General features: G+C 61.3%; 203 protein-coding genes and 4 riboswitches (2 of these 207 cut by a window edge). Of the genes, 101 read left to right on the forward strand and 102 right to left on the reverse strand.

Features of this window, described 5'->3' with window-relative positions; all coding sequences use genetic code 11:
• Positions 1 to 1,298: the 5' portion of a flavin-containing monooxygenase gene (locus tag ACZ5YV_RS14605; RefSeq protein WP_464789639.1), read on the reverse strand. 685 nt of this gene lie to the left of the window's left edge; 1,298 of the gene's 1,983 nt are visible here — the first part of the coding sequence; its start codon is at positions 1,296 to 1,298; its stop codon lies off the left edge, out of view.
• A 523-nt stretch (positions 1,299 to 1,821) separates the two neighbouring features.
• Between ACZ5YV_RS14605 and ACZ5YV_RS14610 the strand changes: the two genes are divergently transcribed.
• Positions 1,822 to 2,598, forward strand: coding sequence for an SDR family NAD(P)-dependent oxidoreductase (locus tag ACZ5YV_RS14610; protein ID WP_464789797.1), 777 nt, complete (start codon positions 1,822 to 1,824; stop codon positions 2,596 to 2,598).
• A 309-nt stretch (positions 2,599 to 2,907) separates the two neighbouring features.
• On the forward strand, positions 2,908 to 4,515 hold the full coding sequence (locus ACZ5YV_RS14615) for a DUF5597 domain-containing protein (RefSeq protein WP_464789798.1): 1,608 nt from the start codon (positions 2,908 to 2,910) through the stop codon (positions 4,513 to 4,515).
• Between the two features lie 216 nt (positions 4,516 to 4,731).
• On the opposite strand, the gene ACZ5YV_RS14620 is transcribed toward ACZ5YV_RS14615, so the two are convergent.
• Entirely contained in the window at positions 4,732 to 5,259 is a 528-nt protein-coding gene (locus tag ACZ5YV_RS14620) for a winged helix-turn-helix transcriptional regulator (RefSeq protein ID WP_464789799.1), read from the reverse strand.
• On the opposite strand from ACZ5YV_RS14620, the gene ACZ5YV_RS14625 reads away from it, so the two are divergent.
• The 6 genes from ACZ5YV_RS14625 to ACZ5YV_RS14650 all read left to right on the forward strand — a co-directional run bounded on the left by ACZ5YV_RS14625 (position 5,215) and on the right by ACZ5YV_RS14650 (position 10,463).
• Positions 5,215 to 6,123, forward strand: coding sequence for an NAD-dependent epimerase/dehydratase family protein (locus ACZ5YV_RS14625; protein ID WP_464789800.1), 909 nt, complete (start codon positions 5,215 to 5,217; stop codon positions 6,121 to 6,123). The genes ACZ5YV_RS14620 and ACZ5YV_RS14625 overlap by 45 nt on opposite strands.
• 2 nt (positions 6,124 to 6,125) lie before the next feature.
• Positions 6,126 to 6,905, forward strand: coding sequence for an SDR family NAD(P)-dependent oxidoreductase (locus ACZ5YV_RS14630; RefSeq protein WP_464789801.1), 780 nt, complete (start codon positions 6,126 to 6,128; stop codon positions 6,903 to 6,905).
• A gap of 30 nt (positions 6,906 to 6,935) precedes the next feature.
• Positions 6,936 to 7,748: an SDR family NAD(P)-dependent oxidoreductase gene (locus ACZ5YV_RS14635; protein ID WP_464789802.1), complete on the forward strand. Its 813-nt coding sequence runs from the start codon at positions 6,936 to 6,938 to the stop codon at positions 7,746 to 7,748.
• Positions 7,745 to 8,179 (forward strand): nuclear transport factor 2 family protein, encoded by a 435-nt coding sequence (locus ACZ5YV_RS14640; RefSeq protein ID WP_464789803.1) that lies wholly within the window; start codon positions 7,745 to 7,747, stop codon positions 8,177 to 8,179. Before ACZ5YV_RS14635 ends, ACZ5YV_RS14640 begins: the two co-directional genes overlap by 4 nt.
• 119 nt (positions 8,180 to 8,298) lie before the next feature.
• A complete protein-coding gene (locus ACZ5YV_RS14645; protein ID WP_464789804.1) occupies positions 8,299 to 9,369 on the forward strand; it encodes a type III polyketide synthase in 1,071 nt (356 codons plus the stop codon).
• Entirely contained in the window at positions 9,369 to 10,463 is a 1,095-nt protein-coding gene (locus ACZ5YV_RS14650; RefSeq protein WP_464789805.1) for an NAD(P)/FAD-dependent oxidoreductase, read from the forward strand. Before ACZ5YV_RS14645 ends, ACZ5YV_RS14650 begins: the two co-directional genes overlap by 1 nt.
• Here the strand turns inward: ACZ5YV_RS14650 and ACZ5YV_RS14655 are convergent.
• The gene (locus tag ACZ5YV_RS14655; protein ID WP_464789806.1) at positions 10,450 to 11,166 is read right to left on the reverse strand and encodes a methyltransferase domain-containing protein; all 717 of its coding nucleotides are present in this window, start codon (positions 11,164 to 11,166) and stop codon (positions 10,450 to 10,452) included. The two genes, ACZ5YV_RS14650 and ACZ5YV_RS14655, sit on opposite strands and share 14 nt — an antisense overlap.
• 101 nt (positions 11,167 to 11,267) lie before the next feature.
• Here ACZ5YV_RS14655 and ACZ5YV_RS14660 point away from each other — a divergent pair, with 101 nt between their 5' ends.
• Positions 11,268 to 11,672: a DUF2147 domain-containing protein gene (locus tag ACZ5YV_RS14660; protein ID WP_464789807.1), complete on the forward strand. Its 405-nt coding sequence runs from the start codon at positions 11,268 to 11,270 to the stop codon at positions 11,670 to 11,672.
• Between the two features lie 141 nt (positions 11,673 to 11,813).
• Here the strand turns inward: ACZ5YV_RS14660 and ACZ5YV_RS14665 are convergent, their stop codons facing one another.
• The 3 genes from ACZ5YV_RS14665 to ACZ5YV_RS14675 all read right to left on the reverse strand — a co-directional run bounded on the left by ACZ5YV_RS14665 (position 11,814) and on the right by ACZ5YV_RS14675 (position 13,805).
• Entirely contained in the window at positions 11,814 to 12,650 is an 837-nt protein-coding gene (locus tag ACZ5YV_RS14665; protein WP_464789808.1) for an SAM-dependent methyltransferase, read from the reverse strand.
• A gap of 5 nt (positions 12,651 to 12,655) precedes the next feature.
• Complete coding sequence (locus ACZ5YV_RS14670) at positions 12,656 to 12,856, reverse strand: hypothetical protein (RefSeq protein WP_464789809.1); 201 nt, start codon at positions 12,854 to 12,856, stop codon at positions 12,656 to 12,658.
• Between the two features lie 188 nt (positions 12,857 to 13,044).
• A protein-coding gene (locus ACZ5YV_RS14675; protein WP_464789810.1) for an IS5 family transposase occupies positions 13,045 to 13,805 on the reverse strand; the annotation gives its coding sequence in 2 pieces (ribosomal slippage) (positions 13,045 to 13,481 and positions 13,481 to 13,805; 762 coding nt in all).
• Between the two features lie 397 nt (positions 13,806 to 14,202).
• Here ACZ5YV_RS14675 and ACZ5YV_RS14680 point away from each other — a divergent pair.
• The gene (locus ACZ5YV_RS14680; protein ID WP_464789811.1) at positions 14,203 to 16,227 is read left to right on the forward strand and encodes an elongation factor G; all 2,025 of its coding nucleotides are present in this window, start codon (positions 14,203 to 14,205) and stop codon (positions 16,225 to 16,227) included.
• Here ACZ5YV_RS14680 and trxC read toward each other — a convergent pair whose 3' ends face one another.
• From trxC to ACZ5YV_RS14700, 4 genes are all read right to left on the reverse strand, one after another.
• Positions 16,228 to 16,665 (reverse strand): thioredoxin TrxC, encoded by a 438-nt coding sequence (gene trxC, locus ACZ5YV_RS14685; RefSeq protein WP_464789812.1) that lies wholly within the window; start codon positions 16,663 to 16,665, stop codon positions 16,228 to 16,230.
• Between the two features lie 18 nt (positions 16,666 to 16,683).
• Positions 16,684 to 18,720, reverse strand: coding sequence for a M3 family metallopeptidase (locus tag ACZ5YV_RS14690; protein ID WP_464789813.1), 2,037 nt, complete (start codon positions 18,718 to 18,720; stop codon positions 16,684 to 16,686).
• A 556-nt stretch (positions 18,721 to 19,276) separates the two neighbouring features.
• Positions 19,277 to 19,669 (reverse strand): VOC family protein, encoded by a 393-nt coding sequence (locus ACZ5YV_RS14695; protein ID WP_464789814.1) that lies wholly within the window; start codon positions 19,667 to 19,669, stop codon positions 19,277 to 19,279.
• A gap of 85 nt (positions 19,670 to 19,754) precedes the next feature.
• A complete protein-coding gene (locus ACZ5YV_RS14700) occupies positions 19,755 to 22,133 on the reverse strand; it encodes a TonB-dependent receptor (protein ID WP_464789815.1) in 2,379 nt (792 codons plus the stop codon).
• Positions 22,134 to 22,452: 319 nt separating this feature from the next.
• Here ACZ5YV_RS14700 and ACZ5YV_RS14705 point away from each other — a divergent pair, with 319 nt between their 5' ends.
• Both ACZ5YV_RS14705 and ACZ5YV_RS14710 read left to right on the forward strand, forming a co-directional pair.
• Positions 22,453 to 23,874 (forward strand): NAD-dependent epimerase/dehydratase family protein, encoded by a 1,422-nt coding sequence (locus tag ACZ5YV_RS14705; protein WP_464789816.1) that lies wholly within the window; start codon positions 22,453 to 22,455, stop codon positions 23,872 to 23,874.
• Positions 23,875 to 23,901: 27 nt separating this feature from the next.
• On the forward strand, positions 23,902 to 24,810 hold the full coding sequence (locus ACZ5YV_RS14710; RefSeq protein ID WP_464789817.1) for an alpha/beta hydrolase: 909 nt from the start codon (positions 23,902 to 23,904) through the stop codon (positions 24,808 to 24,810).
• 203 nt (positions 24,811 to 25,013) lie between these two features.
• Here the strand turns inward: ACZ5YV_RS14710 and ACZ5YV_RS14715 are convergent, their stop codons facing one another.
• From ACZ5YV_RS14715 to ACZ5YV_RS14730, 4 genes are read right to left on the reverse strand one after another with little or no spacing between them, the layout of a single operon-like run.
• Complete coding sequence (locus ACZ5YV_RS14715; protein ID WP_464789818.1) at positions 25,014 to 27,458, reverse strand: alpha-L-rhamnosidase-related protein; 2,445 nt, start codon at positions 27,456 to 27,458, stop codon at positions 25,014 to 25,016.
• A complete protein-coding gene (locus ACZ5YV_RS14720; protein ID WP_464789819.1) occupies positions 27,455 to 28,462 on the reverse strand; it encodes an alpha/beta hydrolase in 1,008 nt (335 codons plus the stop codon). Before ACZ5YV_RS14720 ends, ACZ5YV_RS14715 begins: the two co-directional genes overlap by 4 nt.
• Positions 28,459 to 31,329 carry a glycosyl hydrolase gene (locus tag ACZ5YV_RS14725; RefSeq protein ID WP_464789820.1) on the reverse strand — a complete coding sequence of 957 codons (2,871 nt, stop codon included), beginning with the start codon at positions 31,327 to 31,329 and terminating at the stop codon, positions 28,459 to 28,461. The genes ACZ5YV_RS14720 and ACZ5YV_RS14725 overlap by 4 nt, the downstream gene beginning before the upstream one ends.
• A 3-nt stretch (positions 31,330 to 31,332) precedes the next feature.
• On the reverse strand, positions 31,333 to 33,552 hold the full coding sequence (locus tag ACZ5YV_RS14730; protein ID WP_464789821.1) for a glycoside hydrolase family 3 C-terminal domain-containing protein: 2,220 nt from the start codon (positions 33,550 to 33,552) through the stop codon (positions 31,333 to 31,335).
• Between the two features lie 155 nt (positions 33,553 to 33,707).
• Here ACZ5YV_RS14730 and ACZ5YV_RS14735 point away from each other — a divergent pair, with 155 nt between their 5' ends.
• Together ACZ5YV_RS14735 and ACZ5YV_RS14740 are read left to right on the forward strand one after the other, a co-directional pair.
• A complete protein-coding gene (locus ACZ5YV_RS14735) occupies positions 33,708 to 34,358 on the forward strand; it encodes a TetR/AcrR family transcriptional regulator (protein WP_464789822.1) in 651 nt (216 codons plus the stop codon).
• A 60-nt stretch (positions 34,359 to 34,418) separates the two neighbouring features.
• On the forward strand, positions 34,419 to 34,706 hold the full coding sequence (locus ACZ5YV_RS14740) for a hypothetical protein (RefSeq protein ID WP_464789823.1): 288 nt from the start codon (positions 34,419 to 34,421) through the stop codon (positions 34,704 to 34,706).
• A gap of 200 nt (positions 34,707 to 34,906) precedes the next feature.
• On the opposite strand, the gene ACZ5YV_RS14745 is transcribed toward ACZ5YV_RS14740, so the two are convergent.
• The 3 genes from ACZ5YV_RS14745 to ACZ5YV_RS14755 are packed head-to-tail and all read right to left on the reverse strand — an operon-like array spanning position 34,907 to position 40,523.
• Positions 34,907 to 37,987, reverse strand: coding sequence for an efflux RND transporter permease subunit (locus ACZ5YV_RS14745; RefSeq protein ID WP_464789824.1), 3,081 nt, complete (start codon positions 37,985 to 37,987; stop codon positions 34,907 to 34,909).
• Between the two features lie 2 nt (positions 37,988 to 37,989).
• Positions 37,990 to 39,069, reverse strand: a complete 1,080-nt coding sequence (locus tag ACZ5YV_RS14750) for an efflux RND transporter periplasmic adaptor subunit (protein ID WP_464789825.1) — start codon at positions 39,067 to 39,069, stop codon at positions 37,990 to 37,992.
• Positions 39,066 to 40,523, reverse strand: coding sequence for an efflux transporter outer membrane subunit (locus ACZ5YV_RS14755; protein WP_464789826.1), 1,458 nt, complete (start codon positions 40,521 to 40,523; stop codon positions 39,066 to 39,068). Before ACZ5YV_RS14755 ends, ACZ5YV_RS14750 begins: the two co-directional genes overlap by 4 nt.
• A 107-nt stretch (positions 40,524 to 40,630) precedes the next feature.
• Here ACZ5YV_RS14755 and ACZ5YV_RS14760 point away from each other — a divergent pair, with 107 nt between their 5' ends.
• On the forward strand, positions 40,631 to 41,281 hold the full coding sequence (locus ACZ5YV_RS14760) for a TetR/AcrR family transcriptional regulator (protein WP_464789827.1): 651 nt from the start codon (positions 40,631 to 40,633) through the stop codon (positions 41,279 to 41,281).
• A gap of 189 nt (positions 41,282 to 41,470) precedes the next feature.
• Positions 41,471 to 43,888, forward strand: a complete 2,418-nt coding sequence (locus ACZ5YV_RS14765; protein ID WP_464789828.1) for a TonB-dependent receptor — start codon at positions 41,471 to 41,473, stop codon at positions 43,886 to 43,888.
• A 242-nt stretch (positions 43,889 to 44,130) separates the two neighbouring features.
• Here the strand turns inward: ACZ5YV_RS14765 and ACZ5YV_RS14770 are convergent, their stop codons facing one another.
• The gene (locus ACZ5YV_RS14770) at positions 44,131 to 45,210 is read right to left on the reverse strand and encodes a helix-turn-helix domain-containing protein (protein ID WP_464789829.1); all 1,080 of its coding nucleotides are present in this window, start codon (positions 45,208 to 45,210) and stop codon (positions 44,131 to 44,133) included.
• Positions 45,211 to 45,401: 191 nt separating this feature from the next.
• Here ACZ5YV_RS14770 and ACZ5YV_RS14775 point away from each other — a divergent pair, with 191 nt between their 5' ends.
• The 5 genes from ACZ5YV_RS14775 to ACZ5YV_RS14795 all read left to right on the forward strand — a co-directional run bounded on the left by ACZ5YV_RS14775 (position 45,402) and on the right by ACZ5YV_RS14795 (position 50,839).
• The gene (locus ACZ5YV_RS14775) at positions 45,402 to 46,658 is read left to right on the forward strand and encodes a hypothetical protein (protein WP_464789830.1); all 1,257 of its coding nucleotides are present in this window, start codon (positions 45,402 to 45,404) and stop codon (positions 46,656 to 46,658) included.
• 125 nt (positions 46,659 to 46,783) lie between these two features.
• Positions 46,784 to 48,310, forward strand: a complete 1,527-nt coding sequence (locus ACZ5YV_RS14780) for a DUF1592 domain-containing protein (protein WP_464789831.1) — start codon at positions 46,784 to 46,786, stop codon at positions 48,308 to 48,310.
• Positions 48,310 to 49,659, forward strand: a complete 1,350-nt coding sequence (locus ACZ5YV_RS14785; RefSeq protein ID WP_464789832.1) for a DUF1552 domain-containing protein — start codon at positions 48,310 to 48,312, stop codon at positions 49,657 to 49,659. Before ACZ5YV_RS14780 ends, ACZ5YV_RS14785 begins: the two co-directional genes overlap by 1 nt.
• Before the next feature lie 26 nt (positions 49,660 to 49,685).
• Positions 49,686 to 50,147: a c-type cytochrome gene (locus tag ACZ5YV_RS14790; protein WP_464789833.1), complete on the forward strand. Its 462-nt coding sequence runs from the start codon at positions 49,686 to 49,688 to the stop codon at positions 50,145 to 50,147.
• The gene (locus tag ACZ5YV_RS14795) at positions 50,147 to 50,839 is read left to right on the forward strand and encodes a cytochrome b/b6 domain-containing protein (RefSeq protein WP_464789834.1); all 693 of its coding nucleotides are present in this window, start codon (positions 50,147 to 50,149) and stop codon (positions 50,837 to 50,839) included. The genes ACZ5YV_RS14790 and ACZ5YV_RS14795 overlap by 1 nt, the downstream gene beginning before the upstream one ends.
• A gap of 29 nt (positions 50,840 to 50,868) precedes the next feature.
• On the opposite strand, the gene ACZ5YV_RS14800 is transcribed toward ACZ5YV_RS14795, so the two are convergent.
• The 13 genes from ACZ5YV_RS14800 to ACZ5YV_RS14860 all read right to left on the reverse strand — a co-directional run bounded on the left by ACZ5YV_RS14800 (position 50,869) and on the right by ACZ5YV_RS14860 (position 62,896).
• Positions 50,869 to 51,812 (reverse strand): IS630 family transposase gene (locus ACZ5YV_RS14800; RefSeq protein WP_464786945.1). Its coding sequence is split into 2 segments (ribosomal slippage): positions 50,869 to 51,474 and positions 51,477 to 51,812, totalling 942 coding nucleotides; the frame shifts between segments, so codons are not numbered across the junction.
• A 172-nt stretch (positions 51,813 to 51,984) separates the two neighbouring features.
• On the reverse strand, positions 51,985 to 52,317 hold the full coding sequence (locus ACZ5YV_RS14805) for an SWIB/MDM2 domain-containing protein (protein ID WP_464789835.1): 333 nt from the start codon (positions 52,315 to 52,317) through the stop codon (positions 51,985 to 51,987).
• Positions 52,318 to 52,491: 174 nt separating this feature from the next.
• Positions 52,492 to 52,863 carry a PaaI family thioesterase gene (locus ACZ5YV_RS14810; protein WP_464789836.1) on the reverse strand — a complete coding sequence of 124 codons (372 nt, stop codon included), beginning with the start codon at positions 52,861 to 52,863 and terminating at the stop codon, positions 52,492 to 52,494.
• Complete coding sequence (locus tag ACZ5YV_RS14815; protein WP_464789837.1) at positions 52,860 to 53,222, reverse strand: PaaI family thioesterase; 363 nt, start codon at positions 53,220 to 53,222, stop codon at positions 52,860 to 52,862. Before ACZ5YV_RS14815 ends, ACZ5YV_RS14810 begins: the two co-directional genes overlap by 4 nt.
• Before the next feature lie 66 nt (positions 53,223 to 53,288).
• The gene (locus tag ACZ5YV_RS14820) at positions 53,289 to 54,467 is read right to left on the reverse strand and encodes an acyl-CoA dehydrogenase family protein (RefSeq protein ID WP_464789838.1); all 1,179 of its coding nucleotides are present in this window, start codon (positions 54,465 to 54,467) and stop codon (positions 53,289 to 53,291) included.
• Positions 54,464 to 55,522 carry an acyl-CoA dehydrogenase family protein gene (locus ACZ5YV_RS14825; protein ID WP_464789839.1) on the reverse strand — a complete coding sequence of 353 codons (1,059 nt, stop codon included), beginning with the start codon at positions 55,520 to 55,522 and terminating at the stop codon, positions 54,464 to 54,466. The genes ACZ5YV_RS14820 and ACZ5YV_RS14825 overlap by 4 nt, the downstream gene beginning before the upstream one ends.
• Before the next feature lie 224 nt (positions 55,523 to 55,746).
• Positions 55,747 to 56,232 (reverse strand): Lrp/AsnC family transcriptional regulator, encoded by a 486-nt coding sequence (locus tag ACZ5YV_RS14830; RefSeq protein ID WP_464789840.1) that lies wholly within the window; start codon positions 56,230 to 56,232, stop codon positions 55,747 to 55,749.
• Positions 56,229 to 56,708, reverse strand: coding sequence for an Lrp/AsnC family transcriptional regulator (locus ACZ5YV_RS14835; protein WP_196227172.1), 480 nt, complete (start codon positions 56,706 to 56,708; stop codon positions 56,229 to 56,231). Before ACZ5YV_RS14835 ends, ACZ5YV_RS14830 begins: the two co-directional genes overlap by 4 nt.
• 127 nt (positions 56,709 to 56,835) lie before the next feature.
• Positions 56,836 to 57,597, reverse strand: coding sequence for an SDR family NAD(P)-dependent oxidoreductase (locus tag ACZ5YV_RS14840; protein ID WP_464789841.1), 762 nt, complete (start codon positions 57,595 to 57,597; stop codon positions 56,836 to 56,838).
• Between the two features lie 13 nt (positions 57,598 to 57,610).
• Positions 57,611 to 59,122 carry an amidase gene (locus ACZ5YV_RS14845; RefSeq protein WP_464789842.1) on the reverse strand — a complete coding sequence of 504 codons (1,512 nt, stop codon included), beginning with the start codon at positions 59,120 to 59,122 and terminating at the stop codon, positions 57,611 to 57,613.
• 128 nt (positions 59,123 to 59,250) lie between these two features.
• Positions 59,251 to 60,345, reverse strand: coding sequence for a Rieske 2Fe-2S domain-containing protein (locus tag ACZ5YV_RS14850; protein WP_464789843.1), 1,095 nt, complete (start codon positions 60,343 to 60,345; stop codon positions 59,251 to 59,253).
• A 17-nt stretch (positions 60,346 to 60,362) separates the two neighbouring features.
• Complete coding sequence (locus ACZ5YV_RS14855; protein WP_464789844.1) at positions 60,363 to 61,232, reverse strand: amidohydrolase family protein; 870 nt, start codon at positions 61,230 to 61,232, stop codon at positions 60,363 to 60,365.
• Between the two features lie 14 nt (positions 61,233 to 61,246).
• A complete protein-coding gene (locus ACZ5YV_RS14860) occupies positions 61,247 to 62,896 on the reverse strand; it encodes a class I adenylate-forming enzyme family protein (RefSeq protein WP_464789845.1) in 1,650 nt (549 codons plus the stop codon).
• 436 nt (positions 62,897 to 63,332) lie between these two features.
• Here ACZ5YV_RS14860 and ACZ5YV_RS14865 point away from each other — a divergent pair, with 436 nt between their 5' ends.
• The 6 genes from ACZ5YV_RS14865 to ACZ5YV_RS14890 all read left to right on the forward strand — a co-directional run bounded on the left by ACZ5YV_RS14865 (position 63,333) and on the right by ACZ5YV_RS14890 (position 72,780).
• Entirely contained in the window at positions 63,333 to 64,106 is a 774-nt protein-coding gene (locus ACZ5YV_RS14865) for an SDR family NAD(P)-dependent oxidoreductase (protein WP_464789846.1), read from the forward strand.
• A gap of 112 nt (positions 64,107 to 64,218) precedes the next feature.
• Complete coding sequence (locus ACZ5YV_RS14870) at positions 64,219 to 66,762, forward strand: TonB-dependent receptor (RefSeq protein WP_464789847.1); 2,544 nt, start codon at positions 64,219 to 64,221, stop codon at positions 66,760 to 66,762.
• A gap of 151 nt (positions 66,763 to 66,913) precedes the next feature.
• Positions 66,914 to 68,449 (forward strand): right-handed parallel beta-helix repeat-containing protein, encoded by a 1,536-nt coding sequence (locus ACZ5YV_RS14875; RefSeq protein ID WP_464789848.1) that lies wholly within the window; start codon positions 66,914 to 66,916, stop codon positions 68,447 to 68,449.
• 3 nt (positions 68,450 to 68,452) lie between these two features.
• Complete coding sequence (gene glpD, locus ACZ5YV_RS14880) at positions 68,453 to 70,003, forward strand: glycerol-3-phosphate dehydrogenase (RefSeq protein WP_464789919.1); 1,551 nt, start codon at positions 68,453 to 68,455, stop codon at positions 70,001 to 70,003.
• Positions 70,004 to 70,380: 377 nt separating this feature from the next.
• A riboswitch (cyclic di-GMP riboswitch) is annotated at positions 70,381 to 70,458 on the reverse strand.
• A 219-nt stretch (positions 70,459 to 70,677) separates the two neighbouring features.
• Complete coding sequence (locus tag ACZ5YV_RS14885; RefSeq protein WP_464789849.1) at positions 70,678 to 71,760, forward strand: enoyl-CoA hydratase/isomerase family protein; 1,083 nt, start codon at positions 70,678 to 70,680, stop codon at positions 71,758 to 71,760.
• Between the two features lie 99 nt (positions 71,761 to 71,859).
• Entirely contained in the window at positions 71,860 to 72,780 is a 921-nt protein-coding gene (locus tag ACZ5YV_RS14890; RefSeq protein ID WP_464789850.1) for an alpha/beta hydrolase, read from the forward strand.
• Positions 72,781 to 72,824: 44 nt separating this feature from the next.
• On the opposite strand, the gene ACZ5YV_RS14895 is transcribed toward ACZ5YV_RS14890, so the two are convergent.
• A complete protein-coding gene (locus ACZ5YV_RS14895) occupies positions 72,825 to 73,640 on the reverse strand; it encodes an NmrA family NAD(P)-binding protein (protein ID WP_464789851.1) in 816 nt (271 codons plus the stop codon).
• Between the two features lie 140 nt (positions 73,641 to 73,780).
• On the opposite strand from ACZ5YV_RS14895, the gene ACZ5YV_RS14900 reads away from it, so the two are divergent.
• A complete protein-coding gene (locus ACZ5YV_RS14900; RefSeq protein WP_464789852.1) occupies positions 73,781 to 73,984 on the forward strand; it encodes a hypothetical protein in 204 nt (67 codons plus the stop codon).
• Positions 73,974 to 74,201, forward strand: coding sequence for a hypothetical protein (locus ACZ5YV_RS14905; RefSeq protein ID WP_196227162.1), 228 nt, complete (start codon positions 73,974 to 73,976; stop codon positions 74,199 to 74,201). The genes ACZ5YV_RS14900 and ACZ5YV_RS14905 overlap by 11 nt, the downstream gene beginning before the upstream one ends.
• A 30-nt stretch (positions 74,202 to 74,231) precedes the next feature.
• Here ACZ5YV_RS14905 and ACZ5YV_RS14910 read toward each other — a convergent pair whose 3' ends face one another.
• Complete coding sequence (locus tag ACZ5YV_RS14910; protein WP_464789853.1) at positions 74,232 to 74,429, reverse strand: hypothetical protein; 198 nt, start codon at positions 74,427 to 74,429, stop codon at positions 74,232 to 74,234.
• Between the two features lie 130 nt (positions 74,430 to 74,559).
• Between ACZ5YV_RS14910 and ACZ5YV_RS14915 the strand changes: the two genes are divergently transcribed.
• From ACZ5YV_RS14915 to ACZ5YV_RS14940, 6 genes are all read left to right on the forward strand, one after another.
• Positions 74,560 to 75,111 carry a hypothetical protein gene (locus ACZ5YV_RS14915; RefSeq protein ID WP_464789854.1) on the forward strand — a complete coding sequence of 184 codons (552 nt, stop codon included), beginning with the start codon at positions 74,560 to 74,562 and terminating at the stop codon, positions 75,109 to 75,111.
• Positions 75,112 to 75,213: 102 nt separating this feature from the next.
• Entirely contained in the window at positions 75,214 to 75,387 is a 174-nt protein-coding gene (locus ACZ5YV_RS14920; RefSeq protein WP_464789855.1) for a hypothetical protein, read from the forward strand.
• A 340-nt stretch (positions 75,388 to 75,727) separates the two neighbouring features.
• Positions 75,728 to 76,270, forward strand: coding sequence for a septal ring lytic transglycosylase RlpA family protein (locus tag ACZ5YV_RS14925; RefSeq protein WP_464789856.1), 543 nt, complete (start codon positions 75,728 to 75,730; stop codon positions 76,268 to 76,270).
• A gap of 66 nt (positions 76,271 to 76,336) precedes the next feature.
• Positions 76,337 to 77,101, forward strand: coding sequence for a molybdate ABC transporter substrate-binding protein (modA, locus tag ACZ5YV_RS14930; protein ID WP_464789857.1), 765 nt, complete (start codon positions 76,337 to 76,339; stop codon positions 77,099 to 77,101).
• A 2-nt stretch (positions 77,102 to 77,103) separates the two neighbouring features.
• Entirely contained in the window at positions 77,104 to 77,805 is a 702-nt protein-coding gene (modB, locus tag ACZ5YV_RS14935) for a molybdate ABC transporter permease subunit (protein WP_464789858.1), read from the forward strand.
• The gene (locus tag ACZ5YV_RS14940) at positions 77,795 to 78,430 is read left to right on the forward strand and encodes an ATP-binding cassette domain-containing protein (protein WP_464789859.1); all 636 of its coding nucleotides are present in this window, start codon (positions 77,795 to 77,797) and stop codon (positions 78,428 to 78,430) included. Before modB ends, ACZ5YV_RS14940 begins: the two co-directional genes overlap by 11 nt.
• Here ACZ5YV_RS14940 and ACZ5YV_RS14945 read toward each other — a convergent pair.
• Entirely contained in the window at positions 78,411 to 79,781 is a 1,371-nt protein-coding gene (locus tag ACZ5YV_RS14945) for an ATP-binding protein (protein WP_464789860.1), read from the reverse strand. The genes ACZ5YV_RS14940 and ACZ5YV_RS14945 overlap by 20 nt on opposite strands.
• Complete coding sequence (locus ACZ5YV_RS14950) at positions 79,778 to 80,500, reverse strand: response regulator (protein ID WP_464789861.1); 723 nt, start codon at positions 80,498 to 80,500, stop codon at positions 79,778 to 79,780. Before ACZ5YV_RS14950 ends, ACZ5YV_RS14945 begins: the two co-directional genes overlap by 4 nt.
• 262 nt (positions 80,501 to 80,762) lie before the next feature.
• Here ACZ5YV_RS14950 and ACZ5YV_RS14955 point away from each other — a divergent pair, with 262 nt between their 5' ends.
• The 3 genes from ACZ5YV_RS14955 to ACZ5YV_RS14965 are packed head-to-tail and all read left to right on the forward strand — an operon-like array spanning position 80,763 to position 86,409.
• Positions 80,763 to 81,902, forward strand: a complete 1,140-nt coding sequence (locus tag ACZ5YV_RS14955; protein ID WP_464789862.1) for an efflux RND transporter periplasmic adaptor subunit — start codon at positions 80,763 to 80,765, stop codon at positions 81,900 to 81,902.
• Between the two features lie 8 nt (positions 81,903 to 81,910).
• Complete coding sequence (locus ACZ5YV_RS14960; protein ID WP_464789863.1) at positions 81,911 to 85,048, forward strand: efflux RND transporter permease subunit; 3,138 nt, start codon at positions 81,911 to 81,913, stop codon at positions 85,046 to 85,048.
• Entirely contained in the window at positions 85,045 to 86,409 is a 1,365-nt protein-coding gene (locus ACZ5YV_RS14965) for an efflux transporter outer membrane subunit (protein ID WP_464789864.1), read from the forward strand. The genes ACZ5YV_RS14960 and ACZ5YV_RS14965 overlap by 4 nt, the downstream gene beginning before the upstream one ends.
• Positions 86,410 to 86,627: 218 nt before the next feature.
• Here ACZ5YV_RS14965 and ACZ5YV_RS14970 read toward each other — a convergent pair whose 3' ends face one another.
• The 6 genes from ACZ5YV_RS14970 to ACZ5YV_RS14995 form a co-directional block, all read right to left on the reverse strand.
• Positions 86,628 to 87,401 (reverse strand): 3'(2'),5'-bisphosphate nucleotidase CysQ, encoded by a 774-nt coding sequence (locus tag ACZ5YV_RS14970; protein WP_464789865.1) that lies wholly within the window; start codon positions 87,399 to 87,401, stop codon positions 86,628 to 86,630.
• Complete coding sequence (cysN, locus tag ACZ5YV_RS14975; RefSeq protein ID WP_464789866.1) at positions 87,398 to 89,311, reverse strand: sulfate adenylyltransferase subunit CysN; 1,914 nt, start codon at positions 89,309 to 89,311, stop codon at positions 87,398 to 87,400. Before cysN ends, ACZ5YV_RS14970 begins: the two co-directional genes overlap by 4 nt.
• A gap of 143 nt (positions 89,312 to 89,454) precedes the next feature.
• Complete coding sequence (gene cysD / locus ACZ5YV_RS14980) at positions 89,455 to 90,366, reverse strand: sulfate adenylyltransferase subunit CysD (protein WP_460988937.1); 912 nt, start codon at positions 90,364 to 90,366, stop codon at positions 89,455 to 89,457.
• 133 nt (positions 90,367 to 90,499) lie between these two features.
• A complete protein-coding gene (locus ACZ5YV_RS14985) occupies positions 90,500 to 91,066 on the reverse strand; it encodes a TetR family transcriptional regulator (RefSeq protein WP_464789867.1) in 567 nt (188 codons plus the stop codon).
• A gap of 143 nt (positions 91,067 to 91,209) precedes the next feature.
• Entirely contained in the window at positions 91,210 to 92,898 is a 1,689-nt protein-coding gene (locus ACZ5YV_RS14990) for an MFS transporter (RefSeq protein ID WP_464789868.1), read from the reverse strand.
• A 146-nt stretch (positions 92,899 to 93,044) separates the two neighbouring features.
• Positions 93,045 to 93,803: an enoyl-CoA hydratase gene (locus tag ACZ5YV_RS14995; protein WP_464789869.1), complete on the reverse strand. Its 759-nt coding sequence runs from the start codon at positions 93,801 to 93,803 to the stop codon at positions 93,045 to 93,047.
• An 86-nt stretch (positions 93,804 to 93,889) separates the two neighbouring features.
• Here ACZ5YV_RS14995 and ACZ5YV_RS15000 point away from each other — a divergent pair, with 86 nt between their 5' ends.
• From ACZ5YV_RS15000 to ACZ5YV_RS15015, 4 genes are all read left to right on the forward strand, one after another.
• Positions 93,890 to 94,867 carry a bile acid:sodium symporter family protein gene (locus ACZ5YV_RS15000; protein ID WP_464789870.1) on the forward strand — a complete coding sequence of 326 codons (978 nt, stop codon included), beginning with the start codon at positions 93,890 to 93,892 and terminating at the stop codon, positions 94,865 to 94,867.
• Positions 94,868 to 94,904: 37 nt separating this feature from the next.
• The gene (locus ACZ5YV_RS15005; RefSeq protein WP_464789871.1) at positions 94,905 to 96,533 is read left to right on the forward strand and encodes a phytoene desaturase family protein; all 1,629 of its coding nucleotides are present in this window, start codon (positions 94,905 to 94,907) and stop codon (positions 96,531 to 96,533) included.
• Positions 96,534 to 96,733: 200 nt separating this feature from the next.
• Complete coding sequence (locus ACZ5YV_RS15010) at positions 96,734 to 97,009, forward strand: HU family DNA-binding protein (protein WP_097093579.1); 276 nt, start codon at positions 96,734 to 96,736, stop codon at positions 97,007 to 97,009.
• A 511-nt stretch (positions 97,010 to 97,520) separates the two neighbouring features.
• Positions 97,521 to 98,195, forward strand: coding sequence for a Ros/MucR family transcriptional regulator (locus ACZ5YV_RS15015; RefSeq protein WP_464789872.1), 675 nt, complete (start codon positions 97,521 to 97,523; stop codon positions 98,193 to 98,195).
• A gap of 74 nt (positions 98,196 to 98,269) precedes the next feature.
• Here the strand turns inward: ACZ5YV_RS15015 and ACZ5YV_RS15020 are convergent, their stop codons facing one another.
• The 6 genes from ACZ5YV_RS15020 to ACZ5YV_RS15045 all read right to left on the reverse strand — a co-directional run bounded on the left by ACZ5YV_RS15020 (position 98,270) and on the right by ACZ5YV_RS15045 (position 104,086).
• On the reverse strand, positions 98,270 to 98,989 hold the full coding sequence (locus ACZ5YV_RS15020; protein ID WP_464789873.1) for a Crp/Fnr family transcriptional regulator: 720 nt from the start codon (positions 98,987 to 98,989) through the stop codon (positions 98,270 to 98,272).
• A gap of 465 nt (positions 98,990 to 99,454) precedes the next feature.
• Complete coding sequence (locus ACZ5YV_RS15025; RefSeq protein WP_464789874.1) at positions 99,455 to 100,054, reverse strand: hypothetical protein; 600 nt, start codon at positions 100,052 to 100,054, stop codon at positions 99,455 to 99,457.
• 151 nt (positions 100,055 to 100,205) lie between these two features.
• The gene (locus ACZ5YV_RS15030) at positions 100,206 to 101,600 is read right to left on the reverse strand and encodes an NAD(P)(+) transhydrogenase (Re/Si-specific) subunit beta (protein WP_464789265.1); all 1,395 of its coding nucleotides are present in this window, start codon (positions 101,598 to 101,600) and stop codon (positions 100,206 to 100,208) included.
• Positions 101,601 to 101,603: 3 nt separating this feature from the next.
• Positions 101,604 to 101,894: an NAD(P) transhydrogenase subunit alpha part 2 gene (locus ACZ5YV_RS15035; protein ID WP_196227069.1), complete on the reverse strand. Its 291-nt coding sequence runs from the start codon at positions 101,892 to 101,894 to the stop codon at positions 101,604 to 101,606.
• A gap of 17 nt (positions 101,895 to 101,911) precedes the next feature.
• Positions 101,912 to 103,057 carry an NAD(P) transhydrogenase subunit alpha gene (locus tag ACZ5YV_RS15040; RefSeq protein WP_464789875.1) on the reverse strand — a complete coding sequence of 382 codons (1,146 nt, stop codon included), beginning with the start codon at positions 103,055 to 103,057 and terminating at the stop codon, positions 101,912 to 101,914.
• 210 nt (positions 103,058 to 103,267) lie between these two features.
• Entirely contained in the window at positions 103,268 to 104,086 is an 819-nt protein-coding gene (locus ACZ5YV_RS15045) for an SDR family NAD(P)-dependent oxidoreductase (protein WP_460988924.1), read from the reverse strand.
• 492 nt (positions 104,087 to 104,578) lie between these two features.
• Here ACZ5YV_RS15045 and ACZ5YV_RS15050 point away from each other — a divergent pair, with 492 nt between their 5' ends.
• On the forward strand, positions 104,579 to 105,130 hold the full coding sequence (locus ACZ5YV_RS15050; RefSeq protein WP_464789876.1) for a VOC family protein: 552 nt from the start codon (positions 104,579 to 104,581) through the stop codon (positions 105,128 to 105,130).
• A 297-nt stretch (positions 105,131 to 105,427) separates the two neighbouring features.
• Here ACZ5YV_RS15050 and ACZ5YV_RS15055 read toward each other — a convergent pair whose 3' ends face one another.
• Positions 105,428 to 106,222 carry an SDR family oxidoreductase gene (locus ACZ5YV_RS15055; RefSeq protein ID WP_464789877.1) on the reverse strand — a complete coding sequence of 265 codons (795 nt, stop codon included), beginning with the start codon at positions 106,220 to 106,222 and terminating at the stop codon, positions 105,428 to 105,430.
• 103 nt (positions 106,223 to 106,325) lie between these two features.
• Positions 106,326 to 108,707: a TonB-dependent receptor gene (locus ACZ5YV_RS15060; RefSeq protein WP_464789878.1), complete on the reverse strand. Its 2,382-nt coding sequence runs from the start codon at positions 108,705 to 108,707 to the stop codon at positions 106,326 to 106,328.
• Between the two features lie 328 nt (positions 108,708 to 109,035).
• Between ACZ5YV_RS15060 and ACZ5YV_RS15065 the strand changes: the two genes are divergently transcribed.
• On the forward strand, positions 109,036 to 109,350 hold the full coding sequence (locus ACZ5YV_RS15065) for an NIPSNAP family protein (RefSeq protein WP_196227133.1): 315 nt from the start codon (positions 109,036 to 109,038) through the stop codon (positions 109,348 to 109,350).
• A gap of 85 nt (positions 109,351 to 109,435) precedes the next feature.
• Here the strand turns inward: ACZ5YV_RS15065 and ACZ5YV_RS15070 are convergent, their stop codons facing one another.
• The 8 genes from ACZ5YV_RS15070 to ACZ5YV_RS15105 form a co-directional block, all read right to left on the reverse strand.
• Complete coding sequence (locus ACZ5YV_RS15070) at positions 109,436 to 110,371, reverse strand: aldo/keto reductase (RefSeq protein ID WP_464789879.1); 936 nt, start codon at positions 110,369 to 110,371, stop codon at positions 109,436 to 109,438.
• 16 nt (positions 110,372 to 110,387) lie between these two features.
• Positions 110,388 to 110,948 (reverse strand): VOC family protein, encoded by a 561-nt coding sequence (locus ACZ5YV_RS15075; RefSeq protein WP_449468945.1) that lies wholly within the window; start codon positions 110,946 to 110,948, stop codon positions 110,388 to 110,390.
• Positions 110,949 to 111,074: 126 nt separating this feature from the next.
• Positions 111,075 to 112,403 (reverse strand): aromatic ring-hydroxylating oxygenase subunit alpha, encoded by a 1,329-nt coding sequence (locus tag ACZ5YV_RS15080; RefSeq protein WP_464789880.1) that lies wholly within the window; start codon positions 112,401 to 112,403, stop codon positions 111,075 to 111,077.
• A 209-nt stretch (positions 112,404 to 112,612) separates the two neighbouring features.
• The gene (locus ACZ5YV_RS15085) at positions 112,613 to 113,221 is read right to left on the reverse strand and encodes a CoxG family protein (protein WP_464789881.1); all 609 of its coding nucleotides are present in this window, start codon (positions 113,219 to 113,221) and stop codon (positions 112,613 to 112,615) included.
• Positions 113,222 to 113,234: 13 nt separating this feature from the next.
• A complete protein-coding gene (locus ACZ5YV_RS15090) occupies positions 113,235 to 114,857 on the reverse strand; it encodes an FAD-dependent oxidoreductase (RefSeq protein ID WP_464789882.1) in 1,623 nt (540 codons plus the stop codon).
• A gap of 54 nt (positions 114,858 to 114,911) precedes the next feature.
• Entirely contained in the window at positions 114,912 to 116,516 is a 1,605-nt protein-coding gene (locus ACZ5YV_RS15095) for a GMC family oxidoreductase (RefSeq protein ID WP_464789883.1), read from the reverse strand.
• A gap of 207 nt (positions 116,517 to 116,723) precedes the next feature.
• On the reverse strand, positions 116,724 to 117,050 hold the full coding sequence (locus ACZ5YV_RS15100) for a Rieske (2Fe-2S) protein (protein ID WP_196227127.1): 327 nt from the start codon (positions 117,048 to 117,050) through the stop codon (positions 116,724 to 116,726).
• Complete coding sequence (locus tag ACZ5YV_RS15105; RefSeq protein WP_464789884.1) at positions 117,047 to 117,811, reverse strand: SDR family NAD(P)-dependent oxidoreductase; 765 nt, start codon at positions 117,809 to 117,811, stop codon at positions 117,047 to 117,049. The genes ACZ5YV_RS15100 and ACZ5YV_RS15105 overlap by 4 nt, the downstream gene beginning before the upstream one ends.
• A 288-nt stretch (positions 117,812 to 118,099) precedes the next feature.
• On the opposite strand from ACZ5YV_RS15105, the gene ACZ5YV_RS15110 reads away from it, so the two are divergent.
• From ACZ5YV_RS15110 to ACZ5YV_RS15135, 6 genes are all read left to right on the forward strand, one after another.
• Complete coding sequence (locus ACZ5YV_RS15110; RefSeq protein ID WP_464789885.1) at positions 118,100 to 118,948, forward strand: TetR/AcrR family transcriptional regulator; 849 nt, start codon at positions 118,100 to 118,102, stop codon at positions 118,946 to 118,948.
• Between the two features lie 428 nt (positions 118,949 to 119,376).
• Positions 119,377 to 121,725, forward strand: coding sequence for a TonB-dependent receptor (locus ACZ5YV_RS15115; protein WP_464789886.1), 2,349 nt, complete (start codon positions 119,377 to 119,379; stop codon positions 121,723 to 121,725).
• On the forward strand, positions 121,725 to 122,303 hold the full coding sequence (locus ACZ5YV_RS15120) for a VOC family protein (protein ID WP_464789887.1): 579 nt from the start codon (positions 121,725 to 121,727) through the stop codon (positions 122,301 to 122,303). The genes ACZ5YV_RS15115 and ACZ5YV_RS15120 overlap by 1 nt, the downstream gene beginning before the upstream one ends.
• Positions 122,300 to 123,817, forward strand: a complete 1,518-nt coding sequence (locus tag ACZ5YV_RS15125) for an FAD-dependent oxidoreductase (RefSeq protein WP_464789888.1) — start codon at positions 122,300 to 122,302, stop codon at positions 123,815 to 123,817. Before ACZ5YV_RS15120 ends, ACZ5YV_RS15125 begins: the two co-directional genes overlap by 4 nt.
• A gap of 52 nt (positions 123,818 to 123,869) precedes the next feature.
• Positions 123,870 to 125,300, forward strand: coding sequence for a long-chain-fatty-acid--protein ligase (locus ACZ5YV_RS15130; protein WP_464789889.1), 1,431 nt, complete (start codon positions 123,870 to 123,872; stop codon positions 125,298 to 125,300).
• Positions 125,301 to 125,325: 25 nt separating this feature from the next.
• Positions 125,326 to 126,780 carry an acyl-CoA reductase gene (locus ACZ5YV_RS15135; RefSeq protein ID WP_464789890.1) on the forward strand — a complete coding sequence of 485 codons (1,455 nt, stop codon included), beginning with the start codon at positions 125,326 to 125,328 and terminating at the stop codon, positions 126,778 to 126,780.
• 136 nt (positions 126,781 to 126,916) lie between these two features.
• Here ACZ5YV_RS15135 and ACZ5YV_RS15140 read toward each other — a convergent pair whose 3' ends face one another.
• The 4 genes from ACZ5YV_RS15140 to ACZ5YV_RS15155 all read right to left on the reverse strand — a co-directional run bounded on the left by ACZ5YV_RS15140 (position 126,917) and on the right by ACZ5YV_RS15155 (position 130,734).
• Positions 126,917 to 127,579, reverse strand: a complete 663-nt coding sequence (locus ACZ5YV_RS15140) for a TetR/AcrR family transcriptional regulator (RefSeq protein ID WP_464789891.1) — start codon at positions 127,577 to 127,579, stop codon at positions 126,917 to 126,919.
• A 122-nt stretch (positions 127,580 to 127,701) separates the two neighbouring features.
• Entirely contained in the window at positions 127,702 to 128,085 is a 384-nt protein-coding gene (locus ACZ5YV_RS15145; protein ID WP_460988908.1) for a VOC family protein, read from the reverse strand.
• A gap of 120 nt (positions 128,086 to 128,205) precedes the next feature.
• Positions 128,206 to 129,903, reverse strand: coding sequence for an FAD-binding protein (locus ACZ5YV_RS15150; protein ID WP_464789892.1), 1,698 nt, complete (start codon positions 129,901 to 129,903; stop codon positions 128,206 to 128,208).
• A gap of 81 nt (positions 129,904 to 129,984) precedes the next feature.
• The gene (locus ACZ5YV_RS15155; RefSeq protein ID WP_464789893.1) at positions 129,985 to 130,734 is read right to left on the reverse strand and encodes an SDR family NAD(P)-dependent oxidoreductase; all 750 of its coding nucleotides are present in this window, start codon (positions 130,732 to 130,734) and stop codon (positions 129,985 to 129,987) included.
• A 235-nt stretch (positions 130,735 to 130,969) separates the two neighbouring features.
• Between ACZ5YV_RS15155 and ACZ5YV_RS15160 the strand changes: the two genes are divergently transcribed.
• The 6 genes from ACZ5YV_RS15160 to ACZ5YV_RS15185 all read left to right on the forward strand — a co-directional run bounded on the left by ACZ5YV_RS15160 (position 130,970) and on the right by ACZ5YV_RS15185 (position 140,504).
• Positions 130,970 to 132,592, forward strand: coding sequence for a GMC family oxidoreductase (locus ACZ5YV_RS15160; RefSeq protein WP_464789894.1), 1,623 nt, complete (start codon positions 130,970 to 130,972; stop codon positions 132,590 to 132,592).
• 78 nt (positions 132,593 to 132,670) lie between these two features.
• Positions 132,671 to 134,296 (forward strand): FAD-dependent oxidoreductase, encoded by a 1,626-nt coding sequence (locus ACZ5YV_RS15165; protein WP_464789895.1) that lies wholly within the window; start codon positions 132,671 to 132,673, stop codon positions 134,294 to 134,296.
• A gap of 60 nt (positions 134,297 to 134,356) precedes the next feature.
• Positions 134,357 to 135,220, forward strand: coding sequence for a sugar phosphate isomerase/epimerase family protein (locus ACZ5YV_RS15170; RefSeq protein ID WP_464789896.1), 864 nt, complete (start codon positions 134,357 to 134,359; stop codon positions 135,218 to 135,220).
• 68 nt (positions 135,221 to 135,288) lie between these two features.
• Positions 135,289 to 136,917, forward strand: coding sequence for an FAD-dependent oxidoreductase (locus tag ACZ5YV_RS15175; RefSeq protein ID WP_464789897.1), 1,629 nt, complete (start codon positions 135,289 to 135,291; stop codon positions 136,915 to 136,917).
• Positions 136,918 to 137,153: 236 nt separating this feature from the next.
• Complete coding sequence (locus ACZ5YV_RS15180; RefSeq protein ID WP_464789898.1) at positions 137,154 to 139,400, forward strand: TonB-dependent receptor; 2,247 nt, start codon at positions 137,154 to 137,156, stop codon at positions 139,398 to 139,400.
• 144 nt (positions 139,401 to 139,544) lie between these two features.
• Positions 139,545 to 140,504: a hypothetical protein gene (locus ACZ5YV_RS15185; RefSeq protein WP_464789899.1), complete on the forward strand. Its 960-nt coding sequence runs from the start codon at positions 139,545 to 139,547 to the stop codon at positions 140,502 to 140,504.
• A 48-nt stretch (positions 140,505 to 140,552) separates the two neighbouring features.
• On the opposite strand, the gene ACZ5YV_RS15190 is transcribed toward ACZ5YV_RS15185, so the two are convergent.
• From ACZ5YV_RS15190 to ACZ5YV_RS15210, 5 genes are all read right to left on the reverse strand, one after another.
• Positions 140,553 to 141,584 carry a hypothetical protein gene (locus ACZ5YV_RS15190; protein WP_464789900.1) on the reverse strand — a complete coding sequence of 344 codons (1,032 nt, stop codon included), beginning with the start codon at positions 141,582 to 141,584 and terminating at the stop codon, positions 140,553 to 140,555.
• A 4-nt stretch (positions 141,585 to 141,588) separates the two neighbouring features.
• The gene (locus tag ACZ5YV_RS15195) at positions 141,589 to 142,404 is read right to left on the reverse strand and encodes an enoyl-CoA hydratase/isomerase family protein (protein WP_464789901.1); all 816 of its coding nucleotides are present in this window, start codon (positions 142,402 to 142,404) and stop codon (positions 141,589 to 141,591) included.
• A 23-nt stretch (positions 142,405 to 142,427) separates the two neighbouring features.
• Positions 142,428 to 143,393 (reverse strand): alpha-ketoacid dehydrogenase subunit beta, encoded by a 966-nt coding sequence (locus tag ACZ5YV_RS15200; RefSeq protein WP_464789920.1) that lies wholly within the window; start codon positions 143,391 to 143,393, stop codon positions 142,428 to 142,430.
• Positions 143,394 to 143,472: 79 nt separating this feature from the next.
• Positions 143,473 to 144,456 carry a thiamine pyrophosphate-dependent dehydrogenase E1 component subunit alpha gene (locus tag ACZ5YV_RS15205; RefSeq protein WP_464789902.1) on the reverse strand — a complete coding sequence of 328 codons (984 nt, stop codon included), beginning with the start codon at positions 144,454 to 144,456 and terminating at the stop codon, positions 143,473 to 143,475.
• 23 nt (positions 144,457 to 144,479) lie between these two features.
• Positions 144,480 to 145,646, reverse strand: a complete 1,167-nt coding sequence (locus ACZ5YV_RS15210; RefSeq protein ID WP_449468906.1) for an acyl-CoA dehydrogenase family protein — start codon at positions 145,644 to 145,646, stop codon at positions 144,480 to 144,482.
• Between the two features lie 196 nt (positions 145,647 to 145,842).
• Here ACZ5YV_RS15210 and ACZ5YV_RS15215 point away from each other — a divergent pair, with 196 nt between their 5' ends.
• Genes ACZ5YV_RS15215 through ACZ5YV_RS15225 form a run of 3 tightly spaced genes read left to right on the forward strand, consistent with a single transcriptional unit; the run spans position 145,843 to position 149,121 of the window.
• Complete coding sequence (locus tag ACZ5YV_RS15215) at positions 145,843 to 147,240, forward strand: phosphotransferase family protein (RefSeq protein WP_464789903.1); 1,398 nt, start codon at positions 145,843 to 145,845, stop codon at positions 147,238 to 147,240.
• Positions 147,240 to 148,376: an epoxide hydrolase family protein gene (locus ACZ5YV_RS15220; RefSeq protein ID WP_464789904.1), complete on the forward strand. Its 1,137-nt coding sequence runs from the start codon at positions 147,240 to 147,242 to the stop codon at positions 148,374 to 148,376. Before ACZ5YV_RS15215 ends, ACZ5YV_RS15220 begins: the two co-directional genes overlap by 1 nt.
• Before the next feature lie 49 nt (positions 148,377 to 148,425).
• Positions 148,426 to 149,121 (forward strand): 2-oxo acid dehydrogenase subunit E2, encoded by a 696-nt coding sequence (locus ACZ5YV_RS15225; RefSeq protein WP_464789905.1) that lies wholly within the window; start codon positions 148,426 to 148,428, stop codon positions 149,119 to 149,121.
• 85 nt (positions 149,122 to 149,206) lie between these two features.
• Here the strand turns inward: ACZ5YV_RS15225 and ACZ5YV_RS15230 are convergent, their stop codons facing one another.
• The 3 genes from ACZ5YV_RS15230 to ACZ5YV_RS15240 form a co-directional block, all read right to left on the reverse strand.
• Positions 149,207 to 150,646, reverse strand: coding sequence for an aromatic ring-hydroxylating oxygenase subunit alpha (locus ACZ5YV_RS15230; RefSeq protein WP_464789906.1), 1,440 nt, complete (start codon positions 150,644 to 150,646; stop codon positions 149,207 to 149,209).
• 26 nt (positions 150,647 to 150,672) lie between these two features.
• On the reverse strand, positions 150,673 to 151,422 hold the full coding sequence (locus tag ACZ5YV_RS15235; protein ID WP_464789907.1) for an SDR family NAD(P)-dependent oxidoreductase: 750 nt from the start codon (positions 151,420 to 151,422) through the stop codon (positions 150,673 to 150,675).
• 101 nt (positions 151,423 to 151,523) lie between these two features.
• The gene (locus ACZ5YV_RS15240) at positions 151,524 to 152,330 is read right to left on the reverse strand and encodes an enoyl-CoA hydratase/isomerase family protein (protein ID WP_464789908.1); all 807 of its coding nucleotides are present in this window, start codon (positions 152,328 to 152,330) and stop codon (positions 151,524 to 151,526) included.
• A 204-nt stretch (positions 152,331 to 152,534) separates the two neighbouring features.
• Between ACZ5YV_RS15240 and ACZ5YV_RS15245 the strand changes: the two genes are divergently transcribed.
• From ACZ5YV_RS15245 to ACZ5YV_RS15260, 4 genes are all read left to right on the forward strand, one after another.
• A complete protein-coding gene (locus ACZ5YV_RS15245; protein WP_464789909.1) occupies positions 152,535 to 153,065 on the forward strand; it encodes a MarR family winged helix-turn-helix transcriptional regulator in 531 nt (176 codons plus the stop codon).
• 113 nt (positions 153,066 to 153,178) lie between these two features.
• Positions 153,179 to 153,976, forward strand: a complete 798-nt coding sequence (locus ACZ5YV_RS15250) for an enoyl-CoA hydratase/isomerase family protein (protein ID WP_464789910.1) — start codon at positions 153,179 to 153,181, stop codon at positions 153,974 to 153,976.
• 101 nt (positions 153,977 to 154,077) lie between these two features.
• On the forward strand, positions 154,078 to 155,283 hold the full coding sequence (locus ACZ5YV_RS15255) for an acyl-CoA dehydrogenase family protein (protein ID WP_464789911.1): 1,206 nt from the start codon (positions 154,078 to 154,080) through the stop codon (positions 155,281 to 155,283).
• A 4-nt stretch (positions 155,284 to 155,287) separates the two neighbouring features.
• Positions 155,288 to 156,403, forward strand: a complete 1,116-nt coding sequence (locus ACZ5YV_RS15260; RefSeq protein WP_464789241.1) for an acyl-CoA dehydrogenase family protein — start codon at positions 155,288 to 155,290, stop codon at positions 156,401 to 156,403.
• A 2-nt stretch (positions 156,404 to 156,405) separates the two neighbouring features.
• Here ACZ5YV_RS15260 and ACZ5YV_RS15265 read toward each other — a convergent pair whose 3' ends face one another.
• Genes ACZ5YV_RS15265 through ACZ5YV_RS15280 form a run of 4 tightly spaced genes read right to left on the reverse strand, consistent with a single transcriptional unit; the run spans position 156,406 to position 159,236 of the window.
• Positions 156,406 to 156,855 carry a nuclear transport factor 2 family protein gene (locus ACZ5YV_RS15265; RefSeq protein ID WP_464789242.1) on the reverse strand — a complete coding sequence of 150 codons (450 nt, stop codon included), beginning with the start codon at positions 156,853 to 156,855 and terminating at the stop codon, positions 156,406 to 156,408.
• Positions 156,852 to 157,646 (reverse strand): ThuA domain-containing protein, encoded by a 795-nt coding sequence (locus ACZ5YV_RS15270; RefSeq protein WP_464789243.1) that lies wholly within the window; start codon positions 157,644 to 157,646, stop codon positions 156,852 to 156,854. The genes ACZ5YV_RS15265 and ACZ5YV_RS15270 overlap by 4 nt, the downstream gene beginning before the upstream one ends.
• A 20-nt stretch (positions 157,647 to 157,666) precedes the next feature.
• On the reverse strand, positions 157,667 to 158,446 hold the full coding sequence (locus ACZ5YV_RS15275) for an SDR family NAD(P)-dependent oxidoreductase (protein WP_464789244.1): 780 nt from the start codon (positions 158,444 to 158,446) through the stop codon (positions 157,667 to 157,669).
• Between the two features lie 7 nt (positions 158,447 to 158,453).
• Positions 158,454 to 159,236, reverse strand: a complete 783-nt coding sequence (locus ACZ5YV_RS15280) for an SDR family oxidoreductase (RefSeq protein ID WP_464789245.1) — start codon at positions 159,234 to 159,236, stop codon at positions 158,454 to 158,456.
• A 246-nt stretch (positions 159,237 to 159,482) separates the two neighbouring features.
• Between ACZ5YV_RS15280 and ACZ5YV_RS15285 the strand changes: the two genes are divergently transcribed.
• The 5 genes from ACZ5YV_RS15285 to ACZ5YV_RS15305 all read left to right on the forward strand — a co-directional run bounded on the left by ACZ5YV_RS15285 (position 159,483) and on the right by ACZ5YV_RS15305 (position 164,499).
• Positions 159,483 to 160,385: an SDR family NAD(P)-dependent oxidoreductase gene (locus tag ACZ5YV_RS15285; RefSeq protein WP_464789246.1), complete on the forward strand. Its 903-nt coding sequence runs from the start codon at positions 159,483 to 159,485 to the stop codon at positions 160,383 to 160,385.
• A gap of 73 nt (positions 160,386 to 160,458) precedes the next feature.
• Positions 160,459 to 161,583: an alkene reductase gene (locus ACZ5YV_RS15290; protein ID WP_464789247.1), complete on the forward strand. Its 1,125-nt coding sequence runs from the start codon at positions 160,459 to 160,461 to the stop codon at positions 161,581 to 161,583.
• Between the two features lie 99 nt (positions 161,584 to 161,682).
• Positions 161,683 to 161,913 (forward strand): biotin/lipoyl-containing protein, encoded by a 231-nt coding sequence (locus ACZ5YV_RS15295; RefSeq protein WP_196227089.1) that lies wholly within the window; start codon positions 161,683 to 161,685, stop codon positions 161,911 to 161,913.
• A gap of 56 nt (positions 161,914 to 161,969) precedes the next feature.
• Positions 161,970 to 162,902: a 3,5-dioxohexanoate:acetyl-CoA acetone transferase gene (gene kce, locus ACZ5YV_RS15300; protein WP_196227088.1), complete on the forward strand. Its 933-nt coding sequence runs from the start codon at positions 161,970 to 161,972 to the stop codon at positions 162,900 to 162,902.
• Positions 162,889 to 164,499: a class I adenylate-forming enzyme family protein gene (locus ACZ5YV_RS15305; protein WP_464789248.1), complete on the forward strand. Its 1,611-nt coding sequence runs from the start codon at positions 162,889 to 162,891 to the stop codon at positions 164,497 to 164,499. The genes kce and ACZ5YV_RS15305 overlap by 14 nt, the downstream gene beginning before the upstream one ends.
• Before the next feature lie 51 nt (positions 164,500 to 164,550).
• Here ACZ5YV_RS15305 and ACZ5YV_RS15310 read toward each other — a convergent pair whose 3' ends face one another.
• A complete protein-coding gene (locus ACZ5YV_RS15310; RefSeq protein WP_464789249.1) occupies positions 164,551 to 165,411 on the reverse strand; it encodes a MaoC/PaaZ C-terminal domain-containing protein in 861 nt (286 codons plus the stop codon).
• A 158-nt stretch (positions 165,412 to 165,569) separates the two neighbouring features.
• Between ACZ5YV_RS15310 and ACZ5YV_RS15315 the strand changes: the two genes are divergently transcribed.
• Positions 165,570 to 166,598 carry a zinc-binding dehydrogenase gene (locus ACZ5YV_RS15315; protein WP_464789250.1) on the forward strand — a complete coding sequence of 343 codons (1,029 nt, stop codon included), beginning with the start codon at positions 165,570 to 165,572 and terminating at the stop codon, positions 166,596 to 166,598.
• A 25-nt stretch (positions 166,599 to 166,623) separates the two neighbouring features.
• Here ACZ5YV_RS15315 and ACZ5YV_RS15320 read toward each other — a convergent pair whose 3' ends face one another.
• From ACZ5YV_RS15320 to ACZ5YV_RS15350, 7 genes are all read right to left on the reverse strand, one after another.
• Entirely contained in the window at positions 166,624 to 166,926 is a 303-nt protein-coding gene (locus ACZ5YV_RS15320; protein ID WP_464789251.1) for a YciI family protein, read from the reverse strand.
• A gap of 27 nt (positions 166,927 to 166,953) precedes the next feature.
• Positions 166,954 to 167,481, reverse strand: a complete 528-nt coding sequence (locus ACZ5YV_RS15325; RefSeq protein ID WP_464789252.1) for a MarR family winged helix-turn-helix transcriptional regulator — start codon at positions 167,479 to 167,481, stop codon at positions 166,954 to 166,956.
• Between the two features lie 163 nt (positions 167,482 to 167,644).
• Entirely contained in the window at positions 167,645 to 168,814 is a 1,170-nt protein-coding gene (locus ACZ5YV_RS15330) for an acyl-CoA dehydrogenase family protein (protein ID WP_464789253.1), read from the reverse strand.
• Positions 168,807 to 169,700: an HpcH/HpaI aldolase/citrate lyase family protein gene (locus tag ACZ5YV_RS15335; protein WP_464789254.1), complete on the reverse strand. Its 894-nt coding sequence runs from the start codon at positions 169,698 to 169,700 to the stop codon at positions 168,807 to 168,809. The genes ACZ5YV_RS15330 and ACZ5YV_RS15335 overlap by 8 nt, the downstream gene beginning before the upstream one ends.
• Positions 169,697 to 170,152, reverse strand: a complete 456-nt coding sequence (locus ACZ5YV_RS15340) for a MaoC family dehydratase (protein ID WP_464789255.1) — start codon at positions 170,150 to 170,152, stop codon at positions 169,697 to 169,699. Before ACZ5YV_RS15340 ends, ACZ5YV_RS15335 begins: the two co-directional genes overlap by 4 nt.
• Positions 170,152 to 171,348 carry an acetyl-CoA acetyltransferase gene (locus tag ACZ5YV_RS15345; RefSeq protein ID WP_464789256.1) on the reverse strand — a complete coding sequence of 399 codons (1,197 nt, stop codon included), beginning with the start codon at positions 171,346 to 171,348 and terminating at the stop codon, positions 170,152 to 170,154. Before ACZ5YV_RS15345 ends, ACZ5YV_RS15340 begins: the two co-directional genes overlap by 1 nt.
• A gap of 12 nt (positions 171,349 to 171,360) precedes the next feature.
• Positions 171,361 to 172,800, reverse strand: a complete 1,440-nt coding sequence (locus tag ACZ5YV_RS15350) for a 3-oxoacyl-[acyl-carrier-protein] synthase III C-terminal domain-containing protein (RefSeq protein WP_464789257.1) — start codon at positions 172,798 to 172,800, stop codon at positions 171,361 to 171,363.
• A 189-nt stretch (positions 172,801 to 172,989) separates the two neighbouring features.
• Here ACZ5YV_RS15350 and ACZ5YV_RS15355 point away from each other — a divergent pair, with 189 nt between their 5' ends.
• Both ACZ5YV_RS15355 and ACZ5YV_RS15360 read left to right on the forward strand, forming a co-directional pair.
• Complete coding sequence (locus ACZ5YV_RS15355; protein ID WP_464789258.1) at positions 172,990 to 173,739, forward strand: electron transfer flavoprotein subunit beta/FixA family protein; 750 nt, start codon at positions 172,990 to 172,992, stop codon at positions 173,737 to 173,739.
• A complete protein-coding gene (locus tag ACZ5YV_RS15360; RefSeq protein ID WP_464789259.1) occupies positions 173,736 to 174,665 on the forward strand; it encodes an electron transfer flavoprotein subunit alpha/FixB family protein in 930 nt (309 codons plus the stop codon). The genes ACZ5YV_RS15355 and ACZ5YV_RS15360 overlap by 4 nt, the downstream gene beginning before the upstream one ends.
• Positions 174,666 to 174,759: 94 nt before the next feature.
• Here the strand turns inward: ACZ5YV_RS15360 and ACZ5YV_RS15365 are convergent, their stop codons facing one another.
• A complete protein-coding gene (locus ACZ5YV_RS15365; protein WP_464789260.1) occupies positions 174,760 to 176,439 on the reverse strand; it encodes an AMP-binding protein in 1,680 nt (559 codons plus the stop codon).
• 377 nt (positions 176,440 to 176,816) lie between these two features.
• On the opposite strand from ACZ5YV_RS15365, the gene ACZ5YV_RS15370 reads away from it, so the two are divergent.
• On the forward strand, positions 176,817 to 180,029 hold the full coding sequence (locus ACZ5YV_RS15370) for an ATP-binding protein (protein WP_464789261.1): 3,213 nt from the start codon (positions 176,817 to 176,819) through the stop codon (positions 180,027 to 180,029).
• A 32-nt stretch (positions 180,030 to 180,061) separates the two neighbouring features.
• Here ACZ5YV_RS15370 and ACZ5YV_RS15375 read toward each other — a convergent pair whose 3' ends face one another.
• Complete coding sequence (locus ACZ5YV_RS15375) at positions 180,062 to 181,906, reverse strand: CocE/NonD family hydrolase (protein WP_464789921.1); 1,845 nt, start codon at positions 181,904 to 181,906, stop codon at positions 180,062 to 180,064.
• Positions 181,907 to 182,179: 273 nt separating this feature from the next.
• Between ACZ5YV_RS15375 and ACZ5YV_RS15380 the strand changes: the two genes are divergently transcribed.
• Positions 182,180 to 184,498 carry a TonB-dependent receptor gene (locus tag ACZ5YV_RS15380; protein ID WP_464789262.1) on the forward strand — a complete coding sequence of 773 codons (2,319 nt, stop codon included), beginning with the start codon at positions 182,180 to 182,182 and terminating at the stop codon, positions 184,496 to 184,498.
• Between the two features lie 97 nt (positions 184,499 to 184,595).
• On the opposite strand, the gene ACZ5YV_RS15385 is transcribed toward ACZ5YV_RS15380, so the two are convergent.
• The 12 genes from ACZ5YV_RS15385 to ACZ5YV_RS15440 form a co-directional block, all read right to left on the reverse strand.
• Positions 184,596 to 185,375, reverse strand: coding sequence for an enoyl-CoA hydratase-related protein (locus tag ACZ5YV_RS15385; RefSeq protein WP_464789263.1), 780 nt, complete (start codon positions 185,373 to 185,375; stop codon positions 184,596 to 184,598).
• Complete coding sequence (locus ACZ5YV_RS15390; protein WP_464789264.1) at positions 185,365 to 186,435, reverse strand: enoyl-CoA hydratase/isomerase family protein; 1,071 nt, start codon at positions 186,433 to 186,435, stop codon at positions 185,365 to 185,367. The genes ACZ5YV_RS15385 and ACZ5YV_RS15390 overlap by 11 nt, the downstream gene beginning before the upstream one ends.
• Positions 186,436 to 186,773: 338 nt before the next feature.
• On the reverse strand, positions 186,774 to 188,168 hold the full coding sequence (locus ACZ5YV_RS15395; RefSeq protein WP_464789265.1) for an NAD(P)(+) transhydrogenase (Re/Si-specific) subunit beta: 1,395 nt from the start codon (positions 188,166 to 188,168) through the stop codon (positions 186,774 to 186,776).
• 3 nt (positions 188,169 to 188,171) lie between these two features.
• A complete protein-coding gene (locus tag ACZ5YV_RS15400) occupies positions 188,172 to 188,462 on the reverse strand; it encodes an NAD(P) transhydrogenase subunit alpha part 2 (protein ID WP_196227069.1) in 291 nt (96 codons plus the stop codon).
• A gap of 277 nt (positions 188,463 to 188,739) precedes the next feature.
• On the reverse strand, positions 188,740 to 189,270 hold the full coding sequence (gene cobU / locus ACZ5YV_RS15405; RefSeq protein WP_464789266.1) for a bifunctional adenosylcobinamide kinase/adenosylcobinamide-phosphate guanylyltransferase: 531 nt from the start codon (positions 189,268 to 189,270) through the stop codon (positions 188,740 to 188,742).
• Complete coding sequence (gene cbiB, locus ACZ5YV_RS15410) at positions 189,267 to 190,229, reverse strand: adenosylcobinamide-phosphate synthase CbiB (protein ID WP_464789267.1); 963 nt, start codon at positions 190,227 to 190,229, stop codon at positions 189,267 to 189,269. Before cbiB ends, cobU begins: the two co-directional genes overlap by 4 nt.
• Positions 190,192 to 191,166, reverse strand: coding sequence for a threonine-phosphate decarboxylase (locus tag ACZ5YV_RS15415; RefSeq protein WP_464789268.1), 975 nt, complete (start codon positions 191,164 to 191,166; stop codon positions 190,192 to 190,194). The genes cbiB and ACZ5YV_RS15415 overlap by 38 nt, the downstream gene beginning before the upstream one ends.
• The gene (locus tag ACZ5YV_RS15420; protein WP_464789269.1) at positions 191,163 to 191,873 is read right to left on the reverse strand and encodes an adenosylcobinamide-GDP ribazoletransferase; all 711 of its coding nucleotides are present in this window, start codon (positions 191,871 to 191,873) and stop codon (positions 191,163 to 191,165) included. The genes ACZ5YV_RS15415 and ACZ5YV_RS15420 overlap by 4 nt, the downstream gene beginning before the upstream one ends.
• Entirely contained in the window at positions 191,870 to 192,436 is a 567-nt protein-coding gene (locus ACZ5YV_RS15425; RefSeq protein ID WP_464789270.1) for a histidine phosphatase family protein, read from the reverse strand. Before ACZ5YV_RS15425 ends, ACZ5YV_RS15420 begins: the two co-directional genes overlap by 4 nt.
• Positions 192,433 to 193,449 carry a nicotinate-nucleotide--dimethylbenzimidazole phosphoribosyltransferase gene (gene cobT / locus ACZ5YV_RS15430; protein ID WP_464789271.1) on the reverse strand — a complete coding sequence of 339 codons (1,017 nt, stop codon included), beginning with the start codon at positions 193,447 to 193,449 and terminating at the stop codon, positions 192,433 to 192,435. Before cobT ends, ACZ5YV_RS15425 begins: the two co-directional genes overlap by 4 nt.
• Positions 193,446 to 193,853 (reverse strand): DUF1636 domain-containing protein, encoded by a 408-nt coding sequence (locus ACZ5YV_RS15435; protein ID WP_464789272.1) that lies wholly within the window; start codon positions 193,851 to 193,853, stop codon positions 193,446 to 193,448. Before ACZ5YV_RS15435 ends, cobT begins: the two co-directional genes overlap by 4 nt.
• Positions 193,854 to 194,013: 160 nt before the next feature.
• Positions 194,014 to 194,203: riboswitch (cobalamin riboswitch) on the reverse strand.
• A gap of 47 nt (positions 194,204 to 194,250) precedes the next feature.
• Positions 194,251 to 195,033 (reverse strand): formate dehydrogenase accessory sulfurtransferase FdhD, encoded by a 783-nt coding sequence (locus ACZ5YV_RS15440; protein WP_464789273.1) that lies wholly within the window; start codon positions 195,031 to 195,033, stop codon positions 194,251 to 194,253.
• 146 nt (positions 195,034 to 195,179) lie between these two features.
• A riboswitch (cobalamin riboswitch) is annotated at positions 195,180 to 195,424 on the forward strand.
• A gap of 172 nt (positions 195,425 to 195,596) precedes the next feature.
• Here ACZ5YV_RS15440 and ACZ5YV_RS15445 point away from each other — a divergent pair.
• From ACZ5YV_RS15445 to bluB, 5 genes are read left to right on the forward strand one after another with little or no spacing between them, the layout of a single operon-like run.
• Complete coding sequence (locus tag ACZ5YV_RS15445) at positions 195,597 to 196,646, forward strand: HoxN/HupN/NixA family nickel/cobalt transporter (RefSeq protein WP_464789274.1); 1,050 nt, start codon at positions 195,597 to 195,599, stop codon at positions 196,644 to 196,646.
• A complete protein-coding gene (cobW, locus tag ACZ5YV_RS15450) occupies positions 196,643 to 197,683 on the forward strand; it encodes a cobalamin biosynthesis protein CobW (RefSeq protein ID WP_464789275.1) in 1,041 nt (346 codons plus the stop codon). The genes ACZ5YV_RS15445 and cobW overlap by 4 nt, the downstream gene beginning before the upstream one ends.
• Positions 197,683 to 201,375 carry a cobaltochelatase subunit CobN gene (gene cobN / locus ACZ5YV_RS15455; RefSeq protein WP_464789276.1) on the forward strand — a complete coding sequence of 1,231 codons (3,693 nt, stop codon included), beginning with the start codon at positions 197,683 to 197,685 and terminating at the stop codon, positions 201,373 to 201,375. Before cobW ends, cobN begins: the two co-directional genes overlap by 1 nt.
• Entirely contained in the window at positions 201,372 to 201,977 is a 606-nt protein-coding gene (gene cobO / locus ACZ5YV_RS15460) for a cob(I)yrinic acid a,c-diamide adenosyltransferase (protein ID WP_464789277.1), read from the forward strand. The genes cobN and cobO overlap by 4 nt, the downstream gene beginning before the upstream one ends.
• Before the next feature lies 1 nt (position 201,978).
• Positions 201,979 to 202,617 (forward strand): 5,6-dimethylbenzimidazole synthase, encoded by a 639-nt coding sequence (gene bluB, locus ACZ5YV_RS15465; protein WP_464789278.1) that lies wholly within the window; start codon positions 201,979 to 201,981, stop codon positions 202,615 to 202,617.
• A 117-nt stretch (positions 202,618 to 202,734) separates the two neighbouring features.
• Here the strand turns inward: bluB and ACZ5YV_RS15470 are convergent, their stop codons facing one another.
• Positions 202,735 to 203,598, reverse strand: coding sequence for an alpha/beta fold hydrolase (locus ACZ5YV_RS15470; protein WP_464789279.1), 864 nt, complete (start codon positions 203,596 to 203,598; stop codon positions 202,735 to 202,737).
• 126 nt (positions 203,599 to 203,724) lie between these two features.
• Positions 203,725 to 203,952, forward strand: a riboswitch (cobalamin riboswitch).
• A 158-nt stretch (positions 203,953 to 204,110) separates the two neighbouring features.
• Between ACZ5YV_RS15470 and ACZ5YV_RS15475 the strand changes: the two genes are divergently transcribed.
• Genes ACZ5YV_RS15475 through cobJ form a run of 4 tightly spaced genes read left to right on the forward strand, consistent with a single transcriptional unit; the run spans position 204,111 to position 207,320 of the window.
• Positions 204,111 to 205,226: a cobalamin biosynthesis protein CobG gene (locus ACZ5YV_RS15475; protein WP_464789280.1), complete on the forward strand. Its 1,116-nt coding sequence runs from the start codon at positions 204,111 to 204,113 to the stop codon at positions 205,224 to 205,226.
• Complete coding sequence (locus ACZ5YV_RS15480) at positions 205,226 to 205,855, forward strand: precorrin-8X methylmutase (protein WP_464789922.1); 630 nt, start codon at positions 205,226 to 205,228, stop codon at positions 205,853 to 205,855. The genes ACZ5YV_RS15475 and ACZ5YV_RS15480 overlap by 1 nt, the downstream gene beginning before the upstream one ends.
• Positions 205,852 to 206,574, forward strand: coding sequence for a precorrin-2 C(20)-methyltransferase (gene cobI / locus ACZ5YV_RS15485; protein ID WP_464789281.1), 723 nt, complete (start codon positions 205,852 to 205,854; stop codon positions 206,572 to 206,574). The genes ACZ5YV_RS15480 and cobI overlap by 4 nt, the downstream gene beginning before the upstream one ends.
• A complete protein-coding gene (cobJ, locus tag ACZ5YV_RS15490; RefSeq protein ID WP_464789282.1) occupies positions 206,571 to 207,320 on the forward strand; it encodes a precorrin-3B C(17)-methyltransferase in 750 nt (249 codons plus the stop codon). Before cobI ends, cobJ begins: the two co-directional genes overlap by 4 nt.
• Here the strand turns inward: cobJ and ACZ5YV_RS15495 are convergent.
• Complete coding sequence (locus ACZ5YV_RS15495) at positions 207,296 to 208,045, reverse strand: cobalt-precorrin-6A reductase (RefSeq protein WP_464789283.1); 750 nt, start codon at positions 208,043 to 208,045, stop codon at positions 207,296 to 207,298. The genes cobJ and ACZ5YV_RS15495 overlap by 25 nt on opposite strands.
• Here ACZ5YV_RS15495 and cbiE point away from each other — a divergent pair.
• The 5 genes from cbiE to cobF are packed head-to-tail and all read left to right on the forward strand — an operon-like array spanning position 208,044 to position 212,425.
• Positions 208,044 to 209,246, forward strand: a complete 1,203-nt coding sequence (gene cbiE, locus ACZ5YV_RS15500; protein ID WP_464789284.1) for a precorrin-6y C5,15-methyltransferase (decarboxylating) subunit CbiE — start codon at positions 208,044 to 208,046, stop codon at positions 209,244 to 209,246. The genes ACZ5YV_RS15495 and cbiE overlap by 2 nt on opposite strands.
• Positions 209,243 to 209,599, forward strand: coding sequence for a cobalamin biosynthesis protein (locus ACZ5YV_RS15505; protein WP_464789285.1), 357 nt, complete (start codon positions 209,243 to 209,245; stop codon positions 209,597 to 209,599). Before cbiE ends, ACZ5YV_RS15505 begins: the two co-directional genes overlap by 4 nt.
• On the forward strand, positions 209,596 to 210,381 hold the full coding sequence (gene cobM, locus ACZ5YV_RS15510) for a precorrin-4 C(11)-methyltransferase (protein WP_464789286.1): 786 nt from the start codon (positions 209,596 to 209,598) through the stop codon (positions 210,379 to 210,381). Before ACZ5YV_RS15505 ends, cobM begins: the two co-directional genes overlap by 4 nt.
• On the forward strand, positions 210,378 to 211,685 hold the full coding sequence (locus ACZ5YV_RS15515) for a cobyrinate a,c-diamide synthase (RefSeq protein WP_464789287.1): 1,308 nt from the start codon (positions 210,378 to 210,380) through the stop codon (positions 211,683 to 211,685). The genes cobM and ACZ5YV_RS15515 overlap by 4 nt, the downstream gene beginning before the upstream one ends.
• Positions 211,682 to 212,425, forward strand: a complete 744-nt coding sequence (gene cobF, locus ACZ5YV_RS15520; RefSeq protein WP_464789288.1) for a precorrin-6A synthase (deacetylating) — start codon at positions 211,682 to 211,684, stop codon at positions 212,423 to 212,425. Before ACZ5YV_RS15515 ends, cobF begins: the two co-directional genes overlap by 4 nt.
• Positions 212,426 to 212,437: 12 nt before the next feature.
• Here the strand turns inward: cobF and ACZ5YV_RS15525 are convergent, their stop codons facing one another.
• The 5 genes from ACZ5YV_RS15525 to ACZ5YV_RS15545 all read right to left on the reverse strand — a co-directional run bounded on the left by ACZ5YV_RS15525 (position 212,438) and on the right by ACZ5YV_RS15545 (position 218,210).
• Positions 212,438 to 212,644, reverse strand: coding sequence for a hypothetical protein (locus ACZ5YV_RS15525; protein ID WP_196227046.1), 207 nt, complete (start codon positions 212,642 to 212,644; stop codon positions 212,438 to 212,440).
• 159 nt (positions 212,645 to 212,803) lie between these two features.
• The gene (locus ACZ5YV_RS15530; RefSeq protein WP_464789289.1) at positions 212,804 to 214,345 is read right to left on the reverse strand and encodes a SpoVR family protein; all 1,542 of its coding nucleotides are present in this window, start codon (positions 214,343 to 214,345) and stop codon (positions 212,804 to 212,806) included.
• On the reverse strand, positions 214,342 to 215,652 hold the full coding sequence (locus ACZ5YV_RS15535; protein ID WP_464789290.1) for a YeaH/YhbH family protein: 1,311 nt from the start codon (positions 215,650 to 215,652) through the stop codon (positions 214,342 to 214,344). The genes ACZ5YV_RS15530 and ACZ5YV_RS15535 overlap by 4 nt, the downstream gene beginning before the upstream one ends.
• Positions 215,653 to 215,676: 24 nt before the next feature.
• Positions 215,677 to 217,620 carry a PrkA family serine protein kinase gene (locus ACZ5YV_RS15540; protein ID WP_464789291.1) on the reverse strand — a complete coding sequence of 648 codons (1,944 nt, stop codon included), beginning with the start codon at positions 217,618 to 217,620 and terminating at the stop codon, positions 215,677 to 215,679.
• A 218-nt stretch (positions 217,621 to 217,838) separates the two neighbouring features.
• A complete protein-coding gene (locus ACZ5YV_RS15545) occupies positions 217,839 to 218,210 on the reverse strand; it encodes a Flp family type IVb pilin (protein WP_464789292.1) in 372 nt (123 codons plus the stop codon).
• 149 nt (positions 218,211 to 218,359) lie between these two features.
• Here ACZ5YV_RS15545 and ACZ5YV_RS15550 point away from each other — a divergent pair, with 149 nt between their 5' ends.
• The 14 genes from ACZ5YV_RS15550 to ACZ5YV_RS15615 all read left to right on the forward strand — a co-directional run.
• On the forward strand, positions 218,360 to 219,175 hold the full coding sequence (locus tag ACZ5YV_RS15550; protein WP_464789293.1) for a universal stress protein: 816 nt from the start codon (positions 218,360 to 218,362) through the stop codon (positions 219,173 to 219,175).
• A gap of 272 nt (positions 219,176 to 219,447) precedes the next feature.
• Entirely contained in the window at positions 219,448 to 220,356 is a 909-nt protein-coding gene (cpaB, locus tag ACZ5YV_RS15555) for a Flp pilus assembly protein CpaB (RefSeq protein WP_464789294.1), read from the forward strand.
• Complete coding sequence (locus ACZ5YV_RS15560) at positions 220,353 to 221,507, forward strand: type II and III secretion system protein family protein (protein ID WP_464789295.1); 1,155 nt, start codon at positions 220,353 to 220,355, stop codon at positions 221,505 to 221,507. The genes cpaB and ACZ5YV_RS15560 overlap by 4 nt, the downstream gene beginning before the upstream one ends.
• A 2-nt stretch (positions 221,508 to 221,509) precedes the next feature.
• A complete protein-coding gene (locus tag ACZ5YV_RS15565) occupies positions 221,510 to 222,670 on the forward strand; it encodes an AAA family ATPase (protein ID WP_464789296.1) in 1,161 nt (386 codons plus the stop codon).
• The gene (locus ACZ5YV_RS15570; protein WP_464789297.1) at positions 222,667 to 224,001 is read left to right on the forward strand and encodes a CpaF family protein; all 1,335 of its coding nucleotides are present in this window, start codon (positions 222,667 to 222,669) and stop codon (positions 223,999 to 224,001) included. The genes ACZ5YV_RS15565 and ACZ5YV_RS15570 overlap by 4 nt, the downstream gene beginning before the upstream one ends.
• Positions 223,998 to 224,897, forward strand: a complete 900-nt coding sequence (locus tag ACZ5YV_RS15575) for a type II secretion system F family protein (RefSeq protein WP_464789298.1) — start codon at positions 223,998 to 224,000, stop codon at positions 224,895 to 224,897. The genes ACZ5YV_RS15570 and ACZ5YV_RS15575 overlap by 4 nt, the downstream gene beginning before the upstream one ends.
• A complete protein-coding gene (locus tag ACZ5YV_RS15580) occupies positions 224,897 to 225,784 on the forward strand; it encodes a type II secretion system F family protein (RefSeq protein WP_464789299.1) in 888 nt (295 codons plus the stop codon). Before ACZ5YV_RS15575 ends, ACZ5YV_RS15580 begins: the two co-directional genes overlap by 1 nt.
• Positions 225,781 to 226,389 carry a tetratricopeptide repeat protein gene (locus tag ACZ5YV_RS15585; RefSeq protein WP_464789300.1) on the forward strand — a complete coding sequence of 203 codons (609 nt, stop codon included), beginning with the start codon at positions 225,781 to 225,783 and terminating at the stop codon, positions 226,387 to 226,389. Before ACZ5YV_RS15580 ends, ACZ5YV_RS15585 begins: the two co-directional genes overlap by 4 nt.
• A 20-nt stretch (positions 226,390 to 226,409) precedes the next feature.
• A complete protein-coding gene (locus ACZ5YV_RS15590; protein WP_464789301.1) occupies positions 226,410 to 226,607 on the forward strand; it encodes a hypothetical protein in 198 nt (65 codons plus the stop codon).
• Positions 226,604 to 228,364 (forward strand): TadG family pilus assembly protein, encoded by a 1,761-nt coding sequence (locus ACZ5YV_RS15595; protein ID WP_464789302.1) that lies wholly within the window; start codon positions 226,604 to 226,606, stop codon positions 228,362 to 228,364. Before ACZ5YV_RS15590 ends, ACZ5YV_RS15595 begins: the two co-directional genes overlap by 4 nt.
• A gap of 63 nt (positions 228,365 to 228,427) precedes the next feature.
• The gene (locus ACZ5YV_RS15600) at positions 228,428 to 228,613 is read left to right on the forward strand and encodes a Flp family type IVb pilin (protein WP_464789303.1); all 186 of its coding nucleotides are present in this window, start codon (positions 228,428 to 228,430) and stop codon (positions 228,611 to 228,613) included.
• Positions 228,614 to 228,620: 7 nt separating this feature from the next.
• Positions 228,621 to 229,070: a TadE family protein gene (locus ACZ5YV_RS15605; RefSeq protein ID WP_464789304.1), complete on the forward strand. Its 450-nt coding sequence runs from the start codon at positions 228,621 to 228,623 to the stop codon at positions 229,068 to 229,070.
• A gap of 229 nt (positions 229,071 to 229,299) precedes the next feature.
• Positions 229,300 to 230,262 carry an aldo/keto reductase gene (locus ACZ5YV_RS15610; RefSeq protein WP_464789305.1) on the forward strand — a complete coding sequence of 321 codons (963 nt, stop codon included), beginning with the start codon at positions 229,300 to 229,302 and terminating at the stop codon, positions 230,260 to 230,262.
• A gap of 210 nt (positions 230,263 to 230,472) precedes the next feature.
• Positions 230,473 to 230,686, forward strand: the start of a protein-coding gene (locus ACZ5YV_RS15615; protein WP_464789306.1) for an oxidoreductase. The gene runs 1,931 nt beyond the window's last position; 214 of the gene's 2,145 nt are visible here — the first part of the coding sequence; its start codon is at positions 230,473 to 230,475; the stop codon falls past the right edge of the window.

Raw genomic sequence — 230,686 nt, forward strand, 5'->3', positions numbered from 1 at the left:
GTCAACAACTTCACCATCTCCGGATCGTCCGGGAAATGGCTCTTCAGATAGCCTTCGCACATCATGCGCATGCCGTCGTTGATCGGGCCAAAGCCGCCCGTCTTCGCGGCATAATCCTCATCCTTCATGATCATGCCGTGCATGTCGCGCATCTGGCTGTGCAAGCCCTGCAGACGCTTCCACTGCGCGACGAAGGGCACATATTCCATCGCCCAGCGCTCGATTTCGGCCACCGGCGCATGCGCCTGCGGATTGGGGATGATATGTTCCGGCTGGCGCTGGACGATCACCAGTTCGCCGACCTTGTCGGCAATGGCCGTCGCCACCTGCACGCCTGAACAGCCCGTGCCGACCAGTACGACCTTCTTGCCCGTCAGATCGACCGAATGGTCCCAGGCGGCCGAATGAATGACCGGCCCCTTGAAGCTGTCGAGATTCTTCACCTTGGGATAATTGGGATTGTTGTTGGGTCCCACCGCCATGATGAGGACGTTGCACTCATGGCTTTCCGGCTTGCCGTTCCGGATCGCCTTCACCGTCCAGATCTTGCGCTTCTCGTCCCATTCCGCACCCTCGACCCAGGTGCCGAACCGGATCCGGTCGCGAAGACCATATTTGTCGGTGACGCGATCGAGATAGGACAGAAATTCCGGGCCACGCGGGTAGAATTGCGTCCAGGAAGCATTGGGCTCGAAGGAGAAGGAATAGACGCGGCTCGGCGTATCGACCGCCGCGCCCGGATAGGTGTTGGTCAGCCAGTTACCACCGACCGTGTCCATCGCCTCCAGCACGGTGAAGTCAAAACCGGCCTGCTGCAGCTTGATGGCGGCGTTGATGCCCATCATGCCCGCGCCCACAACCAGAACCTTGAAATCGGCGGGCGGGACATCGGCCGCCTTGCGAATGCGCGTGTCGGTGGTGAACCCGGCATGCTGGAAGGCAACATCCACCGACATTTCGGGAAGGTCCTGACCCAGCAGCAAACGGCTCATCCGCTTGAACATCGGCCGGTCCAGCTGTGGCATGACCGCAGGCTTCCCGGCCTTCACCGCCACGCGCAGGCGATCACGGATCTCGGCGACCACGGCCGGATCGATGGCAGGCCGTTCTTCATGCGCATGGATGTCGACGAACGTCTCGACCAGCTCTTCCTGCCGACCGTCGATCGCATCCCAATAGTGGTTCAGCAGCGTCCGATTGCCGGTCAGCTGGATCAACGCCATCAGCGCCATGGTGGGGTCCAGCGCATCGATCGCGGCATCGACCCTGGCATTCATGTCCAGCACCCGTTCGTGCATCCCGTTTCTCCTCATATGTGCCCGCTTTCGGACTCGATGAGAATGAATTACACATTAGTGTGTAATTGATCAAGCGGCATTCGCCGACGGCGGCCAAATGTGATGCCGCGCCGCCCTACTGGTCTGCTCCGTCATTTCGGCTTCAGTCATTTGGCGATCCGCAGGATCATCCGCCGCTGAAGCTCACCGAAGGCTTCATCTCGCCGTTCATTGGGGACGTTGCGCCAATCCCCATTTTCCGTGTCGGATCAATTGGTGAGCCCATATGGTAACTTCACGTTAGACATGCGGGCGCTCCCCATGAAATGCCAATTCAATCTATGAAAAATTTTCGACATTGGCGATGTTTCCTCGATGGAGCTTGTCGGCAACGTAAGTTGCGAACAACTATCCATCTCTCATATGGACTCACCGGCATATGGAACCATCCGCTGCCGGACGGCCCGCTGCGAATTAGCAACGTCCGTCTCGCCAACATTCCGGACAAACAGAGTTCGTCGCTCGGTTAAAGGAATTCTCTCACATGTCACTCGCTCCCGCCATTGCCTCTCCTTCCTCTCCCGTCATCATCACCGGTGGCGCATCGGGCATAGGTCTTGCGTCCGCTCATGCGCTGGCCGTCATTGGCCGCCCTGTTGCTCTGTGGGACATCGACGGCGACAAGGCATCGGCAGCGGCCCGCGCCATCGTGGCGGAACATGGCACAGCGTCCACGGGCATTGCGATCGATCTGCGTGAACTTGGTGGCATCGAAGCTGCTTTGGCAGTGACGCGGAAAGCGATCGGCAGGCCAGGCGGACTGGTCCATGCTGCTGGCGTTGTTGATACAGCATCGCTGGATGGGCTGACGGCGGAAAGCTGGGACAGCGGGATAGCAATCCATCTCCGCTCCCTCGCGTTCATCGTTCAGGCGCTCCATCAGGATCTGGCGGCGCAGCCGGGGTCCGCAATCGTGGCGATAGCTTCCATCAACGCAACCCTCGGCAATGCCATGAACCCGATCTACAGCGCGGCGAAAGGCGGAATATTGTCGCTCGTCCGATCACTGGCCGATCGACTGGCCCAAGATGGCGTCCGCATCAATTCGGTATCACCGGGGCAGATCATGACGCCCATGATGCGTCCCGCAGTCGAAGCTCTGCCCCATGGGCATTTCGAAAAGCGTATCCTGCTCAATCGCCTTGGCGATCCAGAGGAGGTGGCACGGGTCGTACGCTTCCTTTTGTCCGATGAGGCAAGCTATATCACCGCGTCGGAGATTGTCGTCGATGGCGGCAACATTTCGTCCCAAAGAGGATGAGCATCAGGATCGCGGCTTCCTTCCCGGTCGCGGCGCATTCTTCCCGAATGCCACAGCCCTTACCCACCACCCGTTGCCCAGCCTCGGGAGCCAGAACGAGGACGTTGACCGGCGCTCATAAATGAAACGTAGTTGTTTACATTATCGACCTCGCACACTAAAACCGCCCCTAATGATGTAGCTTACAGGGCTGCTCTAGCCATGCCGACGACCGGAAAAGGCCTGTCACGCCTGGCCCCGTGGTAAGTAGCAAGGCCTGCGAATGGTCTTGCCTGAAACGGGCCTAATGAAAGTCGACTAGGAGATTATGTGCGCCATCCCTTCCGTTATCTGACGCTCATGCTTTGCGGCGTTACGCTCGCTGGACAGGCGACCGCCGGTGAAATGCCGCGCCTTCGCACTGAAAATGGCCGCCATGCGCTGATGGTTGACGGCAAGCCCTATCTGATGCTGGGCGCGCAAGTTCATAATTCCAGCAATTATCCTTCGGTACTGCCCCAGATATGGCCGGTGATGCAGGCTTTGAGCGCCAACACGATCGAGATTCCGGTCGCCTGGGAACAGTTCGAACCCAGCGAAGGCAAGTTCGACTATAGCTGGGTCGATACGCTGCTCACCCAGGCCCGCCAGAATGACATGCGCGTGGTGCTGCTGTGGTTTGGCAGCTGGAAGAATGGAGAATCGACCTACACGCCAGAATGGGTGAAGAACGATACCAAGCGCTTCCCCCGCCTGATGCGCCGCGATGGCCGTCCGACAATGACCTTGTCGCCGCTGGGCGAAGAGACACTCAAGGCGGATCGCAAGGCCTTCACGGCACTGATGCGGCACTTGCGTGAGGCGGACGCCAAGCACACGGTGATCATGGTCCAGGTCGAAAATGAGATCGGCAGCCATGGGGTTGCGCGTGACTATTCGCCCGCAGCAGAGCAGCTGTTCGCGCAGCCTGTGCCCGAAGACGTCCGCATCGCGTCCGGCAAGCCTGCCGGCACTTGGGCGGAAGCCTTCGGCAAGGAGGCGGATCAGGCATTTGCGGCATGGACCTATGCTCGCTTTGTCCAGCAGGTTGCCGTCGCGGGCAAGGCCGAGAAGAACCTTCCCCTCTACACAAACGCAGCAGTGTTCGACGCCACGGGGACGGCCATGGCAGCTCAGGTTGCTAGCGGAGGCCCCAATTGGAATGTGTTGCCCATATGGAAAACCGTTGCGCCCGCGCTCGACCTCATAGGTCCTGATCTCTATCTACCCCTGGAGAAGACTTATCTAGGCCTGCTGGATCGTTATACCCGCCCTGACAACGCACTATTCGTTCCGGAAACGAGCAACGCGGCTTGGGCGGCGCGCTACTTCTGGTCGGCACTAGGTCGTGGAGCCATTGGCTACGCGCCGTTCGGCATGGATGCGACCAGCTATTCAAACTATCCACTGGGTGCACGGAAGCTGGACGCGGCCACGATCGAAGCCTTTGCCGCGCCCTATCGCCTGTTCCGTCCGATCGCGAGCGACTGGGCGGCCATCGCCAGCAAAAATCCCACTTGGGGCACCGCGAAGAATAGCGCGGGCGAAGACTCCACCACTATGGGCAGCTGGAAGATTTCCGTGACCTATGGGCACAACAACTTCGACGTGCCCGCCTGGCCGGGCATGGAACCGCCGCCCTGGGCCAAGGAACCGGTCGGCGGAGGGGTCGTTGCTCAGTTGGCTCCCAACGAATTCCTGGTCGCGGGCCAATATAGCCGGTTCCAGTTCGCACCGACGGATCCCGCTGTCAGCGGCCAGATCCTGAGCGCGGAAGAAGGGACGTTCGTGAACGGCCGGTGGGAAGCGCGGCGCCGCTGGAATGGCGACCAGATTTCCTACGGCTTCAATTTCAACGAAGAGCCCGCGCTCCTTCGCGTAAAATTATCCACCTATTGAGGCTCTAAGTTGGGGGGCGGCACGTCCGCCCCTCACGGCTGCGGCGGGCTACTGTCAGGTGACCTACCGTCGGCTTGGAATCGGCTGGCGTATCGAACGGCGCGTCGAAACGCAGATCAGCGGAAGCATCCTCGAAGTCTTTGACCCGGTGATCACTGGTATCAGCCGCGACGCTTTCAGAAATCTTGAATATGAGCCCTTGCTCCAGAGGGCGGGTCAAACGCCGATGAACGCCATACGACTGTCCTGCGCCCTTGCAGCCTCGCGCTCGCGTGCCTGTTCCAGCGCTTCATGATTGTCACCGATCCAGTCACAAATCTGACTGACCGTTCCCAGGAACCCCCTGCCCAAATCCGTCAGCCGATATTCAACGCTTGGCGGCATGGTCGGCCGAACCGCCCTAGACACCATCCCGAAACGCTCAAGTTCGCGCAGCGTCTGCGTCAGCATTTTGGAGCTGATGGGCGCTGCACTGCGTTTGAGGTCGGAAAAGCGCATCTCGCCATCACCCAGTCTGTAAGTGACGAGCATTGTCCACTTGTTCCCGACGAGTTCGAGAATTTCCAGGGCGGTTTGCGGGTCCACTTTGGTATCCATAAGATACCTAATACCCAATCGGTGCCTTGTTGCAAATCGAAACTGAAATCGGTAGGCCTCTTTCATCAGGAGGCGCAAGGCGCCCGTGGAGAGGAAGCTATCATGAAAATTCTTGTCATCGGCGGCACCGGCATGATCGGCGGCCATGCAGCCCTTCATCTTGCATCGCAGGGGCATGACGTCACCGTCTCAGGCCGCAAGCCCCCGCAACAAAGTACCAAATTGTCGCCCCTGCCCTTTTTGCAGGGCGATTATGTTGAGGGTAGCTTCACGACGCAGGATTTGACCGGCTTTGATGCCATCGTCTTCGCGGCGGGCAACGACATCCGCCATGTTCCGCAAGGGGCCGATTATGACGCGCATGTCCTGCGCGCAAATGCCGAAGCGGTGCCGCAGTTCGCCGCGCTTGCCAAGCAGGCGGGTGTGCGCCACTTCATCCATATCGGCAGCTTCTATCCGCATATTGCCCCGCAACTGCTGGAAACAAATGTCTATATCCGCGCCCGCAAGCTAGCCACCGACGGTATTGCCGCGTTGGCGGACGACAGCTTCCACGTCGTCAGCCTGGACGCGCCGTTCGTTGTCGGCTCCGTCCCGGGCATGAGCTTGCCGATGTTCGAAGCGTATACCCGTTATGCCGAAGGACAACTGGGCATCCCGCCCTTCGGCCCTGCTGGCGGCACCAACTTCATTTCCACCCAATCCTTGTCCGAAGCGATCCAGGCCGCTCTGGAACGGGGCGAAAATGGCAAAGCCTATCTGGTTGGCGACGAAAATCTGAGCTTTGCGGACTATTTCAAGCTGTTCTTCCAGGCCGCCGGGAATGACGTGGATGTGCCTGCGCTAGATCAGGAACACCCCATGTTGCCGGACGCCGCCATCTTCACCGGGCGCGGGAACATGGTGCGGTACGAGCCCGACGCCCAAACGATGTCTGACCTTCGCTACCGCCGCAACGATGTCGCGCGCGCGGTACAGGAAGTCGTCGACCAGTTCCGGTCGGCAAAATGAGTATGGCTCCTCTGGCGGGCCAAACGGCAGTCGTTACAGGAGGCAGCGGCGGTATCGGCACGGCTTGCGCACGGGCGCTGGTCGCCGATGGCGCGCGCGTGCTCATCACAGGGCGCAGATTGGAGGCGCTGAACGCAGCGCGCGCCCGCATAATCGGCGATTTTCCGGAAGCGCAGATCGCGACCTTCGCTGGTGATGCTACATCCGAAAAGGACGTGGGCGACGCGCTTACGCAGGCTTATGCCATGGCAGATCGCCTCGATATTCTGGTGCCTGCGGTCGGAGGCGGCGGCTTCGGTCCCTTCCTATCGACCAGCGTAGAGGCTTTGCGCCGGGATCTTGACCTCAACATCACCAGCGCTTTCATCGCGATGCAGGCCGGGGCCAGGTTAATGCGCGATGGAGGGTCAATCGTGTGCATATCGTCGACGGCCGCGACCCTCCCCTTCCCCGCGCTCGCCACCTATTGCGCCAGCAAGGCCGGACTGGAAGCATTGATCCGGACGGTGGCGGACGAACTGGCCGCGCTCGGCATTCGTGTGAACGCGGTTCGCCCCGGCCTCACCCGCAGCGACGCGACGGCGGACATGTTCGCCAGCCCGGCGGTCATCGATCGCTTTCTGGAGCAAACGCCGCTCAAACGGACGGGAGAGCCGGAAGATATCGCGGCGGCCGTGGCCTATCTCGCCAGCCCCGCTGCGTCCTGGGTCACCGGACAATCCTTTGCGGTCGATGGCGGACAGGAATTGCGGCGCAATCCGGACCTGCTGGGCGGCGCCTGATCAGCAGACATAATAATCGAGGACAGGATGATGCTGGATTTCACGGGCAAGACGGTTTTGGTGACTGGCGGCGGCGCGGGGATCGGACGCGCCTGCGCCGACGCATTTGCACGGCAAGGCGCACAGGTCTTCATTGCAGAGATCGATCCGGCACGCTGCGCCGATTTCACCGTCGGCAAGGCGATCCAATGCGACGTCAATGATCCGCAACAGGTTGATGCGCTGGCCGACCGACTGAAACAGGAAACGGGCGGCAAGCTCGATGTCCTCGTGAACAATGTCGGCCATTTCCTTCATGCCAAAGCATTTTCTGATCTTTCACGTGATGAGATGCAGGAAATTGTCGGCCTCAACCTGATCAGTCTCATGCATGTGACGAACCGTCTTCTCCCGCTCCTGAAGGCATCGGCCCCCGGCAGTTCGATCATCAACATCACCTCCATCGAAGCCTATCGCGGCATTCCCAACTGCTCCGTCTATGCCGCCGCCAAATGGGGGATAACGGGCTTCACCAAGAGCCTCGCGCTCGAACTCGCGCCACTTGGCATCAGGGTGAATGACATCGCGCCGGAAACCACGGATACACCCCAGACCCCGATCAATTATATGGTGCCGCAGGAAAATCGCGAACATGTGCAAAGATGGGTGCCGCTCGGCCGCTTCGGCCATCCGGACGACTGCGCGGGCGCTGCGCTCTACCTTGCCAGCCCACTCGCGTCCTGGGTCACGGGGACGGCCATCAATGTCGATGGCGGTTCGCTGGCGGCGGCGGGATGGATTCGCGATATCAAAGGGACCTGGACCAATATGCCGATCGTGACCGGCAACGGAATGAACCTGTGAGCGGCGCGATGAACAAGCTGATCGACGAAGCGGCACTCCGGCGCTCAGCGGAAATTTACGCTCAGGGTGCGGATCGGAAGGACAAGAAGCTGTGGCGATCCGTGCTCGCAGACGACTGCCGGATCGAAGGACCGGGCTTCGTCACAGAAGGGCTGGAGGCGACATTGATGTCGATCGACGGACTCGCGCAGATGTTCCGCTCGACCTTCCACCGCGTCCATAACCAGACAGTTATGATCGATAGTGACAGAGCCAGCGGGGAGACCTATTGCACCGCCGATCATTTGCTCAACGACGCGGACCAGATTTTGCGCTGGACGATCCGTTATCTCGATGAATGGCGTCGTGATGGCGACGCGTGGCGCTTTACCCGGCGTAAGCTCGAACTGTTGTGGGAGGAACTGGTGCCTGTGACGGTTCGTCACGGCTGACCCAAATCCCAATTCATTAGGAAGCAATCAAAATCGCGCTACACATGTTGGACCCCGTCCAGCCCGGATCATATACCGCATCGTCGGCGTTGTAGATCCGGGCAACAAAGTGGAATGCGATGAACGAAAGACGTGCCTGCATAAACGCGATAGGTTGCGCCGTTCCTGACCAGGATGTGCATTCCCCTTTCATTCGATGGGCCAGCCAGCAATTAGTGGATGAACGGGCGCGCAGTCTGTTCGTCCGCATGGCAGAGCGCAGCGGCATCAATCATCGCTGGTCGGTCCTTCCCCAGATGGACGCGGAAGCCTCACCTGTCGATCCCGGCGGCTTCTATGCGGATGCCATGCCTTCAACATCGCAACGCATGCAACTCTATCATCGCTACGCCCCTGAACTGGCCCTTCGAGCCATCGACGCCTTGCGTGCAAAGATAGTTCTTGATGGCGTCACCCATCTGGTTGTCGCCAGTTGCACCGGCTTCGTCGCTCCCGGCGTCGATCAGATCATCGCCGACGCGCTGGGTCTGGTAGACGTGGAGCGGACACTTGTAGGGTTCATGGGCTGTTACGCAGCGGTCGCGGCGCTTCGGACTGCGCGGCATATCGTGCGGTCAGAGCCCGATGCGCGCGTGTTGGTGGTCACTGTCGAACTGTCCTCGCTTCACCTTCAGCGGGAACAGCAGGTCGAAAGATTGCTGATGATGCTGCAATTCGGCGATGGCGCGGCGGCGGCACTGGTCAGCGCGCAGGATCGCGGCTTCGCGATGGATGCGCCCTTCGCGATAAATCTGGCAGGTTCTGCCGATCTCATCCGGTGGGAGATAGGCGACGCCGGTTTCGTCATGCACCTGTCCGGCGAAGTCCCGAGCCGCATTCAGACTGCTCTGCGAGACAACGGCGTCAGGGACCGGATTTGTGGTTCGACTGATCCCGCATCGGTCGCGAATTGGGCGGTTCATGCGGGGGGCCGGTCCATATTGGACGCGGTCGAAAACGGCATGGACCTGCAACCCGATGCTCTGGCCGTGTCTCGCGGCATCCTCGCGCGCCATGGCAACATGTCGTCCGCAACGCTGATGTTTATCCTCGGCGACCTGCTTGATGAAGGGAGCTCCGGCCCCGGCGTCGCGCTCGCCTTCGGACCGGGCGTCGCTGCGGAAGGATTCCGCTTTTCGCGAGCAGGTTGATGACAGGAGCGGCCAATCTGGAGGCGCTCATCATCGGCGGCGGCCCGGCTGGCTCGGCCACCGCCATCACCCTCGCCCGCGCCGGAATGAGGCCGCATCTGATTGAGCGTCAGACCACTGCCCCCGCTGGTGTGTGCGGCGGCTTTCTTGGCTGGGATGCGATCGCTGGCCTTATGGAATTGGGGGTGGATCCCTGGAAGCTTGGGGCGCGGCCCATAAGCCGCTTCAGGCTGGTCACGGGGACACGCTGCGTCGAAGCAGCCCTGCCCGCCACAGCCGCCGGTATTTCCCGCCACGTCCTGGACAATGCTCTCATCGGGGCAGCGGCCGACGCCGGTGCTATCGTCAGCCGAGGCCGAACAGCCCGCACAGCCGATCCAGATAGCCGCGCCGTGCGTTTCGACAATGGCGAGACGCTTACCGCAGGCGCCCTGTTCATAGGCGTCGGCAAGCATGAGCTGCGCGGCGTCGCCCGGGATTTCTCAAGCTCATCGGTCGGGCTACGCACTTCTCTCCCTGCGTCCTCCGCATTGCTTGATGCGCTGTCGGGCTTCGTTGAACTGCACCTGTTTAATCATGGCTATGCAGGACTGCTTTTGCAGGAGGATGGATCGATCAATCTCTGTCTGTCGGTGAGCAGAGATCGGCTCACCACAACGGGAAGCGTTCCCGCACTGCTAGACGATTTGCAACAGGAGGCCCCACTGCTCCACGAACGGCTTCAGGGCGTCCCCACCCATTTCGATGCTGTCGCGGGCGTTCCCTATGGCTGGCGCGCGCCCCAAAGCCAGAAAGGCGTCTTTCGGATCGGCGACCAAAGCGCCGTCATAGCCTCACTCGCGGGCGACGGTATCGCCATCGCCCTGGCCAGCGGAGCGAGCGCAGCCGGAGCAATGCTGGTCGCAGGACCTGAAGCCTCACCGGCATGGCAGGACAAATGGCGGCGGCAGTGCGCGCGGCCTGTCGGCATTGCCGAAGCCCTGCGCCATGGTGCCGCAGCACCCCTGACCCGCAATATCCTGATGTCGCTGCTACGGTTCGCGCCTGGATTGGGAACCGGCGCCGCATCCCTAACCCGGATCAGGAAAGGGTAAGTGGCGTCTCCCGCACACGCTCCACGCACAGGCGAAAGGCGAAACGGCGCACTATCCGCACCTGATCCTCAGATATGCCCGCCTGCGCCAACAGATCGATCCACTCCCGACGCCGGAACGATCGGGCGATCGATAATTGACCGTCTTCCCGCACGATCCTGTGGACGCGCAGCAGTCGCGCCAAAATGGGGAAGCCCCAATGCGCAAAGCCATGTCGGTGCAGGTCGCAGATCAACCAGCCCATCCTCGCATTCGCTTCCATATGACGCAGGAAAGTCATCAGCTGCGCGTCGGTCATATGATGCGTGACCTGGCTTGAAATGATGAAGTCGAACGGCTCCGGCTGATCGAGATAATCGCCAGCTCGATAATCGATCGACAGGTCGGACGGGGTCGCATGCCGCGCCGCCTGCAAACTCTTTTCATTGAGGTCCACGCCTATCAGTTCGGCATCGATACCCCGGCGCCGCGCCCATCGGGCAATCGCGCGCAGAACGTCGCCGTCGCCAAATCCAACATCGAGCAGGCGGAAATGTCTTGCCTGTCCCACTGCGCGTTGGAGAAAGGCGATGGTCGGCCAGGATGTGAATGTCCATCGGTTGACCCGCGCCAGATCGTGCAGAACGCGCTCATAAACAGCCGGATTGAGATCGGGCGCATCCATCTGCTCTTCCTGACGCGATCTTGTGATGAGCTTGGCCATGTCTCGTCTTCTCCCGCCCTCATTCTACCACATAGAAAGCAGTTGATGCGCTGCAGTTTTTGTCTCACCGTGCAAGGGCGGGGGCGGACAGGAGTATGACAATGCTGGCGGCTTCTCTCCTCTTGCTTGCCTCTTCGGCTGCGGTTCCTGCAACCGACGTAGCCGGTCTATGGGTGACGGACGATGGCAAAGGCCTCGTCAAGATCGAGCCGTGCGGCGCGAAACTGTGCGGCCGGATCGTGCGAGTGCTCGATACGAGTGCTGACGTCCCCAAGACGGACGTCCATAACCCGAACCCTCGCCTCCGCGCGCGGCCTCTGGCGGGCCTTCTCACCCTCTGGGATTTCAGCCGATCCGGCTCCACATGGACAGGCGGGCGGGCCTATGATCCGAAAAGCGGGAAAAGCTATCGTTCCTCACTGGCGCGCAACCCTGACGGATCGCTGAAGCTCACGGGCTGCGTGCTCTTCATCTGTGAATCGCGACGCTGGACCCGAGGCGGCTAAGGGCCGATCGACATTCAGGAGATGGCGTGTCGAAAATGGTGGTTTTCCGTGACCCGGAGCGCAGCGTACTCAAAGTACGTGAGCACCGGAAGCGCGGAGAACCGCCATTTGCAGGCCGCCAGAACTGAATGTCGATCGGCCCTAGGCCGCTTCCCACTGAAATATCCCATACCGCATCGCCCCTGTACGTAAGGCGAGGATAAGCCGCGGAAGGCTTAATATGAAATCGCGGCTCATCGTAGCGCGGCCAAGCGCAAGCCGACGAATGTCCCGGTCGCTCAAGACGCTCTTCGTCAGACGGCCAAGGCAGATCGACCAGGTACGGCGCACCTCCCGGCTGATGTCCCGATAGTCCATCAGGCGAAATCCAGCATTCGAGGCCAACGTCAGATAATCTTCCCGGCTTCCCATGCTGGGCAACCTGCCCTCCTTGCATATCGGCAGCAGCAAATGCCGCACCTCCCAAGCGGACGCTCCTGCCCCCTCCAGCCAGGCGCACACGACCAGACGGCCGCCCGGCCGCAATATGCGTCTTGCCTCGGTGAAGAAGCGCTGCTTATCCGTCATATGCTCGGAACTTTCGATCGCATAAGCGCGGTCGAACGACGCCGTTTCCAGGCCATTGTCCAACCAGTCCTGCACCAGACAGGTAAAGCGCGGCGAACGCTCTTGCGCAATTGCGTGCTGGGCCGCCGATAGCGTCAAGCCGACGATCGACACGTCATGGCGTGTCAGGATACCGGCCGCCGTCGCCCCATATCCGCAACCTATGTCGCAAATACGGTGCCCCGCTTCTATGCCAAGCCTTTGCTCCACCGCAGCCACCAACTCGGCAGCGGCCTGCTCAGGCGTTTCGGTCCCGGTGCGCCAATATCCATGATGGACATGATCACCCCAAATGCGACGATAGGCGAGGTCAAGCTCATCATAATGAAGCGCGACGCTGCGGGACGTTGGCGCATGGTCGGGAACAATCATGCGGTTCAGGGCACCGGCCGATCCGCATGCGTCGCGGTCAGGAAAGACGGATACAGCATCGTGACGGAAGCCGCAGCGATGATGACGAGCGCAGCGATCAACGCGGTGCCACTACTCAACCGCCCCCGATTACGCGCATAAAGCACCAAGCCGAGCAGGGCCGCAGCGATCAGGATGATGATGGCAGTAAGTCCGGTTAGCGACATCGATCAAACTCCTGAAATGAGGAAGATCGGTCCCTCGTGCAGGGATCGCGAAGATTGCAATTACCGATGCGGCGGTTCGTTCCGGTTGTCGTCCCCACTGGTGCTGCGGTTGCAGAGGCTGGCACCGCCACATCTGACGTTCGCAATGCCGGATCGGGAGCACGCAGGCTAGGGTCAGGACTCACTGATCAGAGCCAGAAGATGACGGTGGCAGCGAGGGCGATGGCGGAGAAGAAGGCTGTCGGGCAGCGGTCGTAGCGTGTCGCGACGCGGCGCCAGTCCTTGAGGCGGCCGAACATGATCTCGATGCGGTTACGCCTTTTGTAGCGGCGCTTGTCGTATTCGACGGCCTTGTTCCGGGATTTTCGACCAGGGATGCAGGGGGTGATGCCCTTTTCCTGCAAGGCATCGCGGAACCAGTCGGCATCATAGCCACGATCGGCGAGCAGCCATCTTGCTTTGGGAAGCTCATCGAGCAGGGCAGCGGCACCGATGTAATCGCTGACCTGACCGGCCGTCATGAAGAAGCGGATCGGGCGACCGTTGGCATCTGTTACAGCATGAAGCTTTGTGTTCATGCCGCCTTTCGTGCGCCCGATCAGGCGCCCCGCGCCCCCTTTTTTACCCGCAGGCTTGATGCCGTGCGGTGCGCCTTGAGATAGGTCGCGTCGATCATCACCGTCTTGCGTTCGTAAGCCTGCGGCGCAGCCAGCCCTTCCATCATCCCAAGGAAGACACCCTTATCGCTCCACCGCTTCCAGCGGTTGTAGAGCGTCTTGTGCGGCCCATAATCCTTCGGCGCATCCCGCCAGCGTAACCCGTTGCGGTTCACGAAAATGATCCCGCTCAACACCCGGCGATCATCCACCCGAGCCTTGCCGTGGCTCTTCGGGAAATACGGCTCCAGCCGCGCCATCTGTTCGTTCGTCAGCCAGTACAGGTTGCTCAAATCCAGTCTCCTCACGGAGCCTGAATCAGATCGCCACGCTCTGATCAATGGGTCCTGACCCTAGTATAAGCTATGAGCACCGCCAGAGCCAGACCCGCAGCAACGATCGCCCACAACCATCGCTTGGCATTTCGCCGCTGCCGCCGCTCTTCATCCTTGCGCATCAGCCAGCCTCTCTCTGCGCTTTACCTAATCGAACGGCGGTTGAACCAGTTCCGGCAGATAAGGACGACTATTATGAATGACCGCAATGCACATCTCGCGATTGCATGTGCGCTCAGGCAAGTCAGTGGCTCGATCCGGTCGAAGCCCCCTTGCGTTCCCCCCGCGATAGGCAGAACATCGCTCCGTCAGAAGGACCGTCTTCGCCACGAAAGACGGGATGAGGAGAGCAAGGATGAGCGGCACGCAATCGCGCTCCATTGCGCTGATCGGCCCCGCCGGAGCGGGTAAAACAAGCCTCGCGGAAGCAATCATGCACATCAGCGGGGCTGTTTCGCGACAGGGATCGGTCGAAGCTGGCACCAGCGTCGGCGATGCAAGTCCGGAAGCGCGAGAGCGGGGAAGCTCCACCGAACTCAATCTCATGCAGTTCGAATGGATGGGGGATCATTTCTCCATCGTCGATATTCCGGGCTCGCCCAGCTTTGCCGATGACGCGGCCATCGCTCTCAATGCTGTCGATCTGGCCATCGTCGTCATCGATCCTGACCCGGCCCGTGCCCCTCTGGCAGAGCCCACACTGCGCAAGCTCGAACGGGCGGGCGTTCCACATGCCCTGTTCGTCAACAAGATCGAGCAGGCGCGAGGCAGCATCCAGGACCTGCTTACGGCCCTCGCTCCCATGAGCGCCGCCGCGCTCGTCGCTCGACAAATCCCGATCCGGTCGGGTGATCGGATCGACGGCTTCGTCGATCTCGCGCTGGAAAGAGCCTATCATTATGAGTCAGGCAAGCAATCGCAGCAGATCGCGCTCGCCGAAGAGTTGAAGGCTGACGAAAGCCAGGCGCGCTTTCATATGCTGGAACAACTGGCCGATCATGACGACGTCCTGCTTGAACAGCTTCTGTCGGATGAACAGCCAAGCCTTCAAACGATCTTCGCCGATCTCGCACAGGAAACCGCGAGCGGCCTCATCGTGCCGGTGCTGTTCGGTTCCGCCGCCAACGGCTTTGGTATCCGCCGCCTGCTCAAGATGCTGCGGCATGACACACCTGCCCCCGCAAAGACGGCTGATCGGCTAGGCATCAGCGGAGCGGCGGCACAGGTGCTGAAGATTTCCCATGCGGCAACGGTAGGCCGCCTGGCGATCGCGCGGCTGTTCGGTGGCAGTTTGCAGGACGGCGCCGATCTCCAGGACAATAGCGGACAATCCCTGCGCGCGGGCGGGATATTTTCGCTTCAGGGTCTTGCCACGACCAAGATCGCCACCGCCGAACCCGGCGCGATCGTCGGCATTGCCAAGATCGACACGGTAAAGGCAGGTGACCTGATCGGCATCGCGGCCAAACCCGGCGGCAACGGGCTGCTCGCTCACCGACCGGCAACCAATTGCGCAGTAGCGATCGCCGCGAAGGATCATAAGGACGAGGTGCGCCTGTCCACCGCCCTCAATCGATTGGCTGAGGAAGATCATGCCCTTCATTGGAGCCAGGACGAAGCATCGCGAGAAACTCTCCTTCACGGCGTGAGTGACGAGCATCTGCACGTCGCGCTGGCCCGCCTGAAGCGCCGCTATGGCGTGGCCGTGTCTGTGCAGCCGCCGACAATCGCCTACAGGGAATCGATCCGCAAAACGGTGACGCAACGTGGGCGGCACAAAAAACAGTCCGGTGGCCATGGCCAGTTCGGCGATGTCGTGCTGGAAGTGCGCCCACTGGAACGGGGAGAGGGCCTTCGCTTCGAGGAACGGATCACGGGCGGCGCGATACCCAAGCAGTGGATTCCTGCGGTCGAAAAGGGCGTACATGACGCCCAGGCAAAAGGCCCTCTCGGCTTTCCCGTGGTCGATGTCGCAGCGACATTGGTCGACGGCTCCTTTCACAGCGTGGATAGCTCCGAACTCGCTTTCCGCACCGCCGGACGGATAGCGATGAGCGACGCGCTGGCCGCTGCGTCCCCCTATCTGCTGGAGCCGGTCGCGCATGTAACGATCATGACGCCCGGCACCGCATCATCCCGCATCACCTCCGCCGTGGCCTCCCGCCGTGGCCAGATGCTGCGGATGACAAGCCGCGAAGGCTGGTCGGCCTGGGACGTGATAGAGGTCCTGCTGCCGGAAGCGGGTCTGCAAGGGCTGGAGGCGGAAATCCGCTCGATGAGCCAGGGCATGGCTCATTTCGAAGCGCATTTCGATCATCTCGCGGAAGTTGCGCCAAAACTCGCCAGCAGCATCGTCCAGCGGGTCAAGGAGCCCGCCTGATCACGCAGGCAGATGCTGCCGCGCCCAACTGACAATCGCTGCCATCGGCATGGCGCCCGCATTGCGGGCAATTTCCCGCCCCTTGTGCACAATGACCAGCGAGGGAATGCTCCGGATCGCATAGCGGGCGGCAAGATCGGCTTCCGCTTCGGTATCAATCTTCCCCAGCCGGGCGTGTGGCTCCAACTGCGCGGCAGCGGCCTCGAAGGCTGGCGCCATCTGGCGACAGGGACCACACCAGCTCGCCCAGAAATCGATGATGAGCGGAACGTCGCTGCTCGCTGCATGCTGCGAAAAATTGGCGCTTGTCAACGTCACCGGCCGACCCTGAAACAAGGCCTGCTTGCACCGCCCGCAACCCCCCTCCCCCAACCGTTCCTTCGGCACACGGTTCAACGTGGCGCAGGCCGGGCAACTGATCACAAGGGGTCCGTCCATGCTACAATGGCCTTCTGTTTAGGCCGCCAGCCCGCGCGATCGAAGCAAGGCATCGACTTCTGGCGCACGTCCGGCGAAAGCCCGAAAATTCTCGGCTGCGGAACGGCTGGCGCCCGCCGCCAATATCTCGCGGCGGAAGGCGGTGGCGCCTCCTCCCGGCAGATCGGCATGAGAGAATATTTCGAAAGCGTCTGCGGAAAGAAGTTCAGCCCACAGATAGGAATAATAGCCCGCCGCATATCCGCCCGCAAAAATATGGCTGAACGCATGGGCGAAGCGGTTCCATTCAGGCGGATGGACGACAGCCACCGCCGCCCGCACCTGTTCCAGCGTCTGCAATACCCGCGCGCCCTGCGCCGGATCATAGTCGCGATGCAGCAGCAGGTCGAAGGTCGCAAATTCGATCTGGCGCAGCAACGCCAGCCCCGCCTGAAACTGCCGCGCGGCAAGCAGCCGGTCAAATAGAGGTTCAGGCAACGGCTCACCTGTGTCCACATGGCCGGACAGGCCGATCAGCGTGTCCTTTTCCCAGGCGAAATTCTCCATGAACTGGCTGGGCAGCTCGACTGCATCCCATTCGACGCCGGAAATGCCGCCGACCGACGGCAGATCGACCTCCGTCAGCAGATGGTGCAGTACATGGCCGAATTCATGGAACAGCGTCACCACATCATTATGCGTCACTAACGAGGGGCGATCACCGGCAGGCGGCGCGAAGTTGGTGGTCAGATAGGCAATCGGCCGGTGAAACGCATCGGCATCCCGGAACCGCGCCCGGCACACATCCATCCATGCCCCGCCACGCTTACCCGCCCGAGCAAACAGGTCGAGATAGACCCCCGCGACAACCTCGCCGCTCGCATCCAGCACGTCGTAGAAAAGGACATCGGGATGCCAGGTGGAAACAGCTTCCCGTTCGATCAGGCGCACATCGAAAAGCCGCTCGATCAGCTTCTGCGTACCCGCCAGCACCCGGGGTAAGGGGAAATAGGCTTTCAGCGCTTCCTGATCGACCCCATGCAACGTCCGCCGCATCGCCTCGGCGACGTATGACAGGTCCCACGGATAAAGTTCGTTCAAACCAAAATGCTCAGCGGAAAAAGCGCGCGCCTCTTCCAGTTCCTTCTCGCCGACCGGGCGAGCGCGCTTGGCGAGGTCGGCCAGAAAGACCAGCGCCTCGTCCGCATCCGCCGCCATCTTGGTTTCAAGCGAGTGCGCGGCGGAATCGTTGAAGCCCAATATCTGCGCCGCTTCATGCCGCAGCGCCATGATCTGGTCGATCCGCTCGCTATTGTCATGGCTGCGGTCATCCGACTGATCGGACGCGCGCGTATTGTGGGCGCGATAAACCCGCTCCCGCAGCGCCCGATCGTTGGCGTGGAGCAGGATCGCCAGCACACTCGGCTGGCGCAGAGTGATCAACCAACCCGACAGGCCTTTTTCCTGGGCATAGGCGGCAAGAATGGCCTTGTCGCTTTCTGGAACCCCGGCGAGAGCCGCCTCGTCGGTCACATGCTCACTCCACGCTTCCGTCGCGTCCAGCACGGCATTGCCAAAGCGGGTGCTAAGGTCGCTCAACGCCACGCCAATGTCGAGGAAACGCTGGCGGGCGTCACCCTCCAAGGCTACGCCCGCCAAGCGGAAGGCACGCAGCGCCAATTCGACGGCCCGCTTCTGCGCAGGACGCAAATCGGCAAAGTCGGGCCGGTCGGCCACGCGCGCGACTGCATCGTGATGCGCCCGGTTCTGCCCGGCTTCCATCAGGTAAGCCGTCATCAAAGCCTGTGCCGAAGCATGGGCTTCCCGCAATTCCGGCGTGTCGGCTACCCCCGCAAGATGGCCAATGGGCGACCATGTGCGCGACAGGAGAAAGTCCGCCCGCTCCGCCGCCAATATAACGCTGCCGAAGTCATCGGCTTGCCCAGCCGTAATCTGCTCGATCGCGGCGCGGTGCTGGTCAATCGCTACCTCTATGGCGGGAACCACATGGGCTGCCTCGATGGCGGCGAAATCGGGCAGGTCGGTATCGGCAAGGAGGGGGTTGAGCGAAGTCATGGCTACTCTTGGCTGGGGCAGCCCAAACGGGCTAGGGAAGCCCCTTAATTGGGCCATGACACCCCGCTCTTCAAGCTCCCTGTCGCTACCTCGTCCGCACAATCTTAGCGAGCATCCACCCCGTTGATCGCCAGGCAGTCACGACAAGAGCCGCCGTCCCGCTGCGGATAGCCGATCTGCCACTGGCGCATAGAGTGGAGAATGGTTGGCGGGCGGCGTGATCCCCTCTGCCTTTTATTCCGCCACCTCCTCCGGCGTATCGCTGCCGATGATCAGATAGGCCGACGGAGTACCGAGCGCCCCCACTCCGAAAAATCTTCGCTTCCAGAAAAGCCGGGCGCACTGGCAGGAATGGAAACCACGCCCTGCCCAAGAGCTGTCCTAAAAGCAGGGGCGATCCGCGCGACCAGCGTTGGATCATTAAAGGTGCCCTTCGGTGCTTCCTGATCTGCCCATGCAGCGTCCGGCACCTCGCCTCCGCGACGTAGAGACACCATGGAACGGGCGGATAGCTTATGAACTGACGGCGCGGCCATGTCCCGCGCCGCCTTTTCTTTTACTTGGCCAACAATTCCACAACCTCGATCAGATGCCCCTCGGGATCGGTCACGAAGGCGACCTTCACACCATGAGCTTCCCTCACTTCAATCGGCTCCACAACGTTGCCGCCAGCCTTTTGGACCCGCTCGACAAATGCCTCAAGGTCGCTCGTCTGAAATCCCAGGATGACCTCATCCTGTGCAGGAGCATCCCGGTCCAGAAACTTGAACAAAACGAAGGTGGCGCCGCCTTCGCCCGTAGCATTGAACAGGATTTCATCGATCTGCCGATCGCCGATCGTATCCTGAATCCGCGCCATTTCAGCGAGGCCCGCAACATCCTTGTAGAAGGCGGCGGTGCCTTCCAGGTCTTGCACCACAAGCTTTGTAAAACCAAAATGCGAGGTCATTCATCCTACTCCTGATTATATGGAAAGGGCCAGGGGATAACCTCCCCTGGCCCTCTGAAACGCTATCCTTACGACAGGATCGACATCAGAACCGGAAAGTTCCGGTCAGGCCGAATTCGCGCGGATTGGTCACGTTCACGACGCGATAACCGGACTCATAGGGGATACCAGCAGCCGTATTGATCTGGGCGGTGCCCAGGCTGGCGTTGGTGATCCGCTTCTGGTTCAGCAGATTCTTCGCGAAAGCGGTCAGCTCGAACCGATCGTCTTCCGTGCGGAAACCTGCAAACAGGTTCAGCAGGGTACGCGAACGATAGTCATAATCGACCTGGTCTGCATAGAAGCCCGGACGATAGTTCACGAGCGCCCGTACAAACGGCGTAAACTCACCCATCGGGAAACGGATTTCCGTATTCGCGGTGAGGGTGAAGTCCGGAGTCTGGGACAGACGACCGTTGGTTACGCAATAGCTGACATTGCCCGGGCCAGTTACAGCCGGTGCGCCGTTCTGATTGGGAACGCCAGTGCCTGCATAGTCATTGCAAGGTACGCGAGCATCTTTGAAACGGGCACGAACATAGGATGCGCTAATGCCCAAGTTCCAATTATCGTTGATGCGACCATCGATGGAAGCTTCCACGCCCTTGATCTTGGCATCGCCATTATAATTGAAGTCGAAGCCGCCGTTGGTCGGTTCCCCAGGGGCGATCGCCGGTCCATTGACACTGCAGGCCCCGTTCAATTCCGGGCAGTTATACTGGATGCCCGTGAACCGGCTCAGATAATTTTCCAGCGTCTGGTAAAACGCCGATACTGTGAAATTCACCCGGTTGTCGAACAGCTTGCCCTTCAAACCGGCTTCGAAAGAATCGGTCTTTTCGGGTTGTGTACGGATCAGGTCCCGGCTCACCCCGGCGGGAACAGCGACCCCCGTGCTACCGGCCCGATAGGAGTGGCCATAGGCCAGATACACGTTGAGGCGCGGATTGAACTCATAGGAAATCGTCAGGCCGCCCGTCAGAGGCTTGTTCGTAAACCGCTGCAGATCAGCAGGAACGCCTTCCTCAAATCGTTCAAAAGGAGGAATTGGAGGATTAGATAGAGCATAACCCGGAGAAGTCAGGAAGATGTCCGTCGTTTGCACATTCTTGATAATGGAATAGCGCAAACCGCCTTCGATCGAGAAGCCGTTGGAACGATAGCGCAAATTGCCGTTGAACGACCATGTCTGCGCATTCACCGGAGTGAACACCTCTGTATCGATCGGCAGATACACGCCAAATGCGACAGGAAGCGGAGCAAAGAACTGGTCTGCTCGCTGATTGGTCACAACGGTGCCAGTCTGCTTCGTGTAGAACGCACCTACACCCCAGCCGAAACCTTCCTTGTTGTTGGACGCCAGGCGCAGTTCCGCCGAGTCCACCTTGTAGGGCGTGTCAATGCTAGACGCTTGCACATAATTGGGGATCGCGTTGCCGGTGTCGAGGTCGCGTTCGGCCTTCAGCCTGCTGTACTGGTGAGCGCCTGCGAAGGACAAGGTGGCCGGACCAAGATCATAATCGAAGGCCAGATTAACGATATGGCTCTCATTCTGGTTGCGGAACCGGCCGTCCGACACCGCAGCGTAATCCGACTCAGAAAGAGCCGGCCCCGACTGGTTAAAGCCGTCCGGCACGTTGCCAGCACCGACAACCTGCTGAAGCTGGCTATTGTCCGCAAACAGATACTGGTAGCTCAGATAGGCAGTGAAGTCGCTGCTCGGCCGCCAGCCCAGCGTTACGCGCGCGCTTTCGGTGCGGCTGCGTGAGCGTTCACCCGTCGTGATGTTGCGGACGTTGTTCAGGCGGTTGCCATCGACCAGGCCAGCGACGCGGATCGCAAGCGTGTCGTTGAAAGGCAGGGAAACGCCAGCCTGCACATTGTAGCCATCGCGCGAGGTGGCGGTCGCCTGCGCATAGCCCTCGATTTCGTCGAAGTTCGGGCGGCGGGTCGCGATGGTGATGGAACCGGCCGGCGACGACAGACCGCGCAGCAAGCCTTGCGGACCCCGCAGCACTTCAATCTGCTGAATGTCATAGAGAGCGGTATAGACGGTCTGCGCGTCTGTCGGGATTTCGTTGTAATAGACCTGAACCGCCGGGCTGGTGCCCTGATCGGGATCGAAGGTCACGCCACGCAGGGTGGTTGTGTTGTTGCGGCCCGAGGTGTTGGTCAGTTCAAGACCAGGGGCAAGCTGCTGCACGTCCTTCGCGTCGAAAATGTTGAACTTCTGGAGCTGTTCGCCGGTCGCGACGTTGACGGCCATCGGCACCGACTGAAGCGAACGCGATTCACGAGTCGCTGTTACGACGATTTCGTTAGTGGCGTTGTCGTCATTACTGACACTTTCCTGCGCCCAAGCAGCAACAGGGACAATCAGCGCCGCACCGCACAACAACGCAGAAATTCCGTTAACCTTCTTCATGACATCCTTTCCGAATAGCCCAGATTTGGCCCGAGCGATGTGGAGCCCGCTAACGGCCACAGGGCTTCATCGCAATCCGGAGACTCATCGCCTCGCAAATTTTCGCACGCAACCGTGTTTTATGAGCAACACATGACCAATTCATTCGTAGGGAATGCGCACATGACATCCGCATACATATGAATGGATATTCATCTGATCGCATTATTCGTTGATCGACGGGGAATTGGATATCGATGTCCCGATCGCTGCTCAAACTACATTCTTGTTATTGGAACGCTAAAGTGCGATTAACGTCGCATAATTTGGGGAACGCATCATGACCGACAGCCGCAAGACAATTTTCCTGACCGGGGCCACCGGCAATATGGGCCGCGAGACGGTTAAGCGCATTGCGGAAAAGGCGGACACGCTGCGCCTGCGAATATTGGTAAGGCCAGAGGAAAAGTCGCACCCCGTCGTAAAGGACGTCCAGCGCCGTGGCCTGGCTGAAGTCATTTGGGGCGACCTCACCGACACCGCCTCGATCTGTAAGGGGGTCGAGGGCGCCGATGTCGTGCTTCATGTCGGCGCTCTGGTGTCACCACTTGCGGACCGCCTTCCGGCCGAGCTTGTGACCCGCGTCAACGTCGGTGGCGCGCAGAATATCGTCGATGCGATCCACGCGGCGGGCGACCCCAAGCAGACACGGCTCATCTATATCGGCACCATCGCCGAAACCGGCAGCCGCAATGCACCTGTGCATTGGGGGCGGACGGGCGACCCGATCAAGATCAGCGCCTATGATCATTATGCCGTCACAAAGACACAAGCCGAAGCGATCGTCGCACAGAGTGGCATCACCCATTGGGCATCGGTGCGCCAAAGCGGGATGGCGCATTTCGAAATGTGGAAGATTTTCGATCCGATCATGTTTCACAATCCGCTCAATGGCGTGTTCGAATGGTCTACCGCCAATGACAGCGGCCGCTTGATGGCGGCACTGTGCGGCGACGATGTGCCGGATGCATTCTGGCGCAGTTTCTACAATCTGGGCGGCGGCGCGTCATCGCGCGTGGTGAATCATGAGTTCATGGAGAAATCCATGCCCAACTACCGCAAGGTGCTGAAACCCCACTGGTTCGCCACCCGCAATTTCCACGGCCAGTGGTATGCTGACTCCGACCGGCTCGAAGCCTTGGTGCCCTTCCGTGAACAATCGCTCGATGAGTATTTCCGCGAAGCCCCACGGCATATGCCGTGGATTGGACGCATGGTGCCCAAGCTGATGCCGGGTGTCGTTTCAAAACAGATTGAAAAGCTGTCCAATGGGCCGGACGGCAGCCTCAACTGGTTCGCCACCAATGATGAAGCCAAGATCCGCGCCTATTTCGGATCACGCGCGGCATGGGAAGCCATTCCCCGCAATTGGGACGACTTCCACTACGCCCAGCCTTCGCGGGAACCGACCTTGCTCGATCATGGTTATGACGAAAGCCGTTCACCGGAAGATTGGCGGATCGATGACCTGAAGGCAGCGGCGGAATATCGCGGCGGCCAATATCTTGGCAACTCTTTCGATGGCCCGGACGTACCCGTGGAATGGCAGTCCGCTGTAGGCCATCGCTTCACGATGACGCCACGCCTATACCTCCAGGGCGGTCATTGGTGCCCCGTCACCATGATCGATACCACCGCCTATGAAGCGGAAGCGGCGCGCAATCCCTTCTTCGCGCAGGTATGGGGCGACGCCGCTGGTTAAGCGGGACAAGGTATAGGGAGAGGTGGAATGAAAACGACGCTCGTTTGCCTGGCTGCCGCATGGATTCTAGGGACCACGACGGCGGCTGCGCAGCTGCCCGCCCCGTCGGAATTGCAACAGGCAATCCCTCTTGGCACGGGCCCCGTGCCCGGCGGCAACGGCCCTGAAATCTGGTTCGGTAAGTCCGGCAACATGAGCGTCCGCAATACCAGCGAAGCCGCCTTGCTGCCCGTCCTCCCCGACCCGGCAAAAGCGACCGGCACCGCCATGGTCATTGCGCCGGGCGGCGGCTTCATGACGCTTTCCTGGGATCATGAGGGGATGGAGGTCGCTCGCCTGTTAGCCGATCGGGGCATCGCCGCCTTCGTGCTCAAATACCGGCTGGACCCGACCCCGCGCGACTGGCCAGCTTTCGGAAAGATGATGCAGGGCAGAATGACCGACTGGGTCGGCAAGCCCGGTGAAGGCCTGCGCATCGTCACGCCCCCTTATGCGATCGCCGATGGGATCGCGGCGCTAAAGCTCGTCCGGGCGCGTGCGGCGCAATGGCATGTCGATCCGGCCAAGGTCGGCATGATCGGCTTTTCTGCTGGAGCGCGAACGACGATCCGCGTGACCATCGACGCGCCGATCGCCGACCGTCCCGCCTTCTCCGCCATGCTCTATCCGCCGATGGAAAAGGTGGACGTGCCCACCGACGCGCCTCCAGCCTTCGTGGCGATGGCGACCGACGACCCGCTGTCAGGACGCGCGGGCTATGCGCTCATCGAAAGCTGGATCGCTGCTCGCCGCCCAATCGAGTTTCACGCCTATCAACGTGGCGGTCATGGTTTCGGCCTGGGTTTTAAGGGCACGACGACGCAGGGTTGGACCGATGCGTTGTTCCGCTGGATCGACCTCAACGGCTTCGGGGCAAAGGAAGCCCCGAAGCGCTGAGCCCGATGCCCCGTCCTAGGGCCGATCGACATTCGGGAAATGGCGTGCCGAGCCGAAGGCCACCGAAGGTAAAATGGTGGTTTTCCGTGAACCTTGAAGCGAGTCACGCGCCTCGCTTCAACGCAGCGCACTCAAAGTAGGTGAGCACCGGAAGCGCGGAGAACCGCCATTTGCAGGCCGCCAGAACTGAATGTCGATCGGCCCTAGCGCATCGGCACCTTCAGCTTGGTGGTGACGCCGGTTAGCGGATAGCGCTTGCCATTCCACAGGAAATCCCCCGGTAACCCCGTCGGCCGGGTGATTTCGGCATTCAAGGTGCTTCCCGAAATCCGGTAGCGGACGCTGACCGCACCCTGAGGCGTGGCAGCCGTTGCAGCCAGGCTCTTGAGCGATCCCAACGCGGGCTCAACCTTCAGCCGCGCATAGCCCGGCGCATCAGGCCCAATCCCGGCCACGATACCCAGCAGGTCTGCACTCGGGTGCGCACTCCATGCATGGCTGTCCGATCGTGTCGATTGGCCCTTGCCCCCCTGCCCCGCGTCGTCGCGCTCTTCCGGCCAGGTCGTATAGTGCATCGCCAGCAGATCACGCCACGTCTTGAGCATGTCGAGATAACGGTCGCTCTTCCCCGCATGGACCAGCGCCTGCGCCAGATACCAGGAGAAATAATAGCTGACGCTCGTAATCCCTTCAGGCGCATCTATCCCTTTGCCCGGCACCATTATCCGGTCGATGATGGCCCCTGCCTCATCGCGGCTCGCGACATCATAGAGGATGGCGAGCGCATTCATATGCTGGCTGAATCGATCGCCATCAGGATTATCGGCATAAAGACCGCGCGCCGGAACCCAGCACCGGCCGCGGATCGCCGCCTTCACGGTTTCGGCACGCGCGGCATAGCGCTGCGCCTGGCTCGCGTCGCCAAAGGCTCCCTCGATCGCCGCCCCCTGCTGGAGAGCGCCGAGCCAGCTGACGCTCATCAAACAGCTTTCGTCCGTCTTGCCATAGGAAGGAAAGATGGTCCGGTCGGTGGCGGACTGGCCGACCCAATCGATGAAGTTCCATTGCGGGTTCTTACCCAACAGGCCGCTGGGGCGGCGGTAGCTTTCGAACCAGTCCAGAACCCGGCGCATGCGCGGAATATTGCGGACGATGGGTGCGGGGTCGGGCTGGCGCAATCGCCAGTCATCCAGCATGCCAACCCACATCAGCGCGAACGGCGCGATCACATTATTGCCGCGCGTCGGCCAGGCGCCTTCCATCAGCCCGCCATCGACATCGGATGCAGCGAAGGCATCGATCGCCTGCTCGGCCAGACGGGGATCACCCGATACGGCATAGGAAATCAGCATCTGAAGGCGCGTGTCGCCCGCATATTGCAGCTGTTCCCAATAGGCCGTGTCCATATAGGTTTCATGCGCATCGACCCGTGCTGTGCGCCAGCCTATGTCGAAAATCCGCGCAAGTTCAGAATCATCGCTTTCGAACTTACCAACTTGTTGGAACGGATAGCCGGTCTCGTACGCTCTTAGCCCCTCCAGCACCAACGGCTGATCCTTGGTCTCGACCGTGATTTCGGCATAGCGCCAGGTCCGCCACCATAGCGGGGCAAAACTGCGCTTTTTTCCATCAGCGATAAAGCTGTCCCATATGCCGATCGGCTTGCGATCTTCGATCAGGTTGCGGTCCCCCTTCCGGCCCTGCGCATGGTACAGCGCCTCGGTCCACAGAAGCTTGATCGCCGCCCCCTTGCCGCCGGACACGTCCAACTGAGGATAGGCCGACACCATCGCATCGCGCTGAATAAGCAAGGTCGCCTTGCTGTTGGCCGGGATCGTCACCGCCCGCGCGGGAAAGGCCATGGCGGCAGGCAGGTCAGTCCGCACCACCTTGCCCGCTGCCACAGGCGTATAGGATTGCTGCGGCAGCCGGTCGGCCACCAGCGTCCGCTTCGCCGCATCGGGAGCAGGAACAGCGTCCTGCCAGCCCCCACCCTTTTCCTGCGGGCCAGCGGCATCGAAATCAGCCTTCGCCGCATCGATCTTCTCGGGGTTGCCCGCGACATAATACCAGCGCTTCACCTGCCCCCAGCCATTGGCGAAGCCACGACCCTCGTCGCGCTTTACCCGCCACCCCTCCCGGTCAGTCGAAAGCTCCGCTGTCTCGCCTTCGCCGATCAGGCGAAACCCGGTCGCGACGCTCTGCTGAAACAGCGGCGCCGTATTGGTGAAGAGCGAATTGCCCTGAGCCGCCGAAACCTGTGCGGGCGTGGCATTGGCGGGCAGCTTCAGCGGCTGCACCCCGTTCCACACCGTCGCCGCGATGACGTTGACGCCCGCTTTCATATAGGGCGCAAGGTCGATGCTCTCCTCGCGCCAATGGGCGATATCGCCCGTCGAAGGCCCCACCGCCACACGCGCACCATTCACAAACAATATGAACCGATTATCTGCCGTCACTCGCACCATATAAGAGCGCGGTTTGCCCGGCAGATCGAGCGTGCGGCGGAAATGCAGGACGATCGGGCGCACCGTCGGCCCCGCCTCCGCATGACTGATCCAGCCCTCAGCGCTACCCGTCTGAGCGATAGCGGCGGGCGCAGCGCCCAACATCAGCGAAGCAGCCAGCAATGTGCCCATCCTCATCATTTCTTCTCCGGCGAAAGGGCGCGGGCCAACGCCGCATCGAGCGCGGCATTGAACTGCTGGGATATGGCCGCGCGCGGCACGATCAGCTGGAATCCGTGGAACGCGCCCGGTATCACCAGCAATTCGGTCGGAACATCCGCATCGATCAGGCGGCGGGCAAACTCCACATCCTCGTCCACGAACAGGTCAATCGACCCGACCCCGATAAAGGTCGGCGGAAGCCCCTTGAGGTTCTTCACCCGCGCAGGCACTGCGCCTTCAGGTTGGGTGGCAGCGCCAGACCGTCGCCCCAGTAGCGCCTGCCAGCCCTTCCGGTTCGACTCCGCCGTCCAGATCAACTGGCCGATATGCGGCTGCACTGGACGCGAAGAGCCGGTCCGATCGTCCAGCATGGGGTAGATAAGCGCCTGAAACGCGACCTGCACCTCGCCCCTGTCACGCGCCGCAATCGTCAGCATGGCAGCCAAGCCGCCGCCCGCGCTTTCGCCCATGACGACAATCCGCCCTGGATCGACGCCCAGCGCGGCGGCATTGCTGTGCAGCCATTTCAAACCCGCATAGGCATCTTCCATAGGTCCGGGAAAACGCGTCTCCGGCGCTAACCGATATTGCACCGACACGATCACGCAGTTCAGCCGCTCGGCCAGGCTCTTGAGCGCCGGCAGATTTTCCCGCGCATCGCCGCCGATGAAACCACCGCCATGAACAAAGAAGATGGCGCCGCGCGGCGTTCCCTGCTCGGTGCTAGCGTTCACGACATAGACCGGAACCGGCGGTTGCCCGCGCGATCCGGGTGCCTGCCGCTCCTCCACCCCTGCGGGCAGTGGGCCGGGCTTGGCGGGCTTGTACGTCACCCCGCTCCGCTGCGCCTGCATGATGCCGCGCGCGACCGGCCGCAACTCCGGATTGACCGACCTCAGTCCTGCTTCCGGAGAAGGTACGACCGGCGCCGCCGCGATCAGCAGGCAGGATGCGATCGCGGCTGCGAAACGCCGCCCTCTCACCGTTGCGCCTCCAGTTTCGCTGGCCCCACCCATCCGGCCGGAACCGGCTTCAGCTTCTTGTAGATCGTGTCCTTGAGATCGATCATCGCATTCTGGGGTACGTTGGCGATAGCGATACTGATGTCATTCTTGCCCGCGCGAACCAGCTTCGTCACATCGACGCGGAACGGTGCGCTGAACAGGGTGGGCAAGCTTTGTCCGTTGACCGTCACCGTGGCGACGTCGTGCACTTCGCCCAGATCCAGCATCACGCTTGTTCCCCTGGTCAGCCAGCCCGCATCGACATTGATCGTGCGCCTGTAGGTTCCCGTCCCTGCAAAGCGCGCCAGTTCGTGTACCTGCTGCCAGTCCTTCAGGCTGATAGAGGCGAAATCCTGGCTATAGGGCTTGCGCTGGACATGACCGGTCGCCTGAAGCCGCCATCCATCCATGGGCAGCGTCATGCTGGCCACGGTGGCGGATGCCGGAACGGTGACAGCCTGCGTCTTGGGATCAAGCATCAGGAGCGCGCTTTCCCCCGCCGTAAGGCTAAGAGGTACGTCCGTAGCCTGCCCAGCAACGCGCGCCGACACAGGCGCAACCGTGCCGTCCATCGCATTCCACCGCGTGACACCCCCCACTTCGGGCAGCGTCAGCGTCACCTGCCGTGGGGCTTCTCCCCTGTTGTACACAAAGGTTGCCGTGCGGCCCTCGATCTTCCGCTGGACGAAGTAAAGATCGGCAGCATCGCCGGAAAAGCGCAGATTGGCCGGAATCGCCGCTGCCCGCAGAGCATCGGTCACACCAGCGGCGGGAACGATCTTCGCTCCGGATTTCAGCGCGGCGGCCACCGCCTTCTTCACCCTCGCATCGCGCTGGCGAGCCTGGGCCAGCCCTTCATCCCGGCTCGGCGCTCGATCGGTGAAGAACACCGGCAGTCCCGCCTTGGCAAAACGCGCGATCGCCTCGGCTGTCTCTGCCTGAATACCATCGATCGGCGGCAACACCAGCACCGGGTAGCGCTGGCCGCCCTGCGAAACGAGCTGCTTCCCTTCGACCCGGGCATGAGCGATCGAATCCGGGTTGATCCGGTCGAAATCATAGCCCCCTGCCAGGAACGCCTTTTCCGCTGCCTGCTTGCCCGCGCCGTCATCCTCGATGCCGACATAATAGCCGTAGCGGCCATAGAAATAGGCGACCGGAACCACCGCCTCACCTGCCTGCATGACGGCCTGCAAGCGGCCGATATAACCCGCCAAAGGCTTCATTGCGGGCCAGATCGGATTGGTCTCGTTCAACATGCTGGAAAAGCCGCCAGCGAAGGGGCTTGGCTGGAATGCGTGCCAGCCGGGCCAATCGTCGGCATGGAAGCGGTAATTATAACCATGCAGAATCATGGAGTTGACGCCACCCGCCATGAAGGCATCGACCCGCCGCCGCATTTCGTCGGGTGTCACGTCATAAGGGCGATTCCCCCATGCCAGGCTTTCCGCCGATACAGTTGGACGCCCATAAAGATGCGCACCCGACCGGGCCATCCGCATGAAAAAAGGATCGCCTGAACCGGGCAGATCTTCGGTCTCCGGTATATCGACCAAACCATATCCCCGGATCGTATCGAAAGCGCCGCCATGCGCCTGGAACTTCGCCTTCAGGCCATGCGCATGATTCCATGCCACGAAAGGCTGGATGAACCCCTCGATCATCATGTCTGAAACCGTGCGGCGATAGTCGGCGCGGACCCGTTCCGCCACATCGCTGTTCGCCGTGTCGAAATAGGGCGGCGACCAATGCTCGCTCCACGCCTGCATCCAACCGGGCTGGACAACGAAGGGCAGATAGGGCGTCAGGTCATATCCGCGCCGCTTCCTGAACTGTTGCAGCAATTCAGGTCCCCACTGAATATCCTGCATCAATTCCAGGCTGTCCACGAATGTCGATCGGATTCCGGCCGGGTCATTCCCCAACGGATCACCGACGCGCGCCGCATGCGCCGCAAAGGCTTGCGGGTTCATATGATCCAGGATCAGTTGCGGCCCCTGCCCGGCCGCGCCCAGCACCCCGACGTCCGAAGCATATTGGCGGAACACGAAGATTTGCCAGTCGCCGGGCGGCGGCGTCCAGTCGAGCGTGCCATCATCACGCAACTTGTTGGTCAGGAGCACGCTGCTTGCGGGGTCCAGCGTGCCTGCCGTCACCACGTCCCGCCACGGCGTCAATGTCATGCCCATCGCGCCCGGCGCGGCAGGGTGAAGCACGGGCGCGTTGCCCTTGACCGCAACGACCGCGACGGTGCGCGCCCGGCCCTCCATCCGCTTGCCCCAGTCGGCGACCTTCGGGTCCTTGACACGCACATCGAACATACTGAGCGCACCCAGCCGCTTTGTGCGCTTGGGAATATTGAGCTTGATCGGACCAGCCTCGCCGCCCTTGACCTGGGTGCTGGCCATGGAAAGCTCGGTGAACGCCAGTTCCGGCGGGATGGCAAAGCCGCCGCCGGACGGCCAGGACGAACCCAGCGTATAGTCCAGCGTCAGGCCCAATGCCTTCGCCGCCTCCCCCGCAGCGCGGACATGAGCGAAAAAGGACGGCTCGGCATATTGGTCGACACGTTTCTTCTCGTCCGGCGTAAGCGTCACGAAATTGGGCGTGAACGACTGAATCTCCGCACCGGCAAATCCGGTGTCCGCCATCAGCTTCAGTTCACGCTGCAATTCCTGATCCGTCACCGCATCGCCTGGCCACCACCAACGCAGCCGGGGCCGAGCATCGACGGGCGGGTTCTGGAAATGATCGTCCAGCGGACCTGCAAAAGCCGGAGCCTCGACAAGTGCAAACATTGCTGTTGCCGCCAGCAGGCAGTTCTTGATCAAACGCTTCGCTGTCATGGCTCAGGGCTTCCGGATCATACGGTTCAGCCGCGCCGTGCCGTTCAGCACCGGATCAGCGGCGGATGTGCCCACCTCTACCTTGACGTCACCCGCTGGCACCACCCAACGCTGCGCCTTTGCATCGAAGTCCGCGATCACGCGCATGTCCGCCGTAACCGTGACTTCCTTGCTTTCGCCGGGCTTGAGATTGGGCTTCGCCCATCCGATCAACCGCTTGGCCTTGCCCGGCCGGGTAACGTAGACCTGCGGCACGTCCGCACCCTCCCGCTGACCGCTATTCACCACGGTGAAGCGGACAGACAGCGCCTTTCCGCCCGTCACCTTCAGCCCTTCATAGCGGAACTGCGTGTAGCTAAGACCGTAGCCGAAGGGATAAAGCGGCTTCAGCCCCTTCTTGTCGAACCAGCGATAACCGGCATCCGATCCTTCCGAATAGACGATGTCGAACGGCTTCAAACCTGCCTGAAGACCATAGACGGCGCGCGTTTCCTTATCCGCTGGCGGCGCGTCGGAGCCGGGGAGCACTGGATTGGGCAACTGATCGACGGAGGCCGGAAAGGTCACGGGCAGATGACCGGACGGGTTAACCTTTCCGGTCAGAACCCGCGCAATGGCAGCGCCGCCACGCTGGCCACCATACCACGCCGACAGGATGGCCGGGACCTTGGCCTGCCAGGGCATCAGGACGGGGTTGCCGGTTTCCAGTACAACGACGGTCCTGCCGTTCGCACTCGCCACCGCGTCGATCAGTTCGTCCTGACCCTCGCCCAGCGACAGGTCCTTATGATCGACCGCCTCGGTCGCGTACTTGTCCGCGAAAACGACAACGATGTCGGCCGACTTCGCTGCCTGGACAGCGGCTGGCACATCCTTGCCGTCCAGATAGCTGACGGCCGCATTCGGAAACTCGGCGCGCAACGCATCAAGCGGCGGCGTGCCGCCATAGCCGCGACGGGCAAAGCCAGCGGCGGGGCCGCTTTCCGCGCCCTTGGAAACGCGCTTCAACGCGCCGACGGGATTGACCTGGCTCGAACCGCCGCCGCTCGGCACGCCAACATCGGCATTGCCTCCGACCACCAGGATCGTCTTCGCCGAAGCGGCCAGCGGCAGGATGCCGCCCTCATTGCGCAGCAGAACAATCCCCTGTTCCGCGGCACGCTGCGCGACTTCGGCATTGGCGTCATAGTTGATCGACTGGCCCGGCTGTAGCGGCTTGTCGGCCACGCCATGGGCATAGATGGCGTAGAGCACGCGTCCGGCCGCCTTGTCGACCGCCGACTGCGGCACCTTCCCCGCCTTGACCGCTTCCACCATCAGGTCGGAAAAATAGCGCTTGCCGTCGATCTGCTCGCCTGATTGCTGATCGAGACCGGCGATAATGGCCTCGGTCGAGTGCACCGCGCCCCAGTCCGACATCACATAGCCCTTGAAGCCCCAATCGCGCCGCAGGACGTCATTCAACAGGAAGGGATTTTCGCAGGCGTATTTCTCGCCGACGCGATTATAGCCGCACATCACGGACCCAGGCTTGCCGCGCTCCATGCCGATCTGGAAAGCCAGCAGATCGCTTTCGCGCATCGCCGGCTCATCCATGTTCACCGATGCGATGTTGCGCCCGGTTTCCTGGTTGTTCAGCGCGAAATGCTTGATCGTGCCGATGATGTCGTTGGACTGCACGCCACTGATCTGACTTCCGACCAGTTCCCCTGCCAGCAGCGGGTCTTCGCCCAGATATTCGAAATTGCGGCCGCCGCGCGGATCGCGCACCAGATTGACGCCGCCCACCAGCATCACGTTAAAACCCTTGGCCCGCGCCTCCGCACCAATCATTGCACCGCCCGCGTGGGCGATTTCCGGGTCCCATGTGGACGCAAGCGAAAGCCCTGAGGGCAAGGCCGTCGCCACATCGCCCTTGCGCATTTCCATCAGGTTGGACACGCCAAGGCTTGCGTCGCTTTCCACCAGTATAGGAACGCCAAGGCGTTCAACGCCTTCAATATATCCCGCGCCGAGGGGTATTCCCTGCGGCCGCTTCGACGCAGGGACGAAGCCCGTCATCGGGCCGTGGATGAGCCGGATCTTCTCTTCACCCGTCATTTTCGACAGGGTCTCAGCCGCTCTGCGCTCGGGTGACTTCTGGGTATCGCGGGCATATCCCCCGACCGGCGTCAGCATCGTCCCTGCGGCAGCAAGCAACAGGATGGATGAGGAATTCTTCATGATGTGCAGCCTCTCCGCTAGGGGGACATTTTCCGATTATCGGCAGTTTACATTCTTACGTTCCAGGAGCGCACACGTCAATATTCGATCGGTGTCGTTCGATTTATTTCAGAAGGCCATTGCTTCCGCCCATGGCTTGAGTCAGAGATGCGGTCATGCCAGCTACAAAGACCGAGAAAGCATTTACCCCAAAACGCGGCCGACCCGACGCGAAACAGGTCGCCGCGATCGATCGCGCTATCCTGGCCACCGCCACCCGGATGTTCCTGGAACTGGGTTATGACGGCGTGGCGATGGAAAATATCGCTGCGGCTACCGGCGTTTCCAAGGGCACGCTGTACGCCCGCTATCCCTCCAAAGAAGCGTTGTTCACGACCGTCATCCATGATCGCGTCAAGCAATGGTCGCTTATATCGGCAAGCCAGGATCATCTGCTGACCGATGACATTGCCGAACGCCTCCACCATCACGCGCAAGTGATCGCCCGGTCGCTGCTTCAGCGGGAAGTGCACGCGTTCCAGCTTCTGACGCTCGCCAATCGTGAACGCTTCCCCGAACTCGCCCGCGCCATGTATGAAGCAGGCTATCTCTACATCGTGCGTCTTATCAGCGACGACATCAGCCAGGCTGCCGCGCGCGACGGCATTCCCGCCCGCGATCCGGCCGCGATCGCTCGACAGCTTGTAGCCGCCATCACCGGGTGGGAATTGCAGGAAAGCAGCGCCGGTCCGATCGTCGAAGCCGAACTGTTGGGCGCCGCCCGGAAAACCGTCGATCTTTTGATGGCCGCTCGCAAAAGCTGGTGACTTGAATTTAGCACGTCATCGTGCGATATAGGAAATATCACAAACGGAGGATCCTGTTCCATGCGATTTTTGATTCTTGCTGCCGCGGCTTTGTCGCTCGCCACTCCGGCGCTGGCGGAAACTGCTGCTCCCGCCAAGTACACCTCTGCCGACACCGAACTGGGCGTCCTGCTCGACAACCCCGCTGCCAAGGCGATTATCGAGAAGTACATTCCCGGCATGACCAGCAATGATCAGGTCGATATGGCCCGCGCCATGACGCTGAAGGCCATCCAGCAATATGCGCCCGACGATGTCACCGACGCCCGTCTGGCGGCGATCGACGCCGATCTGGCCAAGCTGCCCTAACGACAAAGAAGCTCAGGCTTTATTGAGGGAGAAGGGCGCGCAAGCGCCCTTTTCTGTTGGGCACCCCTACCGCCACATAAAAGAAAGGGCCGGTTTGTGGCCGGCCCAGGTAGGTGTAGGAGAGTGCCTAAAAGGCGCGTCTAATTGAACATGCATGTTCGATAAGTCAAGCGACCGGCGAGCGCCTGTCAACATTTCCATCATATAGGAAAAGGATCGTCATCCCCAGGCTGACGCGGCGTCACCAGACGTGCGGCCCTTGGCGCGATCCATCTTTCGACGCTCTCAACGATCTCATAAATCACCGGCACGAAGATCAGCGACAACGCCGTTGAGGTGATGAGACCGCCGATCACCGCCAGCGCCATCGGCTGGCGAAACTCCGCACCCTCCCCAATGCCCAACGCGGTCGGCAGCATGCCCGCCGCCATCGCGACCGTCGTCATGACGATCGGCCGCGCACGTTCGCGGCATGCATTGCGCAGCGCCTCCGTCATCGGCGTGCCTGCCCGCTCCTCCTCGATCGCGAATTCCACCAGCAGGATCGAATTCTTCGCGCATAGGCCAAGCAGCATCAGCAGGCCGATCATCGCGGGCAGATCCAACGTCTTGCCGAACAGGGTCAGCGCGGCAAAGGCACCCAGCAGCGACAGCGGAAGCGCGGCCAGGATGACCACCGGCTTGAAGAAGCCCTTGAACAGCAGCACCAGCACCGAAAAGGTCAGCCCGATGCCCCCCACGATCGCCAGCATGAAGCCGCCAAACAGCTCGGACATCGCTTCTGAATCGCCCGTCTTCGCTTCCTGGACCCCCTTGGGCAGGTTGCGCATGACCGGCAATGCGTTCACTTCCTGCAACGCCTGGCCCAATGTTCGCCCGGCGACCAGATCCGCCTCCACCGACACGCGCCGCTCCCGGTCATAGCGCACGATCTTGCCGGGTCCAGCCTTGAACCGAATATCCGCAACGGCCGACAAGGGCGTCGTCTGCCCGTCGATGGTTGGCACGCGCAGGTTCGCGATCGTCTCCAGATCCTGACGCGATCCTTCGGGCAGGCGGACGCGGATCGGCACGCGTTCGTCGCCATCCGAATATTTCGCCACGCTCGCATCGATGTCGCCAATGGTCGCGATGCGCAGCACCTGGGCCAGCGTCCGGCTATCGACGTTAAGGCGCGACGCCTCCTCCGGCCGGGGCGTCACGATCAACTCCGGGCCTGCGGGCGGAGGCGCCGGGCGCGGGTCGGAAATCGACCGCACGTTGCGCATCTGCCGTAACAATTCGATTTGCGTCCGCTCCAGCGCCTGCCCATCCTCTCCGGCCAGCACGATGTTGACCCCAGCCGAACCGAACGTGCCCTGATTGGACAGGCGCACGTCCGGAATATCGCGCAATTTCGGCCTTATGATCTGCCGGAACTCATCCGTCGTGACGTCGCGATCATGTTTCAGCACCACGGTCAGCGTGCCCGTGCGCATGTCGTCGCCCGCGCTGAAGCCGCCGGACGTTGACCCCACCTGGGCAAAGACCCGTTCCACCGAAGGCTCTGCCGACAGCATGCGGGTCGCGTCGTTGACCGCCCGCGCCATGTCGTCACGCGTCGCGCCGGGCGGACCCTGCACCGCGATGTAGAGATAGCCCGGATTGCCGACCGGCTGGAATCCCACCGGCGTAAGGCTCGCCAGCAGGAGCGACAGAAGGAAAATCCCGCCACCGATCGCCATCGTCATCCATCGGTGGGCCAAGGCCCAATCCAATATGCGGCCATAGATCGGGTTTACGGGCCGCTTTTCCCGATGCGCCCTATCCTTGAGCGGCACGAGGAAATAGGCCGCCATCAGCGGCGTCAGCAAACGCGCCACGACCAGCGAGAAGAGCACCGCGACAGCCACGGTCAAACCGAACTCGCGGAAAAACTGTCCCGCCTGCCCCGGGATCAGTGACACCGGCGCGAACACCGCGATGATCGTCGCGGTCGTCGCGATCACCGCCAGACCGATGGCATCCGCGCCGATCAACGCGGCGCGATAGGGCGTCTCGCCAGTCTCAATCCGCTTCTCGATATTCTCGACTTCCACGATCGCGTCATCGACCAGGATCCCGATCACCAATGTCAGCGCCAGCAGCGTGATGCTGTTGAGGCTGAATCCCATGGCCGACATAAGGACGAAGGTCGGGATCAGGGATAACGGCATGGCCACCGCAGCAATGATCGTCGCGCGCCAGTTGCGCAGGAACAGATAGACGACGATCACCGCCAGAAAAATGCCCTCGATCAGCACATGCTGGGTCGATGCAAAGGTCCGCCGTGTCGAATCCACCGTGGATACCAGCTTGGTGAAGGTGACGCCCGGATGCTCGGCCTGAATCCGGGCTATCGCCTTGACCGCCCGGTCCTCGACACTGATGTCGCTCGCTTCGCGCGTCTTGCTGATCTGGATCGCGGTCACGGGCCTGCCGTCCAACCGCGCAAACCCGCGCTGTTCGGCCGCGCCATCGCCAATCTCGGCAATGTCGCCCAGGCGAACATAACGACCCTGAACCGGGATCGCCAGGTCGCGCAACCTGTCAATGGTCATGGATGACCCGAGGACACGGATCGTCTGTTCGACTGCCCCCACATCGGCACGGCCACCCGGATCGTCACTGTGGAACGCGGCAAGGGCGTTGTTCACCTGCGGCGCCGTCACGCCTAGTGCCGCCATGCGCTGCGCATCCAGCACGATGTTGATTTCCCGATCGGCGCCCCCAATGCGGTGAACCTGCGCCACGCCTTGTTGGGCCTGCAATGCGCGAGTGACCACCTTGTCGACGAAGCGCGACAATTCCGTGTTGCCCATCGCGGGCGCGCTGACCGCATAGGTCAGAATGGGGGCGGCATCGATGTCCAGCCGTTGCACCAGCGGCGGGTCGATCCCCGGCGGCAAATCGATGCGCGCGCGTTCCACGGCGGTTCGGACATCGTCCGTCGCCTTCTGCATGTCGCTGTGCAGTTCGAACTCGACCGTCGTGGTGGACGATCCCAGCACGGCCGTCGAACTGATATGCTTGACCCCGGCCACGCTGCTCAACGCATTTTCGATCGGCCGAGTGATCTGGTTCTCGACTTCGCTGGGCGCCGCGCCATTTTGCGTCACCGTCACGCTGACGACAGGGAAATTGACGTTGGGGAACTGCTTTATGGGCAGGCCAATATACGCCACGATCCCCGCGATCGTCAGCAGGATGAACAGCGAAACGACCGGGATCGGGTTGCGGATGGCCCAGGCGGAAATGCGCATGGTTACTTGCCCCTGCCAGCGGCGATCCGCACCCGGTCACCCTCCAGCAGGAAAGCGCCGCCGCCCAGCACGGCTCGCACGCCGGGCTTCGCGCCGCTCAATATCTCGACCATGCCACCCGCGCGCCGCCCTGTCCGCACCGAAGCGCGATGGACCCGGTCGGACTTGTCGAGCAACAGCATATAGGCGCCGTCGGCATCATAGTGCACAGCGGCTTCAGGCGCGGCCAACACCGTGCCGCTGGCCTTCACGAACTCCGCCTTGGCAAAGCCGCCGGGGCGCAATTGCGGGTTCACCGGCAAAGCGATGCGCGCGCTCGAAAGACCTGTCTGATTATCGACGCGCGCGCCCAGCAGCCTGATCTTGCCCGACAGTCTGGTGCCCGACGCCAATGTGACCGTCGCGGGATCACCGATGGAAAGCGTTCCCATGGCCGCTTCCGCAACCTCGGCGTCCAATTCGACCAGATCGTCGCGCGCAATGGTGAACAGCACCGTGCCCGACGCGGATGGCTCGCCCGGCCGCGCGGATCGCTGGAGAACACGGCCAGCCACGGGCGATCGGATTATCAACCGGCTCTGGCGGGTCAGCAGGTCGTCAAGCTGCGCCTTCGCCACGCCCACGGCGGCCTGCGCCGATCTTGCGGCGATGCGCCGCTGGTCGATCGCCTCCTGCGACAGCACACCCTGATTGTCGAGGCCCGCTACCCGGCCCGCGTCCATGCGAGCCCTATCATAGGCGACCTGCTGCTGGCTCAACTGCGCGCGCGCCTGATCGATTTGCGAACGCAGCAGCGTATCGTCCAGCACCGCCAGAACCTGTCCAGCGCCTACCCTGGCGTCTTCTTCCACCAGCACGCGCGCGATGCGATAGCCCGAAAGCTCCGGCGCGACCGCAACTTCCTCGCGCGGGATCAGGCGGCCCGATGCGCTCAGACCTCCTGCCAGCGCCCGATGATCGACCATGGCCACCGTCACGGTCGGCGGCGGCGGCTCCTTCGCCGCTTCCTTGCCCCCACCGCAGGCGGCAAGCAGCAGGGCGAGGGGAAGCGCCATGGCAAAGGGATGCGGCTTGAAGATCACGGCATTTCCTTGGATTGAATAGGCAGGGCGACCGGCGGCTGTTCAGGCGCCGTCGCGGGATCGTCCGGGCTCCACCCGCCGCCCAGCGCACGGAATGCGCCGACGGCATTGCCCAGCGCCTGTGTACGCGCATTGGTAAGCGCACGGCGCGCGGCCCGCCACGTCTGTTCCGCCTGGATCAACGTGGTAAGATCGGTCAGCCCGGCGCGATAACCCTTGCGCCCCGCATCAAATGCAAAGCGCGCCCGCTCCTCGGCAAGGCTGAGGTCGGCGAGCCGCACCCGGTCGGCAGCGACCAGCGCCAGCGCGATGTCGGCATCCCGGAAGGCTGCCTGCACCGCCGCCTCATAGCTTACCACGGCGCGTTCGCCCTGCGCCTCCGTCGCGCGCAATTGCGCCATCAGGCGGGTGCGGTCCAGAACCGGCAGGCTCAATCCGGCGGCGATGGACCAGAGACCCGTGACGCCGCCCGCCGCCCCGGACGTGCGGTTGATGCTGCCGTTGCCCTGAAGCGTGAAGCGGGGGAACAGCGCTAGCCTGTCGACCTTGACCGCGCTCGTCGCTGCCGCAACCCGCGCCTCGGCGGCCAATATGTCCGGTCGCCGCGTCAGCAGCGACGCGGGCAGCAATGGCGGGACCGGCGGCGCCGTGTCGAGCCGCGCCTCTATAGGCAGGCTATCGGTCGGGGCGTCCGGCGTTCCGATCAGGACCAGCAATGACCGCTTGGCGTTTCGCAGCGCCGTCTCGATCCGCGTCAGCTCCGCCTGCGCCGTTGCCGCGTCGCCTTCCAGCCGAGCCGTTTCCGAACCCGCCACCAGCCCGCGATCGCGGCCGAGCTGCGACGCCCGTTCCAATTCTCTCGCGATGCGCAACCCCTCCTGCGCGTCGTCGCGTTGGACAGACAGCCCTCGCGCCTCGAACAGCGCGCTCGCAACATCGGCGGCCAGACTTAACCGGGCCGCATGATAATCATAGGCCGCCGCCACATAGGTCGCTCGTGCGCCTTGTCCGATCGCGCCCAGCCTGCCGAACAGGTCGAGTTCCCAGCTGGGACTGAAGGCCAGCGACTGGCTGTCACTCCGCGCCGTGGACCCGAACAGATCGGTTCCTGACAGCTGGCTGCCATCCTGTATCTTGGCCGATCCGCTAATGGCGCCCGTCGGCAGGCGTTGCGACAGCGACTGATCTCGAATGGCGCGCGCTTCGCGCAACCGGAAATAGGCTGACCGGGCATCGGTATTCTGGGCCAGCGCCTGTTCCACAAATGCGGAAAGTTGCGCGTCGTTGAAACGGCTCCACCAACGATCCAGCCTTTCCTCGGCAGCGGGGGCAGGTGCTGCTTCGAACCGCTCTGGCAACGCGATCCTGGGGCGCGCGAGTTCGATCGACGGCGCGCAGGCCGACAGCAGCGCACAGAGCATGAACGAGGAACGGCGCGGGCCAGAAAGCGGCAAGCGGAATGACTCCAATCTTGATCGACCGCGACACGGATAGCGCCGCGACAAAAAGAAACAAGATTGTTTATTTTCAACCGAAGCTTTTTTTGCCAATGCTTTCCTTCATGGTTTCCACTCCCCCCATCCGCCGCCCCGGCCGCCCCCGCCGCGAAGAAAGCGGCGACGTCGAGCAGCGCCTGGTAGATACCGCCATGCAGTTGCTCGTCGAACATGGGCCGAACCTCACGATGAACTCGATCATCGCCGCATCCGGTCTGTCGCGGAAAACCGTCTACGCCCATTATCCCAACAAATCCGCGCTGTTCGCCGCAGTAGTCCGGCAAATGCTGGGTTATGGCCTCGAACCGATGACCATCCCTCCCCGCTCGAACTGGCGCGAAAGCCTGCTCGCGTTCGTCGAGGCCTGCCTTGTCGAAGTGTGCGAACCCTATGCCACCGGCATGCGCCGTCTGTTGATGTTGAACCCCTCCTTCATGGAAGAAGCCCGCTCTCATATCGAACAAGTCGTAGTGCGCCGCTATCTCGATCCGATGATCGCATTTCTACAATCGCTGATCGACCGGGGCACCATCCCCGATCAGAATGTGGCGTTCGCGGCGGAGTCTCTCACCAGCCTCATCCTGTCCGAATCCCATCGCCGCTTTTTCCAGGGCGAGGCCGAAAACAGCATCGACCCGGCCCATCTCAATGCGCATGCACGCCGTTTGACCGGCTTGTTTTGCGGCGGCATCTTGGCGCCAACGCAAAGCTGCTGAAGCAAGGTTCAGCGTTGCCCTTCCTGTTCGGCCCATCCAACCTGCCAAGCAATTTTGCTCATCCGGAACATTTCGCACGTCGCCGTTCAGAAAAGCGTTGCCAGCGTTGTCCACTCGAATATAGTGCACGAAACGGCCCAAATTAACGAGAGCCGTTTTAACAGCAACACCCTCAGGGGAGGATTATCGATGCGAATTAAGCGTGTCTCACGCGCGGCGCTTCTGTGCGCTGGCGTTTCTGCTTTTGCTGTACCCGCGCTGGCTTATGCACAGGCCGGAGCTGAAAATAGCTCAAGCGACATCATCGTAACCGCCACGCGCCGGGCGGAAAAGCTACAGGACGTACCGATGTCGGTGAACGTCGCAACTGGCGAGCAGCTTGAAAAATTCAAGATTTTCGACATCAAGGACGTCTCGCAACTCGCACCGGGTCTTGAGTTGAGCAATTCGACCGGGCGGAATAATACAACCACGCTGCGCGGCATCACCTTCGATCCGGATCAGGGTACCGCTCCAGCGGTGCAGGTCTATCTTAACGAAATTCCGGCCGATGCGCAGACCGTTTACACCGCCATGTACGACATCGGGCAAATCGAAGTGCTGCGCGGCCCGCAAGGCCTGCTGCGGGGCCTCTCTGCACCCGCAGGTTCCATCACGATCACGACACGGCGTCCGAACTTTGACGCGCCAGAGGGTTATGCCCAGGCAACTGCGACCGACCGCGCTGGCTATAACGTGCAGTTTGGCGCCTCTCTACCTTTCAACGACAAGCTGGCTATTCGTCTCGCCGGCGTGGTTGACGGCAATCGTCTCAATCAGGTGCGCGACGTCAATCGGAATGGCCAACGATCAAGGAGCCGCACCGAGAGCGTGCGTGGCACCCTAGGTTGGAAACCGACCGAGGATTTCACCGCCTATCTGACCTATCAATATCTGTACGCCGACAACCGGCAGTTCCAGCAGGTCATAGGCAGTGGCAACACCCCCTTCTATCTTGATGGCTTCAATTTTGCGCAGCCTTCCTATGGTTTCGGCTTCATTGTGGCTCCGGACCCCTCGGTTTCGTCCGGCCCGCCCTTGACCGCTTCCGACTACAAGGCGGTGCAAGAAGGGGTGTTCCGTAACCGCAACGAAACTCATATCGTCAATCTGGTGACCGATTGGGATTTGGGTCCGGCTACGCTTTCCGTCGTGGGCGCTCACCAGTTCACCAAATTGAACATCAGCCGCGACATCGACACGGGTAATGCGGTCCCCGGTTACGCGCCAGCTTCGAATGTGGTCACGCCATATAAGGTGGATACGGCTGAAATACGGTTGTCGTCGAACAACGACGAAGGGCTTGGCTGGGGCGTTGGCGCTTTTTATCAGAAGCAGACCGGCACCACCGTTGTGAATCAGGCGCAGGATACAATCATCGCCCCCACGCTGCCGCTTAACTTCTCCCCTCTGGATTTGAGGATCGTGGTCCCGGTCGACACATCGACTTGGTCGTTCAACGGCAATCTGCGTTACAAAACGGGTCCGCTGACGGTCACCGGTGGCCTGCGCTACTCCATCATGAAAAATACGCAGGTCACCAGCATCTTTTTCGATCCGTTGCCCGCGTCGATCCCGTCAAATCCCATTGTGGACGGACCATTCCGTGGTAACGAGAAGCCCATCACTGGTGGCGCGACAGTCAACTACGCTTTCTCACCCGCTCTCAATGCCTATTTCTCCTATGGCCATTCTTTCCGCGCGGGCAGCCATGGGGTCGCAACGCCCGCCTTCATTTCCAACGATCTTGTTCAAACCTCACCTGAAAAGACCGACTCTTTTGAAATCGGTCTCAAAGGCTCCGCCCTTGATCGCAAGATCGATTTTACGGTCGCCGCCTTCTATCAAAAACTCGACAATTTCCTCAATCGTTTCACGGGCATCCACTACGATGTGCGACGTACATTTATCATAAATGGCCAACCGGTTGACTACCAGTCTGCTGGCAGCTTCGACTTCAACTACAACACTAAAGCCACAGTCAAAGGCGTGGAGGCCGAGATCAATGCTCGTCCGACGCCGAATTGGGATCTGAATATCAGCGGATCATATGCCAAGGCCCGTTTCGACAATGCCACTGTTCCATGCAACACATTCGACGCGAACGGCAACCCAACCGTTGTCGGCACGGGAGACGTGAGCTATTGCACCACCAGCGGACGCATGGCGGAAGTTCCGGATTTCACTCTGAGGGCCAACACGGAAATCCGTTTCCCCATGGGATCGGTTACACCATATGTCCGTGCCCTGCTGGATTATCGCCCCGGCTTCCATTCAGAACGCGCGAACTATAATTACCGGGATCGCGAACTCCTCAACCTGTTCTTGGGTGTGCGCTCGGATGATGCGGGCTGGGGCATTGAACTGTTCGCACGCAATGTGCTGAATCAAAAACGTATCACGAACATCTCAGCGGGCAACAGCACCATGTCGACCTACTGTGCGCCCGGATATTATCTAAATCCGGCACTGTGCAACGGTAATGGGTTAACACTCAATTCGGGCTATCGTGGGGTAAACGTGATGAACCCGCGCGAGCTCGGCGCTACGCTCAGCTTCAAGTGGTAAAAACCTCTGTGGCCTCCCTCCCCTTTCGGGGGTAAGGGGACACAGACCTATCCAATCTCTGAACCCTGTTCCTGCATTGCGGGGGCAGGGTTCTCTTTTGGCGAACAGCCACCCACTGGAGAAGCCGTCGCAGAGATCGACAGATTTTCCGCCGTTGTTGATGCTTCAACCTGAACGTGGAAACCGCAAGCGCCGGACATGACAGCTCACTTCATCGGCTGAGCCGCGATAACCTATGGTTTCTATATACCAAAGAAAGGTCCCATCTGGTTCGCACCTGCGCCTCTTTCTAGACGATAGGATGTCGGGGATTGGCCGGTCCATACCCGAAAGGCCTGGCGGAAGGCGTCTGAGTCACAATAATCCAGTCGCCCAGCGATTTCCTCGATGGACAAGCCAGTCCTTCGTAACAAATGAAGTGCCAGTTCGCGGCGGCAACTTTCGCGTACCTGGCGATAACTTGTGCCCTCCCGCGCCAATTGACGGCGCAGCGTTGCCTCGCTTCCCCCAAGAGTAATCACTATCTCCCCAAAGGCAGGCAAGCGCCGGTCGCTCTTCAGGGCTGCCATAACAATGCCGCGAACGCGTATCTCGGTTGGCATGCGCTCGGCTTCCCGCGCACTCGAAACGAACAGGAGATTGCTGAGCGGCCGACGATGATGGTCTTCCCAGCTGCGCATTACGGGATAATCCAGCAGAGACGCACTGAAATCAAAGCCGCTCCAGCCCTCATTTAGGCGCACCGGGAAAGGTAAGGCTGGCAGGCTCAACGCCTCGACTATTTCCGGAGCATGGTTCAACCAGGCATTGCGTGCTGGGATCGCATGATCGATCAGCCAACCAAACAGGCCATGTATTTCCATCACACCGAAAAGGTCGATCAAGCAGCCCGCTGACGTCGATCCGCCGGTTCGCATCGCTTCCAATTGAAGTTCCGCCCTGTCCCCATGGGTCCGCAGCGCCATCTTGCCACATCGCCAGTCAATGGCTTCAAAACAATCGCAGCAACGCATGATGGCTTCGCGCAAGGTTCGTGCGCTCGTCAGGCTGTACATTATGACGCGCCAATCACATGAGCCTAGCCCTCGGCGTCCTATCATCGCTGCGTCCCGGCGTGCCAGTTCGTTAATCGCCTGGCTGGTCATCCGCGCAAGGTCGGCAACCGGCAAGGTTCTCAACGAACTTCCCCCATCGCCCGACCGGCCTACATGGGCAAAAAGTGGTTCAGTGGACCCGAACGCTTCGGCATAAATGGCGAGCACGCGCTCAGCTACGCTCTCGGCAAGATGCCATTCGCCGGATTCCGTCTGTAATGGCCGCATTGATACTTCCCTTGATTTTCGATCAACCTACTCGATCCAACACCCTGGATAAATCTTTCTGTTTCCGGTGATGGCGCAGAATGAATGCGCGAAATTGCCGCGTCACATGATCGATTTTGGGGTGGTGGCAAAACGCAGGAAGAGTCATGAAATCTGAAGCACCCGCCTAAAGCGGTATCAGAGAGGAATATATGAAGGGCAGATTGGGATCGACCGGCGATCGGCCGACCAGAACATATGTGGTCCTGCCCGTGATCGCGGCGTCCCTCATCGGCGCCGACGCGCCCACCGGCGGTGAAACCGGCGTCCACGCCTTCGTACTCAGCAATGTCTATCTTGCCCAGGGTGGGGAGAAAGACAGCTGTCCCGTACCCGATAGCGGGGACCTCGATCGTTTCTATGCCATGCTGCCGCCTGCCGAGCAGGCCAAATATGCCGGTAAGGAAAAACGGCAGGAACTTGAGCAGCGGATGAACGAATATTTCAAGTTCCGCAGAATATTTCTTCGTGGCGACCGCTCATCTTCCGTGATCTTCCCGTCGGGCTACGATCCAAAGGCAGAGCCGACGCAGGAGCTGGCGGCGGCGATCGGCGCCCTGAACGGTTTACCCAAAGGCGCCGGGCGGCTCGCCTTCCAGAAGCGCGAAGTGGTTTACAGCGCCTGCTCCAACCCCGCCGATTTCCCGGCATTGGCGAAGAACTTCAAAACCTATGAGGGCAAGGTTGCCGCCGGTATCAACCTGGACGGTAAAAAAGGAAAATTGGATTTCGACGGGCCAGATGGCGCAAGTGGCGTCGATAACCGGCTTTGGCGCGCCGTCGGCTGCGTTTCCACCTTCCGCGAAAACGGCAAGGAAGTGGTGGCAGGTAAGACCATGATCTCGGCCCGCGCGCCCACTGTAATCGAGCTTCGCGGGGTCGACAGTCTTCAGGATGACCCTGAAGTGAGCGTCACCATTCTTGCTGTCAGCGAACCGCTGACCCGCGACGGCCGTGGCGGCCCGCTCGCCCGTGCCACCTTTACGCCCGATCCTGATCCCCGGCTTCGCGCCACGGTATCAGGCCGCATTACAGGAGGCATCCTGACGACGGACCCGGTCGATCTGACGATGAACTACAAAGAACAGATAGTGGATGCGCCCCGTCACATCCGGGGCGCCCGGTTGCGTGCAAAGTTCAGCCCTGATGGCTCGATAGAAGGCAGCATCTTTGGCTATTACACACTGGACAGCTTCTATGACTCGATTGAACAGATGACCCAGAATGGTGCCAATCTGACGCGAGTATCCTGCCCCGGTGTGCGCAAGGCGATCGATCGTCTGGCCGACGGCTATCGCGATCCGCGCACGGGTCGCTTCACTGCCATATCGTCGGCCTATGATTTCGTCGGCGTAAAAGCCTTCCTTGCTCCGCCCAGCCAAGTCGCACAAAGCGAGATGCGTCCATGAAGGTCCGCGCCCTTCCCTCGCTCGCCCTAGCTGGCGCCTGCCTCACCCTTGGGCTCAGCATCGCCCTCAATGGAGCGCGCGCCGACGAAACACACGCTGACACACCCCCAAGCCAGATCCGACGATTGACGGAAAGCCAGTATCGCAGCGTCATCGCCGATATTTTCGGCCCCGACATCAAGATTGTCGGCCGTTTCGAACCAGACCTGCGCATTGACGGGCTTCAGGCGGTCGGCACCAGTGCCGTCTCCGTCACGGCAGCAGGCCTTGAACAATATGAGACGTTAGCCCGCAGCATCGCGACGCAGGTGACGGACGAGCAGCATCGCGAAAAACTGATCGGTTGCGCGCCTACTCCAGCGGACAAGGACGGCGCTGCGTGCGCCCGCCAGTTTATTCAACGTATCGGCTCGCAGCTATATCGACGCCCCTTGAGCGAGGGCGAAGTTGCGGCTCTCACAAGGTCAGCGACAGAGGCGACAGCTACGCTCGGGAATTTTCACGCAGGTCTGGCGGCAACGCTCGGCGGAATGCTGACCAGCCCCGAATTTCTCTTCCGTATAGATCGCCCTGCCCCCTCGCGCCGGAGCGTCGATGCATGGTCGAAGGCAAGCCGCCTGTCCTTCCTGTTGTGGAACAGCGCGCCCGACCAGACCTTGCTCGACGAAGCACGCAGCGGCGCGCTCGATACACAGGCAGGACTTGCCAAGGCCGTCGATCGGCTGATCGCCTCACCACGGTTCCAGGAGGGTGTTCGCGCATTCTTCACCGACTATCTGCGCCTGGACGGAATGGACGATCTGGCGAAGGACACCCTTATCTATCCCGCCTATTCGCAGGCCATCGGCACTTCGCTGCGAGATCAGACGCTGCGCACCATCAACTGGTTGCTGGTGGATCGGAGGGGCGACTATCGCGATCTCTTCACGACGCGGTCCATCGCGATGAACCGCACGCTCGGACCCATCTACGACGTGCCGGTGACCAAACCCGACTGGTACATTTATGAATTTCCGCAAGGTGATCCACGAACCGGGCTGCTCACCCATGCCAGCCTGCTTTCGCAGCATTCGCATCCGGGCCGCACCTCGCCGACACTTCGTGGGGTAGCGCTGCGCGAGATATTCCTTTGCGAGAAGATCCCTGCTCCTCCCGCGAACGTCAATTTCGCGGTGGTGCAGAATGTCGATAACCCGACGCTCAAGACAACGCGCGCCCGGCTTCAGGCGCATCTTGATGACGAAGAATGCGCCAGCTGCCACCGCCGCACTGATCCTATAGGTTTGGGGCTGGAACAATTTGACGGCGTCGGCCAATTCCGAAAGGTCGAACATGACGAGGTGATCGACGTCACCGGCGATTTCGAAAAGCAGGCCTACAATGGCGCTGCTGCTCTTGGGCAATTGTTCCACGACAGCCCGCGCGTCAGCAGTTGCCTCGTCCAGTCGGCATGGCGTTACGCCAATGGACGCAATCCGGTGGAAGCAGACGGAGCCGGGATAGCGCGGCTCAGTCAGGGCTTCTCGGCGGGCGGCTATCGCTTCCCGTCCCTGATGCGTGCCATCGCGCTGGACCCGGCATTTTACGCCATGCCGCGCCTTGCTCCTGAAAGTCGCGTGGCAACTGTTCGCAGATCGAAGGAGACTGGCTGATGAACGGAACGACACGGCGCGGTTTCCTGCTGCGCGGGATATTGGGCGGCGGTGCAGTAACGCTGGGGCTGCCCCTGCTGGACGCATTTCTGGACAATAACGGTACGGCCTTTGCCGCGACCCTGGGGGGCGGGCGCCTGCCCGTGCGCTTCGGTACATGGTTCTGGGGATGCGGGATGATCCCCGATCGCTGGCAGCCAAAGTCGATAGGGGCCGATTACGACCTGCCCCCGCAGCTTGCACCCATTGCCGCTGTGAAGCAGCATGTAAGTGTCCTGACCGGGTTCGACGTGATGCTGGACGGCAAGGGCAATCTGCCTCATCTGTCGGGCAACACGGCCGTCCGCACGGGCGCGCCCGCGGACGACTGGCTCGCCATCCGGGCACCTACACTTGACGTCCTTATCGGCGATGCGATCGGCGGCGGCTCCTTCTTCCGTTCGCTCGACCTTTCGGCGGATGGTAATGCGCGCACCAGCTATTCGTTCCGCGACGGACGCAGCATGAACGCCGCCACGCCAAGCCCGGTTGAATTCTACCGCAAGATCTTCGGCGCGGACTTCAACGATCCCAACAAGGCCGATTTCAAGCCAGATCCGCGCATCATGGTGCGCCGAAGCGTATTGTCCGGGGTTACCGAACAACGCCGCGCGCTGGAAACCAGCCTGGGTGCGACCGACAAGGCCCGTCTGGACCAATATTTCACCTCCGTCCGCGAGATGGAAGGAAAGCTGGCGCTACAGCTGCAGAAGCCACCGCCGGCCGAAGCATGCGTCGTGCCCCCAGAAGCACCGGCGGTGTCAGGCGACATCACGGATGTCCAGCAGCGGAAGAGCAACCACAAGCTGATGGCACAGATGCTGGCGATGGCACTGGCCTGTAACCAGACCCGCGTGTTCAACATGAATTTCTCGACAGCAGCATCCGATCTGCGTCAGGCGGGACAGACAACGGGATATCACCAGAACACGCACGAAGAAATGATCGACCGGGCCATCGGATATCAGCCGACCGTGGATTTCTTCGCCACCCGCAGCATGGAAGCCTGGGCGGATTTCGTGTCTGCGCTCGCCGCGATCAAGGAAGGCGACGGCACCCTGCTCGACAACACACTGGTATTTGCGCATTCGGATGTGTCCTATGCCAAGAACCATGATGTTCTGGGCATTCCGGTGATGCTGGCCGGGCGTGCAGGCGGAAAGGTCAAATCCGGCATCCATGTCCATGGCAATGGAGAGTCGATCAGCCGTGTCGGCTTGACACTCCAACAAGTTATGGGAATTTCGATCGACTCATGGGGCATGGATGCCATGAATACCAAGCGGCCCATCGGCGAAATATTGGCGTGACGATCACAGAAAGAATGAGGCAGAAGATGAAGCTTCCCTACTCCCTGGCTTTGGCAACCGTCGGCTTGGCCGCGAGCTACGCGGCCTATGCCGCCACACCTGCGGTGACCAACGCGATCAAGGCGCGCCAGGCCAGCTACAAGGAGATTGGTGGAGCTTTCAAAAGCATCAATGATGAGTTGAAGTCCGGATCGCCCGATATGAACAGTGTCCGCCCGCTGGCGCGTGATATCGCCACTCGCGCCGCTTTGCTGCCCAAATATTTCCCCAAGGGTAGCGGTTCGGAATCGGGCATCAAGACGCGCGCGAAGCCTGAAATCTGGAAGGATAATGCGGCGTTTGTGAAGCTTCAGGGCGACATGATCACCGCTTCGAAGGCCCTCGATGCAGCAGCAGCCAGCGGCAATGTCGCCGGGCTTGGCGCGGCGCGCACCGCTTTGGGCGGCACCTGCAAAAGCTGCCACGATCGTTTCCGCGCGGAGCTTTGATGGTGGATGCCGAAGTGAGCGGCGCGCCGGTGCGTCTGCGTATCTGGGATCTGCCGATCCGCCTGTTTCACTGGACGCTGGTGCCACTGCTGGGCTTCGCCTGGTGGACGGCTGAAGAACGCATGCTGGATTGGCATCGGCTAGCCGGTTACAGCATTTTCGCACTGCTGCTCTTCCGCCTGATCTGGGGTTTCGCGGGAAGCAGCACGGCTCGCTTCTCTAACTTCGTTGGCGGCCCATCAACGCTGTTTCGCTATGTCCGCGGCCATATGTTCAACCGGGCGGCCACCCCAGCAGCTGGCCATAATCCGGTTGGCGGCTGGAGTGTGATCGCCATGATCACCATCCTCGCGGTGCAGGTGGGGCTCGGCTTCTTTTCCGTGGATATCGACGGCATGGAGTCCGGTCCCTTTTCCTATCTGGTCGATTTCGAAACCGGCCGGGTCGCTGCGGAATGGCACGCCTTCATCTTCAACGCCATCCTTGCCCTCACGGCCCTTCATGTCGTGGCCGTTCTTTTCTACCTGATCCATCGGCGCGACAATCTTGTCGGACCAATGATCAGCGGAACGCGGAAATGGTCGGGAGATCGGCCCACGCTCCGGTTCGCATCGGCCTGGAGCGCGCTTATTCTCTTCCTGCTGATTGCGGGCGGAACGTGGTTGCTGATCGCCCAGTTCGGCCGGGCGTGACGCGCAACCTGCGCTAGAGTCTTTCTGACTTAGATTGAGGCATATCCGGCTCCACGGATGTAATTGGCGCATTCTGCGGGCGGGAAGTGGTCGAGCAGTTTTCCGATGCGTCGCCATGTTGCCTCGACGGTGCGTTCGTTGGCCTTGCGGAGCAGACGCTTGAGCTTGGAGAACATCTCCTCGATGGGGTTCAGGTCGGGCGAGTAGGGCGGCAGGAAGAACAGCCTGATGCCCGCCGCCTTGAGCAATTTGCGCACGCGGCTGCCTTTGTGGCTGCCGAGATTGTCGACCACGATGATGCTGCCGGGTTCCAGCGCGGGGATCAGGAACTGCTCGACCCACGCGGTGAAGCTCTCGCCGTTTATCGGGCCATCGAGGACGCAAGGGGCCACGATGCCATCATGCCTGAGGCCAGCGATGAAGGTCAGCGTCTTCCAGTGGCCATGCGGCACCTTGTCGATCAGCGGCTCGCCCCGGTGATGCCAGCCATGGGTGCGGGTCATGTTGGTCTTCGCCCAGGTCTCGTCGATGAAGACCATGCGCTTGGGATCTACCCAGCGCTGGACCCAGCGCCAGCGGTTGCGGCGTCGGATGACGTCGGGCCGGTCCTGTTCCTTGGCGAAGAGCGTCTTTTTTTAAACGTCTTGCCCAAGCGGCCCATGAACCGCCACAGCGTGTCGCAGCAGACCACCACACCACGCTCTTCACGCAGCTGGGCCAGCAACTCGTGCAGCGTCAGGTCCTTCTTCTGCTCGATCCGCGCAAGCAACCACTCGCGCTCACGCGCCAGCAACGGGAGCATGTGACCGCCGACCTTGCCCGGCTCAACAGACCCGCGCGTTCGCCATGACTGCGCCCAGCGAACCCCCGTGGCCGGGCTCACCTCCAGCAACCGCGCAGCCCCCCGCGCCGACATGCCTCGATCCAGAGCCCGACAAAACCGAACCCGCAAATCCTGTGATAATGGCCTCATCCATGCTGGCCTCCTCACCAGTGGCCACCTTGAATCACACTTCCAACCGTCTGGAAATCCCCAACGATTCATTCAACATCGGAAAGACTCTAATGCGCTATAAGGAAGACCCTCTTCGCATTCAGCGCAGAGGGCCTTCCACTCATTGCGGCAATCCGCCTAAAAATCCATCTCAAGCCTTGAGATGTTTCGCCAAATGCTTGTTCATTTCGAACATGCTTGCCTTCTTGCCTCCGAATATCTTCTCAAGCTTGTCATCGGCCAATATCTCTCGCTTGTCCTTCGGATTTTGGAGGTCATTCGCCTTTATGTAGGCCCAGATTTTCTTGACCACTTCGCTTCGCGGAATCTTGCTATCGCCAATAATGTCGGCCAGCTCAGGAGAGGGCGTAACCGGCGCGGTGATCCCTCCGCGCGCGCCACCGGTGGCCTTGCCTGTTTTCTTCACCTTGGCGACAGCCGCTTTTGCTTCCTTTTCGCCACGCTGCTCACGAGTCTGCGCCATGAACTTCTCCCTTGCTTGTCGCTAGCGGGTTGATGATCATGCCAAGTCATGAGGGACGAAAAAGTTGCCTGTCATATGACAATCAAGGCTCCTTTCTCCCGACATCGGCCACATAAGCATCCCGCTCGCAAAGCGGTTTTGGTCGGCCGACCGTGCCGCCTTGCGCCCTTTGCTTCAGTCCAGCAGCAGGTGCATGCGACCCGTCGCTATGGGCTTGTCCCGATCCGCCTGCCAGCAAACGGCATCGGCGTTCACCACCCTTCGCCCCACACGGATAAGCCGGGCCTGCGCATAGCTGTCCACCATTAGCCCACCACGCAGGAAGTCGAAAGACATGTTGATCGGCTTGGGCCAAGGTTCCCTCCGATCCTGCGCGACGGCCTCAAGACATGCGAGTTCCAGCAGACTGGCAATGACGCCGCCATACAGAAACCCCGACCGTCCTTCGAGCGAAGGAGCAGCGGGCATCATCAGGACGGCAGTTTCGTCATCCAGCGCTACGCTCCGGATGCCCAGCATCTGCGCATAGGGGGTGCGCACGATCATGACTCGTCCGTGAAGAAGAAGCTGGCGGTTGCGGTGGCGATCGGCGCCTCCGGATCACCATCATGAACGTCACAACGGGTGAAAGCGACCTTGCGCGTTATATGATGGCAATGGGCGCGCGCGTGAAGGCTGTGCCCTGCCCTTGCTGGCCGCAGATAATCGATATGCAGGTCGAGCGTAGCCATCCCCCGCCACTGCCGCGTGCGCGCGATGATGGCAGAACCCGCCGCCGCATCGACCAGCGATATGATGGGGCCGGACGATACCAGGCCCGCATCGGCATCCATCAGAAATCCGGGAGCGAAAGGGCAAGCCAGTTCCGCCCAATCCGGTCCATGATCGACATTATAGATGCCCAACAACGCATGATGTCCCCGCGGTGGCAGGTTCTTCAAGCGCTCGAAGGCATCTTCCTCCTCCACCGTTCAGGCGTTCCCGCGCGGTTCACGCGGCAGGCCCAGCCCCCGCTCGGCGATCAGGTTGCGCTGGATCTGGTTAGTGCCGCCGTAAATCGTGTCCGCGCGAGAGAAGAGGAACAGGTTGGGTAGCGTATCCCATTCATATTCAGCATGATCGCTGATCTCGCCGCCTTGGCCCAACACGTCCATGGCAAGCTCGCCCAGGTTGCGGCGCCAGCTCGCCCACTGGATCTTATAGGTCAGGGCAGCGCCATCGATCTTGGCATGATCCGTTTGCGACAGCATGCGCAACGCTCCGTACCGCATCAGACGCAGGCCCACTTCCGCCTTGGCGAGCCGCTGGCGGATCAGCGGATCATTCGCCGCCCCATTGGCCTTGGCCGCCGCGATGATCTCATCCAGTTCATTGCGGAAGCCCATCTGCTGACCCAGCGTTGAAACCCCGCGTTCGAATGCCAGCAGACCCATGGCGATCCGCCACCCGTCGCCCACCGCGCCGATCAGGCTGTCCGCCGGACACCGCGCATCAGTGAAGAAGGTTTCGTTGAACTCCGCATCACCGTTGATCTGGCGGATACCGCGTATCTCGATACCCGGCTGATCTATCGGCATCATCAGGAAGGTGAGACCCTTCGGCCCCTGCGACCCCTCCTCCGTGCGCGTCACAACGAAGATCCAGTCGGAAATATGGGCAAGACTGGTCCAGATTTTCTGGCCGTTCACCACCCATTCGCCATCCTCAAGCCGCGCCTTCGTCCGCACGCTCGCTAGGTCCGAACCGGCATTGGGCTCCGAAAAGCCCTGACAGAAAATGGTCTTGCCGCCCGCGATGCCCGGCAAGAAACGCTGCTTCTGCTCCTCGGTGCCGAAAGTCAGGATTGTGGGACCAGCAAGCTCGATACCGATATGATTGACGCGCCCCGGAACGCCCGCCCGGGCATACTCCTCGGCAAAGATCACCTGCTGCGCCAATGTCGCATCGCGTCCGCCCCATTGCGAGGGCCAACCGATGCAGGACCAGCGGTGCGCGGCAAGCTGCTGCTCCCACTCCTTGCGCCGTTCCGGGCTACCGGTCAGCTTGGTGATGCCCTTGATGTCGCGAAATTCGCCCGCCATCTGGCCATTCAGCCAGTCGGCGCATTCCTGCCGGAACAGTTCTTCGTCTGGGGAAAATCCGAGTTTCATGCCGCTTCTCCCAGGATCATCGTGGCGATCTTCTCACGATGCCAAACATTGTTGCCCAGCATCGTCTGAAGCGCACGGGCGCGCTTGAAAAACAGATGCGCGTCATGCTCCCAGGTAAAACCGATGCCGCCGTGAAGCTGGATCATATCACCGGCGCAGCGGAAATAGGTGTCAGTGGCAAAGGATTTGGCGGCATGGATGGCCATCTCTGCCTCCTCAGCCCCCTCGTCCACGGCACAGGCAGCCCAATAGACTGCCGACCGCGCCTGCTCGATCTCCACCATCATATTCGCCAGCCTGTGCTTATAGGCCTGGAACGACCCGATTGGTCGGCCGAACTGGATGCGCTCCTTGGAATAATCAACCGTCCGGTCGAGGCACGCTTGCGCGCCGCCTAGCGCCTCCGCAGCCGCCGCGATGAACCCAGCGCGATGGACAGCGGCCAGCGCAGCTTCCGGATCGCCAAGCCGCTCACCTGCCACATTGTCCAGCTGCACATGAGCCAAGGGGCGGGTCTGGTCCATGCTCGTCTGACTCGTCACGCTGACGCCCGGCGCGTCCGCGCGGATAATCCAGACCTGCCGCATGTCGGTCACCACAAACATATCGGCAGCGGTGCCATGGGCAACGAACCGCGATCCGCCCGTCAGCCGGTCGCCATCCGACCGGATGTCCAACCCATAGGAATAACCGCCGATCACCTCGCCGGAGATCAGGCGCGGCAGCCACTCATTCTGCTGCTCCGCATTACCGCCAGCGGCGATGGCCTGAGCGGCTTGCACGAGACTGCTCAGCATAGGCAATGCCGCCACCTGAGCGCCTGCCGCTTCAGCGATGATCGCCAACTCCACCATGCCCAGACCTGCGCCGCCAGCGCTTTCCGGAAGTCCGATGCCGGATAGCCCCAGTTCCTGACAAAAAGCCTGCCAAAGCGCCCGGTCGACGCCGTCGCCCGCCATCGCCTTGCGCGTGCGCTCGCTTGTGGCATTCTCCGCGAAGAAGCTGCGCGCCGTCTCCGCGATCATCTGTTGTTCGTCGGTAAATGCGAATTCCATCTCGGCCGCCTTTAAATATGGGCGGAGATCCTTGCCACAGCACCCGGCGGTGCGAGACATCAGCCATCCAATGACGCGGCGGCTCTCTCCTGCCCTTGACGATCGGCAGACATGTGCTGCCTAACGCTGTCACATCCTGCTATATGAGCTTATTTTCCTTTTCAAGCGCTCATATGCGGAATTTTAAAATATTTAAATTCCGAATTTAATTGCTCGCGACAGTTTTATACGCCGCTGGCCGTCTGCGCGTCCGTTATCCGCACTACGCGGTTGCTGAACTTCACAGTCCTGACGGCCAGCGAGGTTTCGACGTGATTTACCCCCTCCATCGACAGGATCTGCCCCGACGCCATCTTGTGAAGGTTGTCGAGGTCATCATACAGGCACGTCGCCATGATGTTGCACGGTCCCAATGTGATCATCACGGCCTTAACCAGCGGTATATGCGCAATGTCCCGCGCGATCTGCCTGACATGGCTGACATCCGCCTGCACCGCGACGAAAGCCACATTGGTCGCCTTCTCAAGCTTCAAGCCCGTCAGCGCGGTGAAGGCGATCAGCTTTTCCTGCTGCAGCCGTTTGATCCGGCCTCTAACCGTGCCCTCGTTCACGCCAAGATCAGCCGCGATCTTGCGGTTGGAAACCCGCGCATCCTGCGCCAATATGTCGATCAGCTGGTGGTCCAGCTCGTCGAGGTCGGGCCTTCTCATGCAAGCCTCCTGCGATCGATCGGCGCGGTGTCCAGGCCATAGCGGACAATGTCGAGCCCAATCGCGGGTGTCATCGATCTTATTCCCCGCACCTTCGACAAACGATCCGTGATCAGCGAGGGAAGCTCATCAATGTCACGGAGCGTGAGGAGCAGGCTGATCTCATAATTACCCGTCACCAGATGCGCGGCAAAAACTTCAGGAAATACAGCCAGTTCTTCCGCTACATCCAATGCCGACCGCCCACTCACCTGAACCGCCAGGTGGATGAGGACATGATAACCATGTACCGCAAAGTCGGACACGGCCACAACGCGCAGCATCCCCGCATCCTCCATCCGTCGAATGCGCGTCGAAACGGTGGAAGCGATCAGGTTGAGAGATTCCGCGATCTGCTGATTGGTGGCCCGGCCATTTTGCCGCAGCTGTTCGACAATCTTCCGGTCCGTCTCGTCGAACGCAAACGTTTCGCTCATATACCCACTCAACCTCTTTCAACCGCTGCTCTTGCCAGCAAAGGGCCAGAAGGTCGAATCGAAAGCGCATCCTCTGGCCAGCAGCATCGCCAGCACATCCCAAGGGTTGGAAGCGGGCCGCATGTCTTCAGTCTCGCAAAAGCGATCCGCCATTCACATGCCAGAGCTGCCCGTTGACCCATTCCCCATCGTCGGACGCCAGGAAAGCGACCGCGCCCGCAATATCATCGGGCTTGCCGAGGCGACGGTGGGGCAAATTCTCCAGCATCCCGTCCACATAATCCTGCGTCAGATGCTGGGCCACTGCTTCGGTCAGGACGACCCCAGGGCAAATGCCATTGGCGCGGATGCCCTGCTTCCCGAACTTGCGCGCAACGTGCCGGACGAGCGCATGCAACGCATTCTTCGTCATGGGATACGCGACCTGCATTGGGTTGCCCGAAATGGCCGCACCCGATGAGGTATAAACCATCGCGCCACCTCCACGTTCCAACAGCACTGGAAGCGCCGCCTGCGTCGCCAGAAAATGGCTCTTGGCATTGATCGCGAAGGACCGATCCAGCACCTCTTCCGAACAGTTCAGCACATCAATGTCGCCTTCAGTGCCGCCCGCCAGATTGCTGTGGTAAAAGTCGAGCCGCCCGAACTCGGACAAGGCAGCCTCAACGATCGCGGCCTGCGATGCTGCCTTCGTGCCGTCGAGCACCACGCCGATCGCCCGTCCGCCCTGCTCGCGAATGGCGCCCGCGGTCTCTTCCGCCCACTCGCCGACAATGTCGCCGATCACAACCGATGCGCCTTCGGCCACCAGCCGCCGCGCCGTAGCTGCGCCGATACCGCGCCCGCCGCCCGCGACGATCCCCGCCTTGCCTTCCAATCCGCGCATCATATTCTCCAATATATTAGATCGCCGGACGCCTGTTCTTCCACGGCGCGGCACCTTCCAACTGCCCGGCCAGACGGAACAACGTTGCCTCATCACCATAGCGTCCCGTAAACATCACCCCGATCGGCAGACCCGCCGATGACATGGCGAGCGGCACCGACATGGCGGGCTGGCCGGTCATGTTCGCAACCTGGGTAAAGGGCGAGAAGACCGCCGCGCGCTGTCCCCACGCCGCAAAATCGACATCAGGCGTCAGGTTGATCTGCCCCAACTTCAGCGGCGGAGCGGCCAAAGTGGGCGAAAGGATCACGTCGTAATTCGCCATGAACTGCGCCATCGTGATAGCCGCAGCCTGAAGCGTGTTGTTCGCGCGGGCAAAGTCCATGCCGGTCGCCTTCTGCCCATAGCCCACGAAACCCAGCGTAATCGGCTCCAGCACATCAGGCCCGATCGCGACGCCGGTCGCCTTGGCACGGTCCATCATGTCCGCCGCGACCGATGAACCGATCAGCACAAAACTCGCCGCGCCCATCGCCGCGACGTCCAGCTTGGGCGCGGCTTCCTCGACATGATGGCCCAGGCTCTCGCACAGCCGCGCCGCCTTACGCGCCGCCTCCACGCATTCCGGATCGACGGGCGATCCAGCAGGTGCATTCAGCATCAACGCTATCCGCAACCGGCCCGGAGCCTTGCCGACCTGCGACAGGAAAGTTTCGCCCGGCGTCGGCGCGGCATAGCGGGCGCCCGGCTCTGGACCCTGCGTCGCATCCAATATGGCGGCGGAGTCCCGAACGCTGCGGGTAACGGCATGATGGACCGACAGACCGCCCCACCCTTCGGTGCGCGGCGGCCCCATCGGCACCCGCCCCCGGCTCGGCTTCAGCCCAAAGAGCCCGCAGCAGGATGCGGGAATGCGGATCGACCCGCCGCCGTCGGTGGCATGCGCGGCTGGGAGCACGCCCGCTGCCACCGCCGCAGCCGCGCCGCCCGAAGAGCCGCCAGTGATCCGGCTCACGTCCCACGGATTGCGCGTATCGCCCGTCAGCTTGTTTTCGGTCGTGCCGGTAAGTCCCAGCTCCGGCACCGTCGTCTTGCCGAAAATGACAAAGCCCGCCTTCTCAATGCGCCGCACCAGCTCGGACGTTACATCAGGCTTGTATCCCTTGTAGAAGCGGCTGCCATTCTCGGTCGGCAGGCCCGCAATATAGGTGTTCAGGTCTTTCAGCAGCCAGGGAACGCCGCTGAATGGCCCTTGCGGCAATCCCTTGGCGATCGCCGCGCGGCCATAATCATAATGTTTCTGCGCCATGAAGTTGAACCGGGGATTCAGCGCCTCCGCCTTACCGATCGCCGCTTCCAGCAACTCGCCCGGCGACACCTGCTTCTTGGCGACAAGTTCAGCCAGACCCATGGCGTCATGCGTGTCGAGCGGGCTCGCGGACGGTGTGCGGGCCTTTGTCGTCCCCGCGATGCCCAATAGAGCCGCTGCGCCGACGCTCGCCATGCCCTCGCGGCGTGTCATGTCCATTCCTCTCACTCCCACGCCGTCTTCAACCCGGTGTTCCTGCGAACGCAGGAACCCAGTTCCACCTTCGCCTTATGACGCAACCTCTGATCTGGGCTCCTGCCTTCGCAGGAGCACGTCACTTCGTTCAGCTACGCCGCGTTCTGATCCGCATAATAGCGCGCATAATATTTGCGGAACTGCGGGATCGGCCCGTCACCATCGCAGATGATCGGGTTCGGTTCGAACTTCTGCCGATCCCAAACAACCTTGTCCTGATCGAACTGCTTGCAGATGTCGCGGATGATAGCCTTGGCAACGCCAGCCCGCTCACCTTCAGCCTGCGCTTTGGGCTGGGTGAAGCAGAAGCGCACATGCACATGATCCAGCTCGACCGGGGCCAGGCAGGCAACCAGCAGCGTCTCTGAAATACCGGTAAAGCGGGTCCAGCTTTGCCCCGGCCCCATCGTGTCATAGCTGATGCAGCCATCGACTTCGCCCCAGGGCGTGCCCATCTTGGCCTTCACGTCCGCGCCACGGCCCCAGTCGCCCCAGCGCAGCTCGCCCAACGGCACATTGGCAGTCCCGTGAATGAACCGGAAATGCGCAACGTCCACGCCATTTTCCGCCATATTCTGGAGCGAACCCCAGACATTCCACTCATGGACTTCATAATCGGTCCATTCAGGGTCGCTCGCCTCCGGCAGCACCGCCACTTCAAACAGAGGCGCTTCATCCTGCGGATGATACCAGGCCCAGATAAAGCGGTTCGCTTCGGTAATGTGCCAGTTGCGCGTGCACTTGCGCTTCACCTGCGGCGGGATATTGCGGGCATAGGGCACGTCCTTCACCACCGCCTCGTCGCCATCATAGCGCCATGCGTGAAAGGGGCACTCCAGCAGATTGCCATGCACCTTGCCGCCATGCCCCATATGCGCGCCCAGATGCTTGCAATAGGCATCCAGCATGCGGACTTTGCCATCCTCACCGCGCCAGATCGCCAAATCCTGCGAGAAATAGCGCAGCGGCTTCACTTCTCCGACCTGCAGTTCTGAAGACAAGAGGATCGGATACCAGCCAAAAGGAATGCCGATATCGAGGTTGCGCTCCTTGATCGAAGCGCGGTCCTTCACTTCGGCCAGCCGCCAATCGAGCAGGTCCTGCCCCTTCAGCTTCTCAAGGATTTGCCATACGGCGACAGGTGGCGTCCGCGCATCGGATGCGGCGGCGGTTTCGGGGTTCGACATGGAAAGGCTCCGTCAGATTATTTGAGGTCAAAGACCTTGATGGCGTTTTCGCGCAGGAATTTTGGCCAGACTTCGTCCTTGAAAGGGACGTTCTGCATGTCGCTGAAGATCCGTTCCAGGCTGAGACCCATCGGGAAGTATCCGGCATAAATGATCTTGTCCGCGCCACGCGTGTTGGCGTAGTCGATAATCGCCTTGGGATAATGTTTGGGCGCAAAGGCGCTGGTCGAATAATAGAGGTTCGGCCACTTCAGCATGAGCTTGACCGCCAAGGCTTCCCAAGGCTCCGCGCCATGACGCATGACGACCTTCAGGTCCGGAAAGAACCAGCAGACCTCGTCCAGATGCTCGACCTTCTGCGTCTCCATCGGAATACGCGGACCCGGAATACCGGCATTCAATAGCACCGGCAGCCCCAGTTCGGCGGCAACCGTGTAGAGCGGGAACATATATTTGTGGTTGATCGCCACCTGCGGCAGCGTGCCCGCGGGAAAGACGCTGATCGCCGACAGCCCGACTTCCGCATGGATGCGCTTGATCCGCTTTACTTCCTCCATGCCCCGGTTGGGATCACAGGGCAGGTCGAAGAAGAAGCGGTCGCCATACATCTCCTTCGCGCGATAGGACGTCGCATTGTCGTTCCATCCGACCAGCGCCTTGTCGATGCCATATTGGTCCATCTGCTCGACGGTCCAGGACACGAAGTCATCAACCTTGCCGGTCTGCGGAATGTCCTTGAACATATATTGCGCCGGCATCGCGAATTGCTGGAGCGTCTGCTGGTCCTTGATCAGCGGCCGGAAAGGATCGAACCAGGCGGAACGGTCCTCTGCCTCCGGAATGCCCAGCATGCAGTCGATTATCTTTATGTCCTTGGGCATGCCCATGGGAACTCTCCTGTTCAGTTGTTGTCGGCCAGTTCGGGCCACAGCGCACGAAGCGCGATCTTGTTGATTTTCTGCGACTGGTTGCGCGGCAGGGGTTTGGACGAAAAAGCGACACGTACCGGCGCCTTGTAGGGCGCAAGCCTGCCTGCCACCCAATCAATGACGCTGCGTTCGTCCAGGCCATCCGCCTGAACCACCGCGACCAGCGCCTCGCCCAGCCGCTCGTCCGCGATCCCGAACGTTGCGCATTCAGTGATCTGCGGCATTTCGCTCAGGACGCGCTCGACTTCGGCGCAATAGATATTCTCGCCGCCTGAAATCACCATGTCCTTGGCGCGATCGACGATGAAGATGTAACCTTCCTCATCCTGATAGCCGATGTCACCAGTGCGCAGCCAGCCATCGGCCGTAAGGCTCTTTGCCGTATCCTCCGGCCTGTTCCAATAGCCATTCATGATCATGGCACTGCGCACGATGATCTCGCCGGTTTCATTGGGGCCGCAGACCGCGCCGTCCTCCCGCTCGATCCGCAAATCCACCAGCGGCAACACCCGTCCAGCCGAAGCACGAGCCGCCAGAAAGTCCGCTCCCACGGCCTGCGCGATCGCGCCCGACGTTTCCGTCATGCCATAGCCGGTCCCTATCATCGCATGCGGGCACAGCTTGCGCACTTCCTCAAGCAGGTTGAGCGGCAGCGCCTGCCCGCCTGATCCAATGTTCCGCACGGAACTAAGGTCAGCATCCTTGGTGCGCGCCCGGTGCACCATGTCCCACAACATCGTGGGAACGGCGGAAAGCTGCGTCACCCGCTCTTGCTCGATCAGGCGTACGGCCTCTTCCGCGTCCCAGCGGCGCATGACCACGATCTTGCCGCCCGACAGGAACGGCGCAAGAAAGCCTGCGCCCAGCCCCGAAATGTGAAAAAGCGGATAGACCAGCAAAATTGCCTGAGGCGGCACCTGCGCGGCGATGGCTTCCACCGGAACCCCATATTCGCGCGCCATATTGTGCAGCACCATCATTCCGGTCAGCTGCGTGCCCAGCAATCCGGTAATCAGGCTGCGGTGGGAAAGCACCGCGCCCTTTACCCGCCCGGTCGTTCCCGACGTGAACAATATCGCGCACGGATCGCCCGGTCCCGCAGCCGCATCGTTCGCGATCGGTGACGTCTCATCCGCCAGCGGCTGCGTCACGTCGATCAGACGCCCCGCATAGCCTCCGTCGCGCAGCAGCGCGGCCCGTTCCGTGTCCGCCAGAACGAGGTCCGGCGTCACCTCCTCGACCATCGCATGAAGTTCGGCGGGCGACCCACGGCTGTTGAGCAACGCAGCAACGCCGCCCTGCTTCACAACCGCCAGAAACGCCACCATCCACTCCGCGCGGTTGCGCATGCAGATTGCGACCCGCTGCCTCCGCTCTATGCCCAATCGGGCTGCCAGTTGATCTCGCCAAGCGAACATGTCCGCAAAGCTCAGCCGCCGCTCACCCTCCGGCCCGTCGAAATCAACGATACAGACCTGTTCTCCGAAGCGGCGCGCGCCTTCTATCAATTGATTGAGGTCCGACGGCGCGTTCACGAAAAAGCGCAGCCCATCCTGCTCGCCAATCTCAAATGGCGTGCCCGGCGCGGTGACTGTCGCGAAAATTGGGTCGATCTTGCTCATGCTATCCTTGGGGATCACTCTACCGCCGCGGAATTTTTTCGACGGGAGTTTGCGCCGGAGCCGCAGCCCTCGCTCATTCCCGACATCCTCTATCCTCGACTCGTCGCCTGCTTTTGCTGAGGCCGACTTTATTCCGTCATTCGCGGAATTCAACAATATTATTTTTCCGCATGTTTCAGACTGCCATCCATACTGCTTCCGCAAGCAAGGAAGTCGCTGAAATACCCTGAAACCAAAATGATTTCCCGCAATCCTGACTTGGGCAGTGGCGGATCGCGAGATCAATCCGGCACCGTCATATATCCGCAACGAGGCCCTAAAACATCCATATTCGGAATTTAAAGATTTACAAATTACGAATTCTGCATGATCTTGATTCGCATCGCACCGGTCTCGGCAAGAGTGTGATTCTGTTAGGTGAGGTTCTGGACGTCAAATGAGCGAGGATTTTCTAGGCCGCGTCGCAATCATAACGGGCGGCAGCGATGGCATCGGCCTCGCGACCGCCACCTTGTTGGCGCAGCGCGGCGCTCAGGTCGTCATTTGCGGCCGCAGGCAGGCGCTGCTCGACAGAGCGCGTGACAGCATCTCTGCACAAGGCGGCCGGATCGAAGCAATCCAACTCGATGTCACCGACACAGATGCCCTTGCGGCGATGGTCGAAGGCACCGCGCAAAAATACGGGCGCCTCGACATGCTGGTGAACAATGCAATGTCGACCCATTATGCGTCCATCAGCAAACTGACGCTGGAACATTGGCGCAAGGATTTCGCCGTCAACAGCGACGCCGCCTTCGTTAGCACCAAGGCCGCCCTGAAAGTAATGGCTCAGGCGGGCAAGGGATCGATCGTCAACATCGCCTCGACCTGCGGCATCCGCGCGACCGTGAACATGGCAAGCTATTCCGCTTCCAAGGCTGCGCTCGTCCACTTCACGGCCGCCGCCGCGATGGAGGCTGCGCCACTCGGCATCAGGATAAACGCCATCATCCCGGGCCAGGTCCAAACTGCAACGACTGAACTTTTTTCGGCACGCGCAGCCGACACTGCCGCCCGTACAACGGCTGCCATACCGATGCAGCGCGGGGGCCAGCCGGAAGAACTGGCTCATGCCATCGTCTTCATGCTGTCCGACGCCGCAAGTTACATCACGGGAACAGCTCTACCCGTCGATGGCGGCAAGGCGGCTCAACTTTACATGCCCAACTGAGTTCAAAATCAGCGGCATCCAGAACTGAATAGTCCGGGACGCGCAAATAGACTTCGACGCAGTCTAATTCGTCACAACTATAAACCTTATGATATCTATGGGAGAGATATTGATGGCCAAGACATATACATGTGCAGCGCTACAACTGATCATCGGGGTCAGCGGCCTGGCTCTTGCCAGCCAATCAATGGCGCAGACCACCGCGACACCTTCGGAACCGGGCCTCGACGAAATCGTCGTCACCGCTCAGAAGCGCGCCCAGAATCTTCAGGATGTTCCCATCGCCATCAGCGCGATCAGCTCCGAAAAGGTGGAACAGCTCGGCATTCGCGACAGCCGCGATCTCAGCGGCCTTGCTCCAAACGTCGTCGTGACGCAGGGCACCACAAGCAACAGCGCGGCCGTCTTTTCCATGCGCGGCATCTCAAACGGCGGCAGCGAAAGCTTCGGCATCGATGCAGCCAACGGCCTTTACGTGGATGGCGTGTATATCGCGCGCGGCGGTGCCATGGGCCTCAGCGTCATGGACATTGAGCGGGTGGAGGTTCTGCGCGGGCCGCAGGGCACCCTGTTCGGCCGCAACACGACGGGCGGCGCGATTCATTTCATTTCCCGCGCGCCCTCACCCACCTTCCGGCTGAAGGCGGAGGCTGGCTATGGCAATTTCAACGCGTGGAACGGCAAGATTTCCCTCGATCCCGGTGAGATTGCAGGCATCTCGACCACCTTCTCCTACAGCCACAGCGAACGTGACGGGGTCATCGACAACATCCTGCAACCCCGCGACTCCCGCGATCCGGGTGCCCGCAAGTCCGACGCGTTTCGCGCTGGCGCCAAAATCGACCTGGGCGGGACTGGTAGTATCCAGTATGTTTTCGACTGGAACCGTATCAAGGGTACGCCGCTCCCCTTCATCCTGACCCATGTCGCCGATGGTACGCCGAACGCCCGCATCACTGTCGACGGTCGGCAGGCGCTGGTGACGCAACAGGCGCCGGTCGCCCAATATCTGGCCGGCGCTACCTTCGCGGACCCGGAATGCGCTGCACTGGCCGTGCCCTCGCGCACCTATCGGCATAAGGTCTGCAACAACATCCTCAGCAGTGCTACCGACAAGACCTGGGGTCATAATCTGCAAGTTCAGAATGATTTTGGCGGCTTCAAGGTCAAGACGACAACCGGCTATCGCTTCTGGAACAGCGACGGCGTCACCGATCTGGACGGGATCGGCGCGTTCAGCGGCCCGGCCTTCTCCAACGCAACACTGTTCAACGGCATGCCCGCATCGCTGTTGCAGTTCATCCCCACCATACCGGCTGCCGCCATTCCGTTCATTTCCGCAGCGCCGGTGCCGACAGTCAGCCAGGATCTGTTCTCCGTCGACAATAAGCGGCGTCACAAGCAGTTCAGCCAGGAAGTTGAAATTTCCGGTGACAGCAATTCGCTGGATTGGGTCGTCGGCGGCTTCTACTTCTGGGAAAAGGGTTCGGAGAACGGCCGTCAAAATAGCGGCTTCATCCTGGACACCAATTCGGTATTCCTCGCCAATTTCGGTCCCCTTGGACCGGGCTTCGCCGCCGCTAATCCGGCGCGCTACCGGCTCGTCCAGACGCTTGCCCGGCTTAACTACACGACGTCGAGCGAGAGCACCGCGGTCTACGGCCAGTTCACCTTCTATCCGGGGGGCCGCGACAGCGGCATCCGCCTCACCGCTGGCGGCCGATACACCTGGGACGAAAAGAAGATGATTCGTCTCCAGAACGGTGCAGCCCCGCCTCCCGTCCCGGAATATGGCGCTGCCAAGTTCAGCAAGTTCACCTGGAACCTGATGGCGGGTTATGATGTCGCCGATGGCATCAACCTCTATGCGCGCGCCGCCACCGGCTATCGCTCGGGTGGCTTCAATTCTCAGGACCCCGCGCTCTCCGGCACCAACCAGCTGGGCAGCTTCGAACCGGAGAAGGTGACCTCCTACGAAATCGGCGCAAAGACGGAATTGTTCAACCGCCGCCTGCGCCTGAACGTCGCGGCCTATCACAACATCTACGACAATCTGGCTGTCATCGGCCCCGTCACCGACGCTCCAGCGGGCACGTTCGCCACCCGGATCATCAACGCGGGCAAGGTCGTCTATAATGGCGTGGAAGCGGAAGCGCAGGCAGTCCTTTCCGACAACTTCTCGATCGACGGCAGCATCGGCTATATCGACATAAAATATAAGGAGTTTCTCGCCGGACAGTCGCCTGTGGCCGGGGAGCCTCCGGTCAATATCGCGTCGATCGCAACGCCCGGCTATACGTCACCGCTGACCGCCAATGTGGCACTGAACGCGCAATTCCCGCTGAACTGGGGCAATGCCACGCTGCGCGGCCGGATCGGCTATACGCATGAAGACGGCAAATATAATTTCAGCAGCAGCCTCGGTTCGCCGTTCAACGAACAGATCAAGGGCGATAATATCGACCTGGTCGACGCACAGATCGGTGTCGACGGCATTCCTCTGGGGACGGGCGAAGGCGAAGTCCGCCTGTGGGTGAAGAACCTCACCAACGCGAAGGATTTCGCTCGCGGGATCGACTTCGGCCAGCTTGGCTTTGCGGGCGGATATTATGCCGAACCGCGGACCTACGGCATCACCGTCGGCGCCAAATTCTAACCCTTTTCGGGGCCATTCCCGCCCTCCCATGCCCCGTCTCCTCACGGAGGCGGGGCCTTTTTCTGCCTGACCTCGGCGATCATTTCACTTCGCATTCAGCCTCATTGCGCTAAAACAAGGATCCGACCTATCGCGAAGGGATACGCCGAACTTGCTGAAATCATTGGCCGCCGCATCCCTTCTTGCCCTGTCTTCAGGCTTCGTTGCGGCAGCCAATGCCGAAACCTATTATGTGAGTTCCACGCAGGGCGACGACAGCTTCAACGGCACCTCACCAACGCAGCCGTGGCGCTCTCTCTCCCGCCTATCGACTTTCCCACTGCAACCAGGCGATCAGGTCAAGCTGATGGCGGGATCGGTATGGCGAGAGCCTCTTACCCTCACCCGGTCGGGCAGTGAAAAGGCCCCTATCACCGTCACCTCTGACGGAACAGGCCCGCGCGCGCGCGTTGATGCAGGCGGCGTTTCCCCCCATGCCGTGGGCATCATCAATGCGGATTATGTGACGGTCAGCGGCCTCGAAGTCACGAACGACAGCCCCCTTCCCGCCCACCGCACCGGCGTTCTCATATCGGCGGAGGATCGCGGCACCACGCGCGGTATCCGTATTCGCGACATGTACATTCACGATGTGCGCGGGACCAACGACCGAAAGGATAATGGCGGCATAGTCTTCCGCGCCACCGGGCAAAAGCTGCCGACCCGGTTTGACGACCTCATCATCGAACGCAACATAGTCTGGCGCGTCGATCGATCCGGCATAGCCGGGATCAGCGATCAGGTAACATCCTCCAACTGGTTTCCCAGCGAAAAAGTCGTCATCCGCGACAATTATGTGGAAGATGTGGGCGGCGACGGTATCGTCCCACGGGGCACCAATGGCGCACTCATCGAACATAATATCGTGCGCTATGCGGGCAGCCGCGCGCCCGGCTATAATGCAGGCATCTGGCAATGGAGCACGGACCATAGTCTGATACAGCTTAATGAGGCCGCTTATACCCGAACCCGCTACGATGGTCAGGGCTTCGATTCCGATTTCAACTCCCGCCGCACGACGTTCCTCTACAACTACAGCCACGACAATGCAGGCGGATTCCTCCTCATCTGTTCTCCCGGCCAGGACGACAGCGCCAATATCGGCAATCACAGGACAGTCGCCCGTTTCAACGTCAGCCGCAATGACGGAACCCGCATATTCCAGATTGCGGGTAATGTGTCGGACGCGCTGATCGAGAAAAATGTCGTCCATGTCGGAAAGGCGATGGACGTCCAGATGGTCGTCGCGACGCAATGGGACGGATGGGCGCGCGGTGTCCGCTTCCGCAGCAATGTGTTCAAGGTTGCGGGGACCGCCCGCTACGGCAGCGAGATTGGACGCAACGGCCCTGACTATCTGATCAAGGCGGGCTTTGACCCAGCGGAGTCTGTCCGATTTAAGGGCAACCGCTATTTGGGCAGTCACGTCGATGCCCCCGATGACGGCTCCGCCCAGATCGAAACCATCTATGAAGAACAGCCTGCGGACTGGCAGGTCCCCGTTTTCGACCCCGCCAAACCGGACGGCTTTCCCGAATATATCGCAAGCCATCGGCTCTGGATGCTAGGAATGCTGCGCCGCGAACTCGGCACTTTCGTGAAACTGAAGCAGCCCCGCCGCCTTCATGTTTCAGAAGTGCGGAGGTAGAGCATCTTGACCGACCGCGCGACCACGCAATCCGTTCGGGCTGACACGCCACCTCTCTATGACTTGCTGATCGTCGGCGGAGGGATAAATGGTGTCGGCATCGCCCGCGATGCGGCCGGGCGCGGCTACAGGCTCCTTCTGGTGGAGCAGGACGATCTTGCCAGCCAAACCTCCTCCGCCTCGACCAAGTTGATCCACGGCGGCTTGCGTTACCTTGAATATGGTGAGTTTCGGCTGGTCCGTGAATCCCTGATCGAACGGGAACGGCTTTGGCGGACGGCGCCTCACATCATCTGGCCGCTTGCCTTCCTGATGCCGCAGAACCTCTCGACGCGCCCGGCATGGTTGGTGCGCCTCGGCCTCTTTATCTACGATCATCTCGGCGGTCGGCAGAAATTGCCCGGCACGCGCACGATCGTGCTTGATCGATCGCCTTTGGGAAACAGCCTTGCGAACCGCAAAGGGCGCGGCTTCCTCTATTCGGACTGCTGGGTCGAAGATAGCCGGTTGGTAGTGCTGAACGCAATGGACGCGGCCAAGCACGGCGCGCAAATTGAGACCCGCACCCGCCTGCTCGACGCCCGTCGTGAGGAGGAAATCTGGTCGGCCACCATCGAAGATGCGCATGGCGTGAAGGAAGTGCGCGCCCGCATATTGGTCAATGCCGCCGGTCCATGGGTCGCCGACATCATCGCCCGCTCCGGCCTGGAGAGTCAGCGGAAAGTCCGCCTCGTAAAAGGCAGTCATATCGTCGTCCCGCGCCTCCACGAAGGGGACCATGCCCTCACGCTCCAGCATTTTGACGGCCGCATCATCTTCGCCATCCCCTATGAGCATCACTTCACGCTGGTCGGCACCACCGAACAAGAATGGCACGATCCGCCGGGCAAACCACACATCAGTGAGAGCGAGATCGACTATCTGCTGGGCGTGGCAAACCGCTACTTCGCCCGGAAAATCGCGCGCGAAGACATAATCTGGTCCTATTCAGGCATCCGCCCGCTTTATGACGATCAGGCAGGCAATGCCTCCGCCGTCACCCGCGACTATGTCCTCGACCTCGACAGCGAAGGCGCTCCTCTTCTCAGCATCTTCGGGGGCAAGATCACCACCTACCGGAAACTGGCCGAGCAGGCGCTCGACCTTCTCGCGTCGCAGGGAATCGAGACGCGGGGCGCCTGGACCGCGACCGCGGCCCTCCCAGGCGGGGACATGCCCGAGGGAAACTTCGACATCTTCCTGCACGAATTGGAAAACCAATATCCCGCCCTACCCCATAGGCTACTCCACCGCCTGGCCCGCGCTTACGGCACATGCGCCCTGAAACTGCTGGATGCAGCTGAAACGCTGGACGATCTGGGGGAGATATTCGGCGGCGATCTCAGCCGTGCCGAAGTCGACTATCTTGTCAGGGAAGAATGGGCACAGACCGCCGAAGACATTCTCTACCGCCGCAGCAAGCTCGGCCTTCATCTGACACAGGAAGCAAGCGCGGCGCTGGCCTGCTATCTCGACCATCCTGTTTCATGCCGATCCGATGCCCGGAATGAATGAAGCACAGCGCCCCAGGTGGGGAGATGGGTCTTTGGGACGCTGTGCTTCTCTCCCACAGTGCGACCCGAGGGAGTTGAGGCAGCGCGACATGGTGGGACTATCCCGCACATGATCGCGATATGACTGTAACCGGGACCGGGCAGGCTCGATCGACATCCTGCGCCAGCCCGAGCGGATGACTAATTTAGAGCGCGCTGCGTTAAATCGAACGCAAGACGTGCACGCCAGTTATGTCTTGTAGCATCGTTATTTGCGCAAAACCGGTTCCAACTATCGCACACGATACTCTAATCCCGACGGCAAATCGCGTGGTCAGGCAACCAAAATTCCAGGAATGGAGAAAAAGGGATAAGCGGTTTCATCGCGTCATGTCCTGTTTCGGTAACCCCGCTGTCTCAATCAAGAGATCGGAAGCTTTGCGTCCTGCCGTCACCAGCAGTTTGCCTTTTCGTCAGATCACTCGCCGCAGCGCGCTTCTCTGCCTTAGGGATTATTTAACCGAATTATCGCGTCAGGTCAAACATTTGTGGTCAAAAAAAGAGGCAGACTGACAACTTCGCTGCCGATCCATCTGTAGTTGTTCATCTCTTCCCACCACCACCCGAGGCCCTTCCCCCGAACGATCTGAACCGATAACAGCATCCTGCGGCGCCAGCGAAACAGGTGGGACAGGAATGACGGATCAGTTGATCATCTTCGTGCAAAATGGCGTCGGCCGCATCCGCCTGAACCGGCCAAGGGCGATCCATGCGCTGACGACCGAAATGTGCGCCGCCATGATCGACGCCCTGCTCGCCTGGCGTCACGATGACGCCGTGTCCGCCGTCATCCTCGACCATGCCGTTTCCCCCGATGGCGACCCCAAATTGTCGCGCGGCTTCTGCGCGGGCGGCGACATCGCCATGGTCGCTAACAGCGCCAAGGGCGACTGTTCGGAAGCGGAACGCTTCTTCCACACCGAATATCGGCTGAACCATCTGCTGTTCATATATGAAAAGCCCGTGATCGCCTTCATCGACGGCATAGTCATGGGTGGAGGCGTCGGCATATCCGATCCGGCGCGCTTCCGCATCGCGACCGAGCGAACGGTCTACGCCATGCCTGAAACGGGCATCGGCCTTTTCCCCGATGTCGGTGGCGGCTGGTTCCTGCCGCGCATGCCGGGCCGCACCGGCACATGGCTCGCCACCACCGGAGCACGCATCAGTGGAGCGGACTGTGCCGCGATCGGCATCGCCACCCACTATATGACCTCGGAAAAGCTCGACGCGGTCAAGGCCCGGATCATCGCCGACCCCGATGGCATCGGCGAAATCCTGGACGAGATGAGCGACCCGCCGCCCCCCTCCCCCTGGGAAGCACAGCGGGCCAACATTGACCGGCTGTTCGCCTCCGACCGCTACGAAGACATCCTCGCTGCCCTGCACGCAGACGGATCGGAATGGCCACGCGCGCAGCTGGCGGTTCTCGCAACCAAATCACCCCAGACGATCAAGGTCGCCCTGCGGCAAATGGCAGAGGGCGCAGCCTTCACGGACTTCGCGGCGAACATGCGCAGTGAATATCGCATCGCCTGCCACGTCATCCGCCGCCCCGATTTTATCGAAGGCGTGCGCGCCGTCATCTTCGACAAGGACAATGCGCCAAGATGGAGCCCAGCCACCCCCGAAGAGGTGACGAATGCGCTTATCGACAGCATCTTCGCACCGCTCTCACCGGAAAGGGAATGGACGCCGCTTCCCGAACTCGAAAAGTGAATATCTGGCGCCCATTCCCCCTCTATACTGCGATGACGCATGGCAATATGACATGAAATCCGAACAGATAATCGGCATTCTTGAAAGGGAGACGACTTGATGAGGCACCTGGCCCTAACCACTCTGGCCCTGGCGATTGCTGCCCCCGCCGCTGCGCAAATGCAGATCAAGCCGATCGCGCCACTCACCAAGGGAGAGTTGCCACTCTATCCCAACGACAAGACCGCCGATAATGAGCAATGGGAGCATGTCAGCGCACGATATGGCCCGCTGGTCGTCGAAAATGACACCGTCCGCAACGTCACGCGTCCCACCATAACGCCCTATCTGCCTGATCCTGCCAAGGCCACTGGAGCAGCGGTACTCGTCGCGCCCGGCGGCGCCTTCATGTCGCTGTCAATGTCCAGCGAGGGTGAAGTCATCGCCCGCTCGCTCGCTGATCAGGGCATCGCCGCCTTTGTTCTCAAATACCGCCTCAACGAAACGCCGCGGGACAGCAAAGCCTTCATGACCGCAATGAGTCAGCGCATGGTGCAGGCCGCCCGCGGCACCCCCAACATGGAAATCAAGGAACCCCGCGCCACGCAGGATGCACTTACTGGCCTGGCCATGGTCCGCAACCGCGCAAAGGAATTCCGCGTCGATCCGGCTCGGGTCGGCATGATCGGCTTTTCCGCAGGCGCAATGACGGCTCTCAATGCCGCGCTGGAGGGACAAGGCGAAACACGTCCGGCGTTCATCGGCTATATCTATGGCCCCATGACCGCCGTCACCGTACCTGCCGACGCGCCACCCATGTTCAATGCAATCGCTCTGGACGACAGCCTATTCAAAAAGCAGGGATTCGGCATTGTCGAAGCGTGGCGCAATGCGCGCCGCCCGGTCGAACTCCACGCCTATGAACGCGGCAACCATGGGTTCGGCATCGGTCGCCCAGACACCACCTCCACCGGCGTTCTGCCACAATTCGTCGCCTGGCTGCGCATGCGGGGAATTTTGAAACAGGAGGTTCCGCAATGAGCGAACGAACCTCGACCCGGGACCGCTTTAAGCCCCGCCATCAATCACACATCCCAAACGCCGCTAGCCGCAGCATCCTGCGCATAGTCCGAAAAATGCCTCGGCTTTCTGCCCAATACCCGCTCAACATCATACGTGACATAGGCCAACTTGCCGTCGGCGATACCAGAATAGGTATAGGCATATTCCTCGGGCAAACCGTTCGACAGGATCGACTCTCGAAATGTGCCGAAACTGATGGGGGTGAAACTGATCTTCCGTCCCGTCGCCTTCGTTAACGCATCGGCGGCTGCTTCAAAGCCTATCGATTCCGGCCCGGTCAGCTCATAAATCTGTCCACTATGCCGACCGTCCAATAGCGCCTCCGCCGCGACAGCAGCGACATCTTCGATATCGATAAAGGGCTCGGTCGCGTCACCAACCGGCAGCACGATCTCCCCCGCCAGCACCGCGTCCAGGAAGAACATTTCCGAAAAATTCTGCATGAACCATGCCGGGCGAAGCACTGTCCAGTCCGCCGCACTCGCCCTGAATCCGCCTTCAACCGCTTCCAGAAAGCCCTCATCGGCTCGCCCGGAAAGCAGCACCTGCCGCTTTACCCCGCACTCCACCGCAAGCTGTGCAAGCCGCCCGATCTGCGCCCCAGCATCGGGATGCGTGTTGTCATGATGCGCGATATAAAGGCCATCCGCGCCCTCCAGCAGGGGTTCCCAGCTGGCCTCATCTTCCCACAGAAACGGCTGCTCCGCGCTACGCGAACCGACGCGGACAGTGTGACCAGGAACATCCAGACGATGGGCCAGACGACGACCCGTCTTGCCGGTGCCGCCGACGATGAGAATGGTCGATTTCTGGCTCATTGCTATCCCCTCGGCTGCCATCAGCATATCAATTACAACGATGAATGTAGCCTGGCGCCCGCTTTGTCCACGAAGAGTTACTATACTGACCGCTTTCCCGGCGACTGGCGCGTTAGCCAAGGACAGGCTATCAGCCCGTCATGAGCGAGGATATCCGCCACATTCTCGATCGCCTGCGCACGCCGCCCGACAATGTCGTGGCCCGCGCCCGTCGCATGGTCGAAGCTTATGTGCCGGAGGATCGCCGTGGCCCCGGTTGGGACCGCCACTGGCGCGAACTGGAAGCCTATATAGAATTGCCCGGCCGCTGGATCGGCGCAGAGAAAGCCGAAGATGACGTCTGACAAAATCACCGACCTTCTCGTCGCCCGCCTTGTTCGCGACCACGGTCGCAGCAAGCATCACTGGCGCAAGGTACTCGGCGCCGTCCGCCTCTACAGCCGCGCCACCCATCCGCATTGCAACTGGACGATCACGCCAACGGGCACCTTCCATGAGGTTTCGGTGATCGAAGGGCTGATGGATGACCTTAGAATGCGTTATCCGGTGATCAGCGGCTGAAGCGACGGCCTGCCATTCAGGCCGATCTGATCAACTGCCTGCTTGCGTATTGACGGGCGGTGCCAGCGGGTTGGGATCCTTCACATCGCCTTTTTCGATCCTTTTCTCCGCCTCGCCGCTTTCCTGATCGCCACCGGCCAGCGGTGATCCCCGTTCCGGCGGTGGTGTATCGTCCCGGCCCTTTGCGGGTTCGTCCGACGATTGGCCGCTTTTCCTGTCCTGCCGCATCGACTCTTCCTTTTGCTGCTATCCTTGGTCAACGCCGCGAAGGCAGCAGATATCCATGAGCGAAGCTGGCGCTAACATTGGCATGTCGGTTAGCCCGGCATCCCAAAGCCATCAAAGGCGTTCAGCCACCATGGCACGCGCGCTCAAGGTCTATCGCACCCCTATCGGCTTTCACGACGCCTATGTCGCCGCACCCAGTCAAAAGGCGGCGCTGGAAGCCTGGGGCGCCGACGCCAATCTTTTCGCGCGTGGTTCTGCCGAGCAGGTCACCGAAGCAGAATTGATGCGAGAGCCCCTCGCCAATCCCGGCAAGGTCATCAAACGGCCGCGCGGCAGTGAGGCGGAACATCTTGCCTCCCTTGCCAAATCCCCTCAGCAATCCGGCAGGGCGAAATCCCGCCCGGAAAAAGCGACTCTTCCCAACTCGCCGCCAAAGCGCGCCTCCCCTCCAGCGCCACGACCCAGTCGTAAACCGCTCGACAAGGCGGAAGAAGCCCTCGCCCAGCAGGAGGAAGAAGGCAGGGCAGCGCTGAGAGAACTCGAAGAGAAACAGGCACAGCTTCGCACCCAGATTGAGCAACTGCGCAAGCAGCAGCAGGCCGCCTATAGTCAGCTGGCCAGCCGCGTGGAAAAGGAACGCCGCAAATATGACACCGCGCTTGAACGTTGGCGCGCGTCATGATCGATCAACCCGCCAAAAAGATAAGGATTTTTGCCGCTTTCCGTCAACAGCTTGGCACCAGATCGACTTTGCATCGTTATCGTCATTCAGGAGGGGTCTTGAATGGACACCCGTGAAGACATTGTTGCGATAGGGCTGCTGACGCAGAACGATATTCAGCGGCTTGGCGAAAGTTTTTCCCGGCTGTTCCCTCTCCCGCGCGACGGCGCCTTCGACGATCTGATAAGGGCGATCGATGAAGCGGATCGCGAAAAGGACCATCGTCCCAAACCATGATCCTCTGCCCACTGGCCTGGCTAAAGTGCTAAAGGAAAGTCGGGTCCGGCTGTAAAGCTTCGACCTTATCATGGTCGGGGCAACCGGACCCGGTTCCGCGAGATCGGGGGAACCTCGCGGAAGCCGCAGGCTCCCCGAGCACCGGCGACTGGGCAGCATTCTACAATGACGCGCCTCTGCGAACACTGACGCTTAATGTTGCAAGTCGGCGATTTGGGACGAAGCCAAATCTCCTTTAGGAGAGTTGACGGAAAGCCACGCTATCCCCATGGAATCGCAATTGGCTATCCCGATAACAGCAGGCTTGAGCAGGCCGCTGCCGTGCCGTTATGACGCAACCATGCGATCCTCCCTTTTGCCGCTCCTGCTTGCCCTGTTCATCGCTGGGTGCGCGTCGTACCAGCCCGTATCGGACACGCCGGTTCGCGTCGGGCCGCCCTATACGGTGCGGGGCGTCACCTATGTCCCCGCGCAACAACCGGGCTATGATGAGGTAGGCTATACCAGTTGGTATGGAAATGAATCAGGCAGCCGTACAGCGCGCGGAGAGAAATTCCGGCCGGGCGGGATCAGCGCGGCTCATCCCACCTTGCCGCTGCCTTCCTATGTAGAGGTGACGGATCTTGGCAGCGGCCGAACCGTGCTGGTTCGCGTCAACGATCGCGGCCCCTTCACGCACGGACGGATCATCGACCTTTCCCGAGGGGCGGCGGAAGCACTCGGGATACGCAATCAGGGGCAAAGCGCCGTGCGCGTCAGGCTTGCCGAACCCCGCGAGAAGGATCGCCAGCGCCTGCGCAAAGGCAAGGAAGCGAGCGAACGGCCGCCGCTCACCGGCGAAGCCCTTGCCGCGCAACGCCGCCGACTTCTTTCATCGCGCTGAATTTAGCCTCGCCTTGACGGCCGAGCGCTGTATAGCGGCATATATACCTTAGGCGTCAGGCGTCGCATGCATCGGTTCCTTGTTCTGCTCCTTCTCCTCATTACCGGCTTTGCGGTTGACCCCGCTGAGGCGCGGGGACGCGGGCCTTTGGTATTGGCGGCCGCCAGTCTTCAGGAATCGCTGACCGCCGCAGCCGATGCCTGGACGGCGCAGGGGCATGACCGGCCGATCCTCTCCTTCGCCGCCTCTTCCGCTCTCGCCCGGCAAATCGAGGCCGGGGCGCCTGCCGACCTGTTTTTATCGGCGGATGAGCCGTGGATGGATGCCATCGCCGCGAAAGATCTGGTCCGCCGTGGCACCCGTGTTCCGCTGCTTACCAACCGCCTCGTCCTGATCGCACCGGCGAGCAACTTCACGAAAATGGCGATCCGCCGCGGATTCCCGCTCGCCCGTGCGATCGGCCCTGGCCGCCTCGCAATGGCTGACCCGGACAGCGTTCCGGCCGGAAAATATGGCAAGGCGGCGCTTGTGGCACTCGGCGTCTGGCCAGCGCTATCCGGTAAAGTGGCGGCGGCGGAAAACGTCCGGGCGGCTCTTGCGATGGTGGAGCGGCGGCAGGCGCCCTTTGGTATCGTCTATGAAACCGATGCGCGGGCCACGACCGCCGTCCGTATCGTGGGGGTCTTTCCCGCGACCAGCCACCCGAAAATCACCTATCCGCTGGCGCTGTTAAGTCGCTCCACCCATCCCGAAGCGGCGGCATTTCACCGCTTTCTCCTGTCCCCCCGCGGCAAGGCGATCTTCCGCCGCTACGGTTTCGGAACGCGTTGAGGATGACCATCTTCAGCCCGGAGGAATGGGAGATCGTCCAGCTGTCCCTGAAGGTCAGCTTTGCCGCCATGCTCTTCACTCTCCCCTCGGCCTTCGCCCTCGCCTGGGTCCTCGCGCGCTGGCGCTTTCCGGGCAAGCTGCTGCTCGACGCGGCGGTTCACCTCCCGCTTGTCCTGCCGCCGGTAGTGATCGGGTGGCTATTGCTCCTGACCCTCGGACCTGCCGGACCTGTAGGAAGCATAATGGAACGCTGGTTCGGTGTGACCGTCATGTTCCGCTGGACCGGCGCCGCCATCGCTGCCGGCATCATGGCCCTCCCCCTGATGGTACGCGCCATCCGCCTGTCGATCGAAGCCGTAGATCACCGCCTGGAAGAAGCCGCCCAAACCCTCGGCGCCAGCCCCACCTGGTGCTTCCTGACGATCCTCCTCCCCCTATCTCTACCCGGATTAGCTGCGGCATTCATTCTTGGTTTTGCCCGATCGCTCGGCGAATTCGGCGCGACCATCAGCTTTGTCTCAAACATCCCGGGAGAAACGCGCACCCTGTCGCTCGCCATCTACAGCGCCCTCCAGATTCCCGGCGCCGATGCCGTCGTATGGCGGCTCGCCGTAATTTCGATCTGCCTGTCGCTAGGCGCACTGCTACTTTCAGAAGTGCTCAGTCGCGGTGTATTGGCGGATAGGTCCAGCCATGTCCTTTGACATCGACGTCCGCAGGGTTCTCGGCCCCGCCCTCGTTACGGCGCGCTTTGCAGCATCAGATGGCATCACTCTGCTCTGGGGGCCTTCCGGCGTAGGGAAGACCTCGATTCTCAACATGATCGCTGGTTTGCTGCGCCCGGATCAGGGCCATATCAGCGTCGATGGAGAAATATTGTTCGATGCCGATGCCGCCATCGATTTGCCCTCCTATCGTCGTCGCATCGGATATGTTTTCCAGGATGGCCGCCTTTTCCCGCATCTTCGGGTGCGAGCGAACCTGCTCTATGGCTATCGGCTTGCGACGCCGCAGGACAGATGGATGTCTCTACAAGCAGTCGTCGATTTTCTCGGGATTGAACATCTGCTCCGCCGCTGGCCACGCACGCTATCGGGCGGCGAAGCACAACGCGTTGCCATTGGCCGCGCTCTGCTGTCTGGCGCTCGAGCCTTGCTCATGGACGAGCCTCTCGCCTCCATTGACCCTGCCCGCCGGGAAGACATCATGGATGTCGTCCTGCGCATACGGGACGAGCTTCGGCTCCCGATAATCTATGTCACCCATAATCCAGAGGAAGCCGACCGTCTGGCAACGCGAAAGATCGAACTTACGCCTTCATTTCGATAAGGGCGACCAGCCCGCCACCTTCCGCATTCATAAGCCGGACCGACGCATCAAAGGTGAGTGCCAGTGACCTCGCTATAGTCAGACCGATGCCCGTGCCGGGCCGCCCGCCCGGCTGCCCTGAAGCCCCGCGAGTAAAGGGCTCAAACATCTGATCTAGCTGTTCCGGCGGTATCCCCGGCCCCTTATCCCGGATATAGATGACAAGTCTGCATCCCTGGCGGGAACATCCGATTTCGGCCTCGCCACCATATTTGAGGGCGTTGCTGACCAGATTACTGATGCATCGGCTCAGTGCATTGGGCTTGGCCCGGATCGTCCCGCCGCACCCTCCCGCGAACCGCAATGGCGCGCCCAAATCCTGCGCATCCTCAACCATGCTTTCCAGCATGGAATCGATATCAATGACGGACCATTCTTCCTGCGTCTCGGTACTGGCGGCGAGATCAAGTCCCTCCTTGACCAGGGTTTGCATCGCCTGATGGTCCTGCAACAGCCGCGCACGCAACTCCTCATTTTCAACGAGTTCAAGCCGCAACCTTAGCCGGGTGAGCGGCGTCTGCAGATCATGGCTTATCGCCGCCAGCAATTGCGTACGCTCGGCAAAACCAGCACGCGCGCGCCGTTGCATGAGGTTGAAGGTCGATAGCGCCGCTCGCACTTCTTCAGGCCCATTTTCAGGGATTTCTTCCGGATCGAGCGACAGGGAGAAGGACTCCGCCGCATGCTCAAGGCGCCGCAGTGGTTGGGTTACGATCCGGGACACGATGATAGCAAGACCAGCAGATGCGACGATGATCAGGAGCATATAGAGCGGGTTGGCCGTCATGCTGGGCGGACGCTCCATGCGCGGCAGGTTGAGCGCCATGGACCGCCGAGCACCAGTGCTATCGGTAAATCGCACGATCCAGCAGGACGGGCGCGGCGCGTTGACCACCCCAGCGGCGCCCGCCGATGGATCATAACGCAAGCGGGGAAAGCAAAATCCTGCAGGAACCTGACTAGCCTCCGGATTCGACCCGGGGCCGAACCGCGCCCTGAGCGCTTTTGCAAGCTCAGCATCCGGTTCAGCCACCGCGATGCCCTCCGGTGCTAACGCCGCGCCCATGATCTGCTGGGCCGCCAGCATGGCCTCCACCCGCTTGGGATCACGCTGAAGGCGATGACCGATGTCTTCGGCGCTCGCTACCACCCGCTGCATGCGCCATTGCTGAAAATCATGACTCCTGCTCTGTTCAGCGATCAGCAAAGCCAGCATCGCGGCCAACGACATGCCAATCGTCAGCAGCAGGAATATCTGTCCTGTCAGCGAGCGCAGAAAACCTCGAACACGGCTCCAAAGACGCTCAATCATTCGTAGGACACCGGACTGGCGAGTACATACCCTTCGCCCCGCACCGTCAAAATGAGTTCCTCGCCCCCCGGCATGGTCGCCAGTTTCTGCCTCAATCGGCTTACCTGCAGATCGGTCGAGCGGTCGAACGCAGCAGTCGCTCGACGTTCAGGCACAAGGTTTTCCCGTGAGAGGACCACATTGGGCTCATCGATAAACCGGGACAGCAAGCGAAACTCCGCAGACGAAAGCATCACCAACCGACCGTCTTCAGCGATCAGCCTGCGCTGGAAGAGATCAAGGCGCCAGGGACCGAGCCTGGCGAGGCGCACGCCTTTGTCGCGCTGCCGGTCGGGTTCGTCAGCATGGGAGCGGCGTAACAGGTTGCGTATGCGAACGAGCAATTCGCGTGGTTCGAACGGCTTTGTGAGATAGTCATCCGCTCCCAGTTCCAACCCGAGCACCCGGTCGATCGCGCTGCCTCTGGCGGATACCATGATGATGGGGACGTCATTTCCTTCGGCCCGCAACTCTCGGCACAGGCTCAGCCCGTCGCCGTCCGGGAGATTGAGGTCAAGGACGATGAGGTCGGCCGCATGCACCGAAAGGGCCTGATAAAGCTCTCCCAAGCTGCCTGCGGCTACCACCTCATAATGTTCCTGCCGCAACTGCTGAACAATCAAGTCCCGAATATCGGGGTCGTCATCGACTACGATCAGGCGTGCTTGGCGGTTGTTCATCTGGTCCGGCATCGCCGCCTTTTACGGCGTTCAGCATTAAAAGTCTGCCTTCCTCAGAGCCCCTGATACGCGCTGATACATTTCGACATATTGCGATGCACAATGGCACATGTTCGGCCTTTTCAAACACCTGCCAAGAAGCGAATAGGGAGCGTCGGAGCCTGTCAGACAGCTGGCCCGTCCTTCACCCGGCGCTCCCCCTCCCCCTGCGCCGGGTGAAGTTTCCGCACTATTGAACCCCGCCATTGGATCACCTGCCGCCATGCCGCTGCGCTCTGCACTCTCTTCATCCCGCTACGCTCAATTTGGCGCGGCCTTTTGTTTGCTCGCGACCGCATGCAGCCAAAGCGAACCGACTGAGAAAAAGCAGGTCGAAGTGGGCGTGGTCACGCTTCAGGCGCAGGACGTTACCGTATCGACAGAGCTACCAGGACGCACCGCTTCGACGCTGATGTCCGAAGTGCGGCCTCAAGTTGCTGGGGTCGTTCAGAAGCGCCTCTTTACCGAAGGCTCCTATGTGCATGCGGGCCAGCCATTATATCAGATTGATCCATCCCTCTACCGCGCCTCTCGCGATGAGGCGCAGGCGGCCCTCGCCAATGCGCAGGCAACAGCGATTGCGGCGCAAGCCAAGGCGCGTCGCTATCAGGCGCTCGGGCAGACAGAGGCCGTAAGCGCGCAGGAGCGTGACGACGTGGTCGCGGCTTCGCGGCAAGCAAGCGCCGCCATTCAACAAGCGCGCGCGTCGCTTCAGACCGCCAGCATAAGTCTGCGCTTCACCGAAGTCCGGGCACCGATTAGCGGGCGCATTGGCCGTTCTTCGGTCACGCCGGGCGCATTGGTCACCGCCAGTCAAGCTGCCCCGCTCGCGACGATCCAGCAGCTTGACCCCATTTTTGTCGATATTACCCAGTCCAGCGCGCAGCTCCTGGCGCTGCGCCGCAATCTGGCCTCAGGTAAAGCACTACCCGCCAGTGCCACCATCCGGCTGAAGCTGGACGATGGCAGCGACTATCCGCTTGAAGGCCGCATAGAATTTGCCGAGCCCATCGTGGATCCCAATAGCGGCACCATCACCCTGCGCGCACGCTTCCCCAATCCTGACAGTCTTCTCCTTCCCGGCATGTTCGTACGCGTCGTGGCCCCGCAGGCCATCGTCCCCAATGGCATACTCGCGCCCCAGCAGGGGATCAGCCGTGATCCCAAGGGCAATGCCACGGCGCTTGTCGTCAATCGCGCAAACAAGGTAGAGCAACGCACCGTCACTACGGCACAGGCGATAGGCGACAAATGGCTCGTAACCGCAGGCCTCAAGTCCGGTGATCGGCTGATCGTCGAAGGAACGGACAAGGTGAAACCGGGCGATACCGTCCGCGCTGCAACCGTCGGCCAAGGGAGCTAGGTCCTCCGATGCTCAGCCGCTTTTTCATCGATCGGCCAATCTTCGCCTGGGTGATCGCGATCGGCATCATGCTGGCTGGACTTGGCGCCATGCTGTCGCTGCCTATCGCTCAGTATCCCGATATCGCGCCGCCTGCGGTCAATATCCAGGCAAATTATCCAGGCGCCTCGGCCGATACTGTAGAAACCAGCGTTACTCAGGTCATTGAGCAGCAACTGACTGGCATCGATGGCCTGATGTATTTCTCATCGACATCTACGGCCAATGGCCAGTCGCGTATCACTGTCACCTTTGATAAAGGCACCGACCCTGACACCGCGCAAGTACAGGTTCAAAACAAGGTGCAGCAGGCGTTAAGCCGGTTGCCTAACGCCGTTCAGCAGCAGGGCCTGACCGTTACCAAATCGCAGACCGATTTCCTGATGCTGGTCGCGCTGTACGATCGCACCGATCGAGCCACTCAGACTGATATTTCCGACTATCTGGTCAATAATTTTCAGGACCCCATCTCGCGTCTGGAAGGTATCGGCAACGTTCAGATTTTTGGATCGCAATATGCCATGCGCATATGGCTGGATCCTTATAAACTCGCGACGGTAAAGCTCATGCCGTCGGACGTTGAAAGCGCGATCCGCTCCCAGAATGTCGAAGTTTCCGCCGGTCAGATCGGCGCTGATCCGGCGCCCGCCGGACAGCAACTGAATGCCACCGTTCGCGCGCGTGCACGCCTTCAGACTCCCGAACAGTTTCGCAACATCATAGTGAAGACTCAAAGTGATGGGTCCGTCGTTCACCTCTCCGATGTTGCTCGGGTCGAACTTGGGAATGAAAGTTACACCTTTTCAGCCGCGCTGAACGGACATCCTGGATCGGGCATCGCGCTCCAACTCGCGCCCGGCGCCGACGCTCTGAAGACCGCCGAACTCGTCAAGGCAAAGGTCGCCGAGCTGTCCACGAACCTGCCCCATGGGTACAGCATCGCATTCCCGCGCGATACGACACCCTTCATCCGGCTTTCCGTGGATGAGGTCATCAAGACACTTATCGAAGCCGTCGGACTGGTCGTCGTGGTCATGTTCGTCTTTCTGCAAAGCTGGCGCGCGACGCTGATCCCGGCGGTGGCGGTTCCGGTCGTCCTGCTCGGGACCTTCGGCGTGCTCGCCCTTTTCGGCTATTCCATTAACACGCTCACCCTGTTCGGCATGGTGTTGTCCATCGGCCTTCTGGTCGATGACGCGATCGTAGTTGTCGAGAATGTCGAACGGCTGATGCACGATGAAGGGCTTGACGCCCGCGCCGCCACGATCAAATCGATGGAAGAGATAGGCAGTGCGCTGGTTGGCATAGCCCTTGTCCTTTCGGCCGTTCTCCTGCCCATGGCCTTTTTCGGCGGTTCAACAGGGGTTATTTACCGGCAGTTCTCCATCACCATTGTGTCCTCCATGCTTCTGTCCGTGGTGGTTGCGCTCATCCTGTCGCCCGCCCTGTGCGCCACATTGTTGAAATCGGCCAGTGAGGAGCGCCGTCAGCAGGGATGGGCGGGCCGGTTCAACCGCTGGTTTGGGCGCGTGACCGGCGGCTATATGCGGCGGCTCGAAGCAATCATGCATCGGCGCGCCCTCTTCTGGACAATCTATCTGCTGATATTGGGCGTCCTTGCGCTAATCTTCGTTCGCCTACCGACCAGCTTCCTCCCCGTAGAGGATCAGGGGCAGGTCATGGTGCAGATGACCCTTCCCGCTGGTGCCAAGTCCACGCGAACCGCGCAAGTGGTCGAGAGTGTTCGCAACTACTTCCAAAGCGAAGAAGGAAATAACGTCGGCAGCATATTCATCGCCCAAGGTTTCAGTTTTGCGGGACAGGGCGAAAATACCGCGCAAGGCTTCATCAATCTCAACCCTTGGGAAGACCGGAACGGTAAGGCGAACAGCGCGACCGAGATCGCGAACCGAGCTACAAAGCAGCTCGCCGCCATACGTGATGCGAAAATTCTGGCCATGACGCCGCCCGCTATCCGTGGCCTGGGCCAGTCGAACGGCTTCACCTTCGAGCTGCTCAACACAGGCGGCCTCAGCCGGGACAAGTTCCTGGCCGTGCGCAACCAGCTACTCGCTGCAGCTTCGCAAAGCCCTCTGCTCGCGGGTGTGCGTGCCGCTACGCTTGAGGACACGCCTCAGCTGAAGGTCGATATCGATAATGAAAAGCTGGCTGTGCTTGGACTTACACAAAATGATGTGGACGATGTGTTGAGTTCCGCTTGGGGAAGTAGCTATATCAATGACTTCATTGATCGGGGACGCGTGAAGCGCGTCTTTATGCAGGCAGACGCGCCTTATCGAGCTTTGCCGACCGACATTGAAAACTGGCAGGTGCGCTCTGCCGCCACGGGCGAAATGGTTCCATTCTCCGCTTTCGCCACCACCCATTGGGAAATGGGTCCGACAACAGTGTCGCGCTTTAACGGCCAATCCTCCTATGAAATACAGGGACAGGCGGCACCCGGTGCGAGTTCGGGAGAGGCCATGGATGAAATGGTGCGTTTGCAGCAGCAATTGCCGACCGGAACCAGCTATGCCTGGAGCGGCCTTTCCTACCAGGAACAATTGTCCGGCGGACAGGCCCCCTTGCTTTATTCCCTTTCCGTACTGGTCGTCTTTCTCTGCCTCGCTGCCCTTTATGAAAGCTGGTCGGTGCCGCTCGCAGTATTGTTCGTAATCCCACTGGGCTTGATCGGAGCAGTCGTCGCCGTTTGGGCGCGCGGGCTGGAGAATAATGTATTCTTCCAGGTAGGACTCCTCACCACGATGGGGCTGGCGGCAAAGAATGCAATCCTCATCGTTGAATTCGCCGAGTTTGCCTATCGCGATGGCAAGGACGCGATGAGCGCGGCGATTGAGGCGGCCAGGCTCCGTTTCCGACCGATCATAATGACGTCGCTCGCCTTCATCGCAGGCGTTATGCCGCTAGCGCTCGCTCATGGCGCTGGCGCACAAAGCCGCATCGCCATTGGCACGGCGGTTGCTGGCGGCATGCTGACCGGAACCCTGTTGGCGATATTTTATGTGCCGCTGTTCTTCTTCACGATCATGCGGCTTTTCAGACGCAAGGGCCATTCACCTGTCACCGGATCGGAGGTGCCCGCATGAGGCGCTTGCTTCCCCTCGGCCTGTCCATCACGCTGACCGCCTGCAATCTGGCGCCCGCATATGAACGGCCCGCCGCGCCCGTTCCGCCCGTCTGGCCAAATGGATCCGCATATTCAGCCGCCCTTCCTACAGCAAAGGCAGGTTTACCCTGGACGGCTTTGGTCGGCGACGAAAGGCTGCGGACCATCATTGATCGGGCGCTGATCAACAATCGGGATTTTCGCGTAACTCTGGCCAACGTTCTCGCGGCGCGCGCCCAATATCGCATTCAGCGGGCCGCGCAGATGCCTATGGTCGCGGCGGATGCCAACGCGACGCTCACGCGCCGGAATGACCAACGTCAGGACAGCTATAGCGCCGACATCGGTTTTAGCGCGTTCGAAATCGATCTGTTCGGCCGCCTGCGCAACTTGAGTGAATCCGCCCTTCAATCCTATCTCGCGAGCCAGGAGGGTGCGCGAGCCGCGCGCATCGCGCTCGTCGCGGAGACGGCCGCCGCCTATGCGACGCTTGCTGCGGATCAGCAATTGCTCGCCGTAGCTCGCGACACGCTCAGCAGCGCCGAAAAAACGATAGCGCTTACACGATCGCTCAACGGCGTCGGTCTTTCCGGCAAGCTCGATGTCCATCAAGCGGAAACGATCGTAGAACAGGCGAGGTCTGATGTCGCGACCGCGGTTACGCAGGTAGCGCAGGATCGCAATGCGCTGGACTTGCTCGCCGGGGCGCCGGTAGAAGAAGCTCTACTCCCGCTGTCACTCTCCACTCTGATCAGCACGACCGCGCAAGTCCCCGCCGGTATTTCATCAGATGTCCTGCTCCGTCGGCCCGATGTCCTGCAATCGGAACACCAGTTACAGGCTGCGAATGCAAATATCGGCGCCGCGCGCGCTGCGATGTTTCCAAAGATCAGCCTGACGTCGGCGATCGGTGTCGCCAGTTCAGCACTGTCGTCGCTTTTCACGGGCGGGGCATTCAGTTGGACAGCGGCTCCTTCGGCGAGCCTCCCCATCTTTGGCGGCGGAGTCAAAGGCAATGTTGAGTATAGCAAGGCGCAGCAAAAGGCTGCACTAGCCAGCTATGAGAAGGCCATTCAGAGCGCTTTTCGTGAAGTCGCCGATGCCTTGGCACGCGGAGGCACAATAGGTGAACAGCAGCAGGCTCAGCGAGCTTTGGTCGTGTCGAATGAGAACGCTTATGCCTTGTCCGAACAGCGTTATCGCGCGGGAATCGATCCGTTCCTGACCACACTTGTGAACCAACGCTCGCTCTATTCCGCCCGGCGAAGCGCGATCGCGACGGACCTTGAGCTGTTGCTAAACTGCATATCCCTTTATCGAGCAATCGGTGCCGATTTTTAGGAGTTACTCGGTTCAGCCGCTAATGGTGACGGGCCGCATGGCTGGAGCGCCCACCACCTCCCTCTACACCAAGTTCGGTCGAGCCAGGTGAACTGACTTTGGGTGCGACAGTTTCCGTGCAGTTTTCTTTGACGAAATGAGCTTCGAGCCACGCCGCGTGCTGTGCGGCGTGGCTCGATCCTTACTCAACAGGCGTCGGCAGTCCTCAGCTTTGATTATCAAGCGCTGACCTGCACTTCGCCGATAAGGGCCAGTAACTGCTGAGCATGTTCTTTTCTGCAAATGAGCAGGTCAGGCAGATACACATTTGCCTGATTGTAGATCAGCGGGCTGCCATCAATCCGCGAGCAGTGCAGGCCATGCGCCTTCGCCACGGCGACAGGTGCCATACTGTCCCATTCATATTGGCCGCCGGAATGCAGGTAAATGTCTGCCTGCCCCAATATCACCGCCATCGCCTTGGCACCGGCCGAGCCCATCGGAACAAGTTCGGCACCCAGCTTTTCCGCGACCGCGACAGCTTCGGCGGCCGGGCGGGTACGGCTGACCACCATGCGCAGCTTTTCGGGTGCAGGCGGGATCGGCTGCGGCTGATCCGATCGAACTATTGCGCCCTTCCCTGTCCCGGTCAGGTCAAGGCCCGGCAGCGCTACAGCGCCGATCTCCGGCTGCCCATCGATCGCCAGACCGACATGGACTGCCCAATCGGATCGCTCCTCGCCATATTCGCGGGTGCCATCGACAGGATCCACGATCCACACGCGGCTCTGGCTCAGTCGCTCGGCATTGTCCTTCTCTTCCTCAGACAGCAACCCGTCCTCGCCCCGTTGTTCGCGCAGGGCGTGAACAAGGAACTGGTTGGCCGTTTGATCGCCCGCCTTGCCCAGCGCCTTGGCGCTGAACATGCCGCTGGCGCGCACCTCAAGCAGGATGCGCCCAGCGGTTTCGGCAAGATGCGCCGCAAGGTCGGCATCGCTCATGCCGCCGCTCATGGGATCAGCCTGGCGACGATGGCGTCGGCCGCTTCCTCGGCGGTCATGGCCGTTGTGTCGATGCGGATTTCCGGATCCTCTGGTGGCTCATAGGGGCTATCTATGCCAGTGAAGTTCTTGAGATCCCCGGCACGCGCCTTCTTGTAGAGGCCCTTGACGTCCCGGGCCTCTGCTTCAGCAAGCGGCGTATCGATGTGCACCTCGATGAACTCGCCCGGCTGCATCATCTGTCGCACCATTTCGCGCTCCGACCGGAAAGGCGAGATGAAGGCGGTAATGACGATCAGCCCCGCATCGGTCATCAGCTTGGCGACTTCGCCCACGCGGCGGATATTCTCCACGCGATCGGCGTCGGTAAAGCCGAGGTCCTTGTTCAGGCCGTGACGCACATTGTCGCCGTCGAGCAGGAAGGTATGGCGGTTCATGCGCGCCAGCTTCTTTTCGACGAGGTTGGCGATGGTCGATTTGCCCGCACCCGAAAGCCCGGTGAACCACAGCACGGCAGGCTTCTGGTTCTTAAGGCCCGAATGGAACTCACGGGTGACATCGGTCGCCTGCCAGTGGACATTCTGCGCCCGCCGCAGCGAGAAGTGCAGCATGCCCGCTGCCACCGTCGCATTGGTGATCTTGTCGATCAGGATGAAGCCGCCCAGAGTTCGGTTCTGCTCATAGGGTTCGAACACGATCTGCTTGTCGGTGGACAGGTTCGCCACACCGATGGCGTTCAAGTCCAGCGTCTTGGCCGCCAGATGCTCCATCGTGTTGACGTTCACCTGATATTTCGGATGCTGCACCGTCGCGGTAACGGTCTGCGTGCCAATCTTCAGCCAATAAGGACGGCCGGGCAACATTTCCTCGTCCGCCATCCAGACTATGGTAGCTTCGAACTGGTCAGCGGCCTGCGGCGGATTGTCCGCCAGCGCGATGACATCGCCGCGCGAGCAGTCGATCTCGTCAGCAAAGCAGATGGTGACCGACTGACCCGCCACCGCTTCTTCCAGATCGCCGTCCAGCGTCACGATGCGGGTGACAGTGCTGGTCTTACCTGAAGGCAGCACGCGGATCGCATCGCCCGGCTTCACGGTGCCGGTGGCGATCAGGCCGGAAAACCCACGGAAGTCCAGGTTCGGGCGGTTCACCCACTGCACCGGCATGCGGAACGGCTTTTCCGCGTCGGTCGCGCTGTTGACTTCGACGGTTTCCAGATGCTCGATCAGCGCCGGCCCCTTGTACCAGGGAGTGTTCTCCGAAGGGCCAGTGATATTGTCGCCCTTGAAGCCGGAAATCGGCATCGGCACGAAATGTTGAATGCCGATCGAGCGCGCGAACTCGGTATAATCCTTGACGATACCGTCATAGACCGCCTGGTCATAATCGACCAGGTCCATCTTGTTCACCGCCAGCACGATATTCTTGATGCCGATCAGATGCGCCAGATAGCTGTGGCGCTTCGTCTGCGTCAGCACGCCCTTGCGCGCGTCGATCAGGATGACGGCAAGGTCGGCGGTCGACGCGCCGGTCACCATGTTGCGCGTATATTGTTCGTGGCCGGGGGTATCGGCGACAATGAACTTGCGCTTTTCGGTCCCGAAGAAGCGATAGGCGACGTCGATCGTGATGCCCTGCTCCCGCTCGGCCGCGAGACCATCGACCAGCAGTGCGAAGTCGATCTCCTGCCCCTGCGTGCCGACCTTCTTGGAGTCTGCCTCCAGCGCCGCCAGCTGATCTTCGAAGATCATCTTGCTGTCATAAAGCAAGCGGCCAATCAGCGTCGATTTGCCGTCGTCCACCGACCCGCAGGTGATGAAACGCAGCATCGTCTTGTGCTCATGCACCTTCAGATATTCGTTGATATCCTCGGCAATGAGGGCATCGGTCTTGTAAATGGGTTCGTCGAGAGTGTCGGTCATGTCATCTGTCCCGTCATCCCAGCGAAAGCTGGGACCTCGTTGATTTGGAGGAAGGGCCGAGCCTCAAATGGTCTACAGGAGGCCCGAGACCCCAGCCTGCGCTGGGGCTGACGCTTCGGAACGCTTGCGCATTCCGTGACGCGTCAGAAATAACCCTCCTGCTTCTTCTTCTCCATGCCGGCGCCGCCTGCATCCTTGTCGATGGCGCGGCCCTGGCGTTCGGACGTGGTGGTCAGCAGCGTTTCCTGGATGACCTCGGGCAGCGTCTTGGCCTCGCTCTCCACCGCGCCGGTCAGCGGATAGCAGCCCAGCGTGCGGAAGCGGATCGACCGCATCACCGGCGTTTCGCCTTCCTTCAGCGGGAAGCGCTCGTCATCCACCATCAGCAGCATGCCGTCACGCTCCACGGTTGGGCGTTCCTCGGCGAAATAGAGCGGCACGATCGGCACATTATTGAGGTGGATATACTGCCAGATGTCCAGCTCAGTCCAGTTGCTGATCGGGAAGACGCGAATGCTCTCACCCTTGTTCTTCTTGGCGTTGTAGAGGTTCCACAGTTCCGGCCGCTGGTTCTTCGGGTCCCAGCCATGCGAGGCAGTGCGGAAGGAGAAGATGCGCTCCTTGGCGCGGCTCTTTTCCTCGTCGCGGCGCGCACCGCCAAAGGCTGCGTCGAAGCCATACAGGTCAAGCGCCTGCTTCAGACCTTCGGTCTTCCACATGTCGGTGTGCAGCGCGCCGTGGTCGAACGGGTTGATCCCGCGCTCCTGCGCTTCCGGATTGTGATAGACCAGCAGCTCCATGCCGCTTTCCTTGGCCATGCGATCGCGAAGCTTGTACATTTCCTGGAACTTCCACGTCGTATCGACGTGCAGCAGCGGAAATGGCGGCGGCGAGGGATAGAATGCCTTGCGGGCCAGATGCAGCATCACCGCGCTGTCCTTGCCCACGCTGTATAACATCACTGGCTTTTCAGCCTCGGCCACAACCTCTCTCAGAATATGTATGCTCTCCGCTTCCAGGCGCGCCAGGTGGGTGAGCGTTTTTGTATCTGTCATCGTCTTGTCCAGCCTTTCGCTGACCCAGATGACAGAAGGCGCGAATCATCAAACCTCCCAGATGGGAGGGAGATATTTCTTCCATTGCCGCACGACGAAAATTTAATCAGCTACAAGAGCGCGAGCCGACTTTTCAGGCATTTTGGGGCGACGCTTCGCCTTCACCCAACCTCAATTCCACCTCATAACCAGAGATGATCCGCTCCAGTGTTATGCAATAATCGCCGAGGATGTCCGGCAGCGGTCCCCAATTGTCGGTCTCGTACTCAGGGAGTTGGATCAGCACCTCCCTCCGCATCATGCTGATCGCAGCACCGATCACGACCTGATTTATTTCGATATAAGCGTTCAGGGCCACAGCGGGAGGAAGCCCCCTCGCCTCCAGCATCGTGAGGACCCTCTGCGAATAGTCGAACGAATGCTGTTCGGGTTCTTTTCCAATCAGATTGGTGATGAGGTGAGGCAGGGACTGGAAGAGACGATAGGTAACTGTCGCATGTTCGCGTAATATATCCTGCCAACTCTGTCCTTCATCCTTGATCAACGCTTGTCCTACTAGACGCTGCGCCACGAGTTGCAGCAGATGTTCCCGCCCCCGCACATAGCCATATAGCGTGGCGACACCGGTATTCAGCCTTTCGGCAACCAAACTCATTTCCAGCTTGGCGATGCCGACCTCGCACGCGGCATCAACAATCATTTCCAGCGTAAGCCTTCGGGGACGTCCTACTGTCCGTTTCGCCTGCCTCGGCATTCCGCTCTCCAAATTCGATTTCAAAGCGATTCTAGCGCGCCTGTTTATATTGACAACGTTTCCCTACATTCTTGCACGAACTGGTTGATCTATGGATAAATTATATCGATCGCCTCGTCTCGGCGGTCAGGCGTATCCGCCCGCCACCGCACCGATCCGGTCGGCCGTTCGAGGCGCCGCCGTACCCGCCCCTCGCCGCTCCCCATGTGGAACAGATTCGCGGCATCCTCGATCTGGCGGTCGCTCATCGTCATGCGATCGCGCTGGTGCAGATAATCTCCCCAGGTCGGACAATGATAATGTTCGGTCCAGAGTTCGGGATCGGCGATGTCACGTGCCACGGACCAGCCAAAGGCACCACTTCGCAGGCGGGCGCTGCGCACCTTCTGCATCGCGGCATAAAAATCGCGCGCTTTATCAGTATTTACCCGATAATCGATTTCCACGACAATGGGACCACTGCGCGAGGTCAGTGCAAGGCCAACCTGCGGCTGATGACTGAGGATGCTTTGTTCCAATCCATCGGGAAGCGATCGCGCCAACGGAAAAACGAGGCCGAGAATGGTGCTGAGCACCATCGCGGCCCCCGACATCATCATCGCTTCACCTGTTCCTAGAGCAGTGGCTACCGATCCCCACAGCCACGCGCCCAAAGCAAGCCCACCGGTCAACGCCGAGCCATAGCAAGCAAGCGCGCGCGCCGTGACCCAGCGCGGCGCTGACATTTGCACAGCGACGTTGAACTGTGCGACCAGGATCATCCAGGCAAAGCCCGCGATCAGCAGTGCCGCGCAAGTCAGAAGAGTGTAACCGCTAATCCCGGCGAGAATGATCATTGCGCCCAGCAATATCGACAGCAGCCGCGCAGCCTGCTCAGGTCGCAGACGCCGACGCACCAGATCAAGCCCGGTGGCGCCCAGCACCGCGCCCACGCCATAGGCGCCCAATAACATGCCGTAAGTGCTTGCCGACCCGTGCAGCAGGTCCTTTGCAATCAATGGGGTGAGTGCGGACACTGATGCCCCTGCCAGACCCACGACATGTGTGCGGATGAGTACGACCCGGATTGGGGGCGAATGCACCGCATAGCGCACGCCGGAGACGATCGCCCGATCGATCCTTTCAGGGGGCAAGCGCGAAGGTTTATGTTCCCGCTGCCACATCAGGAAGGCGAGGATCAGCGGCAGATAGAAGAAAGCGTTGGCTGCAAAGGCCGCCATCGCCCCTAATGAGGCAACGATGATGCCGCCGATCGCGGGGCCGAAGCTGCGCGCCACATTGTAGCTGATCGTGCCGAGGGCGATCGCGGCAGGCAGGTGCTCGCCACTCACCTGCTCACCGATCGAGGCCTGCCAGGCAGGGCCATATAAGGCGACCCCCGTGCCGATCAGGAAGCAGAAGAGCAGCAAGGTCCAGGGGGATAGCAGTTCCGCACCGGCAAGCAGCGTGAGGCAGATCGCCATCAGTGATGCGAAGGCAAGGCCAGCCAGCGCCACCTTGCGCCGGTCGAACATGTCCGCGATCGCCCCGGCGGGCAGAGCGACGAGCATCAACGGCAGCATGAGGGCCGTTTGGACCAGCGCCACCATCTGCGGCGATGAACTCAGCCGCGTCATAAGCCAGGCCGCGCCGACACCTTGTATCAGTTGCCCGAAGTTCGAAAACAGGCTGGCGATCCAGATTGTGCGGTAAGTCCGCTGGCGCAATGGCTCCAAAAGGGCGAAACGACCCGCCCCTGAAGGCGCGGTTTCAGCTGTGGTTACGGCCTTGTCGCTCATCTGCCTTGGTCTCGTTTCACGCTGAACACTTGTCTTGTGCGGCACAGGGACAGAATATTGCTGAACGTCCTGGAGTTTTCCAGCAAGGGTTTCGATTTAGATAGACTTATGACTATCAGACAGTCGAGCGACGGCTCACGCCAAGTTCAGTCGCGACGGAATATAGGGGGGCGCTTTTCAAAGAAGGCAGCGAAGGCTTCCTGTGCCTCTTCGGATTCCAGCATCTGTTCGAACAGCCGTGCCTCCTCTTCGATCCTCTCGAGCAGCGCGGCAGGATCGCCCTTTAGCAGCCGCCGGGTGGCCGCCAGCGCCTTGGGCGGCTTCTGCATGAGGGTGGCCGCCTTCGCTCGAGCGTGACCAAGCAGTTCCTCGGTGGGTATGACAGCTGTCACCAGACCTGACCGGTCAGCGGTTTGGGCGTCCATAGGCTCGCCCAGCAACAGCATCGCTGCCGCCTTGGCATGGCCCAGCGTCGCGGGCGCGAGCAGGCTTGAGCCAGCTTCCGGAACGATGCCCAGATTGACGAACGGCATGACGAAACGCGCGTCAGGCGCCGCATAGACAAGGTCGCAATGGAACAGCATCGTCGTGCCCACGCCCACCGCGAGGCCCTGGACGGCAGCGATCAGCGGCTTGTCGAAGCTCGCAATGGTGCGAATGAATGCGAATGCAGCCGCGCCGCCCTGCGGTCCTTGAGTGAAGTCCTTAAGGTCATTGCCTGCGCAGAAGGCATCACCCTTTCCAGCGATCAGGACAGCGCCGATCTCGCTCCGCGCCGACGCGTAGGCAAGGGCGGCGGTCATGCTGTCGTACATGGCCGCGGTGAGCGCATTCTTCTTATCGGGGCGATCGATGTGGATTTCCAGGACGCCGCCCTGCTCGATGATTTCGATCCCGTTGCTCATGACCGCCTCCATTTCCTAAGCGCCCACTAATGTGTCGATCGGTCGGGCGTCTATCCTTTTTCCGTCAGACTGCCTACAGCCGCGGCATGAGCCGTCTCCGGGAAATCGCCGACCCCTTCCTGCTACTGCTGATCGCCATGGTGGCACTGGCCTCCTTCCTTCCCGCGCGGGGCGAGGGTGCGCATATCGTTGGCATCCTTGCGGACGCTGGCATTGTGCTGCTGTTCTTCCTGCACGGAGCGAAGCTATCGCGCGAAGCAATCTTGAGCGGGGCGATGGCTTGGAAGCTGCATCTGGCCACGCTGGGAACGACATTCGCGCTGTTTCCGCTGATCGGGCTCGCGACGCAGCAGGTGGAAGTGATACCCGGACAGATGCGGGCGGGACTGCTGTTCCTGACACTGTTGCCATCGACGGTTCAGTCGTCGATCGCCTTCACGGCAATAGCGCGAGGCAACGTCGCGGCGGCGGTGGTGAGTGCGTCTTTTTCCAACCTGCTGGGGATCGTTCTGACGCCGGTGCTGGTGGCGCTACTGATGCAGAAGAGCGTCGGGGGGGCTGGCGGTCTCATCTCCCTGTCGGCGGTGGAGGGGATTGTATTGCAGTTGCTGCTGCCTTTCCTGCTGGGGCATCTGGCGCGGCCGTGGATTGGCGGCTTTGTGTCGCGGCACAAGGCGATGCTGGGGCGAGTGGATCGGGGATCGATCCTGCTGATCGTCTATTCCGCGTTCAGCGCGGCGGTGGTCGAGGGCCTATGGCATAAGGTGTCGCGGGAAGAACTGTTGTTGCTGGCGCTGTTGTCGATTGCGATTTTGGTGGTGGTGCTGCTGTTCACCTGGGGTCTTGGGCGCTTGCTGGGATTGTCGCGGGAAGATGCGGTCGTTCTGCAATTTTGTGGGTCGAAGAAGAGTTTGGCGACGGGAGTGCCGATTGCCGGAGTTTTGTTTCCGGCAAATGCGGTGGGACCGATATTGTTGCCGTTGATGTTGTTTCACCAGATTCAGTTGATGGTTTGTGCCGGACTGGCGCGGCGTTATGGAAGTCGTGAAGGAAATGGCGAATAGAACGGGATTTTCCGAAAGCCCGTGAGTTGTTGTACACATGTATAAATATGACGCGGTCATCATTGGGGGCGGGCATAATGGGCTGGTGTGCGCATTCTATCTGGCGCGCGCGGGTTGCCGGGTCCGCATATTCGAGCGGCGGCACGTCGTAGGCGGCGCGGCGGTGACGGAGGAGTTTCATCCCGGTTTCCGCAATTCCGTCGCGAGCTACACCGTAAGCCTGCTGCATCCCAAGGTCATCGCCGACATGGCCCTCACCGACCATGGCTATCGCGTGATCGAGCGGCCGGTCGCCAATTTCCTGCCGCAGCCGGACGGACGCTATCTGAAAGTCGGGGGCGGCATCGAAAAGACGCAGGCGGAGTTCGCAAAGTTCAGCGCGAAGGATGCGGCCGCCCTGCCCCATTATCAGGACGCGCTGGAGGCGATAGCGGACCTGCTGCGCGACATGATGCTGAAGACCCCGCCCAACGTTGGCGATGGGCTGTCGATGCTGACGGCAGCATTGTCGCACGGGCGGCGCGTCGGCGCATTGTCGCTGGACGCGCAGCGCGACATGCTGGACCTGTTCCTGAAATCGGCGCGCGCCTTTCTGGACGGATGGTTCGAGAGCGAGGCGGTGAAGGCGGCCTTTGCCTTTGACGCGGTGGTCGGCAACTATGCGTCGCCCGATACGCCGGGCAGCGCCTATGTCCTTCTGCACCATGTCATGGGACAGGTGAACGGCAAGAAGGGCGCATGGGGTCATTGCGTCGGCGGCATGGGCGCGATCACACAGATCATGGCGAAGGTCGTCCAAGCGATGGGCGTGGAGATCAGCCTGGAGGCGCCGGTCGAGCGGGTGCTGGTAGACGGCAGCCGGGCCGTCGGCGTCAGGCTGGAAAGCGGGGAGGAGGTCATGGCGGCAGCGGTCATCGCCAATGTCGGTCCCAAGCTGCTGTACGAACGGATGATGGACCCGGCCGACCTGCCACCAGATTTCCGCAAGCGCATCCGCGGGTTCAGGACGGCGTCGGGCAGTTTCCGCATGAATGTCGCGCTGTCGGCGCTGCCCGACTTTTCCTGCCTGCCGGGACGGGGCGAGCATTTGCAGGCCGGGATCATCATCGCGCCGGACATGGACTATATGGACCGCGCCTTTACCGATGCGAAGACAAGGGGCTGGTCATCCGCCCCGATCGTCGAGATGCTGATCCCGTCGATCGTCGATGACAGCCTGGCGCCGCCGGGATGCCATGTGGCGAGCCTGTTCTGCCAGCAGTTCGCGCCGCAGCTGCCCGATGGCCGAAGCTGGGACGAAGCGCGGAGGCAAGCGGCGGACGATGTGATCGCGACGGTGGACGCTTATGCGCCCGGCTTTGCGGCGTCCGTGATCGCGCGGGACATATTGTCGCCGCTGGACCTTGAACGGAAGTTTGGGATGGTGGGCGGCGACATCATGCATGGTGCGATGACGCTAGACCAATTGTGGGCGGCACGGCCGGTGCTGGGCCATGCCGGTTATCGCGGACCTGCCGAGGGGCTTTATATGTGCGGCGCGGGTACGCATCCGGGCGGCGGCGTCACGGGCGCGCCGGGACATAATGCGGCGCGCGCGGTAATGAAGGACATGGCGCTGGGCGGACGGCTGTGGCGGCGGAAGCGTGCCGATCAAGCCTGCGGGTAAGCGGCCCGAGTCTGCGCCCAATGGTAAGGCATGAAGGTGCGCGGAGAGAGATTCGCGCGGCACGAACAGGCGCATGGACCTCACCAACCTCCAAAAAATGTCGAATCCGGCACGAAAATATCGGTTAACGGGCAAAAACACCCCTAGTTGCGGGCGATGAGACAGGTTAAGACCCGTCGTCCACGAAAGGGAGACGATCGATGAACAATACCGAACTCGCCGAAGCAGTTGCAGCCGAGCATGGCCTGACCAAGGCCGACGCCCGCAAATATGTGGACGGCGTGTTTGCCGCTATCGCTGGCGCCGCTGCCAAGGGTGATGAAGTTTCGCTGAGCGGCTTTGGGAAGTTCAAGGTCAAGGATCAGCCGGCACGTGAAGGCCGCAATCCGTCGACTGGCGCAACCATCCAGATCGCAGCATCGAAGAAGCTGACCTTCACGCCCGCAAAGGCGGTCAAGGATCAGCTGAACGGCTAAAAGGCCGGGCGCCCCTTCCGGCAAGGAACGGGGCGCCGCGAATGTTACGATTGCATGACATGCAATCGACATGCCGATCTAAACAATTGTCAGGAGAGGGTCGCGGCGGCAAATGCCGCCCTGCCTTTCAGGCATCCTCTCCTAAAAACTCATTAGGCCGGTCCTTTTGGACCGGCCCTTTTTTTTGGTCCGCAATGCGACGGCCGGTTACTTTCGGCGATGGCGGCATATTTTGGATGCGCATTTCGCGGTCCTCCTCCGGCGACAATATATAAGATGGTTACGGCCCAAATTGTGGGTAGAGCCGCGTTCAATCAACATCTTCATCAACCATGTCGATAATGAGATGGGACAAGATCAGCGCTCTAGTAAGAGCGCCACAGCAGCGAAACATCAGAAGCGTCCATCATAGGGAAAGATATCGCCGCACTAAAAGAGTGAAGGTGATTTACATTTGAGTTGAAAGCGCGCAGAAGGTCGCTCCAGTTATTCGGTGTGGAGAAGCGTACCAATGTCTGAAGAATCGCAGCCCGACATCACGACGCTCACAGTTCAGCTTTTGAGTGCGTTTGTCTCCAACAATTCGGTTACGAGCGAGGGGCTCCCCGAGCTTATCCGGACAACCCGGATTGCCTTGACTGAAGATCCGGCGGCGGATTCTGCCGATGCGCAGGCGGCGACTTACACACCGGCCGTTTCCGTTCGCAAAAGCCTGTCGTCACCCGACCACATCCTGAGCATGATCGACGGCAAGCCGTACAAGACGCTGAAGCGCCATTTGGCGACGAATGGCCTTTCGCCGGACGAATATCGCCAGCGCTACAATCTGCCCAAATCCTATCCGCTGGTTGCGCCCAGCTATTCCGAAGCGCGCCGCGCCGTTGCCACGCGCCTTGGCCTTGGCCGCAAGCCCGCAGTCGCCAATGGCGTGAAGGCAGCCGCACCGCAGCAGGCGGATGCAGGCGCCAAGGCAGCGCCGAAGGCAGCCGGTGCCGCTGCAAGTGCCAAGACGCCCGCAGGCAAGGTCGCGAAGGCTGCAAAGCCCGCCAAGGCAGCGGCGAAGCCCGCAGCAAAGCCTGCCGCCGCTCCGGCAAAGGCGGCTGACGGCGCACAGCCGAAGGCGGCGAAGGCAGCACGCAAGCCTCGCGCAAAGGCGGCAAAGGCCGGGGTCGAAGCCAAGAGCTGACCTCCCCTTCCTTTTCGAGATAATGGACGGGCCGTTGCGGTTGGCGCAATGGCCCGTTCTTCGTCCGTCGAAGGTCAGTCGTCCGCAGCGGTTACGCGTACCGGTACATGGCCCACCCGCTTGGCGAGTTCGACCGCATCGGTCAGTTGCAGACGGCCCGAACGCAGGATGACATCGCCACGCCGCCGCATCTGTTGCAGTGTGCGGTTGACGTGAACGGACGTCAGGCCGAGGGCATCAGCAAGAGCGTTCTGGGTCAGCGGCCATGCAAAGCTGCCCTCACTCACCAGGCCGCACAGCGCCAGACGGTCGCGCAATTCCAGCATGAGATCCGCGAGCCGTTCCTCCGCGCTGAGGCGGCCGAGGCGCGTGATCTGGGCAAGCAGATAAGCTTCGTCCAGGGCGTGGCTTATCCGGTAGGCCTGCTGAAGCGCCGGGGAACCGATGGACGGCGCGGCACAGACCGTGAGTTGGCTGAGCGCTACGACGGTCGATACCGACAAGGGGCGGTCGTGATGGCAATTGCCGATGAGGTCGCCGGGCAGGATTATGCTCATGATCTGCCGCCGTCCGTCGGGCAGGAAGCGCGTTCGAGCGGCCCAGCCATTGAGTACCAGCAGCGGGTTTGGAACAGGCGCGCCCTCCGCGATCAGTTCGCGGGCGGGCTTCAATATGCGGCTGCGCAGGGCGGCATCGGCCAGCGCCGCCTCCGCATCCTGATCAAGAGGGGCAAGCGCGGAGAGCCTGCGGATGGCGGGGCGCGCGGGAGCGGACAGGCGGGTGATGACGGTCATGACTGGACGACCGGATTGATGACGCCGCGTTTGCCGATCAAAGGCTCCATCGCAAACGGCTTTCCGAACCGGGGCGCGTCAATGGACCGCAAGCCGCCCCCAATTGTCATGGATAGGGGCAAATTCTTCATTGGGAATGCCTGTCCCATTTCACTGACCTCCAACAGCGCCCGCCTTCTCACAGGGGTGAAGCATCGATTTTGCCTGCAAAGGTTAATATGAACGGATGGGAAACGATGTTGGAGGCGAAAGGGTCCACATGTGGTGGTCAACCTGAACCGGTTCGTCTTAAGCCTGCCGATGGGGCTTGGCATGCGCCCGATGGCGTCGCGGGCGATGGATTAATACCCGCGTCAGCACATGCGCGTCATTGGGGGACTGACAAAGAAGCGTAGAATTCGGTGAGATCGGCAGAATATCGACGCATGCCATGGGCCTGTTCCGTCGGCGATGCGGTTGGGGCGGTCAGAGACCAAGCTCACCCTGCCGCGGGCGCACTGGCGTGGATATTGGCGGGGAAAGCGGCGGCTGCATGGGCGGCATGGCGGCGGATGCTATCAGGATACGAGCGAGGCCGGTGAGCGTATAAACGGCCTGCCGCTGTGCGCCGCGATTATGGTGATCGACGCGGTAGCCCTGATAATGACGGCGCAGCAAACCCGCCGCGACCATTTCCGATACGGCGCGGCTAAGGTTGGTCTTGCCCGAAGCGCGGACCCGAAGCTTCACCTCCTCTTCGACCGCGAGATTAGCCGCATCGGAATCGGCGGGAAGGCGCCCCTGTACGGCAAGTTCGGCGCGCACGCGCCCGGCCAGCGCCATGCGGCGGGGATCGCGGCCGCCCATGGGGGTCAGCGCGTCGCACAGCCAGTCGCGCAGGGGCTGCAAGCCGCCCTCTTTCGCCACCAATGGCCCGGCGCTGCCGTCCGGGCGCGCCGCTTCGGCAATCAGGGTCAGCAGCATGAAGGCGTAGCGTGGCCGCGTGCTGACATGCGCAAGCCGGTCCAGCAGCGCGGACAAATCGCCACTGGAGGAAGAAGGAGGCCTGATCGAACCGTGAAACATAACGGGGATGAATCAAGCACAGGTGGAGGCCAATGTGAATCCCTTGCGTTGGGAATTGGTCGCTTTTGTCGCGAATGACACTTTGCCCGAGGGTAAAGTGTCATTATTGGCACTTTGGTCGATGAGGTAGTTGAGGGAGAGTAGATGGCGATCAGTGCAAGCCCGAGCCACCTCCTGCCAGTTCCTTGGCGATGGAGCCGACCATGTCCTTGGCGTCGCCGAACAGCATCTGGGTGTTGCTGTTATAATAGATCGGGTTGTCGATCCCGGCAAAGCCCGCGTTCATGCTGCGCTTGATCACGAACACAGACTTGGCGCGGTCCGCCTCGATGATCGGCATGCCCGCGATCGCGCTTTGCGGATCGTCGCGTGCCGACGGGTTCACCGTGTCGTTCGCGCCGATGATCACCGCCACGTCCGCCTGCGGCAGTTCGGGGTTGATGTCATCCAGGTCGACCAGCTGCTCATAGGGGACGTTCGCTTCTGCCAGCAGCACGTTCATGTGACCGGGCATGCGGCCCGCCACAGGGTGGATCGCGAACTTGACGTCCACGCCCTTCTTCGTGAGCGCTTGATAGAGTTCGCTGACCTTGTGCTGCGCCTGCGCGACCGCCATGCCATAGCCCGGGATGATGACCACGCTGCTCGCATTCTCCAGCTGCATCGCGGCTTCCTCGGCAGAGGCGGAGCGCACCACCCGGTCGTCCTTGCCGCCCGCCACGCCCGCGACCACCTTGCCGAAGCCGCCGAACATCACATTGGCAAAGCTGCGGTTCATCGCCTTGCACATCACCAGCGCCAGGATGAAGCCCGAAGCGCCATCGAGCGCCCCCGCGACGATCAGCAGCTTGTTGCCGAGCGCAAAGCCCATCGCGCTTGCGGCAAGACCCGCATAGCTGTTCAGAAGCGCGATGACGGTCGGCATGTCCGCGCCGCCGATCGGGATCACCAGCAATATGCCGAACAGCAGCGCCAGGCCCGCGAAGGCCGGGAACAGCCAGGTCTGCGTCGGGTCAAGCGCCAGCGTCACGCCGATCGCCACCGTCGCCAGCGCCACCGCGCCATTGACGATGCGCTGGCCGGGGAAGGACACCGGACGGCTGCCCAGCAGTTCCTGAAGCTTGGCAAAGGCGACGACCGATGCCGTGCAGGTCAGGAAACCCAGCAGCATCTCGAACATCAGCGCCCACAGAATGAAGCCGCCCGCATATTCCGCATGGGCGTGCTTGTAATATTCCGCCGCGCCGATCAGGCCGACGGCCAGCGCGCCAAAGGCGTGGGAGATGGCGGTTCGCTGCGGGATCGCCGTCATCGGCATCAGCAGCGCCATCGGGATGCCCGCCGCCGCGCCCGCGATCATCGCGATGATGATCAGGTTATAGTCGACCACCTCATGCTGGACCAGCGCGCCGATGATGGCGATCACCATCCCGATCTCGCCCGCGCGCACGCCGCGACGGGCGGTCGAGGGATGGCTCATCCACATCAGCGACAGGATGAACAAAGCAGACGCGACAATCGCCGCGAAGGGTACGAAGGCGTCCATCTGTTACTTCCCCCGCGGCTTGAACATCTTGAGCATGCGATCGGTAATCATGAAACCGCTCACAAGGTTCACCGTCGCGCAGAACACCGCGATGAAGCCCAGGGTCTTGGCCAGAGGCGTCGCCCCCGCCTCACCCGTGATCGTGATCGCCCCCACAATCACAACCGCCGCGATCGCATTGGTCAGCGACATCAAAGGCGAGTGCAAAAGCGGCGACACCTTCTTGATCAGCTGAAAACCCAAAAAAGCCGCCAATATGAAGACGAACAGATAATCTGCATTGAAAGCGTTCACTGATTTATCCCCTGTGTTCAGGCCGCCGCTGCCTGCACGAAGCGCGGGTGGACGATCTCGCCATGGCGGGTCAGCGTTACCGCTTCGATCAGCGCGTCATCGGCGGGCATCGCCAACCTCTTTTCCGCCTTGTCCCAATAGGCTTCGATGAAATTATAGCAGTTGCGCGCGAACAGGTTCGATGCGTCCACGGCGACCCTCGCCGCCCCATCGACAAGCCCGATGAGCTTGACACCATGACGCAACACCATTTCTCCGGCGACGACACCTTCGACATTGCCGCCGCTTTCGGCGGCCAGATCGACGATCACACTGCCCGGTTTCATGCTAGCGATCTGCGCGTCGCTGATGAGGCGCGGGGCGGGCCGTCCGGGAATGAGGGCGGTCGTGACGACCATGTCCTGCCCGGCGATATGTTCGCTGACCAAGGCCGCCTGGCGCTGCCGATAGGCTTCGCTCATTTCCCCGGCATAGCCGCCCACCGCTGCGGTCAGCTGGTCGCCGTCCTGAATCTCTTCGAATATGGGCTTGGCGCCCAGCGACATGATCTGTTCGCGCGTTTCGGGCCGCACATCGGTGGCGGAGACGACCGCGCCCAGTCGCCGGGCGGTTGCGATCGCCTGAAGACCCGCGACGCCCACACCCATGACAAACGCCTTGGCCGCCGCGATTGAGCCTGCGGCCGTGGTCATCATCGGCAGGCAGCGATTGAGTTCGGTCGTGGCCCGCGCGACTGCATGATAGCCAGCGAGATTGGCCTGGCTGGACAATATATCCATCGCCTGCGCGCGGGTCGTGCGCGGGAGCAGTTCAAGCGCCATCGCTTCCACCCCCAGATCGGCATAGGCCGCCATCCTGCCCGGATCGGCAAAGGGCGCCAGGCCACCGACCAGCTTCGTTCCCGGACGAACCCCGAGCAGTTCGGCGGCAGCCGGGGGACGCACCGTGACCACGACATCCGCCTGTCCAAGCGCTTCCTTGCGATCCACGATCAGGGCACCTTGCGCGGCATAGGCGTCATCGGAGAAGCCCGCAGCAAGACCTGCACCGCTTTCAACCAGCGTCGACAGGCCAAGCTTTGCATATCGCGCAACGATCGAAGGCGTCATGGCTACGCGATGTTCACCAGCCACCTGTCCGGCCAGGACGGAAATATTTACCATCGATCCTCTCTCTGCCTCAATCAGCCGGGCAACGATCGCCGCAGCTGATGCGCCTCGCCATGCGGGGATAGCCCGATCCAGCCTTCGCGGGCTGCGCCAGTGATACATATTACCTGACATATGTCAATTATCAATGCGGCCCGTACAGGTTCGCGCAGCGGGCCGTCATGGAGCAGGCGTCGCCATGAAGACCGGCGCCTGCCCAAAGGTTCAAAGCGAAATGCCGCCGTCGACGCAGGTGATCTGGCCGGTGACATAGGACGCCTGTTCAGACGAAAGGTAGAGCACCATGCTGGCAAGCTCTTCGCCACGGCCCGGCCGATTGCCCAGGCGAATGCGGCTGGTCATCCATTCCAGCGCTTCGGCCCCAGCGTCGCCGCCGGTCATGGCACGACCCGGATCATCGAGCGAAGCCTCCGTCTTGTCGATCGCGCCCATGCCGAAGTTGAACCAGCCCAGGCGGACGACATTCGCGCGCACGCCGTAGACAGCCTCTTCCGCCGCCAGATAGAGCGCCATGCTTTCCAGACCCGCCTTCGGCACCGCCGACTGACCGTCGCGGTCGAAACGGCGGGCGTTGCCGAAGCTGGTGCAAACAGTGATGACGCCCTTATTGGCGCGCATCTGTTCCTTGGTGGCGCTGATGACGTTGAAGAAACCGAACAGTTCGGTTTTGACGAGAAACTCCATGAAGCTGGGCTTCACGTCGGCCAGTTGCAGGGTGTTGTCCCACATCGGCCCGGACGCATAGATGACCGTGTGGATATGGCCGAAACGCTTCACCACGCCGCTGATGCATTGTTCGACAGCCTGCAAGTCGGTTATGTCCAGCTTGCTGGCCGATGCCGTTACACCTTCGCTTTCCAGTTCATTCACCAACGCATTCGCCTTGGTTTCATTGCTGTTGTAGGTAAAGGCGATATTGGCGCCCGTCTTTGCAAAGGCGCGCACGATCGCCGACCCCGCGCCGCCGGTTCCGCCGATGATGAACACAGCACCTTCGCGCCGCACCGTCAAATTATAGGTCATTATTTCCTCTCCATAAGTCCGCGTTGCAAGCACCCAATCCGCCAGCGAACGCCCGTCAGCGCCAAAGGTGTTGGTATATTACCTGACGGTTGTCGTTCATTTAGTCAATGGCCAATGCGCTGCCCGGCCGTCCAAAGAGCGCCTCCGCCCCGCTCCATTCGGTCGATACCATCATTTATCAATTTGACGAATGGAGGCATATTCGTTAGCAGACATTTGTCGTTTGTCGAGAAATCAGCGACGGAGGAGCAGGGCATGAGCCGCTCCGGGTAGAGGATGAATGATCATCAAAAGGTCACCAAAAACGCGGCATAGCGGAGAGCCTCCCGGTTCAAGGACCCGGAAAATACGCAGGTTTTCGGACCTGCGGCATGTCCTTGGCCACCGGCGACCGACATGGCCCGATGCCGTCGGCGAAGATCGGATCCCTCGCGCGATTACCCTCACCATCGAATCAATCATCTGACAATTGTCTTTGAAGGAAGCAACGCCATGAGTGATTTTATCTTCACGCCCGCCCTCGCGATCACGCAGATCGCTTTTGTGGTGCCAGACGCCATCGAAGCGGCCCGCGCCCATTCCCGCCGCTATGGATCGGGTCCGTTCTGGGCAGTCGAACATTATCCGCTTCACGTGCATCGCTATCGCGGCAAGGAAAGCACCATCGACGTCACCTCCGTCTATGGTCAGTGGGGCAATATCACCGCCGAATTCGTGCAGCAGCATGATGACGAACCGTCCGCCTATCGAGATCTTGTGAAGAAGGGCGAGTCGCGGATCCACCATTTCGCCATGTTCGTCGATGATCTGGACAAGCGGATGGCTCAATATGAAGCTGAAGGCTGCGAAGCTGCCCTTTATGGCGAAACCTTCCCTAATCGTATGGGCCGCTACGCCATCATGGATACGTCGAAACAACTTGGCGTGATGACTGAACTTTATGAAGAAGAGGGCACCCGCCCCTTCTACGACCATATGAAGAAGTCCGCGGAAGGATTTGATGGAACCGATCCGATCCGCCGGATGCAATTCACCGACCTTTAAGGCGAGGCGAAGGCGCCCCGACAAGCTGACAGGTCGGGGCGGCTACCGCATGTAGCAAACGGGTTGTTCAGGCGGTGCCCACTCCGCACCGCCTCCGCAGATTCAATATCAGATGGCGCGAATTCCGAGCCGGGATGCGGCTGGTTGATATACGGCCACACAGCACGCGACGCGCTGGAAATCGAAATGCCGCCAGCAGCAAAATAGGGAGGGTAGCCAGTGCTACCCTCCCTTTCTTCATTCCCTGGGCCGTTTGCGGACGGAAGCAATGCTCCCGCCCGCTCCGCTGTGTCGTTGTCAGCTGCTCAGATGCGCCGTGGCACGCGCGGCCACCTCGCCCAGTTCGGACAGGATCGGGTTGCGACGGAGAGTGAGCCCGCCATTCACCTGAAGATTCTGGCCAGTCATGAAACATTCGTCGGATGCGAGCCACACGACCGCAGCCGCAATATCTTCGCGCGTGCCAAGGCGACCTAGCGGATATTCCTTTGCAAAGGCGTCGATCAGTTCCTTCACGCTGAAGCTGTCGCCAGCCATCGGCGTTTCGGTGAGGCCCGGCGAAATGGAGTTCGCCCGGATGCCGCGCGCGCCATATTCGTTGGCGACGGTGCGGATCACATGATCGATTCCGGCCTTGGTGCCCATGTAGGCGGCGTGATTTTCGAGCATGATGGTCGCCGTGGCGGAGGAAATCTGAATGATCGATCCGCCCTGCCCCATTACCCGCAACATCGCCTGGATGAAGAAGAAGGGGCCTTTGAACTGAATGTCCATGATCTTGTCGAGATCAGCCTCCGTCGTTTCATGGGTCGGCTTCATCAGCCCCCAGCCAGTCGCGTTCACCGCAACGTCCAGCTTGCCATAGGTTTTGACGGCAAAGTCAGCGGCGGCATCGACATCGGCCTTGCTGGTGATGTCCATCAATATGTAGCTGCCGCCGATCTGCTCCGCGATGGCGCGCAGCGGCTCTTCATGCCGCCCTGTCACGACGACCTTGCAACCTTCCTGCGCCAACCGCTCCGCAATTTTCTGGCCCATATTGGCGGTTCCTGCCGCCCCGGCGACCAGCGCCACCTTTCCTTCAAGCCTCATCTGAACAACTCCTACGTTTCAATTGGCGGCAGCTTGTCGTTCTTCGGCTCTGAGCATTGCAGGGAGGGTCTGGCCCCGCCTGCCGCTCAGAGCCGAGGCTCGATCAAAAACGCGCCGTCAGCGATGCGCCCCACTGGCGGCCAGGCGACGGATTGGCGAATTCGATGAAAGTGCCTACCGCGTCACCGGAGGTATATCCATCATATGTCGTGTTGTTGGTGACGTTCTTCACAAAGCCGGCCAATTCGACGGTCGTGTTGCCCGCGACGGGCAGCTCATACCGAACGCCAAGATCGATTTTCGTGACGGGCGGGATCGAGCCGCGAGGATCGTTCAGCACGTCGGTTTCATAGCGACTGGTGTGGAAGATCGCCGCATTGAGCCCCACAGTGCCCGGACCCGCCGAGAAGCTGTAGTCCGATATGGCGCCTGCGGTCCATTTGGGAACGCGCCGCAGTTTTAGGCCGCTCAGATCCGCCGGACCTTGGCCCAGATCTCCGAAGAAATCCTTATATTTGGCGTCCAGATAACCGACCGACCCGGTGATCGTCCAACCGCGCATCGGTGCGAGGGCCAGCTCTGCTTCAAAGCCCTTATACTGCGCCTTGGCCACGTTGAGAGTGGTGGCGACATTGGTCGTACCCACGACCTGGAGGACATTTTCCTGCTTGTCATCCAGAGTATTGTGGAAAGCCGACAGGTTCAGGCGAACGCGCTTGTTGAAGAGTTCGGTCTTGAGGCCGATTTCATAGGCCTGCATCGTCTCCGGCTCATAGGCCTGAACGGCGGTGACCAGATTGCCGGGGCGTCCGTTGAACCCGCCAGTGTTGTAGCCCTTGCTATATTGCGCATAGGCAAGAATGTCGGGCGTGAACTTATATTGCAGATTGACCTTCGGCGTGAACTTCTTGAACTTCGCGCGGCCTGTGACCTGGCCAACAAGTGGACCGATCGCGTCGTTGTCACGAGTGTCCGAAACTATTGGCGCCCAGAGGCTGTAATCCGTCGTCTTCTTGTCCCAGGTCTGACGGCCGCCGACGGTCAGGCGCAACTTATCTGTGATGTCGTAGTCGGCCTGAAAGAACAGGGCGAAAGTCTTGTTGGTCTGGAACGTGCGATAGCGGTTCAAAGAATTGAGGAACGCTACGCCCGGCGGTGTCGAAAAAGTCGGCAAGCCGTTGGTCAGAATGACATCTCCATTTGCATCCATGTCCGGCAGCACAGCCGCGTCCAGCGACGGGTTCTGCTTTTCGGTGTACCGGTAATTCATATAGAATGCACCGGCCACGATGTTGAAGGGGCCTGAGAAAGATGTCGCGAAACGCGCTTCCTGCGAAAACTGCTTCGCATCGACCGATGCCTTGTCGCGGAACAGGGCGAAGCGCGTCGCGTCGAAGTCGCTGGTCTGCCGTTCGTGGAATTCGCGATATCCGGTTAGGGACGTGAACTTCACTTCATCGGTCAGGTCATAGGAAATTTCACCAGTGGCTGCGGTGAGACGCAGGGACGCTGGCAGCTGAGTGGTTTCGACTTCATTCTTGCCCTGGTCCAGATCGCTCAAGGGACGGCAGATGATCTGCGTCGCGGGATTGAGACAAGTGGAGTTCAGGCCGCCGAAATAGCCGGGGATGGGATAGGCAATAAGATCGGGGACAGGCGTGGCCACATAGGGTGGGATGGCGCTGTCATTTTCCAGCCGGTCGAAAGCGACATAGATGTTGAGCCTGTCCGTGGGCGTCGCGACTGCGGCCAGCGAATATTGCCGGACGTCGCGATCCCCTTCGCGGCCGCCGTCCACGATGTTGCGGAACTGACCATTGTCCTTGCGTACAGCGATGGTTGCCTTGACGGCCAGTATATCCTTGACGACTGGCGCCATGATATAGCCTTCATAGTCGTTCTGGCCAAAGCTGCCGATGGTGAAGCGAACCTTTCCGGTCGTGTCGGCGGATGGGTCTGGACGAAGGCGCACGACGTTGATCGATCCGCCCGTCGTGTTCTTCCCGTTCAGAACGCCTTGAGGACCGCGCAACACCTCCACGCGCTGCACATCGAACGCGTCGATCAAAGCGCCGCGCTGAAATGCGATGGGAATGCCGTCCAGGGTGATGCCGATGCCCGGCTCCACGCTGGGCAGGACGTCCTGAATGGAAATGCCGCGCAAGCTGATCTGCGGCACATCGACGGCTGCACCTGAACGTGTGACGGTCATGCCCGGCACGAGGCCGCGAAGGCCGGTCAGGCCATCGACGCGGGCCTTTTGAAGCGTGTCATTGCTGAATGCGGAAACGGAGACAGGCACACTTTGAAGTGGCTCGGCACGCTTCTGCGCGGTCACGATGATGTCCGAAAGTCCTTCGGATTGCTGCGGCTGATTGGCTGCGGTCGCGTCCGGCGCTTGCTGCGGCTCGGCGGCCAATGCCGCGTGAAAGCCGCCCAACGCAGTTGCGATCGCTATCGCCGACGAAAATGCCAGGCCTCGCATATGCCCTCCCCATTCAACGCTGATTTTTGATCCGATGTGGCCGCGACTCTTTCTGAATCGACTTGTCGCTACACAAGTGTGCTAGCTAACTGCTTTTCGCAGGAGGGTCAACAGCGAAGGGGCCGCGACAAGCGCTTATGAGCATTTTTATCTGACATATGACGCTTATTTTTTCTTCTCGCGCCCGGTTATGGGGCTATCCCTGTCAGGCGATCGGCCGATCCCTGATGCATCATGTCGTCGCTTGAATATCAGACGTTCGTCATTTATCGTAAGATTATGCGGTGAGAGCCAGGCTCCGACCGCGATCGCAAGGAGTGGATATCAGATGAGCGTTTATCTTCAGGCAACGTTGGAACTCGATTATGAGACGCTTCCCGTCTTTTTGAACATAGTTCCGGAGATGAAGCGCATCGCCGAAGGCGCGGGTTGGGAGATGATCGCGGGGCTCGTCACCAAGATCGGGCGGGCGAATACCGTCATCCATCTTTGGAAATTGCCGGACATGAATGCTTTCGATGCCGGTATCCAGGCCATGGCGAGCGCGCCTGAAGGTGGCAAAATCTATCAGGAGATCTGCCGCAGCGGCGCGAAGGAAACGCTGATCTTCGCTGATGCAGCGCCCTATTCACCAGCGCATTGACGCAAAGCCGAAAATGAATCGGCGGGAGGCTTAGAGCTTCCCGCCGTTTTTCTTATCAGCCGCAGTGACGGGGGACCGTCGCTAATTACAGCTGATCCAGCTCCACCATTATGTCTTGCGGCAAAACTGTCATGCAGGCCTGCGCATTGGCGTAAACCTGTTCAGGCTTGGTCGCCCCGGCAATCACGGATGAGACGAAGGGCTTTGCGGCGAGCCAGCCGAGGGCCAGCTTCACCATCGGGATGCTCGATTTACGGGAAATCTCCCCGAGACGGCCGACCTTCTCAAACCGTTCCGGCGTCAGGAACTTGTCGAAGAAGGGTATCTGCTTGAGGGTTTCCAGACGGCCCGAACTGTCGTCGCCACCCAGATATTTGCCCGTCAGCAACCCGTTGGCGAGGGGGAAGTAAGGCAGAAACCCGACGCCATTGGCGACCATCAAGGGCGCAAGTTCACTTTCGACATCGCGTGCCAGCAGGCTATATTCGGATTGGCATGATATGAAAGCCGCACGATGGGTGGCTCCGGCTGCGTCCAGTGCTTCAGCCAGTTGGGTGGCGCTGTGGTTCGCACAGCCGACATAGCGCACCTTACCTTCCTGGATCAGCTGGTCGAATGCGGCCAGCGTTTCGCCGATCGGGACGTTCGCGTCAGGATAATGTAACTGATAGAGATCAACATAATCGGTGCCCAAATTGGCCAGGCTTTCTTCCAGAGCCCGCCGGACATAAGCAGGGGCAGCGCCCTGATTATCGTCGCTGTCGCCAACCTTATCGCCCACTTTCGTGGCGATAATCACGGAATCCCGACGGCCGCGAAAAGCTTCGCCGAGGATGCGTTCCGATTCTCCGGGAGGAAAACCATAGTTGTTGGCGGTGTCGAAGAAGTTGATCCCGGCGTCCAGCGCAGCCAAGATTACTTCGAGGGATTTTTCCTTGTCGAGGAACCAGCCGAAATTATTGCAGCCAAGACCAGCAATAGAGACTTTAAGGTCGGATTTCCCGAGATTACGCTTTTCCATGTCGAGAATATCCCCTTCAGGGTTGGCCGTATATGTAGCGGATGGGATCGGACCCGTCCCAGCCTTCGGCGGCATCCCGCACCATCTTGTAAAAGTCGCTGACAACAGCCTCTTCATAGAATTCGGTCAGCATGCCGAACTCCTTACGCGTGTCCATCATCGCATAAGGGCTGGGTTTGGAGTCGCCGAGCGGTGATACGACGGAATAGAGAATGTTATCAAAGCCCTTGCTTTCATAATCCTTGATCGCCGCGTGAATGTCATCGACGAACACCGTCATATGGTGCAGGCCGGGACCACCTGTCGGATAAAGCTCGCTATAGGCCGATGGCGTGTCACAATGCTGTTCCACCAGTTCGACCATCACGTCGCCCCACTGGCCGACGACACCTGTCGTATCGAGGTCGATTTCCTTGCCGCGATAGGTTTGCAGGTCATGGGGAAGGTGCGCGAGCACAAAGAAGGGGCCAGAGCCGAATCGGGCCATGTGCCGACGCGCCCATTCGATCGCGTCCGGCACGACGAATGCGATCTGCCGCACCTTCTTGAGTTGGCCTGAAACAGGGTCCAGGAACATTGAGCCTCTCCTTATCTTTAGAGCGCCGCCCGTGGGTGCGGGCGCACGTCTTGCGTTTCGCCAGCTACCGGACGACATCCGTTACACCAAAGGCGCTGCGGACGCGTACGCCCGCAGCGCCGTTCGTCATTCAGCGGCGATGGACATCCCATTTTCAGCGATCAGTTGATCGATACGGTCGTGATAGTGGGAAATCCGCTTTTCCTGACCGGCCAGTTCCGCGCCATTCCAGCCGCGCGAATGCATGCCGCGCTGCTGCGCCTCCATGATACCCGCGTCGCCATCGAGCGTGATACCAAGGCTCCCTTCGCCGAAGTTGCGCCATTCACGTTCAACAGGCGCACGCGCGGTGTCAGCCACGCCCCCCGCCGAGGTCAGCATCTTGGTGAAGAAATCCTCTGAACCCGTCGCATAGAACCAGGTGTCGAAGGTGCATTTTTCCGGGTCGGTCGGATGCGGCCAGGCGCGCAGGAACAGCATGCCGTCCGAAAAACAGGTCAGCGTCAGATTGGGGAAGATCGAATAGAGGAAGGTATCGGTCAGCTGCGCGTCTTCCATCCGGTCATAATGGCTATGGCCGCGTTCGACGCCCAGCTTCCGCTTTTGCGCGATGATCGCTTCCCGGATCGCCAGCGGTTTGTCCTTGAAATCTTCCGGCTGCAATTCCCAGGTCTTGAGGTCCTGGATCAGATACTCGTCGATCGCCAGCTTGCCATCGGGCAGATAGCGCGAAGGCTGGCTGCCCGGCGTCACAAGGCGCGCATGTCCGTTTTTCAGCGTTTCGATGACCGCCGTCACATAATAGGGCTCGTTCACATACAGCCCCTCCGGATGCGCGGTGGGGATGTGATATGTTTCGCGGAAATTGTCCGAAATGATCTTCCAGTTGCAGGGCATCCGCACCGATATGGCCTGGGTGCAGTGCATCTGCTCGAAGGGATAGCGCGCCAACGGCTCGTACAGTTCGCCCAGATACTCCTTGAGAGGCATCGGGTTGGCGTCCATGTTCACCCAGACGAAGCTGGCGAAGGTCTCGCTGTTGATCTCGGCGAGCCGCTTGCGTCCGCATGGGGAGCCTGCGGAGAAGTCCTCCGGGTCCTGCGCGCCGATGCACTCGCCTTCCAGCGACCATTTCCAGCTGTGATAGGCGCATGTGAAAGACGGCATGGACCCTTCCGCCACGGACACCAGCTTGTTCCCGCGATGCTGGCATACATTGTAGAAGGCCTTGATGCCGCCATCTTCCTGACGCACCACCAGAATGGATTCCGTGCCAACCTCCTCCACCAGGAAGTCGCCCGGCTCAGGAATCTGGTCTTCGCGGCACACCACAAGCCAACTCTTGGTCCAGACCGCATCCCACTCCCGCCCCGCGAAGTCGCGGTCGAAATAGCGCCAGCCCTGAAGTTTCGAAGAACGTCCGGCTCCCGCCTCGGCGACCAGATTTTCCGTCATTTCCATCTCCTGTCGATTCAATCCAGGCGCACCTCGGCGCGCTGATCCTGTTTCCAATCGTCCAGCTACATCCAACGGCCCGCTTTACGCGCAGTAGGCAAGAGGCGGCCAGGTTCCGGACGATCATGCATAACGGACATTTGTCCGTCAATAGCGGAGTATCCTTCCTTCGCGGAGTCCGCGCCTTCACGGCAGACCCCGCGCAAGATTTATCCTTGTGACGGCTTGTCCACCGCCTGGGCGATCTTCATCGCCAGATCTTCAGCAACCGGCTTCAGCATCGGTCCCAGCAGCAGGTTGAGGACCGGGCCGGTGGCTCCGCCCGCCTGAACGTTCAGCCGGAAAGTGATCTGCGTGTTCGGATCGCCCGCATCTGCCACAGGCGCTGCCGCTTGCACATCGACGCTGTTGGTGACGCGCCGCAGCAACCAGCGGGACAAGCGTTCCCACAATCTGCTCAGCCAGCCGCCGGAAGAAGAATGTGCGGGGACGGCGGCGGGTGGCGCGGCATTCGCCATGCCTCCGCCCAGGTCGATCGCCAGAAACTCGCCCGAGCCGGTGACAGGTTCCTGCAAACCCTGCATCACGAAGGTCACGCGGCTAGGCTCGTTCCATTCCGTGACCTGAACCTTGAACTCCGCGCTGCGGGTCAGGCCGCCCAGTTCGCCCTTCACAACCCAGATGGATTCATCGCGGTTGATCTTCTCGTGGCGCTGATACCCTGTGAGGAACGGCGCCCAATTGTCCATGTCCTCGACGAAATTCCAGACCTGAGGCAGGGAGGCGGTGACCTTTGTGGTATGTTCGACTTCGGGCAATGTCGCCTCCTTTTCAGAACCTGTTGACGCTGGACGCCGCCTCGCGTCCGGCGATGTGGCCGAAGACCAGGCCCGGCCCGATCGTGGCCCCGGCGCCGGGATATGCCATGCCGGTGAACCCGCCGGAGACGTTCCCTGCCGCGTAAAGGCCGGGGATGCGGCCGCCCCTGACGTTCACCACTTCCGACTTGGCGTTGATCTTCGGCCCGCCCTTGGTGCCGAGAACGCCGGAATAGACCCGGCAGGCGTAGAAGGGGCCTTGCTGGATCGGTCCTAGCGACTGGAGCGCACCTTCGCGTGACGGGTCGCCATAATGACGGTCATATTTGCTCCGGCCACGGTGGAAGTCGGGGTCCTCACCCCGTTCGACATTCGCGTTGAAACGCGTGACCGTGTCTTCAAGGCCATCGGGATTTACGCCGATTTTCTCCGCCAGTTCGCGCAGCGTTGGCGCGGATTCGAGCCATGCCGGAATCGGATCGCCAGGATAGCGCGTTCCGAACGGATATTTGTCGAGGAAGGTCGAACCGAGGATGATCCAGGCGGGCAGGTTCGGATAGTCGAATGCCACGGGATCGAAGTTGCGGAAGGAGCGGCCAACGTCATTATAATTGTGGGCTTCGTTGACGAAGCGCTTGCCTGCGCGGTTGACCATGATCGAACCGGGGGAGGCTCTTTCGCCGACCACCATGCGGTTGAGTTGCTGCCCTTCATATTCGTCGCCGGGGATGCGGATCATCGGCATCCACCAGGCTTCATGGGCGTTCGCCATACTGGCTTGCGCCTCGGCCGCCATGATCAGACCGTCGCCCTCGTTGAAAGGCGGGCTGAGCGGACCTTCGATGGGAGCGCCCATCAGGTCGGTCGCCATGTCCTTGTTCCATTCAAAGCCGCCGCTTGCCAGAATGACGGCGCGACGGGCGCCGATGCGGACCATGCGGCCATCCTGTTCGACCTCAATGCCCACAATGGCGCCATCGTCGATCACCAGGCGGCGGCCACGGGCATTGCGGCGAAACTCCACACCCTTGTCCACCGCGCCCTTGATGAGGCCCGCCATCAGCGCCATGCCGGTGCCCACCATGCCTTTGGCTAGGCGATCGCCGATGATCTCGGGGTCCAGCATATTGGTCCCGTCATCGATGTCGGTCATCGCAACAGGCAGCGGGAAGCAGGGGGCCGAACGCAGGTGCGCGCGCAGTTCCCCCAACTCGCCCGCGGGAAACAGGCCGGGGCTGACGGAGCGGCCGAAGGTGCCGCCGGGATGTTCGGGGTGATAATCAGGCGTCTTGAGCGCCCGGAACGCCAGCTGGGTCTCTTGCTCCAGATAACGCAGCACGCCTGGCGCTTCATCGACATAGGTTTCGGCGAGTTCGATATCCATTTTGCCGAGCGAAAGGCTGCGAAGATAGGTGAGCGCCTGTTCGCGCGAGTCGGTCGTCCCTACCTCGTGCATGTGGTGATTGTTGGGGATCCACGGCACGCCGCCTGACACGGCGCTCGTCCCGCCCAGCTTGTCGCTGCGTTCCAGCACCAGCGTCTTGCAGCCGCGATGCTGAGCCGCGATCGCGGCGGAAACGCCCGCCGCGCCGGAGCCCATGACCACCACGTCGAAAACCTCATCCCATACCGGCATTATAGCTCTCCAGTCGCTCGCGGTTCGCGCCGCGTCCTATGTCTTTTACACTTGTCACGCATGGCTGCGGCCCTTGATCAGGTCCGCCGCCTTTTCGCCGATCATGATGGCGGGCATGTTCGTATTCCCGCCGACGAGAGTCGGCATCACCGACGTATCGGCCACCCGTAGCCCGCCAATGCCCCTGACCCGCAGGCTGGCATCGACGACGCTGTCATCGTCCGATCCCATCTTGCACGTACCGGCCGTGTGATAATCCGCACTTGCGTTGGCACGGATGAAGGCGTCGATCTGGCTGTCAGTCTGAACAGACGCGCCCGGCGACAATTCATCGCCACGATAGGGATCGAAGGCGGCCTGTCCGAAAATCTGGCGGCACACACGGATGCCGTTGCGGAAATCGACCATGTCACGGGTGTCGCTAAGGTAGCGGTGATCCACGACCGGCGCGGCATGCGGGTCGGGCGAAGCCAGCGTCACATGCCCACGGCTGTGGGGGCGGACGACGCAGACATGCGCCATGAAGCCGTGACGCGGCATCAAGCCTGTCAGCGTGTCATTCATCAGCGCCAGCACGAGCGAGAGCTTTATGTCCGGTTCAGCGATGCCCGGTTGCGATCGCACATAGGCGACCGCTTCCATGCCCGTGCTGGCGAGCGGCCCCGTGCGGAAAGCCAGATATTGCGCAAAGGCCAGCGCGCCCTTCAGCGGGCTGACATATTGATAATGGGATACCGGCTGCGTCACCGCCTGCTTCACATAGGTGGACAGATGGTCCTGAAGATTCTGACCAACGCCGGGCAGATTATGGACCGGGTCTACGCCGACCTGCGACAGGGCCGAGGCGTCACCGATGCCGGACAGCATCAGAAGCTGGGGCGAATTGATGCCGCCGCCGCAGAGGATCACCTCGCCGCCCGCGCGGAGGTCAAGCTCCTGCCCTTTTTCCCGGATGCGAACGCCGACGGCGCGGCCATTTTCGACCAATATCTTGAGCACTTGCGCGCCCAGACGCACTTCCAGGTTCGAACGCGAGCGGAACGGCTTGATATAGGCGGTCGCCGCGCTCCAGCGGCGGCCCCGGCTGACGAACATGTCGACGGGACCGGCGCCATCGCGAACCGCGCCGTTGGTGTCGTCATTATAAGGGTAGCCAGCTTCTTCGCAGGCTTGCAGGAACGCCTTGGCGAGTGGATTGTGGACGCCGGGGCGGCTGATCCTGACCGGTCCGGAGTGACCGTGCCACCGCGCGTCCCCGCCCGGCTCGTAACTTTCGGCCCGCTTGAAATAGGGCAGCACATCCTCATAGGACCAGCCGGAATTGCCCAGCGCCGCCCACCGATCATAGTCGCTCGGCGTGCCTCGATCATAGATCATGCCGTTGATCGAGCTGCCGCCGCCCAGAACCTTGCCACGGGGGAGAAAAAGGACGCGGTCGTTCAGCTCCTCCTGCGGCGCGCTCCTGTAGTTCCAGCTATGCTTGCCCGACGTCAAAAGCGGCATCAGCCCGCCGGGCGCATGGATGAGGGGATCACGGTCAGTGCCCCCCGCCTCAAGCAGGATCACCTTGTGGCGGCTGTCTTCCGACAGACGGTTGGCGACGGCGCAGCCCGCCGCTCCCGCGCCCACAACGATATAGTCCGCGTTCAATGCCCGCACTCCGGCAATGAGGTCCGTTCATCGTAAAGGGGAGCCCCGCTACAACGGCCGACCAGCGCACAGTGGCGGAAATGCAAATGACCTTGCAACGATCCTACTCCTTCAGGACGTATTTCGCCCCAATTTTTCCCCGGACGCCGTGATGCGCCCCGACCCACTTTATGCGACCCTTGTCACATTAGGCAATGGCGGCCGACCGCAGCTGTCTCAACTTACCTCCGCAGGCACCGCGACCTCTACCTGGCCATCCACGACACGTGTTTCAAATGTACGGAGCGGCTTGTCCGTCAGCTGACCCTTGGGATTTCCGGTTCGCAGATCGAAAGGCATGCCATGTTCCGGACACAGCACCATGCAGCGCCTGATGCGTCCTGCCGCCAGGGAAAATGCGCGATGCGTGCATTCATTCTGCACACAAAAAAACTCTCCGTCCGCATGGCACAGCAGAAGGTCCAGGCCGTTCACTGTTATCGGCTTGCTGCTATTGTTCGGCAGATCGGCGGCCGCAGCGACGGGAAGGAAGTCGGCGCTCATGCTATGGTCAAGCCTCCATCAACGACAAATTCAGCACCCGTCACATAGGACGCCTCTTGCGATGCCAGGAACAGGGACATGTTCGCGACATCTTCCGGCCGGCCCAATCGACCAAGCGGGATCGGCGCTGTCGCCGCGTCGATAGCGGCCGGATCGCCCTGAAGCAATTGGTCGACCATCGGCGTTTCGATCGTGCCGGGGTGCACAGAATTGCACCGGATGCCATAGGGCGCTTCATCGAGCGCGACACTTTTGGTCAGCGCACGAACAGCCCCCTTGGTAGCGGCATAAGCAGCGCTTCTGTGAACGCCCGTCAATGCGGCAATGGACGAGATATTGACGATGGAACCGCCGCCATTGGCGCGCATGTGCGGAATCACCGCCTGGCAACCCAGGAAAGCGCCCCGCAAATTGATTTCGAAAAGGCGGTCAAGCATGGCAACGGGTGTGTCAGAAACATATGCCGCATGATAGATGCCCGCATTGTTCACGAGAATGTCGATCTGCCCGAACCGTTTGAGGACGTCGGCGGCGAGTTCCTGCCACCCTTCTTCCTGACGGACATCCTGCGATCGCGACGACGCAACGCCGCCTTCCTGCGTGATGGAAGCCGCCACCGCCGCAGCGCCCGCTTCGTCAAGGTCTGTCAGGATCACCGACGCGCCTTCCCGAGCGAACAGACGGGCGGTCGCCGCGCCCATGCCGTGCATCGAGCCAGCGCCTGTGATAATTGCCGTCTTGCCAGACAGTCGACTGCCCAACGCACCTCTCCCTACAGCCCGCTCCATACCCGGCGTGATCGATCACCACAGCCTTTCAGAGACAGACAAATGTCATATAAGGACCATCTATCGCGACAGCGGAAAGCTGTAAAGGGATATCGTGCGCTAGGATACTATTTTTGCAACATCGGAGTTGATAGCCGTTGTCGAACCGACTTCACTTGAAACCTCACCCCGCTATGATATGGTTCAATGATGAAAAAACAGGGACTGGCGCCGCTCCAAGGTAAAGCGGAGAAAATATCGGCGAAGATCAAACCTCACAGTTTGAAAACAGATTCCGAGCCCAATACCCTTCAGTTTCTTCAAAGCGAGTTGCTTTCCGAACGGGAGAAGCTGGGGCAGCGCGCGCCAGGCAGAGCCCGCGTCGACCGGATCATCGAAGCGACGATTGAACTGCTCAAGGCGCATAAGCCAGCTGACATCTCCATCGCCATGATCGCCGACCATGGTGGCATCACCCGGACATCCATCTATTCCCACTTCGCCAGCGTAGACGAGATATTAGGCCAGATCGCGATCCGGTTCGTCCAGCAGACTGGTGTCGAAGTGGAGCGCTATGTTCGGCGGCGCAAGCCGGAAAGCCTGGAGCAATTGGTCACGTTGATGATCAAGGGCATCCAGGATTATTTCAACCAACCCAATCCCGCCAAGCCGGGCGCCCTGGCCCGTCACATCCCGTTCGAATCCCGCCATCTGGTGCGGGATTTCGACAAGGTTGCTGCCCTGCCCTACCACACTTTGTGGCATACGGGCTGGGCGATCGAACCGCTGTCGGAAGAAGACCCGTTCCGCACCCTTGTCATCATCCAGTCAGCCATTTTCGAAGCCAGCATCCAGCAGAAGGGCAAGATCACGGATCTGGCGGTAAAGCAGGCGACAGAAGTCGCGCTGGATTTTCTCGCTCGGGCCGAAGCGCGTTACGGTGCAGCGCCGGAAGAAACCACGACCGCAGAGCCCACGCCGGAAGACAGAATAATGGCGGCCGCTCGAACCCTGGCCGCGCACGACGACCCGGCCCTCATCGAGATGGCCATAGCGCAGATCGAATTGCTCGCGTCCACGGTCACCAAATTGGCAGCCAAGCCCGCGGCAAGGCGTCGCAAGAAAGCGTGAATTAAGCAATGCCGACGCTGTGTCGGCACTTCCGCTGAAGCTCCCCGGCACGATCGCTCGGCCGGTGGGCGGGTGGCGGTGAAGGACGAGTCGTTCGCCTTCCCATCACCGCCCGCATCTCCCTAACCCGGCATCCGTCCGATTACGGCATCGTTCCGCGCCCATGATGCCGAGGCGGTGAGCGGCGGCGCGGCTCCCCTGTCGCCCCCTTTGTCCTTGCTTTTCAATGTCCGACAAGCGTCATATATTGGTCAGCTGTCACCGGCTTGGTCCTACGGCCTATTATCCAACTTTCCATAATGTCCGGAATGGGTTTTCATATGATCCGTGGCTGTCGCAGGACGAGTCATCGGTAATCAGATTTATAGTCGCGCGAAAAATGACGCGACAAACGGAAAACCGACAACAGACATAATGGAGGGGATAACATGCGGACCTTTACAGGAACTTCGTTATTGGCGCTCAGTTTGGGCGTGATGGCACCCGGCAATGCCCTGGCGCAAGCTTCAGGCGGATCGACACAGTCATCGTCGGCGGAACTGGCGGATATCATCGTCACCGCCCAAAAACGGGCCGTGCCGTTGCAGGATGTCCCCGTCGCCGTGACGGCTTTCACCGGTGAGGCTATGCGCGCGTCCAACCTGGATGCATTGACCGGGCTGCGCGGCATGGTGCCGGGCATGACGATCTCGCGCTCCGGCGCTGCGCTCAACACGCCGCAGATCAGCCTGCGCGGCATCTCGCTTCAAGATCCCAACCGCGCCGTTGAATCCGGCATCGGTTTCACCATCGACGGCATTCCGCTGGCATTTCAGCGGGGTACGCTGCTCGACGCGTTCGACATCGAACGACTGGAGATTTTGCGTGGTCCGCAGGGCCTGCTGTTTGGCCGCAACACGACCGGCGGAACGGTGAACGTCATCCGGTCCCGTCCCGATCCCGACGCTCCCGCAAGCGGCAGGCTGCGCGCGACGGTGGGCAGTTTCGGACGAACGGATTTTGAAGGTGTCATAATGGCGCCGATCATTCCCGGCCTGTTGGCGGTCAAGGGCGCAATCGCGGTCAAGAAGCATAAGGGTGAGTTCCGCAACAGCATCACCGGCGATCGCGAAGGCAAACGCGATATGCGGGATTACATGCTGTCGCTGGTCGCTACCCCTTCAGACCGGACCAGCATATACCTTTCGCTCGAGCGGATGGAGGATGATAGCGAAGTGCCGCCCTATGTGCCGGTCCTGACCCCCGACCTCATTCCACTGACCGGTCCCAAGCTGCTGACGGCCAATGGTCTGGGCACGCTGGGATATCCGACCTATGTCTCCGGGCAGAATATACAATGCCTCAATCCCGCGACCTCGATCGTTTGCAGGCCGCTCAGCAAGAAGCGTAATGACGTCGAGACGACGCAATTTCCGGCCTATTATAATCTGAATGCAGTAACATTGGAGGTCGCGCACGAACTTGATGGCGTCAAGTTGGTCAGCCTGTCGGGTTATCGCGAGGACGAAGAGGACCAGCTCGGTGACTTCGACGCGACCCGCTTTGCGATACAGCGTAACGACAAGCGGGAAAGCTCCTGGCAGTTTTCGCAGGAGCTGCGTGCGGAAACGCAGTTCGACGGCCCGATCAACTTCGTGGCTGGCGCATTCTTCATCGAATATGCGTTCACCGCGCGGCAGTTCCCGTCGGTCGATTTTGCCGGGCTGTCGGCGACTACCGCGCCGGGCACGGCCTATTTCAACTCGCTCAACGCCTATCGCATCCGGCAAAAGAGCCGTTCCTTCGCCTTGTTCTTCCAGGGTGACTGGGACATCACGGACAAGCTGCGCCTGACGGCGGGGGCGCGGCAGACTTGGGACCGCAAGCAGACGAACTTCACGCTTTGGGGAAGGCTACAGCAGCCGATCCGCGATCAGTTCGTGCTTGGCCCGCAGCAAGGGCCGGTGAGCGCTTCGGTCAAGTTCAACGAACTGACGCCGCGCATCGGGTTGCAATATGATGTGAAGCCCGACCTGCTCGTCTACGCCAACTGGAGCCGCGGCTATAATGCGGGCGGGTTCAATGGCCGCGCGGGAAGCATCGTCAACGCCGTCATCCCTTATCGTCCTGAAATCATGGATGCTTATGAAGTCGGCTTCAAGAGCGAATGGTTCAACCATCGGGTTCGCCTGAACGTCGCGGCGTTCCACAACACGCTGAAGGACAAGCAAGAAGATATCCTGACGGTCGCACCGGGCGGGGGCATTGTTACGGCGACGGTGAATGCAGCCAAGGCGCGGTACAAGGGCGTGGAGGCCGAACTGGCGGTGGTCCCTGTCGCCGGATGGACGATCACCGGATCGGCGGGCTATCTGGACGCGAAATATCTGAGTTTCGTCGGGAACCTTGCGGGTCAGGGCCTTGCGGACCTTTCGGACCTGAAGCTGCGCCGTACGCCTAAATGGACTGCGGGCCTGATCTCCGACTATGCTTTCGATCTGGGGGCAGGCCGGGCAGGACTTAATGCCGCGCTCTATTACACGTCGCGTTACGAAACGAGCGTTCTCAATGATCCACGCGGGTCCATTCCCCCGGTGACCAAGGTCGATCTGGCCATGCGTTACCAGTTCCCGGTGCATGACAAGTTGAACATGACGCTGACTGGCTTCGTCAAGAATGTGACGAACAACACCACTTATGACGGATTCACGTCCAGCAACACGATCGGGTCGTTCATCGACTTTGCGATCCCGTCGGTCGGCCGGACCTGGGGCGTGTCTCTGGCGGCAGACTTCTGATGGGATTGGAAGAACTCATCCCGCGCAATGAGAGGATGGCGCTGTTGCAGAATTGCTGGGTCGTGGCGGACCTGGACGATGCGATGGAGCGGTGGTTGTCCATGGGGGTCGGGCCGTTTTTCCGGCGCGACTCCGACTATCCTGACGCATTGTATCGCGGGCGGCCCGAGCCGCTCGCTTTCAGGGCGGCGCTGGCGCAGGCGGGGCCGGTCCAGATCGAACTGATCCAGCAGACGAGCAAGGGGCCGTCCGCCTATCGCGACATGGTTCCCGAAGGCCAGGTCGGCTTTCATCACATGTGCCGGATCGTTCACAATGTCGGCGAGGAAATCGGCCGCCTGAGAGCGCGAGGCATAGAGATGGCGAGCGAATTCCGGTCGGTCGGCGGGGCGCAGGTCGCCTATGCCGACACCCGCAATGAACTGGGCTGCATGCTGGAGCTGGTGCCCGCAGAGCCGGTGCTGATCAACCTGTTCCGCGACGTGGCCGAAGCCGCGCAAGAGTGGGACGGGACCGATCCCGTCCGCATGTTGGAACTTAAAGACGGCCCGGCCGCACAAGTGGGAGGATTACAGTGAAGACAGAGGCAGCCAAGACGCTGGACGAAGTCACGTTCGCGATGACGGCGGATGTTGTAATCGCCGGGCTGGGAGGGGCTGGCGCTTCCGCCGCGATTGCAGCGGCCGAAGCGGGCGCGGAGGTTCTGGTCATTGAAAGGACATCTGGCGGGGGAGGCTCCACCGCCATGTCCGGTGGGTTCATCTATCTGGGTGGCGGCACGCCTCCGCAAAAGGCCAATGGCTTTGCCGATACGCCGGAGAATATGGCCCGGTTTCTAAGGGCCACGCAGCCGAAGGCCGCAGTCGACAAGATCGAGGCCTATTGCGAGGGTAGCGTCGGCCATTATGACTGGCTGATGTCGCTGGGCGTCACGTTCAACGAACGCTATTTCGACGGCAAGCATTTCCACCCCCATAGCGATGAAACGCTGGTGTGGACCGGAAGCGAAGCCTGCTGGCCCCTGTCTGAAGCGGCGGAGCCTTTCCCGCGTGGTCACAAGCCGGGCGGTGGATTTGTCGGGCACCTGCTGTTCGACCGGTTGCTCCAGCGCCTGCACGAACTCAAGGTGCGCGTCGTCTACGATGCGGCGGTCAATGCTCTGGTCCGGGACGAGGCAGGCGCGGTTGTTGGCGTCCAATATCGGCAGGAAGGTCGCAATCTGGCGGTGGCGGCGCGCAAGGGTGTGGTGCTGGCGACCGGCGGTTGCGAGTGGGACCGGGAACTCGGCCTTGCCCATGGATCGAAAGCTGGACGGGAGGGCATCGCTCCGCTGGGCGTGCCGACCGCCGACGGATCGGGCATAGCGCTGGGCCAGAGCATGGACGCGGCGACCGTCGGGCTGGATCAGAGCATGATTACATCGCCCTTCTATCCGCCCGCCAGCCTGGTCAAAGGCATATTGGTGAACAGCCAGGGGCGCCGCTTCGTGGCGGAGGACGTCTATCACGCCTGGTCCACCGACGCGATTTTGAACCAGCCCGAGGGCAAGGCTTACCTGATCTGCGACAATGTCAATTTCGGACGGCCAGAGCTTGGCGACATCCGATCCGAGCGCAAGCATGAGGTCGTCGATGCATGGGACAATATACCGGAAATGGAAGCCGACCTTGGCATGCCTGAAGGGTCGCTGGTGGAGACGATCGGCAATTATAATCGCTATGCCGCGACAGGCTATGATGAGGAATTCCGCAAGAACCCCAAATGGCTCGCCCCCATTTCGGAGATACCCTTTGCCGCGATCGATTGTTCGGTAGGTTCCGCCTATTTCTGCTGCATCAGCCTGGGCGGCGTTGATACTGACGTCGATGGCCGCGCGCTGAAAGCCGATGGCACGCCTGTTCCCGGCCTTTACGCGGTCGGTCAGGTGGCCCCCAATCTGTCGGTGGAAGGCTGGGGCTATGCGAGCGGTCTGTTGATCGGCGGCGCGACCTTTTTCGGGCGCAGGGCGGGCAAGGCCGCCGCCGCCGAACCTGTCCGCCACGCTCTCAATCCCGGGCCGAAGCACCCCGAATTACCGGCAGATGTCGCCTGATCACGCGCGCGTGATCGGCCACCCCCCAAATCTAACATTTCAGGAGCATTTCATGACATCCACCCCGACGGCCAATCTCTACGAAAGATTGGAAGAAGATCCCTGGCGCTTCCTGGAGCTTAGCCAGGAGGAGCTGTTCGACCTGGATTATGCCGAAGTCGAAAAGATCCAGCTCGCCCTGTTCCAGCGGCGATTCCGGGACTTGAAGCCCAAATTGCGCGCGCTCCAACGTCTGGCCGATGAAGTCGGATTAGAGGAAATCAGCGGGTTCGACGACCTGACGCGTCTGGCCATGCCGCACACCATGTTCAAATCCTATTCCGCACTGGATGTGCAGAAGGCACGCTTCGACAAGCTGACCCGTTGGCTTCAAGCGCTTACGACGCACGACCTGTCCAGCGTTCATGCCGAACATTGCGAGTCGATCGAACAATGGTTGCTGGAAGTGGAGCGTTCGACGCCTCTACGGCCCGTCACTTCGTCGGGGACGAGCGGCAAGATTTCGCTCTTCCCCCTCAGTACCGTCGAAGAAACCCTGTTCGTCGACAAGAACACCTATATCGTCGAGCCATATCGCGACGAACCGGGCATTTACGCGAAGAGCGGCGAATATGTTTTCGTCTGTCCGTGGCCTTCCCGCTACGGCCGCCACAACATCCCGCTCATCATGCGGGTTCTGAAGGAAAATTGCTACGACGGCCGTGAGGATATGTTCATCACGCTGGATGATGGCACCCTGACTGCTGACGAGATGTGGTTGAACGGACGGCTGCAACGGGCACAGGCGCTGGGCGAGGAACTGGAACTGAGCCCGGCCGAGCAGGCAATCGCCAGTGCGCTGGCAACCCGTGCATCCAATGCGGACGAACGGTGGACCCGCTTTATCGAACATGCCGTGGTTGGCCTGAAAGGCCAGAAGGTCATGTTCTACGGGGCTCTCATGAACCTCTACCTCATGGCCGAGGCGTGCCGGAAGATGGACATCTTCGTGGAATGGCATCCCGATTCCATGATCATGACCGGCGGTGGAGCCAAAGGGTTCAGCTTCCCCGATGGGTGGCGCGATGTCGTTGCCGAACGCTTCCCGCATCATGTGCCGGGGCGCGTAAAGGAAGTCTATGGCATGACCGAATCCAGCTCGACAGCGGTCTGCTGCCCCAATGACAAGCTGCATCCCCTGCCCTGGGGCATCACGCACCTGATGGACCCGGCAACCGGCCAATCACTGCCGCGCACCGGCACGCAGACCGGACGCATGGTCGTGTTCGATCCCATGCCCACCACCTTCTGGGCCGGGGTCATCACGGGGGATCAGGTGACGGTCCATTTCGACGGTGGATGCGCATGCGGGCGCAAGGGTCCGTTTATGGACAATGACATCAACCGCATTTCGGAACTGAATGGCGGCGACGACAAGATCGTGTGCGCCCGCACGCCGCAGGCCTTCCAGAGCCTGGAAGATTTCCTGGCCAAGGCGTCCTGACCCAATCTGTCTCGGAGTATCGAAGATGAAAGAATATACTATCCCGCTCATCATCCGGGGCCGCATCATAGAAGATGACCTGGTCCGCTTTGAAGGACGCCGGGGAGAAATCGCGTTCCTGACCCCCGACGTGAACAAATATCTGGACCAGATCGTCCTGCGCAATGGCGCTGATCTTCAGGATTATTATTCCGTCAGCCTGGACAATATTCTCGACTTCCTCGAAGAATTGGGCCGCAGGCTGCACCCGGACACCAATCCCGACATTCGGCTGGCGCTGGAAATGAACATGCAGTCGTCGGGCCAGTCGCCCGACATATTGCGCACCGCCTATGTGTCCTTTGCCGCCAATCTGCGGCGGACCATTGTCGAGGAGGCCGTCGACCAGAATATCGGCCGCGACTATCTGGAAGGCTGGAAGCCGAGGTCACTGCATGACCGCGACGCTATGGTGCGCGCCTTTGGATCGCGCATCGTTCATCTGAACGCGGGCAATGCACCCAATGTTGCGTTGCACGCGGTCATCAACGGGGCCGTGCTGCGTTGTGACAATATCGTCAAAAGCCCGTCGAACGACCCCTTCACCGCCGTCGCCATCGCAAAGACGATGATCGCAATGGACCCCGATCATCCGATCACCCGCCACATGACCGTCGCCTATTGGAAGGGCGGGGACCTGGGCTTTGAGAAGAAGCTGTATGACACGCACAACATAGAGAAGATCGTTGCGTGGGGTGGCCCTGCGTCGATGAACCACATCCGCCAGCACCTGACCTCCGGTCTCGACCTGATCGCGCTCGATCCCAAGGTCAGCGCCTCGATCATTGGCGCAGAGGCGCTGGAATCAGAGGAGCAGATGGGCTGGGTCGCGCAGCAGTTGGCCAAGGATTTCGGCTATTTCAATCAGGAAGGCTGCGGCAACAGCCGCCTCGCCTATGTCGTATGCGGCAGTGATGATGCGTCGCTCGACCGGCTGAACCGCTTCGGCCGACTGGTGCATGAAGCGTTGCAGGCTCTGCCCGCTGCCTATAGCTCCCCTCACCCCGCGTTCGACCCGGTGTTGCGCGACGAGATAGAGGGCATCCGCTATTCCGACGATTATAGGGTGTTCGGCGTCAAGGCGAATGAGGGCGGCGTCATCGTGTCGCAGCAGGCGGAGGCGGTTGAGTTCAGCGACCGGATCGGTGGGCGCGTCATCAATATCATTCCCGTGCCGGACCTCGATGCAGCTGTGGCCGCCGTCACCATCCACACGCAGACCATCGGCATCTATCCCAATGCAGCGCAGGCGGAAATTGCCGACCGATGCATGTTGCGAGGCGCGCAACGCCTCTCACCACTGGGCTGCATCGCTTATGAAGGGCTGGGCTATCCGCATGATGCCATGGAAATCATGCGCAGGCTCGCCCGCTGGGGTGTTCGCGAGCAATTTGACGAAGCCGTTGCGGAAGCAGGCGCCGGGATGATGTGCGCCGCCTGACGAGGCGGGCACATTGCATGAAGGGGAGCGGGATCATAGATTCTCCGATTGGCCGCTCAATATTACGATCTTCCCCGATCGGGCGGCTCCGGTCAAAGCTCCCCTTCCTTTTTAACGCGCGATAAAAGCACCGCCGTCAAATTTGGCGGTAGCGCTCGTCGATAAGCTTGACGGCCTCTTCTTCCCAATTGTCCAATATGTGGCTGATCTGGTGGCCGATCTCCGACATGATCTGCCCCACCAGCATCGGTGAAAGGACAATGGAGATGATGGAAAAGGCGGCAACTTGCGGATCGGTATCCGCCCGATAATATCCCTGGTCTACCAAGGTTCGGATCAATTCCTGCATCCGGATGAAGCTGCCCTGCGATTTCTTCTGCCGGTAGGAATGCCACACGGTGGAATAAGGGCGGAAACTTTCGATCAGGACCACGCTGGCCGTGCCCCGGTGCGTTTCCAGCACCTTCATCCAGGCACTGACAATCTTGCGCGTGGCGTCCTGGCAATCGGTCAGGAACAAGCTGTTGAGATCGTTGAGTATCTGCGCGATGTCGCTGCTCAAATTATCCAACGCCGCGTCGATCAGGCCGTTCTTGCCGTGATAATAATAGTGGATCATGCCGGCATTGGTCCCGGCGGCGGACGCGATTTCCCGCGTCGTCAGATCCAGATGACTCTTGTTCCGCAAGCCATGCTCCATTGCATGGAGCAGTTCGTTCGACACTTCGCGGTTGTCGGAGACCGTAGGCCGACCACGCGCGGAACATGCGCCAGGGCGGGCGTCGCCTGCGTTCGTCATGGGTACCTCTCCATCACTTTATCGATGCAGTCACTCCCGCCGACATTGTCCCATGAAAGGAAGAGAGGCGCAACCACCACGAAAGGTGGCAGCGGTGCGCCTCGCTCATGGGTCAGTTGATTTTACTGCGGAAGCTGGTGCAGCGCGCAGAGCTTGTTACCGTCCGGATCGCGCAGATAGGCAAGGTACAGAGCCCCCATCGGCCCCTCGCGCACGCCCGGAGCGTCCTCAATGGAAACGCCACCATTGGCTACCCCTGCCGCATGCCATGCGTCCGCCTGCTCAGGACCCTGAACGGCGAAACCGATCGTGCCACCATTGGCATGCGTTGCTGGCTGGCCATCAATGGGCTTGGTGATCAGCAGCGAAAGGCCGTTGTGCATGTAGATCAGCCGTCCATTATCATCGACGAAGGCCTGTGCGCCGCCAAGCGCCCCGAGCGTCGCGTCATAGAAGCGCTTTGATTTTTCTATGTCATTGCTGCCAAGCACGATGTGCGAAAACATGAAACTCTCTCCATAAAATGCCACCCTTGCAGGCGGGAATGTGCCGATGGGAGCTGGGTTTATTCCGAAATAACCGACATCTGTCAATAACAGCATGAACTGTAGATTGACATATGTCCGTCAATCCGCCGTCCAGGCGGGAGCGAGCGCGTCCTGCTTCGCCTGTTGCAAGCAGGATTGCGCGGCCCTGCGGCCTGTGAACACGCAATCCGCGAGGGAAAGGCCGCTGATGTAGGTGCGCGATGGTATGCTTCCGGTAGCCCGCCCCGCAGCATAGAGGCCCGCTATGGTGCTGCCATCGGCGCGCCGCACGGCGCCTGTCGCCTCTTCGAGCGCCAACCCGCCCAAAGTATGGAAGGTGATAAAGCTGTAGCGGTTCGCAAGGGACACATTCATTGCGACATAGGGACCGTTGCCGAGCGACTTCAGATGATCTTTCAGCTTTGAAAAGTCGTCGTCATGCCGGTTGCGGACCATGTCTTCATAACGGCGTACAGTTTGGCGCAAGCGATTAGGATTGATGCCACATTTTTCCGCAAGCACGTCCAGATCCCTGGCCCGCTTCGTGCCGCCAAGCATGAGGTTCAGCATGGCGGGCGCGCCAAAACGCATGAATGCGTCCAAGCCGTCCGTTGCTACCTGGCGCATCGCCTTGCGAATGTCCTTCGTGGACATGATCAGCCAGGCCTTGCCCTCCGGCTGGTCGGCAATGGCGCGGCCCAGCGTGCCGACATAGACGGCTTCGTTGGCGAACCGGTCCCCTGCCTGATTGACAAGAATGCCATCCAGCAGCGCGGCGGGAGGAGATTGGACTCGTCCAACGAACATCGCGTCCATGCCCACGGTATCCGCGCCCAGCGCCGTGCCGAGTTGCACGGCCGTGCCATCGTCCCCCAGAGTGCCGAGGCGCATCATGGTCTTGTAATGCTTGCTTAACATAGGCGCATGTTGGCCGAGCATGTCGAGGTTGAAGACGAAGCCGCCCGTCGAAAGGATGACGCCGGTCTTCGCTCTTATGTAGCGCAACTGGCCATGCTCCCGCTCCATGACGCGGGCCGCCTTGCTCGCGATTTCGGCCTTGCTCTCCTTGAAGGGAGCGGTAGGCGGGAACTTGTCGTAATATTTCTGATGCTCGGCATGCTTGGCCGCCGGAAGCTCCAGCGCCGCGACGCCGACGACGCGCCCATCGCTGTCGATCACGAGGCTCTGGACGATCGTATGCAGCTTCTTGCGGATGGCTGACCGATCCGCGGTCTCGCGCAAGGCGCGATACAGCTTGTTACCCGTAAAGCCGCGCCCCAGGGTCCGATGCCCTCGCGGTGCTGGTCGGGCGTCGCGGCAATAGGCCTCCACCTTCTCATTGCCGGAATATTGCAGGAAATAGCCTTCCGGCGGATAGGTCGTCTTTCCGGTGTACAGTTTGGTCCCGAACACGACGCCATGCGACTGCAACCATTGCAGATTGCCTGCACTTTGATCGCAAAAGCGTTTCAGCGTCTCCGGCTGAACGACATCACCGACTTCCAGTCGAAGATATTTCAGCATATTGTCGGGATCATCCTCAACGCCGTTTTGCCGCTGAATGTCGGTCCCCGCGGCATAGACGACGCCGCCGCTGAAAGCCGTTGCGCCGCCGCCATTGAAGCGGTCTATGGCAATCACGCTGGCGCCGTTTTCCGCCAGTTCGAGCGCTGCACAAATTCCCGCGCCGCCATAGCCAACGACGACGACGTCGGCCGTGTCGTCCCATTGGAACATGTCCGCATTGTCGATGGAAATCACCGGCTGACCATCTTGGGAAATCATTTCATCTCTCACGCCGTCATTTCCTTCGAAGATATTTCTCTGCCGTTGCTCATCACCGATCCGCACAACATTCGCTTTTCCGCCAGCGTCCGATTACAACCTCATGCCGCCGCTTGCCTGAATGATCTGCCCGGTGAGCCAGCCCGAGGCCGGGGACGCGAGGAACAGAACGATCTGCGCTATGTCGTCGGCGGTGCCGATGCGGCCAAGCGCGGCCATGTTTTTGAACATGCGCATTGCCTCTTCACTGTCCCGATAACCGTTGATGAGGTCGGTATCGACCGGTCCAGGGGCGACAGCATTGACGCGAATATTGCGCGGCGCAAGCTCTACCGCCATCGAAACCGTGAACGAATTCACCGCCGCCTTGCTCATGGCATATGCGAAGCCGGGCGGCTGCGCCATCAACCCGCTCATCGACGAGACATTGACGATCGCGCCACCATCATTGAACCGCTTCAACGCCTGTTGGGTGACCAGTATCGGCGATTTGAAGTTGACCCGATACATGCTGTCGATTTCTTCTTCATCGATCGTGGTGATTGGAGAGGTTCGTCCCGCGCCGGCATTATTGACCAGAATGTCAAGCTGCCCTCCGGCCTGTTCGTCAAACTGCTGGAACAGCTGCCCGACTCCTTCGGAGTGGCTGAGGTCCGCCTGCACAATCACCACATCGCCGCCTGCTTCGCGCACTTCGGCCGCCGTCCGTTCGGCGCCTTCACGGCGAGAAGAATAGTGCGCGACGATCCGCGCGCCGCTTTGCGCCAAGGCAACGGCGATCTGCCGCCCGATGCCTCCCGAGGCGCCGGTCACCAACGCAACCTTCCCGTCCAATACAGCCATCTTCGCACCTCTCCCAACTAATTGCCCGACGCTTGAAGCCGGGCCAGCCGTTTTCACAAGACGGCGTCTTACCGTGTTATTACGTGACTAATGTCTGACAAACTGTCAATACTGCCCGCATATGTCCTTGATATGCGGTCGGGCTGACACAGAGGGGAAAGGCCATTGTGTCCGACAATCCGCCGTGTCATAGAGGCGTATATAAGACGAATGTCATTTAATTTGCGGAGAGGTCATGGCTGAGGAGTTCGACTTCATCATTGTGGGCGCAGGCAGCGCCGGTTGCGTGCTTGCCAACAAGCTTTCCGAAAAGCCATCGAATCGGGTGCTGCTTCTGGAGGCCGGTGGCGAGAACAAGCACATGTTCGTTCGCATGCCAAAGGGCGTGGCGAAGCTGGTCGGCGACCCTACATTCGCGCAATATTTCCCGGTGCAACAGCCGCGTGAAGAAGGACTGGACGCGAGTGAGATCTGGTTGCGGGGCAGAGGGCTGGGCGGTTCCTCCGCCATCAATGGCATGATCTATATCCGGGGCCAGCCGGAAGATTACGAGCAATGGGAGGAACGCGGCGCCAAGGGATGGGGCTGGAACACCATGCTGCGGTCCTTCAACGCGATTGAGGACCATGAGCTTGGCGCATCAAACGAGCATGGCGTCGGCGGCCCGGTGCATGTCTCGACCTCCAAGTTCCATTACCCGCTTGCAGACCGGATGATCGAGGCGGGCAAGCAAATGGGCTTGCCACGCAACGACGATTTCAACGCCGGTAGCCGGGAAGGCGTCGGCTATTATCATTATAATATCAAGAACGGCCGGAGGCAGAGTGCGGCGGTCGCTTTTCTGGACCCGATACGCCATCGGCCCAATCTGGTGATCCGAACGGGCGTACAGGTGGACCGCATCATCATCGAACAGCGCAAGGCGAAGGGCGTCATGTGCAGGATCGGCGGGCGCAAGACGGAGTTCCGGTGCCGGGGCGAAGTCATCGTGTCAGCAGGCGCGATCGCATCCCCCAAGCTGCTCCAGCTTTCGGGGATCGGGCCAGCCGAGGATTTGAAAGCCGCAGGCGTCGACGTCATCGTGGACAGCCCGGACGTAGGCCGACGGATGCAGGAACATCCAATCTACGGCATCAATTACGACTTGCAGGGCGAGAAGGGCCTGAACCATCGCTATCGTGGCCTGGGTCTGGCTCGTAGCCTTGCCGAATATTTCCTGTTCAGGGGCGGCCCGATGGCGACGGTTCCGCAGGAGGTCGGCATCTTTGCGCGCAGCCGTCCAAGTGTAAGCCGCCCGGACCTCCAGTGCTTCGTTGGTGGCGTCACCCTGGCGCAGGGCGAGGCGGATGTCGCGGTTCCGACCAACGGCGTAAACAAGACGCCTGGCATGATGATCGCCACGGCAATGCTGCGGGCCACCAGCGAAGGTTGCCTTACCATTACCTCGCCCAATGCCGACGATCCTTTGCGCATCCATCCCAACTGGCTGACGACGCAGGAGGATTGCGAGACGGCGGTCGCGATGGTGCGTTTCGTGCGCAAGTTGATGACGCAGCCCGCCATCGCGCCCTTCGTGACGCGCGAAATCGCTCCTGGCCTGAACGGCAATGATAGCGACGACCAGATATTGACCGCCGTGCGCCGTCATCTGAGCTGCGGCACCCATGCCGTGGCAACGTGCCGGATGGGCAGCGATGATGAATCCGTGGTCGATCCACGCACGCGCGTTCGCGGAGCGGATGGCCTGCGGGTGATCGACTGTTCGATCATGCCCAACCTGACGTCGGGCAACACCAATGCACCAGTGATGGCAATGGCCTGGCATGCCTCATCACTGATCCTCGAGGATGCGCGCTAAGGCGACGCAGGCAGCCGCAAGCAAGACCCGCAAAGGGCATGCGCGGCCAGCCAAAGGATAGAATGCAGGAGAGATATCGTGACGACCCAATGGGATGAGGAAACAGACGTTCTGGTGGTAGGCTCTGGCGCTGCCGGTTGCTCTGCGGCGCTGGCCGCCCGGACGGATGGCGCAGAGGTGCTGCTGGTCGAACGCACGGACAAGCTGGGCGGCACGAGCGCCGTTTCAGGCGGCGTGCCGTGGATACCCAACAACCATCATATGCAGGAAATCGGGCGCAGCGATTCCCGTGAACAGGCCCTCACCTATCTTCGCCGCATTTCGCTGGGCAAGATGGACGACGTCATGATCGAAACCTTCGTGGACACGGCGCCGCAGGTGCTGCTGTTCCTCGAACAGGAGACCGATCTTCGCTTCCGCGCTCTCCAGATGCCCGATTATCATCCTGAATTTCCCGGCGGCAATATCGGCCGTTCGGTGACCGCAGGGATTTTCCCCGCTGGGCAGCTTGGCGAATTGCGTCCCGCGCTTCGGGCGAGCGCGCATTTCCCTATCCCCATTTCCATCGCCGATGTGGAAGACGGCATCAATGTGCTGGATTCCGAGATTATCGGCGGGCGCCTGAATGAGGATATGGTCGGCATGGGCGGCGCGTTGATGGCGGGCCTGCTCAAGGGGGCCATGGACCATGGCGTTCGGATCAAGCGCAATATTCGCGTGCTGCGGCTTGTGCAGGAAGGCGACGTCGTAATCGGCATCGAGGCGGACAATGACGGCAAGCCCCTGCGTATCGGCGCGCGCAAAGGGGTGATTCTTGCCTGCGGTGGGTATGAGTGGAACGAGGACATGACCCGGCAGTTCCTGCGCGGCCCGATGCACGGCCCGCACAGCCCGCCGTGGAACGAAGGCGATGGGCTGAAGATGGCGATCCAGGCAGGCGCGTCGCTTGGCAACATGTCGGAAGCCTGGTGGCAGCCATCAGTGACGATACCGGGCGAGGAATATGACGGGCGGCCGCTCGTCCGGCTGACCGGCATCGAACGCTGCGGTCCCGGATCGATCATCGTCAACCGGACAGGTCGCCGCTTCGTCAACGAAGCCTGCAACTACAATGATATCGGGCGCGTGTTTCAGGCGTTCGACCCTGTGAACTTCGACTATCCCAACCTGCCCGCCTGGCACATCGTCAGCCAGGATTATATGGATTGCTTCCCCTTCCTGACGCGCTATCCGGGCGATCCGGTGCCGTCCTGGATGGTGAGCGCGGACACGCTGGCCGAACTGGCGGGCAAGATCGGGGTCGATCCTGCCGGACTGGAGGCAGAGGTCGCGCGCTTCAACGATAATGCCCGCAAAGGCGTCGATCCCGACTTCCATCGCGGCGAAAGCGTCTATGAGCTGTATTGGGGCGATGCTCAGGCAGAGGGCGCCGCGAAGACGCTGGGGCCACTCGAACGCGGCCCCTATTATGCGGTCGAAACCAAGATCGGAACGATCGGGACGAAGGGCGGCCCGCGCACCAACGAGCGGGCCGAAGTGATGAGCCTGTCGGGCGGCATCGTCCCCGGGCTTTACGCAGCGGGCAACGCCATGGCGAGCATCATGGGCATGGCATATCCGGGGGGCGGTGCCACGCTCGGCCCCGCGCTGACCTTTGGCCACATTGCTGGCCGTGAAGCCGCGCGCGGATCAAACCGATTCTGAACACCCTGTCGAGCGGAAGCGGCCTCCCCCTTCCCCCGATGTTGACGAAGGAATTTCATCATGAATGATCCGAAAATTGTCGCGACCTATTACACGATCGCGGGCGATGCTTACCCCGGTGCGCCGGTCGCCAGCCCTTTTCCGCTGGAACGGCGCGCTGCGGCGGCGGTGGCTGCGGGCTATTACGGCATGGGCCTGTCAGGCGATGATCTGGCCGCGAACGTTGCCTTGCATGGCACGGCGGGTATTCGCCGAATCCTGGACGACGCCGGTATCCAATTTCTGGAAATCGAATGCCTGACCGACTGGTTCGCGCAGGGCGAGGCGCGGGCCGCTTCTGACAAGATGCGTCGCCTATGGCTGGACACCGCCGTCGAGATCGGGACCAAGCATATCAAGATCGTCGGGGACATCAGCGACAGTGGCGTGTCGATGGAGACCATGGCCGCCGACTTCCGGCTGCTCTGCGATCAGGCTGCGGAGGTGGGCGCCCATGTATCGATCGAGGTATTCCCCCTGGCGAATATCCGCGACCTCAAGTCGGGACGGCAACTTATCGAAATGGCCGGGTCGGATAATGGCGGGTTGTTGATCGACATCTGGCACATGACGCGTCCGGGCATCCCCTATGAAGAGGTAGCAGCCCTTCCCGCCAGCTACATCAAGCATGTCGAGCTGGACGACGCGGCTGCTGAAGTCGTTGGCGGCCTTTTCGACGATTCGACGGACAATCGCCTGTTGCCGGGCGAAGGCAGCTTCGACGTGCCCGCATTTCTGCGGGCTATCGCGGCGACCGGCTATGACGGCTGCTACGGGATCGAGATGTTGTCGCACGAATTCCGCGCCCTTGAGCCGGAGGAAGCGGCGAAGCGATCCTTCGACGCCGTCGCGCGCCAGTTCGCGCTGGCGCGGGAAAATGCCTGACCGGCCGTGGCGGCGCCTTCCAATCGCACGCCGCTGCAAGGACCATATGACAGTTTCAGGAGGACAGGGTGCCAGAGCAGGATCGGATTGAAGAGACCGACGTCATCGTGATCGGCTCGGGCGCTGCGGGGCTTGCTGCGGCGCTGAGCGCGCGCCATGCCGGAGCAGATGTCGTCATTCTGGAACGTTCGGAAAAACTCGGCGGGACCACGGCGATGTCGGGGGGCGTACCCTGGATTCCCTGCAATCACCACATGCATGAAGTCGGAACCAGCGACAGCCGCGAGGCGGCGCTCACCTACATGCGCCGTCAGTCCTTGGGCCGCATGGATGACGAGATGATCGAAACCTATGTCGATCAGGGCGCGGACGTCATCAAGTTCATCGAGGCGCAGACGGACATTCGTTTTCGCGCGCTCAAATGGCCCGACTATCATCCCGAGCTGCCCGGCGGGACATTCGGGCGATCCCTGTCGGCGGGATTGTTTCCAGGCAATAAGCTGGGGGAATTACGGCCGAGATTGCGGAGCAGCCTGACCTTTCCCATTCCGGTGTCGAGCAACGACCTTGAGGATGGCGTCGACATCTTTGACCCCGCCATAATCGGCGACCGGCTGGAAAAGGGTCTGGTGGGCGTCGGCAACGCGCTGGTGGCGGGGCTAACCGCCAGCGTGGTCGAGAAGGGCGTGCGCATCCTGTTCGGCATGCGCGCGCAAAGCCTTGTCATTCATGAAGGCGCGGTCACGGGCGTTGCGGGCAGCAACGACGGCGAACCTTTCAAGATGCGTGCGCGGCGCGGCGTCATCATCGCCAGCGGTGGCTTTGAGTGGAATGCCGGTCTGGTAAAGGACCTGCTGCGCGGCCCGCACGACGGGGCGGCGAGTCCGCCGGACAATGAGGGCGATGGCCTGTTGATGGCGGCAGAGGCCGGGGCTGCCCTCGCGAACACCGATGAGGCATGGTGGATGCCGATCATGAAGATTCCGGGCGAAGAATATGATGGCAATCCCGCTATCCGTTTTGCCGTGACAGAGCTGACGAAGCCAGGATCGATCATGGTGAACCGCAAGGGGCAGCGGTTCGTGAATGAAGCATGCAATTATAATGACCTTGGCCGTTCTTTCTTTCAGTTCGATCCTCAGACGTTCGACTATCCCAATCGGGAGGCGTGGATCATTTTCCATCAGGCTTATCTGGACAAATATCCTGTACTCACGCGTTATCCTGGCGACCCCTTGCCGAACTGGATGATGCAGGGCGCGACGCTGCGCGCCCTTGCCGAGCAGATCGGTGTGGACGCCGATGGGCTGGAACATACGGTCGAGCAGTTCAACACATCGGCTCGCGAGGGCAACGACCCCGCCTTTCACCGGGGCGAGAGCCAATATGATCGCTACCATGGGGATTGGTCGCTCGACGGCGCATTGCAAACCGTCGGGCCGCTGGATCAGGCGCCCTATTACGCGTGCCGTGTCTATCCCGGCGTTCTGGGAACGAAGGGCGGCCCGAAAATCAGCGTCAGAGCGGAAGTTCAGAATTTGCGCGGAGGTATTATCCCCGGCCTATATGCGGCTGGCAATGCCGCAGCGAGCATTACCGGCATGGCTTATCCCGGAGCGGGCGGAACGATCGGCCCGGCACTGGTCTTCGGCCACATTGCTGGCCGTGAGGCTGCGGTCAGGACGAACCGGAGATAGGCATCCCAAAATAGATACATATATTTATCGTTCGCATGTTTACTTACTTGACAGCCGTCGTTGATGGTGCTGGAATGCGCCCACCTGATAGGGGTGCGGCAGTTGGCACCCAATGCGAAGCGGCCGGAATTGGTACTACTTCATAACAAGGTCAGACAAAGAAAACATACTATTCGCCTTGTCACACTTTCGGTCGAATAACTTATAATTATAATTGTTAGTCGAGGGGAAGATCAATGAAGAAGAAGGCATTTTCGATCGCGGGCTTTTTATTGGCGAGCGTGGCGCCCGTGCCCCTGCTTGCCCAGACGGATGCAGCCCCGCAAAGTGACGCAGCGCCGACGTCCTCGCCAGTAGGCCTCCAGGAGATCATCGTTACAGCTCAGCGCCGTAGCCAGAATTTGCAGGATGTCCCCGTCGCGGTAACGGCGTTTACGGGAGAAGCTCTGGAAACAAAGGGCATTTTCCGCGTGTCGGACCTGCAACAGGCGGACTCCTCACTATTCGTCTCCCAGATGTCCGGCGTTGTTGTGCCGTTCCTGCGCGGCGTCGGAAATCCCGGTGCATCGACACCGGGTAACGAGGCAAGTGTTCCTGTCTATATTGACGACGTCTATTATTCCCGCCTTGCGAGCGCCTATCTTGAACTGGCGAACATCGAACGTGTCGAAGTTCTCAAAGGTCCGCAAGGCACGTTGTTCGGCCGCAATTCCACCGGCGGCCTGATGCAGGTTTTCACGCGCGATCCCGGCGACACCACCGATCTTTCGGCAACGCTGGGCTATGCCAATTACGATACGATCAGCGGAAAGCTTTATGCGGCGACGCCGTTGGGCGAAGGCGTGGCAGCCGGAATCTCCTTCAGCGGTTTGAATCAAGGTGATGGATGGGGAAAAAACCTGTTCACCGGCAAGGACACATATCGGCGCAAATTTTATAATATTCGATCCAAGGTCGTGTTCGAACCGAGCGACACGACAAAGATCCGCCTGAGCGGCTTTTATACCTATCAGCGGCAGAATCAGGGCAATTCAGTCAGCATCTATCCGGGAACGACCCGTGGCTATCCTCTGGGATCACCCCTTGAGGGCACGCAATATTTCGATCCGACCGGCTTTTTCGATATCAATGAGAATACCGAGATTTTCCATCGCCTGCGCGGTTGGGGTGGCTCGATTAAAATCGATCAGGAACTTGGCTTTGCGGATTTCACCAGCATCACTTCCTACCGGAAAGCCAAGGAATTACTGAATTATGAGGGCGATCATACCGAATTGAACTGGCTGGCATTTCCTATCAAGATCGGAGACCGGCAGATTACCCAGGAACTTCAGTTGAAGTCTTTGTCTTCATCGAAGATCAGCTGGATATTGGGCATTTTCTACATGAATTCGCGCACTGACGTGAATGTCGCTATCAACGGTGACGCCCTCACTCTGAACGGCCTTGCGAGCCAGAATATTGGTAGTCAGCAAAGGATCGAGTCTCTGGCTCCCTTCGCGCAGGCGACTTTCCCCGTTGTGGATGACAAGACCAATGTCACGCTTGGCCTGCGCTACACGAAAGATCGCGTGGAAGGGAACGGCCGTGTTTCGCTGACACCGCTAGTTGGGGCCGACATTCCAGCTGGAAGCTATCATCAGGTCGCCAGCTTCGACAAATGGACTTACAAGGTTTCGGTCGATCACAAATTTACCGACGATATCATGGCGTATGCGACATGGAGTCGCGGCTACAAGTCAGGTACGTTTAATACTATTCCGTTGGCCGCCCCGCCGACCAATCCGGAAACGGTAACGTCCTACGAGGCGGGTTTGAAGATGACCCTGTTCGATCGCAGGGTGCGTGCTAACTTTGCCGCGTTCCGCAACGACATCAAGGACCCGCAGGTCCAGCTCGTCCAGCTCGTAGACACGCCAGCTGGGCCGACACCCTTCGTCGCCTTTGCCAATGCAGAAAAAGCACGGACCAAAGGTTTCGAATTCGACACGACATTTCTGGTGACCGAGCGGTTGAGGCTCGATCTGGCGGGACAGTATCTCTGGGCGAAATTCATCAGCTTTGACAGCGCCCCGATCAATGTTCCCATCTTCACACCGCCTTGGGGCGTGGCCCTGGCAGTTGGCGATGTGGGTGGGAACAGGCTTTCCCAGACCCCGAAATGGAAAATCAACGCTGGCTTCAACTATGATCTGCCAACCTCTGTCGGTCAGTTCAGCTTTGCCGGTCAAATGTCCTACCGTTCCAACCTGAAATGGGACCCCGACAACATCCTGACCGAACCAAAGCTGACGCTGTTCAACGGCAGCATATCTTTCAAGCCGGAATTCAATGACAAGCTGACCTTCCGCTTGTGGGGCGCGAACCTCACCAACGAGAAATATTTCAACAACGAAATTCCGCAGACCAATACGCCCGCCGGTGATCTGGGCGGCGTTGGAGATCCGCGGACGTACGGGATTGAGGTACGCTTCGATCTTTGATGACGGTCGCGTGCATGGTTGCTGAAAAATGAAAAATGACCCGCGCCAAGTTAGACTGGCGCGGGTCATGAACATAGCCGTCACCGCCATATTTATGGTCGACAGGGCGCCTTCGCGCCCTTTTTCCGCTTTTTGGAGGCGATTATGCTCCTGCACGAAGACTACCCCCACACAGTTCCGGCCCGAGCCTGGTTGCGTTGGAAGGAAAATTACTTCTGGGTCTTCATGGACCCCGACCGGGACCTGTGCTGCCTTGCGCATAGTACGGCGGAGCCGACCTTTGACCGGGCTTTTGCCTCCTTCACGGTGCTGCATAAGGGTGTGAAGGTCAGCCATAGCGGCGAGGTTCCCCTGCCCCAGCCGTTCGAACATCAGAAGCTGCTGCGCTATGGCAATCAGACGGTGCATTTTCTGAAGCCGCAGGAAGAGTTTCTCGTTGAATATGAAGACGACAATGTCGCGGGATCGCTACGGTTTACTCGGCGCATGCATCTGTTCGACTTCCTCGCCTGCGCCGACGTCAATCCAGACCAGTTTTCCATTTCGGAAAATACCGCGCTCGATAGATCCGGCTTTCGCCATCAAGGCCAATGCATGAATGCGACCGGCAAGGTGACGTTCAAGACAGGGGAGCTTGCGGGTGTGTCCGTTGACGTGAACGGATCGGGCTATCGCGACCACAGTTGGGGCATGCGCAATGACCAGATCGTGATGGATCACAACTGGTCTTTCTTCAATTTCCCCTCCATGGGCTTCCACCTTTTCACGGTGCGCAACATCGTTCGTCCTGAGAATATGACGGCGGAAGGCTATATCGCGCGGCCGGAGGGGAATGAGGTCATCAAAACACTCAGGATCGAGAATGTCGGCGAAGGGCCGGAAGGAATGCCGGACAAGGTTATATTCCATACCATGACCCTTGGCGGCGAGAAATTCACCCTGACAGCGGATGTTGGCAATGCCTTTGCCCGCCTGCCGCTGCATTCGCAGAAGCCCGGTGCAAAGGTCTATTACAACGTCGAGAATATGTGCCGGGTGCGGTGTGAAGAGACTGGCGAGGAAGGCCTGGCCAACGTCGAGATCGGCACGTTGAAGGACGTATGAAGCGCTGACGCGCCATCCGGCTGGGAATATGCCGGATGGCGGGAGCTTTTAAACTTCCCGAATATGAGCGCCGGGGATCGTCCGTTCGTAGCAGCCATAGCCCTTCACCGTCCCATTGAGGAGAAGGCTGACGGACTGCTCGTCCACCACGCGCGTTGGACCCGGATCGGTAGGATAGACGCCGACATATGTGTCATTGGGCGAAGCGAGCGAAAGGTAGGAGCTGCCGTGGAATCCAGCCGTGTCGATGACCAGCGTGCCGTTCTCATAACTTAACACCGTCCGGATCAGCTTTTGGTCGTCATTCACATGGCTGCATCGTTCGATCTGTTCGATCCTGGCTTCGAAACTCTTGCCATCCTCGTAGATGACGGCCTCTGAAAACACGACCTGTTCACCCTGATCGATCTCTGCATCGAACAGTAGGAAGGACAAGCCATTTTCGAAATAGCCCTGAAACCACTGGTGACTGTGCAGATTGCGATTATCGCGCCCGCCAAGGCTGTGATCCCGGTTGGCCATCGCGTTGAAAGAGAATTGTTCACTGCCGACGCGGATCGATCCGGAAAGAAGACCGGGCTGTTCGATGTGGCCAGCGGGGAGAAATTCCTGCAACGCGCCGACCTTATGGAGATCCCATATATCGGCCGTCGATGTGAAGGTCAGGTCGAACGAAGCAGGCATGCGCCGTCCGTCTCCCACCAGCCCGTCGAGCATTTGGGCGGCGGGAACACGCATCACACCACCGTTGAAGCGGTAAGTCAGCTTGCGCCCAGGCTCCACGATCCGTACCGCCAGATGAGGGCCGCCCGGCCCGTCTTCGGCGGCATGGGCATTGCCGATGGCTCGATGGGCGATGACCGTGTTGTCGGGCAAGCGGATGATGACGACCTCACGGAAGAGGGTGAGGTCGTGATGCCAACGGCCGATATGGAACCAGAGGCCCACGCCCGACTGCGGATCGAACCCGGCGAGGCAGAAATTCTCGCTCCAATTGTCGATATCGGGAAAAGCGCCCTCCCAGGGCGTTTCCTTCAGCGGGATGTGCATGATCTTCTCCAACGCAGGGGGAGCGCCCACGCCTTTAGCGGACGGAAGGGAATACCGGCGCGCGCTTTTCGAGAAAGGCCGTCACGCCCTCTTCGAAATCAGCATCGCCCACGCATGCAACGATGCCATCTGTTTCGGCATCGAGGACCTGCGCAAGGCTGCGCGCTGCCGCGTCATTGACTAGCTTTTTCGCGGCCACGACAGCGCGTTGCGGCGCCTGCGCGAGGCGGCGGGCGATCTTTATCGCTTCCCCTTCCAACGCCTCCGCTTCAACGATCTTGTGGAGCATGCCCAGCCGGTGCGCTTCAGCGGCATCGACCTTTGCCCCTGTTAGCAGCAGCATGCGGGCCATGCGCGTTCCCACCACCTGCGGCAGCACCGCTGTCACGCCGCCATCGGGACTGAGCCCCACACGCTGGTGCGCGAAGACGAAGGTCGCGCTTTCGTCGCCAATCGCATAGTCGGCGATCAACGGGTAGAATAGTCCCGCACCCGCGACCGCTCCCCGTACCGAGGCAAGGATTGGCCGATCGAACGCGACCACGGCCTCCACCAGATGTCGCGCCAAGGGGAGGCGGCGAGCGAAATCCGCCTGCCGCACCGCCACCTCCTGCTTGATCGAGTCCGCAAAGCTCGCGACGTCGCCGCCCGCGGAAAAAACCTTGCCCTCGCCCCGAACCAGGATGCACCGGACGGTTCGATCCGCCTGCGCCGCACGGAAAAGTTCAGTCAGCAGCGGCACCATCGCCTTGGGAATGGCGTTGCCTTGTTGCGGTCGGTTGAATGACAGACGCAGGACGCCATCTTCCAAATCGACCAGATAGCTTTCGTCCGGCGCCGATTGAAGCATGCCCGATATTCCTTCCCTGCTGATCAGACGAGCGCTTTGCGAACGGCCGCCTGGATCGTATCAGCGCTGGGCGCGAACGCCTGCTCCAGCGGTTTGGAAAACGGCACGGCGCAATAGGCTGCGCCCACGCGCTGGACCGGGCCTTTGAGCGTGCCCCACTGTTCCTCGGAGATGACCGACGCGATTTCGGCGCCGATGCCGAACTGCTTCACCGCCTCATGCACGACCACCGCGCGGCCGGTCTTGCGCACGGATGCAAGCACGGTTTCGCGATCCCAGGGCGAGATGGTGCGCAGGTCGATGACCTCCACCGAAATCCCTTCAGCTGCCAGTGCGTCCGCCACAGCCAGGCTGAGCGTCACCATCAGCGAATGCGCGATGATCGTCACATTGGCGCCTTCGCGGGCGATGCGCGCCTTGCCGATCGGCACCACCTGCTTGGTCACCGGCGCGGGGGTCCAGTAGCTTGGCATATTTTCGATGAACAGCACGGGATCGGGGTCGTCGATAGCCGCCCGCATCAGGCCATAGGCATCATCGGGGGTTGAAGGCGCGACCACCTTAATGCCTGCCGTATGGGCGAACCATGCCTCAAGATAGTCACTATGCTGGCCACCCGTGGAGAAGCCCGAGCCCGTCATGGTGCGGATGACCATGGGCACGCCGGTCTGGCCGCCCGACATGAAGCGCAGCTTGGCGGCATGGTTGAAGATCATGTCCATCGGGACCGCGATGAAGTTCATCAGCATGATCTCGGCCACCGGCTTGTACCCGCCCACGGCTGCGCCGATCGCCGCGCCGATGATCGCCTGTTCGGATATGGGGGTGGATTTGACGCGCTCTTCGCCGAAGCGGGTGGACAGCCCCTTGGTCACGCCCATGACGCCGCCATCCTGCGGATCGGCAACATCTTCGCCAAGGACGATCACCTTGGAATCGGCCTCCATGGCATCGTGAAGCGCCAGGTTGATGGCCTCCACCATCGTCATCTTCTTGGGTTCGGTGTCCTGCGACGCGGGTGAAGCCTGCGTGGCGGATGCAGTGATTGTGTCGGTCATTGCCATTACCTCAAGCGATTTCTTCAGCGAACACGTCACGCTTCAGTTCGGCGACGTCTGGGAAGTCTGCGGCCATGGCGGCTTCGATCGCTGCCACGATCCGGCTGTCAGCATCCCGTTCGATTTCGGCCAGATCCGCTTCCGTGGCGATGCCTTCGGATAGCAACCGCGCGCGCAGGACGGGCATCGGGTCCTTTGTCTGCGCCTCGGCATAGATGGCCTTGTCCATATAATGGCCCGCCTCACCGAGGATATGGCCATTGAAACGGAAGGTCATGGCCTCGATCAGCGTCGGCCCCTCCCCCGCCCGGGCACGTTCGATCGCCACCTTGGCAGCGCCGAACATCTCATCCGGGTCGTTCCCGTCTACGGTCACGCCGGGCATGCCGTAAGCCGCAGCCCGATCCGAGATGCGGTCGATCGCCCGCGAATATTCGGGAGCCGTATGTTCGGCATAATGGTTGTTCTGGCAGAGGAAAATGACGGGCAGCTTCCACACGGCGGCCATGTTCATCGATTCATGGAAGGCGCCGATATTGGTCGCCCCGTCGCCAAAGTTTGCGACCGATACCCGGTTGCGGCCGTCGAGCTTCGCTGCCCAGCCAAGGCCGGTGGCGATCGGCATGGACGATCCCACGATGCCGGTCGTCACCATCATGCCCTTTTCAGGGCAGGTCAGGTGCATCGGCCCGCCCTTGCCCTTGCACGTGCCGGTTACCTTGCCTGCAAGTTCCGCCCACAGCTCATCCAGAGGAAAACCCTTGGCGAGCATGTCGTGGATGCCGCGATAGATGGTGCAGATATAATCATCATCATCCAGGCTGACGGAGATCGCGGAGGGGATGATTTCCTGCCCGCGCGGGCTGTAATAGGGCATCACCAGCTTGCCCGCCATCATCTGCTTGATGACATGTTCGTCATTCTGCTTGATGAGCGTTGCCTTGCGATAGATTTCCAGGAGCGTCGCCGCGTCTGGTTTTGGCCAATTGGACATGTCATCCACTCCAGCTGATTTTCTTAATAGGACTTCGGCAGATCCAGAACTTTTTCCGCGATGAAGCTCAGGATCAATTGCTCGGTGATCGGCGCGATCCGCATCAGGATCGACTCGCGGAACAGCCTTTCCACTTGATATTCGGTCGAATATCCCATGCCGCCATGCGTCATGACGGCGCGGGTACAAGCGTCAAAGGCAGCGCGGCCGCCGAGGAACTTGCCGGCATTCGCCTCCGCTCCGCAGGATTTGCCGGTGTCATACAGGTGCGCTGCCCGCATGATCATCCAGTATGCGGATTCCAGATAGGTCCAGTTTTCCGCCAGGGGATGCTGGATGCCCTGATTCTGACCGATATAGCGGCCGAACACCTTGCGCTCACCGGCATATTTTGCCGCTCGCGCCAGCGCTCCCCGGCCCAGCCCAACCGCCTCGATGCCGACAAGTATGCGTTCGGGATTGAGGCTGTGCAGGATGTAATGGAACCCCTTGCCCTCTTCACCAATCCTGTCCTCATCCGGCACGAAATAATCATCAATGAAGGTGGCGTTGGAATCCACCGCGTTCCGGCCCATCTTGGGGATGCGGCGCACCTCAATCTGACTCTTGTCAAGGTCGGTGTAGAACAGCGTCATGCCGTCGGTCGGCTTCTTGCATTGTTCCTTGGGCGTCGTGCGGGTCAGCAGCAGGATCTTGTTCGCGACCTGTCCGGACGACGTCCAGATTTTCCGGCCAGTAACGCGATATCCGCCCGGCACCTTCGTCGCGAAGGTCTTGATGCTAGTCGTGTCGAGCCCGGCGTCCGGCTCCGTCACGCCGAAACAGGCGCGATCCGTGCCCGCTATCAGCGGTTCGAGCATCCGCTTCTTCTGCTCGGCCGTGCCGTGAACCACCACGGCATGGGGGCCGAAGATGTTGAGGTGGATTGTGCTGGCCGCCGAGTAGCCGCCCGCGCTTGCCGACACCTCATGCATCATGATGGCGGCTTCGGTTACGCCCAGATTGGCGCCGCCAAATTCCTCGGGCATGGTGATGCCCAGCCATCCGGCATCGGCCATCGCCTTGTGGAATTCGGATGGGAAGGTCTTCTCATCTTCGCAGCGGGACCAATAATCGTCCCCGAACTGGTCGCACACCTTCCGCACACTGTCACGGATGGCTTCCTGTTCTTCTGATAAGCTTATATCCACTGCACTGCTCTCTTTGCGCGGGGCTTGTCGATTCAAGCGCGCCTAAACATTGGTACGCGATATTACTATATGCTCCACTCCCTATGTCAAGCGCGCTGAGGGGTAGCGCGGAAAAGGATAGATTTTGGCGTCAGACAATGCCTCTGTTGATTAATATGTCATCGTACCATATGCATGCGGTCTAAAGAGGAAGCCAATGACAAACGCACGTCATATTTGGGCCGTGGCCGAAGCCTTGCAGCGAGAGGTTCGCCCCTTCGTCGCCGACAGCGATGCGCGCGCCACGTTGGACAATGGCATACGAGTCCTGACCGCTACGGCCAACGGATTGGAACCGGGGCCATCTGCCTTCATGGACTCGCCCAGCCCGGTGCAGATCGTTGACACAGACCGATTAGGAGGCCCCGCTGAAAACGCCGCCGCCTATCGATCGACGGGCGCAGTCATCACAGATATGGCCGGATGTCTGGACCGGGGCGATCAACTCGCCGCTTTCCGAGATGCGATAGCCGGTGAACGCAGCCTTCTTGAGGCAGCCGTCGCACGCATGGATGAGGTCGAGCGTGCCCCGCCCAAACAGACGGGTGGCGATAAGGACTCCATCGATCCCAAAAGATTGGAAGCCTATCTGCGGCAGCGAACCGGGTGTGAGGGATTGCGCGTCGATTCGTTCAAGCTGGTCGTTGGCGGCAGATCGCGCCAGACGGCGCTGCTTGGCCTAACGGATATGGGCGATCTTCCTGCCCGGCTGGTCATCCAGCGCGGCATCCCCAATCTGGCCACCAATGACAGCTTCCTGGACGAGCTGACGCAGTTCAATTTGCTGGACCTGCTCCACAAAGCGGGCATGAGCGTGCCAGCGCCGGTTCTGGTGGAGACGGACCCCGCGTGGCTCGATGCCCCCTTCATGCTGGTGGAACATGCTCCGGGCACGACCGCGCAACCCGAATATTGGCTGCCGGTCGCTGACCGCAATGTCGTGCTGGATCTCGCGAGGCAAATGGCGATCCTGCACAAGCAGCCGGTCGAAAAAGTGGGACAGGGCCTGCGCCCTTCACGAAGTTCATTCGACACTGAAAGCTGGAAGGCGGAACTGGAAGAGATGGCGAGCGAATGGCATGCCCTTGCCCGCTGGCCCTCCATCACCATGTCGGCCGCCATTTCCTGGCTGCGCGCCAATGTCGATTGCATGGATGACCGGCGATCGATCGTCCACAATGACATGATTTTTCATAATGTTCTGGCTGAGGACGGCAACATCACCGCGGTCCTTGATTGGGAGCAGGCGGCGATCGGTCATCCCGGTGAGGACCTTGGCTATTGTTACCCCGTCGTGATCGCAGCGACTGACTGGGAAAGCTTCATGGACGCCTATCGCGCTGCGGGTGGCCTGGATATTCCGCAGAGGCAGATCGATTATTTCGCTCTACGTGCCGGATTGCGGCTCATGAATCTGGTGCTGAAGGGCGGGCGCCATACCTTTGAGAAAGGCTTGAGCGACGACATATTGGTTGCAAGCGCAGGGGCGCATTTCACCCAGCGGCTGATACACCGCATCGCCCTGGTGTTGCATTCCGTGCTGGAGCGTTCGTGATGTCCCTCGTAGAACCGTTCGCGCTACACGTTCCGCAGGAGCAGCTTGACGATCTCCGCCAGCGGCTCGAGCGGACGCGCTGGCCGGACGAGCAGCCTGTATCAGGCTGGGAACAGGGCGTCCCATCAGCCCGGCTGCGCGTTTTGGCCGACCATTGGCGCACAAACTATGATTGGCGGAAATGCGAGGCGCTGCTCAACAGCCTTGGCCAATTCCGGACGCGTATCGACGGGCTGGACATCCATTTCCTCCACATCCGTTCGGCCGAGCCGGACGCCATGCCGCTCCTGCTGACACATGGCTGGCCTGGTTCGGTGCTGGAGTTCCGCAACGTCATCGGCCCGCTCACCGATCCGCTCTCCCATGGCGGAAAGGCTTCAGACGCGTTCCACCTCATCATACCATCCCTTCCCGGTTATGGGTTTTCCGAAAAGCCTCCCGTCACTGGATGGGGCGTGGAACGAATTGCAAAAGCCTGGGCCGAGTTGATGCGACGGTTGGGCTATGACCGGTATGTGGCGCAGGGCGGCGATTGGGGGTCGTTGGTGACGATGTGCCTCGCGGTCGATGAACCTGCGGAGCTGGCGGCTGTCCACTTCAACATGCTCTCAATCGTTCCACCCGATCTCGGGGGCTCTCTTGAGCCTGAAGAGCAGAAGGCGCTGGAGTCAATGCGGCAGTTCAATAACGTGGAATCCGCCTATGCGCGGCTTCAGGCGACCAAGCCACAAACGATCGGCTTTGCGCTGGCCGACTCCCCGATCGGGCAGGCAGCGTGGATTTATGAAAAGCTGCAGCGCTGGTCCGACTGCGAGGGCGTACCGGAAAGCGTCTTCTCTCTGGACGAGATGCTGGACAACATCACCCTTTATTGGCTGACCGACAGCGGTGCGTCGTCGGCGCGGCTATATTGGGAAAGCATGAGCGGTTTCCGACCCAGAAACGTCCGGCTACCTCTGGGTTACAGCCACTTTCCGCGTGAGATCATCTGGCCTGCCCGCGCATGGGCGGACCGTTACTTTGAAAACATCATTCACTGGAACAATGTCGATAAAGGCGGCCACTTCGCCGCCTGGGAACAACCCGGCATCTTCGTGCGCGAACTCCGCGACTGCTTCCGGTCGCTGCGCGGCTGACAGCATAAGCAACGGTGCGCGATCAAATCACTGATATTGAGGGCATATAATGGCGTCTGACAACATACTCCCCCTGACGGGGATCAGGGGAATCATCGCGCAGAAGATGAGCGAAAGTCTCCAAAAGACCGCCCAGCTCAGCTTCTTCTGCGACATTGACGCATCCGCACTGGTCGCTGCGCGCAACAGTTGGAAAGCGGCCGACACGAAATTAGGCTATGAAGACCTGATCATCGCCGCGCTGACATCCATCCTGCGCGATTTTCCCTTGTTCAATGCGGTGGAGACGGATCGCGGCGTGGAGCCGCAGGAACAGATTCACGTCGGTTGCGCGATCGCGCTGCCCGGCGCGCTGGTCGCGCCCGCCATTTTCGATGCAGGCAACCTTTCCCTGCCCGACATCGCGGAGCGACGTGCTGATCTGGTGGCACGGGCAAAGGTGAATAAGCTCACAATCGCCGAACTAACAGGCGCCACGGTGACGGTCACCAATCTGGGCCTGACGCGCGTCGAGCATTTCACGCCGATCCTCAGCTATCCTCAGCAAGCGATCATCGGCCTGGGGCGCATGACAGCGAAGCCTTGGGTGGCCGAAGATGGCCAGACGATCGTGGTGAGGCCCATCATGGGCTTGTCGCTGACCGTCGATCACCGGATCATTGATGGCGCTCCGGCGGGTGATTTCCTCACCCGCCTGGCCCAGGAACTGGAAAGCGGCTCGGCCTTCTCTCCTCCTACGATCTGATCCGAAGCTGATAAAAGGGGCCGCGCATCATCAGATACGCGGCCCCTTTGGCCTTACCATGCCATTTCTGGCGAAATAACGTGGCTCAGCCCCCCTTTTTGCCTTCCAGATAGAGATCGAGTTCAGCATAGAAATGCTGGATGCGGCGCTCCTGCTCGGAAAAGACGATGGTGCCGTTCAATCCCTTTGATCGCATGCCACGCTGCATCGTCACCATGTTGGCGATGTCCTGTTCGACCACTTCACCAGCCTGGGGGTTGTCGTGGGTCGAACGGCGGATCGGGGGGCGAACCTTGCCCGAAACGTCGATATCGTCCTCCACACCCATATAGGCTGGCGGCCGCCGTCCTTCCGCCAACTTGGCGGACAACACCAAGACATCCTGATATCCGCGCTCCGGGTCGGTCGGATGAGGCCGGAACCGCTGGAGCAATATGCCTTCGGGATGCATGTTCATCGTCACGTTCGGGAACAGCGACGGGTTCCAGTCATCGGTCAGTTGATTGTCGGTGTAGCCGGAATAATCGACGCCAAAGGGATTGTTCTCGCTTCGCTTGGCCTGCTGCAACGCCCGACGGACATGCCGCGCATCGCCTTTAAGCGCCGACATCTTCACGCCCGCTTCCTGAAGAAAATAGGCGAGACCGACATTCACGAAACGATTGTCCGGCCAACGAGGGCTGACAGAACCTACCGAGAACAGATTGCGATTATGCCCATTACGGTAGAAGTCGTACTGGACATAATGGTCATCGACATAGGGTTTGATCTGGGGATGCGTCGCGTGCGCGTGATAGGTCTCATTGAACGCCGAGTACATCGTCTTCCAGTTGGCGGGGATGTCGACCGTCAAATGCTTGACGACAAACATTTCCTCGATCCTGTAGGAAGCCAGCATCGGAAGAAGATCGGCGTAATATTCCTCGAACGGCATCGGGTCGGGATTCATGCTGACGAACACCAATCCGCCCCATTCCCTGACATGGACCGGGGTCAGGTCCAGGTTCTGGCACAGCGCCTCCTCGCGGAATGTTTCCCGGTCGGTCACGCGTACATTCTTGCCGTTCAGGTTGAAGCGCCAACTATGAACGATACAGGTAAAGGAGGTGGCGCCATGGCCGAAATCATCCTGTACCAGCTCATTCCCACGATGTTTGCACACATTATAGAAGGCCGCGACGCCTTCCTTGTTGCGGACAATGATCATGGACTGCTTGCCGACGTCAAACCGGAACCAGTCGCCGACATTGGGGATATCGCTGGATACCCCCGCCAGCAGCCAGACCTTGCTCCACAGCCGCTCTTCCTCGGCGGCCATGACCGCCGGATCGATGGACCTGCTGGTTTTGACGGTGCGATAATCGGCGATATTAGGATGGAGGTCTTCCAGACGCCAAGGCGACTTCTTTTCAAAGTCGGCGGTGACCTCCCCCGGCTCCAGGATAAAGCTCTCCGGATCAGACAGTTGTTCTTTAATAGGACGGTCGTTGAACCGGATTTCCGCGTAGCGAGCATTGGCCGCCATTTATCTTACTCCTGAGTACCCCCTGATCAGAACTGGACACGCTTCGTAAAGCCGCCGTCGATGACCAGATTGGCCCCCGTGACGTAGCCGGCCGCCGGGCTCGCAAGGAATGCGATCGACTTCGCAACCTCCTCCGGTGATCCCAGCCGTCCCATGGGAATCTGGGCAACGATGCCGTTATAGAGGTCGGGCATGAGCGCCTTGGCCCCTTCCCAGTTGCCGCCCGGATAGCTGATCGGGCCAGGCGTCACCATGTTGACGCGGACGCCCTTGGCCGCCCAGACCTGCGACAGCTGCTTGCCGTAGGTGATCAGCGCCGCCTTGATGGCGTTGAACGCCTGGGGCATCAGGAATGTCTCGATTGCCGCCGTGCTCGACATGAAGATGACCGAGCCAGCTTGCGACTTTTCAAGATATGGCTCGAGTGCTTCGCATGCATCGACCGCGCCCAGCATGTCGATACGATAGCTTTCGTCCCAGTCCATGGCGCCTTGCGCGCCCGATGAGCTGATCGAATGGATGAATATGTCGCACCCGCCCAGTTCTTCGGCGAGGCCCGTCAGCATCGCCTTATAACCTTCGCGATCCTCAAGCGTGAATTCCCGTGTGACGGCCTTGCCGCCCAACTCGCTGTTGAATTCCTCCAGCGCGTCTCCATTGCGCGAGAAGAGGCCCAACTGCGCGCCTTCCGCAGCGAACAGTTCGGCGGCGGCGCGGCTGATCCCGCGGGTCGCGCCGCCCATGATAACCTTCAATCCTGACAAGCCCAGATCCATGAACCCTCTCCCATTTTTGGATAATGACTGGCAAAGCCGGACGACCGGCCTTCGCGCCCATCATCATTACTATGCTAGCATACTATTTTCAATAGGCGACATTAGTCATTTTTCCAGTAAAGCTGATCCATGCTTTCGCCAGCGTCGAAGCGTGCCTGAATCGCCTTCATGCTGGCCACGCTGTCGGGGTGCGCGAACAGGCCCTGGCTGATCTGCTGATCATTCTCGATGCCCTGGCTCTGGTTGAGGTCTTCTGCCTCACCCAGCATCTTCTTCATCCCGGCGACCGACTGCGGCGGGAGCGATGCGATATGCCGGGCGAGCGCAAGCGCCTCTTCAACCGCTTTGCCTTTGGGAACCACGCGGTTAAGGCCGCCAAGCTCATATAGCCTTTGCGCGGTCAGGGGGCGCCCTGTGAGGACGACTTCGGCAGTGGCCGTCCGTCCTATCAGACGCATCAAGCGGGACGTTCCGCCGATCCCGGTGCCTGCGCCAATGGCTACTTCCGGCTGGCTGAAGCGCGCCTGCTCCTCCGCGACCCGCAAGTCGCATCCCCAACCCAGCTCGCAACCGCCGCCCGATGTGTCACCGTTGATCGCAGCAATCGTGACCGCAGGCCCACGGTTGAGAAGCTGGAGCGAGCGGAACCACCCGGCCGGATCGCCGGTGGCGGCCTCCCCTTCGACCAGGTTCACGATGTCGCTCAGATAGGCATGTTCGAGCCAGTGCCCCTCGATGGATGACGCGAGCACGATGACGCGGGCCTTTTGCTCGATCGCTCCCTCCAATGCGTCCGCAAGCAGGCTTACCGTGGCGCAGGTGGTCAGGCTTCCCGATACGCCGCCATCGCCCACCGTGATCAATGCGATACCCTCAGCGGGCCATTGCGTGTCCACATTTCCCTTCACGTGCTTCTCTCCTGATTTTGGCAGATCGCGTTTTGAGTATCGCTCAACGCTCCTTGACAACCGTCACTACAATATGGCGCATAAACATACAAATGTCATTTATTGATACGGGCAGGGCCATGATGCAAGATGATGGGACAAGGCCACCGCCAAACGTCGGCATGATTCGCAGCGGCATCCGGCACGAAACAAAGGGGGATGAGGGTGGCGAGAAGCAGTGACAAGATGAAGCGGGCGGAAAAGCCGGATAACGACGCGCAACAATGCTCATTCCCGATGTTCAAGAAGACATTGGCATATCAGGCGCAATTACTGGCCCGTATCACGCAAGCGGATTATCTTGAGAGGATCAGGATGACAGGAATAGCGCCTGCTCAAGCCTATGTTCTTGGAGAATTATGGCTGGAAGAACCTCTTTCTCAGGTAGAATTGTCGCGGAGACTGGAGATTGGCAAAGCGACAATCGGACAGACGCTTCAGAGGCTTGAGAAGGCGGGCATAATAGAGCGGCGGCGGGCCGCGGCCGATCGGCGACTGGTGATGGTCCACTTGACCGCCAAAGGGCAGACATTGCACCAGCCATTGAAATTCGGCGCGGTCGAGCAGGACGAGCTGCTCTCCCGAAAGCTGGGGTCCGAACGAATCGCTATGCTGACGGACCTTCTGGAGGAATCAAACCGACTCCTGTCGGGCAGCTTGCCGCTCGATGCTGGGCGAACGGAGATATTGGAATGAGGCAAATTCTGCGCCGTGCGCATATTTTTGCGGTCGATAGTGTGCTAGCGTTCTAAATTCTGCTATCTGGTTGTTACAAGGCCGAGCGAACCCAAGCAGCACTGGGAGAGGACATGAAGTTCGAGCATTATGAAACCCTGGCTTTCGAGCGTGAAGGACGGGTTCTGACCATAAGGATGAACCGTCCGGACGTGCTGAATGCCGTCAGTTCCTCTCTCCATGAGGAAATGGCCCGCGTCTTCTTCGACGCTGCGGACGACGCCGAGAGCGACATCATCGTCCTGACCGGATCAGGCAACGCCTTTTCCGCAGGCGGTGACCTGGAGTGGTTGGAAGACCAGGCAGCAGGCCGCCGTGAACCTTTCGTCAATGATGCAAAGAGCATGCGGCGCATCGTCATGGGCCTGCTCGACTGCCCCAAACCTGTGATTGCCAAAGTGAATGGCGACGCGATCGGATTCGGCGCGTCTATTGCACTGTTGTGCGACATCGTCATCGCCGCCGATCATGCCCGGTTCGCCGACCCCCACGTCAAGCTGGGCCTTGTGGCCGGTGACGGGGGGGCTCTGATCTGGCCGCAACTGATCGGTTTCGGCAAGGCGAAACATTATCTGCTGACCGGCGAAGCAATCGGCGCGGTGGAAGCGGAAAGATGCAATTTGATCAGCTTCGTGGTTCCGGCGGCCGAACTGGACGGCCATGTCGCCAAATATGCGGAACGCCTCGCTCGCGGCGCGCAATCGGCGATACGCTACACCAAATCGGTCACCAACATCGCCCTGCGGCAATTGTTCAGTTCCGTGTTCGAAGCGGGCGTCGCTTATGAAGGACTGGCGACCTACACCGCCGATTTCGGCGAAGCGTTGCGCGCGGTTCGCGAGAAGCGGCATCCGTCCTTCACTGGCCGTTGATCGCGGCTCGAAGGATTGGACGCTTTCCATCTTGCGTTCCCCTACATTACGTATGTATGCATATGGTATTGATACACACGATTTAGGGCTAGGTTGAGCCGATGGATCCCGCCTACAGTGAAGAGGATAAGGCCTTCAGAGCTGAAATCCGAGCGTTTGTGGAAGCCCACCTTCCAGCGGACGTCGCCCGGCGCGGCCGCCACGACTTTCATCCCCATCGCGAGGATCAGGCGGCCTGGACGCGCATTCTCGCCGAGCGGGGATGGTCGATGCCGCACTGGCCCGCCTCCCATGGCGGTCCCGGCTGGAGCGCCGTGCAACGGTTCATCTTCGAGGATGAGACGCGCCGCGCCTATGCGCCAACCGCAGACCGGATCGGTGCCGAACTGGTCGCGCCGGTCATTTACACTTTCGGTTCCGAAGAGCAGCGGCAGGCCCATCTTCCCGGTATAAGGCTGGGCGAGACATTCTGGGCGCAAGGATTTTCGGAACCGGGCGCGGGCTCCGATCTGTCCTCGCTGCGCACGCGCGCGGTGAGGGATGGCGACCATTATGTCGTCAACGGGCAAAAGACCTGGACCACCGAAGGGCATCATGCCGACATGATGTTCATGCTGGTGCGGTCCAATCCTGACGTCAAGCCGCAGGCTGGCATATCTTCGTTGGTCGTGGACCTGAAGACGCCCGGCATCACCCGCCGCCCGATCTGGACATTGGACGAAGGATTGACGGTCAACGAGTTCTTCTTCGACGATGTGCGCGTGCCCGTGGAGAACCTCATCGGGGAGGAAGGGCAAGGTTGGACCCACGCCAAGTTCCTGCTGGGGAATGAGCGCACCAACAGCGCCGAAGTCCCGCACACCCGGCGTGACATTGCCCAGCTTCGCGAAATCGCTCGGATCGAGAGGAAGAACGGGCGCCCATTGATCGAAGACCCACTCTTTCGCGCAAAGCTGGCCCGTATCGAAATCGACACGAAGTCGCTGGAAATCGCGGTGCTGCGCGCGCTGACCTCCGACAATCATGGCAGTGCATCCGTCGCGTCTCTGGTCAAGGTTCGCGGGTCGGAACTGCGCCAGCGCGTGGCCGACCTCGCCACCGAAGCCTTGGGCGACTATGGCATAGCCGTCAGCACCGACGGTGACGCGGAATATCGCCTGTACGATCAGGACCATGGCGCCAGCCCCACGCCGGAACATGGCATCGGCGTCGCGGCCAAGGCGATGTTCCGTCGCGCGACCACCATCTATGGCGGGGCGAATGAGATTCAGCGCACCCTGATCGCCAAGACCGTCCTGGAGCTGTGACATCATGGATTTCAACTATACAGCCGAGCAGGACGCTCTGCGGGATAGCGTCAGGCGCTTCGTCGAACGGGAATATGATTGGGAAAAACGGTTCGCCATCATCCGATCGACGGACGGGATCGCGCCGGATCATTGGGGAGCCTTTGCCGAACTGGGCTGGTTGGGCGCGGGACTGACGGAGGAGGTCGGCGGGTTTGGCGGCGGCGTCGCAGAAAATACGCTGATAGCCGAGGAACTGGGGCGCGGTCTGGTGACCGAACCCTTTATCGGCCATGTCCTCGCCACCCAATTGCTGGCGGCCATCGGATCGGACAGGGCGGGCGCCATGCTCGCGGATCTGATCATGGGCGAACAGCGCGCCGCTGTCGCCTTGCAGGAGCCTGCGGGGCGCGGCGATTGGCGAATTGTCGAAACGCGCGCGGAAGGTTCGGGGTCGTCGCAGCTCCTCACCGGGATCAAATCTCTGGTCGAAGGCGCGAGCCACGCGGACTTGCTGCTCGTGACTGCCCGGCATGAAGATCAGGTCGGCATTTATCTCGTTAAACAGGGTCAGGCTGGTGTCGAACTGCGCCGCTATCGCACTCTGGACAATCGGCGGGTCTGCGACATTCATCTTGAGGGCGCATCAGCCGAATTGCTCATGGAGGGCGTCGAGGCCGAACGTGCGGTCGCGCTGGCCGTTGATCATGCCATCGTTGCCGTTTGCGGTGAAGCGGTGGGCATCATGGACGCTGCGCTCTGGGCAACACGTGATTATCTGAAAGTCCGCAAGCAGTTCGGCACGACCATCAGCAATTTTCAGGCGCTTCAGCATCGCATGGCAGACATGCTGTTAGAGGTGGAGATGACCCGCTCCGCGCTGTTCAATGCGCTGGGCGCGATGGAGGAGGAAGAGGTCGTCAGGACCGCCGCCGTATCAGCGGCCAAGGTTCAGGCGTCTACAGGAGGGCTGTTCGTGGGCCAGCAGGCGATCCAGCTTCACGGTGGGATCGGCGTGACCGAGGAACTGAATATCAGCCACCATTATCGCCGCCTGTTCGTCATCGCGCGGCAGTTTGGTGACGCCGACCTGCATCTTGAGCGCTTCGCTCAAGCGACGGACGAGGTGGAAGATCGTTAGGATTAGGCGACATCGCGAAACAGGGCGACGTCCTGATTTCCCGCTTCACGCAGCGTGACGAGACCCATCTCCTCGATCAGCCATTCTCCGTCTGCAAGCCTGAAGCCATAGGAGAGCAGGCCCCATAGTTCATGAAGCGGCGGCGCCAGTTCTTCGCAGCTGGCCCAGCCATAGCGTTTCGCGCGCAGGGTCGCCCGCTCGGCCTTCACGGAAACGATCGGGTTGAGTAACATGTGGCAGGACGTCTTGGCGGGAGGATTGAGTGACGCGATCCCTGCCACCAGCTCGTCCACAGGTACGGCCGCAGCCTCATCGCCTACCAGAACCCCTATCCTTACGGTGACCATGGCTGTGAAGCTACGTCTTACGCGCCGCCAATCTTTCGCATCAACGGCTTCGTCGAGCATATATGCGGCCTTCAATACCGCTTCGATAGGGTTGGGATGGGTCATGGCGCGTTCACCGGCATGCCCGCGCCCCAGCGGATCGCCCGCCGGATGACTTCCATGTAGACCGGATTGTCCCACGGTCCCACCTGCGGCTCAATCTCCGCGATAAAGGGCTGCATGTCATATCGTCCGCAGCTGTGGCCCGGCGCCAGGAACAGCGCCTCGCCCGCGCCGTGTCGATGCAGCACCGCTTGCGGACGCGGCGCATCCTCCAGCCATGGCCCCTTCACATAGCCGGGCGCATCGCCAGTATAGCGGGACTCGAGCAGGATTTCGCTCTCCCCACGCAACTCCAGAATATAGGGTTCGTCCACCACTTCGAATGACGGCAGGCCCGCTACGATCGGGTGGTCGGATACGGGGCGCACGGTAAAGGGCTGGGGCGCGAGGTGGGAGAGAAAGCGGCAGCCCAGGAGATCCATATAGGCCGGATGCCGGTCGGGCGTATCCGTAAGACCGGGCAGTTTGATGCCGCCAATCTCCACCTCTGGGCCGGAAAACTCGATATAGGCCGCGCTCCCATGGACGGCGAGCCATCTTCCGCCGCGCGCCAGGAATTGCTCCAGTTCTGACAGTGCTTCGCCTTCCGGGAAGATGTTCGTGGTGTAGGTCACCAGAAAATCAGCGGTCCTTAGCGTATCCAGATCATGAAAACCGTTGGTGCATGTCGTCCTGATGCGCTCATGCTCCCCCAGTCGCTCCAGCAAGCGGCGGCGCACCATGTCGAAGTCATGAAAGTTTCCACCAATTACGAGCAACGCCCGCACGATGCCGCTTGCCGGTTCGTCCTTCATCGCTTTTCCTCTGCCATCCTTCAGTTCCAGTTCGCCTGGCCGCCATCCACCGGGATCGTTGCGCCGGTGATGTAGGCGGCATCATCGCTCGCGAGGAAAAGCACGGCGCGACCGATATCGGATTGGGGATCACCGATCCGTCGCATGGGGATGGTGGACAGATAGGCGTCCGGCCCCTCCGGCTTGGCGTCAAGCCAGGCGAGCATGGCGGGCGACCCGGCAAGTGGCGCGATGTTGTTGACGCGGATGCCGTCTGGTCCCCATTCGGATGCCGCCGCCCGCGTGATGGCGCCGATCGCCTGTTTCGCGGCCGAATAAGCGGCGGTGCCGCTCGTGTCCCAGTTTACGGCGGTCGAAGAGACGATGTTGATGATCGCCCCGCCGCCGCGCCGCTTCATATGGGGATGAACTGCCTTCATCATGCGGAACGCCGCGAACGGCCCGCTCTCGAAGGTCAGCAATAGCCCCTCATCATCGATGTCGAGCAGCGGCGCCAGCACCGCCTGCTGCGCATTGTTGACCAGAATATCGATGCCGCCATGCCGATCGGCGGCATAGGCGACGAGAGCCTCTATGTCCGCCGCGTCCCTGACGTCGGCGGGTGGAGCCACGTCCGACTGGCCGCCCGCAGCCGCTATTTCGGCATGCACGGCGTCCAGCTTGGCCTTTGTGCGGCCAGCCAATATCACAAGCGCTCCGCCAGCCGCCAAAGCCAGCGCGATACCGCGCCCCACGCCCTGCCCCGCCCCCGTGACGAGCGCAATCTTGCCCATGATGTTCATATGACCGACCTTTCTCATGCCCCCGTCAATATTGCGCAGACTGACCGCCATCGATCGGGATGACGGCGCCGTTCACGAAGGATGAGTCGGCAGACAGGAGGAAGGCGACGACCGACGCGACCTCCTCTGCGGTGCCCATGCGGCGCATCGGATTATGCGCGACGAACTGCTCGGCGGCTTCCTGCCAGTCATCCGGATTTATCTGGCGCAGCGATGCTTCGACCAATGGCGTCAGGATAGCGCCCGGAGCGACCGCGTTGATGCCGATGCCCATCGCGCCATATTCCAGCGCTGCATTGCGGGTCAGGCCCACGATCGCATGCTTGCTGGCAGTGTAACCGGCCTGTCGCCCCGAACCACGAATACCCAGCGCAGAGGCAGTATTGACGATCCGGCCATGGCCCTGCCTCGCCATCACCTTCAGCACATGTTTCAGGCCCAGCAGGACACCTTTGGCATTGACCGCCATGATGCGATCGAAAAATTCGGCATCGACATCCTCGGTCGCCACCTGCCGGTCTTCGATGCCTGCATTACTGAAGAAACCGTCGATCGTGCCGAAGCGGGTCACGGTCTTTTCCACATAGGCGCGCACCTGATCTTCCTGCGACACATCCGCTTGCGCCAGGAGAATTTCCGCCTTCGGGCAAAACTCCCGGACGGCGCCGTTCGTTTCTTCAAGACCCCTGGCGTTCACATCTACCAGCGCCAACTTCGCGCCATCCTGCGCACAGCGGATTGCTGCCGCCCGGCCAAGGCCCGAACCCGCGCCGGTGATGATAATGACCTTCCGTTCCAACCTTGCCATTGCCGCCTCTCCCACCGGGCCATCCCCTGCCTGCTAAACATTGCCGCAGCCGCCAATACACGACATATGTCATTTTTATTCCTGCGACACCGTCCTTGATGCTGACAGATGTTGCATAAACGATCTAAAGCATATAGTACGCATACGGATTAGATGCGTAAAGAGGCAAGGACGGGTGGGGTCTCTGCGACGGCCCGTTCGCCCCCTGCGCACAAACATATTTCCTAGGTAAGCAAGGAAGTGGGCATGAGTTTTCTAGAAGGCAGAGTGGCGATCGTTACGGGCGGCGGACGTGGTGTCGGCCGCACCTATGCGCTCAAACTTGCACAGCAAGGGGCGAAGGTCGTGGTCAACGATCTGGGCGGCGACGCAGCAGGCAGCGGCGGCGAGGATCTGACCCCCGCACAAGAGGTCGTCAATGAGATCAAGGCTCTGGGCGGCGAGGCCATCGTCAATGGCGGTGACGTTTCCAACTGGGACAATGCCCGGGAGATGGTCAGCCAGGCCGTCGAAACCTTCGGCCGTCTCGACATCCTCATCAACAATGCAGGCATCCTGCGCGACCGCATGCTGGTCAACATGACCGAGGAGGAATGGGACATCGTGGTCAAGGTGCACCTGAAGGGCACCTTCGCACCGACGCACCACGCCGCCAATTACTGGCGCACGGAAAGCAAGGCGGGGCGCCAGCCGGACGCCCGTGTCATCAACACGACATCGCACTCGGCCCTGTTCGCCAACATCGGGCAGGCAAACTATGCCGCCGCCAAGGGTGGCATTGCGAGCTTCAGTCAGGTCGCCGCACGCGAGTTGCAGCGGATCGGCGTCACTGTAAACGCCATTGCGCCGCGAGCGGAAACCCGCATGACGGCAGGGTTGCGCGAATGGACGCCGGAGCAGCTGGAGCGCCGCGACCCCGAATGGATCGCGGGATTCGTCGCCTGGCTCGCCAGCGCTGAAGCAAGCAAGGTCAGTGGCCGCGTCTTCGAAGTTTGGGGTTATGGCATCACCGTCGCCGAAAGCTGGCAGCATGGCCCGAGCTGCGAAGCGTCGAAGGACCCGACCGTGCTCGGCGAACGCGTCTCCAAGATTTTGAAATTCGCGCGCTCGAACGCCGGGATCAACCCGGGCGAATGGCTCGATCCCTGATAGCAGCGTGACGGCGGCGGGCCGTCGAATGTCCGCCGCCTCTTTGGATGGGTAAGCTCGCAGGAATATCGCAATGTCTCTGGACGCTTTGTTTGAACCGCTGACGATTGGGTCGCTCGAAATCCCGAACCGGGTGGTCATGGCGCCCCTGACCCGTGCCCGCGCGGACGACCGGCACGTGCCCACCCCGCTTCAAGGCGAATATTACGCCCAGCGGGCGGACGCGGGCCTCATCATTTCCGAAGCGACTGCGGTCGATCCGCTCGGCATGGGCTGGTATCGTGCTCCGGGCATTTGGTCGGATGAGATGACCACGGCCTGGAAAGCCGTCACGGAGCGTGTCCATGCGGCGGGCGGGCGCATCTATTGCCAGCTTTGGCACATGGGCCGGTTGGTGCTGCCGGATTATATCGGTGGGCAGCAGCCGATTGCTCCATCACCCCTCGCCGGGGAAGGCGAAACGATGGCGCCGCCTCCTGAAGACTATCAGGGCGGGTTCCTGCCGATGAAGCCTTATGTCGTACCACGCGAAATGACGCAGGCCGATATCGGCCAGCTTGTCGCCGCCTACGGCCGGGGAGCAAGAAACGCGAAGATCGCGGGCTTCGATGGCGTCGAAATTCACGGGGCCAACGGCTATGTCATCGACCAGTTCCTGCAATCGAAAAGCAACCATCGGCAGGATGGCTATGGCGGCAGTGTAGAAAACCGCGTCAGGCTGTTGCGGGAGGTGATCGACGCGGTGACGGCGGAGGTCGATCCTGCCCGAGTGGGCCTTCGCGTCAGTCCCACCAGCGAACGCAAGGGCATGGGCGATGCCGATCCGGGCGCTTTGACAGAGGCGATCGGCCGCATCGCGCAGCAGAGCGGGCTTGCCTATATCCACCTGATCGAGCCCATCGCGTCCGGCTTCATGGAGAAGCCGGATTACCCGGTCATCGAACGGTTGCGCGCCGTCTTTTCAGGGACGATCATTCAGAATGGCAGCTTCGACGGCCCCGCTGCTGGCGACGCAATCGCCAAGGGTAAGGCGGACGCCATTTCCTTTGGCCGTCCCTACATCGCCAATCCTGACCTCGTCGCCCGGATAAGGCGCGGCCTTCCGCTTGCGGAAGCGAATTTCGACTATGCCTATGTCGGTGAGGAACGAGGTTACACGGACTATCCTGCTTTCAGCGCATCGGGGTGCTCCGTCTGAAAGATAAATATGCGGATGGGCGCGGACGTCGTTCATTCGCCACCATGTTAGATCGATCATCTTCGGCGTCACATTAGCGCCGCCCAAGGAGAAAATATCATGTCGACTGAAATCCTGCTGCCCAAGCTCGGCTTTTCGATGAATGAAGGGCTGCTGTCCGAATGGCTCGTGGCCGATGGTGGGGCAGTGACGGCCGGAGAGCCGCTATTTGCCCTGGAAAGCGACAAGTCCACACAGGAAGTGGAAGCACCCGCATCGGGCACGCTGAAGATTTTCAAGGAAATCGGGGAAACCTATCCCGTGGGAACTGTACTGGGCGAGATTATCTGACGAATTATTGATAGGAACTGTTTTCTCTGGAGAGGCGGCGCAAAGCCGAAACATATATGAAACGCACCGATAAGGTCATCATCACCTGCGCCGTCACGGGGTCGATCCATACGCCGAGCATGACCCCCCATCTGCCGATCACCGCCGACCAGATCGCCGCCGAGGCGATCGCGGCGGCAGAAGCAGGCGCCGCGATGGTTCATCTGCATGCCCGCAATCCCGAAACCGGGCAGCCGTCTCAAGACCCGGAACTCTTCCGGCAGTTTCTCCCGCGGATCAAGCAATCGACCGACGCCATAGTCAACATCACCACCGGCGGCGGTCTGGGCATGAGCCTGGCTGACCGGCTGGCGCCCGCGAAGATGTTCCGACCCGAAGTCTGTTCAATGAACATGGGATCGGTGAACTTCAATATTTCCGGAGCCGGGGCCAAGATTTCGGATTGGCAATATGATTGGGAACTGCCCTATCTGGAAATGACCAAAGACTTCATCCTGTCGAATACCTTCGCCCAGATCGAGCAGGCGATGACGCAATTGTCGGACCAGGGCACCCGGTTCGAGTTCGAATGTTATGACGTCGCGCATCTCTACAATCTCGCCCATTTCGTCGACCGCAAGATGGTGGAGCCGCCCTTCTTCATTCAGGGCGTGTTCGGCATATTGGGCGGCATCGGGCCGGACCCGGAAAATGTCATGCATATGAAGACGACGGCGGACAGGCTGTTCGGCGAGGATTTCATCTTTTCCGCTCTTGCCGCCGGAAAGCACCAGATGCGGCTCGTCACCTTGTCCGCGCTGCTGGGCGGGTCGGTGCGCGTCGGACTGGAGGACAGCCTCTATGCTGGCCGGGGCAAGCTGGCGACGTCCAACGCCGAACAGGTAGCCAAGATCCGCCGCGTGCTGGAAGAACTCAGCCTGACCGTGGCCACGCCGGACGAGGCTCGCGCCCTGATGCAGACAAAGGGTGGAGACGATGTCGCATTCTGACGGCGAAGCGATCGGCGGGCTGCTGGCGGAGGGTCTAGCGCTCGCGGAAGGGCCACCGCTCGACGATAGCGGCCTTATCCTGCCGTCCGATTATCCTAATGTCGCCGCCGCCATTTCGCCCGGCAAGCCAGCCATCATCTTCGGCGATCATAGCTGGACTTATGCCCAGCTGGACCGGGGGTGCGATGCGGTGGTCACGTTGCTTGCGGAGCATGGCGTCAGGCAGGGTGGCCGACTCGCTTATCTCGGCAAGAATAACGATCTCTTCTTTCTGATATTGATCGGGGCCATTCGCGCTGGCGCGGTCCTGGTGCCGATCAACTGGCGCAATACGGCCCCGGAAACAGCCTATGTGCTGGAAGACAGCGACGCGAGCCTGATCATTGCGGATGCCGAGTTTCTTCCCCTTCTCAAGGAAGCGGACCGCCAAGGCCTTCCGACACTCGTCGTGGATGAAGAAGGGCCGCAAGGTCTGCGAAGCCGGATCGCAGCGGCACAGCCAACGCCTCGCTCGCCGTTGGACCCGCACGCACCCTGCCTGCAACTCTACACCAGCGGCACTACCGGGCGGCCCAAGGGTGTCGTCACGTCTCAATATGCGTTCGGCATCCATCGCCATGTCGAAAATGTATCGGGCTATTTCGCCGACTGGGGCGATGACGAGGTCCTGCTTTCACCCCTCCCAACATTTCACATCGGCGGGATGTCATGGGTCTGCACAGCCTTGGTGCGCGGTGCGACCGTCCACGTCATCGCGGACACCGCGCCTGCCACCATATTGGACGCTTGCCTGGAATTTGGCGTTACCCGCACTTTCATCGTGCCGACGCTGGTGCGCGGGCTGATAGGGGAGATGGACGCGCGCAATGTTCGCGTGCCGACGCTGCGCGGCATTCATTATGGCGCCGCGTCGATGGACCCCGGCCTGCTCGAACGATCGGTCGATCGCTTCTCCTGCCACTTCCTGCAATATTACGGCATGACCGAAAACACCGGGACGATGTCGATCCTTGGGCCGCAAGAACATGACATCCATCGCGCTCATCTGCTCCGGTCGGTGGGACGGCCCTTGCCCGGTTTCAGCGTTGCAATCCGCGATGCGGAAGGCCAACTTCTGCCCGTGGACCAGCCAGGGGAAATCTGGGTCAAGTCGCCCAGCCTGCTGATCGAATATTGGAACAATCCCAAGGCAACGTCGGAAGCGCTGATCGACGGCTGGTATCGATCGGGTGACGGGGGGAGGCTGGACAAGGACGGTTATCTGTTCCTCACAGACCGGATCAAGGACATGATCGTTTCGGGCGGGGAGAATGTCTATCCCGCCGAGGTCGAGGCCGTGCTGCGCGATCATCCGGCCGTGATGGACTGCGCCGTGTTCGGATTGCCCCATCCCAAATGGGGCGAAGGCGTGACCGCGGCGGTGGAAGTTCGCCCAGGTCATGCGCTCAATGCCGAAGACCTCATTGCCTTCGCGCGGCAGTCGCTGGCCGCTTACAAGATTCCGCGCCGGATCGAACTAGGCGTTGCGCTTCCCCGCACAGCGTCGGGGAAGGTGCAGCGCGGGCTGATCCGCAAGCAATTCCTGAGCGGGGAATAAGCCGGGCGTCGGCGCGCACGGAGATATATCCGTGTGCGCCGCTCCTGCCCCTTATGCGTCGCTCACCTGCGCTGAGCAGCGGTCGAGTACCACCACATCCCTTTCGGCCGCGACGGCGCGGAAACGCAGCTGGCCGCCGCCCTGCTCGTAAAATTCAAAGCGGATCGTCTCGCCCGGCATGACCGGCTTGCTGAAGCGGACGAACATGCCCTTGAAGCGCGCCACGTCATTGTCGCAATAATGCGCCAGCACCGCGCGATTGGCCAAGCCCTTGGTACACAAGCCATGCAGGATCGGCCGGTCAAACCCCGCCTTTCGCGCAATCGCAGGCTCGGCATGCAGTGGATTCCAGTCCCCGCTCAAACGATAGATCAGGGCCTGTCCCGGGCGGGTAGCAATTTCCACCACCGCATCGGGCTTTCCTTCGGGCACCGGGTCCGCCGCCGGTATCGCATTGCCGAAACCGCCCTCCCCGCCATTGCCGCGCATGAACAGTGTCGATCGCACGGTCGCCAGATGATCCCCCGTAGCCGTATCATACAGCGCCTTTTCCTGATGGAGCAGCGCGCCGCGCCCTTCACCTTTGTCCTCGACCCCCGCCACGCGATATTCGCCCCTTATGGTGCCCGTCGCGGGCAGCGGCTTGTGCATCGTCAAATCCTGCTCGGCGTGCAGAATTTTCACCCAGTCGATGCCGAATTCCGGCCGCTGCGCCCAGAAGCCGGGATGGCAGAGAATGTTGGCAAAGCAGGGTAGGGAACGCAGGTCTTTTTCGTAGACGAACGGCAACTCTGCCTCATCAAGCGGGTCCAGACCATAGCCCAGCCCCAGCGCATGGAGGATCGTGTCGCGTTTGTCATAGGATTGGACGATGGGCTCAATCGTCAGGTTCCTGATTTTCTCAATGTCCAAGCGTCATCCCTCCAATGGCGTTTCAAGACCACCCAACAGCCCAGTGGCGTTATATGGTGTGTTATCATACCATACGCATTATATCTTATTTGACAACCTTTGGCACGGGGATATAGATTGCAGGCATACGAGTTACTGACGCCTGATATGGAGCTTGCGTGCCGGACTTCATTCCTCCGTTCAGCACCCGCCTGACGAACCGGCAGGTCATCCTTGCGCGCCGTCCGGCGGCCAGCCCAATCGCTGCCGACTTCGCCCGCAAGGACGTCAGCATTGCATCGCCCGACGAGGGCCAGTTTCTGGTGCGCAACCTCTATCTTGCGGCGGACCCGGTACAGCGCGGTTGGGCTGCCAACGAAGCCCTCACGCCACTGGGTGAGCCGATGCGCGCCCTTGCGGTCGGCGTGGTCGTGGAAAGCCGCGATGACGGCATTCGATCAGGCGATGTGGTCTACGGCTTTTTCGGTTGGCAGGATTATAAGGTCGCGACACGCGGCGACCTGTTGTCGCATATCCCCCATCCGCGCGCGCCGCTTTCCGCCTATGCCGGGGTACTTGGCATGCCCGGCGTGACGGCATGGCTCGCCTTGCAAGACATCGCGCCACCCTATGAGGGCGCGGCCATGCTTGTATCAACGGCGGCTGGTACGGTGGGCAGTGTCGTGGGCCAGATCGGACAGCGCGCCGGTGCGTTCGTCGTCGGCCTGACCGGCAGCGATGAAAAGGTGGAAAGCTGCGTTCGAGACTATGGCTATGACGTCGCCTATAATTACAAGTCGGTCGATCTGGCGACCACCCTTGCCGAGGCTCGCCCGGACGGCTTCAATATCTATTTCGACAATACCGGAGGCTCCATCCTGGACACGGCAATCCGCGCCATGGCAAGGCACGGGCGGATCGTGCATTGCGGCACCGCCGCCACGCCCAGTTGGAATCCTCCGCCCACCGGCCTTCGCAACGAACGCGAGATATTGATGCGCGCGCTTCTTTGCGGTGGCTTCGTCATCTTCGATCATGTCGCCCGTTTTCCCGAAGCCGTGGAAAAGCTGAGCGACATGGTGCTGAACGGCGACCTGAAGTTTCACGACCATGTCGAACCCGGTATCGACCGGGTCAGCGGAGCCCTTGAGGCGCTTTTTGCGGATAGCAACGCGCCCAAGACGCTGGTCTATATTGGCGAGGATTAGCGGGCTTCTGGGACTGCGCTCGCGTTCAGTCGGGCCGCCACTCGCCTATGGCAGGCCGCACCGGCTGAATGACGAAATTGCCCGTGAACACACCTTCCTTGGTGAAAGGGTCGCCCGCGAGCAGCGCGCGGACTGCGGCTTCATCTTCGGCCTCCAACAGGAAGGAACTGCCTTGAGGGCTTGAGTCCGGTTTGTCGCCATCCAACATGGCCCCAGCGACTTTCACCGCAGCGCCCTGTTCCAGCCAATAATCCAGATGGCGCTGCCGATGCTCCAGCCGAAGCGGCAGGGCTTCCGGTTTGTCGGCGGCCAGAACGATGAAAAACATGAGATTCCAGCCTTCCCGTCGCTGATGTCAGTCTTCGCCCTCGATCAGGCTCGAACCACCCTGCTCGCGCAGGACATCCTTCAAATTCTGCTTCACCTGAAGCAGCACTTCCTCACACACTCCCCTGTCGGCGTCCGAAACGCCTTCCAGGATGCGGCGGTTCATCGTCGCGGCCAGTTCGATCATGAGGCCGATCACATCGAACCCCTTTTCGGTGATGAACACGCGCTTGGCCCGGCGGTCGTTGGCATCTGCCCGGCGTTCGACATGGCCCGACGCTTCAAGCCGATCTATCAAGCCACCGACGGTCACCTTGCCCACTTCCATCAGCCGGGCGAGATCGACCTGCATCATCCCGTCATTGCCGGCTCGCGACAAGGTGCTGAGCACCGACCATTGCGACCGGGTGATCCCGTAAGGCCGCATCAGCAAGTCCATCACGGTGCGCCGGATACGCGATACGTCATGAACCAGATAGCCGAACGTGAACTGTTTCGCTGAAGGCCGTTTCGGCGCCTTCTTTTTCGGTGCGGCAGCTTTCAGCGTGTTCGTCATTCTCACCATCCAGTTAAAAGGCAATTCCGGTGCATCATCTTCGTCCGATGATCTATAATTCGCCCTCTATTGCAATAGCGTATGATAGCGAACCCGATGATCAGCAGGCGTATGATGTCTGATAGCCTCTCTATGCTGACCAACTATGATCTGGCAACCGCCTTCATTTGCCGAACAGGTCGCGGCCGATAATCTGTTTCATCACCTCCGCCGCGCCGCCAGCGATGCGAACGATGCGGGCGTCGATATAGGCCCGCGCGATCGGATATTCGGTCATATAGCCATAGCCGCCGAAAAATTGCAGGCATTGATCGACGACCTTCACATGCAGGTTGGTGACCACCAGTTTCACCTTCGCCGCTTCGACGCCGGTCAACTCTCCTGCAAGGAAGCGCTTGATGCACCAATCGGTGAAAGTCCGCGCCGAGAGGATTTCGGCCGACAATTCCGCGAGCACGAATTGCGTATTCTGGAAATCCGCCAACGTCTGGCCGAACATCTTGCGTTCGGCGGTGTAGGCGACGGTCCATTCCAGCGCGGCTTCCGCGACGCAGATGCTGCGCACCGCCTGCGTCAGCCTTTCCTGCGCCAGCTTCCCCATCATGATCCCGAAGCCGCCGCCCTCGCGGCCCAGAAGCCGCCAGGATTCCGCGCGCGCGTCCTCCAGGAAAATTTCCGACGTATCCTGCGCTTTGAGGCCGATCTTCTCAAGATTGCGCCCACGCTTGAAGCCCGCTTGATGCGTGTCGATCGCGATCAGACTGACGCCCTTGGCGCCCGCCGCCGGATCGGTCTTGCACGCGCAGACCATGATGTCGGCGAGTTGCCCGTTGGAAATATAGACCTTCTGCCCATTCAGCACATAACCATCGCCCTCGCGAATGGCTCGGGTGCGGACTTCCTTTACGTCTGAACCAGCACCCGGCTCGGTCAATCCAAGTGCGCCGATATACTCGCCCGCGACCATGCGGGGCAGGACCTCGCGCTTCAATTCCTCGGTGCCTGCCGTCAGGATATAGGGCGCGACCATTTCCGAATGCACCATGAAGCCGGGGCCAGTGATCCCCTTCTTCGCCAGTTCCTCGATGACGACGACATTGTAGAGCCAGTCCGCGCCGAAGCCGCCATATTCCTCGGGAATGTTGGGGCAAAGGATGCCCACCTCGCCCGCCCGCTTCCATATCTCGCGGGGGACGACTTCGTCCTTTTCCCACTGATGATGGTTGGGAACCAGTTCCTCATCCACAAAGCGGGCGACTGTTTCGCGAAACTGTTCATGCTCGGCGGAAAAAATGCCGCGTCCGCCTTCGACAGGATGCTGTGCTTCAGCCACGGCGCGCCTCGTGCATTGCCAATGTTCTTTCCGCCTGCTTCAGGTGAGGGATATCCAGCATCTTGCCGTCAAGCCCCAAGGTTCCGGCGTCAGGGTTGGCGGCGAACAGGTCGATCACCCGCCGGGCGAAATCCACCTCGTCAGCTGATGGCGAAAAGCTCTCGTTGATGATGTCCACCTGCGCCGGGTGTATCGCCACGCGGCCGGAAAAGCCTTCTGCCCGCGCGGCCTTGCACGAGGCGCGCAGACCGTCCGGATCGCGAAAATCGACGTAGAGCGTGTCCACCGCTTCGCCGCCCGCAGCATGCGCGCCGAGCAGGCAGAGCGAACGCACCATCTTGTAAGTGTGGGTCCATTCGCCGGTCCCGTCGGTATTGCCGCTCGCGCCGATAGCTGAACTCAGATCCTCGGCGCCCCATGTCAGCCCGTAAAGCCGAGTCAGGCCCGCCGCCGCATAATCACCCAGCCGGAACGGGGAGACTGCGGTTTCGGTCGCTACCGGCAGGATGCGGATCGAACCCTGTTCGACACCAGACGCCGCTTCCAGCGCGCTCAGATAATGGCTGACCTGGGCCACATCCTCTGGCCCGTTGACCTTGGGCAGCATGATGCCGTCGGGCCCGGCGGGCACGATCGCGGCAAGGTCCTCCAGCGTCCAGGGCGTGTCGAGCGGATTGACGCGGACCCAAAGCTGCGACTTTCGTCCAGCGCGTGGACGTTCCTTGATAAAGGCCGGAACCATCTCCCGCGCCACTGGCTTGCGCGCGACGGCGACGGCATCTTCCAGATCGAGGATGAACGCATCGGCAGCGACGCCGTCCACCTTACCCAGCTTCTTCTCGCTGTCGCCGGGGATGAAGAGGAAAGATCGGATCGGTAGCGTCATGACGCAGGCCTTTTGAGCTGGAGGCCGGATCGCTTGCACGATGCCACCAGTTCATCCTTTTGATTATAGGCCTTGTGCAGGAATGTGACGATACCGGCTTCGGGCCGCGACTTTGACTCGCGCAGATCGATAACCTCGCTCGTGACGTGGATGGTGTCCCCATGGAACAGCGGGTTCGGGAAGCGCACCTCGTCCCAGCCAAGGTTCGCGACCGCCGTGCCCAGCGTCGTGTCCCCGACCGAAATGCCGACCATCAGTCCCAGCGTGAAGGCCGAATTGACCAGCCGCTGCCCGAAGGGCGTGCCCTTCATATATTCCTCATCCAGGTGCAGCAGCGCCGGATTATGGGTCATGCACGAAAACAAGACATTGTCCGTTTCGGTGATTGTGCGGCGGATGGGGTGCTCGAACAGCATGCCCACTTCAAGCTCGTCAAACCAGACTCCAGGCATCACGCAATTCCCAGGATAGAGATGGCGGCGATGCCCTGATAGGGAACACCGCCCAGATTATGCGTCAGTCCGATGGACGGGCTGGAAAGCTGCCGCTCCCCGGCCCGACCCAGCAACTGGCTGTAGACTTCATAGGCCATGCGCAGGCCCGAAGCGCCGATCGGGTGGCCGAAGCATTTGAGGCCCCCATCGATCTGGCACGGTATCGCGCCGTCGCGGTCGTAGCGGCCGTCCAATATGTCGAACACGGCGCGACCGTCGTCGGAAAAGCCCAGATCCTCCATCGTCACCATTTCGGTGATCGAAAAACAGTCATGCACCTCGCTCAGGCTGACCTGCGATTTTGGATCGGTAATTCCCGCCTCCTTGTAAGCGCGGGCCGCAGCGTTGCGGGTATTGGCGACATAGCTGCCGTCCCAGTCGTTGGTCTGCGTTTCCCGGCCTGAACTGGTTGAAAGCTGGAGCGACTTGATCGTCACCAGATCCTTCTTGCCCATCGCGCGCGCAATTTCCGGCGTCGTCACGATCGCGCAGGCCGAACCGTCCGACACGCCCGAACAGTCGAACAGTCCAAGCGGATCGGAGATCATCGGCGCGTTCATGATGGTTTCCATCGACACTGCCTCACGGAAATGTGCTTTGGGACTGTGCACGCCATTCTGGTGGCTCTTCCACGACACATGGCTGATGGCGCGCTTCAAATCTTCCTTGCTCGTGCCATATTTCGCCCGGTAATAGGGCGCGAGCTGAGCAAAGCCTGCGGGCGCGGACCCCATTGGCATCCACAGGTCATTGAACGTCCCCTTGAAGGCCGGAGGCAGGCCGCCAAAGCCCGTGTCCTTCAGTTTTTCCGAGCCGATCGCGAGCGCGATATCCACCGCGCCCGATGCGACGGCATAAGCGGCTCCGCGCAGCGCTTCGGTTCCGGTCGCGCACATATTTTCGACGCGGCTCACGGGAATGCCTTCCAGACGCAGCGCCATCGCGGCGGGAATGGAGCTGTTGCCGACATTGACGCTATCGCCCCAGCAACCGAACCATGCCGCCTCGATCTGGTTGCGCATAATCCCAGCATCGGCGAGCGCTTCCTCGAACGCCTCCTTCATCAGATCTGGCGACCCCATGTCCCATCGTTCGCCGAATTTGGAGCAGCCCATCCCCAGAAGGGCCACCTTATCCTTGATACCCGTCGCCATGTCGCGAACTCCTCAGGCCGCGCTCAGCGGCGTCGATTTCCAGAAGTAGCGGTTATATCCCCGCTGGCGGTCCTTCTCCTTGATGCGAAAGACCATGCGGACCTGATCCCCGGTGTCGATCCCATCCGGGCCGATATCCACCATCTCCATCAGGACGCGCGCGCCATTGTCGAACTTCACAAAGCCGACCCACAGCGGTGGTGAAGGATGATAGGACAGCCAGTCGGCGGTCGATGTCAGGACTTCCGCAGCCTTGTTCCGCAAGGGAACGTCAGTGAACTGCTCCCCCGGCGCGTGACATTGCACGCAATATTGCATCTGGGGGAACTGAACCGCGCCGCAATTGCCGCACTTCCCGGCGTTGAAACCTTCGAGCTGGGCGGCAGAGCGATACTGCTCGGTCAGAGCCGTCTTGGCGCTCTTCTCCGAACGCATGCCCCATTCATTGTCGATCCCACCGTAGAATGACAGCATTCTCAGATAGCTGTCCGTCCGCAAGGCATCCGCGATGGAGCCCGCGACGCCCCGCGCCGGGCGGGCTGATGCGATTGCCTCTGTCGCCTGGAATATGAGGACATCAGCGCCCTGACCGAAGCCGATCAGCAATATCCGGTCGCCCGGCTGGGACTTTTCCAACGTCGCCGAGAACATCAGCAGCGCATGGGCGGCACCCGCATAGCCTACGCCGTCGTCCAATGCCCCGGCCACAGCGCCTCCAAACTTCAGCGCCTTGGCCACCATGTCCGCCGCACCCTTCAGATAGGAGGGCATGACGAAATGCTGAATGTCGCCGATGGTGAGTTGCGCCTGATCCAGCGCCGCCCTGACAGCTTGCGGCACAATCTTCGCGTAACCTTCGTCGCGGACCCACCGTTCTTCCCAACCATAATCGCTCTGGGCGTTCGCCGACCGGAAATGATCGACGAAAACTTCGGTGAGAGACGCTGATCCGATCAACCGCGCCACCACGTCACGGTCTGAAATCACAAAGGCGGCCGCCCCTGCGCCAAAGCTCATTTCCTGAGCGCTGGCAGGCTTTGCAAAGGGATTATCGGATGCCACCACAAGCGTCGCTTCCGCGCCCTTGAGCGCCTGTAGCAGGGCAGATGTTCCTGCCCGCTGTGAGCCAGCGGCGTCCGACGTAGCAACGCTTGCCGGGGCACCGATCGCCCGCGCCATGATCGCCGAATTCTGAAGGTCGGCATAAGGCAGGCTGGTCGATGCCAGCCGTACGGCCTTTACGCTATCGAGGCTCGTATCAGCCAGGGCATCGCGGGCAGCTTCGACGCCCATGGTGATGGCGTCTTCATCCCAACTGGGGAACGCCCTGCTGCCTTTGGCCTGCCCACGAAGGCCCGGCGCCATCCAACCATGCGCTTCCGCTATCAAGGAACGATCCAGCCGAAGCCGGGGAACATAGGCGCCATAGCGCGAAATGCCGAGTTGAGTCATTCACCTCACCTGCTCAAGGACGCGGCACCCTGCCGCCTGCCGTCGCTCACCGTGACGGCCATATTCAGCCGAAGACTCATTTAGTTCGCTAGATTACGTTACGCAAGGGTCTTATTTGACGCAGTCGGCTTTACGGCAGGAGATTCGCGTTATATATCACCGTATGCTTGCATACTTATGGAGAGATGCATGAAGATCCTTGTGCCCGTGAAGCGGGTCATTGACTATAATGTGAAGCCTCGGGTGAAGGCGGATGGGACGGGCGTTGATCTGGCGAACGTCAAGATGAGCATGAACCCGTTCGACGAGATCGCGGTCGAGGAAGCCATCCGCCTTAAGGAAAAGGGCGTGGCGACCGAGGTTGTGGCGGTGTCGATCGGCGTTGCCAAGGCGCAGGAAACGCTGCGCACGGCGCTGGCCATGGGTGCGGACCGCGCGATCCTGATCCAGACCGATGACGAAGTCGAACCGCTGGGCGTGGCCAAGCTGCTCGCCAAGGTGCAGGAAGAGGAAGGCGCTGGCCTGATCATCCTGGGCAAGCAGGCGATCGACGACGACAGCAACCAGACCGGCCAGATGCTGGCGGCTCTGCTGAACCTGCCGCAGGGCACCTTCGCCTCGAAGGTCGAAGTTGAGGGCGACAAGGTCAGCGTGACCCGTGAAGTCGATGGCGGCCTGGAGACGGTGAAGCTCAACGTCCCCGCGATCGTCACCACCGACCTGCGTTTGAATGAGCCGCGCTATGCGTCGCTGCCGAACATCATGAAGGCGAAGAGCAAGCCGCTTAGCACCAAGACGCCTGCCGACTATGGTGTCGATATCGCGCCGCGCCTGGAGACGCTGAAGGTCACCGAGCCCGCCAAGCGTTCGGCTGGCGTCAAGGTTGCCGATGTCGATGAACTGGTCGCGAAGCTCAAGGCTCTGGGAGTTGCAGCATGAAGACGCTTGTCTGGGTTGAACATGAGGGCGGCGCCGTCAAGGACGCGACCCTTTCCGCGGTCACCGCTGCTGCAAAGCTGGGTGAAGTGCATCTGCTGGTCGCTGGCGCAGGCGTCGGTGGCGTGGGTGAAGCTGCTGCGAAGATCGCTGGCGTGGGCAAGGTCCATGTCGCCGATGACGCGGCCTTCGGCCATGCGCTGGCGGAAAATGTCGCGCCGCTGATCGTCGAGCTGATGGGCAGCCATGACGCGTTCGTCGCGCCCGCCACCAGCAACGGCAAGAATATCGCACCGCGCGTCGCGGCTCTGCTGGACGTCATGCAGATCAGCGACATCCTGTCGGTCGAGAGCGAAGACACCTTCACGCGCCCCATCTATGCGGGCAACGCGATCGCGACCGTCAAGTCGAAGGATGCCAAGAAGGTCATCACCGTGCGCGGCACCGCTTTTGAGAAGGCGGCGCGCGAGGGTGGTTCGGGTGCGGTGGAGGCTGTGGCCTCGACCGGCGACAAGGGGCTGTCGAGTTTCGTCGGCGCCGAGATCGCCAAGCAGGAGCGTCCGGAACTGACGTCTGCCAAGATCATCGTGTCGGGTGGTCGTGCGCTGAAGGATGGGCCGACCTTTGAGGAGGTCATCTATCCGCTGGCGGACAAGCTGGGCGCAGCGGTCGGCGCGAGCCGTGCTGCGGTCGACGCGGGCTATGTGCCGAACGACTATCAGGTTGGGCAGACTGGTAAGATCGTGGCGCCGGAGGTCTATATCGCTGTCGGTATTTCCGGCGCGATCCAGCATCTGGCGGGCATGAAGGATTCCAAGACCATCATCGCCATCAACAAGGATGAGGATGCGCCGATCTTCCAGGTCGCGGACATCGGCCTGGTGGGCGACCTGTTCAAGGTCGTGCCGGAGTTGAACCAGAAGCTCTGAAGCTCTCTTTTTCAACACCCCAATGAGCCCTCGATTCCGCGACGAGGGCTCCCATCCTGCCATCGGGGGCAAGCATCGAAACGACTGCCTTGCCTTAGCTTTGCCCCTCAAATTCCTCCACCATGGACTGACGGATCAGATACTTCTGCACCTTTCCTGTCACCGTGGTCGGAAACGCGTCAACGATCCGTATGAACCGGGGTATTTTATAGTGGGATATCTGGTTCACACAAAATGCCCTGACCTCATCTTCGGCCAGTTTTTCGTCGGCGCGTAATGTTATCCACGCACAGACTTCCTCCCCCATATGATCGTCCGGCACGCCCACGACGGAGACATCCTCGACGGCGGGGTGCCCCCGCAGAAAATCCTCGATCTCGCGGGGATATATATTCTCCCCCCCACGAATGATCATGTCCTTTATCCGGCCTACGATGCTCCCATAGCCAGCCTCGTCCAGGACAGCCAGGTCGCCGCTGTGCATCCATCCGTCTGAATCAACGGCGGCGGCCGTCTGTACGGGATCGTTCCAATATCCCATCATGACGGAATAGCCTCTCGTACATAATTCGCCCGGCGTTCCGCGCGGGACGATCACGCCGTCGGCATCGACGATCTTGCATTCGAGGTGCGGTTGGACCTGGCCGATGGTCGTGGTTCGACGTTCGATCGAATCTCCGGGCATGGTCTGGAAACTGACCGGACTGGTCTCCGTCATCCCATAGGCGATCGTCACATTTCGCATGTTGAGGCGATCAACAACGTCCCGCATCAATGGCTCCGGACAAAGCGCCCCGGCCATGCATCCCGTACGCAAAGACGATGTATCGGTGGCATCCGTATCGAGCCGCGCCAGGACCGCAATGAACATCGTCGGAACCCCATATAGGGCGGTACAGCGTTCTTCCGCCACCGTACGCAGCACCGCCGCGGGATCGAACGCGCTCGAGGGATAGATCATGGCCGATCCATGCGTGATGGCGGCCAGGTTGCCCATGACCATCCCGAAACAATGGTACAGCGGCACAGGTATGCAGATGCGGTCGCCGGGGGTCAGGCCCATGGCGCTGCCGACAAAATAGCCATTGTTAAGGATGCCACGATGGCTGAGCGTAGCGCCTTTCGGCAAACCTGTAGTGCCGCTGGTGAACTGAATGTTCACCGCGTCCTCCGCCCGAATTTGCGGCTCGATTGAACGCAGATGATCCAGAGACGGAGCCGACGATAGCAGGTCGTCAAAGCGCAGCCATCCCGGACGCGGCTGTTCACTGATAAGGATGGCCGCTTTGAGCGTCGGCAGCCGCTTTGCTTCCAATCGCCCCGGCATGCAGCCGGGCAGCTCCGGAGCCAGCGTCTGGATCATGTCGGCATAGGCACTGGTCTTGAACCGTTCGGCGGCAATCAGTGCCCTCAGGCCGACATTGTTGATCGTATACTCGACTTCCGACAATCGATAGGCGGGGTTGATGGTCACCAGAATCAGACCGGCTCGGGCGGCTGCGAACTGCGTCAAGGTCCATTCCGCGCAGTTAGGCGACCAGATGCCGATGCGATCCCCCGGCTGCAGGCCGAGCTCCAACAGTCCAGCAGCCAGCTTATCGGCAAGAGCAAGTAGATCATCATAGGTCCAGCGGATATTCTGTTCCACCGAAACCAAGGCATCGCGATCACCCCACCGAGCGGCAGCGTCCGCCAGAGCCTGTCCTATCGTCAAATCCAGAAGCGGGGGATCCGTTCTACCCCGGACGTAGCTGAGAGCACTCACTTTCCACATCCCCTCAGGGCCACTGGCATATTCCTTTCCGACACGGGCTGCTGTTCCGCAGCGACAGGTTACATAAGCGACCTGATTGTCCCGGACAGCGTCGCCTCTGCAAGTATGCTACCGTTAGGCATTGGCCCGCGAACCGCCTCACCTTTCCGTTGCGTTGCGACTAAAGTCAGGCAATGTTCCTGAGCCGGGCAAGGATCGATAACGCGACAAATGACGGAGAGGCAACGGTGACGATGAGGCGATCATCCCTTGACGCGCGCAGCGTTCCTCCTCCTGGTGCACAGGAGATGCAGGCGCATCTAAATCAAGTGTTGATGAGCCCCGTCTTTGAACGCAGCCCCCGTATGCAGCGATTTTTACGCTATCTCTGCGAGGAGATGTTCGCAGGGCGAGGATCGCTGCTGAAGGAATATAGTATTGCGCTTGGTGTTTTCGACAAGCCTCAGGATTTTGATCCCGGCACCAGCGCGACTGTCCGGGTGGAGGCAGGGCGCCTCCGCCGCCTGCTGACAAGCTATCAGATCAACCATGGTCAATCCGACACCATTCTGATTGTCATTCCCAAGGGAGGATATGTCCCAAGCTTCCAACGCAAGACGGAACAATCGGAGATTGTTGAGCGAGACGATGACGCTCCTGCAAAGGCCTCCGCCCCGGATTTGCCTTCGCATATGGAACTGCGCAGGGTAACGGTCTTATCCTGCTCTTTCCGGCTAAAAGCCATTTCCCAACTGACGGCTGAGTTCCTTGAAGAATTCGACCGCTTCCACGCATATTTTTCCTCGACCGTGACGCAAGTGGGCGGCGTCATGGAGAACAGCGCAACGGCTCGGCTGACCGTTTATTTCGGCTGGCCCACCTCGCTGGAAGATGCTTCGGGACGGGCGATGACGGCGGCAACGGAAATCATTGCCTATGCGCGGCGTGAACATGGAGACAATTGTGAGGTCCGTGTGGCCATTGATACAGGCAAGGTTCTCTCACGGCCTTGCCTGGAACAGCCGCTGATATTGGGTGACGTACCCGCCATTGCCCTACAGATAATCGATCACACGCCATCTAACGCAATTCTCGTTTCAGAAGAGACCCGCCGACATTCGCGCACCGCATTTGAAACAATCCCGGCTGGAGCAATCGAAAGCGAGGATGGGCACCAGATTCTTCTTTGGCGGCTGCTGAGCCCCAGATCGACAACATGCTTTCTTGCGAAGCAAGACGCTCCGTCGGCCGACATCATCGGCCGGGGTGCTGAATTGGACCTGCTACGCAACCGTTGGCTCCTGGCTTCCGCCGGAGAGGGACAATCCGTCATCGTCGAGGGCGAAGCGGGAATCGGCAAATCCTGTTTGTCCGAAGCATTGATCAAACGGCTGCGGCCAAGGGGCTATCACATTCGCCTGCAATGCTCTGCGCACCACAGCAACAGCGCTCTTTATCCCGTTATCCAAATCTTCCGCCGGTTGATGGCAGGAAACGATCCATCAAACGCCGTACCGGGTCGATTTCTTAAGAGAGTCGGTTTGGACGGGCCGATCAACAGGGCGCTTCTGCAAACATTGCTCGCTCAGGCGGATGTGGAAGAAAATAAGGAGGGCATCCTCCCATCGGCGAGCGAAAAGAAAGAGAAGACACTTCAGCTTCTGATCGCCATCCTTTCTGCCTTATGTAACCGCAGACCAGTTATCCTTCTTGTCGAAGACATACATTGGGCGGACCCCACGACGCTGGAGCTGATTGGATTTGCCGCGTCGGCATGCCAGGATCTACGGCTCTACCTGCTAATGACGGGCAGGTCAGGGTGCGCGGCGCTGTTTGGGCCAGGACAACCGGTGACTGTTCTTCGCCTCACCCGATTATCCCGCCAGGATTGCAGCCGGATGATTGACGGCATTGCGGGGGATGCGGCGTTGCCAATCCCGGCCCGGGACACGATTATCGACAAAGCCGACGGGGTGCCGCTCTATCTGGAGGAACTGACAAAGCTCCTGCTCGCCCAAAATGTTGGGAAAGGCGATCTGTCGACAGTGCCCGATAGCCTGAACGACTTGCTGGCATCTCAGCTAGGCTGCATGGGCTTTGCACGCCGGGTTGCGCAGGTGGCTTCCATAATAGGACGGGACTTCCCTGGCGAGATATTGAGGGCTCTGGTCGGCGATGAAGATCAGCGGGTGGCCGCTGCGATCGACCAGCTGCTGGCCGCCGGCATTCTGACGCGCGGTCGCTCCAACGGCAAAGGTCGATATGCCTTTCGACATGCGTTGCTCCGCGACGCGGCCTACACCTCGATGATGGACGCAGATCGTCAGGACCTTCATTCTCGAACTGCCGACATCCTGGTTGACTATTTCCCGGAAATCGCAGCCGATCATCCCGAAGTAATCGCGGGACATATGCGCCATGCGGCGCGTTTCGACGAGGCTGTATCCTTCTGGCTGGATGCTGGCCGAACAGCGGCACAAAGATATGCCCTTGCTGAAGCAAGCGCGAACTATCGCGCGGCAATAGAAACCCTTGCATCAATTTCACCAAGTATCGGACGAAGCGAACGCGAACTCGACGCTATGTTGGAGCTGGGCGCTACTGTTCGGGAAGCGGAAGGCTATTACGCCCCGGACTTGAAGCAAATTTACGAACGCGCGCACCTGCTGGCGAAGGAGGTCGGACGGCCTGAAGCGCTGGCGGCCAGCCTGCATGGGCTTTGGACCGTGGCGGCGGGCCGTGGGCGATGGAAGCATGCCGACCTATTGGCGATTGAGTTCGATCAGTTCATTCATTCACTGGGACCAAATGCCCGCCTGGAGGCGGAAGGAGGGCGCCTGCTGGGCGCTGGCGCAGCATTCCGGGGAGACTTTGCTGCAGCCCGAACGCACTTCGAGCGCGTTGTGGATGTCTATGATCCCGCGCAACACGGCCGCAGCTTCGGCTATGATCCCGGTGCGGCCTCTACGGCCTATCTTTCCTGGGTGCATTGGCACACCGGCAATCCTGAGCAGGGGAGGCGAGAGGCTGAGCGCGCGCTGGCCATGGCGGAGACCCTTGGTCATCCGGCCACTTTGTCGCTGGTACTTGTGTGGCTGCTCTTCCACGCAGTTTGCGAAAGGGATTACGGCCGTATCCACACCTATAATGACCGGCTTCAAGAGCTATGCTCGCAGCAGCTTTGCCGGTTCTGGCAACCGTTCGGACGAGCATGTCGGTCCTGGGCGTCGTTCCATTCGACGCGTGATCCGTCACATCTGGATCAGCTCCTGGCCCATACGAAGGCCTTTTCTGAGCATTATCTCACATCCTGCCTGCACCTGCTCGCCGCTGATATTTGCGACGAAATGGGCCATTACGAAATAGGCCTGCACCATACAGGTTTGTCCGCGACGTTCATGGCCCAACATGACGAGCGGATATGGGAAGCGGAATATTGGCGCTTGACCGGACAGCTGCACGCACGCTGGGGGCCGGACAAGAGCGAGGCGCGGCGTTGCCTGGAACAGGCGCTGACCATTGCGCGTCAGCAAAACGCGGTCATGCTGGAACAGCGGGCGATCGCCGACCTGCAAGCTCTGTCAGGTGGGGATGTCAGCCTCGTTGCATGAACATTCGACGCTGGCCACTAAATGATCCCCAGTCAGCCATAGGGTAGCAGGGACAATGGCATCTCTATAGGCGGCGCCTCCTCAACCGGTATGGGCCGGGTGTAAAATCGTCCGGTCTCACCCGAGGGGAAGGGCGTGTCTATCCATTGCCTCGGCCGATCGGCAGGCACCACAGGCAACTCGATCGCCGAGGGGCGTGCGGCATCGTGATGGATCGTCTGGCGCGCTATCCGATAATCTTTTGGAGCAGCAGTGGAGAGGTCGATGAAATCCTGGGGGTTCACCTCACTGTTCGGATAATCGCTGCTCGAAATGACGATGCGAACCCGGTGCCCCTTTTTGAACAGGTTGCTGGTTGGCGCCAACTCGATCTCATATCTTTCGACAGCATCCGGCATCAGCCCTTCCGGAACCGTGCGCGATTTCCGATAGCGCGCACGTACCATGCCGCTCGCCAGATTATAGGAGCGGCCGTCCGGAAACACGTCGATCAGCTTCACGAACCAGTCGCAGTCCGCCGCCGACGATTGCCCATGGAGGATGACCCGGATCGCACCCGTCACCTCCATATCCTCTTCCAGCGTCGCCATGGTATAGACGAGAATGTCCGGCCGATGGTCATTCGGCCGTTGATCCGCGGGGCCACCGTGCAACGAATGCCCGCCCAGCGAGGGCACAGGATTAGCAGGATCGCTGACATAATGGTCAACGGGTTCATCCACGCTCGGAGGAGTCGGGGACAGCAGCCCGCCGCCCTCTGCACCGTTCGCGTTACCATCGCTGTGCAAGTAGAACAGCGTCGGCCGAGCATCTGGAAGCGGCCAATCCTGCTCGGCCCGCCAACGATTTTCGCCCATCACGTACAGCATAACCCGATGGTCGTCCCCTTCCCCCGCGCCCCCCAGAAGGTGGCGGTCCATCCACGCCCCCATCATGGCGACGTCATCGACCAGCGCATTGGGGAAATGACACAACATCCCGTTCGCGACGTGACCCCACGGTCCTATGATCAGCCGCTGACCCTGACGCGCCGCTTCAGTGGCGCCATGACGAGAGATGTTGACGAACGCATCCAGCGAATTGCGGTTGAACAGATCGTACCACCCAGTGAAATGCAGGACCGGCACTTTCACCCGGTCAAACCGCGAGGCTGCATCGTTCGGGGCGAAGAATTCCGGATTATCCCTGTTGTCGAGCCAAGCGTTCCAGAATGGCATATGCCGGTTAATCGGGACATCCTTCAGTGCGTGCCCGCGCGCAATCTCGAAAGCCAGGTCGGGGGATGCCATTAGCATTTGCGGAGCCGCAAAGCCGCTGGGCAAGCCGGCTGCCCGAGCGTCGGCCTTGATCGCTGCGGCCACCTCTCCGCCCATCCGTGCCGCGGCGGTGAAGGCCATGCCCATGGTCCAGCACAAGGCCGTACTATCCATCACGCCTCCCTTGTAGACCCAGCCATTGTTGAACTGGTTGACGGCCGGAACCTGAACGAAGGCCGCGTCGATCTCATTACCTTCGGCCTGGAGGTGCAGGAGTTGGGTCCCGCCCATATAGGACTGGCCAGTAGTGCCGACCTTCCCGTTGCACCAACCTTGCTGCTTGATCCAGCGGACAGTATCGATGCCGTCCTGTCGTTCGCCCCACCCCTCATTCATCATCGGGTCGAACACGCCGCCCGACCCGTTCGTACCGCGCACATCCTGAACCAGAACCGCGAAGCCTCGCCGGGTCAGATAAGCGGGTGTGCCGAACGAACCCTGCACAAACAGCTTGTTATAAGGGGTGCGGATAACAACCACGGGATAACCGACATCCGGCTCCACCTGTCCCGACGCCATCGGCAGGTAGAGGTCGGCGGCCAGATAAACGCCATCCCGCATCGGCACGTCAAGGTTCCGGAAAACAGCTGTTTGCGCGGTTGTCAGATCCGATGGCACAATGGTCACTCCACTGATTGAAGGGCGCAGCGGGCCGTTTCCCAACCGATCGCTGTGTTTGCCCCGATATACTCTTCCCAGACGCCGTTGGAACATATCAGTTCGCTATCTAACCGTATGCTACTATCATCAAATGGCGCATTGGGAGAGCATTTCCGAAAGGCTCGAATGAGGCCTGAAGAATATGTCGGAAAATGCATTGGAGGGGAATTGAATATGTCTGTCAGGAAGTGGGCGCTATTGGCCTCTGCGCCGCTGTTTCCGGCCATGGCCTACGCGCAAACCCCGCAGCCGGAGGGCCAGCCTTCAGGCGCGGGAATGCTGCAAGATATTATCGTCACGGCGCAAAAACGTGCCGAGCCACTGCAATCGGTGCCTGTTGCTGTTTCCGCTTTCAATAGCGAAACATTGGAACATGCGCGTCTGGATAACCTGACCGGACTGCGCGGACTGGTGCCGGGGTTGACGATCAACCGATCCGGCGCGTCTGTGGACGTTCCCCAGCTTAGCTTGCGCGGCATGTCCATTCAGGACGTGCTGCCCAGCCTCGAATCCAGCATCGGCTTTACTGTTGATGGCATCCCGATCGCCTTCCAGCGCGGATCGCTCATGGACGCCTATGATATTGAGCGGATCGAAGTGCTTCGCGGCCCGCAGGGTGTCTTGAATGGCAAGAACACGACGGGCGGCACCATCAACGTCATACGTTCGCGGCCCGACCCGGCCGCCGACGCAACCGGAAAGGTTCGCTTCACGATCGGCAGCTTTGGCGAAAATGATTATGAAGGCGTCATAATGGCTCCGATCGTCAATGACCTGTTGGCGGTCAAGGGCTCGATCACGGTACGGAAAAACAACGGCCAATTCAGAAATGTCGTGACGGGTGGACGCAATGGAGACCGGGACGTCCGCACGTTCGGATTGGCATTCGTCGCTACGCCAACGGACAAGCTCAACCTGTATCTCGCGCTGGACCGGGTGGAAAATGACAGCGACTTACCGCCCTACTCCCAGTTGCTGACGCCAAATCTGATCACCTACAAGGTGCCGGGTTATTTCGGCGGCGCCAACTCGCCTTGCCTCAATCCCTATACGGCTTCGATCTGCACGCCTCTCACCAAAGACAAGAATGTTGTCGAATCGAGACCATTCCCCGGTTCCCTGCGACTTAATGCCTTGACCGGCGAAATTTCATATCAGGCAACGGATGATGTTCGGCTCGTCAGCCTGACCGGCCTTCGCGAGTTCAAGGAGTATACGCTCGGAGACTATGACTCCACACGCTTCGCCTTGGCGCGCAATGAGAGCAATTTGAAGGCGCATCAATTTTCCGAGGAACTAAGGTTCGAAACATCTTTCAATGGCCCCTTCAATCTCGTCGGCGGCTTCTTCTACATGAACTATGAATATACCCAGAAAACCAACTTGTCGGTGGACCTTGCCGCCTTGCCCCCCATCGCCACGGGATTGCCCGATTGGCTGCCGCCGGGCTTTGCCTACCTCAATTCGGTGGATGCCTATGTCACCAACCAACATAACCGGTCGACAGCGCTATTCTTTCAGGCCGATTATGACCTGACGGACCAGCTTCGCCTGACTGTCGGTGGGCGCCAGACCTGGGACCGCAAGAAAACGCATTATGTCCTGTATTCGGCCGTACCAGGAACGGTACGGGACATGAGCGTTCTGGGACCGCTGGTGGGCGACGTCTCCGCTGGGGTGAGCTTTCAGAAGTTCACGCCAAAGGTCAACTTCCAGTATAAGTTCAATCCCGACATACTGGCCTATGCGAGCTACAGCCGAGGCTACAATACGGGAGGCTTCAGCGGCCGCACTGGCAACATTGTAACAGCCGTTCAACCCTATGACCCCGAAGTGATGGATGCATTTGAAATCGGGTTCAAAAGTGAGCTCTTCGATCATCGTGTCCGCTTCAATGTCGCGGCATTCCATAATATTCTCGACAACAAGCAAGAGAATGTTCTCCAGGTTGTTGGATCGCGTCTCTTGTCCAGCACCTTAAATGTCGCGAAGGCGAAATATACGGGGGTAGAGGCAGAGTTGACCCTCGTGCCCACTCGGAACTGGACGATCCTCGCCACAGGCGGCTATCTGCACGCCAAATATTCAGAGTTCAGGGGCAACCTGGGACAGGGGGACGCTGACCTGTCGGTACTCCGCCTGCGACGCACGCCCAAATGGACCGCTGGCCTCGTTTCCGACTATGCAATTGACGCCGGAACCGGGAAATTTGGCTTGAATGCTGCTCTATACTATACTTCACGATATGAAACGGACGCGTTGAACGATCCGCGAGGGTCGATCCCGCCTGTTGCCCGAATGGATGTAGGCATCCGCTACGAACTGCCGGTCAGCGATGGCACCAAGTTGGAAATTTCGGGCTTCGTGAAGAACGTCACCGACAACACCACTTACGATGGCATTACGTCGGGCGAGAGTCCGGGTTCATTGGTCGAGTTCGCGAACCCGATCACGGGCCGGACGTGGGGCGTTTCCCTGTCCGCGCGGTTCTAAAGCGGCCTTATCCGGAAGCTCGTGCCTGTCGCACCAAGTTGCGGCTGGCACGAGCCAGGGAATTCTCCAACAGACAAGCCAGCGACTGATCGCCTGATCAGCGACCGCGCCACGCCCCTGCGCGCTTCTCCACAAAAGCGCTCATGCCTTCTGCTCTGTCCTCGGTAGCGGTAAGAATCTGGAAAAGACGCCGTTCGGTCAGTATGCCTTGAGCCAGCCCCGTTTCAAAGGCGATGCTCACCATCTCCTTGTTCACCATTGCGGCCATTGGCGGCATCGACGCGATGGCGGCGGCGGTTTTGAACGCCTCTTCCAGTAGCTGCGCGGCAGGCACGATGCGACTTACCAATCCGGAACGCTCCGCTTCGGCGGCATCCATCATGCGGCCTGTCAGGCACATCTCCATCGCCTTTGCCTTGCCAACGGCACGGGTCAGGCGCTGAGAACCGCCCATGCCAGGCGCGACGCCCAACTTGATTTCGGGCTGGCCGAATTTTGCCGTATCGCCTGCGATGATGAAGTCCGCCATCATCGCCAATTCGCAACCGCCGCCTAGCGCAAAGCCCTGCACCGCTGCGATCCACGGCTTGCGTGTCGCCACCACGCCAGTTTGCCAGCCAGAAAAGAAATCCTCCAGGAAGAAGTCCGCCGCCTGCTTCTCCACCATCTCCTTGATGTCGGCACCCGCGGCAAAAGCCTTCTCACCGCTTCCGGTCAGCACCGCGCACCGTTGTGCCGGATCGGCATCATAGGCTGCGAATGCAGAGCTAAGATCCTTGAGTACCTGGCTATTGAGTGCATTGAGCGCTTGCGGCCGGTTGAGCGTGATTAGTGTGACGGCGTCGCGCTGTTCGACGATGATGGTTTCATAGGTCATGAGAGATTTCCGTTTGAGGCAGAGGGGTCCATTCCTTGTCCTGCGGCAAAGGCGCGAAGAGACTATCTATCAACCTGTCATCGACCTCCTCCGGCGTGGCCGGGGACCATTGCGGAGCGTTATCCTTGTCAAAGATCACCGCGCGCACGCCCTCGACGAAATCGGGACGGCGAATGATGTGGCAGGCCAGGCGATATTCGTTCCGCATATTGTCCGCAAAGTCGGTGAAGGCAGCGCCTTCCACCAATTGACGCAGGGCGACCTTGACCGCTTGCGGCGATTTGGTTGCGAGCACCGCGAACTGCTTGTCCGCCCAATCCGACCCGTCCGCCTGGAGGGCAGCAAGGATATCCTCGAAGGCGTCGCTCGCGAACAGGCGATCGATCCTGTCCCGCTGCGCCATCAACCGGGATTCCGGAGCGAGTTCATTTGCTTGATCGAGGATGGTTGAAACTTGAGAGGGATGCGTAAGGATTTCAGCCTTGAGCGCATCCAGCCTGTCAGATCCGACATAATGGGTCGCAATCCCGATCGCGACGCAATCCGCACCATCCAGACGTGCTCCAGTCGCGGCAAGCCATGTGCCGATCCGTCCCGGCAACCGAGGCAGAAACCAGCCTCCACCCACATCGGGGAAAAGGCCGATCCCGGTTTCAGGCATGGCAAAGGTCGTACGCTCCGTCGCGACACGATATCGGCAAGGCAGTGACAGACCGACGCCGCCGCCCATCACAATCCCATCAATGAAGGCAACGATGGGTTTGTCGTAGACGAACAACAGATGGTTCATTCGATATTCGACGCGGAAGAAATGCTCGGCCGCTGCGCAGTCCATTTTTGCGCTATTGGCGATAAGCGCGATGTCACCTCCGGCACAGAATCCGCGCCCTTCGGCATGGTCGATCATGACCATGAGCACCGCCGGATCGTCGCGCCATTCCAGCAGCGCCTGATTGATCGCCTCGCACATCTCCGGGGTCAGCGCGTGGATAGCCTTGGGACGGTTCAGCCGGATGCGGCCCACGCCATTTTCGACCGAGAGAATCAACTGGTCAGTCATATCATTTCCCTGCACGCGCGGAGCGTCTCCGATAATGATCCCGCGCGTGATCTGGCTGTGCTTCCAGGACCGATATTCCAAAGAGCACAGCATTACCGTCCAATCGCCATGGATCTGTGCTGTCCATGCGCGGGCGCGATTGTGCAATCAACATCTCATATTCGCAAATTAGGTCTGCATTTTTGCAGCAATTGGCACGATCAACATCGACGATGCATCACTCGACTGAGCAGCCGCCTGGCGCAATGCTTCTCCTACAAGCTGCGAGCGAACCTATATGAAAAAAGCCCGCTGCTTGGGGGCAGCGGGCTTCTGTGTCTTGGTGCTGTGCGGGCGGCTCAGTGCAAGCCCGAGCCACCTCCTGCCAGTTCCTTGGCGATGGAGCCGACCATGTCCTTGGCGTCGCCGAACAGCATCTGGGTGTTGCTGTTATAATAGATCGGGTTGTCGATCCCGGCAAAGCCCGCGTTCATGCTGCGCTTGATCACGAACACAGACTTGGCGCGGTCCGCCTCGATGATCGGCATGCCCGCGATCGCGCTTTGCGGATCGTCGCGTGCCGACGGGTTCACCGTGTCGTTCGCGCCGATGATCACCGCCACGTCCGCCTGCGGCAGTTCGGGGTTGATGTCATCCAGGTCGACCAGCTGCTCATAGGGGACGTTCGCTTCTGCCAGCAGCACGTTCATGTGACCGGGCATGCGGCCCGCCACAGGGTGGATCGCGAACTTGACGTCCACGCCCTTCTTCGTGAGCGCTTGATAGAGTTCGCTGACCTTGTGCTGCGCCTGCGCGACCGCCATGCCATAGCCCGGGATGATGACCACGCTGCTCGCATTCTCCAGCTGCATCGCGGCTTCCTCGGCAGAGGCGGAGCGCACCACCCGGTCGTCCTTGCCGCCCGCCACGCCCGCGACCACCTTGCCGAAGCCGCCGAACATCACATTGGCAAAGCTGCGGTTCATCGCCTTGCACATCACCAGCGCCAGGATGAAGCCCGAAGCGCCATCGAGCGCCCCCGCGACGATCAGCAGCTTGTTGCCGAGCGCAAAGCCCATCGCGCTTGCGGCAAGACCCGCATAGCTGTTCAGAAGCGCGATGACGGTCGGCATGTCCGCGCCGCCGATCGGGATCACCAGCAATATGCCGAACAGCAGCGCCAGGCCCGCGAAGGCCGGGAACAGCCAGGTCTGCGTCGGGTCAAGCGCCAGCGTCACGCCGATCGCCACCGTCGCCAGCGCCACCGCGCCATTGACGATGCGCTGGCCGGGGAAGGACACCGGACGGCTGCCCAGCAGTTCCTGAAGCTTGGCAAAGGCGACGACCGATGCCGTGCAGGTCAGGAAACCCAGCAGCATCTCGAACATCAGCGCCCACAGGATGAAGCCGCCCGCATATTCCGCATGGGCATGCTTGTAATATTCCGCCGCGCCGATCAGGCCAACCGCGAGCGCGCCAAAGGCGTGGGAGATGGCGGTTCGCTGCGGAATGGCCGTCATCGGCATCAGCAGCGCCATCGGAATGCCCGCCGCCGCGCCTGCGATCATCGCGATGATGATCAGGTTGTAATCCACCACCTCATGCTGGACCAGCGCGCCGATGATGGCGATCACCATCCCGATCTCACCCGCGCGCACGCCGCGACGGGCGGTCGAGGGATGGCTCATCCACATCAGCGACAGGATGAACAAAGCGGACGCGACAATCGCCGCGAAGGGTACGAAAGCGTCCATCTGTTACTTCCCCCGCGGCTTGAACATCTTGAGCATGCGATCGGTGATCATGAAACCGCTCACAAGGTTCACCGTCGCGCAGAACACCGCGATGAAGCCCAGGGTCTTGGCCAGAGGCGTCGCCCCCGCCTCACCCGTGATCGTGATCGCCCCCACAATCACAACCGCCGCGATCGCATTGGTCAGCGACATCAAAGGCGAGTGCAAAAGCGGCGATACCTTCTTGATCAGCTGAAAACCCAAAAAAGCCGCCAATATGAAGACGAACAGATAATCTGCATTGAAAGCGTTCACTGAATTATCCCCTGTCCAGAAACCGCGATCTGATCACCCTGGCGGTCTTCCAATTTCGCCCAGGTTTGGAACATATTGCCCCTGCCATGATCGCTGGCTCCTATAAAATCCCTCCACGCACTATTAAACATGCCATATTGATCCAGTAGATCGCAGGCAAGCCGGTCAGAGGCATTTATCACATAGGCGATTCGCGCAACGAATTTATTCGACCTCTACGATAAGTAGGCCTGATAGCATCCGCGATTTTCAAAATGGCTTGCAGCCGCGGCCTTCTTCATCCGCTTTGCTTGAGCATCAGGGGCAGACCAGCGGCGACAAATACCACCCTGTCGCAAGCGGCGGCCACATGCTGATTAAGCAGGCCCGCTTCGTCTCTGAAACGGCGGGCAAGTGCATTTTCCGGGACGATGGAGAGGCCGACTTCATTGGCGACCAGCACGATGGGAACCGTGCAGCCGGTGATGGCGGCGATCAGTTCTCCGCTCCACCGGGCAATGTCTTCGCCAGCCAGCAGCAGGTTGGACAGCCAAAGGGTAAGACAATCGACTAGGATCGGGCCAGATGGCGGGCGCGCGTGGGCATTCCGGATCGCGGCGGGCAGATCAATTGGGGCTTCGACCGTTCGCCAGCGCGCGTCGCGGCGGGCGCGATGCGCAGCGATCCGTTCGTGCATTTCAGCGTCGTACACCTCGGCCGTCGCGATGTAGGTCATGATGCCCGGCAGGGCTTCGCACTGCGCTTCGGCATGGCGGCTCTTGCCCGAACGGGCGCCGCCTAGCACGAGCAGCTTCTGGAAAGCGGTCATCGGCCGATCCCTGCGATCAGCGCCGTCGCGAGCCAAAGGAGCGCGCAGGCGCGAACATAGAGCGCCAACGCGGCGCGAGCTGCGGCGGGCGTAGCTTCGTCCCCTTCCCCGCCGATCCATGGCTTGGCATGATATTGGCCTTCATAGGCGACCGGCCCGGCAAGGCGGATGTCCAGCGCGCCCGCCATCGCCGCCTCCGGCCAGCCTGCATTGGGCGATGCGTGACGGCCATGGTCGCGCCAGAGAATGCGCCAGCCGCCCATGCCCCCGACACAGATCAGGACGCCGGACAAGCGCGCGGGGATCAGGTTCAGCAAGTCATCAAAGCGAGCTGCGGCCCAGCCGAAAGCCGTAAACGGCTCCTCCCGGTGGCCGATCAGGCTGTCGGCGGTGTTGACCGCCTTATAGGCCCAGATGCCGGGCAGGCCACCGACGAGCAGCCAGAAGAGCGGCGCAACGACCCCGTCGCAGAAGCTTTCGGCGAGGCTTTCTATTGTGGCGCGGGCGACGCCTGCCTCATCGAGGGTGGCGGTATCGCGTCCGACGATCTGGCTGACGGCGCGGCGGGCGGCGAAGAGATTGCCTGCTTCTAGAGCCTGAACGACGGGCAGGACATGGTCGAACAGACTGCGCTGCGCAAGTGCTGGCCAAGCGGCGAGCGCGAGACCGATCCAGGCCCAGGAGCCGAGGAAGTGGCGAATAAGCTGTTCTGCGGCCCAGCCTGCTGCGATGGCGGTCGCGAGGAGGAGGAGCAGCGTGATGATACCGCCGAGACGGCGGCGCGTGGTGCCGAAATGGCGCCGGTTCAAACGGCCCTCGCAAGCGGTGATGATCCGGGCGAAGGCTCCGACCGGGTGGCCGATACGGGCGTGCAGCCGGGCTGGCCAGCCTAGCACCGCATCGATGATCATAGCGGTCAGCTCAACCAAGCGCTTCGTCCAGCCGGGACATGACGGCATCATCGGCGGGCAGACCGAAGCGAAGCCAATGAGGGTAATCTTCGAACGGGCGAGTGAGAATGGCGTGGCGCGCGAGGCGGTCGAACAGCGGGGCAGCATTCGGCGTGTCGACCAGGCGGAATAGGGGGCAATCGCCCCGCGGGATGAACCCGTGGCGGATAAGTAGCGCATCGAGGCTGGCGGCGCGGGTAGAAAGGGTCGCGATCGTCTCATCAATCCAGCGCTGGTCGCGATAGGCAGCGCGGCCAAAGTCGATCGCGGCGGCGGATAAAGGCCAGTCTCCCAGCAGCCTGCGGCAGGCGGCGATGATGGGGGATGGGGCGAGGAGGAAGCCCAATCGCACACCCGCGAGCCCGAAGAATTTGCCGAAGGAACGGAAGATGAGTAGGCGGCGGTGATCCGCGACTTCGGCCGCCATGCTGGCACCGGACATGCAGTCGGCAAAGGCTTCATCGACGATCAGCCAGCCACCTCCCCTTTCCTGTTGAGCCAGAAGCTGCTGCATTTGCGCCCGCATATAGAGGCGGCCGTCGGGATTGTTGGGATTGGCGAGCAGGAGGGCGGTGCCGGGTGGTGCGTCTTCCGGTTGCTGCAACGGGCGCGAGTTTGGGGAAGCCTGCGCATGGGTGCGGTAGGACGGCAGGATATGGCAGGCGGGCGTATCGATCAGATGGCCAAGCAGGCGCAGGCCGGTTTCGCTGCCCGGCAGTGCGCAGATGTGATCGGGGGACACGCCAAAATGAGCAGCGGCGGCCTGTTCGAGATCGGCAAGTGCTGCGGGATCTGGGAGGGATTGCCAGTCCGGGGTGATCGTGGCGGTGCCGGGCCAGGCGAGCGGGTTTATGCCGGTAGAGAGATCGATCCAGGGAAGGCGCGTCTCATAACGTTGACGCGCGGCCGACAGACGACCGCCATGCCAGTGGAAGATGTCACTCATCGTGCCAGCACCAGTGCAGCTAGCAGGCCGCTTTCGATAAGTTCGATCCCGGCGCCATGGCCATCTCCCGAAATGCCGCCGATCCGGCTGCGCAGCCACCATCCCCAAAGCGGGACGAGGATAGCGGCGGACAGGAGGGCGGGAATGATCAGGCAGAGGGCTAGGGCCAGCAGCGTCCAACCTAGCAGATGCATCGGACTGATGCTTGCACGGAAGCGGCTGGCCAGGCCCTCATGGAGCGGCGGGAGCCAGAGGGTCCATGCCAGTGGGCCGATCCGGGCGACGAAGGGCACGGCGATGATGGCAATCGGCGCGACATGGTCCGCGCAAAGGCGCAGCAGGACGAGCTTCGCCAGCAGTTGCAGGACGATCGCGACGACGCCGAAACTGCCGATATGCGGGTCGGCAAGAACGGCGGACAGCTTTGCCCGGTCGCCATGCGCTGCCCCTGCCCCGTCAGCAATGTCGCCAAGGCCGTCGAGATGCAGCGCTCCGGTGATGGCGACCCAGGCGATGAGGCCAAGCAAGGCGGCCATCCAGGGATCGGCAAGCAGGCCGATCGTCATGGCGGCAGCGGCGGCGAGGCCCACGACGATGCCAGTCGCAGGGAACCATCGGATCGCGGCGGCGAAGTCCTTCTCCTCCGCGCGCACTTGCGGGAGCGGCAGGCGGGTCATGAGTTGAAGCGCGAGGATGAGGCGGGTCATGTTACAAGCCCGGTGATCTGCGCGCTGGGATTGTCCCCCGGCCAGATACGCAGGCTAAGTAGGGCGCCATAGGGAAGGTCGATTGCCCAGGCTTGCTGGTAAGTGAAGCCACACAGGGTAGTCAGCGCGCCACGTATCGCACCGGCATGGGTAAGGACCAGCGAGGGCCGGTCGATTTCGCCAAGTGCCGCCTTTACGCGCAGGCAAAGGCCGGACCAGCTTTCCCCTCCTGGCGGAGGATTATCGTCCGGGAATGACCAGAAACGACCAATTTCCTCGGCAGGGAGAGTTGCGGGATCGGCGCCCTCCCACGCGCCGAAATGCAGTTCGCGCCAGCGCGCGTCGATGTCGTGCGGCACCTGCCGGGCGGTTGCGATCAGGGCGGCGGGGGTGCGGGCGCGTGTCAGGTCGGAGCTGATCAGGCGGTCGAACGCAAGCGTGCGGGATCGTTCAACGCAAAGCTGCATCGCGGCCGGGTCTGGCGGCATGTCCATGTGACCGAGCAGGAGGCCGGGCGTCTGTGGCGCCGCGTGGCGCATCAGGTGGAGCGTGAGAGGGCTCATAGCGCGTTAGCCACCGCCGCTTCGGCGAAGGTTGCCATCTGGTCATGCGCGGCGAGGGCGGAGCGGATGAGTTGCGCCGCGACCGCCGCGCCGCTGCCTTCGCCGAGGCGCATGTCGAGATGAAGCAGGGGGTTCAGGCTGAGCTTTTCGAGCAGCCGGGCATGGCCTGCTTCGGCGGAGCAGTGGGCGGCGAGGCAGTGGGCCGTAATGGCGGGATTGTCGCGCGCCAGAGGGGCGATGGCCGCGCCGCAGATGAAGCCGTCGAGCAGCACCGGCACGCGCATCAGGCGCGCGGCGAGGATGGCGCCTGCCATCGCTGCAATCTCTCGCCCGCCGATGCGGCGCAGCGTTTCGAACGCGTCGGCGCAATGGGGGGCGTGCAGGGCGTGCGCGATCTGGACGGCGTGCGTCTTGCCGACGAGGGCGGCTGCGTCGATGCCGGTGCCCCTCCCCGTCCAGTCCTGCGCCTCGCCGCCAAAGGATTGAAGGCACAGCGCGGCGGCGGGGGTGGTGTTGGCGATGCCCATCTCTCCGGTGAAGAGCAGCTCGCAATCTTGCACGACGGTGGCGGCGCCCGCGTTCAGGGCATCAAGGCACTCCGCCTCCGTCATCGCGGGGGCTTCGCATATGTCGGCAGTGGGTTTATCGAGGGCGAGCGGGACAATAACCAGTTCGGCTCCGCAGGCGCCCGCAAGCGCGTTGATCGCCGCGCCGCCTGTCTGGAAGTTCGCGACCATCTGCGCCGTGACGGACGCCGGAAAGGCGCTGACGCCGCGCGCGGCGACACCATGATTGCCCGCGAAAATGGCGGCGCGGATGCGATCCGCGCGCGGGCGTTCGCGACCCTGCCAGCCTGCCATGAAGAGGGCGATATCCTCCAGTCGGCCGAGCGATCCGACGGGCTTTGTCAAAGATGCCTGCCGCGCCGCTGCCGTTTCGATCGCCGCCGCATGAGGTTCGGGGAGATTAGCGAGCGCGGCCTGAAAATCAGCGCGATCCTGAAAGTGGATCATGTGCAGACGAAGCCTTCAGGCGGCGTGCGGACGACGAAATGGCCCTTCACCCCCTGCGGCCATTCGGCGTAGCGAACGACGCCTTCTTCGCTGGCGGCGTGGCGCAGGGCGTAGTCGAGGATCGCGCGGGCGGCCTCTGCGTCCGGGGTGAAGTCGCCCAGAACATAGCCGACTTTGCCGGGACCACGCACATGGACGGTGCAATGACGCTGGCAGGCGAAGAGGCAGGGCATGTCCTGCACGGCAACCGCATCATAAGCAGGCTCGGCCGTCTGAAGATCGCGCATGGCCTCAACCAGCAGCGCGCCGCCGCGTTGCCCTGCCCCATCTTCCCGCTGGTCAGCGGACAGGCGGCAGGTCGAGCAGACCACCACCGAAGCTCTGTTTTCGACCGCGCACAGCATCAGCGGCCCGCTTCCATAACCATATCAACATGAAAGACCGTCATCATGGTCCTCCCCGCAAAATCGAACCGCAAACGGCCCTGCCCGGCCGTATGGCGAGCAAGGCGGTGGCTGTCGTCCGCGAGGGGAACCCCGTTCGTCCGGCACACCCTGTCCGGTCGAAGAACGACTGCGTCAGGCAGGTCTCCTGGCTCACGGGTCACTGCGTCCCGGCCGCCTTCTCGGGGGAAATCTTCCCCCAATGGCTGCGTGGCCGGTCCACTCACCGCTTACAGTTGCAGGGGCAGCGCGGGTGTTGCACCCGACTTCCCTTTTGATCCCCAAGGGGAACCTGTCGCGGGGCTGCTGATAAAGAGGCGGCGGCGCGTCCGCAAGCGGTAGATGGAGCGGCGCTTCGTCAGTCGGGCAAGTCGCCCGCCGCGAGTACGGCATCGGGCCGGGCAAGCACGACTATCGGCAATCCGGAGCTGGCCGCGCGCTCGGCGGCCAAACGGGTCGGGGCGGAGATGGTGACGAGTAACGGGCAATTGGCGAGCGCAGCCTTTTCCACCAACTCAAAGGAACAACGGGAGGACAGCAGCGCGAAGCCCCCATCCCAGGACAGTTGCTGCCGCCGCATGGCCCCGATCAGCTTGTCGAAAGCGTTGTGGCGGCCCGCATCCTCATAAGCGAGTCGGATCGTGCCGTCAGCGCCCGCCAGTGCGGCAGCGTGGACGGCGCCGGTTCGCCTGTTGAGCGGCTGATGCGCGGAAAGATCACCCAGCGCATGGAAGATCGCGTCAGGCTTTGCATCGCAGCGGGCGGTGATGGCAGGCAGCGGACGCATCGCCTGTTCAAGATTTTCAACACCGCACAGGCCGCAGGAAGAGTCCGATACGCGATGGCGGACCCGGCCGAGCAGCCCCTCCGCACGATCGGGCGGCAGCGTGGCGCGGGCTACAAGGCCCTGATCGGTCGCATGCACATCGACGTCCAGCGGCGGGTCGGAGGGCAGGATCAGCCGCTCGGCAAGGGCGAACCCCTGCACCAGTTCCGCGATATCCGCGGGGGTTGCCATCAGCACGGCATAGCCGATGCCGTTGAATTCGATGGCGACGGGAACCTCCTCCGCCAGTTCGCGCGTAACCGGCGATGTGTCGCCATCGGGCGCGATCCGGGTGAAGGAGAAAAGCGAAGACATGCGTCCGGTCTAGGCGGAGAGGACAGGCGCGGCAATATGGCGCGGAGGGCTGCGGCCATGTCAGTCCGGTGCGTATTTCCCCGCGGCCGGTGTCATTTCAATTTCATCGCCTTGCCCGCTTCCCTTTGGCGGCCAAGCCATCTATGCACGGCATCGATCGCGCCGGTGCCCGGAAGGGCTTCAAAGGGAATGCGGTGCGGGCTTCTGTAGACGGAGCCCAAATCCGCGGCTGTCCCTGCAACTGTAAGCGGTGAGCGAGATGCATAGCGACCTTCCGGTACGACCGGGGGTCAGCCACTGGGCCGGACGCTAAATCATGCGAGGCCTGGGAAGGCCGTGTGTCGAGCGATGACCCGCAAGCCAGGAGACCTGCCAGCGTCTGGTCGCTCTTGCTTTGGCCCAGGGGATGGCCGGGGCACGGTATTCCGTCTGAGCGACGCGTGCGGCGGGGCCGCACCGGCATGCGTGCCGGGCGCTATATGGTGTCCGTCCGGCGTATCATGTCGGCCGCTTGGCGGAGGTCCCGTTCAGGTTCGCTGACGCCGACGGGAGCCATGTCTAAAATGGCGATACAATTTCCGGCGCTTCGCCGCCGTGCCACTGTCATGTTCGCGGTTTTGATCGCCTGCAATATCGGCCTGTGGCTCTTTGCCCTGCTGATCTTTGCGGGCAACACGATGATGCTGGGCACCGCCCTGCTCGCCTGGAGCCTGGGGCTGCGCCATGCGGTCGATGCCGATCATATCGCGGCGATCGACAATGTGACCCGCAAGCTGATGCAGGAAGGGCAGCGGCCGCTGACCGTGGGCCTGTGGTTTGCGATCGGACATAGCGCGATCGTGCTGATCGCCGCCGTGCTGATCGCCGTCGCCGCCAATGCGCTGAGCAGGGTCGAGGCGGCGGGCGAGATCGGGGGCACGATCGCCACGGTCATCTCTGCCACATTCCTGTTCGCCATCGCGGCGATGAACCTGATGATCCTGCGATCGGTCCTGAAGACCTTCAACCATGTTCGCAATGGCGGCACCTATGTCGATGAGGACATGGACATATTGCTGGGAAACCGGGGGCTGCTTGCGCGCCTGTTCCGGCCGCTCTTCCGGCTGGTCACGCGAAGCTGGCACATGGCGCCGCTGGGCTTCCTGTTCGGCCTCGGCTTCGACACGGCGACGGAGGTCGCGATCCTCGGCCTGTCGGCGGGTCAGGCGGCGAGCGGCCTTTCGATCGCGACGGTGCTCATCTTCCCCCTGCTCTTTGCCGCAGGCATGGCGCTGATCGACACGGCGGACGGGGCGCTGATGATGGGCGCCTATCAGTGGGCGTTCGTGAAGCCAATCCGCAAGCTCTACTACAACATCACCATCACGCTGGTGTCCGCGCTGGTCGCGATCGTCATCGGCGGCATCGAGGCGGCGGCGTTGCTGGGCGACAAGCTGGGGCTGACCGGCGGCGTCTGGTCGGTCGCGGCCGATCTGGGTGAGCATTTCAACAGCCTCGGCTTCTTCATCGTCGGCCTGTTCGCGGCCTGCTGGCTGGTGAGCTGGATCATCTACCGCTGGAAGCGCTTCGACGAGATCGACGTGCTCCTCCCCAATCAAGGACAAACAATATGAGCAAGGTTCCCGCCACGGTCATCACCGGATTCCTGGGCGCCGGAAAGACGACACTGATCCGCCACCTGATCGAAAATGCGGGCGGGCGGCGGCTGGCGCTCATCATCAACGAATTTGGCGATGTCGGCGTCGATGGATCGCTGGTGAAGGGCTGCGGGGATGAGACGTGCCCCGATGAAGACATTATCGAGCTGGCCAATGGCTGCATCTGCTGCACCGTGGCGGACGATTTCCTGCCGACGATGCAGCGGCTGCTGGACCGCGACGTGCCGCCCGATCATATCATCATCGAGACATCGGGGCTGGCGCTGCCCAAGCCGCTGGTGAAGGCGTTCCAGTGGCCCGATATCAGGACCCGCGCGACCGTGGACGGGGTGATCGCCCTGATCGATGCGGACGCTCTGGCGGCGGGGCGCTTCGCCCACGACGAGGCAGCGTTGGCCGCTGCCCGTGCGGCCGACCCCACGCTGGATCATGACAGCCCGATCGAGGAACTGTTCGAGGATCAGATTGCCTGCGCCGACCTGGTACTGCTGAACAAGAGCGATCTGGTCGAGCCGGACAGGCTGGCGGAACTGGAGCAGCAACTGGCCGGGGAAGTGCGGCCGGGCGTGCGCATCGTCCGCACCGCGCGGGGGGAGATCGACCCGGCCATCCTGCTGGGTCTCGACGCGGGCGTCGAGGAGCAAATCGACGCACGTCCTTCCCATCATGACGATGAGGGGGATCATGATCATGAGGATTTCGACAGCTTCGTCGTGGAACTGGGGGAGCTGGGCAATCCCGCACCCCTGCTGAGTGCGCTGGAGGAGGTCATAGCCGATCATGACATCTTGCGGGTGAAGGGCTTTGTTGCCATTGCGGGCCGTCCGGCGCGGCTCGTCATTCAGGCTGTGGGACCGCGCATCCAGCAACATTATGACCGGCACTGGCAGGCAGGTGAGGCGCGTAGCTCGCGACTGGTGGTGATCGGTCAGGCGGGGATCGATCGACTGGCGATCGAACAGGTGCTGATGGGCCAGATGGCGGTCGCCTGATGCATTTGCTGACCGCCACGCCCGGCACTGTCTCCAATGGAGAGGAAGCGATCGACCTTGGCCAGACGCCGGGCGACATCGTGCTGCTGACCGTGGCGGACAGCGACCTTGCCTGCTTCGCCAGCGCAGCGGCGATGCTGGGGGATGGCGCGCCATCCATCCGGCTGGCAAACCTTCTCCAGCTGAAGCATCCCTATTCGGTCGATCTCTATGTCGAGAAGGTGATTTCTCACGCGAAGTTCGTGTGCGTGGTGTTGCTGGGCGGCAAGAGCTATTGGCCCTATGGCATTGAGGAAATTGCCAATATTGCGCGCGACAAGGGCATCGCGTTTGCCGCGATAGCGGACGGGCGGGAGGATGATCCGGAACTGCGCGCCGCCTCCACCCTGCCGCCGGACATGTGCGATCGGCTGCGCGATTATCTCCGGCAGGGCGGCATTGCCAATGCCACGGCATTTCTGAAGACCGCCGCCCGGATCGCAGGACTGGAGGCAGGAGCGCCCGACGCGCCGGTGCCGGTCGCCGACGCGGGGCTGTACCTGCCCGGCGTCGAACGGCCGACGCTGGAACAGGTTAGGGCTGGCTGGATATCGGGGCAGCCGACAGTGCTGTTCCTCTTCTATCGCGCCTTGCTGATCGCGGGCACTCTGGAAGCGGTGGACGCGATGGTGGCCGGGTTGCGAGCTGAAGGGCTCAATGTCCTGCCGGTCTATGTCCGGGCGCTGCGGGAGCCCTTTGCTCGAGACTTTCTGGATGGGGTGATTGGGGCGGTTCAGCCCGACGTCATCCTGAACGCCACGGCCTTTGCCGCGTCCGCGCCGGGCGAACCGCGTACGCCGTCCATATTGGAGAAGGCCGACTGCCCCGTGCTCCAGACGCTGTTCGCCAGCGCGGAACAGGCCGCGTGGCAGGACAGCGCGCGGGGGCTGGGTCCGCGCGACCTGGCGATGCATATCGCCTTGCCCGAAGTGGACGGACGCCTGTTCACCCGGGCGGTCGCGTTCAAGGCCGCCGCCCGATTTGATGCGAGGACGCAATGCAGCATCGTCGTGCCGCAGCTTCTGGCCAACCGTGTCCGCTTTGTCTCTCAACTGGCTGCGAACTGGGCAAAATTAAGCCGAGCGCCTGTGGAAGATCGCCATGTCGCGCTGGTCCTTGCCAATTACCCGAACAGGGATGGACGGATTGGCAACGGCGTGGGGCTCGACACGCCGGAAAGCGCTGCGGCGATCCTGCGCGCGCTAGCGGAGGCTGGTTATGCGACGGGCGACGCGCCGACCGATGGCGCGGCGCTGATGCGGCATATGACCGGGAGTGATGCGACATGCTCGCTCCCGTTGGCGGAGTATCGAGCGGCGTTCGATGGTTTTCCGGAGGGCGTCCGAAAGGCCGTCACTGAACGGTGGGGCAAGCCAGAGGACGATCCATTCTGCCGCGAAGGAGCTTTCCGCCTGCGGGTGCATCGTTTCGGCCATGTCGCCGTCGCGGTGCAGCCCTCTCGCGGCTATGATGTCGATCCCAAGAGCAGCTATCATGACCCGGCGTTGCCGCCGCCGCATGCCTATCTGGCCTTTCATATCTGGCTGGCGCAGGAATTTGGCGTCCATGCGGTGGTGCATGTGGGGAAGCATGGCAATCTGGAGTGGCTGCCCGGCAAGGCCATCGCGCTATCGGAAAACTGCTTCCCGGAAATCTGCGCCGGGCCGATACCGCAAATCTACCCCTTCATCGTCAATGATCCGGGGGAAGGCACGCAAGCCAAGCGACGGATCGGCGCGTGCATCATCGACCATCTGACGCCGCCGCTGACACGTGCCGAGACCTATGGCCCGTTGAAGGAACTGGAGGCGCTGGTCGATGAATATTATCTGGCGGCGGGGATGGACCCGCGCAGGCTGGAAACGCTGCGCCGGGACATATTGGCGCTGGCGGCGTCTCAAGGGCTGGACAAGGATGCGGGCGCGCAGGGCAGCGGAGACGATGCCTTGGCAGCGATCGACAACTATCTGTGCGAATTGAAAGAAATGCAGATTCGGGACGGATTGCATATCTTTACCCGCTCGCCCGAAGGTGCGCTGCGCCGGGACTTGCTGATCTCCCTCGCCCGCTGCCCCAGGGGTCTGGACGAGGATCAGCAATCGCTGCTGCGGGCTCTGGCGGACGATCTGGAGTTGGGCTTCGATCCGCTGGATTGCGGCATGGGCGCTTCATGGGAAGGCGCGCGACCGGAGGTGCTGGGCAGCGTGGCGGACGATGCGTGGCGCAGCGTGGGGGACACGGTCGAGCGGCTGGAACTCTACGCCATCCAGCTGATCGACTATGGCAAAGAAGCGCCGGGACCGCATAGCGCGGCGGTTCTGGGGGCTGTGAGGAAACAGCTTGCGCCTCGCGTGGATGCCTGCGGCGACGCGGAAAAGGCGGGGCTGCTCCGCGCACTCGATGGCAAGTTCGTGCTGCCCGGCCCTTCCGGCGCGCCCACGCGCGGGCGTCCCGATGTGTTGCCGACCGGGCGGAATTTCTATTCGGTCGATACGCGCGCGGTGCCGACCGTGGCCGCCTGGAATCTGGGCCAGCGGTCGGCCGACCTCATCGTGCAGGACTATCTCCAGCGCGAAGGCGATTATCCCCGCGCCATGGCCCTTTCCGCATGGGGCACGGCGAACATGCGCACGGGTGGGGACGACATCGCGCAGGCATTGGCCCTGATGGGCGTGCGGCCCCGGTGGGACTGGGCATCGGGGCGGGTCGTCGGATTTGAGGTGATGAAGATCGCCGAGTTGAACCGACCGCGCGTGGACGTGACGCTGCGCGTGTCGGGCTTTTTCCGCGACGCCTTTCCCGAACAGATCGACCTGATCGACAGCGCCGCGCGCGCCGTGATGGCGCTGGATGAACCCGATGAAGACAATCCCGCTGCGGCGAGGCAGCGGGCGGAGGCGGCTGCGCTGATTGCGGAGGGGACGTCTGAAAAGGCGGCGCTGCGTCGCGCCGGGGCTCGCGTTTTTGGATCGAAGCCGGGTGCATATGGTGCGGGTTTGCAGGCGATGATCGACGAGCGGTTGTGGCATGATCGATCGGACCTTGCGAACATCTATCTCGATTGGGGCGGCTATGCCTATGGTGGCGGGGTCGAGGGCGACGCGGAACGAGACCTTTTCAGCCAGCGCCTGAGCGATGCCGACGCCCTGATCCAGAATCAGGACAATCGCGAGCATGACCTGCTCGACAGCGACGATTATTACCAGTTCGAGGGCGGGATCGCAGCGGCGGTCGAGCATCTCTCCGGCCGCAAGCCGCTCAGCTATCATAATGACCATAGCCGACCCGAGCGGCCCGTCGTCCGCACGCTGGAGGATGAGATCGGCCGGGTGGTGCGGGCGCGGGTCACCAATCCCAAATGGATCGCGGGCATGATGCGGCACGGTTACAAGGGCGCGTTCGAAATGGCCGCCTCGGTTGATTATCTCTTTGCCTTTGCCGCGACGACCCATGGCGTGAAGGATCATCATTTCGACGCCGTCCACGCCGCCTTCATCGAGGATGAGGTGGTGCGCGGCTTCATGGCGGACGCCAACCCCGCCGCGCTGCGCGAAACCGCCGCGCGCCTCCGCGAAGCGCTGGACCGGGGGCTGTGGCGGCCACGGTCGAACAGCGCGGCCATGCTCCTCGCTCAACTCAAGGAACCGACATGATCGAACGCACCCCCGAACAACATGCCGAAAAGATGAAGAAGAAGCAGGCCGCCCATGACAAGATCATGGCCACCAAGACGCAGGAAAAGGGCCTGCTGATCGTCCACACCGGCAAGGGCAAGGGCAAGACGACCGCGGCGCTGGGCATGGTCGTGCGCGCGATCGGCCATGGCAAGAAGGTCGGCGTCGTCCAGTTCGTCAAGGGCGCAATGACCACCGGAGAAAAAGTCGTGTTCGATGCGTTTCCAGACAATGTCACGTTCAAGCCCATGGGCGAAGGCTTCACCTGGAACACGCAGGACAAGACCCGCGACATCGCCCTCGCCCGTGAAGCATGGGACGAGGTAAAGCGGATGATCGCCGATCCGGCCTATGATATGGTGCTGGCAGATGAGCTTAATATCGTCCTGCGCTATGACTATCTGCCGGTGGGGGAAGTGGTCGAGGCGGTGACTGCGAGGGACGAAATGAAGCATGTGCTCATCACCGGCCGCAATGCGCCCGAAGCGCTGATCGAAGCGGCCGATCTCGTCACCGAAATGACGTTGGTCAAGCATCCCTTCCGCAGCGGCGTGAAGGCACAGGCAGGAATAGAATTCTGACATGAGTGGACCCGCCATAACCCCGATCGACAGCGCGCAGTTCGAGGCGCTGGTGCGGGCGCGGCGGGACATTCGCCATTTCAGGACCGATCCCATCGACGAGGGCGATGTCGAATGGCTGCTAAGCATGGCGCATCGCGCGCCATCGGTCGGATTATCGCAGCCATGGCGCTTTGTGCGGATCGAGACGGAGGGGCTGCGGGAGAGGCTGGCGCTTCATGTCGATGCGCAGGTGAGGGAAGCGGGCCGGGAGTATGAGGGCGATCAGGACAAGCTCTACCGTAGCCTGAAGCTGCACGGCCTCCGCGAGGCGCCAGTGTTGTTCGCAGTCTATTGCGACGATGGGACGGAGACGGGCCATCATCTGGGCGCCGCCACCATGCCCGAAGCGCGCCGCTATAGCTGCGTCATGGCGGTGCATACGCTGTGGCTGGCGGCGCGGACGCGGGGGATCGGCATGGGTTGGGTGTCGATCATGGAAGCGGAAGGCGTGGACGCGATGCTGGACGTTCCGGCCAGTTGGGAGTGTCTTGGGCTGCTCTGCCTCGGACGGCCGGAGAGCGAAGAGGATGCCCCGGAACTGGAACGACGCGGATGGGAACAGCGGACGGATTGGCATTCAGTGGTGGTGCGGCGTTAGCGCAACCCGCTCCCACCTATTCGCCGTTCGGGCTGAGCCTGTCGAAGCCCCTCACTTCTCTTCAAGGAAAGAAAAGCCCTTCGACAAGCTCAGGGCGAACGGGGTGGACGATTCTCCCTACCCCTCACCCAACAAGAACCCCAGCACCAATGTTTCAAACCGTTCCTTGCATTCGATCATCGCCCAATGGCCGCATTTGGGGAACACATGCAGTTCCGAGTTCGGGATCACCCGCATCGGGAACAACGCGCCATCGAGCGGGCTGACCTTGTCGTCGCGGCCCCAGGTGATCAGCGTGGGCGCCTGAATCTTGCCCAGATAATCGATCCTCTGCGACACGCCCGGCCCGCTCATCGACTGCGCGATGAAGCCCAGAGCCGCGCGCGTGTACATCTTGCGGCTGCTCTCCATCGTCACCGGTTCGAGCGCGGCCTTGTAGCGCATGTCGATCAGTTCGTCGGTAATGATCGATTTGTCGTAAACCATCGATTCCAGCCAGGCGATGATGTTCTCGCGCGTCGGGTCCTCGATGAAATCAACAAGTCGGGTCAGCCCTTCATTGGGAAAGGTGGAGGTGATGTTGAACCCGATCCCGCCGATGGTGATGTAGCGCTGCACCCGCTGCGGATGAGATGCCGCGAGATGACCACCGACAATGCCGCCATAGCTGTTGCCCAGCACATGTGCTCGATCGATGCCAAGGCCGTCCATCAGCGCAACCACCGCATCGCGCGCCACCGCTACCGGATCGCCATTCACAGGATCGCTTTTGCCATAGCCGGGCGCATCAACGATGATCGTGCGAAAATGCTGGGAAAAGAGCGGCAGATTGCCCTGAAAATTCGCCCAGCCCGTAACGCCGGGGCCTGATCCATGTAGCAGCAGCAGCGCGGGGCCTGATCCAGCCTCATGATAATGAAGGCGGCCATTGGCGGTTTCGAGAAAACGACTGGTCGCTTCGAAGCTGAGATCGCTCATCATCTGCTCTCCATGTTGTTATTCGCAGAAGGGACTAGCCCTGGGGCAAAGCGGGCGCAAGCAAGCCGTCGCTGCCCACTTCCCTTTCGCGCGCATCGCCCTTATGAAGCGCAGCGGATCGGGCTTGCCCGGTCCATCGATCGCGCCGGTGTCCCGCAAGGGACTTAAATGGGAACGCGGTGCGGGAGGTTTCCCTCCCTAATCCGTGGCTGTCCCTGCAACTGTGAGCGGCGAGCAAGGCATGGACCGGCCGGACCCTTAAAACAGGGACGGTCAGCCACTGGAGCGATCCGGGAAGGCCCCATGCCAACGCTATGACCCGCAAGCCAGGAGACCTGCCGGAGCAAAGGTCGCTCTTGCCATGACCCAGGGGATGGTCACGGCTCGGTTCTCCGTTTGAGCGACGAATTCGTGCGGCTACGGCCGTGCAGGCGTGCGGCCTGTCCGCTTGCCTGTGCGTGCCGTCCGCTTGTCGTGGCGCTGGTGCGGGGAGTGCAGGAGCAATGCAGGAGCTGATGCGGCGTGACGCAGCGCGAACCGGCGTGCGCGGCTGGTGTCCGACGGCATGGCGGCCGATGATGGCTGGCGACGGGCTGTTGGTCCGGGTGCGCCCGGCGCTGGGCCGGATGACCCGCGCGCAGGCAGTGGGATTGTGCGAGGCCTCTCTCGCGCTGGGCAATGGGCATATCGACGTTACCAATCGCGCCGCCTTGCAAATCAGGGGCGTGAACGAGGCAGGCCACGGCGCATTGATGGAGCGGCTGGTCGGGCTGGGGTTGGCGGATGCCGATGCGGATCGGGACAGGCAGATTCCCGTCCTCATCAATCCCGATTGGTTACCCGGCGATGACAGCGCCGTCATAGCCGCCGCCTTTATCGCGCGCATGAAGGAGCTGCCCGATCTGCCCGCGAAGGTCGGCTTTGCGATTGATGCGGGGCCTGCCCCGGTCCTGAGCGATGTTCCGGCTGATTTCCGGATCGAAAGAGGGACGACCGGTGCGCTGATCCTACGCGCTGACGGGCGCGCGCATGGCGTGGCTGTGAGCGCAGAGAACGCTGCCGAGAGGCTGATCCGTCATGCCCATTGGTTCGTGGCCAGCGGTGGCGCGCAAGCCGGGCGCATGGCGCGGCATTCCGCCCCGCTGCCTGATATAGCGACCAAGGCCCCTGCCCCAGCCCGGCCTCGCGCTGCTGCCCTAGCCACTGCCCCCGGCCCTTTTTATGCAGCGCCCTTCGGTCGGATCGAGGCGGCTGCGCTCCTTGCCGTGATGGCGGGCGGTGTGGAGGCGGTGCGGCTTACCCCTTGGCGTGGACTGGTGCTGGAAGGCAGCGACGCCCCGTCCGATGATCCGGCCGATACGCGCCTTTCCGCCGATTGCTGCCCCGGTGCGCCAGCCTGCCCGCAGGCGAGCGTCGCCACGCGCGATCTGGCCGCCCGGCTGGCGCCGCATGTTCGCGGACTTCATGTCTCGGGTTGCGCCAAGGGGTGCGCCCGACCTTCGCAGGCGACGGTGGTCCTCACCGGGCGGGATGGCCGTTTCGACCTTGCCCACAATGCGCGCGCAGGTGGGCCGCCGCTGCAAACGGGACTGTCGCCCGACCAGATAATCGCCCTCTTCGGAGCCCAATGATGCCGCATCTCTATGAAACCAACGGGGCGGAAATCTATCGCCAGTCCTTCCGCATGATCCGGGCGGAGGCGGCGCTCGACCGCTTTGCGGCAGAGGAAGAGCGGGTTGCCGTGCGCATGATCCATGCGGCGGGCATGGTTGGCCTCGCGCCGCATATCCGCTTTTCGCCGCGCTTCGCCACGGCCGCAATCGCCGCGCTGGAAGCGGGCGCGCCGATCCTGTGCGACGCCCGGATGGTGTCGGAAGGGATAACGCGCGCGCGCCTGCCCGCTGGCAATCTGGTCCTCTGCACTTTGGCCGACCCGCAAGTGCCTGATCTTGCCCGCGCCATGGCGAATACCCGCTCGGCCGCCGCGCTGGAGCTGTGGCGGCCGCATCTCGCGGGTGCCGTCGTCGCGATAGGCAACGCCCCAACCGCGCTGTTCCACTTGCTCAACATGCTGGAGGACCCCGACTACCCACGCCCGGCGGCAATCATCGGTTGCCCGGTCGGCTTTGTCGGCGCGGCAGAATCGAAGGAAGCCTTGTGGGAGGCGCAGCCGGTTCCCAGCTGCATCGTCGAAGGGCGGCTGGGCGGCAGCGCGATCACCGTCGCGGCGGTCAATGCGCTCGCGAGTGCGGCCGAATGATCGGGACCATTCACGGCGTGGGCCTAGGCCCCGGCGCGCAGGACCTGATGAGCGTGCGGGCCGACAGGCTGATCCGCGATGCCCGCCACATCGCCTATTTCCGCAAGCCGGGCCGCGCAGGTCATGCCCGAAAAATCGTCGAAGGACTGTTGCGTCCCGACGCGGTCGAATATGCGATGGAATATCCGGTGACGACCGAGATTCCGGTCACCGACCCGCGATATAATCAGCGGCTTTCCGCCTTTTATGCGGAGTGCACCACGCATCTGCACGGGCTGGCGGCGGCGGGTGAGGATGTGGTTGTCCTCTGCGAGGGCGACCCCTTTTTCTACGGCAGCTTCATGCATCTGCACAGCCGCCTGTCATCACTTGCGCCCATGCGAATCGTGCCCGGCATCACCGGCATGTCGGGGGCCTGGACGGCGAGCGGGACGCCGATCAGTTGGGGCGACGACGTGCTGACGGTGCTGATGGCGACGCTGCCCGAAGAAGAGCTGGCGCGCCGTATCCATGACACCAATGCGCTGGTCGTCATGAAGATCGGCCGCAATCTGGCGAAGCTGCGCCGGGCGGTGGAGGCTGCTGGCAAGCAGGACTGCGCCTGGCTGGTCGAATATGCCACGATGGCGGACCAGAAGATCACGCCGCTGGGTGAGGCGGAGGCTGTCACCAGCTATTTTTCTATCCTGCTGGTCCATGGGCAGGGACGGCGGCCATGAGCGGATGGGTGGCGGTAGCCGGGCTCGGGCCGGGAGCCGAAGGGCTGGTGACGCCCGAAGTGACACAGGCCCTGGCGGAGGCGACCGATCTGGTGGGTTATGCGCCCTATGTTGACCGCGTGCCGGATCGCCCCGGACTTCTACGCCATGTGTCGGACAATCGGGTGGAGCTGGAGCGCGCGGCCCATGCGCTGGAACTGGCGGCGGCCGGGCGGCGCGTGGTGGTGGCGTCCTCCGGCGATCCGGGGGTGTTCGCCATGGCGTCGGCATTGTTCGAGGCGCTGGAGGCCGGGCCGGAAGCGTGGCTGGGGATCAACATCCGCATCCTGCCCGGCATTACCGCCATGCTCGCCGCAGCCGCACGGGCGGGCGCTCCGCTGGGGCATGATTTCTGCGCCATCAACCTGTCGGATAATCTGAAGCCATGGGCGTTGATCGAGCGTCGGCTGCGCCTTGCCGCGCAGGCGGACTTTGCGATGGCTTTTTATAATCCCCGGTCGAAGGCGCGGCCGGATGGCTTTGCGCGCGTGTTGGACATCCTGCGCGAGGAGTGCGGCGACGATCGGCTGATCCTGTTCGCGCGTGCCGTTTCGACGCCGGAAGAAGAATTGCGTGTCGTGACGCTTGGGCAAGCAAGCGCCGATATGGCAGACATGCGCACGATGGTGATCGTTGGATCAAGCCGCACCCGCCTGATCGAGCGCGCGGCAGGTCCTATCCTCTATACGCCGCGCTGGGCCGAATGATCGATCCACGCCAGCACGTCGCCGATATCATGAATGGCCTGCGCCTGTGGCAAAGGCGGCCGGTCGATCATCATGACGGGCAGGCCGATCGCCCGTGCGGCGTCGATCTTCGCGCGCGCGCCGTCGCCTCCTGCGTTTTTGGCGACGATCAATTCAATGCCGTGCGCGCGCATCAGGGCAAGATCGCCCGCCAGCGTGAAGGGGCCGCGATCCACGACCAGATGATGGCGCGGCAGCGCGGGAGGCAGTTCGGGCGCATCGACGAAGCGGAGCAGGTAATGATGCTGCGGCTGGGCGGCAAAGGCTTCGACATGCATACGCCCAAGGGCCAGCATGACGCGCCGGGGGGCACCGTCGAGCGCCCGGACAGCGCCGCCGATATTGGGCACATGGGTCCAGCGGTCGCCCTCCCCTGCTTGCCACGCCGGGCGGGTGAGCATCAGATGGGCCGTGCCCGCCTCGCGCGAGGCCGCGAGTGCATTCGCGCTGATCGTCGCGGCGAAGGGATGGGTCGCATCGATGAGGTGGGTGACCCGCGCGGCTTTCAGATAGGCCGCCAATCCAGCCGCACCGCCAAAGCCGCCGACGCGCACTGGCACCGGCTGCGCGCGCGGGTTGCCGGTGCGTCCGGCATAGCTCAACATGGCGCGCTCGCCTCGTTCGGCAAGGGCCTTGGCGAGCGCGCTCGCTTCGGTCGTGCCGCCCAGGATCAGGATGTTGCGCATGGTGGCTGAAGGTCCCTGGCTGACGATCATCGGCATTGGCGAGAATGGAGCGGAGGGCCTGTCCGACGCCGCGCGCGCCGTGCTGGAACAGGCTCGCCTCGTGACCGGCGCGCCGCGCCAGCTGGCGCTGCTGCCACCCCTTAGGGCGGAACTTCTGAACTGGCCAGTGCCCTTTGAGGATGGAGTGACGGCGCTGCTTGCCCGGAGAGGGGAACCGGTGGTCATGCTGGCGTCAGGCGACCCCTTCTGGTTCGGGGCGGGGACCAGCATCACGCGGCACCTTAGGACGGAGGAGTGGGTGGCGCATCCGGCGCCATCGACCTTCTCCCTTGCGGCTTCGCGCCTCGGCTGGGCGTTGCAGGAGTTGGCCTGCCATGGCCTGCATGCCGCGCCGTTGACCCGGTTGAGGCCCGGACTTGCATCGGGACGCCGCGCCATCCTGCTGCTTCGGGACGGGGCGGCGGTGCATGCGCTTGCGTCCTATCTCAGTCAGGAGGGCTTTAGCGCATCCATCCTGCACATAATGGAAGCTCTAGGGGGACCGCGCGAGCGGATCAGGCAGGCGCGGGCGCAGGAACTCACTTTCGACGATATCGCTCACCCCGTTGCCGTGGGCGTCGATATGGCGGGCGATGGCGATGCGATGCCATGTGTCAGCGGAATCGCCGATAGCTGGTTCGATCATGATGGGCAGATCAGCAAGCGGCCCGTCCGCGCCCTGACGCTGTCCGCGCTTGCCCCCCGACCGAGCGAAACATTGTGGGACATCGGCGCGGGATCGGGATCGATCGCGATTGAGTGGCTGCTCAGCCATCCTTCCACCCATGCGCTGGCTTTTGAGGCTGACCCGGTGCGCGCCGCACGGGCAAAGGCAAATGCGGAACGGCTGGGCGTCGATCGGCTGACATTGATCGAAGGACGCGCGCCTGCGGTGCTGGACGGCCGTGTTCGCCCTGACGCCATCTTCATTGGCGGTGGATTGAGTGAGACGCTTATGGAAGCGATCATCGCCTTGCCCGGCCAGCAAACGCGGCTGGTCGCGAATGCGGTGACGCTGGAGTCCGAAGCGCTGCTGGCGCGATGGCATGGACAGCTGGGCGGGGAACTACTGCGGATCGAATTAGCCAGCGCCGCGCCGATCGGCACCCGGCGAGGGTGGAAAGCCGCTTATCCGCTGGTGCAGTGGAGCGTCACGCTATGATCGTTGCTGGCTTTGGCTGCCGCAGTGGTGCGGGAGAGGGCGGTTTGCGGGCGGCACTTGCCGGGCATGGCGCGAGCGTCACGGCTCTGGCGACCCTGATGCACAAGGAAGCGCTGCTCGCCCCCCTCGCCCGCGCCCTGGGCTTGCCGCTCATCCTGATCGACCCCGGCGCGATCGAGTGCGTGGAGACGCCCACGCGCTCCAGCGCCAGTCTGGCGGCTTACGGCACCGGCAGCGTTGCCGAGGCGGTCGCGCTGGTTGCAGCCGGAAGCGGCGCGCGACTGATCGCAACCCGCATCATCTCGCCGGATGGGCAAGCCACCTGTGCACTGGCCCAAGGAGTATCGCCATGACCGTTCATTTCATCGGCGCCGGGCCGGGTGCACCGGACCTGCTGACGCTGCGCGGCCGCGATCTGATCGCTGCCTCGCCCGTGTGCCTTTATGCCGGATCGCTGGTGCCGCGCGCGCTACTCGACCATTGCCCGGCCGGTGCGCGGATCGTGAACAGCGCGCCGCTGACGCTCGACGAAATCATCGCCATCATCGCAGAGGCAGATGCGGCGGGGCAGGATGTCGCGCGGCTGCATTCGGGCGACCTGTCGGTCTGGTCCGCAATGGGCGAGCAGATCCGCCGCCTCAAGGCGCTGGGCATCGGCTATACGGTGACGCCCGGCGTTCCGTCTTTCGCGGCGGCGGCGGCGGCGCTTGAGGCAGAACTGACGCTGCCGGGCCTCGGCCAATCGCTGGTTCTCACGCGCACGGCGGGGCGGGCTAGCGCGATGCCTTCGGGGGAGACGCTCGCCGCCTTTGGCGCGACCGGCGCGACGCTGGCGATTCACCTGTCCATCCACAATCTGGCGAAGGTGATCGCGGACCTGACGCCGCTCTATGGCGGGGACTGCCCGGTGGTGATCGTCTGGCGCGCTAGCTGGCCTGATCAGCGGATCGTGCGAGGGACACTGACCACCATAGAGGCGCTGGCGGCAGACGGGCCGGAACGCACCGCAATCATCCTCGCCGGGCCGGTGCTGGGTGAGGAAGAGTTTGCCGAGAGCCAGCTTTATGCGCCCGGCTATGACCGACGATTCCGTCCTTCGACGGCGGAATCCCGCTTCGCCGGATCGGAAGAATGACGCCCGGCATCCTCATCGCCGCGCCACGATCGGGATCAGGCAAGACGGTCATCACGCTCGGCCTGCTGCGCGCGTGGAAGCGGCAGGGCGCGCGCGTTCAGTCCTATAAATGCGGCCCTGATTATATCGACACCGGCTATCACCGGCTGGCAAGCGGCCGGCCCGCCTTCAACCTCGACAGCTGGGCGATGAATGCGACGCTGCTCCACAGTCTGGCGGGCGAAGCAGCGGACGCCGACCTGATCATCGCGGAGGGCGTGATGGGCCTGTTTGACGGCGCCCCGGCGCGCGGCGCAAGCGGCAACGGCCGCAGCGCCGACATAGCGGCTGCGCTAGGCTGGCCGGTCATCCTGATCATCGATGTGTCGGGACAGAGCCAGTCGGCCGCCGCGATCGCGCATGGATTCCGGGTGCTGCGGGCGGACGTGCGGGTGGCGGGAGTTATCCTCAATCGCATCGCCAGCGCACGCCACGAGGCGATGATCCGGCAAGCGATGGAGGATGTCGCCATGCCCGTGCTGGGCGCGATCCCGCGATCGGATGCCCTTTCCATCCCGGAACGGCACCTTGGTCTTGTGCAGTCGGGCGAGCAGGAAGAGGTTGAGCAGACGATCGACGCCATCGCGGATATGGTCGAGGCGCATGTTGATCTTCCGGCTCTGCAAAAGGCGGCCGACGCGTTCCCCGGCACATCAGCGCCCCCCTATAGCTGCCCCCCACCGGGGCAGCGGATTGCACTGGCGCAGGATGCCGCCTTCTCCTTCACCTACGCCCATATGCTGAACGGCTGGCGCGCGGCGGGGGCGGAGATATTGCCCTTTTCCCCCTTGGCTGATGAAGCGCCCGACCGCCAGGCCGACGCCATCTGGCTGCCCGGTGGTTATCCCGAACTGCATGCGCCACAGATCGCCAATGCCGCGCGGTTTATGGAGGGTCTGCGCCGCCATGCGCAAGATCACCCCATCCACGGCGAATGCGGCGGCTATATGGTGTTGGGACAAGCGATCATCGATGCGCAGGGACGGTCGCATGCGATGGCAGGGCTGCTCGGGCTGGTATCCAGCTTCGCCGAACGGCGGTTGCAACTGGGCTATCGGCAAGCGCGGCTGCTGGCGCCGATGGGCGGCTGTGAGGCGGGAGCGCTGTTGCGCGGGCATGAGTTTCACTATTCGACGATTGTGGATCAGCCCGACGAGCCGCTTGCTGAAGTGACGGATGCGACGGGCACTCCGGTCGTCGCCACCGGATCGCACCGGGGACGGGTGACGGGCAGCTTCTTCCACCTGATCGCGGGTGCCGCATGATCCGCTTGTCATTGATCGGCATCGGCACAGGCAATCCCGATCATCTGACGCTCGCCGCCATCCGGGCGATGAACGAGGCTGATCTGATCCTGCTCCCGCGCAAGGGAGAGGCCAAGTCCGACCTGATCGACCTGCGCCGGTCCATCTGTGCTCAGCTACTGACCGGCCCCGCACGGGTCGTCGAGTTCGACATGCCCAAGCGCGCGGATCAGGCCGCCTATGTCGAGGCGGTCATCGACTGGCATGATGCGATCGCCGCGATCTGGATGGAGCGGATCGCGCTGCACCTGCCCGATGGCGGTACGGTTGCGCTGCTCGTCTGGGGTGACCCGTCGCTCTATGACAGCAGCCTGCGGATCGCGGAACGGCTAGGCCCATCGGTCGAGGTCAGCGTCGTGCCCGGCATTACCAGCGTTCAGGTGCTAACGGCCGCGCATGGCATTTGCCTCAATCGGCTGGCCGATCCGGTGCTGATCACCACCGGCAGGCAGTTGCGCGAACGCGGCTGGCCCAGTGGCGTGCGCGATGTCGTCGTGATGCTGGACGGGGACTGCACCTTTCAGACGCTGGAGTCGGCAAAGCTGACGATCTGGTGGGGCGCCTATCTGGGCATGGAGCATCAGGCGCTGGCGCACGGTCCTTTGGCCGTGACGGGACCGGAAATCATCGACCGCCGGGCACAGCTGCGCCAGCGATATGGATGGATCATGGACGTGTATCTGCTGCGCCGGGACGCCTGAGGAAAAAGCGCTTCAGGCGGCGTTGACGGTCAGCTCGATTACCGGTTTGCTGATCACCGGGCTAACTCCGTCGATCGTCCCCATCGCGGCACGACGACGAAATTCGGCGGCCATTGCCTGATGCATGGTCCGCGCGGACGCATCGGCGGTTGTTGCCGCAAGCTGTTCATGCATCCGGGCTCGTTCAAGACATTCTTGTGCATTGAGGGCATGAGTCATGAAAATGCTCTCCTGCTTCTTTTTGAGCGCTCCATGCATCGCAGGATAAGACCGATCGCTGGAGCCACTCGCGAAACGCGGCAGAATTTACGCTTTTCCGCCTTGCTTTGGAAATGGAATCTTCGGACCGCCGGGGGCTGGCCGCCACGGCGCACCGCTTCAGCCGATCCAGCCCTGCTGCGGCTGGCAACGATGGCTTTTCAACTCCTTGCGGCTCTCGGCATGAACTTCGCTCAACGCCACTTCATAACCCCATAGATTGGCGAGACTTTGCAACACCATCGTCGCATCGGACGCGTCCAGCACCACCCCATCGATGACCGCATGTTCCAGCATCAGCGTCCGGTCGCCCGCCAGATCGACATCCACCACCTGGATATCGGGCTCCTGCCGGGCAATGTCATGCTCGCGCGCGAGGGCGCGGCGGATACGGCGATAGCCGCGCTCATCATGAATGGCATCGACGCGCAGTTCCGACTCGCTTTCCTCGTCGATCAGCTTGAACAGGCGCCACTGGCGGATAAGGTGCGGGCTAAGGAACTGCGATACGAAGCTTTCGTCGCGATAATTGGCCCAGATATCCTTCAGCACCTCGACCGGGTCGCGCGAACCGGCAATGTCGCTGAACCATTCGCGATCCTCCGCCGTCGGGTCCATGCAGATCCGCTCGATGTCGGACATGATGCCAAAGCCCAGCGCATAGGGATTGAACCCACCGAAATGGCCGGAATCGAAAGTCGGCTGATAGACGACGCCTGTGTGCGACTGGATGAATTCCATGAACGCGCCATCGGTTATCCAGCCGCGATCGTGCAGGATCGTCATGATGCGATAATGGGTGTAGGTGGCGCAGCCCTCGTTCATCGCCTTCGTCTGGCGCTGGGGGTAGAAATATTGGGCGATCAGGCGGACGATGCGCAAAATCTCGCGTTGCCAGCTTTGAAGGAGCGGGCCGGTCTTTTCCAGGAAATAGAGGATATTTTCCTGCGGCAGGCCAAGCGCGGCACGACGCTCGTCCGAGGGGACGGCAGCCGCCTTCGCGCCCACGGGGACGGTACGCCAGAGGTCGTCATAAATGCGATCGCGATAGGCTTGGCGCTCCGCCTCCCGCTCCGCCTCCGCCCTCAGGTCGCGGGGGCGAATGCGCGGATAGCGGTGCACGCCTTGATTCATTAGGGCATGGGCGGCGTCCAGCACTCGCTCGACGGCCAGTTGACCATATCGCTCTTCGCATTGCGTGATGTAGCCCTTGGCAAATTCCAGATAATCGAGAATGCCTTCCGCGTCCGTCCATTGGCGAAAGACATAATTATTCTTGAAGAAGTGATTATGCCCAAAGGCAGCATGGGCGATGACCAGCGTCTGCATAGTCGCGCTGTTTTCCTGCATCAGATAGTTGATGCACGGATCGCTGTTGATCACCAACTCATAGGCTAGGCCGCGAAGCCCCTTGCGATAGAGCATCTCATTGGTCACGAACTGCTTGCCGAACGACCAATGTTTATAAAATAACGGCATACCGATGGACGAATAGGCATCCAGCATCTGTTCGGCGCTGATGATCTCTATCTGGTTGGGATAGATGTTGAGCTTCATCTCCTGAAGCGCGATCGGTTCGATCACTTCATAAATGCGGTTGATCAGCGAAAAGTCCCAGTCGCTGCCGGTGAACAGCGGGGCGGATGCGCGCTCCCCCGTCAAGCGGGCGTCCCTTCGCCGACGCCGCGCCTTTGGAACAGTTCACGGAACACGGGATATATTTCCCGCCGGTGCGACACCTTGCGCATCGTGAATTGCCGGTTCGCCTGGCTGACGGGCGCATAGGCTTCCCAAAGCCCCGTGGCAGAAGTTGCCGCTTCGATGGAGGCGAACTCCTCCCGGCCCACTTCCAAATAGGCGAAATATTGGCAGAAGGGCAGGATTTCATTCTGCATCAGGTTGGCCACCCGCGCATTGTCCGACGCCAGCGTGTCCCCGTCCGAAGCCTGCGCAACATAGATGTTCCAGTCGCTGGGGCTGTACCGATCCTTGACCACCTCGATCAGCTTGTCGAGCGCGCTCGATACCAGCGTGCCGCCCGTTACCGTGCTGTAGAAGAATGTCTCCTCATCCACTTCGGCCGCGCGGTCAGTATGGTGGATGAACACCACATCGACATGTTCGTAACAGCGCGACAGAAACAGATGCAGCAGCGCAAAGAAGCGCTTGGCGAGATCCTTCATATGCGCTGTCATGGAACCCGAAACGTCCATCAGGCAGAACATCACCGCCTGAGCCACGGGCCGGGGGACCGGCTCGAAACGGCGGAAACGCATATCGACGGGATCGATATAGGCGATGAGGTTGCGACGGCGAATGATGTGCGCCCGTTCTTCCTTCAGCCTTTCCAGCGCCACGGCATCGTCGGGCAAGGGCACCGCACGCGCCTCAATCTCGGCGATGGCCTCGTCAACCCGGCTAAGGTCGCGGCCACTGGGGCGGCGCAGTGCGATGCGGCGGGACATCGCCTTTTGCATCGTGCGCGGAACGGACAGGTTGGACGGGTTGCCGATCGTCGAATAACCCGCGCGGCGCATGCCCTCTATCTTGCCCGCAACCAGCTTCTTCTTGGCCATGTCGGGCAGTTCAAGATCGTCGAGGAACAGGTCGAGAAACTCCTCGCGGCTAAGCGCGAAGCGGAAATCATCCTGATCCTCGCCCTCCCCAGCCTGTGACCCGCTACCACCGCCGCCGTCGGGGCGCTTGATCCGATCGCCTTCCAGAAACTCTCGATTGCCCGGCAGCACGCGTTCCCGGTCGCCACCCTTTGCCGATCGGTGCAGCGTGGGTTCGTGGATCGCGTCGCGGCGGATGGTGATTTCGCCTTCTCCGGCGAGGTCCTTGATGCTGCGGTCCTTCAGGCTCTCACGCACCGCCTGGCTGACATAGGCTCTCGCCCTCCTCAGGAACCGTTGCCGGTTGACAAGGCTCTTGCCCCCTGGATTTAGCCGTCTGTCGACTATGTGCATGGTGGCCTAAGCACCTCCATCCGTTTACCCGGCCTGCTTGACCCTTATATACCATTCCACCAGCCGACGGACCTGCCGTTCGGTGTAGCCACGCTCGATCATCCGCGCGACGAACTCGTCATGCTTGCCCGCCGTGTCGCCATCTTTCTTAGACCCGAAACTGATGACGGGCAGAAGGTCCTCGACCTGGCTGAACATCCGCTTTTCGATAACTTCGCGGATTTTCTCATAGCTCGTCCAGCTAGGATTGCGGCCATCGTTACTGGCCCGCATGCGCAGGGCGAACTTCACTACCTCGTTCCGGAAATCCTTGGGATTGGCGATCCCGGCGGGCTTTTCCGTCTTGGACAATTCCTGATTGATGATTTCGCGATCAAGGAGCTGCCCGGTGTCGGGGTCCTTGAAGTCCAGATCCTCGATCCACGCGTCGGCATAGGCAACGTAGCGGTCGAACAGGTTCTGGCCGTAGTCGTTATAGCTTTCCAGATAGGCCTTCTGAATTTCATTGCCGATGAACTCGGCATAGCGCGGCGCAAGCTCGCCCTTGATGAATTCCAGATATTTGGCTTCGACATCGGCAGGGAATTGTTCCTGCCGGACCATTCCTTCCAGCACATACATGAGGTGGACCGGGTCGGCGGCAATTTCGCTGCTATCATGGTTGAACGTCGCCGACAGCGCCTTGAAGGCGAAGCGGGTCGATGTGCCTGACATGCCTTCGTCCACACCGGCGGCATCGCGATATTCCTGCATGCTCTTGGCGCGCGGATCGATCTCCCGCAGCATTTCGCCATCATAGACGCGCATCTTGGAATAGAGATTGCTGTTCTCATGCTCCCGCAACCGCGTGAGGACAGAAAAGCGCGCCAGCATGTCCAATGTCCCCGGAGCACAAGGCGCCTTGCTGAGGTCCGACTCCCTCAGCAGCTTTTCATATACATGCCGTTCTTCGGTCGCCTGCAAGCTATAGGGCACCTTGATGACATAGATGCGGTCGATGAAAGCTTCATTATTCTTGTTATTTTTGAAATTCGACCATTCCGATTCATTGGAATGCGCCATGATGATGCCATTGAACGGGATGGCGCCGATATTTTCGGTGCCGATATAATTGCCCTCCTGCGTCGCGGTCAGCAGCGGGTGGAGCATCTTGATCGGGGCCTTGAACATCTCGACAAATTCGAGCATCCCCTGGTTCGCGCGATTAAGGCCGCCCGAATAGCTATAGGCATCGGGGTCATTCTGCGACAGCATCTCCAGCTTGCGTATGTCGACCTTGCCGACCAGCGAGCTGATGTCCTGATTATTTTCATCGCCCGGCTCGGTCTTGGCTATCGCGATCTGCCGCATGCGTGACGGCATGAGGCGGATGACCTTGAACTGGGAGATGTCGCCTGAAAACTCGTCCAGCCGCTTGCGCGCCCAGGGACTGATCATGCCAGTCAGGCGGCGGCGCGGGATGCTGTAATTATCCTCGATGAAGGCCCCATGCGTTTCCGCGTCGAACAGGGCCAGCGGGCTTTCGAAGATCGGGCTGATCTCATCCCCCGCCTTGAGCGCATAGATGGGGTGCGTTTCCATCAACGCCTTGAGCCGTTCGGCCAGCGATGACTTGCCGCCGCCGACGGGGCCGAGCAGGTAGAGGATCTGCTTGCGCTCCTCCAACCCTTGGCTGGCATGGCGCAGGAAGCTGACGATATGTTCGATCGTCGCCTCCATGCCGTAGAAATTGGCGAAGCTTTTATATCGGCGGATGGTGCGGTTCATGAAGATCCGCCCGAGCCGCTGGTCGCGGGACGTGTCTATGATCTCCGGCTCGCCGATCGCCGCCAGCAGGCGCTCCGGTGCTGATGCATGCATCAGAGGATCATTGCGGCATCCCAGCAAATAATCCTCAATCGACATCTCGGCTTGACGCCGTTCGTCAAAATTCCGGGTGAAGCTCGAAAACAGTTCGCTTTTCGTCACTGACGACTCCCGCCGCAGTAGTCATGTTACGAATATAATACGCGCGAGCCCGCAAAAATAGTCCTACAAAATTGAATGACTGTAAAAATTATTCCTGACCATCCGGATATTTCAGGATAAAGTGTATGCGGGACGCGGTCACCTTGACGATGTATGCGCCCCGCCGCGAACTCTGTCGCAGCGAGCGGAGCGATCCTCCTCGCTCCGCTCCCGAAGCCTTACTTCTTGCCGTTGCCGTTGCCCGAGCTTCCATTGCCCGAGCTGGTGCCGCCCGTCGTAGTCCCGCCAGTGCTCGTCGTTGTAGTGCCACCTCCGCCGGTGCTTGAGCTACTTCCGCCGGTCGATGAACCGCCACCAGCACTCGATCCGCCGCTGGATGAGCTTGACGAACTGGTCGAGCTACTCCCTGCGGATGATGCGAACAGGGCTACCTGCTGGTTCATCTGGCTACCTACCGCCTGCCCCAACAGCCAGGTCGCCCCGACCATCCCGCCGCCGATGATGGCCAGCAAAAGCGCATATTCAGCAGCCGTAGCGCCTCCACGATCGCGCCACAGTCCTGATATTGAAGCTGAAAAGATTCCAGGCATGATGCTTCCCCATTCGCCGATGCGCCTTCCCGGCGCACGGCGTCCACACCCGCCTTTAGATATATAACATAAATGCTATTAACCGCGATGGGCAAAGAAGGGTATAAGAAGGCGATCATTTCGCGGTCTTAAGAGCATGGAGAGGTGCGATGACATCCATTCTGCTCCACATTCACGACGATAGCGGCATGGAGAGCCGAATCCAGGCCGCCAGTGACATTGCCCGGGCGCTCGATGCGCATATCCACTGCGTGCAGGCCACCTCCATGCCTAACCTTGTCGCCGGGGATCTTTACGGCGGGGCATCCATCGCCCCCGCGATCATGGCCGAACTGCATCAGATCGATGCACGGATGCGTGCGAAGGTAGAACAACGGCTGCAACGCGAAGACGTGAATTGGGATTGGCGGCAGGTCGATGGCGACATCGTTCACGGCCTGCTTTCAGCGTCCGCCCTATGCGACTTCATGATCGTGACGCTGCCCGCTGGCCCTCGCCGTGAAATGAGCGATCCGTTGCATCTCGCCGCCGATCTGGCCATGGGCGGCCGCACACCAGTCCTCGCCGTGCCGGAGGATGCGCGGGGCATGATGATCACGGGCCGGGCGCTCGTCGCCTGGGAAGGATCGCGCGAGGCGTCGGCCGCGCTCCGTCTGGCCGTACCGCTGCTGAAGCATGCCGCCGAAGTGGATGTGGTGACCGTGGAGGAGGCAGGCAAATACCCCTTCCCCGCGACCGATGCGCCCGAATATCTCTCCCGCCATGGCGTCAGGACGCAATTCCACACATGGCCGCAGGATGGCCGCACCGTGGAGGCGACGCTGAAAGCCGCGATCAATGTGCTGAAGCCCGATTGGATGGTGATGGGCGCTTTCGGGCACAGCCGCTGGCGCGAACTCGTCTTTGGTGGCGTAACCCGCACGATGCTGCGCGAGGCCCACGTCCCGCTGTTGCTGGCGCACTGACGAGGCCGCAGCGAAGCTCCGATCCGGAGAGATTGCGCCAAATTGAACCTTTCACGGGCTTGGGCATACGCAAGAAAAGCCCTTGCGCGCGCCGCGCCACGCAAATACCGGGCGAAGAAGTTAACGCCGGGCAATCTTTGCCCCTCCGGTCCCATCAAATCGGCGGCATCTCCGGTCCCATCTGCCGCCGATAAAGCATAGATTCCCCGAAGCTACAGGGTCTTGCCTCCACGCGGGGCGAATTGCGTGGACGCAAGATCAAGGGGGAATTGATGCAATTGGGGTGGAAAGCCAGGATCATGATGGTTGCGGGCATGGTTGCCGCCATGCTGTTCCTGCTGCTCGGCGTTCGCGAAATGCAACGATCGTCAGCCGCGACGGTCCCGCCGATCCGCTCGGAAGCGGACAGTCGATCCCCCCAACCCGTCGTCCTTGCATCCGCCGCCCGCCCGATCCGGACAGGCGAGACAATCACCGCCGCGATGATCCGCAATGCGATAGCTGACCCCACTCGCCACCCGACCGCCGCCACGCCCGCCGAACTGATCGGCAAGGTCGCCACCCGCGCCATTGCCGCAGGCGCGCTTATCCCCCGGGACGCGGTCGGCGGCGAGGAAAAGCTCGCGATCCGCGTGCCCGTAGGCATGCGGGCGATCAGCATCGACACCACGGCCGAAATCGCGGTGGCAGGCCTTGTCCGCCCCGGCGACCGCGTGGACGTGCAGGTCGTCTATCCCGGCGCTGACGCCATCAGCGGCGCGCGCGGCGCAGGCCGCAGCCGCGCCCAGACATTGCTTCAGATGGTTCAGGTGCTTGCCGTGGGCGACGCGGTCCTCGGCACCGCGCCAGCATCCGGCACCAAGGACCAGCTCTCCTCTCCGCCACCACCCGCCCGAAACGTGACACTGGCGCTTGATCCCCGCCAAGTCTCCATCCTGTCGTTGGCTAAAAGCACGGGCGCGCTCACTCTTTCCCTTCGCAATCCGGTGGACAGCGAGCAGGTCGCGATTGCACCAGCCAGTTCCAACGGTCCTGATCCCGCCCCACTCGGCCAAGCCCCAGCCGCGCGCCCTGCGCCCGTGGCCGCGCAGGCCCGCCCCGCCCCTGCCCCCCGCCAGCCGATCGAGCTGGTCATCGGCGAGCGCCGCGAAACCATCTATTCGGGGAGCGCCCAGCGTTGAAGCTCATCCTCGCCCTCGCAGTAGCGCTCGCCGCAGCACCGCCCGCCCAGGCGCAGGACCAAAGGTCGCTGGCGATCCAGCAGAAGCGGACGCTCACCTATCCCCGCCCCATCGGTCGGATAGAGGTGGATCGCGACGACGTCATTTCGGTCGCCGCGCCAACTGCCCGGTCCTTGAGCGTGACCGGCATCGGGCCAGGCACCACCACAATCAGTATATTCAGCCGCGACGGGTTGCTGATGGCGGAAACACGCTTTGCCGTGTCGTCCTCCCCCGTACCCGCACGGGGGCCGGGCTCACTCCTCAGCCCGCATATCGTCGCAGGCGAGCAGGTCGTCGCCGTCGATGTGCAATTCGCCGCCGTATCCTCCTCCACCCTGAAGGCGCTGGGGTTCAACTTCTCCAAACTCAGCGGCGACATTCAGGGCGCGGTCGTCTCCCCCAGCAGCTTCAAGAGCGCCAGCTTCGCACCCGGTGGCTCCTCGCTGGACGCCAGCGTACCGATTCAAAACGCCTTCAACCTGTTCCTCTCCGCCCCCAATCGCGGCATCAACGCGGTGCTGAGCGCCCTGTCCTCCAACGGCTTGTCCGAACTGCTGGCCCAGCCCACCCTGCTCGTCCGCTCGGGCGAACAGGCAAGCTTCCTCGCCGGGGGCGAAATACCGGTCCCGGTGCCGCAAGCGTCGGGCAACGGCAACGCCATCTCCATCCAATATAAGGAGTTCGGCGTCCGCCTGTCCGTCACGCCCTTCGTCCTGTCACCCGACCAGATCGTGCTGAAAATCGCGCCGGAAGTCAGCGAACTCGACTATAATAGCGGCGTCCAATTGCAGGGCTATGTTGTGCCGGGCCTGCGCCGCCGTTCGGCCGAGACCACGGTCGAACTAGGCAGCGGCCAGAGCTTCGTGATCGCGGGCCTAAGCTATTCCAGCCAATCGACCACACGGGAAAAGACGCCGCTGCTAGGCGACATTCCCGTGATCGGCGCCTTCTTCCGCCGCCAGCAGACGCAGAAGGAACGGCAGGAACTGGTCATCGTCGCAACCCCCCGGCTGGTGGGACCGGTGCAGGCCAAGGATGTGCCTGCCCTGCCTGGATCGCTGCTCGACACGAAGGACCCGATCGTCCCCTTCGGCGTGGTGAGGCCATGACAATGGCGCGCATCATCCTCCTGTCAATCGACCACAGCCTCGCGGCGCGGATCAGCGAAGCCATGCAAGGCCGCGCGGCCGTCGAGCTGGCACAAGCAGTCACGCCGGATATGGTCGAGGGGCCATGCGTAATCCTGGTGGACCGGGACGCGATCCCTCCAGAACGCTCGATAGCAACAGCCCTGTCGGCAGTGACTGAAGGCGCGACCGGACGCCCGATCGTGCTTGTCACCGGCGAAACGGGCGCCGACGAGATATTACACGCCATCCGTTCCGGCGCGGACGATGTCATTCCCCGCGCAGCGGAAGGTGAAGAAATCGCCATCGTGCTCGGACGCCTCCTCAACCGCTCGACCGCCGATCATGGCAAGGGCGGACGGCTGACACTGGTCCTCGGCGCGGACGCCGAAGCCGCCGCGATGGTCGCCACCGACATGGCGGTCAGCCGCGCCCGCGCCGGTTCCTCGACGCTGCTGATAGACTTCACCATGCCGACCAGCGCGGCCGAGGCCTATCTCGACCGCCCGGTAAGCTACGGCATTGCATCGGCCATCGCCGACATAGAGCGCCTCGACGCAAGCCTGCTGTCCAGCGCCCTCGCCCGGCATGATCCAAGCGGCCTGATGCTCCTCACGCTGGACGGCGGTTCCGGGACCGAACCGGCCGGGATAGCCGCTTCCGACATCGCGGCGCTCGTCCGCCTGTTGCGCGCCTGTTGCGGCGATCTCATCCTATGCGCGGGCAGTCTGCGTCATCCGGGCCTCCTGCGCACACTGGCTTCGCTCGCCGACCGCATCGAACTGGTCTGCGCACAATCAATCCGCGAGATGGACGCCTGCCGCCGCCTGCTGGAGCGCATCGGCGATGATGAAACCACGCTCGCCCGCACACGCCTGCTGGTCTGGGATCATCAGCCCGCCATTTTGCTGGACAGCCGCCGCATGAGCGACATCCTGCGCACCAGCAACACCCTGCCGCTCCCCATCGATCAGATACGCCTGCGCAACGCCCTGAATGCGGGTCGCCCGCTCGCCATGGATGCCGCGCCGGATCGCTACATGCGCGCCATCCGCACCGCCTGCGGCATCGACCCGCAGCGTTCGTCCAAGAACCTCGAACGCCTGCGCCGCCTGCTCCAGCGCCCGGTGGAACCAGCGGCATGAGCCTGCTCTTCGACACCAGCCTGCCGCGCGCCACGGCGCGCCCCGCCCCGGTAGCGCAACCAGCCGCCCAGCGGATGAGCGACAGCTATCAGGCCGTCATGGCGCAGACCTGCGCGCAAGTCATCGAACAGCTGGAAGAGCGCGGCAGCACCGCCGAAACATTAGGCGCCCGAGCCCTCCGCGCCGAAATAGAACAAGTCATCACCAGCCGCAGCAGGCGCGGACAACTCGCCCTCAATTCAGCAGAAAGGCTGCTGCTGATCGAGGATGTGGAGGATGAGGTCGCCGGGCTAGGCCCACTCGCGCCCCTGCTGCGCGATGGCAGCATCGACGACATCATCGTCAACGGTCCCGGCACCATCTATGTCGAACGGAGCGGCCTGCTGGAAAAGGTGGACCGGCGCTTCCGCGACGACGCTCACCTCATGAACATCATCCAGCGCATCGTCGGCCCCATCGGCCGCCGCGTGGATGAAGCCAGCCCCTATGTCGATGCCCGCCTTGCCGACGGCTCCCGCGTCAATATCGTCATCCCGCCCGTCGCGCTCGACGGGCCGATGCTGTCGATCCGCAAGTTCCGCATGCAGGCGCTGGGCATAGAGGATTTCATCAACCGCCAGGTGATGAGCGCCGAAATGGCCGCCTATCTCGCTGCCGCCGTGCGGTCACGGCTCAACATCCTCATCTGCGGCGGCACCGGCGCGGGCAAATCCACCCTGCTCAACATGCTGTCCCACTACATCAGCGAGCGCGAGCGGCTGATCACCATAGAGGATGCCGCCGAGTTGCAGTTGCGGCAGGACCATGTCGTCCGGCTGGAAACCCGCCCGCCCAATGTCGATGGCAATCGAGAGATCAGCGCGCGCGAACTCGTGCGCAACGCGCTGCGCATGCGGCCCGACCGCATCATCCTGGGCGAGGTACGCGGGGTCGAGGTCGTGGAGATGCTCCAAGCCATGTCCACCGGCCATGACGGGTCGATGGCCACACTGCACGGCAACAGCCCGCGCGATGCCTTTGCCCGCCTCGAAATGCTGATGGGCTTTGCCGGGGTCCAGAATGACATCCGCGCAATCCGCCGCTTCATCGCCAGCAGCGTGCATGTCGTAGTGCATATCCAGCGCCTGTCGAACGGCAGCCGCCGCGTCACCGGCGTGACGGAAGTCACCGGCATCGAGGGCGAGGCCTATTCGTTCAACGAGCTGTTCAGCTTTCACGAACAGCCCGCCATGTCCGGCATGGGCGAATTCCGCAGCCACTCGCCCCGCCCCTATTTCGCGCCGCGCCTGCGCGATTATGCGCCCGCCCCCCTCCGGCAGGGCACAGTATGAAGGCGGCGGCGTTCCTCCTGCTCGCGCTGCTGACGCTGGTAGCGGCGGCCTCCCCGCTGCTCACCCTGCGCATGCGAGAACAGGCGCGCCTTACACGGCGGCTGGCGGCAATCGCTCCCGGCAATACCCCGGTGCTTCGGCAAAGCGTCCGCCTGACGGTGCCCAGCCTCGCCGCTCCGCTGCTGGCCCGCGCGCAACTGGAGATAACCGCGCGCGCGATCAGCATCTTCGGCGGCTGCATGGCATTGTTCACCCTCGCCGCATTGCTGGCAACCGGCCCGGTGCTGACAGTCATCCTGTTACCGCTCCCGCCAGCCATAATATTCCTGTGGATCAGGTCGCGCGCGCAGCGCCGCGTGAATGCCCTTATCGAGGCCCTCCCCTTCTACATCGATGCCGTACGCCAGATGCAGGCGGTCGGCAGCTCCCTGCCGCAAGCACTGGAACGATCGCTCACCGACGCACCCGGCATCGTCCGCAGCTATCTTGCGCCAGCCGCACGCCGCCTCGAACTCGGCGCGCCGGTTAGCGAGGCGATGCAGCAACTCGCAGACCGGCTGCGCGTTCCTGAAATGTCGATGCTGGCCGCCGCGATCCGCACCAACATGCGCTATGGCGGCCCCGTCAGCGCGGTGCTGTCGAACCTGTCCGCGATCCTGCGCGAACGCATCCGCATCGCCCGCGAGCTGAAGGCCGCGACGTCGGAAGCCAAGGTCAGCTCCCGTGTGCTGATCGCCATGCCGATCGTCGCGATGGCGCTGCTGATGGCATCCAACCCCGCCTATATCGACTTCTTCCTGGACGACGCGCGCGGGCACCGGATGGCATCCATCGCCATCGGACTTCAGATCGCAGGCATGCTGGTTATGCGCCGGGTGATGAGGCTCGCCTTCTGATGCAGTCGGCCTTCCTCCTCGCTTGCCTCTTCATGGCGCTCATCGGACTCGGCATAGCCTTGCTCGGCAGCCGGATGCTGATCGCCGACCAAAGGCTAGAGGCACGGCTCGCCCGGATTACGCCAACGAGGCAAGCCAAGCCCGCGCTCCGCCTGCCCACCATCCTCGGAGCCGAGGGCCGCGACCGGTCCAGCCTCGAAAAACAATTGCAGCTGGCAGGTTATCAAGACCCGCGCGCCATCAACCACTTCCTCTGGCTGCGCCTGGCCACAACCATCCTGGCGGCGCTGCTGGCCGCGCTTCTATGCCGCATCGCCTGGGGCGGCTGGCTATCGCGCCCAATGCTCATCATCATCGCCGCAGGGCTCGCCTTCGTCGGCGCGCGCCAAGCGCTGAACCTGCTCGCATCCGGCCGGGCAAGGAAGATCACCGCCGAATTTCCCTTCCTGCTCGATCTAATGCTGATGATGCTGGAAAGCGGCGTGTCGCTAGACCAATGCTTCCGCTCGATCGCGCGCGACGAACAGGTGGCGGTGCCGCACCACGGCCAGCTGATCGCCCTGCTCGTCACTGACCTCGACCGGGGCATGCGTTACGAACTGGCGCTCGACCGCTGGGCCGCGCGGGTGGCTGTCAGCGGCGCGAAAGAACTCGCATCCCTCTTCCGCCAGGCCATGTTCCAGGGGATCGAGCTTGCCCCGGCCCTGCGCGAATTTGCCCGCGAATTCACCCAGCGCCGCGTCGCCCGCGCGCGCGAAGCAATGGGCGGCATAACCGTGCGCATGGTCGTGCTGATGATCCTCTTCTTCATGCCCGCGCTGTTCATCGTTCTGGGCGGGCCGCCAGTCGTCGCCATCCTCGACACCTTGCGGGCGAGCGCGCGATGATGTGGCTCCTCCCCCTGCTGCTGGCCGCCACCGACATGTCCGGTTCGACGCGCAGCCTCTATCTGCAACTCATCCATCAGGCGCGCGCCGATGGCAGGCCGCGCGCCGCCATCGCCTATCTCGACGATTTCGACCGCCGCTATCCCGGCGACCGCGACGCCCGCATCCTGCGCGTCAACAGCCTGCTCGATCTCAACGACCTCAATGGAGCCGAAGCAGCCGCCGCAGTGCTCCCCGACGGCGGCGGCAGCGCGGTGCGCGGCCATCTGCTCGCCGCACGCGGACGCTGGTCCGAAGCCATCGCGCCGTACAGCCAAGCCGTTCAGGCAAGCCCCGCCGACCCCATGCTCCGCAACGCGCTCGGTTTCGCCCAGCTACGCGCTGGGCTGGCGACAGAGGCAGCGGAAAGCCTGCGCGGCGCGGTGGACCTGTCGCCGGGCACCCCAGTGATCCGCAACAACCTGCTGCTGGCATTGAAGGTGGCCGGTCAGAATGCCGAGGCGGAAGCCCTCCTCTCCACCATCCGCGATGAGCCTCATCGTGACGCCCTCCGCCGCCAGATCGCCACCGAAGCCGCTCGCCTCCCTGCATCGAAGGACCGCTGATGCTCTGCCTTTGCCTTCTATTGGCTTCCGCCCCCACGCTCCCTACCCCCGATAACGCCCGCCGCGTCGTCGAATGGCAGCTACGTTCGCCGCCCCGCGCGCAGGAAAACACCGGCCTCAGCGCGGAAGAAGCAGAGGTCATCCGCAACCGCTACCTGCAATCCATCGGCCAGCGCCTGCCCCGCTCCGCCGATCAGGACGCCCCCGCCTTTCCATGATGCTGCTCCGCCGCCTCCATACCCTGTGGCACGACCGGCGTGCAGCCGTGGTGCCGATGGTCGCGGCATTCGGCGCCGTGCTGGTCGGCGCGATGGGCTTCGCCCTCGACGCGGGCCTCTATTATGCCGGGAGCCGCGACCTGCGCGCCGCCACCGAAAGCGCCGCCCTCGCCGCCGCCCTATATCCCGCGCAGGCCGAAGCGCGCGCCCGCGACAGCCTCAGCCGCAACGGCTATGATCCCGCGATCCTGCGTTCGGTGGAATTCGGCCGCTACTGCGCCGACGCGGCCCTTTCCGCGTCCCAGCGGTTCGACGCCAGCTTCACCCGCTGCCCCGGCAATGGCCAGCCCAATGCCATCCGCATCCGCACCGGCAAGCCGAGCCGTCAATTCTTCACCCGCGTCCTGGGGGGCGCCAATCCCATACCCGACCTGTCCGCCACCGCCACCGCCGCGCGCATCGACGAGGCAGGCGTCGGCGTCAGCTCCGGCATCCTCACCGTCACCAACTCGCTGGTGAACAGCGTCAACGACCTGCTCGGCGGGCTCCTTGGTATCCAGCTGCAATTGGGAACCAGCGACGTCCAGACGCTGATGGGCGGCTATGTCGATGCAGGCCGCTTCTTCGACGCACTGGCGCAGCGTGTCGGCGAAACGGGTACTTATGGCACCCTGACCAGCCGCAGCGTGGGATTGCGCGACCTGATGCTGGCGGCGGCAAGCGCGGCCGACGAACCAGCCACCGCCACCACCCTGACTCTCGTCGCAAGCCGGGTGAGCAATAGCTACTCCGTGCCTTTGCAGGGCCTCTTCGGGCTTGGCGTATGGAAGAACATGCCCGTCGGCGAGGCGGACGAGCAACCCGGCCTGCGCGCCGGACTCAACGCCTATCAGCTTTTCGCCTTCGCCGTTCAGGCGGGCAATGGCAGCATCGACCTGTCCGACGCCATCAGCCGCGTCGCATCGGGCAGCACGATCCGCCTCGCCGCCGTCGCCACCGGCCCCATCGACCGGCCGCGCTTCTCCTTCGGACCAGCGGGCGAGACCAGCGCCAGCACATCGGCGCTGCGGTTGCAACTGAACCTTGGCCTCAACCTCAACATTCTGGGGATCGGCGTCGAATCCGTTCCGCTGCTTATCGACGTCGCCGCAGCCCGTGCCGAAGTCAGCGCCATAGATTGCGCCAACACGGCGGAGCAGGCCCGCGACAGCCGGGTCAGCATTCTCGCCAGCTCCGGCCTCGTCAACGCCTATATCGGTCAGGCGCCCGCCAATGCCATGAGCCGCCCGATGCCGCCGCTTTCCGCCAGCGACATAGCCCCCGCGCGCATCCTGAGCGTCCTCAACCTCATCACCGCCGACGCCCGCTCGGTCGCGCAGCCGGTGATGGGCAACAGCGGAACGCTGGTCTTCGGGCCGGGCGGTCAGGGGACGATTGGACGCCCCGGCGCGCCCGGAACACCCGCCACCATCGGCAACGGGTCGCAAACGGGGCCGCTGCTGACATCTCTCACCAATAGCCTCAGCGGCCCGAGCGGCCTTCAGGTGAAGGCGCTCAACCTCTGCATCTGGCCAGTCTGCGATGCAGGCGCCACGCGGTCCCAGCTGCTCGGCGCGATCACCACGCCGCTGGCGACGCTCATCGGCAACACCGCCGATCCACTGCTCGACAATCTGCTCGCCGCCCTCGGCATCCAGCTTGGCCATGCAACCATCTGGGTCACGGGCGCGCGCTGCGGCGTGCCGGTGCTGATTTAAGGAGACCGGCGGCGCGATCCCCCTCCACGCGCCGCCGATCATGACCGGAGGGATATGAGGAGAATGACGATGATCATCGATGTGGCACGAAAGTTCATGAAGCGGCTCGCGCGAGATCAGAAGGGCCTGACCGCCGTGGAATATGCCGTCCTCGGCGGCGTAATCGTGGCCGCGATCACGGCGCTTCAGACCGACTTCACCAATGGCCTGAAGGGCGCCTTCACCGCCCTGTTCAACAGCGTCAGCTAAACCGCCGATGACAGTCCGCCGCAGGAGGAGCCGCGCCCCCGCGTCCCGGCTCCTCCACTGTCAGAAAGGCATCGCCGCGCTGGAATTCGCGCTCGTCACTCCAGCGCTGCTGATGCTCATCTTCGCGATCATCATCTATTCCTTCTGGTTCTCGGCGCTGCTCGGCGTCCGCCATGCCGCTGCGGAAGGGGCGCGCGCTGCGATGGCGGGCCTTTCCTCCAGCGAACGCGCTACGCTCGCCCGCATCCGCGCACAGGCTGTGATCAACGGCTATGGCACGCTGCTCTCTTCCGGAGGGACAGCCGACATTCAGGCCGCGCCAGACGGCATCGGGCAGTTCAAGGTGCAAGTTCGCTACGACATGAGCGGGTCGCCGCTGATGCGCTACTCCACCTTCATCCCGCTCCCCTCGACCACGCTCGGCGCAACGGTGATCGTCACCAACGGCAGCTACTGACCGGCCCGGCTTGCCGCCCTGCCGCACCGTCTACGAATATCAACAATCCCCTTTCCTTTTCGCCAACGGCTGCGTAACTGTCCGCTCTCGCCAAGACGCGCGCGCAATATTGATTGTCCGCGCGTCGCGGGATGCCCGGAACGGCGCCAAGCGCCAGTTCGGATGTCCGCGGGGTAGTTTAGGGCACGCTTTTGCACCCGCAAAAGACGCCGCCATGCAGGAGTTAGCCATGCTTTCAAAGGTCACGCTCGCCAATACCGACCTCTCGGTCAGCCGTCTGTGCTACGGCACCAACATGCTCGGCTGGTCGATCGACCAGGACCGCAGCAACGCGATCCTCGACAAGTTCCTGGAGCTGGGCGGCAATTTCGTCGACACCGCTCGCTCCTATGGCGACTGGATGCCCGACGCGCCGAAGGGCGCCAGCGAACGCGCCATCGGCGCCTGGCTGAAGGGCAAGAAGCGCGAAGACGTCATCGTCGCGACCAAGGGCGGTCATTTCGACATGCGTGCGGGCGACTATCGCAACCGCGTCAACCCGACCGACATCGGCAGCGACCTCAATGAGAGCCTTGAGCATCTGGGCGTCGACACGATCGACCTCTACTGGGTCCACATGGACAATCCGGAAACCCCGGTTGCCGAACTGATCGACTTCCTGAACGATGCCAAGAATGCGGGCAAGATCCGCTATTTCGGCGCATCCAACTGGTCGGACGCCCGCGTGCTCGAAGCCAATGAATACGCCAAGGCGAACGGCAAGGCCGGCTTTGTCGCCGTCGAACCCTTCTGGGGCCTCGCCAAGCCCAATGAAGAGGCTGCCACCGCTCAGGGCTACCAGATGTATTTCGAAGATCATGGCGGCAAGCTCAAGGATGCTGGCCTCGCCATCATCCCCTATTGCTCGCAGAGCCGCGGCTACTTCGCCTTCGCCGAAAAGGGCGAAGTTCCCGAGCATCTTCAGGGCTTCTATGACAACCCGGTCAACAAGGACCGTCTGGCCGCCGCCAAGGACGTCGCCGCCAAGCATGGCGTCAGCGTTTCGGACGTGGCGCTGGCCTATCTCCTGAACCAGCCGCAGCAGGTGATCCCCATCTTCGGCGCGTCCAGCCCGGCCCGTATCGAGGAAGCCGTCAAGGCCGCCTCGCTCACACTGTCGGCTGACGAAGTAGCGGCGCTGAAGATCGGCTGATCTTCCTCAGCGTAAAAGGAATGAAAGGGGGCGATCGGGTGATCGCCCCCTTTTTTATTGTTCATCCTGATCAAATTTACGCGAAGCGATCAATCTGGAACGGATTGTACAAATTATTACGCGATCACCATTATTTTTACCTGACTAACCGCGAATGAAGCGGTAAAAGACGATGAGACGATACGCATGTGGCAAATGTAGGAGATGATGATGACCGCTGCCCTTTCACAATCACGGTCGGGCGCGGCGCCTGCATCTCTCACCACGCCGGGCCAGATCGGCGCGCTGACCCTTCCCAACCGAATTATCGTCACCGCCATGGGCGTCAGCCTGGCCGAAGCAGACGGCACGGTCAGCCAGCGCCTGATCGATTATCATGTGGCGCAGGCAAAGGGCGGCGCGGGCCTGATCATCATGGGCGTCA

The sequence above is a fragment of the Sphingobium sp. TomTYG46 genome (genome assembly GCF_055396345.1).

Coding starts and splice junctions, on each gene's coding strand:
- ACZ5YV_RS14955 (WP_464789862.1), top strand. CDS start 80,763: ATGCCGCTGCGCTCTGCACTCTCTTCATCCCGCTACGCTCAATTTGGC.
- ACZ5YV_RS15370 (WP_464789261.1), top strand. CDS start 176,817: ATGTTCGCAGGGCGAGGATCGCTGCTGAAGGAATATAGTATTGCGCTT.
- ACZ5YV_RS14940 (WP_464789859.1), top strand. CDS start 77,795: ATGTCCTTTGACATCGACGTCCGCAGGGTTCTCGGCCCCGCCCTCGTT.
- cobJ (WP_464789282.1), top strand. CDS start 206,571: ATGAGCGGATGGGTGGCGGTAGCCGGGCTCGGGCCGGGAGCCGAAGGG.
- ACZ5YV_RS14705 (WP_464789816.1), top strand. CDS start 22,453: ATGACCGACAGCCGCAAGACAATTTTCCTGACCGGGGCCACCGGCAAT.
- ACZ5YV_RS15360 (WP_464789259.1), top strand. CDS start 173,736: ATGAAGACGCTTGTCTGGGTTGAACATGAGGGCGGCGCCGTCAAGGAC.
- ACZ5YV_RS15440 (WP_464789273.1), bottom strand. CDS start 195,033: ATGTCTTCGCTTTTCTCCTTCACCCGGATCGCGCCCGATGGCGACACA.
- ACZ5YV_RS15220 (WP_464789904.1), top strand. CDS start 147,240: ATGTCCCTCGTAGAACCGTTCGCGCTACACGTTCCGCAGGAGCAGCTT.
- ACZ5YV_RS15320 (WP_464789251.1), bottom strand. CDS start 166,926: ATGTTTTTCATCGTTCTGGCCGCCGACAAACCGGAAGCCCTGCCGCTT.
- ACZ5YV_RS15065 (WP_196227133.1), top strand. CDS start 109,036: ATGAGCGTTTATCTTCAGGCAACGTTGGAACTCGATTATGAGACGCTT.
- ACZ5YV_RS15495 (WP_464789283.1), bottom strand. CDS start 208,045: ATGCGCAACATCCTGATCCTGGGCGGCACGACCGAAGCGAGCGCGCTC.
- ACZ5YV_RS14995 (WP_464789869.1), bottom strand. CDS start 93,803: ATGAGCAACGGGATCGAAATCATCGAGCAGGGCGGCGTCCTGGAAATC.
- ACZ5YV_RS14985 (WP_464789867.1), bottom strand. CDS start 91,066: ATGATTGTTGATGCCGCGTGCGAGGTCGGCATCGCCAAGCTGGAAATG.
- ACZ5YV_RS15180 (WP_464789898.1), top strand. CDS start 137,154: ATGAAGAAGAAGGCATTTTCGATCGCGGGCTTTTTATTGGCGAGCGTG.
- ACZ5YV_RS15270 (WP_464789243.1), bottom strand. CDS start 157,646: ATGAAGGACGAACCGGCAAGCGGCATCGTGCGGGCGTTGCTCGTAATT.
- ACZ5YV_RS15025 (WP_464789874.1), bottom strand. CDS start 100,054: ATGTTTCACGGTTCGATCAGGCCTCCTTCTTCCTCCAGTGGCGATTTG.
- cobO (WP_464789277.1), top strand. CDS start 201,372: ATGATCGAACGCACCCCCGAACAACATGCCGAAAAGATGAAGAAGAAG.
- ACZ5YV_RS15120 (WP_464789887.1), top strand. CDS start 121,725: ATGGGATTGGAAGAACTCATCCCGCGCAATGAGAGGATGGCGCTGTTG.
- ACZ5YV_RS15595 (WP_464789302.1), top strand. CDS start 226,604: ATGATGCTGCTCCGCCGCCTCCATACCCTGTGGCACGACCGGCGTGCA.
- ACZ5YV_RS15380 (WP_464789262.1), top strand. CDS start 182,180: ATGTCTGTCAGGAAGTGGGCGCTATTGGCCTCTGCGCCGCTGTTTCCG.
- ACZ5YV_RS15200 (WP_464789920.1), bottom strand. CDS start 143,393: ATGACGATGGTGGAGGCCATCAACCTGGCGCTTCACGATGCCATGGAG.
- ACZ5YV_RS15340 (WP_464789255.1), bottom strand. CDS start 170,152: ATGCCTGGAGTCTGGTTTGACGAGCTTGAAGTGGGCATGCTGTTCGAG.
- cpaB (WP_464789294.1), top strand. CDS start 219,448: ATGCAATTGGGGTGGAAAGCCAGGATCATGATGGTTGCGGGCATGGTT.
- cobW (WP_464789275.1), top strand. CDS start 196,643: ATGAGCAAGGTTCCCGCCACGGTCATCACCGGATTCCTGGGCGCCGGA.
- ACZ5YV_RS14635 (WP_464789802.1), top strand. CDS start 6,936: ATGCTGGATTTCACGGGCAAGACGGTTTTGGTGACTGGCGGCGGCGCG.
- ACZ5YV_RS15445 (WP_464789274.1), top strand. CDS start 195,597: ATGGCGATACAATTTCCGGCGCTTCGCCGCCGTGCCACTGTCATGTTC.
- ACZ5YV_RS15135 (WP_464789890.1), top strand. CDS start 125,326: ATGAAAGAATATACTATCCCGCTCATCATCCGGGGCCGCATCATAGAA.
- ACZ5YV_RS15385 (WP_464789263.1), bottom strand. CDS start 185,375: ATGACCTATGAAACCATCATCGTCGAACAGCGCGACGCCGTCACACTA.
- ACZ5YV_RS15575 (WP_464789298.1), top strand. CDS start 223,998: ATGAAGGCGGCGGCGTTCCTCCTGCTCGCGCTGCTGACGCTGGTAGCG.
- ACZ5YV_RS14915 (WP_464789854.1), top strand. CDS start 74,560: ATGGCACGCGCGCTCAAGGTCTATCGCACCCCTATCGGCTTTCACGAC.
- ACZ5YV_RS15155 (WP_464789893.1), bottom strand. CDS start 130,734: ATGGCTGTATTGGACGGGAAGGTTGCGTTGGTGACCGGCGCCTCGGGA.
- ACZ5YV_RS14910 (WP_464789853.1), bottom strand. CDS start 74,429: ATGCGGCAGGACAGGAAAAGCGGCCAATCGTCGGACGAACCCGCAAAG.
- ACZ5YV_RS14735 (WP_464789822.1), top strand. CDS start 33,708: ATGCCAGCTACAAAGACCGAGAAAGCATTTACCCCAAAACGCGGCCGA.
- ACZ5YV_RS15605 (WP_464789304.1), top strand. CDS start 228,621: ATGACAGTCCGCCGCAGGAGGAGCCGCGCCCCCGCGTCCCGGCTCCTC.
- ACZ5YV_RS15215 (WP_464789903.1), top strand. CDS start 145,843: ATGACAAACGCACGTCATATTTGGGCCGTGGCCGAAGCCTTGCAGCGA.
- ACZ5YV_RS15470 (WP_464789279.1), bottom strand. CDS start 203,598: ATGATGAGCGATCTCAGCTTCGAAGCGACCAGTCGTTTTCTCGAAACC.
- ACZ5YV_RS15080 (WP_464789880.1), bottom strand. CDS start 112,403: ATGACGGAAAATCTGGTCGCCGAGGCGGGAGCCGGACGTTCTTCGAAA.
- ACZ5YV_RS14660 (WP_464789807.1), top strand. CDS start 11,268: ATGCTGGCGGCTTCTCTCCTCTTGCTTGCCTCTTCGGCTGCGGTTCCT.
- cobI (WP_464789281.1), top strand. CDS start 205,852: ATGATCGGGACCATTCACGGCGTGGGCCTAGGCCCCGGCGCGCAGGAC.
- cysD (WP_460988937.1), bottom strand. CDS start 90,366: ATGACAGATACAAAAACGCTCACCCACCTGGCGCGCCTGGAAGCGGAG.
- cbiB (WP_464789267.1), bottom strand. CDS start 190,229: ATGCCGTCATGTCCCGGCTGGACGAAGCGCTTGGTTGAGCTGACCGCT.
- ACZ5YV_RS14625 (WP_464789800.1), top strand. CDS start 5,215: ATGAAAATTCTTGTCATCGGCGGCACCGGCATGATCGGCGGCCATGCA.
- ACZ5YV_RS15345 (WP_464789256.1), bottom strand. CDS start 171,348: ATGGCGACGGGTATCAAGGATAAGGTGGCCCTTCTGGGGATGGGCTGC.
- ACZ5YV_RS15515 (WP_464789287.1), top strand. CDS start 210,378: ATGACGCCCGGCATCCTCATCGCCGCGCCACGATCGGGATCAGGCAAG.
- ACZ5YV_RS14805 (WP_464789835.1), bottom strand. CDS start 52,317: ATGGCGCAGACTCGTGAGCAGCGTGGCGAAAAGGAAGCAAAAGCGGCT.
- ACZ5YV_RS15545 (WP_464789292.1), bottom strand. CDS start 218,210: ATGCCTGGAATCTTTTCAGCTTCAATATCAGGACTGTGGCGCGATCGT.
- ACZ5YV_RS15550 (WP_464789293.1), top strand. CDS start 218,360: ATGACATCCATTCTGCTCCACATTCACGACGATAGCGGCATGGAGAGC.
- cysN (WP_464789866.1), bottom strand. CDS start 89,311: ATGACCGACACTCTCGACGAACCCATTTACAAGACCGATGCCCTCATT.
- ACZ5YV_RS15260 (WP_464789241.1), top strand. CDS start 155,288: ATGGATTTCAACTATACAGCCGAGCAGGACGCTCTGCGGGATAGCGTC.
- ACZ5YV_RS14850 (WP_464789843.1), bottom strand. CDS start 60,345: ATGTCGAACCCCGAAACCGCCGCCGCATCCGATGCGCGGACGCCACCT.
- trxC (WP_464789812.1), bottom strand. CDS start 16,665: ATGGACGGACCCCTTGTGATCAGTTGCCCGGCCTGCGCCACGTTGAAC.
- ACZ5YV_RS14870 (WP_464789847.1), top strand. CDS start 64,219: ATGGCCAAGACATATACATGTGCAGCGCTACAACTGATCATCGGGGTC.
- ACZ5YV_RS14895 (WP_464789851.1), bottom strand. CDS start 73,640: ATGAGCCAGAAATCGACCATTCTCATCGTCGGCGGCACCGGCAAGACG.
- ACZ5YV_RS15350 (WP_464789257.1), bottom strand. CDS start 172,800: ATGACTCAACTCGGCATTTCGCGCTATGGCGCCTATGTTCCCCGGCTT.
- ACZ5YV_RS15130 (WP_464789889.1), top strand. CDS start 123,870: ATGACATCCACCCCGACGGCCAATCTCTACGAAAGATTGGAAGAAGAT.
- ACZ5YV_RS15000 (WP_464789870.1), top strand. CDS start 93,890: ATGAGCCGTCTCCGGGAAATCGCCGACCCCTTCCTGCTACTGCTGATC.
- cobT (WP_464789271.1), bottom strand. CDS start 193,449: ATGATCCACTTTCAGGATCGCGCTGATTTTCAGGCCGCGCTCGCTAAT.
- ACZ5YV_RS15290 (WP_464789247.1), top strand. CDS start 160,459: ATGTCTCTGGACGCTTTGTTTGAACCGCTGACGATTGGGTCGCTCGAA.
- ACZ5YV_RS15355 (WP_464789258.1), top strand. CDS start 172,990: ATGAAGATCCTTGTGCCCGTGAAGCGGGTCATTGACTATAATGTGAAG.
- ACZ5YV_RS15305 (WP_464789248.1), top strand. CDS start 162,889: ATGTCGCATTCTGACGGCGAAGCGATCGGCGGGCTGCTGGCGGAGGGT.
- ACZ5YV_RS14695 (WP_464789814.1), bottom strand. CDS start 19,669: ATGACCTCGCATTTTGGTTTTACAAAGCTTGTGGTGCAAGACCTGGAA.
- cobN (WP_464789276.1), top strand. CDS start 197,683: ATGCATTTGCTGACCGCCACGCCCGGCACTGTCTCCAATGGAGAGGAA.
- ACZ5YV_RS15365 (WP_464789260.1), bottom strand. CDS start 176,439: ATGTGGAAAGTGAGTGCTCTCAGCTACGTCCGGGGTAGAACGGATCCC.
- ACZ5YV_RS14715 (WP_464789818.1), bottom strand. CDS start 27,458: ATGATGAGGATGGGCACATTGCTGGCTGCTTCGCTGATGTTGGGCGCT.
- ACZ5YV_RS15115 (WP_464789886.1), top strand. CDS start 119,377: ATGCGGACCTTTACAGGAACTTCGTTATTGGCGCTCAGTTTGGGCGTG.
- ACZ5YV_RS14990 (WP_464789868.1), bottom strand. CDS start 92,898: ATGAGCGACAAGGCCGTAACCACAGCTGAAACCGCGCCTTCAGGGGCG.
- ACZ5YV_RS14760 (WP_464789827.1), top strand. CDS start 40,631: ATGGTTTCCACTCCCCCCATCCGCCGCCCCGGCCGCCCCCGCCGCGAA.
- ACZ5YV_RS14680 (WP_464789811.1), top strand. CDS start 14,203: ATGAGCGGCACGCAATCGCGCTCCATTGCGCTGATCGGCCCCGCCGGA.
- ACZ5YV_RS15030 (WP_464789265.1), bottom strand. CDS start 101,600: ATGGACGCCTTCGTACCCTTCGCGGCGATTGTCGCGTCTGCTTTGTTC.
- ACZ5YV_RS14810 (WP_464789836.1), bottom strand. CDS start 52,863: ATGATCGTGCGCACCCCCTATGCGCAGATGCTGGGCATCCGGAGCGTA.
- ACZ5YV_RS14885 (WP_464789849.1), top strand. CDS start 70,678: ATGACGGATCAGTTGATCATCTTCGTGCAAAATGGCGTCGGCCGCATC.
- ACZ5YV_RS14725 (WP_464789820.1), bottom strand. CDS start 31,329: ATGACAGCGAAGCGTTTGATCAAGAACTGCCTGCTGGCGGCAACAGCA.
- ACZ5YV_RS15145 (WP_460988908.1), bottom strand. CDS start 128,085: ATGTTTTCGCACATCGTGCTTGGCAGCAATGACATAGAAAAATCAAAG.
- ACZ5YV_RS14960 (WP_464789863.1), top strand. CDS start 81,911: ATGCTCAGCCGCTTTTTCATCGATCGGCCAATCTTCGCCTGGGTGATC.
- bluB (WP_464789278.1), top strand. CDS start 201,979: ATGAGTGGACCCGCCATAACCCCGATCGACAGCGCGCAGTTCGAGGCG.
- ACZ5YV_RS14670 (WP_464789809.1), bottom strand. CDS start 12,856: ATGTCGCTAACCGGACTTACTGCCATCATCATCCTGATCGCTGCGGCC.
- ACZ5YV_RS15255 (WP_464789911.1), top strand. CDS start 154,078: ATGGATCCCGCCTACAGTGAAGAGGATAAGGCCTTCAGAGCTGAAATC.
- ACZ5YV_RS15525 (WP_196227046.1), bottom strand. CDS start 212,644: ATGACTCATGCCCTCAATGCACAAGAATGTCTTGAACGAGCCCGGATG.
- ACZ5YV_RS15335 (WP_464789254.1), bottom strand. CDS start 169,700: ATGACGCTACCGATCCGATCTTTCCTCTTCATCCCCGGCGACAGCGAG.
- ACZ5YV_RS14855 (WP_464789844.1), bottom strand. CDS start 61,232: ATGGGCATGCCCAAGGACATAAAGATAATCGACTGCATGCTGGGCATT.
- ACZ5YV_RS15480 (WP_464789922.1), top strand. CDS start 205,226: ATGCCGCATCTCTATGAAACCAACGGGGCGGAAATCTATCGCCAGTCC.
- ACZ5YV_RS15070 (WP_464789879.1), bottom strand. CDS start 110,371: ATGGAAAAGCGTAATCTCGGGAAATCCGACCTTAAAGTCTCTATTGCT.
- ACZ5YV_RS14620 (WP_464789799.1), bottom strand. CDS start 5,259: ATGGCCGCCGATCATGCCGGTGCCGCCGATGACAAGAATTTTCATGAT.
- ACZ5YV_RS15090 (WP_464789882.1), bottom strand. CDS start 114,857: ATGCCGGTATGGGATGAGGTTTTCGACGTGGTGGTCATGGGCTCCGGC.
- ACZ5YV_RS15050 (WP_464789876.1), top strand. CDS start 104,579: ATGAGTGATTTTATCTTCACGCCCGCCCTCGCGATCACGCAGATCGCT.
- ACZ5YV_RS14920 (WP_464789855.1), top strand. CDS start 75,214: ATGGACACCCGTGAAGACATTGTTGCGATAGGGCTGCTGACGCAGAAC.
- ACZ5YV_RS15230 (WP_464789906.1), bottom strand. CDS start 150,646: ATGGCGGCCAATGCTCGCTACGCGGAAATCCGGTTCAACGACCGTCCT.
- ACZ5YV_RS14790 (WP_464789833.1), top strand. CDS start 49,686: ATGAAGCTTCCCTACTCCCTGGCTTTGGCAACCGTCGGCTTGGCCGCG.
- ACZ5YV_RS15610 (WP_464789305.1), top strand. CDS start 229,300: ATGCTTTCAAAGGTCACGCTCGCCAATACCGACCTCTCGGTCAGCCGT.
- ACZ5YV_RS14710 (WP_464789817.1), top strand. CDS start 23,902: ATGAAAACGACGCTCGTTTGCCTGGCTGCCGCATGGATTCTAGGGACC.
- ACZ5YV_RS15055 (WP_464789877.1), bottom strand. CDS start 106,222: ATGAGGCTTGAAGGAAAGGTGGCGCTGGTCGCCGGGGCGGCAGGAACC.
- ACZ5YV_RS15250 (WP_464789910.1), top strand. CDS start 153,179: ATGAAGTTCGAGCATTATGAAACCCTGGCTTTCGAGCGTGAAGGACGG.
- modB (WP_464789858.1), top strand. CDS start 77,104: ATGACCATCTTCAGCCCGGAGGAATGGGAGATCGTCCAGCTGTCCCTG.
- ACZ5YV_RS15225 (WP_464789905.1), top strand. CDS start 148,426: ATGGCGTCTGACAACATACTCCCCCTGACGGGGATCAGGGGAATCATC.
- ACZ5YV_RS15020 (WP_464789873.1), bottom strand. CDS start 98,989: ATGACCGTCATCACCCGCCTGTCCGCTCCCGCGCGCCCCGCCATCCGC.
- ACZ5YV_RS15100 (WP_196227127.1), bottom strand. CDS start 117,050: ATGAGCGCCGACTTCCTTCCCGTCGCTGCGGCCGCCGATCTGCCGAAC.
- cobU (WP_464789266.1), bottom strand. CDS start 189,270: ATGACCGCTTTCCAGAAGCTGCTCGTGCTAGGCGGCGCCCGTTCGGGC.
- ACZ5YV_RS14700 (WP_464789815.1), bottom strand. CDS start 22,133: ATGAAGAAGGTTAACGGAATTTCTGCGTTGTTGTGCGGTGCGGCGCTG.
- ACZ5YV_RS15265 (WP_464789242.1), bottom strand. CDS start 156,855: ATGACCCATCCCAACCCTATCGAAGCGGTATTGAAGGCCGCATATATG.
- ACZ5YV_RS14925 (WP_464789856.1), top strand. CDS start 75,728: ATGCGATCCTCCCTTTTGCCGCTCCTGCTTGCCCTGTTCATCGCTGGG.
- ACZ5YV_RS15195 (WP_464789901.1), bottom strand. CDS start 142,404: ATGCTTCAATCGGCGCCGGACGAAAGCTATCTGGTCGATTTGGAAGAT.
- ACZ5YV_RS14970 (WP_464789865.1), bottom strand. CDS start 87,401: ATGAGCGGCGGCATGAGCGATGCCGACCTTGCGGCGCATCTTGCCGAA.
- ACZ5YV_RS14965 (WP_464789864.1), top strand. CDS start 85,045: ATGAGGCGCTTGCTTCCCCTCGGCCTGTCCATCACGCTGACCGCCTGC.
- ACZ5YV_RS14630 (WP_464789801.1), top strand. CDS start 6,126: ATGGCTCCTCTGGCGGGCCAAACGGCAGTCGTTACAGGAGGCAGCGGC.
- ACZ5YV_RS14905 (WP_196227162.1), top strand. CDS start 73,974: ATGACGTCTGACAAAATCACCGACCTTCTCGTCGCCCGCCTTGTTCGC.
- ACZ5YV_RS14690 (WP_464789813.1), bottom strand. CDS start 18,720: ATGACTTCGCTCAACCCCCTCCTTGCCGATACCGACCTGCCCGATTTC.
- cbiE (WP_464789284.1), top strand. CDS start 208,044: ATGGTGGCTGAAGGTCCCTGGCTGACGATCATCGGCATTGGCGAGAAT.
- ACZ5YV_RS15570 (WP_464789297.1), top strand. CDS start 222,667: ATGAGCCTGCTCTTCGACACCAGCCTGCCGCGCGCCACGGCGCGCCCC.
- ACZ5YV_RS15580 (WP_464789299.1), top strand. CDS start 224,897: ATGCAGTCGGCCTTCCTCCTCGCTTGCCTCTTCATGGCGCTCATCGGA.
- ACZ5YV_RS15325 (WP_464789252.1), bottom strand. CDS start 167,481: ATGACGAACACGCTGAAAGCTGCCGCACCGAAAAAGAAGGCGCCGAAA.
- ACZ5YV_RS14745 (WP_464789824.1), bottom strand. CDS start 37,987: ATGCGCATTTCCGCCTGGGCCATCCGCAACCCGATCCCGGTCGTTTCG.
- ACZ5YV_RS15205 (WP_464789902.1), bottom strand. CDS start 144,456: ATGTCCAATTGGCCAAAACCAGACGCGGCGACGCTCCTGGAAATCTAT.
- ACZ5YV_RS15235 (WP_464789907.1), bottom strand. CDS start 151,422: ATGGATCTGGGCTTGTCAGGATTGAAGGTTATCATGGGCGGCGCGACC.
- ACZ5YV_RS15015 (WP_464789872.1), top strand. CDS start 97,521: ATGTCTGAAGAATCGCAGCCCGACATCACGACGCTCACAGTTCAGCTT.
- ACZ5YV_RS15585 (WP_464789300.1), top strand. CDS start 225,781: ATGATGTGGCTCCTCCCCCTGCTGCTGGCCGCCACCGACATGTCCGGT.
- ACZ5YV_RS14730 (WP_464789821.1), bottom strand. CDS start 33,552: ATGAAGAATTCCTCATCCATCCTGTTGCTTGCTGCCGCAGGGACGATG.
- ACZ5YV_RS15010 (WP_097093579.1), top strand. CDS start 96,734: ATGAACAATACCGAACTCGCCGAAGCAGTTGCAGCCGAGCATGGCCTG.
- ACZ5YV_RS14840 (WP_464789841.1), bottom strand. CDS start 57,597: ATGATGCGCGGATTGGAAGGCAAGGCGGGGATCGTCGCGGGCGGCGGG.
- ACZ5YV_RS15535 (WP_464789290.1), bottom strand. CDS start 215,652: ATGCACATAGTCGACAGACGGCTAAATCCAGGGGGCAAGAGCCTTGTC.
- ACZ5YV_RS14820 (WP_464789838.1), bottom strand. CDS start 54,467: ATGAAACTCGGATTTTCCCCAGACGAAGAACTGTTCCGGCAGGAATGC.
- ACZ5YV_RS14650 (WP_464789805.1), top strand. CDS start 9,369: ATGACAGGAGCGGCCAATCTGGAGGCGCTCATCATCGGCGGCGGCCCG.
- ACZ5YV_RS14830 (WP_464789840.1), bottom strand. CDS start 56,232: ATGAGAAGGCCCGACCTCGACGAGCTGGACCACCAGCTGATCGACATA.
- ACZ5YV_RS15475 (WP_464789280.1), top strand. CDS start 204,111: ATGCGGCGTGACGCAGCGCGAACCGGCGTGCGCGGCTGGTGTCCGACG.
- ACZ5YV_RS14835 (WP_196227172.1), bottom strand. CDS start 56,708: ATGAGCGAAACGTTTGCGTTCGACGAGACGGACCGGAAGATTGTCGAA.
- ACZ5YV_RS15390 (WP_464789264.1), bottom strand. CDS start 186,435: ATGACTGACCAGTTGATTCTCTCGGTCGAAAATGGCGTGGGCCGCATC.
- ACZ5YV_RS15285 (WP_464789246.1), top strand. CDS start 159,483: ATGAGTTTTCTAGAAGGCAGAGTGGCGATCGTTACGGGCGGCGGACGT.
- ACZ5YV_RS14860 (WP_464789845.1), bottom strand. CDS start 62,896: ATGAGCAAGATCGACCCAATTTTCGCGACAGTCACCGCGCCGGGCACG.
- ACZ5YV_RS15075 (WP_449468945.1), bottom strand. CDS start 110,948: ATGTTCCTGGACCCTGTTTCAGGCCAACTCAAGAAGGTGCGGCAGATC.
- modA (WP_464789857.1), top strand. CDS start 76,337: ATGCATCGGTTCCTTGTTCTGCTCCTTCTCCTCATTACCGGCTTTGCG.
- ACZ5YV_RS14665 (WP_464789808.1), bottom strand. CDS start 12,650: ATGATTGTTCCCGACCATGCGCCAACGTCCCGCAGCGTCGCGCTTCAT.
- cobF (WP_464789288.1), top strand. CDS start 211,682: ATGATCCGCTTGTCATTGATCGGCATCGGCACAGGCAATCCCGATCAT.
- ACZ5YV_RS15295 (WP_196227089.1), top strand. CDS start 161,683: ATGTCGACTGAAATCCTGCTGCCCAAGCTCGGCTTTTCGATGAATGAA.
- ACZ5YV_RS15040 (WP_464789875.1), bottom strand. CDS start 103,057: ATGGTAAATATTTCCGTCCTGGCCGGACAGGTGGCTGGTGAACATCGC.
- ACZ5YV_RS15005 (WP_464789871.1), top strand. CDS start 94,905: ATGTATAAATATGACGCGGTCATCATTGGGGGCGGGCATAATGGGCTG.
- ACZ5YV_RS15185 (WP_464789899.1), top strand. CDS start 139,545: ATGCTCCTGCACGAAGACTACCCCCACACAGTTCCGGCCCGAGCCTGG.
- ACZ5YV_RS15170 (WP_464789896.1), top strand. CDS start 134,357: ATGAATGATCCGAAAATTGTCGCGACCTATTACACGATCGCGGGCGAT.
- ACZ5YV_RS15045 (WP_460988924.1), bottom strand. CDS start 104,086: ATGACCTATAATTTGACGGTGCGGCGCGAAGGTGCTGTGTTCATCATC.
- ACZ5YV_RS14775 (WP_464789830.1), top strand. CDS start 45,402: ATGAAGGGCAGATTGGGATCGACCGGCGATCGGCCGACCAGAACATAT.
- ACZ5YV_RS15425 (WP_464789270.1), bottom strand. CDS start 192,436: ATGAGCCCTCTCACGCTCCACCTGATGCGCCACGCGGCGCCACAGACG.
- ACZ5YV_RS15140 (WP_464789891.1), bottom strand. CDS start 127,579: ATGACGAACGCAGGCGACGCCCGCCCTGGCGCATGTTCCGCGCGTGGT.
- ACZ5YV_RS14770 (WP_464789829.1), bottom strand. CDS start 45,210: ATGCGGCCATTACAGACGGAATCCGGCGAATGGCATCTTGCCGAGAGC.
- ACZ5YV_RS15600 (WP_464789303.1), top strand. CDS start 228,428: ATGACGATGATCATCGATGTGGCACGAAAGTTCATGAAGCGGCTCGCG.
- ACZ5YV_RS15415 (WP_464789268.1), bottom strand. CDS start 191,166: ATGAGTGACATCTTCCACTGGCATGGCGGTCGTCTGTCGGCCGCGCGT.
- ACZ5YV_RS14795 (WP_464789834.1), top strand. CDS start 50,147: ATGGTGGATGCCGAAGTGAGCGGCGCGCCGGTGCGTCTGCGTATCTGG.
- ACZ5YV_RS15280 (WP_464789245.1), bottom strand. CDS start 159,236: ATGGCAAGGTTGGAACGGAAGGTCATTATCATCACCGGCGCGGGTTCG.
- ACZ5YV_RS14645 (WP_464789804.1), top strand. CDS start 8,299: ATGAACGAAAGACGTGCCTGCATAAACGCGATAGGTTGCGCCGTTCCT.
- kce (WP_196227088.1), top strand. CDS start 161,970: ATGAAACGCACCGATAAGGTCATCATCACCTGCGCCGTCACGGGGTCG.
- cobM (WP_464789286.1), top strand. CDS start 209,596: ATGACCGTTCATTTCATCGGCGCCGGGCCGGGTGCACCGGACCTGCTG.
- ACZ5YV_RS14945 (WP_464789860.1), bottom strand. CDS start 79,781: ATGATTGAGCGTCTTTGGAGCCGTGTTCGAGGTTTTCTGCGCTCGCTG.
- ACZ5YV_RS15060 (WP_464789878.1), bottom strand. CDS start 108,707: ATGCGAGGCCTGGCATTTTCGTCGGCGATAGCGATCGCAACTGCGTTG.
- ACZ5YV_RS15375 (WP_464789921.1), bottom strand. CDS start 181,906: ATGCGGGATGGCGTTTATCTGGCCGCCGACCTCTACCTGCCGATGGCG.
- ACZ5YV_RS14740 (WP_464789823.1), top strand. CDS start 34,419: ATGCGATTTTTGATTCTTGCTGCCGCGGCTTTGTCGCTCGCCACTCCG.
- ACZ5YV_RS14845 (WP_464789842.1), bottom strand. CDS start 59,122: ATGGACATGACACGCCGCGAGGGCATGGCGAGCGTCGGCGCAGCGGCT.
- ACZ5YV_RS15275 (WP_464789244.1), bottom strand. CDS start 158,446: ATGAGAAAGGTCGGTCATATGAACATCATGGGCAAGATTGCGCTCGTC.
- ACZ5YV_RS14890 (WP_464789850.1), top strand. CDS start 71,860: ATGAGGCACCTGGCCCTAACCACTCTGGCCCTGGCGATTGCTGCCCCC.
- ACZ5YV_RS15420 (WP_464789269.1), bottom strand. CDS start 191,873: ATGACCCGCCTCATCCTCGCGCTTCAACTCATGACCCGCCTGCCGCTC.
- ACZ5YV_RS14610 (WP_464789797.1), top strand. CDS start 1,822: ATGTCACTCGCTCCCGCCATTGCCTCTCCTTCCTCTCCCGTCATCATC.
- ACZ5YV_RS15395 (WP_464789265.1), bottom strand. CDS start 188,168: ATGGACGCTTTCGTACCCTTCGCGGCGATTGTCGCGTCCGCTTTGTTC.
- ACZ5YV_RS14900 (WP_464789852.1), top strand. CDS start 73,781: ATGAGCGAGGATATCCGCCACATTCTCGATCGCCTGCGCACGCCGCCC.
- ACZ5YV_RS15505 (WP_464789285.1), top strand. CDS start 209,243: ATGATCGTTGCTGGCTTTGGCTGCCGCAGTGGTGCGGGAGAGGGCGGT.
- ACZ5YV_RS14655 (WP_464789806.1), bottom strand. CDS start 11,166: ATGGCCAAGCTCATCACAAGATCGCGTCAGGAAGAGCAGATGGATGCG.
- ACZ5YV_RS15565 (WP_464789296.1), top strand. CDS start 221,510: ATGGCGCGCATCATCCTCCTGTCAATCGACCACAGCCTCGCGGCGCGG.
- ACZ5YV_RS14825 (WP_464789839.1), bottom strand. CDS start 55,522: ATGGAATTCGCATTTACCGACGAACAACAGATGATCGCGGAGACGGCG.
- ACZ5YV_RS15435 (WP_464789272.1), bottom strand. CDS start 193,853: ATGCTGTGCGCGGTCGAAAACAGAGCTTCGGTGGTGGTCTGCTCGACC.
- ACZ5YV_RS14765 (WP_464789828.1), top strand. CDS start 41,471: ATGCGAATTAAGCGTGTCTCACGCGCGGCGCTTCTGTGCGCTGGCGTT.
- ACZ5YV_RS14950 (WP_464789861.1), bottom strand. CDS start 80,500: ATGAACAACCGCCAAGCACGCCTGATCGTAGTCGATGACGACCCCGAT.
- ACZ5YV_RS15160 (WP_464789894.1), top strand. CDS start 130,970: ATGGCTGAGGAGTTCGACTTCATCATTGTGGGCGCAGGCAGCGCCGGT.
- ACZ5YV_RS14785 (WP_464789832.1), top strand. CDS start 48,310: ATGAACGGAACGACACGGCGCGGTTTCCTGCTGCGCGGGATATTGGGC.
- ACZ5YV_RS14865 (WP_464789846.1), top strand. CDS start 63,333: ATGAGCGAGGATTTTCTAGGCCGCGTCGCAATCATAACGGGCGGCAGC.